The organism is Glutamicibacter sp. GQ173 (assembly GCF_059759215.1).
Genome location: NZ_JCAXDT010000002.1, coordinates 227,348 through 435,705, shown reverse-complemented (window position 1 = coordinate 435,705; position 208,358 = coordinate 227,348). Strand labels below are relative to the sequence as shown.

Sequence of the window (208,358 nt, the reverse complement as noted above, 5' to 3'; positions counted from 1 at the left end):
CATCCGACATGGATGAGGGCGGCCTTTCGTGATTTAAATTATCCGGTCTTGGCCTGCCTGGGCTGAGCCAACATGAACGATCACACCTGGCCGGTTTCCCAACGCAACGAGACTCCAATTGGCGCATGAAGCAAAAACGTGACTATAGTTTCGTTTAATAGAATTAGGGGAACCTTAGAACAATAGGTGGAGTCGTCGATGAGCAAAACAGCGCCAACTGCAAATAGTAAGATCGCACGCCCCATAGGCGAGATAGCGGAGGCACTTAAGGACGTTATCGACCCAGAACTTGGTGTCAATATCGTTGACCTGGGACTCGTTTATGATTTGCGTTTCGTTGAAGGTGCCGTGCTTGAAATCGATATGACACTGACAACGCCAGCGTGTCCGCTCACGGACATCCTTGAAGAGCAAATCAGCCAAGCCCTGAAAAATCTTGTCACCGTACACCACATAAATTGGGTGTGGAGCCCGCCATGGGCCCCAGAACGCATCACCAGCGAAGGGCGAGAGCAGATGCGGGCACTAGGTTTTAATATCTAGGGTCGAAACCACTCGACGTCAAGAAACAACGGACTCGAAGGCGATGGCGCTTCCGGTTCCGCCAGCAGCTGCCATCAGCGCCAGGGCCCGCTGGCCAGGAAGACGAAGTTTGCTAGCCTGCCAAAACAGCCTTGTGGTCAATATGGCGCCACTTGCCCCGTAGGGATGACCCAGCGCCAGTGCACCACCTTGACGATTCACTGTGGCTGAATCGATGCCGAGCACTTCGAGGCAAGCCAACGCCTGCACGGCGAAAGCTTCATTGAATTCAATCAATGGCTCATGAACTGGCTGGTCGCTGCCCAGCATCTTTGTCAGCTTCTGATAGGCCGGTACGGCGGCCATGCCAAGAATCTCGGGATCGCACGCGCCAGATGCCGAAGACAGGTACCTCAACGCGAATGCCGGGGTCATACCCTGCAGCACCTTTTCGCTCACAATCAGCACAGCGGCAGCACCATCGTTGACAGGGCATGAATTTCCAGCTGTGACGCTCCCGCCCTCCACAAAAGCTGGTTTGAGGGCCGAAAGCTTCCTCGGGGTGAGCGAAGGTCGAGGGCAGGTGTCCTGGGCAATGAGTCCCGTTGACGTGTTTACCGGCAGCAACTCATCGTGGAACAGTCCTTCTGCCTGGGCCGCTATGGTTCGTGTGTGGCTTTGCAAAGCGAAGGCATCTTGGCGTTCCCGGCTGATTCCGAGGCGGGCAGCGATGTTTTCTGCCGCGACACCCATATCGGGATCGGCATCGGGAGCTGGAGTGAACCTTGCACGCGAATACAGCCTGGGCGGACTTGTGACCGATTCTTGTTTCTCAACCCTCCAGGGAGCGGTGCTGACCGACTCGACTCCGCCAGCTAGAACGATGTCGGCCTCACCACAGCGAATCATTCGCGCACCAGCAGCGATGGCCTCCAGCCCACTGGCACACTGGGCATCCATGCTGGTAGCGCTCACTGTTTGAGGCAATGCTGATGCAAGTGCGGCAACGCGGGCAATGTTTCCTCCTGGCCCGGCAGCATTGCCCAGATACACATGATCGACTTTGTCCGGGCCTAGCCCTGCCCTTTCCAGAAGGGCGGTGAGCAAGGGGGCGAGAAGCTTGTCGGCGCTGATCCGTGCGTATTCCTTGCCGGCTCGCACAATTGGCGTGCGAAGCGCGCCAATCACATAGGCGTTATTCATCGTAATCGTATTCTCTTGACTATTTCTGGGGCATCATCCGCCAAGTACGCGACAGACGTTTTTCCGCTAAAGGCCTGGGGCCAGTCTTCCAAGAAGATGACCTCGTGTGGCATCTTGAAAATCGGCAGTTGCTTAGCAAAGGCATTTTGGAGAATTTCGCGCTTGAGAACGGGGGAGCGGACGTACGCGAACAGGCGCAGTTCACCCTTTACGCTTTCGAGGCGAATTTTGGCTTCATGAACATTCAACTTCGAGAGCACATCGTGCAGTTCCGATGGGTGGATGTTGTTGCCGTGCAGATTCAGCATGCCATCGTCGCGGCGGATGAAGGTAATGCGTTGATCGGTGGATTGGATGGCGAGGTCCAGAATGCTGGTCGAATTGTTGCACCGGGCGATGGGTGGTGCCGTTTGCGGGTCATAGCCGGCCGCGTTAAAAGGGCTGTCTACGTAGACGGTGCCAATTCCCGTATCCGGATCGACGTCATGCAGGTGAATTGAAACGCCTGGGAAAAGCCGGCCTGAAAAACTGCCCCCGTTTTGTTCATCGGGTTCTCGATAAGAGTAGGCGATGAGGCTATGTTCGCTGCTACCGAAGTACTCGACGCAGGAGTCAAGCGCGGGCAAGGCATGAAGGCGTGCAACGAGCGGCGCAGCTAGTGATTCACCGCCACTGACGACCCAGCGGATCGTCGATAGCAGTTCGGCTTCAACATGGGCAAGGAGCCGGTCAAGTATTGTCGGCACGCTGACTATTCGGTTGCACCTAGCGCGTCCCAGCAGGGATCTGGTGTCTTGAACGCTCCATCGTCCGGCCCCCGCAAATGTTCCACCGGTATGAATCGACTCGACCAGCGAGTAGAGGCCAAGACCGTGCGAAATTGGCCCGGGGGACAAGGTAGTGGCTTCTTCCGTGGCTTTCAGGACGCAGGCGCCGCTTGCCACGGAGTCCTGCCATGACGCCGCGCTCCTGATGATGGCTTTGGGCCGGGAGGTGGTTCCCGAAGTGCAGATGATGAGGAGTTCCCGGTCATCGGGGTGCTGGTGCGCAACCCATGGCCCTGCATCGGATGTATCCGAGACCCTTAGGGTAGTCGCCGGGATTCGCGGGGCGAGTTCTAGGACATCATTTGCCATCACGTGGCTGCAATTGAGGGTTCTGATCATCGAATGAAGCAAGGCTGCTGGCCATGCTGGATCCAGGACAACCAAGGTCTTTCCCGCCAGGGCTGCGCCGTGAAAGGCAACAGCCATCGTGATCGGGTCGCTGGTCAGAATGCCAACGCGCTGCTGCGCCAGCTGGTGCAAAGTACCAGCAAGATGCTGGGCGCGCCCTGCGAGCTGGGCATAGGTCAGCTCGCCACGGGGAGAGATCACCGCAGGCTTGTTGGGCCAGCGATCTGCCCAGCCCGCAAGGGCATGCCAAAAGTCCATGCTGCTAGCTCATCAGCCTGCGGTAACTGCGGTGAACGGTGAGAGCGACAAGCGTCGTAACGACAGCCTTGAACAAGTCTCCAGGGAGGAAAGCGGCTGATCCAATGAGTGACGTGCCAAGATCAAGACCGGTAACCGCCGCGGTCCAAGGGACGCCACACAAGTAGATAACACCGATACCGCCGATGACGACGGAAGCAAGTCCTGCAAGCAATCGCGTTGCATTTCCAGTTCTGCGAAGGACCCAGTACTTGAAGAGCAGGCCAATAACCAGTGAACCGAATACCCAGCCGACGAGATAGCCGCCGGTGGGGCCGAGCAGCACTCCCAGCCCCCCGCGTCCACCTGAAAGCAAGGGCAGGCCGGCAACGGCAAGGACCACGACGACCAGCGAGGACATGGCCCCGCGCCACGGTCCCAGAAGCGCTCCGGCCAGCATGACGCCCAGTGTTTGCAGGGTAATTGGCACAGGAATGATGCCCACGGTGATTGGGGGAAGCAGGCCCATTGCTGCGATCATTGCGGCGAAGAGGGCAACGTAAACCGTGTTTTTGGTTTGCGAAGAAGAATTCCGAGACATTGGGGTTCCTTGATGTTGCGAGTGTGATGCTGGTGAGGTTCAGCGCTGATGGGGTGCTGGGTCTGAATCGTAGCCACGGGCATCTAATGCCTCGGCTGTTTCTTCAGCGATTTTCAATGACCTGATAACCAGCGGCACCGTCACCGCCAGGGGATTGTTGGCCAATCCGCGAGCGTGCTGGGCTTCGCGAACTTCTACGTACACCTTTTTCAGTTCTGGAATGAAGCGAATGGTCATCGAAAAAGCCAAGGCAATTTGCGCTGGATTCCCGCCCACAAAACGAATGGGAGAACCGACTTGCTGAAAGAGCTCCAGCATGGCTTCAAATTTTGTCGTGAGGCTGACCGAGTACGCAAGAAGGCACATGGTCAGCAGCCGCAGGACCGAGCGCAACGCATTAAGCCAGTCAGTTTGAATCCCGAGCAGAACAAAAACAATACCGAGGATGACGGTGATCGAGATCAGCGGCAACCGAATCTGTTTTGGGTCAACACGTGCTGAGAGCAATAGCCCGGCACTTGCGATGAACAGCGCCAGGAGAACTGCCCACGAGGTGATCAGATACAGCGCTATGCTCAGAACCAGCAGGGTACCGAACTTCCATCCGGGTTTGATTCGCGCCAGGTAAGAAGTGTTATTGGCGGCGATCATGCGTGGCTCCATTGCCGGTAATGCGCGATCGCTTCGGCGGGATCCCCATCAAACGCGATCGTTCCATCTGTGATCACGAGGACGCGTTCGAAGTCCTCAAGAATTTCCAAGTCGTGTGTCACGACGATCGCTCGTTGGGATAGCTTTGCGATTTCACGCTGAAAGGCCAGCCGATTGCGTAGATCCAGCATCGTTGTTGGTTCGTCGAAGACGATAGTGCGTGGCTGCATTGCCAATACGGAAGCGAGTGCCACCATTTGCTGCTCGCCACCCGAGAGCGTATGGCTTTCTCGATCCGCCAGATGCGAAATATTCAATTCGTCCAGAGTCTCGGCGACGCGTTGTTGCCGCTCGGATTTGGGCAGAGACAAGTTCTTCAGGCCAAACGCGATATCGTCGGAAACGATGGGCATGATGATCTGATTGGCAGGATTCTGGAAGACAAACCCAACTTCCCGCCTGATCTGCTTGGAATGCTGCCTGGTGTTCAGCCCTCCGACATGGACGACCCCGTCGGTTGGCAGCACGAGCCCATTGAGCAAACGGGACAAGGTGCTTTTGCCTGCCCCGTTGGCGCCAATCACGCCAATGCGTTGTTCGTCGAGACTGATGCTGACATCTCGGAGTACTGCCCGGTCGTCGTAGCGAACAGAGACGTTCTCCAAACGGATTGACGGTAGATCCACAAGTGCTCCAGCGCGATGCTCAGGGCTCAGTATTGCTCAGCAACGAAAACTGCCTCGCCTCGGCCAACTCTATCGATGGTTGAATCACCATCGGTTAAGAGCATACTTGATCACTGTTCAATTGTCTTGATCAGTGTTCAATGAAGTAGCTATGCGGCGAAAAATTGATCGAACATCAAACCGAGAGACAGCATCACCATGATGATCCCGGAAAGCAACGTCACAATCCGAGCTGCAAGAGGCCTTGATCGGAGCAAGGTGCGAGCGGCCAAGGCAACCGCGAAGTACACGGCAATGGATACGCCAAAGTGGGTCAATCCGAGGATGCCCGTTTGAACTGGCATCGGCGTGGACAGCGATGCATCCAGGTATTGGGGGATGAGCGCGACGTACAACAACAGCGCCTTGGGGTTCGTTCCGCTGGTTAGCAGGCCCTTGAAAAATGAGGTGCGAGCGGGGATCGTTTGCTCGGCCACAGGGAGCAGGGCGACACCTGCGCTCGCAACGCTGCGTGTTTCGGTTGTCGCATCCAGCTCGCGTTGGGAGAACTCGTCGGCGGTAGGACCTGCAGGTTCGCTGAAGAATGTCGCCTTATTGCAGGACCGAAGCGTGGAAATTCCAAGCCAGAGCAAGTAGATGGAGCCTGCCGCGGTCAGCCACATCAGCATGTTGGGCGAGCTGGCTACGAGCGCGGCGATTCCGCATACCAGCAACGCTGTATGGACGAGATAGCCCGAAAGCAGTCCCCAGACGGCCGGCTGGTAGGTTTGCTTCCTCAAGGCAGAGGAAATGATGTATGCCCAATCAGCTCCTGGCGTGCACGCCAAGGTGACTGAGATCAGGAGAAAAGCCGTGAGCTGGGCGAAATCCATTATCCAACCTTCTGTGGAACAAGTTGCGGTGCCTTAAGCCTAGGAAAAATAACACCAAATGTGTTTGCCTGTTTTTGGCCAAAAGTGAAGATGGGCGCAAAATAATCATGCACTTCTCGAAAACAACGCAATATATTTGTGCTGTACGCTAAGTTCATGGATGACTTGGACCGCGCGATACTTGCTGAATTGCAACTTGACGGACGCATCAGCGCTACAGCCCTGGCAGCCAAAATTGGCTTGTCCGTGGCTCCGTGCCATCGGCGTATCCGCGAACTTGAGCGCTCGGGCGTGATTGCTGGATATCAAGCTGTGATCGCCCCTGAGCGAATCGGGCTCGGCTTTGAAGCCCTGGTTTTCGCGACGCTCAAGGACCGCGCCCAGCTCAAAGAGTTCGAGATGGCAGTCGAACGTGAAGAATTGATTGTCGATGCGCAGCGGCTATTCGGCGAACCCGACTTCCTATTGCGGGTTTTTGCCCAGGATTTGAGCCACTACCAGCGTGTTTACGATGAAGTGCTGGTCGAACTGCCGGGCGTGGAGAAGCTCACCAGCACCATCGTCATGCGCAACATCAAAGAGCGAGCTGTGCTACCGGTCTAGAGCGGGCGTGCTTATTGCCGTGAACGACGGCTTACTCGCGGTGTCAGCAGCAGCGACACTACGAGCACTGCAGCGCAAATCCACAAGGCCTGGGGGAGCCCGGCTTCATCAACGATAAAGCCAATCAGCGGTGGGCCGCCGAGCATTGCTCCATAGCCGAAAGCGCTGATGATACTCACTGCCTTGGGTCCCAGCCTCACCGAACGGGATGCTGCGATGCTCATTCCCACAGGGAACCCAAGCGAACTGCCCAGCCCCCACATCGCAGAGCCCAGCCCGATGGAAAACGGGGTTGAGCCAAGGATGAACAATGTGACACCCAATAGCCCTATCGAGCCCATGAGCAAGAGGGTGTACTTGTGCCCCATCATGTCAACCAGATGCCCGCCAAGGAAGCGTCCGACGGTCATGGCTCCCACGAAAAGGGTGAACATCAGCGCGCCCTCCTCGTGCTCCAGCCCATGACCGTTTACCGAGGCTACCGCGATCCAATCGTTGGCCGCGCCTTCGGTGAAGCTGAGGCCGGCCACCATTAGGCCAAGCAGCAGCAGAAGTCCAAGGTTGCGCAGTCCCTGCGGTCGCTCTTCCGTAGCGGCCTTGGCCCTCTCAGCGAAGTTTTCGTTGTCCCATTTCGAAAGGCCAAGGTGGGCGAAAAAGGCAAGGGCAATGATCAGTACTGAAACGAACGCAAAGTGCCAGATGCTGCGTACTTGCATAGCGATCGTAGCTGTAGCCAATCCAGCGCCCAACAGTGAGCCCAAGCTGAAAAAGCCGTGCAGGGATGGCATGATGCTACGCCCGAATTGGCGTTCGATCCGGGCGCCGCTGACGTTCATCATGATGTCGAGGCATCCAAAAATGATTCCGTTGGTGAAGAGCACCAGGTAGGCAAGCCAAGTGCTCTGCGCAAGTGAAATCGCTACGCCAAGAACCGGCAGGCAAAGTGCAAGCCCGAGCGGCAGAATGCAAAGGAGGCGCTTGGTTGGGATGTATTTGCTAATCAGCGGAATCACCGACAAGCCGATCAAGGTGCCCAAAGTCATGCAGAGGAGAAATGAACCGAGGCCTAGACCCGAGAATCCGAGGACGTCATCAATGATCGACAACCTTCCCGCCCAGGAAGCGAACGATAATCCCGCAAGCAGGAATATTAAATTGATACTGGTGCGTTCTGTGGGCAGGTGTCGCGCTCCAATGGCGACCGGTTGGGTCATCTGACAGTATTCCCTGTTTCCCCTTGGTTTCTATATTTCCTAGAGTTTATCGCAATCTCGTCAACCAAGTTACTAGTCAGTTAACCTTGGGTGATATTCAGCGGTGATGTGTCGGTCTTGCTCAGCTCGCGCATAGGAAATGGGAGCCGAAGAGCATTTTTCCCCAGACGTGCCCGTGTCGAGTGAGCTGAATCTGAATCGAGGACACCCGCGGTCGGGCTCAGCCAATGGGGCATTGTTTGAGGTCTGCCGGTGCTGCCTTGGCAAGCAACGTCTTCATCCGAATGGGAAAGGGACTCTCCGCTGTATCCGCGCTGTATCCGCGCCAGCATTCAACAATTGCGAATCGGAGAAGGCCGCCGTCTACGAGCAAGAGCAGGCGAGCAGTGGTTCTTGAAATATCGTCCCGGAGGAAATCCTGCCTCTAACTGGGAGGGCGCACTTCCATGTGAGCATGGTTGCGTTTCGGGCGCCGGCTGCGGGCGCTTGGTCGACTCGACTTGCCATTCAACTCATGTCAGTGGATTCTTTACCAGTTTTGAAGAGCCTAGGAGGCATGCGCAGCGTGTCGATTCAGATCAGTTGCCGTCGCCTGGATGCCCGATCGATTGATTACCGCGATGGCCGGCAGCCATGGAAGAGTTTCCATCCTGGTCTGGTATTTCGGTTGGGCGGGTACGCGGTGGTAGGCATTCGGCAGCAGCGAGGCTGCTTTGGCCCGAACCTGAATCGAGGGTGCCCATGGACATCTTCCGATGGTCGCAAGTGGCAATGTTCACCAAATGGCAACAGATGCTGGGTGATATGCATGATGATATGGCGAGGAAGCTCACTGATCATTGGTTGCCTGATCCGGAGCCGGAATTCAATATCATCTCGCCGGCAGGGAAGCGGAAGGAGCGCCCGAGCGGGGGAGCCTGAAACCAAAATCGTGGTGTAGTTGTGGTGCAAGCGCTTGAAATGTCCCGAGCATCGGCACAAAAAAGAACCGCCATTCACTTATTTTACCAAGTGAACAGCGGTTTTTGTATTCGTGCCCCCGGCGGGATTCGAACCCACGACCTAGAGATTAGAAGGCTCTTGCTCTATCCAGCTGAGCTACGGAGGCATAACCGAAAATAGTTTAGCTTATCGCTCGCCGAAAATTCGACTTGAAGTCGGTAGGGTGGAAGCATCCTTCAACATGGAACGCTGGCTAGGGGTACTTAGGTTGCTGAGATTGAATTATGGCAGTCGCCTGAGTGTCGTGTGCTTCGTTGGACTGAGCCTAATACTCGCCTGGTGTGTGGCGACTCCCTTGTGGTTGGGCAAAGGGCTCAACGAACCGAGCTTCACCACAATTGCATCCCTCATGATGTTCACTCCTGCCACGGCTGCTTTGGCGGTATCCCTACTCGAACGACGCGGGTCCATGTTCCTGCGTGACACAGGCATCTGGCCGTTAAAGCTGTCGATACGATTTCTCGTGTCAGTCCTTCTTGCGTTGCTGATACCCATTGCATTAGTTGTTCAGGCGCCCATCGTCGGTACGTGGATTGGGGTCTTTCCTGGCGATCTCCAAAACTTCACGCTCCTGAACTTCGTCTCCGGGACCAAAGGCCCAGTGCTCTACCTTGCGGATCAAGCCTTACTCATTGTCCTTGCAGGGCTGGCCAACGCACTCCTAGCGATAGGCGAAGAAGTCGGCTGGCGCGGTTGGCTTTGGCCGCGGCTGGTGCCCTCGGGAAGAATGGTGGCAATTCTCTTATCGGGTGTTATTTGGGGTTTCTGGCACGCACCTCTGATCCTTCTTGGCTATAACTACCCACTGGCCCCTGGATGGGGAGTCATTGCAATGTGCGGAGTCTGCATTGTACTCGGCGCATTCCTCGGCTGGATTCGTTCGTACAGCGAGTCGGTTTGGCCAGCCGCATTGGCGCACGGTGTGTTTAACGCCAGTGTAGGTTTGACCTCACTTTTTATGACACTCGGTGCGTCGATTGACTCAACGGAATCGTCAATCCTGGGATGGACTGGCTGGATTCTCCCCGGGGCAGTCATTGTAGTGATCCTGCTTGTCAGCGCGATTCGATCACGGCTTCCAGGTTCAATCTCCACAGTTCGTCAGAACCTCGAAAACTAGCTCCGAGCACTGCAGCAATATGGGAACCAACGCCGAGAAGAGTCCTCGGCGTAGGGAACCTAAGGAGTAGATACTCGTGAGTGATCAGGTGACTATCCGTGCGATTGTCGGCACGGATCCACAATTAAGCGTGACTTCAAAAGGTGTGTCCGTCTTAAAATTTCGCGTTGCAACACATGAGCGAAAGAGGGACCAGGAGTCGGGTCAATGGGTCGATGGGCCCACGAACTGGTACTCCATCAGCGCATTTCGTGGATTGGCCGAAAACACCATGGAGTCACTGGTGCAAGGTGACCATGTGATGATTTTCGGAAAGCTGCAGATCCGTGAATTTGAACGTGCGGATGGAACGAAGGGCAATAGTGCGGATATTGAGGCCTATAGCATCGGGCATGATCTACGATTCGGCACAAGCTCCTTCACCCGGGTTCGCACTGACATGGCAGAGGCGGACCGTAAAGTTCACCAAGAAGGTTCAACGGAGGCCGATGCAAGTTGGCCAAAAGGCACCGATCAGGCAGCTTGATTTAGAGATGGTTGGCGATGTTTGGTTCATTCATATGAAACCGGACACCGCCAACCAAAATAGTTAGCTGAGAATTCGGAATTGACCCCTGTCACCGACTAGCCTTAAGAGCATGGCGGAATTCATTTATACGATGACCAAGGCTCGTAAGGCCGTTGGTGACAAAGTCATCCTTGACAATGTCAGTATGTCGTTCTTCCCAGGGGCCAAAATTGGTGTTGTGGGACCGAACGGTGCTGGTAAGTCAACGATCTTGAAGATCATGGCGGGTCTCGACACCCCGTCCAACGGCGAGGCACGACTCTCGCCAGGATATTCGGTGGGCATCCTGATGCAGGAGCCACCGCTGAACGAAGAAAAGACCGTCTTGGGCAATGTCCAGGAAGGCGTTGGCGAGATCTACGAGAAGATCACGCGCTTTAACGAGATTTCAGAAGAGATGGCTCAGGAAGGAGCCGACTTCGACGCTTTGCTCGACGAGATGGGCAAGCTTCAAGAAGCTATTGACGCGGCTGACGCTTGGGACATCGACAATCAGCTTGAACAGGCGATGGACGCATTGCGCTGTCCACCAGGCGACGAGATGGTCACGCACCTATCCGGTGGTGAACGTCGACGCGTCGCCTTGTGCAAGCTGTTGCTCCAGAAGCCAGATTTGCTGCTTCTTGACGAACCAACCAACCACTTGGACGCAGAATCTGTGCTCTGGTTGGAGCAGCACCTAGCCGCCTACCCAGGCGCAGTCCTTGCTGTTACCCACGACCGCTACTTCTTGGACCACGTCGCCGAATGGATCTGTGAAGTTGACCGCGGTCGCCTCCACCCATACGAAGGCAACTACTCCACCTACCTGGAGAAGAAGCGCGAACGCATGGAGGTTCAAGGCAAGAAGGACCAGAAGCTTGCCAAGCGACTGGCTGAAGAACTCGAATGGGTTCGTTCGAATGCCAAGGGCCGTCAAACCAAGTCGAAGGCTCGTCTGGCTCGTTACGAAGAGATGGCAGCGGAAGCAGAGCGCACCCGCAAGTTGGACTTCGAAGAAATCCAGATTCCGCCAGGCCCTCGTCTGGGCCAGGTCGTTATCGAAGCTGACAACCTGAAGAAGGGCTTCGGCGATCGCGTTCTGATTGACGGACTGTCCTTCTCGCTGCCACGAAACGGCATCGTTGGCGTAATTGGTCCGAACGGTGTCGGTAAGTCGACTCTCTTCAAGACCATTGTCGGCATGGAAGATCTGAATGGGGGTTCGCTGAAGATCGGCGAAACCGTCAAGATCTCATACGTTGACCAGAACCGCGAGAACATCGACCCCAATAAGTCGTTGTGGGAAGTAGTTTCCGACGGGCTGGACTACATCAATGTTGGTCAGGTTGAAATGCCGTCGCGTGCTTATGTTTCAGCGTTCGGCTTCAAGGGACCAGATCAGCAAAAGAAGGCTGGCGTGCTTTCCGGTGGTGAGCGTAACCGCTTGAACCTGGCATTAACCCTGAAGCAGGGTGGCAACCTGTTGCTTCTCGATGAGCCAACCAACGACTTGGACGTTGAGACCCTGTCATCGCTGGAAAATGCTTTGCTTGATTTCCCGGGTTGCGCTGTCGTGGTCTCCCACGATCGCTGGTTCCTGGATCGAGTTGCAACGCACATTTTGGCCTACGAGGGCACCGAGGAGAACCCTTCGAACTGGTACTGGTTCGAAGGCAACTTCGAGTCCTACGAAGCGAACAAGATTGAGCGCTTGGGCGCTGATGCTGCGAAGCCGCATCGCGTAACCCACCGCCGTCTAACCCGCGACTAGGACTAGATACAGCTATGGCCGCCACTTGTGGCGGCCATAGCTGTATCCGAGTTCAATTCTGATCTGAAAATTCAGTCCTGATGGATGGCAGCGAACAGCCCAGAGAGCTTTAGATACTCCCTGTTCTGGTGCAGCAGATGCTGCTGCTCTTCACCGCGAAGAATGTCGTGAACTTCTGCCGCTATCAATCGCGAGCCACCGACGCTCACCGAAGAATGAATTGTAGACCTGAAAGCAACGGGCGCATCTGCGAAGTACGGTTCACCGGTAGGCAGCAAATGGAAGTTCTGATCAGGCGTGAAACGGGGAGCGCCGGGCCGTGCAAAATTATTCGCCAGAGCTTCATGTTTTTCACCGAGCATGTGGATAAGGAAACTTGGTGCTGCCAGTACGGCGCCCGCGGCTCCCGATTCTTTTGCGAGCGAAAATGAGACGGCAACAGGATCTATCGACAAGGAAGCCAACGATGAAATCGTCAATCCGTACGGTATTTCGTCCACTGATGCGGTAATGAGTGCAACGCCAGCTGGATGATGACGGAATGCGGCACGGAATTCATCTGACAATTGGCTCATCAAGTAGCTCCTTTAAGCTGAGGTGAAATGCGTTGCTCAGCGGGCGACGCGGAAGATTTTGATCTCCCGCCAACGATACTGAATACCTCAAGGCTAAGACCTCAAGTAACCTTGAGGTCAAGGAGAGGATGGGTGATGATTCCCACGTCAAGTCAAGACGAAGGCCCAAAAGATATTCCGGCCGAGGAACTTTTGTCCATTGGCCAAGTTAGCGAACGCACCGGTGTGGCCCGCTCTGCGCTTCATTACTATGAAGAGGTCGGACTAATTGCATCATTGCGCACGGCAGGAAACCAGCGACGTTATCCTCGGCACCTGCTTCGCCGAATCTCGCTGATTACTGTTGGCAAGCAATTGGGCATTGCTCTCAGCGACATTAAGAGTGCACTAGCTCCCGTGCCGATGGATCGATTGCCCTCCGAAGAGGACTGGATTCGGGCTACCGCGCAGTGGAAGCTTGTCCTTGAAGCGCGCAGGCGCGCGATCGAAGAACTAGAAAATCGCCTCATGGGCTGCATTGGTTGTGGCTGCCTATCCATGCAGGCATGCAGCCTCTTGAACCCGGCAGATCAACTTTCCCGTCTAGGATCTGGAGCCCGAAGACTCGATACCGAAGACTGAGAAGAATAGGCGTCTTGAACTGGTGAGCCGCGAGTCGAAGCGCAAATATTCATCTTGTCGCTTCCTGCCTTGACTAGTAATTAGACTGGGATCATGAGAATTGATCAGATGTTCCGTTTTCCCATCAAGGGCCTGCCGGGAGAACCTATTGCTTCTGCGCCAGTTGAGGTTGGCAGCGGAATACTGGGCGATCGAAGCGTGGCCTTCTCAAATGGCACCGTGGAGGTCGCGGACGGCGAATGGAACAGCTGCCTTAGCTTCACTATTCTCAAGAACAACAAGAGCCTGCAAAAGTGGTCGGTGAAGTCGGAACCGCCTTTCATTACTGTATCGGCGCCTCGGGAAGTCGATGGGGATGCTCTGACTTTCGATTCGTCGCACGTGGACGGCCGTCGTGAGTTGCGGGAGTATTTATCCGTGCATCTTCCCACGCAAGGACCTTATCGGCGAGATGTCATTTCTACGCCCAATGGGATGTTCGACTCGCGGCTATCGGGGATTTCAATTATTAATCCAAATACCGTGAGACAGCTGTCTAAAGCTGGAGGAATTGACCTAGACCCTCGCAGATATCGTGGCAATATCCTCGTCGAAGGTCTTCCCGCATTTGCTGAATTCGGACTGATCGGGAAAGTGCTGCGAATCGGTGACGCCAGGATTGCGATCACCAAGTCCATCGAACGGTGCTCGGCTACCTCTGTTAATCCAGAGACAACGGAAGTCGATACAAACGGACCCCGATTACTTGCCACTCATTTTGGCCATCTCCACTGCGGAATCTATGGGACCGTCCTCACCTCCGGCCCTTTAGACGTTGGCTCGGAGATAGAAGTTGAAGAGATGCGCGAGGAAGAATCCCATCTTGTGCCCGCTAAACGTTCGCCGAGATTTGCCACCGTGCTGAGTATCATCGCGTACAGCCCAGAAATTGTCGGGCTCACCCTGAGTGATCCGTTTGGCTGGTTCAGCGAACATGATGAAGCAGGCAAGTATCTTCGGGTTCACCTCCCAGACCCATTGTGGCGCAACTATACAATCACCTCGGTAAACGACGGTACTGTCACCATCGCGATAAAGGTGCAAGGTGATGTCTCTCGGCGTCTGGCAAAACTCCAGGCCGGCGACGAACTATTGATTTCCGGTCCTTATGGCACAATGACTGCACCGAATGTGCTGCGCCGTCGAACCGCCCTCGTGACTGCCGGGATCGGAATCACCCCGGCTATTGGTTTGCTGCGGGACCCCAAGGCAGCCTCACGCGTTGAGGAGCTTCGATTGCTGCATGTCGAACGCGGTCGGCCGAGCCAATTGTCCGGGCAAGTGCGGGAGCTTTCGAGCCTCGTGGATGCCAATGCTGAATATCAACGATTCGACAGTTCAGAGAGGCGTCCTACTCATGAAGAGATCGCGGGCGTTGTCGACGGTTGCGACAGCATCGTGATTTGTGGACCTGAGGGATTTACTCGAGAGGTCCATGAACTTTGTCTGAAACAGGGGATACTGCCAGAGAAAATCCATGGGGAGACCTTCGTTTCGCCACAAACTGATCTAGCAAAACTCTTCCAGGGGCTACCCGCGGCGAGTGTCCGCTGCCAGAGCTCAGGGACAGAATTTATTTGGAAGCCCGAAGACGGTGTCCTGTTGGATTCGCTCGAAGCAGAAGGCCTGGACGCACCCAGCTTGTGCAGGGCAGGGTCATGCGGGCAATGCGCGGTGAAACTGCTCAAGGGCAGTGTGACGTATCCGATGGAACCGAGCGCCGCAGTTCCCACTGGGCAGATACTTACGTGTGTTTCTGTCCCCGCGGAAAATGTCGAGCTCGATCTCTGATTTGGATATTGGCCGGAATCGAAAAAAGGCGGTTCTTATTTTTTGCCGAATTCTGGCAATCTGATCATTCCTTCTTGGGCCACAGTTGCTACGAGCTGCCCGTCGCGATTAAAGAACTGTCCAGTTCCGAGACCACGCGCTGATGAGGCGGAAGGCGAATGAAGAACGTACAGAAGCCACTCATCGACTCTAAAGTCCTGGTGCCACCACATCGCGTGATCGAGACTGGCAATACTCAGCCCCTGGTGCACCCAGGCCAAGCCATGCGCGCGCAACACAGGTTCCAAAAGGACGTAATCGCTGGCGTATGCCAACGCCGCACGGTGCAGAGCCAAGTCATCGGGCATGGCGGAAGTCGTGCGCAGCCATACGGCGCTCTCGGCAACCTTGTTTTTGTCGCCTTCTAAATAAATCGGCTCGGTGACGTGGCGTACGTCGAAGGGGCGCTCAAAGGCCCACTCTTTTGCCACAGGATGGTTCAGGTGCCCTACGAGCTCCGCAGTTGTTGGCAGCGATTCAGGATCAGGCGCTTGGAACGGCATGGGATCGTGATGTTCCAAGCCCTCGGCTGGCTCCTGGAAGGAAGCGATCATCGAAAGAATCGGCTCACCGTTCTGGTAGGCATGAACCCGCCGGGCCGAGAAAGACCGGCCGTCTCTAAGCCGCTGCACGCCGAATGTAATGTTTTGGTTAGGGTCGCCGGGCCTCAAGAAATATCCGTGTAATGAGTGCACTGAACGAGTGGTATCTACAGTGCGGGTCGCCGCCATGATCGATTGGGCCAGCACCTGGCCGCCGAAAACCCGATTGCGGTTTTGCCTTGGTGTCTGGCCGACAAATATGTCTTCATCAGTTCGCGCCTGATGGTTGCCGTCCAGATCCAGAAGGTCTAGCAATATCTGAGTGGTACCTAGGTCTCCGGTCACGTTCTAAACTCCTTGCAGTGCGGTGGGGCAGAACCAAAATCAATATTACTTTAAAGTAATATTGACATCTGGTTTTCCCTGCTCGTAGGTAATCTATACGATTTTTCGGGTGCGCATCACGCCATCAGCTAATTCAATGACTCCGAAGCGATTGAGCGTGAGAATATTAATCCATGGCAAGCGATGTATTGATTTTTGACGACGTTAACTCTGTAAGCGATTTTGCGAACTTTGTGAGTCGGGCAAAAACTATTGAGGATGATGCTGCACTATTTGTTGCCAGAGGCACTGCCTTAGCTGTTTACGTCCCTGTTTTGGTCCCGGCCGAGCTGGGCCAAGGCCAGTACACGATTTTAGGCATGCGAGTCCATGGACTAGCTCAACCGGCCGAGATCAATGCCAGTTATTCGCTGTCGTCGATTCAGGATCGATTAGCTCGAATGGGGGATTCTTCCGTCGAGTTCACCTTGCCCCCGGTAGAGGCCACGGCCCGATGGGCTGGAATTTCTGTTCCGCTTTCAGGCTGGGAAGATTCAGGAACGATTCCCAATCACACACTGTCATCAGCTGCACAGACGGGAATTGATGCCGTGGCTCAAGCGTTGCCAGAAAACCCTGGCAAGCCGGTAATATCCCAGATCCGTCAACGAATTTGGTCCTCCGAAATCGCTGGCCAGGAACCGCCGCTACCTATGGGCGCAGCGTTTGCGATGCATGCATTGGGGTTCCTATCGCCAAACGGCGAAAGCAGAGTGCTCCGACAGGGGACGTGGCGCAGAATTAGCAATGATCGTGGACATGCAGTCCTTCGACAATCTTCGCTGCTCGGTTAGGTGAGTATTAAAAAGATGTGCTGGAACCAAATTTGGTTCCAGCACATCTGATTTTTCTCCAGATTAATCGGGAGTGTTTAGCATCGAGTGAGCTGCTCGCTCAAAGTAATCCCTGAGCGTCTCGGCTTGGAGCGGTGGCAACTCGAGCTGGTCAATTGCCTTATTCATATGACCTAGCCACACATCGCGGTAATGCGAGTTCACAGTGAAATTACCGTGGCGCATACGCAACCTAGGATGACCGCGGTGTTCGGAATATGTGGTCGGTCCGCCCCAATACTGTTCAAGGAACAACTGCAGCCGCACTTGCGCCGGATGCAGATCCTTCTCAGGGTACATCGCGCGGAAATCCTGATCTTCGGCAACCGAAGCATAAAAATTCTTGGTCAGCTGAGCAAAGACTTCGCGGCCGCCTACTTCGTGGTAGAAGGTCCCGGGGAATTGGGAAGCGTCGACTGATTCTTCCGCCAGATCCAGGAATTCTTGGCTGGAAGGCCCCAGAACGAGGGGTTTGCTGAACGGATCCTGCTTGACGCTATGCGGGATCTGGGGGTGTTCACTCATTATTGATTCCTCGGGAAAGGTTCGGAAGGACAGGTTCATGAAGAACCGGGAAGTTCACGGATCTGGCGATAAAGCAGACTTTGTTCGCTTGCTCATGCAGCGAGTCGGCAAGTTCTCGTTGTGCTTCGTCGGCAAGGCCAACCGCCGGACGCAGGACAGCTTGGACGAATTCGCCGCTATGATCACGGTTGAGCTGGAGCAGGCCATGGGCAGAGTCGCTGTAGCCGGTAACGACGACACCGTGTGTCACGGCGACGTGCAGATACGACAACATGTGGCATTGACTCAACGCCGCGAGCAGAAGCTGCTCCGGATTCCACCGGTCCTTGTCTCCATGAAAAGTCGGGTCAGCAGTTCCTGGAAGATCTGGCAAGCCTACTGAACGCACCACGTGGTCTCTACCGTAGCCACGGTAGCTCTCGGTGCCGGTACCGCGATTTCCAGTCCATTCCAGACTGATGTGATATTCATGCCGCGACAGATCCATACGTTCATTCTTACATCTTTAAACCATGAGGGTGCACTCAAGAACCTGGTGAGCTCTGAGTGCACCCTGAGGTGAGATGTATCTGCTACCGCTGGGTTTTAGGCATCCGCTAGGCGCGCAGCCAGGGCGCGTCGAACATCAGCGGCAGACTCGGTCAACAAGCGACGTAGTGCCGGGTGCTTTTCACCGAGGGATTCGAGGAATGCCTCGGTCTGGTCCAAAGTCTGCTGGGAGACCTGGGAATTCGGGTAGAAGCCAAGCACGATTTGCTTGGCCATTTCGTGGGAGAAGGTTTCCCACGCATGGATCAACAGGCCGAAGTACTTTTCGGTGTAGCCGGCGATCAACGACTTGTCGTGCACGTTGTTGAACCCTGCAATAATGGCGCTCTGCTGGTCATTCGACAGAGTCGCTGCCGTGGCGGCTTCAAAAGCTTCGTCCTTGGCCTGCGCAGTAGGACGCGAAGCGCGGGCGGTGTACCAGGATGCCTTGCCTTTGGCGGTGTCGTCAGTTTCCAGGAGGGCATCAATTTGTTCATCGGACAGTCGCCCGCCGGCGCTCAAAGCGATCGCCAGGGACCAGCGAAGATCGGTATCGATCACTAGTCCGTCAAGGGAGGTTGACCCATCGAACAGGCCTTGGGCGCGGTCCAGCTGTTCGGCAGTTCGCGAGCGATGCGCGAAGGCTTTGGCCAGCTGCAGCTGCGCGTCCGAACCGGCCTTCGCGTCCGAGGCAAGCTGCCACAGCTGGTCTGCAGCTCGAATCGACAATTCTGTGCTGTGCTCGGCTGCAACGTAGCTATCCAGCGAAGTATTCAGCTGGCGCAGCAGTACCATGATGACCGTCGAGTCGGCTTCGTGGCCAATGTTGTTCAAGAGCAGCTGAACGTAGATGCTTGCTGGTGATTCCGCATCGCGCACCGAATCCCAAGCAGCCGACCAGACCAAGGTGCGAGGCAGGGATTCATTGAAATCCTTCAAATGCTCGGTGGCAGTAGCCAAGGATCCTTCATCCAACCGGATTTTCGCGTAGGTCAGATCATCATCATTGAGCAGCACCAGGTCTGGTCGCTGCAGGCCAGCCAAGGCAGATACCTCGGTGGCCTCGCCGGAGATGTCGAGTTCCTCGCGGTGCACGCGCTGCAAGGTTCCTGTCTCATCGAGGCTGTAGAAGCCGACGGCGAGGCGATGCTGTCGTAGCGTTGGGTACTCGGCAATGGCCGACTGGCGAATGGTGAAGGAAGTGATTACACCCGCGGCGTCTGTTTGAATATCGGCGGTGAGGGTGTTCACTCCGGCCGTTTCAAGCCACTGCGCACCCCAACCGCTCAGATCGCGTCCGCTGGAGGTCTCCAATTCGCTGAGCAGGTCTGGCAGTTCGGTATTGGACCAGGCGTGCTTGGCGAAGTATTCACGTACTCCCGCCATGAACTCTTCCTGGCCGACAAAGGCTACAAGCTGGCGAAGAACGCTGGCCCCCTTGGCGTAGGTAATGCCATCGAAGTTGACCTCAACGTCTTCGAGGTCATTGATCTCGGCCACGATCGGGTGGGTTGAAGGCAATTGGTCCTGGCGGTAGGCCCAGTTTTTCTCCAGCGTATTGAAGGTGGTCCAGGCGCTGGTGAATTCGGTGTTCTGGGCAGCAGCAAGAGTAGACATGAATTCAGCGAATGATTCGTTGAGCCATAGGTCGTTCCACCACTTCATGGTGACCAGATCGCCGAACCACATGTGTGCAAGCTCGTGAAGGACGGTGATGGCGCGGCGTTCCACCATGGCACCGGTAGGGCGGGAACGGAACACATACTCTTCGAGGAAAGTGACTGCACCAGCATTTTCCATGGCGCCGGCATTAAATTCCGGAACGAACAACTGGTCATACTTTTCGAACGGGTATGGTGCGCCGAAGTTCTTTTCGTAGAATTCGAAGCCTTGACGCGTGATCGTCACGATATTTTCAACGTCCAGGTATTCCATCATGGAGGCGCGAGCAAAGACGCCGAGCTCGATGGTGCGACCGCTGGAGGAAACGAGCGAATCGCGGGCAACCTGATACGGTCCGGCGATCAGCGCGGTGATGTAGCAAGAGATGCGCTGGGTGGGTGCAAAGGCCCAAGTCGCTGCTTCGCCCTGCTCAACGGGCTGCGGAGTTGGAGCATTGGAAATGACGTTCCAGTACTTGGGAGCCGTGATCGTGAACTGGAAGGTGGCCTTAAGATCTGGCTGTTCGAACACGGCGAACATGCGACGGCAGTCCGCCACTTCGAATTGGGTATAGAGGTAAACCTCGTGATCCACCGGGTCAACGAAGCGGTGAAGCCCTTCGCCAGTGTTCATGTACAGCGCGTCAGCGTCAATGACCAGGACATTGTCCGCGGCGAGGTTTGAAAGCTGAATGCGGATGCCATCCGAGGCTTCGGCCGGATCCAGATCAATTCCATTGAGATTAATGGAACGTACTGAATCCGTGACGGCATCAATGAACGTGGAAGCCCCCTCGACAGCAGTGAAGCGCACGGTCGTCTTGGAAGTGAAGACGCGGTCGCCGCGGGTAAGGTCCAGGCTCACCTCATAGCTGTCGACGTTGAGCAGTTCTGCGCGAGTAGAAGCCTCGGCGCGAGTGAGGTTCAAACCTGGCATGGGTTCTCCAGTTCTTCATGAGGTGTGCATCCGCGGCAGTTATGAAACGGATATTGAATATTTCTATATTGTGTCATTGGCGACGGGGTATAAAGCAAGTCATCTCGGTGATCAATTTACTCAATTGTCAGATTTGCGCCGAAAACATGGCGCTTTGGGTCATGAACACGCGGGTGGCCCCGTAAAAATGCTGGCCATGCACTTCAACATGGCAATGGGTCCGCCTGAAATGGCTAAGCTAGATGAGAAAGTATTTGACCCCTCCCAGATAAACGAGGCTTTAGATTATGCGCGTGCATATCGCTACAGACCATGCCGGACTTGAACTGAGTGACCACTTGGTGAAACACCTGACTGCCAAGGGCTACGAAATGATTAACCATGGTCCCAAAGTCTATGATCCAGAGGATGACTACCCAGCCTTCTGCATCAACGCGGCTAAGGCAGTAGTGGAAGATCAGCGCGCTGGTCTGGACTCATTGGGAATTGTTCTTGGCGGCTCGGGTAACGGCGAACAAATTGCCGCTAACAAGGTGGAAGGCATTCGCGCCGCGCTTGCCTGGAACCTGGACACGGCAAAGCTTGCCCGTGAGCACAACAATGCCAACGTCATTGCTGTCGGCGGACGCCAGCATTCCGTTGAAGAAGCAGCCGAGCTCATCGAGGCCTTCTTGACTGAACCGTTCAGTGACGCAGAGCGTCACGTGCGCCGCATCGGCAAGATCGCTACTTACGAAACCACTGGCGAGGTCATCGACTAGTCGTGCCAGAAGGACATTCCCTTCACCGTCTTGCCCGCCAATTCGACGACGTCTTTGGCGGGCAAGTGGTTCAGGTTTCATCGCCAAAGGGTCGTTTCAGCGAGGATGCTGCCCGTATTGACGGGCAGGAACTTGAATTGGCCTTCGCAAAGGGCAAGCAGCTCTTTTGTCGATTTTCTAACGACCTTTACTTGCGCGTACATCTAGGGCTGTACGGCGCGTTCAGCTTTGGGGGAGACGGGCATTTTGTCGGCGCATCTTCAATTGGCGCCCCACGGAAAATTGGCGAGAGAGAAGTTGAAGCTGGCGGGAAGCCTGAAGAGTACGCAGGCCCGCCCGCTCCTATTGGCGTCGTTCGCGCACGCATAGTCTCAGAACACGGCTGGGCGGATTTACGCGGTCCTACGGCTTGCGAAGTGCTTGATTACGCGCAGGTGCAAGTCCAGTTAAGTAAACTCGGGCCTGACCCGCTAGCTGGAGCCGCGGCCGACTTCCGAGCGGCCAAGTCGCATTCTGATCCGAAGCAGGCACAAGCGGTGCTGGAGGAGGGGTGCAAGGAGTTTCGAGATAATCTGTCTCGCACAAAAACTGCCATCGGGATCGCTTTGATGAATCAAAATCTGATCAGTGGTGTTGGAAACATCTACCGGGCCGAGGCGCTTTTCCGCAATCGAATCGCGCCAGAGCTTCCTGCGAATCAACTTACCGAGCAGAAGGTCAAAAAACTCTGGCTCGATATCGTCACCGTCATGGAAGATGGTGTTCGTGATGGAAAGATCATCACAACTTTGCCCGAGGATCGCGAAGACGGATTGCCACTTTGGCCCGAAAATGCCTACTACGTATATCAACGCCAGGGTATGGGCTGTCGCCGTTGTACTGGAAAAATTTCTCTTGCCGAGGTCGCCTCAAGAAAGCTCTATTGGTGCCCGCGGTGCCAAAAGATGCCGCGATCGAAAAGAGCGGAATAGCGTTCGGGGCCGTAAATGAGATCAGGGGAATACTTTTCCTCTGATTCTCCGGCGTGTAGGGCTTTGAGTAGCGCAATCTAGATGCTAACCAAGAGGTTCCAAGTGAGACGGGGAATGGCCGATTTGCAAAGCGCATCTTTTATGGTCTAGACTCAATCTTGTTCGAAGCGCAGGGGCTTCGAAACGGGGATGTAGCTTAATGGTAAAGCCTCAGTCTTCCAAACTGATTACGCGGGTTCGATTCCCGTCATCCCCTCCAGAGAAAAGGCTCCGCATAGCGGGGCCTTTTCGCGTATCCGGAGCCCTGAATGCCTGGGATGAGGCAGCTTGTCCTTGATACGGATTCTTCTTTAATTTTTGTCGTTGCGCCTGAACTGGGATACGGACCTCGCTCCCCGGGGCTATCTCTTTGGTCCCTGGGGGAGCAGGACTTTTGTCCAGCGCGAGTGGCCTGAGGGTGCCAACGTTGGAATGTTGCTGTTATTCAACTCACTTCTCTCTTCAAGCAGTCCCAGATCAACCGTGTGATTACCGGAATTTCAGGGAATTGGGCGCGCTGGGCGTGGCGACATGACGGAGATTCGATTTTGCTTTTGGTTCGAACCCGTGTAACTTAGTTTCTTGTGATCAGCACGGGAAACAAATGATTCCCGAGAAGGTCATGGGACGGAAAGTCCAGATGAGGTTCGGTTTTCTGAACTGAATCGGGGTGTAGCTCAGCTTGGCTAGAGCGCGCGCTTTGGGAGCGTGAGGTCGCAGGTTCGAATCCTGTCACCCCGACTTTATGGATGAAAAAATTTTCAGCCATAATTTGAATCCAAGAAATTGGGTTTGATGAAACTGATTGATTAGAAATAAATTCTCAGATTCGCCAATAAACGGTTAGGCGTCATCCGCTGTGAAAACACGGAGCGGCCGGCTAATCGGGGTGTAGCTCAGCTTGGCTAGAGCGCGCGCTTTGGGAGCGTGAGGTCGCAGGTTCGAATCCTGTCACCCCGACTTTATGAGAAGAAATCCTCGGATTTCTGAACATGAAAATTGAGAGCTAAATATTATTTAGATCTTGTGATCACTAATAACTGTCAAAGGTAACTAGTAAGCATCACAAACGATTAGTGGATACAGGATGACTCGGGTTAGACTGTTCACTGCTAATCGGGGTGTAGCTCAGCTTGGCTAGAGCGCGCGCTTTGGGAGCGTGAGGTCGCAGGTTCGAATCCTGTCACCCCGACTCTGTCGAACAACCCCGCAACGCCACCATGTTGCGGGGTTTTTTGCAGATTAGACCTAATATTAGACAACTCAGGAGTACAACGCTGTGAAGAGCGCCGTCGAAAACGTCAACCCGACCCGGGTTAAGCTGACCGTTGAAGTTCCTTACGAGGAACTGAAGCCCCGCGTCGATGAGGCGTACAAGACCATCGCTCAGCAGATTCAGATCCCAGGCTTCCGTAAGGGTAAAGTACCTTCCCGCCTGATCGATCAGCGCGTTGGCCGTGGCTACGTCATCGAGACCGCAGTTAACGAAGGTCTGAACGACTTCTACCAGAAGGCCATGGTTGAGAACGAACTCACCCCTCTGTCCCGCCCAGAGGTAGACATCACCGAGCTGCCTTCGATCGAGAAGGAAGGCGAGGGCCAGCTGGTCTTCACCCTCGAAGTTGACATCCGCCCGAAGGTTGAGCTGCCGGATTACAAGGGAATCGAAGTTTCTGTTGAGGCAAAGGAAGTTGCTGACGAGGACATCGAGAAGGCTCTCGACGACCTGCGTGGCCGCTTTGGCACCTTGAAGGAAGTTGAAGCTCCAGCAGCTGCAGATTCCTTCGTCACCATCGACCTCACCGCTTCGGTAGATGGCGAAGAAGTTGACTCGGCTCAGGGCCTGTCCTACCAGATCGGTTCCGGCAACATGCTTGAGGGCATGGACGAGGCTGTTACCGGCCTGTCCGCTGGCGAAGACGCAACCTTCGAAACCACCCTGGCTGGCGGCGAGCACGCTGGCAAGGCAGCAACCGTCAAGGTTGTTATCAACGCCGTCAAGCAGCGCGAACTGCCAGAAGCAAACGATGACTTCGCTCAGCTTGCTTCGGAATTCGACACCATTGCCGAATTGCGCGAAAACTTGGCAAAGGATGCAGCAGAGGGCAAGATCGTTGAGCAGGGCGTAGAGGCTCGCGAGCTGGTTCTGGACAAGCTGGTTGAACTGGTAGAGGTTCCAGTTCCAGCTTCGGTTATCGATGAGCAGATCGAGCAGCACTTCAACGCTCCCGACGCCGAGGCCGATCACGACACCGAAGAGCACCGTTCAGAGGTTCGCGAGAACACCGAGCGCGCCTTCAAGAACGAGATCATCCTGGACGCTGTCGCAGACGCTGAGGAAGTTGGCGTAGAGCAGTCCGAGCTGATCGACTACATCGTCCAGACCGCTGGCCAGTACGGCATGGAGCCAAACCAGTTCGCTCAGATGCTGGACGGCGCCGGCCAGGTTCCAATGCTGATGGGCGAGGTTCGTCGCCGCAAGGCATTGGCCAAGGTTCTTGAATTCGCTACCGTCACCGATTCCAACGGTGCGGCTGTTGACCTGACTTCCTTCGTGAAGCCAGCAGGCGAAGAAGAAGCTGCCGAGGCTGAAGTCGAAGAAGCAAAGTAGTCTTTTCTAGACTCCTATGGCCATTGGCCGCCTTGAAAAAGGCGGCCAATGGCCATTTTTGTTCGCTGCAGGCGTGCATCATGCGCCGTGAGCGAAACAGGGGCATGAATCGCCCCATCAAAGCCTTGAAGTAAGTAATCTCAAAGTAACCAGTTGCAGCTTTGGGGTTGGAAATAGAAATCCCAGAATCTGATCTACACGTTTGGAAGAGGTAGAGAACATGTCAAATGATTCGCGCACTCCTACTATGGCAGCCGTCGATCCGGCCAGCCGTGACGACTACATCTACAACCGCTTGCTCAAGGAGCGCATCATCTGGCTGGGCTCCGAAGTCCGCGACGACAATGCGAATGCCATCTGCTCGCAGTTGCTCCTGCTCTCGGCCGAAGATCCGGAGAAGGACATCTACCTGTACATCAACTCGCCTGGCGGTTCGATCACCGCGGGAATGGCCATCTACGACACGATGAACTTCATCCCGAACGATGTTGTTACCGTGGCTACCGGCCTTGCCGCTTCGATGGGCCAGTTCCTGCTCTCCTCGGGTACCCCGGGCAAGCGCTTCGCGACTCCGAACGCTCGCATCCTGATGCACCAGCCATCTGGCGGTATCGGCGGCACTGCTTCGGATATCAAGATCCAGGCTGAGCTGATCATGCATATGAAGAAGGTCATGAGTGACTTGACCGCTGAGCAGACCGGTCAGAGCGTAGAGCAGATCCTGATTGATAACCAGCGAGACAAGTGGTTCACCGCTGAAGAAGGTCTTGCCTACGGCTTCTTCGACCAGATTGCAAAGCACGCCGGGTCTGTCACCGGTGGTGGCGGAGTAGAACGTCAGTAGCCGAACCCACCACTTGATACCCAAAGATTTGTCCTAGGAGATAACCATGAACTTCAATACTGAAGCTGTCAGTGGCCAGATGCCATCGGCTCGCTACATTCTGCCGCAGTTCGAAGAGCGCACCCCTTACGGGTTCAAGCGCCAGGATCCATACGCAAAGTTGTTCGAGGACCGCATCATCTTCCTCGGCGCTCAGGTCGACGACGCATCGGCTGATGACGTCATGGCGCAGTTGCTGGTCCTGGAATCTATGGATCCAGAGCGCGATGTCACCCTGTACATCAATTCGCCAGGTGGATCGTTCACCGCGATGACTGCAATCTACGACACGATCCAGTTCATCCGCCCAGAGGTGCAGACCGTTTGCTTGGGCCAGGCCGCATCGGCTGCGGCTGTCCTGCTGGCTGCCGGTACGCCGGGCAAGCGCCTTGCACTGCCAAACGCACGCGTGCTGATCCACCAGCCAGCGATGGGTGGCGGTGAGCGGGGTACCGCTACGGACCTGCAGATCCAGGCCGAAGAAGTTATGCGTATGCGCAGCTGGCTGGAAGACACCCTGGCTTCGCATTCGGGACAGCCAGTTGAAAAGGTTCGCGATGACGTAGAACGCGACCTCTTCATGACTGCAACGGAAGCCAAGGCCTACGGCATTGTTGATGAGGTCCTGACGCCACGCAAGCTGAACCGCGCTCAGCTGGGCAGCTAGCACTAACTCGGAATAATCCCCGATGAATGGCGGTTTACCAAGTGAGGCCACTTCATGACAACTGAAGTGGCGCAACACAGGTAAACCGCCATATTCATCTAATTTGGGGGACAACTAGCCTAGAATTGAGTAAGTCCACAGCTACTCAAGTAAACAGGAGAATGGTGCGATGGGACGCATGGGTGAAGGCTCGGATCTGCTGAAATGCTCTTTCTGCGGGAAGAGCCAAAAGCAGGTTAAGAAGCTAATTGCAGGCCATGGTGTCTACATTTGTACTGAGTGCATTGAACTTTGCAACGAAATCATTGCTGAAGAGTTTGCAGAAGAACAGGTGCATGAGGAGTTCTCCTTGGCTAAGCCACGAGAGATCTTTGATTCGCTGCAGGAGTACGTCATCGGCCAGGAGAACGCCAAGCGCGCACTTTCGGTCGCTGTCTACAACCACTACAAGCGCATCCACGGAAACCAGGATCATGGACCCGTGGCCGCGTTGACTAATGATGACCCATTGGGGGAAGTCGAAGTCTCAAAGTCGAACATCATGTTGATTGGTCCGACCGGTTGTGGCAAGACCTATCTCGCACAATCCCTGGCCAAGAAACTAAACGTTCCTTTTGCTGTAGCTGATGCGACGAGCTTGACTGAAGCGGGCTATGTCGGTGAAGACGTAGAGAATATCCTGCTGAAGTTGTTGCAAGCAGCAGACTACGACGTTAAGAAGGCCGAAACCGGCATCATCTACATTGACGAAATCGACAAGATCTCCCGCAAGAGCGAGAACCCGTCGATCACGCGCGACGTTTCCGGTGAAGGCGTCCAGCAGGCATTGTTGAAGATTCTTGAGGGAACTGTTGCTGCTGTTCCACCGCAGGGCGGTCGAAAGCACCCGCACCAGGATTTCATTCAATTGGATACCACCAATATTCTCTTCATTGTTGCCGGCGCTTTCGCAGGTCTAGAAGAGATCATTTCCTCCCGCGCAGGACAAAAGGGTATCGGTTTTGGCGCCCCGTTGACGGCGCTCAAGAACGAGACAGCATCGTATTCGGACGTTCGCCCCGAAGACCTCCTAAAGTTCGGATTGATTCCGGAATTTATCGGCCGCCTTCCAGTGATCACTACTGTTGAACATCTCGACAAGGAAGCGCTTGTTCGTGTCTTGACCGAGCCCAAGAACGCGTTGCTCAAGCAGTACCAGAAGATGTTCCAGATGGATGGGGTTGCACTGCGCTTCGATCAGTCGGCGCTTGATGCCGTCGCGGAGCTGGCCATCGAACGCGAGACGGGTGCCCGCGGGCTGCGGTCGATCCTGGAAGAAACTCTTGGTGGGGTCATGTTTGACCTGCCAAGCCGTGAAGATGTTGCTGAAGTTGTCGTGACACGTGCCACGGTCATTGACGGTGAAGAACCAGCAATGCTGTCACACGCAATGGTCGCCAAGCGCGACAAGAAGTCCGCCTAACTCGTTCATTGATCAATAGTTTGATTTTCGTAGGAAAGTTGGTAACGCATGGCTGAGCGTCAGCACGTTGATTTCTGGTTTGATCCAATTTGCCCATTTGCCTGGGCAACGAGCCGATGGATCAAGGAAGTTGAAAAGGTGCGTGACATTGACGTTTCTTGGCACGTCATGAGCCTATCGGTGCTCAACGAGGGCCGGGATTTGCCTGAAGACTATCGTGCAATGATGGATTCGTCGTGGGGTCCGGTGCGCGTAGTTCTGAAAGCTGCAGAAGTGCATGGCGAAGAAGTCAAAGACAGCCTCTACACTGCCATGGGCGAGCTGTTCCATTACGAGAAAATCTCGGACCGGGGCGAAGTGATCAAGAAGGCGCTTGAGAGGACCGGTCTGCCTGCAGAACTGGCCGAGGCAGCCGATACCGATGCCAACGACGAAGCATTGCGAGCCAGCCACGAAACCGGCATTAGCAAGGTCGGCCAAGACGTGGGCACTCCCATCGTAGCCGTAGATGGCGTGGCCTTCTTCGGGCCCGTTATCACCCGAGTTCCGACTGGTGAAGACGCAGGAAAGATGTTTGATGCAGCAGCACAGCTGGCATCGTTCCCATACTTCTTCGAAATGAAGCGCACTCGTACCGAGAGCCCAACCTTCGACTAAGTATTCCGGATGCACCGATAGAAGGACGCTCAGAATCCAGGGGCGTCCTTCGTTGCGTTAAGTCTTGGACACCGCGTTGGTTAAAGCTGGCACTTTCAGTGGTCATCCGCAGAATTATTGCCACCAAGGGATAGATGGCCACCTTATCTAGGGAGTACGTTGTGGAAAGTCGAGTGCATATGCCTCTCTGGCGAAAAATAGTGTCCATTGCCTGCATAGTTGTGGGCGTGATCGTGGCCCCGTTTTCAGTCGGAGCACTATGGGCCTCAGGGCATCTGACTAATACCGACGGCTTTGTAAAGACGTTGGGCCCTCTGGCGCAGAATCAAAAACTCCAGGAACTGGTTTCTGGGCAAGTCGCGCAGTCAATATCCGGGCAGCTTCGGATTGAGGAACACCTTGACGCCGTCGCTGGCTCAGGATGGTTGTCGCGTCTCATCCCCGCTGAAGAGCTGGCATCAAAGGCAAACGAGACAATTGAGAATGCTGCATTGCGAGTCGTTCAATCTGAGGATTTCGCTACGAACTGGCAATCCGCGCTACGGGCAAGTCATCAACGAACAGATCAAATCTTCACTGGTCAGAGTTCAGCTTCTCTTGACGAGGCGGGAAATCTAACTTTCGAGCTGGACGAAGTATTCGCAGGGATTTCAAAGACATTAACAGGATTGGGTATTCCGGATTTGCCCGTAACGGGCCATTTCGACTGGCAATTGAAATTGATCCAGAACGATGCGCTGCCCATGGTGAAACAAGCTTACCTGGTGGTCGGGACTATTGGACCGTGGGCAATCTACCTGAACGCCGCTTTGCTTGTTGCCGGAATCCTGCTCGCTCCGAGGTACCTCTCAAAATCGTTGTTGTGGCTCGCTGTTGTCACCACGCTGGGCTACATCGCAATTAAGACCGTGATTCCCGACTTTATCCAGGAGCGCTTACTGGCCAACACGGATAGGGAACTGGCTCGCGCCATTTTTGATCAGATCACCGGTGGCTTGGCAACAAGTTTCATCATCACCGCTATTGCCGCGGGAATTCTTGGAATGGCGTCAGTGCCTCTTTTGCGCACGCGCACGCGTGAACTCACGAACCACTGACCCACTGCCTGCGCTTGAGTGCATTCGGTTTTAGGCCGCTAGTGGAGTTCTCCGCAACATCTTGGTTCGAGAAGGAGTCGGTGCCGTCCTGGTTTAAGAGGCCAACGAATCAATAAGTCCTTTTTTGAACGACAACGGCAACTAATTTTTGCCCTCTTCAAGACCGGGGCGGGTGCATAAAGTACCTGATACCGAAGTTTTTCTTTCACAATTTTATTGAGTGCAACCCAGGTGCTTCGTATGTCTGGGGATTCCTCGGATGAGAGCTGGCTAAACCGAATTTTCTGGGACTGTCATGGTCGCCGGGAACCGATCGCCACGTAACGAGTCGTCTTGTCTCCTGAATCCAACGGCCCGGATTTACCTGTGAATAACCTGAGTTGCTTCATGTTCGCAGGCTAAAACGCTGTGTTCGTCGACGTTAGCGGAGGAAAAAATTCCTATAGAAATTGTGTGAAGTGTGTGTTTGACTAATTTGCACGAGTGCTGCGGCACCCCATCGATAGTGGTCATGTGCCACTGGACAAGGAGTTATATCGTGCAAGTTCGTTCAGTAAAGTCGAATTCCTCGAAGGTCAAAGGCAGACGGAGGCTGGCTGGAGCCGCACTTTTGGCAGGCGCTATGATGCTCAGCGTTGCACCAATGGCCAGCGCGGCACCCTCCTCAACAAACGATGACATCAAATCGATTAAGATATCGTCGCAGAAGTCTGATTCGGCACTTGAGTATTGGACTGCCGACCGAATGAAGGCTGCCAAGAGCGCTGACGCACTGGTCGCTGGCAAGTCGGGATCCGCAGCCAAGGTGGATACCAGCAAAGCTTCCAAAGTTCCTGGCCAGTCAGCCAACGCTAAAGCAGGAAAAATCAGTACAAAAGCTGGCGGGAAAACCCGTGGACAAGAGGCGCCTGTATCGCATATCGGCAAGGTGTTCTTCACTCTCGGCGGTCAAGACTATGTTTGCTCCGGCAACTCAGTGGTGTCAACGAATGAATCCACGGTGTCCACCGCGGGCCACTGCTTGAACGAGGGCCCCGGCGCCTTTGCAACTCGCTGGGTTTTCGTACCTGCCTACGAAAATGGCAATGCGCCCTACGGTTCCTTCGCCGCCACCGAACTGGTCACTACCGCCCAGTGGTCAGATGACGGCGACATCACTTACGACACGGGCTTCGCTGTGGTTTCGAACAGCAATGGCACGACACTGACCGACACCGTTGGCGCTTCGGGTGTTGCCTTCAACCAGCCGCGTGGTGAGTACTACACAGCCTATGGTTACCCAGCTGCTTCGCCATTCAATGGTGAGACTCTGCAATCCTGTGCCGGTTCGGCAACCGACGATCCATTTGGCCAGACTCAGTCGCAGGGTATACCTTGCAACATGACTGGCGGTTCCTCGGGCGGACCATGGTTCTTGGGCTCGGGCTCATCGTCGTACCAGAACTCGGTAAACAGCTTCGGCTACAACACCGTTCGCAATACGATGTTCGGCCCATACTGGGGCTCGGTAATCCAGCAGGCGTACCAGAACGCACAAAGCTAGATCGTTGAAGGTGGGTGGAGGAAAAGCCAATGAGGCTTTTCGGGGCATTTCAAGGAGAAAGAAGAGACGATGCCACAAGAGCATTCTTCAAAAGACGGGCCTGGCCGCCCACCGCAACGGCATGATTTAGAGCAAGGCGCTGAGGAGCAACTGGAGCACTTCAACGAAGAACGCCGGCGTCAGGCAAAACCAAGAAAGCTCATCCGTCCTTCACCGCCAAAGCAAAAAGCGGGGGAGGAGAAGAGCTGAAACGCATTGGGCGGCCATTCCAAGAGGAATGGCCGCCCAATGCATTTACTTGAAACTAGGCTTCTTCAGCAGGTGCCAACTCGACGTTGGTTACCGTGAGCTCGCCTTCTGTTTCGACCAGTGTCAATTCACGTGCGTTGGCTGCGGACTTCAGGTCTTCGAAACCAGCGCGCAACTGAGCTACCTGCGCCGTGGATGCGTGGATTTCGCCCGAGAGTACCTCGGTGCGCTGCTTGACCTTCGCATCGGACTTGGCCTTGCGGATACCTGAAAGGGCTTCGCCAACCAGCGGGAGAACCGCTGGATCGGCGCCCTCGACGGCGCTGGCCAAGTGATCGGTGCCCGGCCACTGGGTCAGGTGCACCGACCCGGTGCGCCACCAGCCCCAGACCTCTTCGGTGGCGAAGGGCAGGAAGGGTGCGAACAGGCGGAGGACCGAATCCAGCGTCGTAGCCAACGCAGCCAGGACGCTGGCCTGCTCGGCCTCGCCATGGCCGCCGTAAGCACGGTCCTTGACCAGTTCCACGTAATCATCCGTGAACGACCAGAAGAACGACTCGGTGATATCCAAAGCGCGCGCGTAATCGTAGTTGTCGAAGGCGCGCTTGGCATCCTCGATCACGGTGGACAGGCGTGCCAGCAGTGAACGATCCAGGCCGTTGGTGACAACCGAAGCATCGTCAGTCAAGACGTTGGCCTCGGTGGCGCCCAGATTCAACACGAACTTCGAAGCATTCAGAATCTTGATGGCCAGGCGGCGGCCAATCTTCATCTGGTTGATTTCGTACGCGGTATCGGCACCCAGCTTGGCGCTGGCTGCCCAATAGCGCACGGCGTCGGCACCGAACTTCTCCAGCACCTCGTTGGGAACCACGACATTGCCCTTGGACTTCGACATCTTCTTGCGGTCCGGATCCAGGATCCAGCCCGAAATCGCTGCGTGCTTCCACGGGGCGCTGGCGTGCAGGGAATCTGCGCGGACGGCGGTGGAGAACAGCCAGGTGCGGATGATGTCGTGGCCCTGCGGACGCAGGTCGAAGGGGTAGACCTTCGAGAAGAACTCATCGTCGCGGCCCCAGCGGCCTGCGATCTGCGGAGTCAGCGAACTGGTGGCCCAGGTGTCCAAGACGTCGGCATCGCCGATGAAGCCATTGGCGGTGCCACGCTGATCCTCGGTGTAGCCGGTTGGCGCATCCGCAGCCGGATCAACCGGAAGCTGTTCGATGGCAGGCAGGATCGGTGCGTCGTAGTTCGGCTCGCCGTGCTCGTCGACCTGGTACCACACGGGTACCGGAACGCCGAAGAAGCGCTGGCGGGAAACCAGCCAGTCGCCGTTCAAGCCCGACACCCAATTCTCGTAGCGCGAGCGCATGAACGAAGGATGGAAGTCGATTTCCTTGCCACGGGCGATCATCTGGTCGCGGCGCTCTTCATCGCGGCCACCATTGCGGATGTACCACTGGCGGGAAGTCACGATTTCCAGGGGCTTGTCGCCCTTTTCGAAGAAGTTCACCGGACGTGAGATCTTCTTCGGTTCTCCGTCAAGCAGGCCCGCGTCGGTCAGCAGCTCGACCATGGTTTCCTTGGCGGAGAACACCATCTTGCCGGAAATCTTGGCGTAGGATTCCTTGCCGGCCTCGGTGGTGATCCACTCCGGGGTCTCGGCCAGGATGCGGCCGTCGCGCCCGATGATGGGACGGGTTGGCAGCTGCAGTTCGCGCCACCAGGTCACGTCGGTCAAGTCGCCGAAGGTGCACACCATGGCGATGCCCGAACCCTTGTCGGCTTGGGCCAGCGGGTGCGGATGCACGGTGACCGGGACGTCGAAGAGCGGGGAGGTGACGGTCTTGCCAAACAGGTGCTGGTAGCGTTCGTCATCCGGGTGGGCCACCAGTGCGGCGCAGGCCGCCAGAAGCTCCGGACGGGTGGTCTCGATGAAGACCTGCTCGCCGTTCTCAGCGTTGAAGCCATAGCGGTAGAAGGCGCCGGGCATTTCGCGGTCTTCGAGCTCGGCCTGGGCCACGGCGGTGCGGAAAGTGACATCCCACAAGGTCGGAGCCTCGGACATGTAGGCATCGCCCTTGGCCAAGTTCTCCAGGAAGGCACGCTGGGACGCAGCGCGGGAGTTGTCGTCAATGGTGCGGTAGGTCATCCGCCAGTCAACGGACAGGCCCAGGGTGGTGAACAACTGCTCGAAGACCTTTTCGTCTTCGACAGCCAGCTCCTCGCACACCTCGATGAAGTTCTTGCGGCTGATAACGTCCCAGTCGCGCTGGTTCTTGGCCGGCTTTTCCGGTGGACGGTAGCCCTCGATGTACGGCTTGGTCGGGTCGCAGCGCACCCCGAAATAGTTCTGCACGCGGCGTTCGGTCGGCAAGCCGTTGTCATCCCAGCCCAGTGGGTAGAAAACGTTCTTGCCGCTCATGCGCTGGTAGCGGGCCAACACGTCGGTCTGCGTGTAGGAGAACATGTGTCCTACGTGCAGGGACCCGGACGCCGTTGGCGGGGGAGTGTCGATGGAGTACACGGACTCGCGAGTCGTGTCCTCGTTGAAGTGATAGGTGCCCTCGGTGCGCCACCGGGACGAAAGACGTTCTTCCAAGCCTTCCAAAGCGGGCTTGTCAGGAACGGAAACCGTTGCGGGCGTGTCTGTGCCCAAGTTTTCTTCTGCCATAGCCTTATTCTTTCATGTTTTGCACAGCGACAAGGCATTGTTTCCCATGGCCTGCGCCACGATGCCGCCAAGGGCGGGCAAAACCGCGTTCTGGCCGCACCCCGGGCAGAAAGCAGAGGTCAACGGCCACAGCACCTGGCGGCCTGCTATTTGCTCATAAAGCAGCTGGGATCTCGAAGTCCTGAAACGTAAGAGAAATTCACGTCTTACCAGCTGGCAATGAAGTAGCCATAGAGTTGGAGCTATGACTAACACAGAATTCCAAGCGCCTCGTTCCGCCGTTGTCACCGGCGCTTCTAGCGGTATTGGCCAAGCCACCGTTCGAGCCCTGCGCAATCAAGGATGGACCGTTTTCGCTGTCGCGCGCCGTGCGGATCGATTGGAAGCACTTGCCCAGCAGACGGGTGCGATTTCCGTCCCTGCGGATGTCAGCGTCCAGACCGATGTAGAGGTATTGGCCAAAACCGTTGAATCCGCAGGAGGCATCGATACCCTGATCAATTGCGCCGGTGGCGCACGCGGCACCGAGTACTGGGCCGATGCCATTGACGAGGACTGGGAATTCATGTGGCAGGCCAATGTCATGGGAACGATGAGGCTCACGCGCGCCCTGTTGCCACAGTTGCGACGGGCACGAGGCACGGTCCTGAACGTGACCTCGACAGCAGCACTAGCAAGCTACGAAGGCGGCAGTGGATACAACGCCGCCAAGGCGGCCGAGCGTGCCATGACCCAGGCTTTGCGTTTGGAAGAAGTGGAAAACGGCTTGCGAGTCATCGAGATCCTCCCTGGCTTGGTGCAAACCGAGGAATTCGCGCTGCGGCGCCTTGGCAGCCAAAGCGCGGCTGACAGTGTCTATGCCGGAGTTGACAATCCGTTGACGGCCGAAGATGTCGCCGAAGTGATTCGCTACGCCGTCAGCGCTCCAGCCCACGTAAATCTCGACGAGATCGTTATCCGGCCGCAGGCGCAAGCCGCAAACCACAAGCTAATCCGCAACGCCAAATAATCGTTGCGCAACCCACCGTTGAGGATTTATTCAATGAGCCAAGAAACCCAGCGCACGATTCACGTAGTTGCAACATCGCATGGAACGGACAATGCCAACGGCCAACAGCTGATTCACGATCTGCGAGCCCAGCTCGAAGAGCTGGGCCAGAGCCAGATTCCAGCCTCGTTGGTTTGGCACGAGGCCTACGTAGATGTGCAGCAGCCGTCGTTGGATGACGTGGTTGCCGGACTGCCGGATGCGGAACCAGCCGTGGTTCTGCCGCTGCTGGTTTCAGATGGCGTGCACACCACCCTCGACATCGCTAAGGCCGTGGATTCTCGAGAAAATACTGTGTCGGCCGGCCCGCTGGGCCCGATGCCCGAGCTTGCCCAAGTCCTCGCGGACCGGGCCGAAGAACATCTCGACGGTGACCCAATGGTCGTCCTGGCCGCTGCGGGCACCCGGCTTGAAATCGGCCAACGCCAAGTCCTCGACCTTGCCGGGCAAATTTCGCGCATCCTAGACCGCGATGTGCCTGTTGGCTATTGCGCCGGAGCAAAACCACAGATCTCAGAAGTTGTTGACGGCGCGTTAAAGCGTCCGGTCCTTGTTCTGAGTTCCTTGCTGGCCGACGGATACTTCCAGTACAAGCTCGCTAGCACGGGAGCAGATGTGGTGACAAGGCCTCTTTTACCTGACGTAACGATTGCGCAATGTTTCCTCGTGCGTCTCCAAGAGACGCTTAAACAGGCCGGTTTTGTGTCGCCAAATGACGAAGTTCTAACTCAGTAGGCAACCAGCAGTCATGTGACTACTTGCGTTTGCCGTCCCCCTGGGGTGGGTTTCTACGCTTGATTACATGACGCAGACAACCACACCCGCTCGTCCTAAGAGGGCGGCAAAGCCCAACGGCCAATGGAAAATCGACGGCCCTGCGCCGTTGAACGCCAACGAAGAAATGAAGGCCGCAGATAACGGCCTGAACGTGCGCCAGCGCATCGAGGAAATCTACTCGAAGCAGGGCTTCGATTCCATTGACCCAGAGGACCTGCACGGACGCTTCCGCTGGTGGGGCCTCTACACCCAGCGTGCCCAGGGGATCCCGGGCGGCAAGACTGCGACGCTGACCCCCGAAGAACTTGAAGACCGCTACTTCATGCTGCGCGTGCGCATCGACGGTGGTGCGCTGACCACTGAGCAGCTGCGCGTCATCGGCCAGATCTCCACCGAGTTTGCCCGCGACACTGCGGATTTGACGGACCGCCAGAACGTCCAGCTCCACTGGATCGACGTTGTCGACGTCCCTGAGATCTGGCAGCGGCTGGAAGCCGTGGGCCTGCACACCACCGAAGCCTGCGGTGACGTTCCCCGCGTGATCCTCGGTTCGCCGGTAGCTGGCATCAGCAAGGACGAGATCATCGATCCGAGCCCGGTGATCGCCGAAATTTCCCGCCGCTACATCGGCAAGCCGGAATTTGCGAACCTGCCACGCAAGTTCAAGACCGCCATCACCGGCCATCCCAGCCAGGATGTCGTGCACGAAATCAATGACATCGCCCTGATCGGCACCGTCCACCCGGAACTTGGTCCCGGATACGACCTCTGGGTGGGTGGCGGCTTGTCCGCCAGCCCGCGGCTGGGCGAGCGGCTCGGCGCCTTCGTCACCGAAGAGCAAGCACCAGATGTATGGGAAGGCGTTGTCTCGATTTTCCGCGATTACGGCTTCCGCCGCCTGCGCAACCGTGCGCGCCTGAAGTTCCTGCTGGCCGAATGGGGCACCGAGAAAATGCGCCAGGTGCTGCAGGACGAATACCTGGGCTATGAGCTGCCCGACGGCCCGTTGCCTGTCCAGCCGACCGAGGCCGGGGACCACAGCGGAGTGAACGAGCAGAAGGACGGCAAGTTCTACATCGGGCTGACTGCTCCAGCAGGGCGAGTCTCGGGCACCTCGCTGACCGCTCTGGCTGATCTGGCTGAGGCACACGGATCCACCCGGCTGCGCACCACCCCGCACCAGAAGATCATTGCGCTGGACATCGCCGAAGACCAGGTCAAGGACTTTGTCGGTGCGGCCCGAGGCCTGGGGCTGGAAGCGTACCCGAGCCTGTTCAAGCGTTCGGCGATCGCCTGCACCGGTATCGAATTCTGCAAGCTGGCGATCGTGGATACCAAGGACACCATGATCGACGCCGTGGCAAAAATCGAAGATCGCCTGGCCGACCATGAGGGCAAGCTGCCGCGCCAGCTGTCCCTGCACGTGAATGGCTGCCCGAACTCGTGTGCCCGCATCCAGACTGCCGACTTGGGCTTCAAGGGCCAGCTGATCACCAATGAGCAAGGTGAACAGGTTTCCGGCTTCCAGGTGCACCTGGGCGGGACCCTGGCCGGTTTCGAAAATGGCGAAGCCGCCCTGGGCCGCACGGTCCGCGGCCTGAAAGTCGCTGCCGATGAACTCCCCGAATATGTAGAACGCGTTGTCAAGAACTACTCCGCTTCCGCCACAGAAGGCGAGTCTTTCGCCGCCTGGGCCCACCGAGCCGAAGAGGATGAACTGAAATGAGCCAGCAGACCCCTAACCGCACCCGCAGCGAATCCGAACTGCGCGAAATCGCACGGCTCGGAGCTGAAGAGCTGGCGTGGGATGCCAGCGCCACGGAGGTTGTCGCCTTTGCCGCCAAGCACTTTGACCCCAGCGAAGTAGCCGTGGCCTGCTCCATGGCTGACGCGGTGCTTCCGCAAGTCGTTGCCGAGCAGCTTCCGAAGGTCGATGTTCTGTTCCTCGACACCGGCTACCACTTTGTCGAAACCCGCGGCACCCGCGATGAGGTGGCCCGCGTCCTGGACGTGAACATTGTCGATGTCCTTCCCGAGCTCACCGTGGCCGAACAGGATGCCAAATATGGCAAGGACCTCTTTGCCAGCAATCCGGCGCAGTGCTGCCAGATGCGCAAGGTGGACCCGCTGGCCAAGTCCCTGGGCGGCTACAGCGCCTGGTTCACCGGGGTCCGACGCGACGAGGCTTCCACGCGAACCAATACTCCGCTGGTGGCTTTTGACGAAAAGAACGGGCTGGTCAAGTTCAACCCCTTGGCACCGTGGAGCTTTGACGAGCTGATCGACTACGCCACCGACAAGCAGGTCCCCGTGAACCTGTTGCTGTCCAACGGCTACCCATCCATCGGTTGCGAACCGTGCACCCGGCCCGTTGCCGAGGGCGAAGATCCTCGTGCCGGCCGATGGGCCGGGCTGAACAAGACCGAATGCGGCATCCACATCTAAGGAGCAAGCCATGACCATTACCGCTAACGCCCCCACCGGCACCCAGCGCAGCGTACTGGACGCCCTGGAAGCTGAATCCATCCACATCATCCGTGAAGTCCTCGCCGAATTCGAGAAGCCAGGTCTGCTCTTCTCCGGCGGCAAGGACTCCGTGGTGGTCCTGCACCTGCTGGCAAAGGCCGTCGCGCCACTGCGCGTGCCGATCCCTGTGGTGCATATCGACACCGGCCACAACTTTGCCGAAGTCCTGAACTTCCGCGATTCGGTAGTCGAAAAGTACGGGCTGAACCTTGTAGTCGGCTCCGTGCAGGAGTACATCGACCGCGGCGAGCTGACCGAGCTGCCAGATGGCACCCGCAACCGCCTGCAGACCCGTGTCCTGCTGGACACCATCGAAAACAACGGTTTCGATGTCGTCTTTGGCGGCGCCCGGCGCGACGAGGACAAAGCCCGCGCCAAGGAGCGCATCCTGTCACTGCGCGACGAATTCGGCGTTTGGGATCCGCGCAACCAGCGCCCGGAAATCTGGAGCCTGTACAACGGCCGCCACGAGCCGGATTGGCATGTGCGCGCCTTCCCGATTTCCAACTGGACCGAACGCGATATCTGGGCCTACATCCAGCGCGAAAACATCGAGCTGCCATCGATCTACTTTGCGCATTGCCGACAGGTCTTTGAACGAGACGGCATGTGGCGGGCGCTGACCCCGGTGAGCCAGCCCAATGATGACGAGCCGGTGATCATCAAGCAGGTGCGCTACCGCACCGTGGGCGACGCCAGCTGCACCGGAGCTGTGCTGTCGGCCGCCGACACCGTAGGTAAGGTGCTCGACGAATTGGCCATCGCCACCGTCACCGAACGCGGGGCTACCCGCGCCGATGACCGCATTTCCGCCGCGGGAATGGAAGACCGCAAGACCGAAGGGTACTTCTAAAATGACCACCACACTATTGCGCATCGCTACTGCAGGCTCGGTAGACGACGGCAAGTCCACTTTGGTTGGCCGGCTCTTGCACGATGCCAAGGCGATCCTTGCAGATTCCCTGGATGACATTGCCCGCACCAGCGCCGAGCGGGGCTTCGGCGGGGCCGATGGCACCCTGGACCTGGCGCTGGTGACCGATGGCCTGCGCGCCGAACGCGAGCAGGGCATCACCATCGACGTGGCCTACCGCTACTTCTCCACCGACAAGCGTTCCTTCATCCTCGCGGACTGCCCGGGACACGTGCAGTACACCCGCAACACCGTCACCGGGGCCTCCACTGCGGATGTTGCCATCGTGCTGGTGGACGCCCGCAATGGCGTCCTTGAGCAGACCCGCCGCCACCTCGGCGTCCTCGCCTTGCTGCGCGTTCCCAACCTGGTTGTGGCAGTGAACAAGATGGATCTCATCGGGTGGGATGAGCAGGCCTTTGGCGCCATTGAAGCCGAAGTCCTGTCGCTGGCTGCGGAACTGGGCCTCAAGTCAGCCACTGTTATCCCGGTCTCTGCACTGCAGGGCGATAATGTGGTTGAACCATCCCAGGCGGCTCCGTGGTATTCCGGTCCCACCCTGCTGGGCCTGCTCGAAGAACTGGAGCCGAAACTCGGCAGCGGCACCGCACGCCTGGATGTCCAGTACGTGATTCGCCCGCAGGGCGCCCTCGCTCCAGGCCTGGATCCGGAAGCCTACCGCGATTACCGAGGATATGCCGGAACCCTGGTCGACGGCACCTTGAACGTGGGGGATTCCGTGCAGGTGCTCTCCAACGGCCAGCCAGCAGCCAGCAGGGTCAAGGCCATCAGCACCCCTGCCGGTCCAGCCCAGAGCGCCCAAGGCGGCGAGGCGGTTGTTGTCGAGCTGGAATCGGACGTGGACATTGCCCGCGGCGACACCATCGTGGCCGGTGAACTGCCTGTGGCACAGCGCGAGTTCCAGGCGAACATCTGCGTATTGGATCCGGTAAAGCTCACCGGCGGCCAGCGACTGCTGATCAAGCACGGAACCAAGGTAGCCGCAGCCAAGCTGTCGACCATTGATTACGTGATCAACGTGGCCGACTACTCGCAGCAGCCCGCCGAATCCCTGGAACTCAACGACCTGGGCCGGATCACCCTGCGCAGCCAAGCCGCCTTGGCAATTGAACAGTACGCCTCCTCGCGTACCGGCGGCAGCTTCTTGCTGATCGATCCAACCACGGGTCGAACGCTGGCCGCGGGGATCATCGAGGAAAAACATGAAGCGGCCTGAAACTGCTGAACCGGCAAGGCATGGCACTCGTGTGCGCCTGACGGCTCATGGTCCCGAGGCGGGATATGGCGGCAGGTTTCTTGGGCTTGCAGGCGTAGGGGTGCTCGCTGCCCTGGCAGTGGTCACGGCCTTGTTGCCCGGGCCCAGCGACGAACAGGCGCAAGCTGCGGATCTTGGACCCGCAGCCGAACTGAAAGTTGGCTACTTCGCGAACCTGACGCATGCTCCAGCCCTGATTGCCCAATCCGAAGGAATTCTTCAGGACGCGGTGCAAGACGACGGAACCAAGGTGCAGAGCCAGGTTTTTAATGCAGGACCCGCAGCGGTGGAAGCACTGAACTCCGGTGCCATTGACGCGGCATACCTAGGGCCAAACCCGGCGTTGAACAGCTACCTCTCCAGCCGCGGTGAATCATTGCGGGTGGTATCTGGTGTAGCCTACGGCGGTGCCAGCCTCGTGGTGAACGACCAGATCAGCAGCCCTGGGCAACTGGCTGGCAGCAACCTGGCTAGCCCGCAGTTTGGCGGCACTCAGGACGTGGCGTTGCGTAACTACCTCAACGGGCTAGAGCTGAACCAGGACGCAACCGTCACACCGAGTTCCAATGGCACAGTGGCCCAGCTATTTGGCCGCGGAGAAATCGATGGCGCTTGGCTTCCTGAGCCTTATGCGTCGCTGCTGGTGGAAAAGTACGACGGCCATCGCCTGGTCAACGAGTCGCAGCTGTGGCCTGACGGAAAATTCCCGACGACAGTTTTGGCTGTTTCCCAGGACTTCCTGGCAAGCCATCCGGAAACAGTCCAGAAATTGGTGGATGCCAATACAGAGGCAATCAGCTGGTTGAACCACGCGGATGAAAAGCAAAAGCTCGAGGCCGTGCAATCCGCTTTGGTGAAGGCCAATGGAAGTTCGTTTGATGAGTCAGTGATCGCTTCTGCGCTGAAACAGATTTCATTCAGCGAAGATCCATTGCCTGAAACCTACCAAACGCTGGTGGACCATGCGGCCGCTGTTGGCGTTGGCTCCACGGGTGATGCACAAGGGCTTGTCGACACTCGCTTTCTCAACCAACAGGAGCGGTAATGGGAGTTCTACTCAATGAAGTATCGCTGAGCTATCCTGGCACGGGGCTGGTCATTGACCGGCTCAGCGCTGAAATTGAAGATGGCGAATTTATTGCAGTTCTCGGCGCCTCCGGATGCGGGAAATCCTCCTTGCTGAATATGATCGCCGGCTTGCTGGCGCCGAGTTCTGGATGGCTGGAAGTACCTGAAGACGGGGCCGCCTTCATGTTCCAGGACGCAAACTTGTTGCCTTGGCTGACTGCCAGCCAAAACGTCGACTTGGCCTTGAAGCTTGCCGGTTACCCGGTAGAGAAGCGGCCAGCACGAGTTGAAGAATTGCTGGATCTTGTTCAGCTGGGGCACGCCAGCAGCAAAAAGCCCCACGAGCTATCCGGCGGCATGCGCCAGCGGGTAGCCCTGGCCAGGGCTCTGGCACAGGACCGGCAGGTCTTGCTGATGGATGAGCCTTTCGCGGCGCTGGATGCCATTACCCGCGACATGCTCCATGAACAGCTGCGCGCCTTGTGGGAGCAAACGGGAAAGACGATCATCTTCGTTACGCACAATGTTCGCGAGGCAATTCGGCTGTCCGGACGGATCCTGGTGCTCTCTTCGCATCCGGGACGAATTCTGGAAACCCGCCGGATCACCGACGAATTACGCCAGGACCCAGCCCAAGCGGCCGCACTGGCAGATGAACTAACCACGATTTTGAGAAAGGAGCAGCGGAAGCATGAGCTCACTGACCGAGTCTCCAACTGAGTTGAAGCCATTGCAGCATTCAAAGCTGCGCCAGCGCAGCCGCCTGGACGCAGTGGTCGCACCGTTGCTCACCGTGGTGGTACTGATTAGCCTGTGGCAGATCATTTCCTGGGCCAGCCCGCTGCGCGAGGATCTCTTCCCGGGCCCGCTGGCTGTGGCCCAGAAGCTTCCACAGCTGCTCTCCGACGGATCGCTGCTTTCAGCGGTGGGCACATCGCTATTCCGTGCCATCAGCGGATTCGCTATCGCGGTGGTCGTTGCGACCCCTGTGGCGTTGCTCCTGGCCCATCAGCCTTTGCTGCGCAAAGGTGTCGGCCCGCTGGTATCGGCGATGCAGGTACTGCCCTCCATCGCGTGGGTTCCAGCGGCAATCATCCTCTTCGGATTGAGCGACGCAACCATTTACACGGTCTTGCTGCTCGGCGCGATCCCGTCCATCATCAACGGGCTGCTCGCCGGAATCGACATGATCCCGGCACAGTACAAGGCGTTGTCCAAGGTGCTTGGCGCCTCCAAATGGGAACATGTCATGCACATTGAGCTGCCAGCTGCCATGCCAGGCTATGTTGCAGGATTGCGCCAAGGGTGGGCCTTCGCCTGGCGCTCGCTGATGGCGGCCGAATTGATCGCGGTGGGCGGCTCGCTGGCCCTCGGCGTAGGTTCGCTGTTGCAGCGTGGCCGCGACCTGGCAGATCTGCCATTGGTCATGCTGGTGATCCTGACCATCCTGCTGGTTGGCGTGCTGATCGAATTAGTATTCTTTGCTCCGATTGAACGCAAGCTTTTGCGTGATCGCGGCATGAGCCGAAATGGAGACAACAATGGCTAAAGGACATATCACCCTCATTGGCGGTGGCCCCGGTGATCCAGAATTGATTACCGTCGCCGGCTACAAAGCGCTTTTGTCCGCCGATGTGGTTTTGGCTGACCGTCTTGGCCCCACCGCATTGCTGGCCGACTTATCTGATGACGTCCTGGTGATCAACGTGGGCAAGTCGCCTGGCTGCCACGTAAAGACCCAGGATGAGACCAACGAGCTTTTGGTCAAGCACGCGCTTGAAGGAAAGCACGTGGTCCGGCTTAAAGGCGGAGACCCCTTTGTCTTGGGTCGCGGCGGGGAAGAGATGCTCTACGCCGCCGAATACGGGATTTCCACGCGCGTGATTCCCGGAATCACCAGCGCCATTTCGGTTCCCGGCGCTGCCGGCATCCCGGTGACGCACCGTGGAATCGCTGCGGGATTCACCGTAGTGAGCGGCCATGCCGAACTGGCCGACGTGCCGATTCGCTCCGATCACACCCTTGCGGTGCTGATGGGAGTATCAAATTTGGCACTAATTGTTGAGACATTGCTTACCCGAGGTTTGCCGTCAAGTACGCCAATTGCGATAGTTGAGCGAGGTTACTCACAGACGCAGCGCACAACTATCGGTACGCTAGAAGAGATTGTAGTGCGCGCCCGCAAGGCCGCAGTGGCGAATCCGGCCGTCATCGTCATCGGTGATGTCGTTCGGCTAGCCCCGGAAGCCTCCGACCAACTGGTAGACCTCCTGCCGCTAGAGAACGCCGATGCCACCGAGCCGGCCTCATTCGTTGACTAAGAAAGAGAAGTTGTTTGATGAGTGAAATTATCGTCCCTGATCACCTGGCCTCCCGGGCACTGCGCGTGGCCATCGTTGGCGCCGGTCCTGCAGGCATCTACGCAGCAGACCTGCTGAACAAGAGCCAGCCAGTGTCCAGCGGTCAACTGAAACTGCACGTCGACCTCTTCGATGAGCTGCCCACCCCTTTCGGCCTGATCCGCTACGGCGTATCCCCGGATCACCCGCGCATCAAGGGCATTATCAACGCACTGCACAAGGTGCTCGACAATGACTGGATCAATTTCTACGGCAATGTCGGTCTGGGCCGAGACATCAGCCTCGACGACCTGCAGGCACGCTACGATGCAGTGATCATCTCCACCGGCGCCCAGAAGGACGCCGACCTGAACATCCCGGGCATCGACTACGAAGGCTCCTTCGGCGGCGCTGACTTCGTTTCCTGGTATGACGCGCACCCGGATGCAGACAAGAACTGGGACCTGTCGGCCAAGGAAGTTGCTGTTATCGGCAACGGCAACGTGGCCCTCGACGTCGCTCGCATTCTCTCCAAGCACGCTGACCAGCTGCTGGAGACCGAAATCCCAGAGCACATCTACCAGCAGCTGAACGACTCGGCCGTCACCGACGTCCACGTCTTCGGCCGCCGCGGACCAGCCCAGGTGAAGTTCACTCCTCTGGAACTGCGCGAACTGTCGCACTCCAAGGATGTAGACATCGTGCTGTACCCGGAGGACTTCGAATTCGACAAGGCTTCGGACGAAGCCATGAAGACCAATAACCAGACCAAGACCATGGTCTCGACCTTGACCAACTGGCTCATTGAGCAGGAAGAACGCGAAGAGGCACCAAGTGCTTCACGCCGCCTGCACTTGCACTTCCTGCAGTCGCCAGTCGAGGTTCTCGGTGAAGACGGCAAGGTCACCGGCCTGAAGGTGGAACGCAACGAATTGGACGGAAACGGCGGTGCCCGCGGCACCGGCGAGTTCGTCGAATACCCGCTGCAGGCCATCTACCGCGCCGTAGGCTACTTCGGCTCGGCCGTTGACGACATTGAGTACGACGGTGCCAAGGGTGTACTGCCAAACATCGAAGGCCGTGTTCTTGACGCTGCCGGAACCCACGTTCCGGGCCTCTACGCAACTGGCTGGATCAAACGTGGCCCAATCGGCCTGATCGGCCACACCAAGGGCGACGCCCTGGAGACCATCACCCACCTGCTTGAGGACCTGACCCAGCTGGCTGAGCCTGAATCCTCGCAGCAGATCGCAGAACTGCTTGAAAGCCGCGGTGTGGCCTTCTCGGACTGGGACGGCTGGAAGACATTGGACGAACGCGAGAAGGAACTCGGCGCAGCCGAAGGCACCGTCTCCACTCGCTTCGGTGACATCACCCGTGACCGAATCAAGGTTGTCGAGCGCGAGGCCATGATGGAATTCTCCCGCGCAAAAAAATTAGCTGAGAGCCTGTAAGTCTCACCCCAGGCTCTGAATCCTAATGGCGGTGGCTGCTGGCAATAATTTGCTGGCAGCCACCGCCATTGGTGTATTCGGCTGTACTCAGAGCAGTACGTTCCACAGGTAGTCTTCGCCTACGATCGGTATGCCGTAGTCTCGTGCCTTCTTGGCTTTTCCAGACAGAGAATCGGGATCGGCCGCCACCAGCAGCGCCACCTTCTTGGTGACAGCGCGATGCGGAGTGAACCCCGCCCGGGCGAGCTGCTCCTCGATATCGCTCCGAGCGCGTGACATGTCGCCCGTGAGCACGACCAGGGAGCCGTGCGGAACCTCGTGGCTGCTTGCAGGAGCAGCGCTTTTCGGCAGATACTGTGCAACTGCTGGGGCAATTTTCGCTTCGTTGATTTTTTGTGCGGGCAAGCCCAACAGGGCGAGGACCTTGGAAAGATCAGCAATTTCGTCGTCTGCCAGAACACCGTCTGCCCAGGCAGCAGCAACCAGCTGCTGGAAGTAGTGCTCGTGAAGGGCCAAAGCGGCCTTCTTGTCCAGGCCGATATCCGAAGCTGTCTGCAGCAGCTGGGCTTCCTCGTGCGCAGAGAGATAGCGATCCATGAGTGCAAGATCCAGTATGGCTAGATAATTCTCTTCTGTCTCGGTACCGGAGAATTCAGGAAGCCTTGCCGCAAGCTTTTCCAGGAAATGGCCCGCAGGCTTGTCCGTTGAGCGTGATCGAACAACCGCCGGGACACGGAGTGCCGGCACGGAATTGAACCAGCGGTTGGCCGTGGCAGCATGCAGCCGGTGATCCCAATCTGGTTCGTCTGGATCCAATTCCATGTATCGGGAAAGCAAAACTGCGGTTGCCGATGCGTCGCCCACGGCACTGTGCGCTTGCTGCAAATCAATACCAAATGAATCGCAGCAATCCTGGAGCGAACGCCCGGCTCCTTGCCGATATCGATGAGACAAGCGCATAGTGCATAAGCCCTGGGATAGGAAGTCCTCGGGAACAGGAGCGCCTGCCTTGCGGAATTCGGCATCCAAGAAACGCGCGTCAAAGGATAGGTTGTGTCCTACGAGTACAGTGCCGGACAAACGCCAATGAAGTTCTTCGGCCAGCTGGCCAAAGGTCGGCGCGTCGAGAAGATCGCGGCTCTGGATTCCATGAATCGCCTGCTCCCCAAGATCTCGCTGTGGATTGACCAAGGTTTCCCAGGAGCCTACGACTTCTCTTGCGCGGTTCATCGTCACAATAGCGATTTCTGCGATCCGGTCATTGCCGCCGGGGAACAACCCAGTGGTTTCGGTATCGACGATGGAGAATAGCTCGTGGCTCATTTACCTGCTCCTGACGAAAACGTGGTTGCGTCAATCTATAACAGCCTGATCGTGAAGATGCACTACTTTTCTTCAACGTGCGCATTCGACAGGCAGTGCTGCCCAGACCCTGTCGGCCTGGGCAGCACGGATGCCGTGCGTAGAGCAGCAAGGGCTATCGGCCTGCGAATGGCACCTTGTCGTCGAGGCTTTGTGTTCTAACGCTGCGGCGAAGCATTATGAACAGCAAGATCATGCCTGCAGCGATCGACATGTGGCCAAGACCGGCGACACCCGAAATCATCTTGGAAGACTCCATGCCTAGTACGGTCATAGAGCCGTGGGTGAGCTGCATTCCCGCGGTCAGGATTACGCCTGCGTTGTAGGTTCCCATGAACCAGGCAAAAAGCTTGCGGTACTTGCTTAGCCTGAAAGACTTCTCCAGCAGCAATACCAGCAGCAGCATGATAAAGCCCAGAACCAGTAGGTGGGTGTGCACCACCGAAAGCTGGGTCCACTGTCCCTCGGGGAAGCCATTGATCTTGGTGAATTCGCGGTAGAAAAGACCTGAAGCAACACCAAGGAGCATATAGGCGAAGGAGAAATTAACGAGATTACGCATCGATTTTGCTTTCTTTCTGAATGGCTGGTTGTGCAAAAGACTTGGCGGGTGGGGAAGCTTTGCCAAAGATTGGACGCTTTCCTGAGCCCAGGACAGCGAAGAGCGAGGGCAGCATCAGTGTTCGAACCACGAAAGTATCGAGCAGGACGCCGAGCCCGACTATCAAGCCCAGCTGGCCCAGAACCGTCAGCGGCAAGGTTGCCAGGGCCGCGAACACGCCAGCCAACACGAGTCCGGCACTGGTAATGACTGATCCCGTGCGGCTAGCTGCCATGACGACTGCTTCACGCAGATCCAGTGCCTGCGCGTCTTGTCGCACACGCTGCGTCAGGAATATCGTGTAGTCCACGCCAAGGGCTACCAGGAAGACGAAGGCCAAGAGCGGCACTTGGACATCCAGTGCTTCAGCTTCGAAGACTACCGAGGAAACCAGGGAGCCGAGGCCAACAGCAGCGGCAGCGCTGAGCAGATTTGCCGACCCCAAGGCCAAGGCGGTGCGCCACGAGCGGGTGAGCCAGCCGAGCATCACGAAGCAGATGGCCATGATCAGCGGGGCAACTAGGTACAAGTCGCGCAAGTGCATCTGGTGGGAATCCAGCTGTTCGGCGCTCTGCCCGCCCATCAGCACCTGCCCTCTGCCGATTGCTGCCGCGGTATCGCGCAGATCATCCACCAGACCCTGGGCTTGGGCGGAGCTGGGATCAACAGCCGGAATGACGGAGAACTGCTGCCACGAGGTCTTCCCGAGCTGATGGACCTCGCCCACACGCTTGACGTTAGCGACGCTTGAGAGATCATGGCGCAGTACCTCGGTATCGATGTCTTGCGCCAGTACCGTGATCGGCTGTGTTTCACCGGCGGAGAAGTGTTCAGCGATAGTCTGCATGGCGTTGGTTGATTCGGTGGCCGTGCGGAACTGCTGGGCCTGGTCCAAGCCAATGCGCGTCCCGGACAGCGCACCTGCAAGAACCAGGAGCAAAACCGCCAGCGCCGCGAGGTTCAGCCCCGGGCGGTTCATCACAGAACGAGCGGCACGACTGAAGAAGTTTTCCTTCGTGGCCTCCTGACCTGGACGAGGAATCAAAGGCCAGAAGGCATTGCGGCCGCATATGGCCAAGACCGGAGGCAGGAGGAATAGCGCGAAGACCACGGCGATCAACAATCCTGCGGCGCAAACGATGCCCAATCCGCGGGTATCTTCCATGGCGGCCAGCCCCAGAGTGAGCAGTGCCAAAACCACGGTCAGGTTTGAAGTCAGGATGGCTTCAAAGCTGGATGCCCACGCCCTGGATAGCGCTTGGCGATGATCGGCGATTTTGTGCAGCTCATCGCGATAGCGGGAGATCAGGAGCAAGGCGTAATTGGTGCCCGCGCCGAAGACCAATACGCTGAGCACCCCGGAGTCGAAGTGCAGATCGAAGGCGTTGCCCAGCAAATTGGCCACCAGCGAGGCGCTGCGATCGGCGATGGCAATCACGACCAGCGGGATCAGCCAGAGCACCGGTGAACGGTAGGTGAGGATCAGCAGGACTGCCACGATGCCGACGGTCACGGCCAGCAGGGTGAAATCAGCCCCCGCGAAGGCGTTGGTGATGTCCACCGCGAATGCGGTGGAACCTGTGACCTGCAGCGCCATCCCATCGGCGCTATGGTCTTGGACCCAGTCGCGGATCTCGTTGAGCTTCTCACGATCGGCCTGATCTGAGACCGTGCCCCAGATCAGCGGAACCATCGCTGCCCGCTGGTCCTCGCTGGCCAAGGTGCGCCCTGCGGTGACCCCGACGTCGTGGCTCAGTGTCGTGCTGCGCTGATCCAGGGACGCCATGTCAGCGTCGCCCAAGACCTGGCCATCGGGGCGGTTGGCCACCAGCAGGGCCGAGCTCTGGGAATCGGTGGTGTTGGCCTCCAGGATTTCGGCGACCTGCGCCGAATCCGAGCCGTCGACCAGGGAACTGGCCGAACGGGCGGGGGCCTGGATGCTGCTCAGGGCTCCGAAGAGCACAAGGACCACTGCAAAAACTGCGGTGGCCCAGATGCGGGCACCGCGGCGGCTGGTCAGCGAATCGCCGACCCGGGAGATAACTGGAACTTTCATAGTTCCAGTCAACGAGATTTTGCGGGTTCAGCCATCGTGGAATGAGGTGAATAAAAGATCAACCGAAAGGTTGAGAGCACCTCTGGCGTGTCGGCCACACGATAATCGACGCTACAGCAAACCGGCCTCGCGGGCTTTATTAATTGCGTCGGTTCGCGTCCTCGCCTGAAGCTTGTCGAAAATGTGCACCAAGTGCGTTTTGACCGTCGCTTCAGAGACAAACAAGGACTTGGCGATTTGCTTGTTGCCGGCCCCGGTTGCCAGCTGCACAAGAACATCGCGTTCTCGTGCGGTCAGCTCCGCTTTGGGCCGACGCATGCCTTCAACCACACGGCGGGTCATTTCCGGGGCCAGAACCATGAGACCCGCGGCAGCTTGGCGCAAGGACTCGACGATGGTTTGGGCGCTGACGTCCTTGAGCAGGTAACCGCAGGCGCCGGCCTCAATGCACGCCAGAATCTCCGCATCCTTGTCAAAAGTAGTCAAGATCAGTACCTGTGGCGCGCGGGGCAGCCGTCTGATACTTGCCGTTGTCTGGGCTCCATTCATCCCTGAACCCAGTCTCAGGTCGCAGAGCACAACGTCAATTTGCTGTTCTTTGGCGAATTCAATGGCTTCTTCGCCGGTGGAAACTTCGCCCACGACCTCGATATCGCCGTAATTTTCGAAAAGCGCTCTCAACCCGGTTCGAACTATCGGGTGATCGTCCACCAACAGGATGCGGATCATGGGTTGTCCTTTCGTGCCCGTAGAGGCAGATGGGCGCACAAGGCGGTGCCGTCTCCAGCAGCGCTTTCCACTTCAAGTCCGCCGCCAAGTTCAATGAGGCGTCGGTTCATGGCCGTGAGGCCAAAGCCTCCCACCTGTGTGTTTGGCAATAGCCGACCGGCCGGGGGAGTGAAGCCAATACCGTCATCCACGATATCCAGTCGTATCTCGTCATCGCTGAAACTCAAGCTCACGACGACCTTTGTGGCTTGCGCATGCCGGCGAACGTTGGACAGCGCCGACTGGGCCGTCCTCAACAGGGCAATTTGAACACTGGGGTCCAATAGCGGCAATCCAGGCTCAATATCCAGAGCGGATTCAACACCGGAGTCGCTGCTGAAGGTCTCAAGGACGCGAGAGAGGGCTCCGGCGAGCGCCTGCGAATCAAGTTCAGCAGGTGCCAGGGCGGCAATGATTCTGCGCAGGTCGTTGAGTGCCTGCGCGGAGAGCTGGTCGATTCGTTGCAGCGCCTCTTGCGCCGCACCGGCGTTGCTGGCGCCCGTGGCGGCCTTGGCATGCAAGCCGATGGACGATAGCTGCTGGGCGATAGTGTCGTGGATTTCCCGGGCTAAGCGTGTGCGCTCGGCCGCGATTCCTGCTTCACGCTGGGAACGGGCCAAATCCTCTTGGAGCGCGGTCATTTCCTGTTGGGCTCTCATTAAAGAATTGACCAAAGAGGTGCGGTCTTGGGCGTCCCGTTCCATCTGCAGGTAGCCTCGCGAAATGCCCCAGGCAAAAAGGCCGCCGACTAATGGACCTGCTGCGGACGCAAGGCTGAGTTGTGCGTGGTGCAGGTAGGGTGCGAGCAAGGTAAAGGCATAAACCACGACGGACCACAGCACTGAAGGCAGGAATGGCAGCTGGTGCCCAATTAGCAGCCAAAGGCTGAAGGCTAGCCACATGAATTCAGCCGAAATCAAGAGGCTTGCTATCCAGATTCCCAGCAGGAGCGCCAACCACCACGTGGGTTTGGGGAAGATCCTGTTCTTGGCATGCGGGATGAATCCTGCGCTGTACCAGGCGGCGAAGAGCAGCGAGATGAGAATTGCCGGCAGCGCATTGTCTTGCGCCGAAACTTGTCGCAGCAGCGCGATGACAAGCAAGATGGCTGTCACCAGATGCTGTCCCCAGCGCAGCACCCTTGGCGAGGCCAAGGAGTGCTGCTGATTCTGGATCTGAACCCATCGTGGCTCCGTAGTACTCATGGATGCCAGCCTACCTAAAGGGTGCGTGGCCTACTGCTCGGTGAGCACCACCAGTTGAGCTGTTGCCCGGGTCATGGCCACGTACCTGCGGACAGCGCCGCCCAAGCCTGTTCCGAAGGACTGTGGCTGGCAGACGAGTACCAGGTCGAATTCCAGCCCCTTGGCGTTCTCCGGCGATAGTACGCTGACCCTGCTGGGAGCACGGAAGTTAGGGGCGCCGATGACGGCTGCCGTGCCCTGGGTATTCTCGGCCAGCCAATGATCCAGAATTGTTCCGAGTTCTGTGGGCCGGGCGTACTTTACTGGCGCACCGTCTAGGCGCAATGATTGCGGCACGTTCGCTTCTGGCATGTGGGCCAGGATCTGCTCTGCGGCAGCCTCCATGATCTGCGCGGTGCCACGGTAGTTGACGTGTAGCGGGGATACGGTGATGTCGCGAATGCCGACCTGGGCCAGCCGCTGTTCCCATGTCATCCTGAAGCCGTCGACGGCCTGGGCCCTGTCGCCCACAATGGTCAGGCTTCCTGAGGGGCAGCGCCTTTGGACCATCGCCCACTGGGCATCGGTCAAATCTTGCGCTTCATCGATGATCACATGTGAAAAAGGTCCACTGTAGCCGCCTGAGGCCACATGACTCTTCAGGCCTTGGGCAAGCAGTTGCTCCTGAAGGTCTTGGTGCATGAGCTGGGACGACAGGTCTTCCTTGTCGTCAGCCGAAGCCATCAGGTCATCAATCACGTTTTTCCACCGCTTGCGCTCGGCAGCTATGCGCGACTGCTCATCGAGATGTTTCGATTCGCTGTGCGGGTCGCCAATGAGGAAGCGGGCCAAATCAATCAGGGGGATATCTGATGCGGTCCATGACCCGGCTACAGAATTTGCCAGCAGCTTTGCAATTTCTTCACTGCCAAGTTCTCGGCCGCTATAGCGGAGCAGCGCTGGCGTCGAATACAGGGCCTTGAGCAGATTTAGCGGATCCAACACGGGCCAGTGCTCATCTAGCAACCCGTTCAGCGCTGTACTTCGCGCCAACTCTGCGCGCAGCAGCGGCTCATCGTCATCGGCACTGGCAACTTGGGGAAGCAGCTGGTCTATGAGGGCTTCGCGTAATTGGATGCGTGCTTCATTGTGCGGGGTATCGTGATCAATCATGGCAGAGGCATTGCGCCACAGCTGTGATGTCACGGTGGCTTGAGCTTCTGCAAGGTCGATGAGCACGTCGGCGGAAGGCGGTTCTTCAAAGACCAGCACTGCCCGCTTGATTGTGTCCAGCATTGCCAAGCTGGATTTTATGCGATGGACTTCTTGATCCGGTTCCACAAGCACGCCGTCGCCATTCGAAACTATATTCGAAAGCGTTGAAATGAGAACTTCGTCCTCACCGAGATTCGGAAGAATGTCAGAGACATAGGCGGAATAGGCTTCGTGCGGGCTTACCACCAAAATTCTGCCACCTTGGCTGCGAAGCCGCGGATCCGCGTACAGCAAATAAGCTGCGCGATGCAGGGCAACCACCGTCTTGCCGGTACCAGGGCCTCCATCCACGACCAAGGCGCCCTGCGAGCCGCTTCGGATGATTGCATCTTGATCCGACTGGATGGTGGAAAGCACGTCCTGCATTTTTGGTGAACGCTTGCTGCCAAGGGACGCAAGAAATGATGAGTGGTCATCCAAGCGGGCATGGGAAGCCAGCTGGGAAGAATCGAACACTTCATCCCAATAATCGGAAATGCGTTGCCGGCGCCAACGGTAGCGACGGCGTATCGCCAGGCCGTAATTCCTTTCGTGCGTCGCAGCAAAAAACGGTTCTGCTGCCGGGGCGCGCCAATCAATCATCAGCTGCTTGCCGTGTTCATCGCTCAACCCCAGGCGGCCCACGTAGAGGCGCTCGCCGGTCTCAGCCAGTTCCATGAATCCCAAGCAGGCGTAGGGGCCCATGCGGTCTAGCTGGCGCAGCCGCTGAGCCAATTCACCGAGTTCGACATCGCGTTCAAGGGATTGCTGCAGAATGCCGGCCTGGTCTTTTCCTCGTGCGGCGATGCGCTCGATCAATTCGGAACGGAGCTGCTCAATCCGAGCGGCGATTTCGGAGAGCCGTTGCTGGTCTTGTTCGGTATTAGCAGGGCCTTCTGATGATGGACTTGGCTGGGCGGCATCGAAGTAGCTGGTATTTGAGGTTTTGGCAGGCACGCGGGCTCCCTGAAGTGGCTGGCTTTCGTGGCGAAGATATCGATTATGGACCATCTGCGGGGCCTTGCGGCAAGGCCCCCTCGACGCGCTATTCTGAAAATGCAGGGATTGTTGTTTTGGGTTTTTCAGGCTGGGTGCTGTGAGCCTGAACTCACTTGCGATCCCTGGGATTCTGGTGAATGTCCACCACGGGCATCACGCGGTACGATATAAGGACTGCGACTTTGACCCGGCTATCACCGGCGAGTCTTCGGAAGAACAGTGTTCCGCATTGATTGGAACCACCTAGTAGAACCGAACGGGACCAGCCCGTCACAGCTGATGATAAGTGGTTCTCCACCATCTAGTGGGGGATAAGCGGGGTGGTACCGCGGCATTCGTGCCGTCCTCGTAGGCAAGGAATTATCGACCCTACGCTTGAAGGACGGCCCATTCGATGAGCTTCTACCCGAAGGTCACTACTGACCCAACCGGTTCGACCCCGGCTTCACCGCGCTTCCCTGAACTAGAGAAGCGCGTCCTCGAATACTGGAAGAACGACGACACTTTCCAGGCCTCCATCGACCAGCGCGAGGGCGAAGAATTCGTCTTCTACGATGGCCCTCCATTTGCCAACGGGCTGCCGCACTACGGCCACCTGCTCACCGGCTACGTCAAGGACCTGGTCGCCCGCTACCAGACCCAGCGCGGCAAGCGCGTCGAGCGCCGCTTCGGCTGGGACACCCACGGCCTGCCCGCCGAGCTGGAAGCCATGAAGCAGCTGGGCATGACCGACAAGAAGCAGATCGAAGCCATGGGCATCGACAAGTTCAATGATGCCTGCCGCACCTCGGTGATGAAGTACGCCGACGAGTGGAAGCAATACGTGAACCGCCAGGCTCGCTGGGTCGACTTCGAAAACGACTACAAGACCCTGAATGTCGAGTTCATGGAATCGGTCATCTGGGCCTTCAAGCAGCTCTCGGACAAGGGCCTGACCTACCAGGGCTTCCGCGTGCTCCCATACTGCTGGAAGGACGAGACCCCGCTGTCCAACCATGAGCTGCGCATGGACGACGACGTCTACAAGAACCGCCAAGACCAGACCGTCACCGTGGGCTTCACCATCCTTGCCGGCGAAACCGAGGCTTCCAAGGCCCTGGCCGGCGTACAGGCCCTGGCCTGGACCACCACCCCGTGGACGCTGCCGACCAACGCTGCGCTGGCCGTGCACCCATCCATCGAGTACGTGGTGGTTCCTGCCGGTGAAGCTGGTGTGAAGGCTTCGGCAGCCGCTGGCCCCTTCCTGCTGGCCAAGGACCTGCTCGGCTCCTACGCCAAGGATCTGGGCTACAAGGATGCCAAGGAAGCTGCCGCGGCGATCACCGCCAGCTACACCGGTGCCCAGCTGGCTGGCGTGCGCTACCAGCCGCTGTGGGATACCTACACTGACACCGAGAAGTACGGCACGCAGAACGCCTGGCAGATCCTCACCGCCGACTACGTCACCGTGGCCGACGGCACCGGCATCGTCCACCAGGCTCCGGCCTACGGCGAGGACGACCAGAAGGTCTGCGAAGAGCACGGCATCCCGGTGATCCTCTCGGTGGATGAGGGCGCCAAGTTCCTGCCGGTCTTCGCCTCCGGCCCGCTGGCCGAGATTGTCGGCGTGCAGGTCTTCGATGCCAACAAGACCATCACCACTGTGCTCAAGGACGAGGCCAAGCTGGTCAAGCAGGCCTCCTACGAGCACTCCTACCCGCACTGCTGGCGCTGCCGCACCCCGCTGATCTACCGCGCGATCTCCTCGTGGTACGTCGAGGTCTCCAAGTTCAAGGACCGCATGGTCGAGTTGAACGAGCAGATCAACTGGATCCCGGGCAACGTGAAGCACGGCCAGTTCGGCAAGTGGCTGGAAAACGCCCGCGACTGGTCCATCTCGCGCAACCGCTACTGGGGCTCGCCGATCCCGGTCTGGGAATGCACCGGCGCCGAGTGTACCCATCGCGAAGTCTTCGGCTCGCTTGAAGAGATCAAGAACTTCTTCGGACGCCTGCCGGTCAACCATGAGGGACAGCCGGATCTGCACCGCCCGTTCATCGACGAGCTGACCCGCGCCCATGAGGGCTGCGCCGAAGGCGGCACCCTGGTGCGCGTGGAAGACGTGCTCGATGTCTGGTTCGACTCCGGCTCGATGCCCTACGCCCAGGTGCACTACCCATTCGACAACCAGGACTGGTTCGATGGGGGACACCACCCGGCAGACTTCATCGTGGAGTACATCGGCCAGACCCGCGGCTGGTTCTACACCATGCACGTGCTCTCCACCGCGCTCTTCGACCGCCCGGCCTACACCAACGTGATCTCCCACGGCATCGTGCTCGGCTCGGATGGCCAGAAGATGTCCAAGTCGCTGCGCAACTACCCGGACGTCACCGAGGTCCTGGACCGCGACGGCTCCGACGCCATGCGCTGGTTCCTGATGGCCAGCCCGATCCTGCGCGGCGGCAACCTGGTGGTCACCGAGCAGGGCATCCGCGACGGCGTGCGCCAGGTGCTGCTGCCGCTGTGGAACGTCTGGCACTTCTTCAACCTCTACACCAACTCCGCGAACAACGGGGCCGGCTACGAGGCCAAGCGCTCCACCAGCTCCACCGATCCGCTGGATAAGTACATGCTGGCCGCCACCGGCCAGCTGGTGCGCGAGGTCACCGTTGCACTGGATTCCTACGAGGTTTCCGACGCGACCGAATCAGTGCGCCAGTACATGGACACGCTGACCAACTGGTACGTGCGCCGTTCCCGCCAGCGCTTCTTCGACGAAGACACCCAGGCCTTCGACACCCTGTACACCGCGCTGGAAACCCTGGTGAAGGTCACCGCTTCGCTGCTGCCGCTGGCCAGCGAGGAGATCTTCCGCGGGCTCACCGGCCAGCGCTCGGTGCACCTGACCGACTGGCCAGATGCCAGCGAGTTCCCGGCCGATGCTTCCTTGCTGGAAACCATGGAAACCACCCGCAAGATCTGCTCGGTCGGCTCCTCGCTGCGCAAGGCCAAGAACCTGCGCGTGCGCCTGCCACTGGCAGAACTGAAGATCGTCCTGAACGATGCGGCCCGGCTGGAAGGCACCTACGCCTCGATCATCATGGACGAGCTGAACCTGAAGGCCGTGACCCTGATCGACGCCGAAGGCGTGGACGCCGCCAGCTACGGCATCAGCCAGCAACTGGTGGTCAATGCCCGCGCTGCAGGCCCCCGATTGGGCAAGAACGTGCAGCAGGCCATCAAGGGCGCCAAGTCCGGGGACTGGTCGGTAGCCAATGGCGTGGTCACCGCCGGCGGCCTGGAATTGGCCGAGGGCGAATACACCCTGGATACCGTGGTGGACGCGGCCGGCGAGATCGCCGCGGCGGTCATCGACGGCGGCTTCCTGGTGCTGGACACCGAGGTGACCGAGGCACTGGCCGCCGAAGGCACCGCGCGCGACATGATCCGCGCCATCCAGTCGGCCCGCAAGGATGCCGACCTGCAGGTTTCCGATCGCATCCGCACCGTGATCACCGCCAACGCCGCGACCATCGCGGCGCTGGAAGCCAACCGCGAGCTGGTGGCCGGTGAAACGCTGACCGCTCAGCTGGAACTGGTGGCCGATGATGCCGCCGCGGACGAGCAGATCACCGTATCCAAGCTGGATTCCGACAAAGTTGAGGTCAACTAGTGAGCGAACTGGACCGCGTCTACGGGCAGCTGCTGGCCCGCGCGCCGGAAAACAAGATGGAACCGCGCATGGATCCGATGTTCCGCGCGATGGAGATCCTCGGCGAGCCGAACAACGCCTGCCCGGTCATCCACATCACCGGCACCAACGGAAAGACCTCGACCGCCCGGATGATCGAGTCGCTGCTCATCGCCCATGACCTGCGCACCGGCCGCTATTCCTCGCCGCACCTGGTCTCGGTCACCGAGCGCATCGCCATCGATGGCGAGCCAGTGGACGATGAAACGTTCGTGCGCGTTTGGGACGAAATCAGCCCGTTCTTGGAGATTGTTGACGCCGAGCTCGTGGAGCGCGGCGAAAACAAGCTGACCTACTTCGAAGCCGTCACCATTTTGGCCTTCGCGATTTTCGCCGAAGTCCCGGTCGATGTTGTGGTGCTGGAAGTCGGCCTGGGCGGCATCACCGATGCCACCAACGTGGCGGATGCAGATGTCTCGGTGTTCACTCCGATCTCCCTGGACCACACGGACCTGCTGGGCGATACCACTGAGCTGATTGCCGAGGAAAAGGTGGGCATCCTCAAGCCCGGCGGATACCTGGTTTCCTCGGTGCAGCCCACGGATGCAGCCGATGTCTTGCTGGCCCGCGCCCGCGAGCTGGAAGTGCCGGCCGCGTTCGACACCCTGGACTTCAAGCTCTTGGAGCGGAAGTCCGGCGTTGGCGGACAGCTGCTTTCGATCCAGGGCCAGGCCGCACGCTATGAAGAGATTTTCCTGCCGCTCTTCGGTGCCCACCAGGCGCAGAACGCCACCGTCGCCCTGGCTGCGGTGGAGGCCTTCCTGGGCGGCGGGCAGCGCGAGCTGAACATTGAATTGGTGCGCCAGGGCTTCGCTGCGGCTTCCAGCCCGGGCCGGCTGGAACTGGTGCGCAGCGCACCGAGCATTCTGGTTGACGCCGGGCACAACCCGGAAGGCATTCGCGTCTCCGCGGAAGCCATCAAGGAGTCCTTCGGCTTTACCCGGCTGGTTCTGATGGTTGGCATCTTGGCGGAGAAGGACGCAGAAGCAATGCTCTACACCATGCGCGAGGAGTACGGCGATATGGTCGAAGATCTGTGCATTACCCAGTCCTCGTCGCCACGAGCTATCCCCGCCGGCGAATTGGCCAATCTGGCCATGAACGCCGGATGGCCTGAAGAAGATATCCACGTGACCGAGGACCTGGAAGACGCGGTGGAGTGGTCGGTGGGCCGCGCCGAAGCTGGCGAGGACCTCGGTGGCGGCGTGCTGGTGACCGGTTCGATTACACTGGTGGGCGAGATTTCCCTGTTGCTCAAGAAAGGCGACTCCTAATGGCCAAACTCACCCGTGCCCAGCGCGAGTGGCGTCCGGGCATGAAAAAGAAGCTGCGGTCGACCAAGATGATGTTCGCGTCAACCGTCCTGGTCTGCGAGGCGCTCCTTGCAGTATTCGTCACGCTTGCTGCCTTTGGACTGAAGCGCGGGGGAGAGCCGGTGGTCGTTCTCACCCTCGGCGCTGTGGTTGCACTGTTGTGCATCCTGAACTGCGCCTTGCTCGGCAAGAAAATCGGCTACATCATCGGCTGGATTCTGCAGGTGGTCTTCTTCCTCACGGGATTCATTCTCGTGGACATGTTCTACCTGGCCGCCGCCTTTGCGCTGTGCTGGTGGTACGCCTTGTACAAGGGCGAAGAAATCGACGTGGAAAATAAGCGCCGTGCCGCAGCCCAGGAAGCCTGGGATAAAGCCCATCCCGAACAAGCCTGAAAACCTAGAAATACATCAACGATACGAAGAGGTAGTCAAATGACTGAACGTACCCTGATCCTGGTCAAGCCAGATGGCGTCAAGCGCGCCCTGACCGGCCAGATTCTTGCCCGCATTGAAGCCAAGGGCTACACCATTGCCAAGCTGCAGCAGCTGGAAGCAACACGTGAGCTCCTGGCCGAGCACTACGCCGAGCACGAGGGCAAGCCATTCTACGAGCCGCTGGTCGAGTTCATGCTCTCCGGCCCGGTCGTCGCCATCGTCGCAGAGGGCCAGGGCGTTATCCCGGGCTTCCGCTCGCTGGCTGGCACGACCGACCCAACCACCGCAGCTCCAGGCACCATCCGTGGCGACTTCGGCCGCGACTGGGGCCTGAAGGTGCAGCAGAACCTGGTGCATGGTTCAGACTCCGCTGAGTCCGCAGAGCGCGAGATTGCGATCTGGTTCGGCAAGTAAGCCAGAGGCCGAAGAGCCCCGACAGTTTAAAACTGTCGGGGCTCTTTTGCGTTAATGCCGGTTTCAGTACCAGTCATCCAGGCTTTCGGCAACTGGCCCAGGAGCCTGGGTCGCGCGGTGCACAAACGGGTAGGAAGTTTGAGGATCATGAACCGAATTTCGTCCGAGGTCTTCGACCGAGCCGATCTTGACGACCTGATGATGCCCTGCCGTTGCATCGACCAGGTGCGACAAATCATCATCCATGTTCTCGTTGCTGAAACTCAACATTCTCAGTCCTTCCAGGCTTGTTGCGTATCGACCGCTATTTTGCGGGGCTATAGGTCCGGGGTGAGTGATCGTCCCGGCGGAAGATCAGGTGCTGCCGGTCAACCGTCCTCACTTCAGTCACATTAAACACACTGGGCACTTCAGTGACAACGCCATCCAGCTGATTTCGAGCTGTGACAGCGAATGAACCGAAAGCCGATCAGCCGCACTTCACGCTGGATCAGCCCGTTTCGAAATCATGCTAGCAATCGCATTTGGCGTTTTAAAGAATTTGCTCCACAGAAACAAGCAGAGTGTCTGCTGTGAATCTGTGGAGCACCATATTCTTCAAGCTATCGAGGGCCGCGGCTAGCCTTTGCCTTCCCCGGAAGCGCTGTCCTTGCCGGCCTCGAGCTTTTCGAGGGCTATCTCGTCTTGGTCGGATTCAACTTCCGACTTGATCTCGGCGCTGGCGTCAGGGACCGGATCATTTCTTTCCCGACCCGTCCAGACCTTGATCACTGCCCACGATGCGGCAACCAGCGGAACCGAAAGCACGGCCCCCACGATGCCGGCGAGGACAGTTCCTGCGGTCAAGGCCATCAAGACCACCAATGCGTGCAGGTTCAGGGCGCTGGCCATGACAACCGGCTGCAGGAAGTTTCCTTCAAGCTGGTTCACCAGGATCACTGAGGCCAAGACAATCAAGGCAACGATGGGGCCGTTGGTTACCAGGGCAATCAAGGTCGCAAGAACACCGGCGACCGTGGCGCCAACCATGGGCACGAACGAACCGAGGAACACGATAATGCCCAACGGAATCGCCAGAGGCACGCGGACGATCAGCAAGGTCGCCGTGATGCCAATGGCGTCTACGGCAGCAACGGTAGCGGTGCCGCGAATGTACCCGCCAAAGGTGCGCAGTGCCCGGTCTCCTGAGAGGATCCACTTGTGGCGGTAGTGCTCAGGAGTCCATGAAACGGCAAAGGCCCAAATCTTGTCGCCGTCCTTCAAGAAGAAGAACAAGATGACCAGCAGCAGTACCAGGCCTGTGAGGAAGCTGCCGGCTGCGCTAAGGGTATTCAGCGCGCCAGTTCCGAACTGCGAGCTGGTCAAGAAGCCGGTGACCGTGTCAACAACGCTATCGATCTGCGCTTGGTCAATCGCGATCGGCAAATTGCCCATCAGGTCCTGGACCATGTCGTTGAGCTGATTGAAACCCTGGACGGCTTTGTCAACGAGTTTTGGCCACTCGTTAATAACGGAGAAGACCAATCCGGTGCCGATTCCACCGAGAATCAGCAATGAACCGAGGAACACGATCCAGGCCGAGAGCATCGGCGAGAAAACCTTGCGCAGTTTCACTACCAGTGGCCACAGCGCGCAGGAGATGATCACGGCAAGCAGGGTGGGGATGACGATCATCGTCAAACGCAGCATTCCGATGACGAGGAAGGCGCCCAATGCGCCGACAACGAGCAGCTGGGCGCTGCGGATCCCCAGCCGGCCGAGAAGATCAGTCCACAGCCCGCTGACCGTGAAGTCGGGTTTTGCATCCGTGCCGGCCAGCGTGGAGCCCGTCGCCGAAGCTGGAATGGCTTCCTGTGCGTGCTGTTTCTTCGGCGCCTGGGATTTACCCTTGCGGAAAAGGGCCATGGTTACTCCTTGTCGCTAGTAATAATTAGTTCTAAGAATAGGCTAGCTAGTTCGGACGCTGTGCGGGCAACACCGAAAGGATGATTTAATCCAGCGCAAGGCTGAATATTGGCTTCCAATGCCGAGGTTCCCCAGCCGTGCCAAAAAGAAATGGCCGCCCGCGATCGCGGACGGCCAGCACGCCCGAACGGCGTGAGCTAGGCGCTACTTTCTGAAATATTCCTCGGCGAGCAGTCCCATGATGATCTTGTCGTGGAACGATCCGTCATGGAAGCCGGCCTGCCGAATGCGCCCTTCCTCCCGGAAGCCGGAACGGATGAACGTGCGCAGCGCCCTTTCGTTGTAGGCCCAGACAGTCAATCCAATGCGGTTCAATCCCATTTCACGGAAGCCGTAGTCAATGATCATCTTGGCGGCCAGGGTTCCATAGCCCTGTCCGACATTTGATCCGCCAATCATGATCATGAGTTCTGCGGACCGGGCAGGTGCGTTGTAGTCATATAGCGCGGTGTGCCCGATCAACGTGTCGTCGGGCAGGGTGATCGATAGGCCAACACCGTCCGTGGTGCCACGATTCAGGCTTCGGGACTTGAAGAGGGCGGCCGCTTCGTTGACAGGATGGGGGAGCACCAGGCTTCCCTGCAGTGCCATGAATTCCGGGCTGTTCCACCATTGCGTGAGGAAAGGCAGATCATCTTCCTGGAGTTCGCGCAGGCGCAGTTGTTCCGAGATCAGAAGATCGATCCCGTAGTTTTGGGCATTTTCTGTGTTCCATTTGTCACTTGCCATGTTCCCAATCTAGCGGTCTTAGCTGGGCAAGGACGGCAAAATCGCGACGCGCGCGGCCAAATCATCGGAAATCAGACGCGCTGGCACAGCTATCCGCTGGGTGCAGGCAAAAGAAAAGCCGGTTCGTTCCCAAGGCAACGAACCGGCAATCGACAGCGGGGCTTAGCCGAAAATTGCGTTCGGGAAGCGAAGCACCACTGTAGCTGCAACCAAGAGCCACAAGATGGCAGTGACAATCCAGCTCCACTCGGTGAAGAACTTTTTCACCGCTGCGCCAGCGGGGATCACGCCCGTGACCACATTGCGAGCCGTAGTGAAGACAAAGAGCGGTATGGTCATGGCCCACACGACCATGCAGTACGGGCACAGCGCGTTGATCTCGTAGAGGGCTTGCGACCAGAACCAGATGACCAGGCCCATGGCGGCGGTAACACCAATCTGGAAGCAGATCCAGAACCAGCGCTGCAGCTTGTTCGCGCCGGCAAGCAGCACCACGCCGATGGTGATGACGATCGCGAAGCAGACGATGCCGAAGAACGGGTTGGGGAATCCGAAGATTCCAGCCTGCTCCGACCTCATCACGGTGCCGCAAGAGATCCACGGATTGATATCGCAGCTGGTGACGTAGTCAGGGTTCTTGTAGAGCTCGATGCGTTCCAAAACGAGAGTTCCGGCTGCGAGCCACGAAATGAAACCTGTGGCGATGAGAACCAGCCCGAAACCGCGATCCTTTGCCCACCATGGCAACACGCCCGGGTTGGGGCTCTTTTCTAGTGATGAAACCATGTTTCGACTATTCCATAAATTTGTAGGAAAGCGGGAGATTCCGCTTCGAGCGTTTTCATCTTAGGAAGCAATTCTGTGCAACGGATGAGAAGCAATGAACAAGGCATGAACTAAATATGAGAGAATGGAAATGGTTGCTCGCGGATCCACAGTCTGCTTTCAACCCGACGACAGACTTTTGAAACAACAGATCGCCAGGCGATGCATCGCTTCGGTTGAGTGCCCAATATGTGCGCCTCCCGAGGGAATACCGCGGATCGTAGGGCTGCAAAGGAAAGCAGCCGGTTTTCTTAGGCCACGTTGATCCGCAGGAATTGCGTCCGGCTCAGTTATATGAGCCAGTGGCAATCTTGCGGAAAATAGCGAGCTTTTGTGTCTGGCCGATTTAAAGTAGTCGGCCAAGGGACACGTGATGATTGTAGTTTCAGCTGAGGCGCCGTCTGTGGAGGATGTCAAAGCGGGACAAAGTAGGAGTACGCGAATTTAAATGAGCGCAGCAAATCAACGAAAGGGTGGGGCGCAAGGTAGCAAGCGAGGCAATCGTTCAACGCGAGCCCGTCGTACCAGCGTTTCAACCACCCCTGCGCGGCCACTGCGCCGCGCCATGACCCTGGCTGAACTCAATGCCGCAGCCGGCATTGAAGAAAGCCCATACCGTTGGCGAGCTACTCGCCGCACCCAGGTTTCCACCCCTGATTCAGCCCAGCGCGCCAGCCGCCAGGCAGAGCGCCGTGCGCAGGTGGCACGCCATGCTGCCAGCGACGAAGCCGTCGAGCAGGCAGCTGCCAAGCAGGAGACCACCGAACAGGCCAGCGAAGAAATCGCCAACCCGGTGGCAGAGGACAACACTGAGCCGCAGGACGCCCCAGAGGTTGTAGAAGACCACACCGGCCAGCTGCTGGCCGAGCACGGCAGCTCGATGATCTTGAACCCTTTCGCCATTCCAGAAACCGCTCAGGCGGTTCTGGCGCAGGTCGTTGCCAAGAAGCACGAACCAGCGCGCAAGGAAACTCCTGAAGCCGAGAGCGATGACGTGACCTCGCGCCGCCGCCGTCGCCGCCGCCGCGGCGATGTTGATCTGGAACTTGAGGGCGGCTCGCAGGACGATCCACCCAACACCGTGACCCGCGTTCGCGCACCGCGCGGCAGCGTCGAAAGCCATGGCTCGGTCAGCGACAAGGTGGCCTCCGTGCGCGGTTCGACCCGCCTGGAAGCGAAGCGCCAGCGCCGCCGCGAATCACGCGAGACCGGCCGCCGCCGCCAGGTGATCACCGAGGCAGAGTTCTTGGCCCGCCGCGAATCCGTGGAGCGCAAGATGATCGTGCGCCAGCGCGAAGACCGCATCCAGATTGGCGTCCTGGAAGATGGGGTGCTCGCCGAGCACTTCGTGTCCAAGACCCAGCAGGATTCGCTCATCGGCAACGTGTACGTCGGCAAGGTGCAGAACGTGCTGCCTTCCATGGAAGCTGCTTTCGTGGATATCGGACGCGGCCGCAACGCGGTGTTGTACGCAGGCGAAGTCAACTGGGATGTTGCTGCCCTCGAAGGCCAGCCGCGCCGCATTGAGAACGCGCTGAAGGCTGGGGACTCGGTGCTCGTGCAGGTCACCAAGGACCCCGTAGGACACAAGGGTGCCCGCCTGACCAGCCAGATCTCCCTGCCGGGCCGCTACCTGGTCTACGTGCCGGGCGGCTCGATGACTGGCATCTCCCGCAAGCTGCCCGACGTTGAGCGCCAGCGCCTGAAGAAGATCCTGAAGGACCACCTTCCGGAAAACGCAGGCGTGATCGTGCGCACAGCCGCCGAAGGCGCCTCCGAGGAAGAGCTGACCAACGATATCAACCGGCTGCGCGCGCAGTGGGAAGGCATCGAAGAACAGGCCAACTCCACCAAGACCCTGGCTCCGGAACTGCTGTACTCCGAGCCGGACCTGACCATCAAGGTGGTCCGCGATGTCTTCAACGAGGACTTCACCAAGCTGATCGTCTCCGGCGAGCATGCCTGGGACACCATTGAGGCCTATGTCATGTATGTGGCGCCGGACTTGATGGGACGCCTGGAGAAGTGGGAATCCGACGAGGACATCTTCGCCGACTTCCGCGTCGACGAGCAGATCGCCAAGGCGCTGGACCGCAAGGTCTTCCTGCCATCGGGTGGTTCGCTGGTTATCGACCGCACCGAAGCGATGACGGTCATCGACGTGAACACCGGCAAGTTCACCGGCTCGGGCGGCAACCTCGAAGAGACCGTGACCAAGAACAACTTGGAAGCGGCCGAGGAAGTCGTGCGCCAGCTGCGCCTGCGCGATATCGGCGGCATCATCGTCATCGACTTCATCGACATGGTCCTGGAGTCCAACCGCGATCTGGTCCTGCGCCGACTGGTGGAGTGCCTGGGCCGGGACCGGACCAAGCACCAGGTCGCCGAGGTCACGTCGCTGGGCCTGGTCCAGATGACGCGCAAGCGCATGGGCACCGGTTTGCTGGAAGTCTTCGGCGAAGAGTGCGAGCACTGCGCTGGAGCCGGTGTGATCACCCACGAAGAGCCGGTGGAATCCCGCCGCACCTTCAACTCGGCCGGTGAACCGCACGCCAAGAAGTTCAACGAGAAGCCATCTCGCAATTCCCGCCGCCGCCGCGGTGGCGAGAAGGACGAGGCCAAGCCAGTTGCCAACCAGGAGACTGCCGCCACGGGCGAGAAGGATGAAGCCACCCGCAATGCGCTGGCAAGTATTGCTGCCGCATCGCATTTGGAGCCGCACGCTGAGAATGCTGTGAGCATCGAAGGCGAGCAGATTCCAGTGCTGAAGACCGGCACGCCAGTGGCCGCCGACGTCTCCGTCACCCTCGAAGCGCTCGAAGCTGCCCTGCCGGGCAAGGACGAGACCGAGGATGAGGGTGGCGAGGCCAACCGCAAGCCGCGCCGCCGTTCGCGCTCCCGTGGACGTAACCGTTCACAGGCAGATGCCGAGCAGCAGGGCGCAAAGGCTGAGGAAGCTGGCCAGGACATCGAAGCGGAGCAGCCAGCGGCTGTTGCCGTGGAGGATGAGCCGAAGCAGGTTGAGCAGCCTCGCAAGCGTTCCCGCCGGGCATCACGTCCACAGGGCTCGGGAGCTGCCTCAGCGCAGGATCAGCCGGTACTCACCGGCCTGGCCATGCCTGCATCGAGCGCTCCAGCAGCTGCAGAGGCCACGGCCCCTGCAGCAGCATCGGCTACCGCTAGCGCGGTGGCCCCACAGAGTTCCACGAAGCCAAAGCGGCGCAGTCGTCGAGCCACCTCGGCTCAGGGCGACGCAACCGCAGAGGTTCTCGTGGCAGAGGTATCCGCTGCTACCGGTTCGGTAGTTCAAATGGATGCCTCCAGTTCGCACAACGAAAAGCCAGCTGAGCCTGCCGGGCAACCGGTAATGTTCGGTGTCGGCGTTCCGGTGCGCGAACTGAAATAGATGAACTTGATCACGCTTCACCCGCTGGGGCAGTTTGTATTTGCCCCAGTGGTGTGGACTAGCGTAATCTAGTTGATCGGTGCTAAACGCCAAGATCACGGACTTTCCGTCCGCTCGGCGTCAAGGCACAAGCGCATGAGATCCCCGTTCATTGCACTCATTTATGGGTGTTCGGGTCGATATCTGCGCCGGTAAGACAATAAACGTCGAGTAGAAGTGAGTACCCACGTGGTGTACGCAATTGTCCGCGCAGGCGGCCACCAGGAGAAGGTTTCCGTTGGAGACCTCATCACCGTTGACCGTCTTCAGGCTGCCCCAGGTAGCTCCATCGAGCTTCCTGCTTTGCTGTTGGTAGATGGCGAGAAGGTAACTTCCGCAGCTGCCGATCTGGCTAAGGTCACGGTTACCGCTGAGGTTGTAGAAAACCTTCGCGGCGAGAAGATCGTTATCCAGAAGTACAAGAACAAGACCGGTTACAAGAAGCGCCAGGGCTTCCGTGCCGCTCTGACCAAGGTCAAGGTCACCTCGATCGCCTAATTCAGGCTGATCGTAATATCCATTTTTGTAGCGAAAGAGGCTAAAAGGCATGGCACATAAGAAAGGTGCGAGTTCCACTCGCAACGGTCGCGATTCCAACGCACAGTACCTAGGCGTAAAGCGCTTTGGTGGTCAGGAAGTCAAGGCAGGCGAAATCATCGTTCGCCAGCGTGGCACCCACTTCCACCCAGGCGCCGGCGTAGGCCGTGGCAAGGATGACACCCTGTTCGCCCTGGCTGCTGGTGCAGTCGAGTTCGGCACCCGTCGTGGTCGCCGCGTGGTGAACATTGTTGCTGCTGCCTAATTCAGGCATCTGGCAAATTTTTTAGTACAGAAGGGGTGGGCCGTTATTCGGTCCGCCCCTTGTGTGCGTAGATAGACTTTTTCTGCGAGAGCTTCTCGCAACCCCGTTCTAGGAGAAGATGGCCCCGTGGCTGCATTCGTTGATCGCGTAACCCTTCATGTCACCGCAGGTAATGGTGGCCACGGTTGTGTGTCCATCAAGCGCGAGAAATTCAAGCCGCTTGGCGGACCCGATGGCGGCAACGGTGGCAAGGGCGGCGACATTATCTTGCGCGTTGACCCCCAGGTCACCACGCTGCTGGACTTCCACCACCTGCCGCACCGCAAGGCCGGCAACGGCGAACCCGGAAAGGGCGGACTGCACCCAGGCAAGCACGGCGAAGACCTGATCCTCGGCGTGCCCGCAGGCACCGTGGTGAAAACCAAGGACGGGGACATCCTGGGGGACCTGGTCAACACCGGCGACGAATACATTGCCGCCATCGGCGGCATGGGCGGCCTGGGCAACGCGGCGATCTCCTCGGACAAGCGCAAGGCCCCGGGCTTCGCACTGCTGGGTATTCCCGGAACCAGCCAGGACATCGTCCTGGAGCTGAAGTCCATGGCCGATATCGCGCTGGTGGGCTACCCCTCGGCTGGCAAGTCCTCCCTGATCGCCGCGGTCTCCGCAGCACGTCCGAAGATCGCGGACTACCCCTTCACCACCTTGGTGCCGAACCTCGGCGTGGTTCAGGCCGGCGAGACCCGCTTCACCGTAGCCGACGTCCCAGGGCTGATTCCTGGCGCTTCCGAGGGCAAGGGCCTGGGGCACGAGTTCCTGCGCCACGTTGAGCGCTGTGCCGCGATTGTGCACGTGCTGGACTGCGCGTCGCTGGAGTCCGACCGCGATCCGATCAGCGACCTGGACACCATCGAGGCCGAGCTGGCGAACTACGAAGCCGACTCGACCTTCGCAGGCACCGACGGAACGATCATCCCGCTGATCGAACGCCCCAAGCTGATCGCCCTGAACAAGGTCGACATGCCAGACGGTGCGGAAATGGCCGAATTCGTGCGTCCTGAACTGGAACAGCGCGGATATCGCGTCTTCGAGATCTCAGCCCTGTCGCGTAACGGATTGCGTGAACTGTCCTTCGCTATGGCTGAATTGGTAGAACAAGCGCGAGCCGAACAGGTCGTTGAAGCACCGGTAGTCGAGGTGCCTGTGATCCGTCCGCGCTATAGCAACAAGGAAGAGTTCTACATTCGCCGCGAGGAACAAAACCTTGAGCCTCTGTGGCGCGTTATTGGCGAAAAGCCAGAACGCTGGATCATGCAGACCGACTTCCGTAATGATGAAGCCGTCGGCTACCTCGCTGACCGACTGGCCAAACTGGGGGTAGAAAACAAGCTATTCAAGGCCGGAGCCAAGCCGGGCGACGCCGTCGTCATTGGTTCCGAAGAAGATTCGGTGGTCTTCGACTGGGAGCCAACCATGGCTGCCGGCGCTGAATTGCTCGGCGGCAGCCGCCGTGGCGAAGACGTGCGACTCGAAGACCGCGGCAATCGAAAGACCCGCGAAGAAAAGCGTGCCGAACACGAAGACCGGAAGACCGCCAAGGCTGCAGCTCGTGCAGAACTGGAAGCCGAACGCAAGGCTGGCATCTGGACTGAATCGGTCAACGCCAAGAACGCAAAAAATGCTGCTGGGAAGAAGGCAGCACAGGAGGAAGAATAAAGTATGAGTGAAAGTGCCACCAAGACTATTTCAGCCATTACCTCTCCTCACGAATTGCCGGATGCACGGCGACTCGTTGTAAAGGTTGGATCCAGCTCGCTAACCACGGTCAGCGGGGGAATATCCCATGAGAGACTGAAGTTTTTGGTGGACACTCTCGCCGAAACCGTGAACAACGGCACCGAGGTCATCCTCGTTTCCTCCGGCGCAATTGCCGCCGGCCTGGCCCCGCTGGGTTTGCCCAAACGTCCCAAGGACTTGGCAACCCAGCAGGCCGCCGCGGCCGTCGGCCAGGGGCTGTTGCTGGCCGAATACACGCAGCTCTTTGAAGAACACGACCTGCGTGTTGGCCAGGTATTGCTCACGGCAGATGACTTGATGCGCCGTTCTTCCTACACCAACGCATTGCGTTCCCTGGTCAGGCTCTTGAACCTTGGCGTGCTGCCCATCGTCAATGAAAACGATGCGGTCGCAACCCGTGAAATCCGCTTCGGCGATAACGACCGCCTTGCATCTTTGGTGGCGCACCTTGTTAAAGCTGATGCGCTGCTGCTTTTCTCCGACGTCGATTCCGTTTATGACGCGCACCCTGAAGAGGGCGGAAGCCGCATTACCACCATCGAGCACCCCGATGATCTTGAAGCGGTAGACCTGGGTACGCCTGGTGCTGCTGGCGTGGGCACTGGCGGCATGATCACCAAGGTTGACGCCGCAACCATGAGCTCTTCGGCCGGCATCCCTACCCTGGTGACCAGCACCGACAACGCTGCCAAGGCGCTGCGGGGCGAAGACGTGGGTACCTGGTTTGCCGCTCGAAACTCCCGCCGCTCTGCACGCGATGTATGGCTTGCCTACTTGGCGAGCATTGAAGGCCGCTTGATCCTTGACGAAGGCGCGGTCCAAGCAATTTCCCGAGGCACCAACTCGCTGCTTGCCGCCGGCATCATCGATGTAGAGGGGGCCTTCGAGGCCGGAGATGCCGTGGAAATCTGCGGTTCAGATCGCGTGCCTTTTGCCCGCGGCCTGGTGAATTTCAGCTCTGAAGAGCTGCCGGAGATGCTTGGGCAGAACACCGGAGACATGGTTGAGCAACTTGGCGAAGGTTACGATAAGTCGGTCGTGCATGTCGATGACCTAGCTTTGATCGAACCTATTTTCTAGAATGGGGATCATGAGTATCGACGCCGCACGAACCGAAGAACAGATCACCGACGTCACCAGCTCGGTCAATCAACTAGCCGATCGCGCCCGGCGCGCGTCGCGAGTTCTCAAACGCGCCAATCGGGACTGGAAGGATCGCGCACTGCTGGCCATGGCCGCTGGCATTGACGCGAACCGGTCCAAGATTTTCCAGGAGAACAAGAAAGACCTGGAAGCTGGCCGTGCCAACGGAACCTCAACGGCTATGCTGGATCGTTTGAAACTTGATGATTCGCGTATTGATGGATTGATTGCCGCGCTGCACGAACTAGCCGGGCTTCCTGATCCGGTCGGACGGGTAGTTCGAGGCGAGACGCTGCCTAATGGTTTGCGGATGAGGCAAGTCAACGTCCCGATGGGCGTCATCGGAACCATTTACGAAGCCCGTCCCAACGTCACTGTTGATATTGCCGGCTTGTCGCTGAAGAGCGGCAATGCGGTCTTGTTGCGGGGAGGCAGCGCCGCGCTGAATTCCAACCAGGCGCTTGTTGCGGTCATCCGTGATGCACTGGAATCCGTATCGCTTCCTCGCGACTTGGTCATCTCCATTGACCAGTATGGCCGCGACGGCGCGGATGCCATGATGGGCGCACGAGGCAAGATTGACGTCCTGATTCCCCGCGGTGGTCGCGAACTGATTCAGCGCGTGGTCACCACCGCCAAGGTTCCAGTGATTGAAACCGGCGAAGGCAATGTGCACATTTTCCTGGACGCTGATGCCAATGAGCAGATGGCCATTGACATCCTCACTAACGCCAAGACGCAGCGTCCAAGCGTGTGCAATACCGTTGAGACGCTGTTGATCCACAAGGATTCGCCGATCGCTGCTTCAGTGCTGAAGGCATTGTCTGCTGCTGGCGTGACGCTGCACGTTGAAGAACGCGCAGCAGCGTTGGTACCGCAGCTGGAGACCATTGCCGCTGGTGAAGATGACTGGCGCAACGAGTACCTGGACTTGGATATTGCGGTCAAGGTTGTGGATGACATCGATGAGGCGCTGGATCATATCCGCGAGTACTCGACGGGGCACACCGAGGCGATTATCACTTCGTCATTGGCTTCCTCCGAGCACTTCATCGCAGAAATCGAGTCGGCTGCTGTCATTGTGAATGCGTCTACCCGCTTCACCGATGGCGGACAGCTGGGCCTTGGTGCCGAGGTAGGCATCTCCACGCAGAAGATGCATGCGCGTGGCCCGATGGGTTTGACCGAACTTACGACCACCAAGTGGATCGTCCAGGGCGACGGGCACGTTCGCAAATAGTTTCTGACCGCCGTTTTCGGTAGGATGTAGAAGAAACGTACCGTTACTTTTCGGACCGCTGGATCTTCGAAAGAAATTGAAGATCCGGCGGCTTCCGTGGATACGACTGGAGATTTACTTGAACGCGCTGATTATGGCCTCCGAAGCCGCTGCCCCTGGCTTGAGTGCACACACTTGGTCCCTGCTGATCGGTGGCGGCATTTTTGTTGCATTGATGATCTTGCTATTGATCACCGTTTCCTACACCAACGTTGGCAACCGCCACTCGGTCAAGGACGAAGAACAAGATATTCACCGCCAGTTCAAGACGCACGAACCACATAGCCACTAGTCTTGAGCGAGCGGCAGCACAGTGATCGCCCATTACGCCTCGGCGTGATGGGCGGTACTTTTGACCCCATCCACAATGGCCACTTGGTCGCCGCGAGCGAAGTTGCGGCCGAGTACGACTTGGATGAGGTAGTTTTCGTACCCACCGGGCATCCTTGGCAGAAGGCCGACAAGCAGGTTACCAGCGCGGAACACCGCTACCTGATGACCGTCATTGCCACGGCTTCCAATCCCCGGTTTACGGTAAGCCGGGTCGATATTGACCGTGAAGGTGCCACCTTCACTCGTGACACCTTGCTTGATCTGCGAGCAGAACGGCCTGATGCGGAATTGTTCTTCATCACCGGTGCCGATGCGATGAGCCAGATCATGAGCTGGCGTGACATCGACCAGGTCTGGGACCTCGCTCATTTTGTTGGCGTGAGCCGTCCTGGGTACGTAATGAGCGATCTTGGCAGGGACAATGTTTCCCAGTTGGAGATCCCGGCGCTGGCGATTTCGTCGACGGATTGCCGTGTACGAGTCGCTCAGGATAAGCCAGTTTGGTACCTTGTGCCCGATGGTGTGGTGCAGTACATTGCAAAATATGGGCTGTATACCGAGTCGTAACCTCACATTAGGTGACGTAACACGGCATAATCTCTAGGTAAGGGTGACGGTATTTGTCTATGCGGTCGGGGAGAAGTACAGGATGAGCGATAACTCGCAGCCGGTTTCTAGCAGGCGAGCTCTGCGCGAAAAGCGACGTGCCGAAATGGAAGCATTGCTGGCAAGCAGCAAGGCAGAACAAGAAGCAAAAGAACTCGCAAGTGAGAAAAAGGCGGGAGAGCCCGAGCAATCGGCAACGCCAGCGAAAGCTGATGCAGCTCCCGCAGCAAAGCCAACTCCGAAACCGGAACCGGCCAAGCCTCAGGCGGCAATACCGACCCCGAAACCCGCACCGGCAGCCAAGACCAGCGCAGCAGCCCAGAAGCCTGCTCCGCAGCCCACTTCAAAGCAAGCCGATGAAGCGCCGCAAAGCCCAGACAAGCTTGCAGCAGCGCCTGGCGTTCAAAAGCAAGCTCCGTCGAAGGGCAATGACGAGCAAGTAGTCAAGCCTCAGCCTAAGCCAGCGCCGCAAGCCAAGGCTGCTGCGAAGAATGATTCGCCGGCCACTGAGCCGGCTAATGGGGAACCGGTAGGGGAGCGCGCATCGCTTCGTCGTGCCCGGAATCGTGAAGCTTTGCGTGAGCGCCGTCGCCTTGAAGGCGAAGTAGATGCGTTGACTAGCCACATTCCAACGGTTGAACCTGCGGACGACCCCAAGCCCCTGACTCGTCGCCAGCTTCGGTTGCAGGCATTGGCCGAACAGGGCAAAGCCGATCCGGCAGCCGCGCCCAAACCGGCAGCGAAGCCAGCCAAGAAACCGGCTGCTGACGAAGATTCACCCGAAACTACGGTGATGAGCGTTGAGCAAGCACTTGCAGCGCGACGCGCGCATGCTCCAAAAGCGCCAATCGACCCGAACCTCTTGGGCGAAGATGACTCCGAGATTGATCTCGAAGTACTTGCCCATCAGCGTGAAATGGCAGCTCGTGCCGCCATTATTTCCCGCCGTGCCGCAGAACGCGAGCGCTTGCGTGTGGAAAACGCCAAGCAGGGCAAGGATGATAAGTCATCTGATCCTTTCACCGGCGCAATGGGGAATATTCGCGAGGTAGAAGACCGCATTGCCAAGACTGGTGTCCAGGGCCCCAAGACGCAAAGCGTGTCTCTTAATCTTGATTCCGACGGCAAAATCAGTTCCAAGAAGGATGAAGCTGCACCGGCTGCAAAAAAGCCTTCGGCTACAACAGCTGACGCTGCCAAGCCAGCGCCAAAGCCAGCTGCGACGAAGCCGGCGCCCAAGCCCGCTGCCAAGACTGCACCTAAACCTGCACCGAAGGCAGCACCCAAACCGGCAGCCAAAGCGCCAGCTAAGCCAGTTGCTGAGGCAAAAAAACCAGCCGCGGCTCCTGAAGCCTCCCCAGAAGTTCAGATGCCGCGAATTGATGCTGTGAATGCCCAGGGGCTTGAGCCGTTGGATGTTCAAACACATGGCGTTCGTCGCGCTAACAATATGCTTATCGCCATGATCGTGGCACTGAGCGTCGGCGGTGCAGCGCTGATCGCCGGGCTGATCATGTTGCTCGGCAACTAGTTTCGTTGCAAAATTAAGTTCTCGATCTACACCTCTAACAAGGAGACACCCCACTCAATGGGAGCACACGCAGATTCAATTGCCCTCGTGAAGATTGCAGCACAGGCTGCATCTGAAAAGTTGGCAGAAAACATGGTCGCGCTAGATGTAGCGGACCGCCTGGGCGTTACCGACGCCTTCTTGATTGTCTCTGGTGGATCAGAACCGCAGGTGAACGCAATCGTTGATGAAATTCAGGCCAAGGTCCTGGAAGAATACAGCATGCGCCCGGTCCGCCGTGAAGGTTTTGGCTTGGGCCGTTGGGTCCTGTTGGACTACGGAGATGTTGTAGTCCACGTACAACACCAGGAAGACCGCGTTTTCTACGCGCTGGAACGTCTCTGGGCTGATTGCCCGGTGATCGAGCTGCCTGAGGATCCGAAACAGCAGAACCAGTAATCGTGAATTTGCATCCTGATCAGGTAGTCATCTATGATTATGGAGTTGCCTGATCAGGGTAGCAATCCTTTTGGGGGTATGGCGCAGTTGGTAGCGCGTCTGCATGGCATGCAGAAGGTCAGGGGTTCGAATCCCCTTACCTCCACAAATTAAATCCTGGAATTCTTGAAAAAGAATTCCAGGATTTTTTGTATATTCAGCGCTTATTTTTTGGGTTCTTTGTATTCCCGGTTTTGCCTCGCCTCCGGTGTGCAGATTCAGAGCAACTCACAACTTATGCCACCTGAATGAGGGGGACCGCGGTGACACCCAACGTCGTGGTTCCATGCCTAGATCGGTTCCCCCGATGGGAGTAGTAATTAAGCCAAATCTCACGGTGCTTTGAATCAGTATGTGCGCCACAATTTGATACTCACTTGCGATACTTGAACAAAATCGTTCGACCGGGAGAAGCATGGCACGTATACAGCGACGGGCAAACCGAGCGCGGCAGGCCGGTAATGGCCAGGGCCCAGCGCATAGTTCCAAGCGCGTGCGCTATATCGATGACGGAACCGTCGAACTGGCGCCTTCAAGCGTTACTGCCGCAGAAGCGCTGGATTTCTGCCATAGCGGCGAGAACCGCATTGCCTTGTCGCTGTATCCCACCCCGGACGAAGCAGACATCCAGGAACTTGCAGAAGCCTGGGACCTGCATCCGGTACTCGTTGAGGACCTCCTGCACGCGCGACAGCGTCCAAAGCTTGAACGCTATGGTGATGTCTTATTGCTAGTTGTTCGTTCGGCCTTGTATCTCGACTCGGCCGAGGAGGTCGAACTCTCCGAATTCCACATCCTTGTTCGGCAAGGTTCGATAGCCGTCCTATGCCAGGACCATCGCTGGATTGACGGAACCGATGGGCATGAATTTGCCGAGTCGATAAGCAACGGCAGCCTACAGCAACATCAAATGCTGCTCAAAGATCCACAATTGCTTCGGCTGGGCTCCGAGGCGGTCCTCTACCGGATCCTTGACGAGATTGTTGATGGCTACGCTCCAGTGCTGCATGGCCTGGGAATAGACAAGGAGCAGATCGAGCGCCAGGTATTCAGTGGAGACGCTGCAGTGACCGAACGCATTTACCGGTTGAGCCAAGAAGTGATCGACGTGCTCCACTCCACGGCCTCGCTCCTGGAAGTCGTAAGGTCCCTCGATGACGGATTTAAGAAGTACCCGGTTCCCGAGGAACTGGAAACCTACTTGCAAGATGTCACGGACCATCTCACCAGGGCTCATGCCCAAGCACTCGAGTATCGTGACGCGTTGTCTCAAATCCTGAATGTGAATGCCACGCTGGTGGCTCAACGCCAGAATGAGGATATGAAGAAAATATCAGGTTGGGCCGCAATTTTGTTTGCACCCACCTTGATAGCCGCGGTCTACGGCATGAATTTCGACAATATGCCGGAGTTGCACTGGGCCTTTGGCTATCCAGCTGCAATATTGCTAATGGTTGGTTTCGCTGCCGTGCTTTATGGTGTTTTCAAATGGCGCAAGTGGTTCTAGCCGGCGGGCAACGCGGGGGAGAAGAAGCTGTGGCAGAAAAAATTGATTTCAAAAAGGCGACTGGCAGCTACCGCGCCAAATATGGGGAATTCCGTATTTTGCAGGTTCCAGCGATGCGCTATCTCATGATTGATGGACAAGGCGATCCCAACCACGAGCGAGCATACACCCAGGCGTTGGAAACGATCTATCCCGTAGCCTACAAGCTCAAATTCGCCAGCAAGCAAAACGGGCAAGACTACGTGGTCCCGCCCTTGGAAGGATTGTGGTGGGCCGATGACATGAACTCGTTCACGACTGAACGCGATAAATCGAAATGGTCCTGGACTCTCATGCTGATGGTTCCCGAATGGCTCAACGACGATGATGTTCAAGTCGCCGTTGAAGCAGCAAAGTCGAGGCGAGACCTGCCAAGCATCGAAAGGATGCGGTTCGAGTTGTTGGATGAAGGCCAGTGCGTACAGACGCTGCATCTCGGAGCATATGATGAAGAAGGACCCGTGCTTCGAAAGATGCATGAGAATTTTATTGTCGGGCATGGCTTGCGGCTTACCGGCAAACATCATGAGATTTATCTTGGAGATCCGCGGAAAGTAGCGCCAGATAAGCTGCGCACAATTCTGCGGCAGCCGGTGGAATCACTGTAATTGAACCAATGATGGAGGAGACGTTGAGTAATCAGCTCGGACCTGAAAGTACAGTGGCAGAAATCCAGCAGGCGCTGGCGGAGCTGGAAGATCCCAAGGCGCGAGCAGTCAATGAACGCCACGGTGATGATTTCGGGGTCAACCTTGGCAAGCTCAGAGCAATAGCCAAGGCCCTGAAGGCCAACCAGGACCTGGCCCAGAAGCTGTGGGAGACAAAGGAAACCCCCAGCCGCCTGGTAGCACTCCTGATTGCTAAACCCCGCAGCTTCACATTGGAACAATTGCAGGCCTGGAGCAAGGAAGCCAGCACGCCAAAAGTTCAAGCCTGGTTCCTCAGCTACATAGTCAAGAAAACCAAGCTGCTTGAAGAGCTGCGCGAAGTGCTGATGCGGGAAAACGACCCGGTCCAGTTGGCGGCGGGGTGGGAACTTACCGCACACCAAGTCGCCAAGGACCCGGGAAGACTCGACCTGCCCGGGCTGCTGGATATCATCGAAGACCAGATGCTCGATGCGCCGGATCGCCTGCAATGGGCAATGAACACAACCCTGGCTCAGATCGGTATCGAGCATGCAGCCTTGCGCGGACGCGCCCTGGCCATTGGCGAAAAGCTCCAGGTGCTTGCCGATTATCCAACTTCACCCGGATGCACCTCGCCATTTGCGCCCATCTGGATCAACGAAATGGTGAAGAGAAAAGCCTAGGCCTGATTCACAGAAGTGAACCAGGCCCAGGCTCGGCCAAACCACGCTGGCTGGCTACAGGCCGCTGTCCTGTTCAGCATCTGCCTCTTGGCGCAGGAGCAATTTGGATATAACCCAAATTGCGGCAGTCAGGCCACCGGTCAACAGCAGCTGGGTACGAGCCGCAGGATCGGTCATCGCTACGACAACAATTGCCGCCAGGACCACGATCGTGGCGATGGACAAGCCAGGGAAGCCCCACAGCCGCAAGGGGAGCTTCTCGCCCTCGCGATCTGCCCGCCGGCGCAAGATCAGCTGGGTCACTGCGATGAATGACCAGATGAAGATGATGGTGGAGCCAACTACGTTGAGCAGGATCGGCATGACCGCATCTGGCCAAATCCAATTCAACCCGACCGCCAGGAATGAGAACGCCACGGAGCTGATCACTGCCTTGGCTGGAACGCCCTTCCCAGTTACGTGGGTGACGCTGCTCGGTGCAAGTTTTCGCTGTCCGAGTGAATACAGCATGCGTGATGAACCGTAGATGTTTGCATTCATTGCTGAAAGCAGTGCCACGACCACGACGGCATTCATCAGCAGGCCCACGCCTGGAATATGCATGACGGCCAGGGCCGCGGCGAATGGGCCTTCAACCACCGAAGGATCATTCCAAGGCACGAGGGCAATGATGATCAAGATTGAGCCGAGGTAGAAGAAGAGGATGCGCAGCATCACTGACTTCACTACTCGCTTGATGTTTCCGGCTGGGTCCTTGGATTCGGCCGCAGCGATTGAAACGACTTCGGTTCCGCCGAAGGAGAAGATCACGATCAGCACGGCGGCGGCGATGCCAGCCATGCCTCCTGGTGCGAAGCCGCCGTGGGCTGCCAGGTTCGCGAATCCAACCGGTTCATCGGTAGGAATAACGTGGGCCAGCACGAGCGCGCCAAAGACCAGGAAAGCAATGATTGCTGCGACCTTGATGACAGCAAACCAGTACTCGAAGCGGCCATAGTTTCGAACGCCCAAGAGGTTGGCCCCGGTGAGCACCACGACGAAGCCCAGAACCCAGGCCCATTGCGGCAAGGCCGGGAACCATGCAGCAGTGATCGCAGCGGCGCCAGTGGCCTCGGCGGCAATGACCACAACTAGTTGCACCCAGTAAAGCCAGCCCAAGGTGCTGCCCGCGCTGCGTCCCATGGCCTTGTGCGCAAAGGTGCTGAAGGCTCCCGAGGAAGGATGCGCCGCAACCATCTCTGCCAGCATCGCCATGATCACGATGATGACCGTGCCGGCGAGCAGATAGGAAATAAGCACTGCGGGGCCGGCAATCGAAATCGCTTGACCCGAACCAACGAACAGACCGGCGCCTATCGCACCGCCAAGACCCATCATGGAAATCTGGCGTTGGGTCAGGCCTGTGTGCAGCTGGGCTTCGGTGTTTTTCACAGCCGTCATGCGGTGGCCGCCTCTGCAGATGCAAATGCTGGCAAAGCCGCCAGCACGCGATTGACGTCTTCTTCTGTACCGGAGGAGATGCGCAAGCCATCACCGGGGAAGGCGCGAACCACAACGCCGCCGGCGGCAAGCTGTGCTTCCAAATCAACGGTGTCAGCCCCTGCGCCTACCCATACGAAGTTGGCTTGGGATTTGACTACCGGATAGCCGGCCTGGGCCAGCCCCTCATACATTCGTTCACGCTGAGCTACCACTTCCTCGATGCGCACAGCCAGCTCGTCGATCGCAGCCAGCGACGCGACAGCAGCGCGCTGGGCCAAATCGGAAACTCCGAATGGCACAGCGACCTTGCGCAGGTTATTGGCGACTTCGAGGGGGCTGATTGCGTAGCCGATCCGCAGCCCGGCAAGACCGTAGGCCTTGGAAAAGGTATGGAGGACCGCAACGTGCGGGTATTTTCGGAATAGCTCGATGCCGTCAGCACGTACTTCGGACCGGTCGAAGTGCACGTAGGCTTCGTCAACAACGACAAGTATGTTCCGTGGCACCGCGTTGATGAACTCGTCCAGCGCTTGAGCCTCGACGACCGTCCCTGTGGGGTTGTTCGGGTTGCAGATGAAGATGAGACGGGTCTTGTCGGTGATGGCCTCCAGCATGGCTGGCAGGTCGTGGCGGGACTTGGCGTCCAGCGGAACCTCGACAGGAGTAGCTCCCGCAATACGAACCAACGATGGATATGCCTCGAAGGAGCGCCACGCATACATCACTTCATCGCCTTCGGCGGCGACTGCATGGATGATCTGTGCGGCGACTTCAACTGAGCCAGCACCCAGAGTGACATGCTCAGCGTCAATGCTGAACTGCTTGCTCAGTGCTGCGGTCAGCTGGGGCGCGGCGATGCTTGGATAGCGGTGGATGTTCGCCAGACCCTCCTGGATGCTGGAGATCACCGAAGGCAAGGGTGCGTGTGGTGATTCATTCGATGAGAGTTTTGAAGCTCCAGCGGGTGCGGGCTTGCCCTGCTTGTAAGCCGGGACGTCCTGCAAGGAAGGGCGCTGGTGAAGGGTCATGAGTTTCCTCTCTGACTGCCACCACTGCATGATGCTGGCAATCGTTCAAACAGCAAGGACGTGCACTGATGTCTTCAGCCGTGGCCTTGCTCATATTCTCGCGTGTCGCGATTCACAAGCAATGACTGTAGATTGATCGAATCAGCGGTGCAATCGACATCCGCTGGCCTATGCAGGTTGCATAGCAGTAATTGCCCATCCTTCTATTTTACTGGTCAATTTGCATAGCCTTTTCCTGCTCCGGCTCAGTCTTAGCGCATGCGGCCACCAGCGGCAGTGTTCGCCCTTGGAAGTGTTCATGCAAGGCAAAGGAAGATGAAGTTCTGGCAACCCCGGACACGCGGTTGATCCGATCAAAAATGTCTTGAAGGTCCTCCGCCGTTTGCGCAACCACGCGCAGCTGCAAATCAGAATTTCCAGTCACGGTATACATATCGATGATTTCGGGGATCGTTTCCTCTAGGGCTGAAGCCACTGGAGCGTGTCCGTAGCGCTGGATGATTTCAACCTGGCAAAAGGCGACAAGCGAGTAGCCGAAACCTGCCGGTTCAATCCGTGGAATTATTCCGCGGATCACCCCTGCCTCATGCAGACGGGCCAACCGGCTGCTGACGGTACCGCGGGCAACGCCTAGGCGGCGTGCGCATTCCATCACCGGCAGCATAGGGGAGTCGGTGAGCAGCTCGATAAGATCTGCATCCAGGCGATCAATGCGCACTGTGGTCCTTTCAGAGAATTCAGTCAGTCATCCAAGGCTAACTCTCCAAGCTGGGGGCATGGAGCAGCAGCTTCCTGTGGTGCTTCTCGCCAGCCGGTACCCTGGACAAAATCCGAGCCGTGGGTCTTCCGCGGCCAGGGGCTGGCTGGAATCTGTAGCCGGCCTGCACCAGCGGGTCACTCGAGAAGTGCAGTCCACGAGCAGAATAAGCGAGTCGAGCAATTTGCAGCGGACACCAGTGGCCTTGGTCTCCGGCCTGGGCGCACGGGCAATTACCGGCGCATCCCCCGATTGGCCCCCACTTCATGGTGCACCTTTGCCACGATTCGATGGCGCTGGCAACGCGTGGAAGCTGGCTACGACGACTCGATTGGGCCTGGCACCATAGGTGTCTTGTGCGCTTCTATCGGTAAGTTTGCCGAGTCCCGGTCGACCTTGCGTCCCCGGAGCATCGGGACGCGAAGTTTTCCCTCGACCTGCCTGGGAATATGTCGCTGGTAAGGCCCTCGCCCCAAATCGAACGATGGACGAATTTTCCTGCAGGACAAACACGGAAAAACTCGGCGGTGAATCCGGGCTAAAAGTTCTCTGACGCATCTGTTTTTGTTGCATTCTTCGCGGTACCGTGAAAGCGTCATTCAGTTACCCGAGAGGTTTCGTTATGCAAAAGCTCACCGTCAACCTATGGATGCAAGGAACGGCCGGAGAAGCTGGGGAGTTCTACGCGGCAGCATTGCCAGAGGCCAGGACAGAGATTGAATCGCGCTATCCAACAGAAGGCCTGTTGGATTTCCAGCAACCCCTTGCCGGCAAGCCACTCACCGTCTCGGTGTGGGTCCGCAGCACAAAAATAACTCTGATCAATGCCGGCGAAGAGTTCGCACCCAATGCTTCGATTTCGATGATCTTAAGTTTCAACACCGATGAACGCGATGTCCTGGATGCAACTTGGGCGGCCTTAGCCGAAGGCGGTAGCGTGCTCATGCCGCTGGACACCTACGATTTCAGTTCACGCTATGGCTGGGTGAGCGATAAATATGGTGTCTCCTGGCAGCTGATGGAATCCGCAGAGCCAGTGTCTGAAAATGCAAGGGTCATGCCATGCCTCATGTTTGGCGGACAGGCCCAGAACCGGGCTGCCGAAGCCATCGAGTTCTACGGTCAAGTGCTTGGCGCCAAGCTGGAAAGTGCCTTCCCTTATGGGCAAGCTACCGAAGTCGCCACGGCAGAATCGCTGATGTTCGCCCAGTTCTCCTTGGCTGCGGATGCCGTTGCGGCAATGGATTCGGGCGTGCGCCAAGACTTCTCATTCACGCCCGGTGTCTCGCTGGAGTGGCCGTGTGATGGCCAGGAAGAAATTGACCGCGTTTGGGAGGCGCTGTCGGCCGTGCCGGAAGCTGAAGCCTGCGGCTGGCTGACTGACAAATTCGGAGTCAGCTGGCAAATCGTACCGTCCAATATGGGCGAGCTCATGGAGCGCCCTGGAGCATTTGAGCATATGCTGAACATGAAGAAACTGGTGATCAACGACTTCTAAAAGGTGGAGGCGCGATGGACGGGAATGTGCGGCGGGCAGTCGTTGCTGGAGCCAGCGGGTTTATCGGCCAAAGGCTAGTGGCCGAGCTGCGATCAGCTGGCTATGAGGTTTCCACCATTGGGCGTGGTCCCCATTCGTCGGTGCCGTGGGGTGATGCCCAGGGAATTTCCCGTCTTATTGATGGCGCGCAGTTGCTCATTAATTTGTCTGGGAAAAACGTCGGTTGCCGTTACACCGAGGCGGCGCGCGAGCAGATCTTGGCTTCACGTGTCGATACCACGCGAGCCTTGCATTCCGCCGTGGCCCAGGCAGCACTTCCACCGCAGTTGTGGCTTAATGCATCAACGGCCACCATTTATGAGCACAGCATTCACAAGCCCAATACGGAGTCCACCGGGATCCTCGGCGAGGGGTTTTCGGTGGACGTCGCTCGTAATTGGGAAGACGAATTCTTCACGGGAGAACTGCCCAGCACTCGACGAGTGGCCCTGCGCATGGCGATCGTGCTTGGGGATGGCCCAGCCACGCGCAAATTGCTGGCTATTGCCCGCCTCGGCCTGGGCGGGACGCAACATGATGGGTGGTGGCCTTCGCACCGCAGGTACCGCGGCATCGGACCGCATCCAAGCGGCCCAGTGCGTAGCGTCTGGTATCGCACCGCTGGACAACAGCGTTTCAGCTGGATACATGTCGATGACGTGCTCAGAGCCATCTGGCACGTGATTGATCATCAAGAGATTTCAGGGGCAGTAAATCTGGCAGCTCCGAACCCTGTAGTGAACCACGAACTCATGGCGAGCCTGCGTCAAGCTGTCGGACGGAAGATCGGGTTGCCCGTATATCGATGGATGCTGGAGCCAGCTATGTTCCTGCTCCGGGTGGAACCTGAAATGCTGCTTAAGTCCCGATGGGCACTGCCGGAAGTTTTGCAGGCTACTGATTACCAATTTAAGTGGCCGCAGCTCGAAGCTGCCTTAGCTGATATTGTCGGAAGCCTTGGAAAAAAATCCGCATCGCATTAAGGATGTACCACTTGAACCCCAAAATTCGTCCGTTCACCTTGCCTGCATTGGCAGCCGGATTTGCCGGCGATCTTGATGGCGGCGAGTACGTGGAACTGCTGCACTTTGAGGGTATTGATACTCCGGTGCACGCGGATGATGCCAGGCTTGAGGAATGCCGGTTCACCGGGGTAGCACTGGAAACGTTGCGCAACGCCCGGCTTTTGCAGTGTGAACTAAAACAGATTGGCGCCCCGTCGCTCAACGCCGCCGGAGCGTTCCTCAACGATGTGCGGGTGACCCACAGCAGAATAGGTTCGGGCGACTTTGTCGAGGCCGAGTTGGATGGCGTGGTATTTGAAAACTGCAAATTCGGCTGGTTGAACCTGCGCCGAGCCAAGGTTCGCGATGTCGTCTTCCGCAACTGCCAATTTGAAGAGATCGATTTTGGCGGCCAGATCCAGAGAGTGAGTTTCATCGACTCGCGAACCTCGGTACTCAACTGCGTTGGCGCACAACTTCGCGATGTTGACCTTCAAGGGCTGGACTTCGCTCAAATCGAGGGGCTTGAGGCGATGCGAGGAACCCAAATCAACACCCTGCAGCTAAGCCTGCTGGCCGAGGAGATGGCCAGCCATTTGGGGATCAAAATAGCGACGTAATTTGCTCGTGTCGAGCAGACAGGAGTTTCGCGGTATTCTCAATCAATCCGTGCATGGCGGACGCAGCTCTGGTTAGCGATACATCGCGTCGGTGGGCGAGTCCGATGGTGCGGACCAGCTGCGGGTCGCGCAAGGCTATGGCGCGAATTCCCGGAGTTTCCAAGGCTACGGTCGCCGGCACCACGGCAACACCCAAACCGCGATGGACAAAGCGCAATACAGCATCCATTTCGCCGCCCTCCACTACGATATTCGGAACCAGTCCAGAGGCCTTATAAGCCTGGGCGGTGCTTGCGCGAAGGTCATAGCTGTGGGAGAACGCCAATTGTGCGATCGGTGCCAGATCCTTGAGAGCCAGGCAAGTAGCTTCTGCCAAATGCGGGCGCTCTAGCGAGTCGATCACTACCAATTGCTCTTCCAGAAGTGGCAGATTCTGCAGGTTCTTTTCGTTCACAGCGTGCTCTGACGTCACAATAAGTGCAAGATCCAGTTCTCCGCCGGCTAATTGCTCCAAGAGGCGGTGTGACCCTGCTTCGAAAATTTGCAGCTGCACGCCAGGGTAATTCTCGCGGTAAATCTCCAATACTTCCGAAACTAGCGAAACACACAGCGTAGGAGGTGCGCCGAGCCGTACTCGTCCGCGCCTTAAGCCGGCCAAATCCGCCATTTCGCTGCGAATGGTTTCTTCATCGGCCAGCATTCGCCGTGCGCGGGGGAGCAGCGCCTGGCCGGCCGCGGTTAGCGAGATATTCCCTCGGGCGCGATGAAAAAGTTCGGATCCCAGCTCTTGTTCGAGAGTGGAGATTTGGCGGCTCAAGGAAGGCTGCGTGAGGTGCAAAAGTTCGGCTGCGTGAGTGAAGTGTCCCACTTCGGCAATCGTAATGAAGCCGCGCAACTGCTCTAGATTCATATGCATAGCATATCGCTATCGTAATCATGCTGATAATTCATTGGACGTATTCCCAATGCCAGCAGAAGCTGGGAAACATGAGAAAAGAACAGCAGGTCACCACGTCAGTACTCGTCATCGGAACCGGTGGTTCTGGCTTGAGAGCAGCAATCGAACTGGCAGAATCGGGCACCGATGTTTTAGCCGTAGGCAAGCGTCCAAAGCACGATGCACACACCTCCTTGGCCGCCGGCGGGATCAACGCGGCCCTCGGAACCATGGACGAGGAAGATAGCTGGCAGCAACACGCGGCGGACACCATCAAGGAAAGCTACTACTTGGCGGATCCACGAACCGTACAGGTAGTTGCCCAAGGAGCACAGCGAGGGATCGAAGACCTTGAACGCTACGGCATGAACTTTGCCCGCGAACAAGACGGACGCATTTCGCAGCGCTTTTTCGGGGCACACAAGTTCCGCCGGACAGCTTTCGCCGGCGACTACACGGGACTGGAAATTCAGCGAACCCTGATCCGCCGTGCAGAACAACTGCAGATTCCAGTTCTGGATTCCGTCTACATCACTGAACTGCTCGTAGCCGAAGGCAAGATTTTCGGAGCCTATGGCTTTGATGTCAACGACGGCACCGGATACCTGATATACGCCGATGCCGTCATCCTGGCTGCGGGTGGGCATAACCGCATCTGGCGGCGCAGCAGCTCCCGCCGCGACGAAAACACTGGCGATTCCTTCCGCCTGGCAGTCGAAGCTGGCGCACGGTTGCGTGACGCTGAGCTTGTCCAGTTCCACCCTTCAGGCATTATCGAGCCTGAATCGGTCGCGGGCACCCTGATCTCAGAGGCAGCTCGCGGTGAAGGCGGAATTCTGACCAACGCGCTAGGCGAGCGCTTCATGGAACGCTACGATCCTGAGCGCATGGAACTATCCACGCGAGATCGGGTAGCCCTCGCGGCCTATACCGAAATCAGTGAAGGCAGGGGCACAGACAAAGGCGGGGTGTGGCTGGATGTATCCCACTTGCCGCGAGAGACCATCATGTCCAGGCTGCCGCGGGTGTACCAGACCATGCTTGAAGAGCAGATGCTCGATATCACCCAGGAGAAGATCGAGATTGCGCCAACAGCGCATTACTCCATGGGCGGTGTCTGGGTGGACCCTCTCACGCATGCAACGGAAGTTCCCGGGCTATACGCCATTGGAGAGGCATCCTCAGGATTGCATGGGGCCAATCGACTGGGTGGCAATTCGCTAATTGAACTATTGGTCTTCGGGCGCATCGTAGGGCAGGAAGCCGCTGGCTATTCTCGTGCACTGATGTCCCACCAGCGCTCACAGCAAGCCATTGACCAGGCACGGCATTCCGTGCAGTCACTGGTGTCAGCCGACGGCGAAGAGAATGTGCGCAGCTTGCAGCGAGCCATTCGCGACGTGATGACTGCGCATGCTGGAGTGGTGCGAAATGAAGCCGGGCTCCAGCTTGGCTTGGAAAAGCTGGGCGAAATTGAACAACGAATGCAAAATATCGGCATCCATCCAGACATCGCCGGCTTCCAGGATCTCTGCCACGCCTTCGATTTGAAGTCATCAGTCCTTGCCGCACGAGCCACCTTGGAATCGGCGCTGGAACGCAAGGAAACGCGCGGCTGCCACAATCGCAGCGACTATCCCATGACCGACCCCGAACTGCAGGTGAATCTGGTGTGGTCTCCGCAGGGCATCGTGCGTGAATCCCTCCCGGAGATACCGGCCGAAATTTCTTCGCTGATCGCCGAAGTATCCCAGGTGGGAAAACTCGTCGAATAAAGGCCGGTTCTCCTGCAGGGAAACTCATCATTACTGCTCTTCGAATCTGAAGCGTCGCCATCGAGCGCCCTTGGGTATTCGGGGAGCAGTTTTGTCATGTCCTAGGCGCATCAGGTGCAAAGAGTTTTCAGGCGCAGGCAAAAATTGGAAGCAGATGTAATGCATTCTTAATTCGGCGGAAACGGACATGCCGATGACTCGCAATTTTGGGCCGATAAAATCTTCTCTGTCTTGGGGAAATAATTTAAGTCGATGAGTGTTTTATGGCCCGATTTTTTCCCTTCCGCGCACGTTGAGGAGGTCTGCTATTCTTGCCATATCCACACCCCTCCCGGCGTATTCTGGCCGTTTCTGAGTACAAATGTGGAACCTCTAAGCAACTCTTGAATGGGGAATCTGTCAATGCATTTAACGCCGAGGGAGCAAGAAAAGCTCATGATCGTCGTGGCTGCGGATCTAGCACGCCGTCGCCAATCACGGGGACTGAAGCTGAACTACCCGGAGTCCATTGCCGTCATTACCTATGAATTGATCGAAGGCGCACGCGATGGTCGTTCCGTGGCAGAACTGATGAGTTATGGAACCACTATTCTGCGTCGCGAGGACGTAATGGACGGTATTGCGGAAATGATCCATGACGTCCAGGTTGAAGCGACTTTTCCGGACGGGACCAAACTTGTCACGGTCCACAATCCCATTCGCTAGACCACGCGGAAACGAAAGGCACGGACAATGATTCCGGGAGAGTACATTCTTCGAGGCGAGCCCATTGCTTGCAACCAGACGCAGAAAACGCTTGAGCTCAAACTCGTAAATCGTGGCGACCGGCCAGTGCAGGTCGGATCTCACTTTCATTTTGCCGAGGTCAACGCGCAGCTCGAATTTGATCGCGACTGCGCCAGGGGATTCCGCCTGGACATTCCAGCAGGAACCGCTGTCCGATTTGAACCGGGAGATGCGCGCACCGTAAATCTCGTGGAATTTTCCGGCGCCCGCCAGGTTCACGGTTTTCGCAATCACGTTGCCGGTCCACTGGACAGCACATCCATGAACGATCAGGAGCGCTAAGCATGAGCTTCGAAATGTCCCGCAAGCAGTACTCGGAAATGTATGGTCCAACAATTGGCGATGCCATCCGGTTGGCCGACACCGAACTGCTGTTGGAAATTGAACACGATTACACCACTTATGGCGAAGAAGTAGTCTTCGGCGGTGGAAAAGTCATTCGCGACGGCATGGGGCAAAACGGCCGGTTGACCAGGGACCAGCAGATCCCGGACACCGTCATCACGAACGTTGTCGTGTTGGACTACTCCGGCATCTACAAAGCAGACGTCGCCCTGCGAGATGGCCATATCTTCAAGATTGGCAAAGCCGGCAACCCGGACATATCCGACGGTATTGACATCACTATCGGTGCCGCAACCGAGATTATCGCCGGCGAGCACAAGATCCTGACTGCGGGTGCCATCGATACCCACATCCACTTCGTCTCGCCAGGCCAGGTCGAGACCGCGCTTGCCAACGGCACCACCACCATGATTGGCGGTGGAACCGGACCAGCCGAGGGAACCAAGGCAACCAGCCTGACCCCGGGGCCATGGAACATCTCGCGAATGCTGCAAGCGGTCGAGAACCTGCCAATGAATATCGGGTTCCTGGGCAAGGGCCACGCCAGTGACGAAGCGCCGCTAGTCGAGCAAATCCGCGCTGGTGCTATCGGCCTGAAAATTCATGAAGACTGGGGCGCGACCACGTCATCCATCGACACCTCATTGAAGGTGGCCGACAAGTATGACGTGCAAGTGGCAATCCACACCGATACCCTGAACGAATGCGGTTTCGTGGAAGACACCATCGAAGCCATCGCTGGACGAGTCATTCACACCTTCCACACCGAGGGTGCTGGCGGAGGGCATGCCCCGGACATCATTCGCATGGCAGGCTTGCCCAACGTTATCCCCGCCTCGACCAACCCGACATTGCCCTACACGAGCAATACGGTGGACGAGCATCTGGACATGCTGATGGTCTGCCACCACCTGAACCCCGATATTCCAGAAGATGTCGCTTTTGCCGACTCGCGCATTCGTCCTGAGACGATTGCCGCCGAAGACGTCTTGCACGACATGGGCGTCTTTTCCATTACTTCTTCCGATTCCCAGGCCATGGGGCGGGTCGGGGAAGTGGTGCTGCGAACCTGGCAAGTAGCCGATGCGATGAAACGCCAACGCGGCAAGCTGCCTGGCGACCCAGAAGTGGGCGATAACGAGCGCCTGAAGCGCTATGTTGCGAAATACACCATCAATCCGGCCATTGCCCACGGCATCGCTGACTCAATTGGAAGCGTCGAGGAAGGCAAGTTTGCCGACCTCGTGCTGTGGGATCCGGCCTTCTTTGGCGTCAAGCCGGATTTGATCATCAAGGGCGGGCTGATTGTCCAGTCGGTTATGGGGGACTCAAATGGGTCCATCCCAACGCCGCAGCCACGCACGTTGCGCCCTAGCTTCGGCTCGATGGGCAGTGCCGTTTATGAAAGCTCGATCACCTTCATGTCCCAAGCAGCCATTGAAGATGGAGTTCCGCAACGCCTTGGCCTGCGCAAAGTCATCCGACCCTGCCACGGCATTCGCGGTCTAACCAAGGCGGATTTGAAACTCAACGGGAACACCCCTGAGATCAAGGTTGACGCGCAGACCTACGAAGTTTTTGTCGACGGAGAATTGGCAACATGCGAGCCATCGACGCAATTGCCCATGACGCAGCGCTACTTCTTGTTCTAGCCGCTGAGGGAAAAATTTTAGTGAAGGAGAACAATGATTATTGAAAAACTCGTGGGAAATATCCACGAGGATGGCAGCGGACTGCTCGACGGCCGGCATCACGAAAAAGTGGTCCTGCCCAGCTCGGACCTGGTCAAGCGAATCCAACGGGTAAGCACTGATCATGGGCGGGAATTGGGCCTGCGCTTGGCGCCGGGACCGGACCTGCGCGACGGCGATATTCTGCTCATTACCGATTCGGAACTCATTACGGTGTCTGTATTGCCCACAGATGTGCTGGTCATTGCGCCGGAGTCGATCTTTGATATGGGTTTCATTGCCCACTCGTTGGGCAACCGGCATCTGCAAGCGCAATTTTTTGACCGCGAATCTGAATATGGTGCTGAAGTGATGGTGGTGCAGTACGACCACACCGTAGAGGACTTCCTCAAGCACCATCAAGCACGCTACGAGCGGCAGGAACGCATCATGCCCGTTCCATTCCGACATGCAGAACACACCCACTAGCTCTGGGCACCTGCTCACCCTGCTGCAACTCTCTGACTCGGCACTGCCTACGGGAGCCTTCAGCCATTCCTTCGGGATGGAATCCTATTTGGAAACCGGGCAAGTGCATGACGAAGCGAGTTTTGCCCACTGGCTGCGCCTGTTCTTGGAGCAATCGTTGACCTACACCGATGGACTGCTGCTGCGCCTTGCATTCGAAGCTGACAACGACCAGCGCATTATCGAGCTGGATCGGCTGATTCATGCGTCGGCTTTGCCCCGCCAACTGCGAATTGCAGCACAGAAGATGGGTGCGCGTATGCTAGCCGTGGCATTGGCCGGTTTTGCCGTGCCATCGCTGCGCAGCTATCAGCAAGCAGTCCAGGCAGGAACTGGCACCGGGCATCCGGCCATTGCCTATGCCCTGGCTGCACGCGGCGCTGGTGCGCCGCTTGCCGACGCGCTGAGCAGCTATTTGTTTTCCACCGCGACAAGCCTGACTCAAAACGCCATCCGCGCCATTCCGCTTGGCCAGGATGCGGGCCAGCGTGTCATCCGGCAGATGCACGAGACTGTCAACGCTGCGGTTGCCAAAATTTTCACGCTGGATGGTCAGGACCTGGGCGTGGCCACGCCCGGCTTGGAAATAGCGCAGATGCGCCATGAGCACCAGCGGGCCCGCATGTTCATGTCCTGATTATTCACCCCGGCCGTTTCTGCGGCCCCAACTGATTCGAGGAATATTAGAATGGAACCAATTCGCATTGGCATCGGCGGCCCAGTAGGTGCCGGCAAGACCCAGCTCATTGAGCGGATCACACGCGCCTTGGATGGCGAGATCTCCATGGCAGCAATTACCAATGACATCTACACCATTGAAGACGCGAAGATCTTGGCTGCCAACGGGGTCCTGCCATTGGACAGAATTGTCGGCATTGAAACTGGTGGATGCCCCCATACCGCCATCCGCGAAGACACCTCGATGAACGAAGCGGCAATCGAAGACCTCATAGCCAAGCACAAAGACTTGCAGGTTATTTTTGTCGAGTCGGGTGGCGATAACCTCTCGGCCACGTTCTCGCCCGAGCTGGTGGATTTTTCCATCTACATCATCGATGTGGCGCAGGGGGAGAAGATCCCGCGCAAGGCCGGGCAAGGAATGATCAAGTCTGATCTGTTCATTATCAACAAGACTGATTTGGCACCCTATGTTGGCGCGGATTTGTCGATTATGGAGTCAGACTCCAAGCAGTTCCGTGGAGATAAGCCGTTTTGCTTCACGAACCTGAAGACCGATGACGGCCTGCAGCAAGTGATTGCATGGCTCAAGCACGATGTGCTGATGACGGATCTTGCATAGTGGTTGGGCAACGGCTAACTGGCGAACTTGATCTGCACATTGAACGCAGGGCAGGCAAGGATATAGCCACTCGCCAGTATCATCAGGGAGCGTTGCGGGTTCTTCGCCCGCATTACCTCGATAGCACTGCGCAAGTTTGCTACACGGTAGTCAATCCGGGTGGCGGCTACCTCGGCGCGGACAGGTATCGCATAGGCATTGGTGTTGGCTCCTCAGCGAGCCTGCTGCTAACGACTCAATCTGCGACAAAGATCTACCGAACGCCGCAAGGCGAAGCGCAGTCACAGCTGAACATCGAGTTGGCTGAAGACGCTGTGCTGGAGTATCTGCCGGATCAGTTAATTGCCTATCGCGACGCCAGCTATCGCCAGGAAACGATCGTGCACATGCACGAGACCAGTTCTTTGGTGATGTGCGAAATCATCACTCCGGGCTGGAGCCCTGATGGCGAGCTGTTCAAATATCAGCGGATCCGCTTGCGCACCGAAGTGCATATCGGAGGTTGCTTGGCGGTGCTCGATAATCTCCTGGTTCAACCGGAAGACCAAGAAGTGGAATCCTTGCTCTATTTGCAGGGATTCAGCCACGTCGGGATGCTCTTGGCCGTAGATTCCCGCATCGATGCCTCCTTGGTTGATGACTTGCGAGTTCAGGCCTATGCAGTAGCAGCGAAACAAGGTGAACCGGTCCATGTGGGGATTTCCATGACCGCTGCAGCCGGTCTGTCGGTGCGTACCTTGGGTACATCGACGGAGTCGGCTGCCGCCGTATTGACGTGCATCGTTAATGAATTGCGCGGCCGATTGCGCGCTCAGGTGCCCGTTGAATTGCGCAAGTACTAGCAAATAGATGGTTGATGCAGGTCGGCTAAGGGGAGCACCGCATCGCAGTATCGAGTCAACGAGTTCCGATCGTGGGAAGCGATCAGCACCGCAGCCCCTTCGGCCGCCTTGGTGCGCAATACGCTCAATATGGCGTTGGTAGTAGTTGGATCCAGGGCAGAAGTAGGCTCGTCGCAGAGGATAAGCTTTGGATCCAGGCTCAAGGCCCGGGCCATCAAGGCGCGCTGCAGCTGTCCATCAGAAACTTGGGACGGGAATCGGCCCAACAGGGTTTTGGACAGTTGCACCTGGTCGGTCAAGCGAAGCAATTGGTCTTGATAGCGTTGCGGAACAGGCCGGGATTTGCCATCTCGGAAAGCCAAGGGCGCGGTGATTGTTTCTGCCAACGTCAGCCGCGGATCCGCAAAATTTCTAGGATTCTGGGGCAGCATGCCAATGTTCCTGCGGACTGCCACAGGGATTTTCGACGTGGCAAGCTCTACGGGGATGGGAATCCCGTCGATGATGATCCAGCCCGCATCTGGGCGCTGTAAAAGCGAGGCAATTGAGAGCAAGCTGGTCTTGCCTGCCCCGGAGGGGGCAGTCAGGCCCAATATCTGGCCCGCAAGAACTATGAGGCTTGTTGGCGGAAGAACCTGGCGCCCTGCCAGATTCAGTTCTACCGATTCCATTCTCAAGGTCATTTGATGACCTCCGGGCGGCTGAAAGGCACCTTTGTGGAAATCAATTGGCCATCCTCCATGGTGTAGATGACTCCGGCCAATTGCTCTGCCAAGTCAAGATCGTGGGTAACCATTAAGACGATGGCGCCCGCATCAGCTGTTTTCCGCAGGATCTGCGCAACGATCAACCGGGTACCTTCATCCAGGGCGCTCGTGGGCTCGTCGAGCACAACGCATGCTGGATCACCGGCTAGCCCGAGCGCCAGCAATGCACGCTGAGCTTGTCCGCCCGACAACTGATGCGGATAGCGATCCAGGAGGTGGGCGTCCAATCCAAATTGCCGCCAGTAGGCCTCAAGGTTCCCGCCGGTGGCCTGTTGCGAATGTTCTCGAAATGCTCGCGTGAGCGCCTTGCGCATCGTATGCACCGGATTAAGCGCCGTGGCTGCCGAACCGGGAATGAAGACCAGGTCGCTGCCCAGGAATTTTCCAGTCCTGGCGTTGGAGCCTGAGCGCCCATTGAGCGCCACCGACGATGATGCCTCCAACGAATCTGGCAACAGCCCGGCAATCGAGCGCAGGAACAGGGTTTTGCCTGCTCCGGAAGTTCCCATCAGAACAGTGATGGTTCCAGGCTCTGCGCTGATTTCTACCTGCCTAACCAGTAGTTGTTCACCGGCCCGCACCGTTGAGCGAGCGCTGAATCCTTGAGAAGGCCTTGGCGCAAATTCAGGGATGGAACTGAGCGCTTTGAGCGCTTTCCCAGGCCGCCTGCGAGAAGGAGAACGGCGGCCATGATCTTGTTGGGCCAATCGGGCAACTGCCCAACAGGCGGTGATCAGCACCATGGACGGGAATATCAGCAACCACCAGGCACCGGCGAGGATTCCGCTGCGTGCATCCTCTAGAAGCAATCCGAGTGAGGCGGCCTGAGCGGGAAGCCCCACGCCAAGGAAAGACAGGGCCGATTCATGCCACATCGCGTGTGGCACTTGCAGTGCGAAGGCGATTCCAGCTTGCGGCAAAATGGCAGGAATAAGGTGGGTTCTCCATATGGCCAGCGAGCTGGCCCCGGACGCTGCGCTGAGCCTGACATAGCCGTTTTCTCGTTCTGAGAGCAGCTTGGCGCGCAGTACTCGGGCCACCTGCGTCCAGTGGGTCAGCCCGATGGAGATGATTATTGCCCAAATCTGTCCGGGCCAAAGCGCCAGGATCACCACAGATAGAAGCAGGTGCGGGATCGCGTTGAGGCCGTCAATTGCACGGCTGATGACACCATCCACGAATTTTCCGGAGGTGGCCGCAATCGTTGCGGCAATGATTCCTATGAGCGTTGCGAAGGTGGCCGCGCCCAGGGCCATTAGCAAGGAAACCCTCAGCGCGGCAGCAGTGCGTACCCACAAGTCGCGTCCCAGCTGATCCGTGCCGAATATGCGCGTTGGACCAGGGTGCTGGTAGACGGCGGAAAGGTCCACAGCGCCAACTGCGTTTGGGTTTAGGGCGGGAACAAGAAAGGCATAGGCGAGCAGTGCTGCGCACAATAGCGTGGCCGGCATCGGGACACGGAAATTACGCATGGGCCACCCGGGCATCAGCGATTAGATATGCTGCATCGGCCAGGGCATTGCCAGCGAATACGGCAAGGGCTGAGCAAGCCGTCACGGCCGCTAGCAGGGCAAAGTCGCCCGCGATGGCCGAATCGATGACTGCCGAAGCAATTCCAGGCCAGGCGAAAATCGTCTCAATGATGAGAGCGCCGGCTATGAGCTCTCCTAATCGGGATCCGATGACGGTGATGAAGGGCAGCAAAGCTTGCGGCAGCGCTTCTTTCAACAGTATTTGCGATGCTCCTCTGCCGCGGGCTGCGAGAACCGCATCGGAATCCAGCGCTTCAATTAGCGATGCCCGAAGATTCAGCAGCAGCCACGGCAGCAAGCTGAAGGCCAGGACGCTGGCGGGCAGAATGAGATGGACCATGACTGAACCGGGAGTTGGCCTCGTGCCAGCTGCTGCGATGCCTCCCGTGGGCCAGCCCAGGGGGAGGGCAACCATTGCGATTGCCAGCAAGGCCACCACAAATACCGGTACAGACTGAGCGAGCTGGGCGACAGCTTGGGCGAGACGGTCAAGGATCCCATGACGGTATTTGGCGGCGCCGAGGGACACGAGCAAGGCAGCCAGGATCGCCATTAGCAGTCCTGTTGCGGTGAGCAGCGCTGTCAGCGGAATACGCTCAGCCAGCACTTGCGTTACCGGTCGCGCCGCTATTACGGAGACTCCAAAATCCCCCTGCAGGGCATGGGAGATCCAATGGGTCCAAACCTGGGTCCAGGATTGGTCAAAGCCAAGTTCCGCGCGCAATTGGTCGCGCAGGTCCAGGCTGGTGTGGGCGTAGCTTGAACCGAGGTAGCTGGCCAAGGGATTGAATGGCGCAATGCCGGCCAGCGCAAAGACCACCGCCGTGAGGGCGGCAGTTGCCGGTAGCGCGACGAGCATGCGGCGGATCAGCAGTGTGCCAACCAGATTCCAGCGGTGTGCTGCGAAGCGTGCTTTCACTTGTCGGTCCACTGTCCAATTTGCGCCCATGGGCCCCAGGCAGTTCCGTGTTCGTGGGGCTCTAGCAGTGTTCCGGTCGTGTTCCACCGCTGGTGGACGTTGCTGCGCTGGACATAGCTGTGATCCACAAAGGCAATGAGCAGCATGGAGGGATCCTCGATGTAGAGTTCCTGCACTTTTTGGTAGGCGCTGGCCCTGGTTTTCGGGTCCGTGCTGGTGCGTCCGGTATGCAGCGCCTGATCCATCAGCTTGTTGGAGTAGTGGCTTGGATTGTCGTAGTAAGCGCCGGCATCGGGGTAGCTCGAATGCAACATCTTATACAGCTGGGTATCCACGTCGTAGGGCGTATCGCCACCGCCAAGCATGATCGCATCCTTGCGCACTCGGGGTTCTGCCTGATCAAAGGTTGCAGGTTTGACAGCAACTTTGATTCCGTATGCTTCTAATTGCGCAGCGAGGGCCAGCGACAAGTCCCGGCGGAGCGTATCGCCGGGGTTGTAGAGCAGGGTGAATTCCGCGCGTTCTCCGTTTTTGCTGCGCACTCCATCGGCCCCTACCGTCCACCCGGCTTCATCAAGCAGTTGCTGGGCCAGCATCGGATCATGCTCGAAAACGGCCTGCGAATTGTAGTACTTTCCGTATTCTGGGGGAACAAACGTGTACGCAGGGCGCCCGGCACCGGCCAGTACGCCAGCAACGATCTCGTCGCGGTCTATCGCAAGGTTCAGTGCCAGACGGACCTTGGGGTCCTTGGTTAGCGGGTGATCGGACGGCAGTGAAATGCCACGCCAGTCAGCACTGGTAGCGGTCACCACCTCAAGGCCCTCGCGCTGCGCAAAGCTGGCTGCGAGGCGAGCAGGCAAGACGGTGCCGGTGTAATCAGATCCCGCCATCACTTGTGTGCGTGTATTGTCGTCGGCGGATTCGGTATAGGAGACTTTCCGGACCGCAGGGGCTCCATCCCGGTAGTTTTCATTAGCGCTTAGCACCAAGGACGAGCTGTCGAAGCTTTCAAGCACGTAGGGGCCGGTGCCGATAGGCTCGCGGTTCAGGGATGACTCGCTGACAGGTGTCCGCTCCTGGATTTTTTCGGACGGGGCGATGCCGATGAGCAGAGAAGTCTTGAAGGACACCTGTGGCTCGTGCAGAATGAAGCGCACGCCATCAGGGCCATGGGCCTCCACGGTCGCGAGGTTTTCCAGGGTTCCCGCTAGGGGAGAAGCAGTGCGCGGTTCCTTGATGGCCCGGTAGCTCGCAACGACATCAGCCGGGTCAAATGGCGTTCCGTCGCTGAATTCGATTCCTTCTCGCAAGGCGATGTCCCAGATGAGCCCATCTGCGGAAATCGAGGGCTCGTCTTGCGCGAGCAGCGGCACGATCCCGGGCAAGGCATCCGGCTCGCCTTGGAGCGTGAAGAGTGATTCATTGATTTTCCCGATGCCGTTGTTATCAAATCCCGCCAGCGGATTGAGCGTGGATGGCAGCGCCGGGGTGAGCAGATTTACGCTGGAATCGACCGATGCGTCCGTGCTGGCTACCTGGCACCCGCTGCAGACAATTACGATGGGTAGGAGAATCGCTGTGGCCCGGGAAATCGGCTGGCGCACGGTGCATGGGTCCTTTCGGAAAAGGTGGGGTGCTTGATGTTCTCAGAATACATGTGTTCGTTCAGACAGATGTCTGTGTGACCCGATGTTTTCCCATCAGAACAGGAGTGGAGAACAGTGGCTGAGATAGAACTGGAAAAAATAGGTTCCGAGGCGCTCTCGAAGGTTCAGGCAACGATTCCCGAGTGGATTGAGGTATTTTCCCTGTGTGCTGATGAAACGCGCATCAGGCTTCTCATAGCGATGCATGCCGCGCCCGGCTCGTCTGTCACCCAGCTGGCTGAAGCGACCGGCCTGTCGCCGAATACGGTCACCCAGGCCCTTTCGACTCTTCATCGCGCTGGGGTCATTCAGGTGGAGCGGGACGGGAAGTACCGGCGCTGGCGGCTAGTGCACCCGGGAATTCATCAATTGCTGCATCAGCTGCAGGCACCGCACTCGGTGCTGCACCCCGAGCACTAGCCGGGGGTGCACTCGCCCGGCGTTGCAGCGAGGTGCAAAGAAGCCCTGGCGCCGATCATTGACACCTTGGTGCTCTTGATCGGCGGCCAGGGCCGCCTTTGACTCGACCTTGTAGCCTAGCGTTTGCGCACTACGCGGGTCTCGTCCCATACCGGTTCTGCTGATTCGTAGACCTTGCCGTCCGAACCGAAGACCAGGAACCGGTCGAAGCTCTTGGCAAACCAGCGGTCGTGGGTGACCGCTAGTACCGTTCCTTCAAATGCATTGATGGCTCGTTCAAGGGCTTCGCCGGAGTGCAAGTCCAGGTTGTCGGTCGGCTCGTCCAGGAGCAGCAAGGTCGCCCCGGAGAGCTGCAGCAGCAGAATTTGGAAGCGGGCCTGTTGTCCACCGGAGAGCGACTCGAACTTCTGCTCGGACTGCCCGGCCAGCCCGTAGCCGTCCAAAGCGCCGGCCGCGGCCTCACGAGGCAAACCGGAGCGATGCTCATCGCCGCGATGCAAAATCTCAAGCAGCGTCCGGCCAAAGAGGTCCGGGCGCGTGTGCGTTTGAGCGAAATAGCCTGGTCTGATCCTTGCGCCGAGTTTAACTGTGCCCTCGTGTTCAACCTTGTCGATCACGATGTCAGAAACTGGCAAGTGCTCGCGTTCCGGGTCGCTGCCGCCGCTGGCAAGCAAGCGCAAGAAGTGGGACTTGCCAGAACCGTTGGAGCCCAGAACCCCCACCCGGTCGCCAAACCAAATCTCGGCGGAGAAGGGCTTCATCAGGCCGGTGAGTTCAAGTTTTTCGGCCACCACGGCGCGTTTGGCTGTGCGTCCTCCCTTGAGCCGCATATTCACATTCTGTTCCAGCGGAATTGCCTGTGGAGGACCAGCCTCCAAGAACTTTTCCAAGCGGGTGGTAGCCGCATGGTATCGATTGGCCATGTCTGAGCGGAAGGCGGCCTTGGTCTTGTACATGTTGACCAGTTCCTTGAGCTTGGCATGCTCTTCGTCCCAGCGCTTGCGCAGTTCCTCGAAGCGTTCGTTGCGTTCTTGCCGGGCTTCAACATAGCTGCCAAAGGAGCCGCCATGGATCCAGGCCGTAGCTCCGCTATGCCCTGGTTCCAGGGTGACAATGCGGGTCGCGGCATTATTCAGAAGTTCACGGTCGTGGCTGATGAACAGCACCGTTTTGGGGGAGTTGCGCATCTTCTCTTCGAGCCAGCGCTTTCCGGGGACATCAAGATAGTTGTCCGGTTCATCGAGCAGCAGCAGGTCATCGTTGCCTTCGAATAGCGCCTCGAGAACGAGGCGCTTTTGCTCGCCGCCAGATAAGGTTCGGGCCAGGCGATGCGAAGCGGCGTCGAATTCAACGCCGAGAGCTGCCATGCAGACCTTGTCCCAGGTGGTTTCCAGCTCGTATCCGCCAGCGTCGCCCCATTCGATAATGGCTTCGGCGTAGCGCATGTGGACTTTTTCGTCCTCGCTGGTGAGCATCAGCTCCTCGTACTTGGCCACCTTTTCCGCCGCTTTGGCCAGCGCGGGAGCTGCGGTGGAAAGCAGGAGTTCCTTGACCGTTGTCTCGTCGCGCACCTGGCCGACAAACTGGCGCATGATCCCCAGCGAACCAGTGCGGTTGATCGAGCCTTCGTCGGCCTTGAGGTCACCCGCGATGATTTTGAACAGCGTGGTTTTACCCGTGCCGTTGGGCCCGATCAAGGCTGTCTTGGTTCCTGCGGAAACCTTAAAGGTGACACCGCCCAGCAGCTGGGTGCCGTCGGAGAGGAAATACTGGATGTCAGTCACGTCAATATGAGCCACCGAACCATCCTATCCGAGGGGCAGGGTCGCGTTTTGCCGGGCGGTGCGTGCAGGTCAGTTGTACTTGTAGAATCCTTCGCCCGTGGCTACGCCAAGCTTGCCGTGATCGATGTATTCGTTTTTCAACAACTCGGCGAACTTCTTGCTGGTTTCATCTCCATGGCTGGAGATGTGATAGGCGGTATTCAATCCAACGATGTCGTAGATTTCAAAGGGTCCGTAAGGGGCGCCAGTACCCAGTTTCCAGGTGGTGTCGATGGTGGCGGCGTCGGCAACTTCGTTGACCAATAGGTGGCTGGCGGACTCCAGGAATGGAACGAGCAGCGAATTGAGCACATAGCCTGGTTGTTCCTTGAGCACCCGGATAGGGACCAGTCCGGTGCGTTCTGCAAAATCGACCACAGCCTCGTAGGCTTCAGTGCTGGTGCTGGCGGTGCCCATGACTTCGCCGGTGTTGTTCTTCCAGATGTTGTTGGCGTAGTGCAATGCCAAGAATTTTTCGGGCCGGCCGGTGAACGGCGCGATGTCCGAGGGCAGCAACGTTGAGGAGTTGGTCGCAAAGATGGTGTGCTGCGGAGCGAGCGCGGCCAGCTTTTGGTAAGTCTGTTCCTTGATTTCCAAGTTTTCCGGAACAGCTTCGATGACTAGGTCTGCGCCTTTGACGGCTTGGGCCAGGTCTGTGGTCAGCTGGATTGATTCCCGAGCCGCTTGGGCCTTGGCAGGGTCGCCAAAAAATGAGGCATATTCCGCTACCAGTGCATCGAGGCGTCCGGAGGCTGCGTGAAGGGCTTCATCGTTGATGTCGAAGCCAATGGCTGGCAGGCCGTGGTAGGCGGTTTGGAAGAGGATCTGTGAACCGAGAACCCCAGTGCCCAGCACGGTTGCATTTGTCAGTTGCATGTTAATCTCCTTGAAAATTGAAGTTTCATTGCGAGTCTGCACTTTTAGTTGAAATGATGCAACTAAATGTGAGGAGCGGAACCATTAGACATGTACCGTCCTGCCGGTGTCCGCCTTTCGTTCATCAGCAATTAGCCCGCTACTGAGAATCTTGGGAGGAAACAGCTAGTACTTCATAAGGGAGAAGCCGGTGCATCGCGCTGCAGGTAAAAGTATTGGATTAGTCGCGGCTGCGATCCTAGCCGCCAGCATTAGCACCCCCGCCAGCGCTGACAGCAGCGAATATTTTGAGCGGGTCGCCACATATCCGGTGTACGAAAACCATCCGGATGGTGCCGAAGGAACCACGGCGGCAGAAATTTCCACCGTTTCAGAAGATGGCAATACCCTGATCTATTCGGACGCCCTCTCGCGAAGTGTCGGTTTTGTCGACATTTCTGATCCGGCGAAACCTCAAGGCCTGGGACTGCTGGGGTTGCATCAACTTGGCAGTGCCGAAGACGAGCCAACGAGCGTTGCAGCCTACGGGCCGTACGTGTTTGTTGTCGTCAATACCTCTGCAAGCTACAGCGAACCCTCCGGACGGGTGGACGTGGTGCGCATCGCAGACCGCTCGCTTGCGCATAGCTTCGAGTTGCCCGGACAGCCGGATTCGATCGCAATCTCCAAAGACGGCGCGTATGCAGGCATCGCCATTGAGAACGAACGCGATGAGGATGCCGGCGACGGCGGGCTTCCCCAAGCGCCTGCCGGTTCCGTGGCCATCCTGGATCTCAAGGCGGACAACCCAGAAGAGTGGAATCTGCGCGAAGTCCCATTGACTTCTGGAACACCAAGCGATCCCCGAGCATTGCCGCTCTTGGCAAAAGCCGGCCTGGACACCCCACAGGACCCGGAGCCAGAGTATGTGAGCATCAATTCTGAAAACCAGATGGCGGTAACCCTCCAAGAAAACAACGGCATGGTGCTTATCGACATGCCAAGCGGCAAGCTCAAGCGGGCTTTCAGCACCGGCACTGTCGACCTTCAAGGAATCGACTCGACCGACGACGGCCAACTCGATGCCAATGGCTCACTGCAGGATGTTCCGCGAGAACCGGATGCTGTTGCCTGGCTCCAAGACCGCTATTTGGCCACCGCTAATGAAGGCGATTGGAAGGGCGGGAGCCGCGGCTTTTCGATCTTCGATTCACACACGGGAAAGGTTGTTTGGGACTCCGGAAATGCCCTTGAACAACTCGCGCTAGCACAGGGCCTCTTCCCCGAAAACCGTGCGGACAAAAAAGGCGTCGAGCCTGAAGGTCTTGCTATTGCACAGTTCAACGGAGTCGACTACGGATTTGTTGCCGCAGAACGGGCCAACTTTGTCGCCGTCTATGACCTGTCCAATCCAAAGTCTCCGCGTTATGTGCAGACTTTGCCCAGCACCAACGGGCCAGAAGGGATCCTGCCCATTCCAGAACGCGGACTGCTTGCGGTTGCTTCTGAAACCGATGAGGACGATGTGCGTTCCGCGCTCAGCCTCTACTCCTTCGGAGCCGACGAAGCCCAATTCCCGCAACTTGTATCAAACCGGAACTCGCTAGTTCCCTTTGGGGCGCTCAGCGGACTGAGCCCTGACCCGAAAGATCCGGGCAAGCTCTACGCGGTCAGCGATAACGCCTATGCGGCACAGATTTATGGCATCAGCCTTGGCAAGCCGGCAACTGTCGACCACTCGATTTCCGTCACCGGTGCAAGCGTGGAGCTGGACCTCGAAGGGCTGGCTGCACGTGAAGACGGTGGTTTCTGGGCAGCCCATGAAGGAGCGGAGGGAACTGGGAACCTGCTGGTGAAAATCGATGACGCTGGCGCGGTGGTTGAAGAAGTCGTATTGCCGGAAGATGTTGTCGGGCCGCTTCAGAAGCAAGGCCTGGAAGGCGTGGCGGTGCGGGGAAGCGGTGATGATGAGCAGGTGGTCTTCGCATTGCAACGCGAAGTCCCGGGCGAGTCATTTGTCCGCCTTGGCAAGTATCTTCCTGCCACCGGCTCGTTTAGCTGGTATGGGTACCAGTTGGATAAGCCAGCCGAAGATTCCTGGAATGGGCTCTCGGAGATCACAGCGCTGCCGGACGGCTCCTATGCTGTCATCGAACGTGACAACCAGGTAGGTCCAGCAGCTCAGCACAAGGCGGTATATCAAGTGGAACTGCCCGGAGGTGAAGCCAAGGGTGCCGGTTCAGGCGTAACCATGGTGGAAAAGAAGCTTGCTTTCGATGTCTTGCCGGTGCTTGAATCGACCCGCGGATGGACCCAGGAGAAGCTTGAAGGCCTGGCCGTGGCAGGGGAGGAAGTCTATGTTGCCACTGACAACGATGCGGTAGACGATGCCACCGGCGAAACTGTCTTCGCCTCTCTAGGCAAAGCATCAAGCGTCTTCGACCTTGAATCCGATAGTCCAACACCAACGCCGGAACCAAGCGAATCATCGCCAGTGCCGTCGCCTCCGGAAGATGAAGCAGAGCCTGGGCCGTCGCAGCCTGCGCAAGAACCCGAGACGGAAGACCAGGATTCGACCTCGGACGAATCAAGCAGCGTTGATCCGGAAAAAGTTGTGCAAGCCGAACCAGAGGGGAATCTGGCAGAAACCGGTGCCGATAGCTTGTGGCTGATCCCAGTCGGACTGGTGGTTGCATTGCTCGGTGCAGCCGCGGCATTCAAGTCAGCGCGCGAACGCAGAGCCAAATAGCTCGTAGGGAAAATAGCGCAAAAACGCCTCAAGGCGTGGCATCCAAGGATGCCACGCCTTGAGGCCATAACCCTGGGGCTGGAAAACCTAGTTCTTCTTCTGCACCTGGGAGAGAACCACGGCCGCTACTGCCGCGACAATCAGCGAGACAATCAGGAACTTGCCTCCCTTGCAGGACTTCTCCTTCGGCGCCAGATTCTTCTGCGCGGTCTGCACGGCATTCTGCACAGAGGTGCGTGCACGCTGGGCAGCCTTGGAATTTCCGGTGACGTTTTCGATCAGGTGGGAACCTGCCTTGCTGATGGCATCAGCATTGACACTGGAAACGGCCTCGGTCCAGCCACCACGGATTTCCTTGGGCAGCTCTTCTTTGGCGGCCTTGGCGAGTTTCGCCAACGACTTTTCAACTTCTTTAAAGCTCTTAGCAGTCTTCGACATGTTTTCCTCTCTGATGGACCTTTGGGCCTCGCCTCCCACACTATCCAGACAGGGGATGGCTCTCAAGCGTACGGCGTTGCGCTCAGTGAGAACTCAGGATTCGCCGGATGCGGGTGCGCAGTGCGCTGAGCAGGCATATCAGCATCAGGGCTGCGGCGATGAGGCAAACGGTGGCAAACACCGGAGAAGTGTCGTGTCCCGAGTATCGGTCAAGGATGATCCAGGCCAGAACCCACAGCGCTCCGGCATTCAGATAAATGCCCATCGGGTTCTTGAAGGTGACCGCGCACAAAAACAGGGCGAGCAGGATCAATGCCAGCGCGCTGGCCCCCTTGAACATCAACGCATCCGGGTTGCCATGGTGCATTGCGGCGAAGGCCAGCGCCTCGGCAACGATAATGACCGACAACCAGCCGGCAAAGAGCCCGAAGCATGCCCTGGTGACCCAGCGGTCAATGTGCTGCACCAGTACGCTGCGGTCAATGGCCAGCACAATGCGAGCCAATACCGCCAGCAGCGCCAGGCCGGCAATCAGGCTCACGCCGATCAATTCGCGTTGCAGGCACAAGACCCACATCGCGTTGAGCAGCACCATGCCCAGGACCCAGGGGCGGATCTTCCGGTGTATTTCGATGTGCCAGCGCGATAGCCCCTGCCACATTGCATACGCGCCCAGCGCCGCCATCAACCCAAGCCAGGGGATCTGCCCGATGAGCGGCACCGAACTGGCAGTTGCGTCCTGGCCTAGCCAGCCGCCGGCAATATCCTCGAGGGCGGGAGCGGTGAGCACCGCCCAAACGGCCCAGCCTAGTCCAAGGAGCATGAGCGCGGCATAACCACCAGAAACCAGCTTTAATTCCACAATTTTGAATTTATCACGCCGGCTGTGTTCTAGCACGATGCCACCGCTACAGTGGAAGAATGACTGATCTTTGGGTGCGACATGCAATTTCCCAGCTCAACGCCGACGCGAATCGCAGCGCCGACACTCACCTGCTCCGCTTCGAACTGCCCGCCTCGTGGGGGATCGAACTGTATTTGAAGGATGAATCGGTGCACCCCACCGGTTCGCTCAAGCACCGGCTGGCCCGCTCGCTGATTCTCTATGGCCTGGTGAACGGGCGGATCACCGAGGGCACCACCTTGGTGGAAGCCTCCAGCGGCTCAACAGCGGTCTCCGAGGCCTACTTCGCCCGGATGCTGGGACTGGATTTCATTGCCGTGGTCCCGGCCTCGACGAGCACCGAGAAAATTAATCTCATCGAGTTCTATGGCGGACGCTGCCATTTGGTCGACGGGGCCGGGCAGGTTGATGCCGCGGCTCGCGAATTGGCCGCAGAATGCCAGGGGTACTACCTGGACCAGTTCACCTACGCCGAACGGGCCACCGACTGGCGCGGCAACAACAATATCGCCGAATCGGTGTACGCGCAGATGTCCGCCGAGCCGCATCCGATCCCCAGCTGGATTGTCGTGGGAGCAGGCACCGGCGGCACCAGCGCGACCTTCGGCCGCTACGCCCGCTACAAGCAGCATGAAACACGCATCTGCGTCGCCGATCCCGAAGGATCCTCCTTCTATGAAGGGTGGCGGACCGGCAACCTTGCGTACGCCAGCGGCACCGGGTCGCGGATCGAAGGCATTGGCCGGCCCACGGTGGAAGCCTCCTTCATGCCCGGGGTGATCGATCACATGGTGCAGGTTCCCGACGCTGCCTCGTTGGCGGCCATGCATTTCCTGCAGGCCACCACGCGCTACTTCGCTGGCGGTTCCACCGGCACCAATCTTTATGCCGCCTTCGGGATCATCGCCCAAATGCTCCAGCGCGGGGAACAGGGCAGCGTGGTCACGCTGATCTGCGACTCCGGCGAGCGCTACGCGAACACCTATTACAACCAGCAATGGCTCGATGAACAGGGCTTGGACCTGGCGCCGTACACCGGCCAGCTGGAGCGGTTCATCGAACAAGGCGTGTGGAACAACCCAGAACGCTAGCTAGCTGGTGCGGGATGCGGGCATCAGGCCGGTGGTGTTCTTGCGCTGGTGCACCGAGAAATAGCCCAGGCCGACGTCCCCGGCGATGAACTGGCGCTGGCTGTGCGCGGGCAGGTAGATGATGTCACCGACCGACAGGTCGATCTGCCCGCTATCGGTGCGCAGCACGCCCGAACCGGCGAGGACATGCAGCAGCACATCCAGCGCTGGGCCCTGGTGCTGCCCGATCTGCTCGCCGGGAGCCAGCGAGATGACGTTGGCATCCAGCCCCCGTTCTGCCGGCTCCAATTTCCACAGCGCCCCATTGCGTTCTCCGATGGGAAGTTCAGCGGTGTTGGCCATGCGGCGCGGTTCGTTGCTCATGGCACCAGCCTAGCCAAGCGAAGGCGGTCTTTTGTCCCATAGGCAAGCTGGATCCTGGGCCGCACCGGTGATGTGCGGCGTGACACCTGGGGGTGTGTCTGGCGGAACCCGGCTTGGCGCCGCAAATCCATGGCACAGGGCAGAACTGCGCAGTAGGGTGGGCAATAGACCCACTGGAAATTGTGTGCAGGAGGAATGTTTTGCCTAACGTAGCCGACCACCTGATTGAACAGCTCGACACCCAGGGGGTGCGCCGAATCTATGGCATCCCGGGCGACTCGCTCAATGGCCTGACCGATGCCTTGCGGGAGAACGGGCACATGGAATGGGTGCACCACCGCCATGAGGAAGCCGCCGCCTTCGCCGCCGCGGCTGAAGCGGAAATCACCGGAGAGCTGGCGGTCTGCGTGGGCTCATGCGGACCGGGCAACCTGCACCTGATCAACGGGCTCTACGACGCGAATCGCTCCCGGGTTCCGGTGCTGGCCATCGCCGCGCAGATCCCCACCGAGGAGATCGGCTCCAATTATTTCCAGGAAACCAATCCGGTGGAAGTTTTCCGCGGCTGCTCGGTCTACGCAGAGCAGGTTTCCGACGTCAAGCAGATGCCGAGGATCTTGCGCATCGCCATGCGCGAGGCCATCGAAAAGCGCGGGGTGGCCGTGCTGGTGATTTCCGGAGACGTCGCCCTGTCGGAAATGGAGCGCACCGCCACCCAGCGCATCGCCAAGACCAGCCCCCGGGTCCTGCCCAATGAGCAGGAGCTGGAGCAAGCCGCAGAGATCCTTGAGGAGTCGCGGAAGGTCACCATCCTGGCCGGTGCCGGGGTGGCCGGTGCCCATGACGAGGTGATTGCCCTGGCTGACAAGCTGGCGGCCCCGATCGTGCACGCCATGCGCGGCAAGGATCACATCGAGTACGACAACCCCTTTGATGTGGGGATGACCGGCCTGCTGGGCTTTGCCTCAGGGGCCAAGGCCATCGCGGAATGCGATGTGCTGCTCATGCTGGGCACCGACTTCCCGTACCAGCAGTTCTATCCGCAGGATGCCACGATCATCCAGGTGGATATCCGCGGCGAGCAGATTGGCCGCCGCACCCGGGTGGATGTCCCGCTGGTGGGCACGGTGAAGGACACTGCCGCCGCCCTGAATGCGCTGCTGCCGGTGCAAACGCATCGCAAGCACCTGGATAACGCCCTGGAGCATTACCGCAAGACCAGGGCCAAGCTCGATGAATTGGCCACCGGCTCCAAGCCGGGCGCGGCCATTCATCCGCAGTACCTGGCCCGGCTGATCGACCAGGCCGCTGATGAGGACACGATCTTCACCGCGGATGTCGGCTCGCCGGTGATCTGGGCGGCCCGTTACCTGACGATGACCGGCCAGCGGCGGGTCCTGGGTTCCTTCAACCATGGCTCCATGGCCAACGCGCTGTGCCATGCGCTCGGCGCCCAGGCGATCGACCGCAAACGGCAGGTGATTGCCTTTGCCGGCGATGGCGGGTTGTCGATGATGCTCGGCGAGTTGCTGACCGCGACCCAGAACAAGCTGCCGGTGAAGATCGTGGTCTTCAATAATTCCTCGTTGAACTTTGTCGAGCTGGAAATGAAGGCGGCCGGATTCGTCACCTATGCCACCGACCTGCACAACCCGGATTTTGGTGCTGTTGCCACCGCCGCTGGGCTGAAGGGCTATCGGGTGGATGACTCCGCCCAGCTGGAATCCACCATCAGGGAGTTCTTGGCGCACGATGGGCCGGCGGTGCTCGACGTTGTCACCGACCGCCAAGAGATGTCGATGCCGCCGAACATCAAGCTGGAACAGGCCAAGGGCTTTGCGCTCTACGCCATCCGCACGGTGCTTTCGGGACGCGGAGACGAATTGCTGGATCTGGCCAAGACCAATTGGCGGCAAATGTTCTAGGCGTTTATGCCTATGCTTGTTGCTGGCGTCTTTTTGGCGCCAGCAACACTTTTGCAGATCAAGAAAGTTGGCGTTTTGACTTCGCAACCCGCCGCCGCCCATGCGGCTACTACCGAGGATTTCATTCGCAACCTGGCAGCGGTCAACCAGCGCATCGCCGCCGCGTGCACTGCTGCGGGCCGCGAGGTCGACTCCGTGCGCTTGCTGCCGGTGACCAAGACCATCGACGTCGAACGCCTGGAGCTGGCTATTGCCGCCGGGGTGGATACCTTGGGGGAGAACAAGGTGCAAGAGGCGCAAGGCAAGTACGAGAGCTTCCATGAGCGTTTCCCGCACCTGCGCTATGCCGTCATCGGCCCCCTGCAGACGAACAAGGCGAAGTTCGTGGCGCAGTTCGCCGACGAGTTCCATGCTCTGGACTCCTTGAAGCTTGCCCAGACGCTGCAACGCCGCCTGGAGCTGGAGGATCGCACTCTGGAAGTCTTCATCCAGGTCAATACATCCGGCGAGGAAAGCAAGTCGGGGGTTCTGGCTTCCGAGGCCGCCGGGCTGCTGGCCTCCTTGGCGCCGCTGGATCGGCTCACGCCGGTGGGGCTGATGACCATGGCGGCCAACACCACCGACGAGCTGCAGGTTCGCAGCAGCTTCGCCTCCTTGCGCCACACCTTGCAGCAGCTGCAGCCAGAAGCCCCTGAGGGCTTCAAGCACCTGTCGATGGGCATGAGCGGCGACTATGAGCTCGCTATTGCCGAAGGCGCCACCGTGGTGCGTGTGGGCCAAGGGATCTTCGGAGCACGCAACTACGCCTGAATAACGGGTGGCCTGGCGTCCACCTAGGTGCAGCGCAAAGGGCGGACAGCTGGAAATAGCTGGCCGCCCTTTGCGCTGCGTTGTGCACAGTGCGAGCGCAGGGCGCTCAAACTGTCGGTCGTGCGAGCGAAACTATATGTAGTGGCAGCCCATGGGAGGGCGCAACTAGATATGGGAGTGGAACACGCCGAGGAACATCTCACAACAAGAATTTTTAAACCACATGCGCCAGTGGCAGGGCTGTGGACAAAGTTGGGCAGACCGCGAGAAATCGCGGTTTAAACGGGGTCGAATATCCACAGTTCCTGTGGACGTTGTGGGGGAAGAATGACATACTTGTAATACATCATGTTGTGGCCGCTTGACCGGCAAAACACAACATGTAGTATTGAACCCGTTGGTGCGGCTCGCACCAGTAGCACCTCGGAAACCCTGTTTTTGAGGCATCCGAAAGGACAGCTGGGACTTTCCCTCAACAAGAGGGAATCCGGCCAACATCAAGAATTTCTAAAGGGGATCAGGGACATGGCCATCACGGTTTACACGAAGCCTTCCTGCGTTCAGTGCAACGCTACTTACCGCGCGTTGGATAAGAAGGGTGTCGAGTACAACAAGGTTGACATCTCACAGGATGCCACTGCCTTGGAGCACGTACGTGGCTTGGGGTACATGCAGGCACCTGTCGTCGTTACCGACGATGATCACTGGTCGGGCTTCCGCCCAGACAAGATCGAATTGCTGGCTCCAGCCAACTAGAGCACGAGCCCATTGCGCTCACTTTGCAGTGGAGGCGAAAGAGGATGTCACCCACAGCTCTTGCTGACAAGCAGAACGCTGAGGCCCGCGAACCAGTCGAGTTCACGAAATCGAATCTGATTTACTTTTCATCGGTTTCGGAGAACACCAAGAGATTCGTGGAAAAACTTGAGATGGATGCGGCTCGGATTCCGGTTTTTGCGACCGAACCGCAGCTCATCTCCACTGCTCCGTATGTATTGCTCATCCCCACCTATGGTGGAGAACGAGGCAAGCATTCAATTGTCCCGCAAATTATGAAGTTCCTGCGGCATGACGAAAATCGGGCAAACCTTCGCGGTGTAATCGGCGCGGGAAACACAAACTTCGGCGAGTACTACTGCATCGCGGCTAAGCGTATTGCCCAGAAATGCAGCGTACCCGTACTTTATACATTCGAACTTATGGGAACCTCGGAAGACGTTCTCAACGTCAAAGAAGGGCTTGAAACCTTTTGGACACCAGCGTCGCAGAATTGGCAGGAACGATGACGAGCTCAAAGGAGCTCCCAGCCCAGTTCCAGGGCTTGAGCTACAACGATCTGAACGCCATGCTGAACCTTTACGGTCCAGATGGAAAGATCCAGTTCGAGGTGGACCGCTATGCAGCCCGCCAGTACTTCCTGGATCACGTGAACAACAACACCGTGTTCTTCCACGATCTTGACGAGAAGCTCGAATACCTCGTGAAGCACGAATACTACGAGCGCGAAACGCTTGACCAGTACTCGATGAACTTCATCCGCGACTTGTTCAAACACGCCTTCAACAAGAAGTTCCGTTTCGAAACCTTCTTGGGCGCGTTCAAGTTCTACACCTCGTACACCCTGAAGACTTTTGATGGCAAGCGCTACCTGGAACGCTACGAAGACCGCGTATGCATGGTTGCCCTGCACCTGGCTCGTGGCGACGAGAAGCTGGCTACCCAGCTGGTTGATGAAATCATCGACGGCCGCTTCCAGCCTGCAACCCCTACCTTCCTCAACGCCGGCAAGGCGCAGCGTGGCGAACTGGTTTCCTGCTTCCTGCTTCGCATTGAAGACAACATGGAATCGATCGCCCGTGCGGTGAACTCCTCGCTGCAGCTGTCCAAGCGCGGCGGCGGCGTGGCCCTGTCGCTGACCAACCTGCGTGAGCACGGTGCACCGATCAAGCAGATCGAGAACCAGTCCTCCGGCGTCATCCCTGTAATGAAGCTTCTGGAAGATTCCTTCTCCTACGCTAACCAGCTTGGCGCACGCCAGGGTGCCGGTGCCGTGTACTTGAACGCGCACCACCCTGATATCTACCGCTTCTTGGACACCAAGCGCGAGAACGCGGATGAGAAGATCCGCATTAAGACCCTGTCGCTGGGTGTTGTCATCCCGGATGTCACTTTCGAGCTGGCTCGCAAGAACGAAGACATGTACCTCTTCAGCCCGTACGACGTGGAACGCGTTTACGGCGTGCCATTCAGCGAAATCTCGGTAACTGAGAAGTACTACGAGATGGTCGATGACTCGCGGATCAAGAAGACCAAGATCAGCGCGCGTGAATTCTTCCAGACCCTGGCAGAGATCCAGTTCGAGTCCGGCTACCCGTACATCATGTTCGAGGACACGGTGAACAAGGCCAACCCCATTGCCGGCCGCATCACGATGTCGAACCTCTGCTCGGAGATCTTGCAGGTTTCCTCGGCTTCCGAATTTGGCGACGACTTGAGCTACTCCAAGATTGGCAAGGACATTTCTTGCAACTTGGGCTCGATGAACATTGCCAAGGCCATGGACGGCAAGAATCTTGCCGGTTCGGTTGAAATTGCCATTCGGGCATTGAGCGCAGTGTCGGACATGTCCTACATCGCTTCGGTACCTTCGATTGCCGACGGCAACAAGAAGTCGCACGCTATCGGCCTGGGCCAGATGAACCTGCATGGCTTCCTTGCCCGCGAGCACATCTACTACGGTTCCGAAGAAGGCATCGATTTCACCAACATCTACTTCTACACGGTCCTGTTCCACGCCTTGAGCGCATCGAACAAGATCGCCATGGAACGTGGTGAGACCTTCGATAATTTCGAGAACTCGAAGTACGCGTCGGGAGAATTCTTCGACAAGTACACCGATCAGCAGTGGGCGCCGGCCACCGAGCGCGTGCGCGAACTCTTCGCAGACATCCACATTCCTACCCAGGAAGACTGGAACGCTCTGAAGGCTTCGGTCATGGAGCACGGCATCTACAACCAGAACCTGCAGGCTGTGCCTCCCACCGGTTCAATCTCGTACATCAACAACTCGACTTCCTCGATCCACCCGGTCGCAGCGAAGATCGAGATCCGCAAGGAAGGTAAGATCGGCCGCGTTTACTACCCGGCTCCTTACATGAACAACGAGAACATCGATTTCTACGAGGATGCCTACGAAATCGGCTACGAGAAGATCATTGACACCTATGCCGCTGCAACCCAGCACGTGGACCAGGGCTTGTCGCTGACCTTGTTCTTCAAAGACACCGTCACCACTCGTGACATCAACAAGGCCCAGATCTACGCATGGCGCAAGGGCATTAAGAGCCTGTACTACATTCGTCTGCGCCAGATGGCCCTGGAAGGCACCGAAGTCGAGGGTTGCGTTTCCTGCGCACTGTAACCCGGAACTTCAGGCTGCGGCCAAGGCCTTAGCAAACTGAGCAACCAGCTGCCAATTCTCCAAGAGAATTGGCAGCTGGTTGTATTTAAATGCCTAGTCAAAGGCGATAAGACGGCAAGAATCACAGAGTCAAAGGTTATGTTTTAAGGCGCAGAAGCGGTAGGATTTAAGCCAGTCTGACTGTATATTTTTTGCATATTTTCTGCTGATCGATGAGGGGCAATGACCGAGAAGATTCAGCTCACCCACAAGGTTGAAGCTATCAACTGGAACCGTATCCAGGACGAGAAGGACGTGGAGGTATGGAACCGACTCGTTAATAACTTCTGGCTTCCCGAGAAGGTGCCGCTGTCCAATGACATCCAGTCGTGGGCGACCTTGACCGAAGATGAAAAGCTGCTGACCATGCGCGTGTTCACCGGCTTGACCTTGCTGGACACCCTGCAGGGAACCGTTGGCGCGGTCTCGCTGATCCCGGATGCGATCACCCCGCATGAAGAGGCCGTGTACACCAACATCGCCTTCATGGAATCGGTGCACGCCAAGAGCTACTCCTCGATCTTCTCGACCTTGGCCTCGACCAAGGAAATCGATGAGGCCTTCCGCTGGTCCACGGAAAACGTGAACCTGCAGAAGAAGGCACAGATCATTGAGAGCTACTACCACGGTGAAGATCCGCTCAAGCGCAAGATCGCCTCGACCCTGCTCGAATCGTTCCTGTTCTACTCGGGCTTCTACCTGCCAATGCACTGGTCCTCGCACGCGAAGCTGACCAACACCGCAGACTTGATCCGCCTGATCATCCGTGACGAGGCTGTTCACGGATACTACATCGGCTACAAGTTCCAGAAGGGCCTGGAAGGCGCCAGCGAAGAGCGCAAGCAGGAACTGAAGGACTACACCTTCGAGCTGATGTTCGAGCTGTACGAAAACGAAGTCCAGTACACCCACGATCTTTATGATCCAGTAGGCCTGTCCGAGGACGTCAAGAAGTTCCTGCACTACAACGCCAACAAGGCCCTGATGAACCTGGGCTACGAGGCAATGTTCCCTGCAACCGTCACCGACGTCTCGCCAGCCATCTTGGCTGCGTTGAGCCCGAACGCCGACGAGAACCACGATTTCTTCTCCGGATCCGGTTCTTCATACGTTATCGGCAAGGCAGTGAACACCGAGGACGAAGACTGGGATTTCTAGTTCAGAATCTTAGGATGGCCTGAATCGGCCAACCAGCGGCCAGGACTTGCAGCATTCTGCGAGTCCTGGCCGTTTTTATGCCCATTTATTGCCAGCGGTGAACCAAATAGTATTTTGTGAAAATTCCGGAAGATCTGCGCGGGTATCCTTGGCACCTTTGTGCGGAGGAAGAAGCGGGGAAAACACCCGGCGATGCACCATTTGCGGCTAGGCAATCAGTGGTTGGGCCCTGCACCTTGGCTCTCGCCCGCTGGCTAAGACGCAAAGTTGTCGCGGTTTCAATGCCGTCGATTCCGACCTGGTGGAAGCTGAACCATTTCTCCATGTTAAAAGAGGGCAACCGATCGCTGCCAGAGACGAGCGATATGCTGCTGCGGGAGCAGTCGAGTCCCGTCGTATTAATGCGCCCGCCGTCGAATAATGCTGTTTGAGCCACCCGCCGTGCCACGCTGACGGGTAGGGCGCGGCAATTCCTCCTCAAGCCCTGGGCCATCTCATCCTGAAAGCGCCGTGTGCACTATTCAGGCGAGGGAATTGGTGACAAGGTGGAAGCAGTAGACAGCTTCCGAAAGGAATACCGATGAAGTCCGCCACCAGTTGCATCATCGTTGGGGGAGGACCTGCCGGGATGGTGGCAGGCCTTCTGCTGGCACGATCCGGAGTTCCCGTGACGGTATTTGAAAAACATGCTGATTTCCTCAGGGACTTTCGTGGAGATACGATCCACCCATCTACATTGCTGTTGCTCGATGAACTTGGATTGATGAATCAGTTTGAGCAGATCAAGTTCAATAAGGTTACGCAGGCGCAATTTCCCGCTCAAGACGGTTCACCTGTCACAGTCGTTGACTTGTCGAAGCTGCAACGCCCTTATCCATATATCGCGATGGCTCCCCAATGGGACTTTTTGGATCTTTTAGCGCGCGCTGGTGAGGCAGAAGAGCATTTTGAGCTTCGCTTGAATTGCGAGGTCACCGATGTGCTGAGCGAATCGGGAAAAATCGTTGGGGTTCGATACTCGGGGCCAGATGGCGATCACGAGTTGAGGGCAGGGCTGACTATTGCAGCAGACGGCAGGTGGTCGTGTATTCGCGATTCTGCTGCGATTGCGATGAAAGAATTTTCGGTCCCGATTGATGTTTGGTGGTTCAAAGTCCCTGGCAAGTTGAAACGCCAATATACGTTGTCGCCAGCATTCGTAAAGGGCCGGATGTTCGTTTTGATCCCGCGAACTGGTTATGTGCAGACTGCAATGATCTTGCCTAAGGGCAAGGATGCTGAATTGCGAAGCCTGGGTGTTGATCCTTGGCGCCAATCGATCACGAAGGCTGCCCCAGAGCTGGTCGAGGGAGTCGCTGGCCTGAGCCTCGAAGATGCGAAATTATTGGACGTTAAACTGAATCGAGCGCGAAAGTGGTGGCAGCCAGGGCTGTTATGCATTGGGGATGCGGCGCATGCGATGAGTCCTGTCGGGGGAGTAGGCGTGAATTTGGCCGTTCAAGATGCAGTAGCAGCAGCACGTCTTCTGGCAGAGCCACTACGCACGTCAACGCTGGCTGATCGGCATCTGGCCAAAGTACAGCGCCGGCGAACTGTGCCCACCTTTGTTGTGCAGGGCATGCAACGAATAATGCATAGAGGGTTGAAGCAAGTACTGCGGGGAACAGACGAGATAATCTTGCCAGCTCCGGCAACTATGATTTTTCGGCGTTTTCCTCGGCTGTCGGCGATACCAGCCCGTTTGCTTGGCGTAGGTGTTCTGAGGGAACGACCGCCGGCCAGGGCGCGCCGGAACTGAATGAATGGCCGGGGTTAAATGCAACAAAGGTGCAGTTCCAGCCCTTGCGGGGGAACTACACCTTTGAAGAAAGTCTCTTAGCGAGCCTGAATGTTGGTAGCCTGTGGGCCCTTTGGACCAGCTTCCAGGGTGTACTCAACGGTCTGGCCCTCTTCGAGGCTACGGAAACCGAAGCTCTGGATAGCGCTGTAGTGTGCGAAAACGTCAGCAGATCCATCCGAAGGAGCGATGAAGCCGAAGCCCTTTTCAGCGTTGAACCATTTCACGGTGCCAGTGGCCATAGTGTTATTTCCTTATTTATTGATTGGCCACGTTGTGGCCCGGTTGCCGATTCGAAGTTCCGAATCGGAAAATTTGGGGGTTACCTCGAGCAGAGCTGTCGAGAACTATTCGCCTGCCGTCGATACGGAGAATCGAATACTGATTTTGCCGGTACCGGCCAAAACGGGTGTCGCTGCACTAGCTTAAACATCATCGGAATCCAGGCTGCTAACGGGTAATGACCCCACGCTAGCGGAGTAGAACAAGGAATCCACAGAGGCACGACGTTGAGAAGCGTCGAGATGTTTTATCTGCAGTGAAGAAGAGAAGATGAAGAATTCGTTTCGATAGGAGTTCAATCAATCCGAAGATCGGTGAACCGATTTGTATTGCACAGACGATTTGTTGGCTGTGCTACAAATCCTACTGCTAACGCTTGCTGGCGGGTGAATCACACCTGCAAGCGTCGAGGTAACAATTCAACCCTACCATTGATCTGCTCGATGTGTGAAGTGATGAGTACAACGTTGGCGAGTCTGCGTACGCTGTGCGGCGGGATAGGGCGCCGAATGCACTATCCCGCCACGCCTGGCGGTTGTCCAGTATGGCGGGATAGCTGCTGCATGTCGAAGGGTGCGCTTCCTACGGTTTTACTAGTTTTGAGTTGAGCAGGTCGGCGTTGATAGCAGCGCCAGCCAGAGTGCCAGAGGCCGCGGCCGCCATGACCATTGCCCCTAGGTTGCTTGCGTTGCCGACGGCGTAGACCCCAGGAATCTCGGTGGCGCAGGTCTCGTTGGCTTTGATGAATGTGCCGAGCGGATGTTCGCTTAGTTCGCCACCCAGTGACAGGTAGAGGTCGGCATTGGCGTTCATTCGGCTGGCCACGATGAGCGATTGGGCCTGAAGTCGTTCGCCATTATCCAGCTTGGCGGCCTTCAGCTGTCCCGACTGGTCGAATTCCAGGTCCTGGATTGGGTGGTTGACCACTGGAATGCCAAGGTCGGCCAAGAGGGCCGCTCCGTCCTCGCTCAGCTCAGAAGGGGCATGATTAATGAAGGTGATCTTGGAGCTCAATTGCTGGAACATCATGGCTTGGTGCGCGCTCATGGGCCCGCAGCCGATGACAAGGATTTCCTGATCTCGAACTTCCCACCCATGGCAATAAGCGCAGTGGATTGCGGAGGTTCCCCATGCTTGCTGAAGGCCAGGAATCCTTGGAAGTTCATCCTTGAGCCCGGTGGCTAAAACGATACGTTCGGCGCTAAACACCTGATTCCCGGCATGAACCGTGAATCCTTCGTCAAGCGATCCTGAGAGTGAATCCACCGTTCCGGCCGTGATGCGGGCACCGTAATTTTGGGCTTCCGCGCGGCCTCGTTCCAGTAGCTTCAATGGGCTGGTGCCTTCTTGCCCAAGGACGTTGTGCGCGTGTTGTGCGGGCTCATTGCGCGGGTGCCCATCATCGATCACAAGCACGCTTCGTCGCGATCGCGCTAGGGCAACCGAAGCTGCAAGTCCTGCGCTGCCGCCGCCAATGATGATTGCTTCGAAATGTTCCATGATATTCCTCCCGGGTATCTTGATTGATCAGGTTCACAGGCTATCGATCTTTTGCGCGTGGAGGTGTAGTCTTTTGCGCATGACGCAAGAATTGGATGTGGACCAGATTATTCGCCATCGCATTCGCACGCTGCGCCAGAATCGCGGCTGGTCCCTGGAAGCCCTGGCTAGCAAGGCGCAACTTAGCGTTTCGACCTTGAGCAGAATTGAAACTGGCAGCCGGCGTATCGCCTTGGACCAGCTGGTACCGCTGGCCAAGGCGCTAGAGACAAGCCTGGATGAGCTCGTTGCCACCTCCGAAGCCGAAATCATTATTCGCCCGGAGCCCATCACCATGCCTGGGATCACCCTGTGGAAGCTGTCCACCGATGACGCTGTCAACGGCGTGAACGTCTCGAAAATGCGCATCGACCCGTCCAAAGCTCCGGCGCCAAGTGAATTGCGCATCCACCCTGGGAAAGAATGGTTCACAGTGCTGCTCGGAGAGATCCAGCTGCAGCTCGGGGAACGCACCTATCACGTGAAAGCCGGTCAATCAGCCCAATTCGACACGATGACGCCGCATGCGATGTGGGCAAAGAATGGCGTTGCAGAAATTCTGGGCATTATGGACAGCGCCGGTCAGCGGGCGCACGAACACGATAAAGATCGGTAATCTATTGATTTCAGTTGCTCTTGGATAACCTGAGTGCAGCGCAAATGATTTTCGTAAGGCCAGGAGGGCAGCAATGACGCACCAGCTCGCTGAGGAACTCGACAAGATTCTCGCCAAGGGCGACTTTTATTTTGAATCTCTGGGCGAAGGCCGATACCGCTCGTCATGGCATGCCCAAGGCGCATGGAATGAGCATGAACAGCATATGGGGCCAGCTTCTGGAATCCTGGCCTATGCGCTGGAAAACTTTGAGCCACGTGATGACATGCGTATCGCCCGGCTGAGCTTTGAGATCCACGGTTTAATCCATGCCGGAGAATTCGAAATCACGACACGAATGATTCGCCCCGGCCGTACCATCGAGTTGGTCGAAGCTGAAATGACCGCCAAGGGGCGGACCAGCATTGTCGCTCGTGCCTGGCGCGTGATTACTGGCGACTCAAGCGCCGTTGCCGGGATCGAGGACGCTGAAATTCCTGGCCCGGAAGAATGCGAAGTCCAAAAGATTAGCGAACGCTGGCCGGGCGGGTATATCCGTTCTATTGAACTGCGTTCGAATGACGACTGGCGTCCAGGCAGGGGAATCGCCTGGCTGCGCACCGACTACGCGCTGGTTGATGCCTTGGATGCTTCGGATATGGCCAGGCTCGTGGGAATGATCGACACCGCTAACGGTGTGGCGCCTCGTGTCGAGCCGAATGAGGGAACCTGGATTTATCCAAATCTCGATTTGCAGATCCATATGTATCGGCAGCCTGCCGGATCTTGGCTGGGGCTCGACGTCCAGCAAAGTTACGGTGCTGACGGAATCGGCCTAACCTCGACGGTGCTGCACGATGAAAGCGGACCATTTGGCCGGGCCGAACAGATCTTGACCGTACGTTCGCGCTAGGGACAGGCTATGACGGGGAAAGCCGGGCGAGCAGCTTTTTGAGCTCAGGCTTGGACTTCAAGACGAACTGGCGTTCGCGGTATTTTTCGCGATCCGCTCCATGTACTCGAAATAGCGCGTAGCCTCGCTTGAGCAGGAAAAGGATCGGTTTGCGTCGTTGCGCCACGTCGCGAACGAAGCGTCGAATTCCGGTCACCAATGCCGGTTCGTCAACGTAGTAAGCCTGTACGATGATTCCCTTTTCGCGTAGCGGTTCAAGCAGCTCGTAGAGGAAAATTCCTTCGGCGACGATGGGTCCGTTGCTGGAGCGGATTTCCCTGTGCCCGCTGTAGCTGGAGGTGGCGATCGAATAGTTGGGAACCATGGTGCTTCCGTTTTCCAGCAACTCATCGATGGCCTTCAGGGCAGCGTCCTTGTTCCATGTGCCCGAATGATCCCAGTCGATTTCTCCGTAGGCCGTACGGGGGAACGCAACGGGGTTGCCGTCTTCGCTGATCTGCCGGTAGTACTCATCCAGCGGCAGATGCGGATTACCGTATTTGGAGGCGAGATAGGACTTGCCCGATCCGGAAGGTCCGCCGATCAGGATGACAGGGGTGGAAGAATTTGGCACGCCTTTTATTATGGCCCAAATTTGCCGCTGGGCAGCACGCGAGCACTGTGACATCAACTCCACCGGCGGATAACTGCTGAATTAGACTCAGGAGTATGAGTTTGTTCAATCCTCAGTCGGATGCGCCGTTGACACTGGAATTCGAAGAGCCTAGCGGTGATCCTGCAGCAGATTTGGAACGTGGTGTTCAGCTGCTGCGCGAAGTCCAGTCGGCAGACCGCGGACCGAGTTTGCGCCTGTACCGTCCCGACCCCACCCTGGCTTTTGGACAACGCGATGTTCGTCTGGCGGGCTATGAAGTAGCCCGGGAAGAAGCTGCGCAACGGGGATTTGCCCCGTTGGTGCGCAAGGCCGGCGGGCGCGCCGCGGCGTATCATCGAGGAACGCTGATTGTTGACCACCTTGAGCCAGAGCACGAAGCGGTAATGGGACAGCGACGCCGTTTCGAGGTTTTTGCCGATATTTACGCCAAGGCATTTAGGCGCCTGGGTGTTGATGCCCAGGTTGGCCCCATCCCGGGGGAGTACTGCCCTGGGGAGCACTCGGTCCATGGCCTGCCTTCTGCGGAATCTCCTCGCAGCTACCCGGTGAAACTTGTCGGCACGGCTCAGCGGGTAGTGGCTGGTGCCTGGCTGTTCTCATCCGTTTTTGTCGTCGAGGATTCCGGGCCCCTGCGCGAGGTGCTTGACGCGGTGTACCAGGCGATGGACGTGCCGATGGATCCCACAACGGTAGGCGCTGCCAATGATCTGGTGGGAACGGTGAACACTGAAGCTTTCATCGCAGCCCTGCTCGCGGAATACCGGGAGCACATCAGCCTGGTCTAGTGTTCGGAGCAGCAAAAAATCGGTGCCTGATTTTTCAGGCACCGATTTCTGGTTTCAATTCCTAGGCGCCGACGCGCTCGACGACTTCTTCAATCCGGGGATTAGTGGCCGCAGTGCCATCAGGGAAGATCAAGGTTGGAACTGTCTGGTTGCCGTTGTTGAACGACTCGACGATCTCTGCGGTGCCCTCGACTTCCTCAATGTTGACTTCGGTGTAGGCCACGCCCTTCTGATCCATGAGGCGCTTGAGGTTGCGGCAGTAGCCGCACCAGCTGGTGGTAAACATGGTGACCCCGCCAGCGGCAGGAACATACTGGTCAAGGTTCAATTCGTTGCTCATGCTAGATGTAACGGCACCGCTGTTCGCTTTGTTCCCGGCCGGGGCAAAAAACTTCGCTGATTTCTTCCATACCGATAGCTAGACTGGTGAACAGATTTCCCTGTGCCGGTGCAAAGGAGCGGATGATGTGCGGACGGTATGTGATGGCCAAGGCGATCGGCGATCTGGTGGCAGAAGCCGAGGCCGAAGCGGATGCCAATTTGGAGCTGCGCCAGTCTTGGAACGTCGCCCCGACCACCGATGTGCCCATTGTGCTCGAGCGGCTGATTGACGATCAGCTGCATCGCCAGATCCACGTGGCCCGCTGGGGCCTGGTGCCCGGGTGGGCGAAGGAACTCTCGGTGGGCGTGCGCGCCTTCAACGCGCGCAGCGAAACCGCCAGCAGCAAGCCGACCTTCCGCGCCGCGGTGAAGAAGCGCCGCGCGGTGGTGCCGGTGGAAGGCTACTACGAGTGGAAGAAGGAAGGCAGCAAGAAGCGCCCCTTCTACGTGCACCGGGAGGACGGGAAGCTGATCTTCTTTGCCGGGCTCTATGAGTGGTGGAAGGACGAGGATGGCAGCTGGATCCTTTCAACCTCGATCATGACCATGGATTCCCCGTCGGCGGAGGAACCCGGGGTGCTGGGGGAATTGGCCGGCTTGCACGATCGCCTGCCGATTCCGCTGGACCATCAGATGATGGGCCGCTGGATGAACCCGGCCGAGGAAGATGGCGAAGGGCTGATCGAGCAGATCCGTGTCCAGGCTTTTGATGTCGCCTCCGAATGGAGAATGCACGAGGTTGATACCGCGGTGGGCAACGTGCGCAATGATTTGCCGCAGCTGATCGAAGAGCACAGCAACTCGCTGTTTTAGTCGCTGGCAGCTGATCCGGTGGGCGCGGAACTGTGCCGCAATCCCAGGTAGCTGGCGGCCAAGAAAGTTCCGGCGGCTAGCCCCAGCTTGCCCAGGATCAGGGTTGCGCTGGCCGGATGGAATTCTGATTTGCTCAACGGCGCATAGGCAAACCAGCCAAAGGTCCGGACCTGGTTGTAGTCCCATATCATCGTTGCCAGGCCTGCTGCCGCCAGCAGCAGTCCTGCAACCAGCAACCAGGCTTTGAAGGGAGCGAGCTGGCGAAGCAGCAATCCGGCTGCAACGCCTAGCGCGCCAACGCCGAGCAATGCCAGAACCCAGCCGATGATTTCGGCGGGACCCGGGCCAATGTAGAACACAGAGCCAGCTTCCAGCGGTTCATAGGATCCGGTGTAGAGAACGATTTCTTGCTGGCTATCCCACCAGAGCACGGCGATGCCGGCAATTAAGAGCACTGCGGCGGCAATGAGCAATGGAATCACCGGTTTGCGGCGTTTAAGTTCAGGCATGGGATTAATCTTGCCACGCCAGCACCGCTGAAACACTGATTTTCTGGCAGAAGAAATTAAAGCGCAGGGGCAGCCGACCGCCATGGCCGACTGCCCCTGTCCTGCAGCACGCTGGCTAGTGCCCGCGCTTGATCCATTCCTCCAGGCTCGGCGCCTCGGCGCCGATGGTGGTGGCATCACCGTGACCGGTGTTGACTACGGTCTGCTCGGGCAGGACCAGCAGCTTGCCGCGGATCGATTCGATGATCGTCTCGAAGCTCGAGTAGCTGCGGCCGGTAGCCCCAGGGCCGCCGTTAAACAGCGTGTCGCCACTGAACAGCACTCCCAGGTCTTCTGCGTAGAAGCAGGTGGAGCCCGGCGAATGCCCGGGCGTGTGCATCGCGGTGAGCGTCGTGCCGGCGATGGTGAAGGTGTCACCATCGCTGATTTCCGCGTCCACGTCGCGCTCTGGATAAACAGCTTCCCAGAGCATGCGATCCTCCGGGTTGAGGAACAGCGGTGCATCGACGATGTCCGAGAATTCGCCGGCTGCGCGGATGTGGTCATCGTGTCCGTGAGTGAGCAGAACTGCCATCACCTCACGTTCGCCGACGGCTTCCTGGATCTTCTCGATATCGTGGGCCGGGTCGATGACCATCACTTCCGAATCGTCACCGATGATCCAGACGTTGTTGTCCACGTCCCAGGTACCGCCATCCAGGGAAAAGGTTCCGGAAGTGACGACGTTCTCGATGCGTGCGGACATCAGAGTTCCACCACCGAGCGCAGTACGGTTCCTTCATGCATCTTGTCGAAGGCTTCTTCGATCTGGTCGATGGTGATGCGCTCGGTCACGAAGGAGTCCAGGTCCAGGCGGCCCAGCTTGTACTGCTCGACAAGCATTGGGAAGTCGTGGCTTGGCAGGCAATCGCCGTACCAGGAGCTCTTCAGCGACCCGCCGCGGCCGAAGACATCGAGCAACGGCAGCTCCAGCTTCATCTGCGGGGTGGGCACGCCCACCAGCACGACGCGGCCGGCAAGGTCGCGGGCGTAGAACGCCTGCTTGTAGGTTTCCGGGCGGCCCACTGCGTCGATGACCACGTCGGCGCCGAAGCCACCGGTCAGTTCCTGGATGGCTTCGACGGCATCAGCCTTGGAGGAATCCACGGTGTGGGTGGCGCCGAACTTCTTGGCGCCCTCCAGCTTGTCTGCGTTGACGTCCACCGCGATGATAGTGGTCGCGCCGGCCAGCTGCGCGCCGGCGATCGCTGCAGCACCCACACCGCCACAGCCGATGACGGCCACGGATTCTCCGCGCTTGACCTCGCCGGTGTTGATAGCAGCTCCGATGCCAGCCATGACACCACAGCCGAGCAGGCCTACGGCAGCTGGATCGGCATCCTCATCCACGATGGTGCACTGGCCGGAATGGACCAGGGTCTTTTCGGCAAAGGAGCCAATGCCCAAAGCTGGGGAAAGCTCGGTGCCGTCCTCGAGGGTCATCTTCTGGGTGGCATTGAAGGTGTTGAAGCAGTACTTCGGCTTGCCCTTGGCGCAAGCGCGGCACTGGCCGCAGACTGCACGCCAGTTCAGGATGACGCGGTCGCCAACCTTGACATTGGTGACGTTTTCGCCAATCTGGCTGACTACTGCGGTGGACTCGTGGCCCAGCAGGTAGGGGTACTCGTCGCCGATTCCGCCGAGCTTGTAGTGCAGGTCGGTGTGGCAGACACCGGTGGTGAGCACGTCAACGACTACTTCTCCGGGACCTGGGTCCGGAACGACGATGTCGACGACCTCTACCGGCGCGTCCTTGACGCGGGAAATAACGGCTTTGACCTTATGAGGCATGGGATTTAACTCCTGGAACGATTGACTGTTGCTGTCTCGATGCTATCGGTGTCCCCGGCGCTTATCGAACATTCGTGACACAATGACGCAGGCAGTTTCGCGCAGAGCCAATTTGTGCGGGCTGCTCATGGGTTTAGGCGGTCAAGAAAGTGACGAGAGCTGGGTTGCCTGGCTGGTTCACATAAGACCCATCATCAGGGCAGCGCCGAATGGTGCGAAGAAAAACAAGCTAAGGCGGGGAGACCGACGAAGGCGAAGGTCAATGGAAACCAGCGACGATTTCGACGGTCCGTTCCGGCTCTTGCATTGCGCAACGCGGTCAAAAGTCCGTCGTGACCCTGCAAGGTTAATAATGGAATCGCCACCTATGAAGTGCGCCTTGCAACACTGGCGTGGAGCCGTGGCGCTTCGTTGAGCCGAGATGCACTGCTTGGCCATTTCGCCGGTCTTCTATCGGGAGACAAGCATGCGCCTACGAGGTTGGGCATTCTTCATCCATTTGCGCTCAGCGCAGCTTTTAACGAAGCGGTGTCCAGCTAACCCAAACTGTCGGTGCGCCTGACTAGTGTAACTGTCATTCGAACACGTGTTCGAATAGGATGGTTCTACTAGGTAAGGAGTGCACACGTGGGGATGTTCACCGAGTCAATCGAGGTTGCCCGCGCAGCGAACGGAATGCCGTTGCGCGTGAGCTGGCAGGGGCAGGAATACCGCCTGGCTGCCGAGCCTCAGCGCTGGTTCGAGCGCCGCAAGTGGTGGGATGAAAACCTGCGGATTCCTCGCGGAATCGGCGCAGGAATCGCCGACTATGAGATGTGGCGACTGCAACTGGTTGCGGTGCGCGGACCCCAGCAGGTGCACAGCGTTGACCTCAGTTTTGACGCGCACGCCGAACGCTGGCGACTGGTGCGTGTGCATGATTCCTTGGCCCGCAGCGCCTAAGCTGCAGGCAGGGGAACATATATTCGAAGGACCGCAATGAGCTTCACCCATTTGAACGTCAGTTCTTCCTATAGCGCCCACTACGGGGTGTCGCACCCGCGCGCCTTGGCCCAAGCAGCCAAAGCCCACGGTGCGCAGATGCTGGCACTCACTGACCGTGACGGGCTGTATGGCGCAGTCAAGCACGTCGCCGCCTGCATGGCAGAAGGGCTGGCACCCATCCTCGGTGCCAACCTCGCGGTGCTCGACTCTGCCGGCGAAACCCTGGCAAGAATCATCGTGCTAGCTCGCGGCGGTTGCGCAGGAGCTGGCTACGCAGCGTTATGCCGAGCGGTCACCCTCGCGCACAGCACCGCGCACGGCGTTCCGGGACTGAGCGCCAAGCAGGTTGGGGAACTGGGCCGCGAGGGAAACCTGATGATCCTGATCGGTGGCGACTCCGATGTAGCCAGGGCAATCCTCAAGGGAAAATACGCTCAGGCACGCACCCTCATGGCCGACTGGAAAAAGCGGGTGGGGAAGATGCTGCGGGTGGAAATCACCACCTACCTCTCCGCCCACGGTTCACGCTACAGCCTGGGCGAGGCAGCCCGCTTGCTGCGCTATGGCCAAGAGCGGGGGATCAAGGCCGTGCTTACCAATGCCGTGCGCTACGTGGACCCCGATGGGGCGGTCACCGCAGATATCATTGACTCCGCGCGCACCTTGCACAGCTTGAAAAACCTGGATTCTTGCCAGCCCAATGGGCAAGGCTGGCTGAAAACCCCGCAGCAGATGCAGCAACTTGCCACCGAAATCGGCAACGCCACCGAGCGGATCTGGGCCCATCAGATGCTGCGCAATACCGAACAGCTCGCCGCGTGGGCAGCACTGGATCCCGTCGCAGACCTCGGGTGGAAGAAGCCGGTGATCCCCGAGGCAAAAATCATCGGACTCTATCGCCCAGCCCAGCAGGAACTCACAGATCGAGTCTATGCGGCGGTCCCGCGCCTGCTGCCTGACACCGACCGGAACCTGATCGAGAAGCAGCTGGACCTCGAGCTGGGGGTGATCGACCGGCTGGACTTCGCCGGATACTTCCTGACCGTCACCGAAACCGTCAAGCTGATCACCGACATGGGGGTGCGTGTTGCGGCCCGCGGCTCGGGGGCCTCCTCGCTGGTGAATTACCTGCTGGGTATCAGCCAGGTGAACCCGCTGGCCCATGACCTGGTGTTCGAGCGCTTCCTTTCAGATACCCGAACCACTCTGCCCGATATCGACATCGACGTGGAATCCGCGCGCCGCCACGAGATCTACCGCAAGATCTTCTCCACCTACGGAGAGGAGCGCGTCAGCCTGATGAGCATGCAGAACGCCTACCGGGCTCGCGGCGCAGTGCGCGATGCCGGATCCGCACTGGGCATCGAACAAGAGCAGATCGACGACATCGCCAAGCAGCTCTGGCGCTTCTCCGCCTCCTCCTTCCGCGAAGCGCTCACCGAGAAGCCCGAACTGGCGGCATTGGCCGAGCGCATCACCGATGACACCCAGCTCGATATCCTCATCGACGCCACCGAACGCCTGGACCGGCTGCCCCGGCATATCTCCATGCACCCCTGCGGGGTGATCCTCTCCGACGCGAGCCTGCTGGACCGCACCCCGGTCCAGCCCTCGGGCATCGGGCTGCAGATGAGCCAATTCGACAAGCACGACATGGACCTAATGGGCTTGATCAAGCTCGACGTGCTCGGGGTGCGCATGCAATCAGCCATCGCCTACACGCTCGAGGAGATCGCCCGCCTGCACCCAAGCAAAGAGCAAGCGGCCCGCGCCGGCGGACATGCCGACGACAGCTACATCTCCGCCACCGGAGTGATCGACCTGGCCAGGGTGCCGCTGGATGACGAACCCACCTTCGAATTGATCCGCTCCACCCATACACTGGGCTGCTTCCAGATCGAATCCCCGGGGCAGCGCGAACTGGTCGGAAAGCTCGGCCCCCGCGAATTCAACGACCTGATCATCGACATCTCCCTGTTCCGCCCGGGTCCCATGCAATCGAATATGGTCAAGCCCTACCTGGAACACCGCCACGGATTCGCCCCCGAGCAGTTCCTGCACCCGGACCTGAAGCCAGCGCTCGCCGAAACCCACGGGGTCACCGTTTTCCACGAGCAGATCCTGCGCATCCTGCACGTGATGACCGGCTGCACTCTGGGGATGGCCGATGTCTACCGGCGGCTGCTGGGCAACCCGGAGAAGGAACCAGCAGTGGAACGCTACGTGCGCACCGAAGCAACTAAGCGCGGTTATAGCCAGGAGACGATCGACAAGGTCTGGAAGGTGCTGGCCGGTTTCGGCTCCTTCGGATTCTGCAAGGCCCACGGGGCTGCCTTTGCCGTACCCACCTACCATTCGGCCTGGCTCAAAGCCCACCACCCCGAGGCCTTCCTCGCCGGGATCTGGGAACACGACCCGGGGATGTATCCCAAGCGGCTGCTGGTCTCCGAGGCACGCAGAATGGGCGTTCCCATCCTCCCGCTGGATATCAACCGCTCCACGGGGCACTATCGAGTCGAACGAGTTTTCGAATCTGCTCCTTCGAAGCTCCCAGTGGTGCCCCGCGCACCCAGCTCACTACGCCCAGGACGCTATGGAATCCGCCTGGCTTTCCGCGATATCCACCAGATGAGCGAACGCGAAGTCGAACGCCTGGTTGCCGGCCAGCCCTATGAGCATCTGGCCGATGTCCGAGCCCGCGCAGGACTCTCGCGCCGCACCTACCAGAATCTTGCAGCCCTCGGAGTCTTCGATTCCCTGCTTGCAGGAACCTCCCGTGCCGACACCATCGCCCATACCCAATCCATGGCGCATAGCTCCCTTCCGGCCAAATACCGACCGGGACCCGGACAGCTGGCACTGGACCTCGGGAAAATCGAACACATCAAAGCCAACGGAGCCCAGCTGGATCCAGCCGAAGTAGTGCGCACCGAACTGGACCTGATGCACTTGGACGCCAGCGAGCACCTGATCTCCTCCTACCGGCAACGCCTGGCGCACCTGCCCATGACCCAAGCGGCCGAGCTGCTGCACTTGCGCAACGGAACCGAAGTGCTGGTCGCCGGGGTACGCGTGGCCACACAGACCCCTCCCATGCGCGGAGGCAAGCGCGTGGTCTTCATTTCCGTGGATGACGGCACCGGCTGCATCGACGCCACCTTCTTCGACGACACGCAGCAACGCACCGGGCCGCTGCTTTTCTCCACCCGCATGTTGCTCATCCACGGGGTCACCCGGCGCACCGGGCCACGTGGCATCTCCCTGCAAGCGCTCAACGCCTGGGACCTGCATCAGCCAGAAACGCTGCCTGCGGCCGGATACCTGGACAACGCTTCACGCCCACAAGCCAACTACCGGCCAAAACTCGGTAACGCAGTCCCCGGCAAGGAAAGCCTGGGAGAACTCGCCAAGCGCATGAACGCCGAAGGGCTGGACCAGCGCGGAGCCTGACCTAGGATGAAGCCATGGATACCGAGCGCAGAGAAGAGGCCAGCCGAATGCGCGCCGATAAGCCTCTGCAACTCAACCCGAAGCTCGTCCATGCGCTGACCGGCAAAGAACTCGGACTACACAGGGACGAAGTACGCCTAGCCAACCATTCGCCTCAATGGGAACAAGCCTTCACGCAATTGCAACAGATACTGCACGGCGACATGCCAGCAGGTGTCAAGGTAATCGAACACATCGGTTCCACCGCCGTATCAGGACTAAAGGCAAAGCCCATCCTGGACATCATCATCGGAATCGTCCCCGAGGCAAACAGCGAAGAACTGCATCGCTGGCTGCTTGAGCACGGATTCATCTACAGGGGAGAAGCGGACAACCTACGCCCAGATACGATGTACGGATTCGAGATCCAAACAAACATCAGGCTCATCAATGCCCATCTCATCGCCTATGGGCAGACCGAATGGGCGCACTACCTCGACTTCAGAAACCACCTGCGGACTAATCCCGAGGAGAGGGCAGCCTACCAACAGCTCAAAGAACGGCTAGCGGCTCGCCAGCTCCAAGATCGCCGCGGCTACCTCGAAGGGAAAGCGAAATTCATAATCCAGCGACGCAAGGCATGACTGTGGATACATCCGATGAAGAACTTTTCCTAAAGTACGTTCAAGCAAACCCCGTCAACAAGCAGATACTCCAGCTCGCACCGCAGCTCGGCCTCTCCGACTGGTGGCTCACTGCAGGTGCGCTATTCCAAACGGTTTGGAACGTACTGGAAGGCAAAGATCCTCAAAACGGGATTCGCGACTACGACTTCTTCTACTTCGACGAAGATACATCCTATGAGGCGGAAGACGCAGTCATACGCCTCGCGCGAGAACTCTTCAAAGACATCGACGCAGAAATCGAAGTCCGCAATGAAGCACGCGTCCACATTTGGTACGAAGAACACTTCGGGGTTCCAGCTATTCCATTCGCCAGCGTCACGGACGCCATCGATCATTTCGCAGCGAAAACCTGCTGCTTCGCAGTCACTAGCGATGCGAATGGGCAGATTAGCACCTATGCGCCGTACGGATTTGCAGATCTATTCGCCCGGAGGATCATCCCGAACCCAGTGCTCGCGCCCCGGGACGTGTATGAAGCCAAGACCAAACGGTGGTTATCCCAGTGGCCGTCGCTTACCGCTGAACCCTGGCCTGAGCGGAAACCATCAACGAACATCACTGAAGACTGACAATTCTCAAACCGAGGAAACATGCCCGTCGGCATCAATGACAAACGACGGATTATGCACAAAATCCCAGCGGAAGCCATCCGGATCGGCCACGCAGGCACTCTTGCCGCCCCAAGGCTGCACGGTGGGCTCGGTGATCGACGTTGCTCCCGCCTCAAGCGCTCGCCGGTAGTGGTGATCCACTTCCGCATCCGAGTGCACGTTATGTCCAAGCGAGATCGGCGGTGCCAACGGGCCGTGCCCGACATCGCCGTACTCGCTGGGCATCTGTTTCACGTCCCACAGGGCGAGCATCAAGCCATATCCGGCGCGGACAAAGGCGATTTCCGGGTGGGCTGGCTGCACCAGCTCAAACCCCAGGCCCTCGGTGTAGAACTTGGTGGAAGCGCCGACATCGCGCACGCCGAGGGTAATGGCGCTGATGACGGGTGGGGCCGGCTTGTTCATATTCCTAGGGTAGGAGCGGTTGAAAATGAAAGCCATGGATTAGAGGATCTTTCAAGACTTTTCCTGCGTCCCTATAAATAGATCCATTGCTCATTGCGCAGCACTTGGTGCCTCATTCGGGCAACCTCATCGTTGTTCTGGCGCTCCAACGCAGAAGCATGGCGGTAACGCTTTTCGCTGCTGAACATGCGTTTGAGAGCTGATCGCTTGAGCCGGGATTCACCGGGTGCAGTGGGATCGGAAGTCACGTCGGGTACTCCTATTCGGTGGGTGCCGCTGGGGCGGGGACTTCTGGGGAGCCATCGGAACTGGCGCGTTCAGGCGGTGCTGGAGATGCGGCAGGAGCCCAATGTTCGGGGCGAGGGATCCCTCGGACCTGTGGCGAAAGCCAGGCCAAGATGGCAGCCAAGGAAACCAATGCTCCGAAAAAGATGAGTGTTGGGCCCATGCCAACCCACTCCAGGCCGAGCCCGGTGGCCAGCGGTGCCAAAGGCAAGGCGGCCAGGGCCATGAAGGTAATCAAGGAATTCGCTCGCCCGGACATGTCCTGGGGGACGCATGCCATGAAGTATCCGCCGACTGCGGCGTTGAGCGCAGGGACGCTCAGGAAACTGAGCAACAGCATGGAGCCCATCCACAACAGGTTCGTGTTAAACCCGATGAGGAGCATGGCGGCGCCAAGAAGAGTGAGGCAGTTGCAGGCCAGAAGCCCGCTGCGGAATTTTTCAATGAGCGAGGTTGCCGCCAGCGAGCCGATCAGCATTCCAGCGCCCATGCACGTCGATGCCAGCCCAATGATCCACGGAGCTTCCGAACGCTGCTCCAGCCCATAGATCAGAGTGGTCATCAACCCGTTGACGCCGATGTTGACGACCGTAATCAAAATCAGCAGCGCTCGTAGTTGCGGGCGGGAAAAACACCAGCGCATGCCGGCCAGAATTCCGTGCGCAACTTTCTCTTCGCCGCCGGTGCCGGCCTCGCCTCGTTCCCGGAAGGATTGCTGTGCGGCTCGCAGCGGCCGGCGCAGAGCAAACCCGCTGGCCGCAGCGATCAAATTCAGGACAGTGACGGCAAGCAGGGCAATGCCACCGCCGAATCCGAGCAAGACACCGCCAAGGGGAGCGGAGCCGAGCATCAGCACCGAGTCGCGGCCTTGGTTGGCAGCCATCGCGCGGCCGAGCTGTTTCGGGTGCACCAGATCCTTGAGGGCGGCATTGGTTGTTGAGCCAAAGTATCCGCCGCGCAATTCCATCAGGACATGGGCGAGGCATAACAGGGGAACCGGCAGCGAACCAGAGCCGATGCCAAGGGCCAAGGCCGTGGTCACCGCTGCGCCGCACAAGCTCCCGATCACGATCATCCGGGCCTTGTCGGTGCGGTCCGCCATGGCGCCGCCGGCCAATATGACGCTGGCCCTGGCTGCCATCCCCAGCGCAGCCAAGGATCCGGCCAGTACCGGCGAGCCGGTGGCTGCCAGCAGCATCAAGGGGAAGATGAACCCATAGATGCCGCCCGAAAGCAGCGCCGAGGAGTCCGCCAGCAACCACCTGCGGTAATTTCGCTGCGCACGCAACGGGGGCAATGGGCTTGCGTCAATCGCCGCGTTCTCTGGGCGGCCGCTGGGCTGGGTTGTGGTCATGGAATCCACTGTAAGTCCGCAAATAAAGTTGCGCAATAGAATTTGCGCAACTTTATTTGGGGGATTGCTAAGCTGTCCACATGAGCAATAACGAGTCGCTGGTCACGTTCACTACGCCAATGCTTAAGGCGATTGCCAACCCGCTGCGCCGGCAGATTCTCAATACGCTATCGGCCATGGGGTCGGCCCGCGCGGCGGACATGGCACAGGTGCTGGATATACCGGCGAACAAGATCAGCTTCCACCTGCGCGAATTAGCCAAGGCCGAGATGATTGTCGAGGTCCCGGAGCTCGCACGGGACAAGCGCGACCGGGTTTGGAAGTCGGCTGCCGTTGCGTACACCACCGGCGAGGTGGGGGAGCGGGAAGACGATCCATCCGGCATGGCCATGGGTGCCTATCTCGGGCAGGTCATCAATGACGAGCAGCGGCGCCTGCATGCCGCCATGGTCCACGGCGGACGCCACTATTCCGGCGAAGAAGCCGGCGAGGCCAAGGCCCGCATGATGACCAGTGACCTGATGCTCACCATGGATGAAATGCGCGAGCTGATCCGCCGCCTGGAGAAGGTCATCCCGGCGTTCCGGAAGGACCTGGAGGATGGCAAGGTCCACAGCTCCCAGCCGGCAGGGGACCGCGAAATCTGGCACGTGATGACCTTGCTCAATGCCGAATCGCTGTTGAACGAGTCACATGCAGGCCAGCAATCATCGCAAAACCCGAAGTGAACGCGCGCTCGGGCGGGGTGCTGAACTAAACTGGATTCTGGCTGGCTGTGGCCAAGGTATGCCACAAGCTATGAAGCCATCCCAGATTGAAAGGTAGAACCCGATCTCATGAGCGAGCAGCTGACTCTCACCATCGATGGCGAGCAGGTACAGGTGGACGCGGGAACAACCGGTCTGCAGCACTACGCCGAGCAGAAAGACGTGGTTGTCATGCACGTCGACGGCGTATTGCGCGACCTGGCCCGCGAACTGGAAGCCGGTAGCACCGTCACCCGTGTCACCATCACCGACCCAGAAGGGTTGGAGGTGCTGCGTCACTCGACTGCCCACGTGATGGCCCAAGCTGTGCAGCAGCTGCGCCCCGATGCCAAGCTGGGCATCGGCCCATACATCACCGACGGTTTCTACTTCGACTTCGACGTCGCCGAGCCGTTCACCCCCGAAGATCTGAAGCAGCTGGAAAAGATGATGCTCAAGATCGTCAACCAGAACCAGCTCTTTGCGCGCCGCGAGGTGTCGCCGGAAGAAGCCAAGGCTGAAATGGCCAACGAGCCCTACAAGTGCGAGCTGCTGGCCAAGGCCGACTCCGCGGACACCTCGGGCGAGGGCGTCACCGTTGAGGTGGCCGCCGGCGAAACCACCATCTACGACAATGTCGACCGCAAGTCCGGCGACATCGTGTGGAAGGACCTGTGCCGCGGCCCGCACCTGCCGAACACCAAGCTGATCAAGAACGCGTTCGCGCTGACCCGTTCAGCCGCCGCCTACTGGCTGGGCAGCGAGAAGAACAAGCAGCTGCAGCGCATCTACGGCACCGCCTGGCCGACCAAGGAAGACCTCAAGGCCTACCAGGAGCGCCTGGCCGAGGCCGAGCGCCGCGACCACCGCAAGCTCGGTGCCGAGCTGGATCTGTTCTCCTTCCCGGATGAGCTGGGTTCGGGCCTGCCGGTGTTCCACCCCAAGGGCGGCATCATCAAGCGCGAGATGGAAGACTACGTGCGCGACCGCCACGTGGAAGAAGGCTTCCAGTACGTGGGTACCCCGCACATCTCCAAGGATGGGCTGTTCCACACCTCGGGCCACCTGCCGTACTACGCGGACACCATGTTCCCGGCGCTGCACATCGATGAAGAGCGCGATGAAGATGGCAACATCACCAAGCAGGGCCAGGAATACCGGCTGAAGGCCATGAACTGCCCGATGCACAACCTGATCTTCCGCGGCCGCGGACGCAGCTACCGCGAACTTCCGCTGCGCTTGTTCGAGTTCGGCCACGTCTACCGCTACGAGAAGTCCGGCGTGGTCCACGGCCTGACCCGCGTGCGCGGTTTTGCCCAGGACGATTCGCACTCCTACGTCACCAAGGAGCAGGCACCAGCCGAAGTCGAGCATCTGCTGAACTTCATGCTCTCCCTGCTCAAGGACTTCGGCATGGACGACTTCTACCTGGAGCTGTCCACCCGCGACCCCGAGTCGGACAAGTTCATCGGCTCGGACGAGCAGTGGGAAGAAGCCACCGCCGTGCTGGAGCGCGTTGCCACCGAAACCGGCGTCGAGCTGGTTGCCGACCCGGGTGGAGCCGCCTTCTACGGTCCGAAGATCTCGGTCCAGGCCAAGGATGCCATCGGCCGCACCTGGCAGATGGGCACCGTGCAGTACGACTTCAACCAGCCGGCGCGCTTCGGCTTGGAGTACCAGGCTGCCGACGGCTCCCGCCAGGAACCGGTGATGATCCACGCCGCCAAGTTCGGCTCCATCGAGCGCTTCCTCGGAGTGCTGACCGAGCACTACGCAGGCGCTTTTCCGGCCTGGCTCTCGCCGGTGCAGGTTCGCGCCATCCCGGTGGCCGAGGCCTTCAACGACTACCTCTCCGAGGTTGTCGCGAAGCTCAAGGCGCAGGGTGTCCGCGTGGAACTGGATGACTCCTCGGATCGCTTCCCGAAGAAGATCCGCAACGCGTCCAAGGACAAGATTCCGTTTGTGCTCATCGCCGGTGGCGAGGATGCCGATGCGAATGCCGTGTCCTTCCGCTTCCGCGATGGCAGCCAGGAGAACCAGGTTCCTGTCGACGAGGCGGTAGCCCGCATCGTTGAAGCCATCAAGAGCCGCGATAACAGCAACTAGCAGGGGATAGGGAGTCCATTGAGCATGCAGGAGCAAGCAGACCAGTCCGTCACCGACGACTTTGAACTCGCCGGAGTGCCGGATTCGTTCCAGCGGCTGTGGACTCCCTATCGCATGGCCTACATCAAGGGCGGGCAGGACCAGGTCAAGGACGAGGCCAGCTGCCCGTTCTGCGCCGGTCCGCAGCGCACGGATGAAGAGGCGCTGATCGTGCATCGCGGGGAAACCTGCTTCGTGATCCTGAACCTCTTCCCGTACAACCCGGGCCACCTGCTGATCTGCCCGTACCGCCATGTGCCGAACTACACCGACATCACGGTGGAGGAAACGGCGGAAATGGCGGCCCTGGCCCAGCACTCCATGCGGGTGCTGCGCAAGGTGTCCAACCCATCGGGCTTCAACCTGGGCATGAACCAGGGCGAAGCCGGGGGAGCTGGCATCGCTGCCCACCTGCATCAGCATGTGGTGCCACGCTGGAGCGGGGACGGGAATTTCTTCCCGATCATCGCGCAGACCAAGGCCATTCCCCAGACGCTGTCCGAGGTGCGCGACGCAATTGCCGCAGCCTGGAACCAGTGAGGCGAACCTGCCTTGATCGCACCGCCTGATCTGGCGGACCCAAAGATCAATGAGCGCGTTGCCGGCCAGAATCATTCTGGCCGGCAACGCGCTTTTTGCTGCCCGTAATCAGGAGGAAGGCAAGTGGTGCCGTGGCGCTGGGAACGCGGGTTGATGCAGGAGCTCCACGACACATCACTGAACAGTGTTCAAGAACATGCTGATCAGGGTGTAGGGTGTGTATCCAATAGGAATTGAACACCGTTCAAGAGTCGTCCGGGTCCGGAGAAGACTCGCAGGCCCAGGCAGGCTCACGGTGTACTGGATGGAAAGGCACCCATGAACTTGAACATCGCAAGCCCTGCCCAAGCGCCGGGGGAGAACCGACTGGATCCCGGACAGCTCGCAGAAAAGATCCTCGCCGGACACCGCATCACCGAATCCGAAGCCCTGGGCATTCTCGCAACACCTGATTCCGCCACGATGCCATTGATCTGCGCTGCCGGAATCCTGCGCCGCCAGCACTTCGGGAACACCGTCAAGGTCAACTACCTGGTCAACCTCAAGTCCGGCCTTTGCCCCGAAGACTGCACCTACTGCTCGCAGCGCCTAGGATCCACCGCCGAGATCCTCAAATACACCTGGCTCAAACCCGATGAAGCGGTGGCCCAAGCCGGATTCGGCATTGCCGGCGGCGCCTCGCGGGTCTGCATGGTCGCTTCCGGCAAGGGGCCGACCGACCGCGATGTGGACCGGGTGGCCACGATGGTCGAACAGCTCAAGGACGAGCACCCGCAGGTCGAGGTCTGCGCCTGCCTGGGCATCCTCAAGGACGGCCAGGCCGCCAGGCTCAAGGACGCCGGGGCCGACGCCTACAACCACAACCTGAACACCTCCGAATCCCTCTACCCTGAGATCTGCACCTCGCACAGCTACCAGGATCGGGTCAAGACGGTGGAACAGGCCCAGTCCGCGGGACTCTCCTCTTGTTCCGGGCTCATCGTGGGCCTGGGGGAAACACCCGAGCAGTTGGTGGAAGCGATCTTCGCGCTGCGTGATCTGGGCTCCGAATCCATCCCGGTCAACTTCCTCATGCCTTTCGACGGCACCCCGATGCAGGGCACCTGGCTGCTGACCCCGATGGCCTGCCTGCGCATCCTCGCACTGGTGCGCATGGCCTGTCCGGACAAGGAGCTGCGCATTGCCGGCGGCCGCGAGATGCACCTGCGCTCATTGCAGTCCACCGCACTGGAAGCCGCCAACTCGATTTTCCTTGGCGACTATCTCACCAGCGAAGGCCAGGGCGCGGCCAAGGACCTGCAGATGATTGCCGACGCGGGCTTTGTTGTCCTGGGGCAAGAGTCCACCAGCCCGTCCGAGGTGGCCCGCCGCTTGCAGGACGCCGCTCATGCCGCACCTCCGGCCCCCGCCGAAGAAGAACGCGCCGGCGGCTGCGGAACCGGATGCGCACCGGCTCAATCAGGGGCGGCAGGCTGCGGGGCCGCGGCCGGGCGCGAACCAGTGCTGCGCCGCCGCGGAGCTGGCACCATGGAAGGGCCCAACGCGTGAAAACCCTGGCCGAAAACCTGCTGGACAGGGATGCGGGGCTGCTCTGGCACCCCTATGCGCCCGTGGACGCGGGAGCGCACTACGCGGTAAAGGGCGCGCAGGGTGCAGAACTCCTGCTGCACGATCGCGCCGACACCGAGCACCGGGTCGTGGATGGCATGGCTTCCTGGTGGTCGATGGTGCACGGCTACCGCAACCCGGTCCTAGACGCCGCGGCGCACGCACAGATCGAGAAATTCAGCCACGTCATGTTCGGGGGCCTGACCCACGAACCGGCGATCGAGCTGGCCGAACGGCTCGTGGCCATTACCCCGCAGAATTTGCGCCATGTGTTCCTGGCCGACTCCGGATCCATCAGCGTCGAGGTGGCGCTGAAGCTCGCTTTGCAGTACCAGGAGGCCTGCGGAGCCCCTGGACGACAGCGCTTCCTGGCGCTGCGCGGAGGCTACCACGGGGACACCTTTGCCGCGATGAGCGTCTGCGACCCGGTCGATGGCATGCACTCGGCCTTCGCGCCGCTGTGCAGCGAGCAGCTATTTCTGCCCCGCCCGCCCGCCGCAGAGCGCACGGCGGACGGCAACTGGATCTATGACCAAGGGGAATTCGACGCCTGGGCATCCGGGGCACGGGGCATCGCGGCGGCCCATGCGCATGAACTGGCGGGCATCATTGTCGAACCGGTCCTGCAGGGCGCCGGCGGCATGTTCATCTACCCGCCGCAGGCCATTGCGCTGTTGCGCGAGATTGCAGATGAACACGGCCTGCTGCTGATCGCCGACGAGATCGCCACGGGGTTCGGGCGCACCGGAAGGATGTTTGCGGTGCAGCATGCCCAGGTGGAGCCGGACATCATGTGCGTGGGCAAGGCGCTGACCGGCGGCTACCTGTCGCTGGCCGCCATGCTTTGCTCGGGGCGCGTGGCCCAGGCGCTGGCCGCCGCGCGCGGTGCGTCGGCGTTGCTGCACGGCCCCACGTTCATGGGCAACCCGCTGGCCTGCGCCATCGCCATCGCCTCGCTGGACCTGCTCACCGGAGCCGGCCCGGCCACGGATTTCGGCTCCGGCGCGCCGGAGCGGCCAGTACCCTGGCAATCGCAGGTGGCGCGGCTGGAACGCGGGCTGCGCGGCTCGCTGGCGCCGGCACGCACCCTGCCGCAGGTCAAAGCGGTGCGCGTGCTGGGCGGGGTCGGGGTGATCCAGCTGCACCAACCCGTCCAGGTCGCAGCGCTGACTGCCGCCGCGGTCGAACGCGGCGCCTGGGTCCGGCCCTTCCGGGACCTGGTGTATGTCATGCCTCCCTACATTTGCACCGACGGCCAGCTGCAGCAATTGGGCGACGCGCTGTACGGCGCCATCGACCAGGTCCACGGAGGCTGAGATGACAACCCTTGCCACCACCGCGAGCTGGGACGCTTGGCTGCGCACCCGGTCCGCAGTGCGCACCGCCAGGGACATGCAGCGCAGCGACAACTCGCGCCACGCACTGTTCGACCTGGCGTCCAATGACTATCTGGGGCTCAGTTCGCATCCACGGGTGCGCCAGGCGGCCATCGGTGCGATCAACTGTCTGGGCGCCGGAGCCACGGCCAGCCGCGTAGCCAGTGGAACCTGGCAGATCCACCGGGAGCTGGAGGCGGAGCTCAGCCGGTACACCGGCCGGAGCCAGGCACTGGTATTCTCCAGCGGATACTGCGCGAACCTGGGCCTGCTGGGCGCCTTGGGCGGTCCCGGCAGCCTGATGTTGCTCGACGCCCACGCCCACGCGAGCCTGATCGACGGGGCCAGGCTTTCCGGGGCGGGCACTGCACGCTTCGAACACAACAACCTCGATGACGCGCGCGCCAAATTGCAGGCCAACGCCCAATCGCCCGCCCCGAAGCCCCGGGTGGTTGTGGTGGTGGAGTCGGTGTACTCGGTGCTCGGCGATGCCGCCCCGCTGCAACAGCTGGCCGAACTGTGCGCGCAGTACAACGCCCTGCTGATCATTGACGAGGCTCACTCGCTGGCCACCGTGCCGGCCGGTTCGGCCGTGAACGCTGCCGGGCTGGCCCAGGCGGAGAACGTCTTGGTCACCGCCACCTTGTCCAAGGCGCTCGGGGCCCAGGGCGGAGCGGTGCTCTTCGGCGGCAGCCGGGCCGAATTGTGGCGCGAGCACCTGCTCAATACCGCCCGCACCTTCATCTTCGACACGGCCCTGGCCCCGGCCGCCGCGGCGGCCGCCCATGCGGCGCTGGAGCTGGCCACCGGGGAAAGAATCTCAGGCCTCGCAGCCAACGCCCTGATGATCCGGAGCTTGCTGAATGCCGAGGAGAACCTGGCTGGCCGGGTTGAGCAGGCCGCTGGCGCGGTGCAATCGGTGCGCATGAAATCCCCGCAGCAGGCCTTCTTGGCCGCAGCGCTGCTGCGCGAACACGGCATCGCAGTTTCCTGTTTCAGGCCGCCGAGTGTTCCCGATGGAATCTCGCGTCTGCGCCTGGCCGCCCATGCGCAGCAAGACCCTGCCGAGCTTGCCACAGCCCTGAAGGTTATGGCCCGAATCATTAGCGACGTGGAATCATGAACTGCCCTTTCGCCCGAACATCTCTGGCTCCCGAACCTTCGGCCACCAGCGCGGCCCCGCTGGCCCAGCCGCTGGAGAAGGTGCTCCCGCCGCGGATCAGCGAACGCTATCGCAGCATCGAGGATCCCCAACTGGTCCGAGAGATCCTGCGCCATGCCGAGGAATTCACTCCTGCCAACGCCCTGCAGGCGGCGGTGGACCTGGAACCTGCCACGTTGCGCATCCTTGCCCGTGGGCGCTTTGCCCTGCCGCCGGTGCTGGCCAGTGCCTCCGGTGCCGGGCACCGTGCCGTCAGGAAGGTGGTTGCCGGATTCTTCAGCCCCGCAAAGGTTGCTGCGCAGCGCGAGTTTATCGCCCAGCGCACCCGCGAACTGTGCCTGAACTTGCGCGGCCGCTATCAGCTGGGTGAAGAACTGGACCTCGCCAACGAACTCGCCGCCGTCATCCCGCCAGAGGTGATGGCGCGGATGACCGGAACACCGCTGCCGCCCCTCGACCAGCTCAAGGCCTGGAGCAAGGACTCGCTGGAATTGTTCTGGGGCTGGCCCGGAGCCCATCGGCAGCAGGAGCTGGCGCACAGCGCGGTTGCGTACCATGCGTGGCTTCGCAGGTCCGTCGAAGAGGCCACAACCCGCGATGACGGCAACCTCTATTCCGCCCTGCACCACGCCGGGGTGGATCGCGCCCGCATCGTCTCGCTGGCCTATTTCCTGGGGATCGCCGGCCAGGAGACCACCGCAATGCTTATCCAAAGTGCCCTGTTCACCGCCATGCGCGACGGGCACTGGTCCAGCTGCGCCGCGGCGGACGGCGGAGTTTCAGCCAGCGAACGCGTGGTGCACGAGGTGCTGCTGCGGGCATCCTCCGTGCCCACCTGGCGCCGTATCGCACTGCGCGATATTTCTCTTGTTGGCCACAGCTTCGCTGCCGGGGACGAGCTGCTGCTTCGCCTCTCCGGCGGGGACGTGGCCGCCTCGGGCGACGATTCCCTAGTCTTCGGGCAGGGGCTGCATCGCTGCCTCGGCGCAGGCCTTGCCCGGATGGAAACCGGGGTGGTGGTTCAACAGGCCGCAGCAGTGCTGCCTGGCATCGAGCTCAGCGATCCGAGCCCCCGCTGGCGCTACCTTATTTCCTTCCAGGCACCCGAAGCGGTCATCACCCGGAGCAGGAAAACCGGGAGCGCCAGCGCATGATCCATGTCATTTCAGGGACCGGCACCGATGTGGGAAAAACCGTCGCAACGGCGGCCCTGGCGGCCCGGGAGCTGGCCCAAGGACGCGCCGTGGCCATCTACAAGCCAACGCAAACCGGAGTGCAGGAAAGCGAACCCGGCGATGTCCGGAACATTGCAGCATGGCTGGATGATCCAGAGCGGTTGAGCACCGCAGAAGGGGTGCGGCTGCGCGAGCCCATGGCCCCGGTGGATGCAGCGCTGGTGGCCGGAGGCCAGGGCGCGGTCCAGGCGCTTCCCGGGCTCGCTGAGCATTGCGAACGGATTCGCAGGCTCGCCGCAGAATATGACACGGTCCTGGTTGAGGGCGCCGGGGGACTGCTTGTCACCCTGAACCCGGAAGGCGCGAATATCGCGGATCTTGCCAGCGCGGTGGATGCTCGCCTCGTGGTCGTCACCCGCCCGGATTTGGGAACCTTGAACCATACTGCCCTGACCCTTGAGGCGGCGGTTAATCGGGGCTTTAGCCGCGGAACGCTGCTGCTGGGCAGCTTCCCCGAGCATCCCACGGCCCTGCATTGCAGGAATTTGCAGAACCTCCGGGCGCAAGCAGAGCATCACCGGTGGCACTTCGGCGGAGCGATTCCAGAGCTCGGGATGAACGAAAATATCAAGGAACAACTTCTCAGCGCCGGATTATTGCTGTCGATCCCGCCCGTCGGGGCGGGAAGCTGAACGGGTCGGCGAACGCGGAACCGGGCCGGCGGAACTGGGCCAAAAATACCCATTGCCAACCGCTATACACAGGCGTAGCCTCCTATACGTGAGTACAGCTGAGCAGGATCTGACAGGCCGGGCCAGGTTGCGCGATGCGGCAATCGAGGCCTTCGCCGCGCAGGGATTTGATGTATCCCTGCGGGCGATCGCAACGCGTGCCAACGTCACCGCGGGACTCGTGCGCCACCACTTCGGGTCCAAGCAGGCGCTGTGGGCAGAATGCGACGCCACAGTGCTCGAGCGCTACCGCCGCATGAAAGAGGATTCCCTGGCGGCCAGTCCCCAGCAGGTGTTCAGCAATCTGCCCAGCTCCAGAGAAGGCGGGGTACTGATTCTGTACATTCTGCGCTCGGTGCGCGACGGCGCGCAGGCGGGGACGCAGTTCACCGGCCACCTGGTCGAAGAGGCGCTCGCCTTATTGGATCGGGCCGTTTCGCGCGGGCTGATCGTCCCCAGCCGCAATGAGCCGGCGAGGGCACGCTTTCTGGTCCTGCAATCCCTGGGTGCGCTGGTATTGCACTTCGCGCTGAACCCGCCGCATGATCCAGAAGACTTCGCCACCGTGATGCAGGAATACTATGCGCAAGTTGCCCTGCCAACACTGGAACTCTATTCCGAAGGGCTGTTCACCGGCCCGGCCTACCTCAACGAGTACCTGGCCTCCGGCGCAGCCGACGTCCCGCCCGCGGGATCCGCGGGAACTGCCGAACCCCGGTAAGGAGCACACCATGGCCACCACCAAGCAGGCCATTGAAGTGAGCGGACTGCACAAGAATTTCGGGCGCGCCGCCGCCCTGTCAGGATTGGACCTGCGAGTGGACACCGGCCAGGTTGCCGGGTTCCTGGGGCCCAACGGCGCGGGAAAATCCACGACCATCCGCATCCTGCTGGGATTGCTGAAGGCCGACGGGGGAACAGCCCGGATGCTCGGCGCCGACCCCTGGGCCGATGCGGTGGCCCTGCACCGCCGCGTGGCCTATGTCCCGGGCGAGGTGAACCTCTGGCCCAACCTCACCGGGGGACAGGCGATCAGCATCCTGTCAAAGCTGCACGGGCAGGTCGATGAACAACGCCGCAGCCAGCTGCTTGAACGCTTCGACCTTGATCCCTCCAAGAAAGCCCGCAGCTATTCCAAGGGCAACCGCCAGAAGGTCGCCCTGATCGCCGCGCTGTCCTCGCGGGCAGAACTGCTGCTGCTCGATGAGCCGACCTCGGGCCTGGACCCGCTGATGGAGCAGGTCTTCACTTCCTGCATCCGCGAAGCCGCCGCAGAGGGGCGCAGCGTGCTGCTCTCAAGCCATATTTTCGCCGAAGTAGAAAAGCTCTGCGATACCGTGACCATCATCCGCGACGGGCAGACCGTTGAGGCTGGCCGCCTCTCCGATCTGCGCCACCTGCAGCGCACCGAAGTCACCGTTGAAGTCTCCGGTGCCGCGGCCAGCCTTGCGGCAGTTGAGGGCATCGAGGATTTCAAGCTCTCGGGCACCACGGCGAGCTTCAGCGTCGACCCGGAGCAGCTGCCCGGAGTTCTTGCGGCCTTGGCGCAGTATTCGCCACGCAACCTGGTCAGCACCCCGCCATCGCTGGAGGACCTGTTCCTGCGCCATTACTCGGACCAGGAGCCAACACCGGTGGCTGCCCGGGGAGGTGAGCTGCGATGACTACGGGCACCGCACGTGGGCGCCATGCTGCGGCAGAAAACCTGGGGCAACCGGCCACCTCGGCCCGCGGCACCAGCACGCTGTCCGGCGTCGGGATAGCCGCATGGTTCATCCTTCGCCGCAATTGGCTGCGCCTGGGCCTCTGGGCACTGGTGCTGGCATCGATGATTCCGATTGTCTACGACTCCCAGCAGCAGGCTTTCCCCACGCAGCAAGCGCGCGATGCCTATGCCCAGGTGGCCAACACCCCGGCCGTGGCTGCCATGACCGGCCTGCCCTACGCCGCGGGTTCGCTGGGAGGCATTCTGGTCATCAAGATCTGGATGACGCTGGCCGTGGCTTTGGCCTTCGCCGTGGTCTTCCTGGTCACCCGCAATGGCCGCGCCGAAGAGGAAGCAGGGCGCACCGAATTGCTGCGCGCCACGGCACTGGGACGCCACGCCTACCCGACAGCGAACTATCTGGTCTCCGCAGGACTGTGCCTGCTGACCGGATTGCTCATCAGCCTGCTGTGCCTGTCGGTTGCGCTGCCGGCGGCCGGCAGCTGGATCATGGGCGCCTCGATCGCCGGCACCGGCCTGGCCTTCACCGGATTGGCGGCCATCTGCGGCCAGCTCGCCTCGACCAGCCGTGGAGCGAACTCGCTGGCAGTGGCACTGATCGGCCTGTTCTACTTCATCCGCGCGGGAGCCGATCTGCAGGCTGAGGGCATGGCCCCCAGTGCGCTGAGCTGGTTCTCGCCCATTGGCTGGGCGCAGAACATGCGCGCCTACGGCGAGGACAACTGGTGGCCGCTGATGGCCTTGGCCGTCCTGGGCGCTGCCGGTTGCCTCGTGGCGTTGCGCATCGACAGCTCGCGGGATTTGGGCTCGGGCATTTTGCCCGAACGCCGGTCAGCTGCCTTTGCCGGGCCCTTCACCACGACGGCGCTGGGACTGGCGCTGCGCCTGCAGCGATCTTCGCTGATCGGCTGGTTCATCGGCGCTGCGGTGTCCGGGCTGTTCTTCGGCTCTGTCGCACGGTCCATGGGCACGCTGCTGGATCCCGAGAATCCCTTTGCCCGCAATTTTGTGGGCACCGGGCACAGCATGCTCGACGGGGTGCTTGGCATCTTCGTGGCGTTCAATGCTTTGCTGGCCGCAGCCTTTGCCATCCAGTGCCTGGGTGCAGCGCGCAGCGAGGAAGAGAGCGGCCGGCTCGAACAGCAGCTTGCCGGGGCCTTGTCCCGCGGCTGGTGGCTCGGCGCCCACCTGTTGATAGCGGTGCTTGGCTCGGGGCTGATGCTGCTGCTTGCCGGGGCCCTGACCGGTGCATCCTCCCAAGGAGCAGGGGATCCAGGGCAGCTGGCCGGTGCCTGCCTCGCATTCTGGCCGGCAGTACTGTCGATGCTGGGCCTGCAGCTGCTGGCCTTCGGCTTCCTTCCGCGCCTCACCACAGCGATCACCTGGTCCGTCTACGGGCTGTCGGCGATGGCGGCCATGTTCGGCGGGATCTTCTCGCTGTCGCAAGATGCCATCCGCTTGACCCCCTTCGGCGCCATCGCGCGCGTCCCGGCAGAGGAATTGAGCTGGACCCCGCTGGTGGTGCTCGTGCTGATATCCCTTGTGCTCGCGGCGGCCGGCATGGCCCGGTTCAACCACCGAGATGTCCTGGGCGCCTAGATACTGAGGACGGGCGTCGCACTGAAGCCTCAACAGCGCTGTGCTTCGCGCGTGCATGGGATCCACGAACCGGCTTTGTGTCCCTTGGCGGGGGATTGGCCCAGCGCACCCGCGTTTCGCAAAAACACCTGCTGATAAGGCGCAATGCAAAGCTCCGAATGTTACGCCGTCGACGCTAACCAGTGGAGAAGTCTACTATCGTAACAATGTTACGACACACGCGCGGTAATAAAGTGGGCAGATCCTACGATTATTGAGTACTTTCCGCCGCCGATCGGCTCTGTAGCAACACAGGCCGGGAATTCTGGCGGCAGTTTAGCTTTGCCGAAAGGAAATCAGCTCTCCCATGTCTAACACTCAGAACTCCGTCGTCGGTTCGGATCGCGTCAAGCGCGGAATGGCCGAAATGCTCAAGGGCGGCGTCATCATGGACGTGGTCACTCCCGAGCAGGCCCGCATCGCTGAAGATGCCGGTGCCGTAGCAGTCATGGCTCTGGAGCGTGTTCCTGCAGATATTCGTGCCCAGGGCGGCGTATCGCGCATGAGCGACCCGGACATGATCGATGGCATCATTGCCGAGGTCTCCATCCCGGTGATGGCCAAGGCCCGCATCGGCCACTTCGTCGAGGCGCAGATCCTGCAGTCCCTGGGTGTGGACTACATCGACGAGTCCGAGGTGCTCTCCCCAGCTGACTACGAGAACCACATCGACAAGTGGCCATTCACCGTGCCATTCGTCTGCGGTGCCACCAACCTGGGCGAAGCCCTGCGCCGCATCAATGAAGGTGCTGCGATGATCCGCTCCAAGGGCGAAGCAGGCACCGGCGATGTCTCGAACGCCACCGGGCACATGCGCAAGATCCGCGCCGAGATCGCCAAGCTCGCTGCCCTTCCAGAAGACGAGCTGTACGTTGCCGCCAAGGAATTGCAGGCACCATACGAGCTGGTCAAGGAAATTGCGCACACCGGCAAGCTGCCAGTAGTGCTGTTCACCGCGGGCGGCATTGCCACTCCGGCTGACGCCGCGATGATGATGCAGCTGGGCGCAGACGGCGTGTTCGTCGGCTCGGGCATCTTCAAGTCCGGCAACCCGGTGCAGCGCGCCGAAGCCATCGTGAAGGCCACCACGTTCTTCGACAACCCTGACGAGCTGGCCAAGATCTCCCGCGGCCTGGGCGAAGCCATGGTCGGCATCAACGTCGCCGACGTGCCAGTGCCTCACCGCCTTTCGGAGCGCGGCTGGTAATCACTGCACAGCGAAAAGCACGGGTCCGTGCCACCGAATTCCGGTGGGCGGGCCCGTGCTTTTCAGTCTTGATGCAGCTGCCGCGGACTTCAATTCCTGCACATTAGTGGCACCTAGCGCATGGTCCACCCTGTGGCGGGGAAGATGGCGATCGGCTACGAGGTTCTCGCGGTGCAGTCCACCTCCGGGATGACTTTCACGACCTAGCTGCCAGAGCCGGGCAGTTCTAGTGCCGATGCCCTGGAATTGCTCCGCGGCGTGAGCGTCGGAGCCGAGTACGCAGGATCATCCGCCACGGCCAGCTCGAGCCGACACGCGGCTGTGGCAGACTGAAGCCCATGAGCGAGATCATTTTCGACGCGGCCGTCACGCTGAACGGCTATCTGGCCGATGAAAACCACAGCCTGCAGTGGCTTTTCGAGGTTCCCGGAGCGCAGGAACCCGACCCGGATCTGCTGCCTGGCAACGTCGGCGTCCACGTGGAAGGCGCCTCCACCTACCTGTGGCTGCTCGAGCATGAACGGCTCATCGAGAACCCTGACAAGTGGCAGGACTACTACCCGGGAATCACCACCTATGTGTTCACCTCGCGCGAGCTGCCGATCCCGGAAGGGGCCGACGTGCGCCTGGTCAATGGCCCGGTTGCCGGGGTGCTGCCCCAGATCCGCGGCGCGGCGGGAGAGAAGAACATCTGGGTGCTCGGCGGGGGAGAACTGCTCGGCCAATTCCTCGATATCGATGCGATCGATACTTTGGCCCTGACCATCGCGCCCGCGGCCTTGGCCGGCGGGGCGCCGTTGCTGCCGAGGAACATTGGCAGCGACCGGCTGGAACTGGCCGAGGCGAGGCAAGCAGGACCTTTTGCGCGTTTGGTCTATCGGGTGCGCCGGGCCTCATGACCCGGTGTTGAACGCGGAGTGCTAAAAGCAGCGAGCCGGCCACGGGAGGTTTCCCGTGGCCGGCTCGCTGCTTTTGCAGGTTGGACAGCCCGCTACTGGTTCCAGGAGCGAAGCACCATATGGCGCCCGCGGCCCAGCAGCTTCAACCCGTTGGCGCTGAAGAAATCGGCGCTGGATGGCGTGGCCGCGGCCAGCAGCTCCTGCGGGACTTCCTCATCGGGCGGTGAGAGCGGGTTGATCATCGAGCGCGAGAGCCCATGGAGCAGCGCGGTGCCCACGCCGTGGCGGCGGTGCTCCTTGCCCACGGCCAGCGAGTGCACCATCAGCTGCCCGCCCAAACCCTGCTGGGCAAAACCGCGCCCGACAATCTCGCCCTCATCGGTGCGCGCCAGGGCGTGCTCGACGCGGCGCAGGGCCGGGTGGCCGCTGGAAAGCTGCGAACTGGTTTCGCGCCACAGGTTGGTCACGTTCAGTTCGGCGGCATCCGCCCCGGCGGCCTCGGGCACGTTGTTGCCCAGGCGGATCTTGCCGGCCCAGCGATCCATCGGGATCGCCAGCGGGCCGGCATGCCAGGAGACCTGGGCATTGTCGGAAAATCCGGTGGCTTTCAGCTCGGCGGCGTCGGCGCCGGAATTCACCCAGGCTTCCACCCGCCGGGCACCCAGGCGGTGGCCTTCGGCCAGCGCAGGGCGCAACCCGGCTTGCTCGGGATGCTCGGGGAACAGCAGGATCAGGCGCTTGCGCACCGGCTGCCAGGCCCACGAGCACCCATGGGTGGTAAAGATCTTGCCGCCGGTGGCAACTGCTAGTGCCTGATGCCAGTGGCTCAGTGCTTCCTGTGCGGAGGCAATCGTCGTCATTATTCTGCGTTCACCAATCCTCGACGGCGCAGCAGCGGTTCTACCCGTGCGGTGCGGCCGCGGAATAATTCGTAGGACTCTAGGGGGTCGCGCGTATTTCCGCGCGAGAGCAGTTCCTCACGGAACCGATTACCATTTTTGCGCATCAGGCCGCCATTTTCCTCGAACCACTGCACAGTGTCGGCATCGAGCACCTCGCTCCAGATGTAGGAGTAGTAGCCAGCGGAGTAGCCATTGGCAAAAATGTGCTGGAAATAACCGGTCCGATAGCGTGGCGGAATCATGTCGGCATCAAAGCCGGCCTCAGCAAGGACCTGCTGCTCGAACGCCACGGGATCATCAATGACCGTATCCGCGCTAATGGTGTGCCAAGCCCAGTCCAGAACGCTCGCTGCCAGATACTCAGTCGTGGCAAACCCCTGTCCCCACAGTCCTGCTGCAAGGATCCTGGCAATGGTTTCATCATCCAGTTGTTCTCCGGACTGATGATGCACGGCATAACCGGGCAGCACCTGTTGATCCAGTACCCACATCTCATTGACCTGCGAGGGGAATTCAACAAAATCCCGGGGGACCGATGTGCCCGAGAGCGAAGCGTACTTCCCGTTGGAGAACATGCCATGCAGGGCGTGGCCGAACTCGTGGAAGAGCGTATTGGCTTCATCCAGGGCGAGCAATACCGGATCTCCAGGGGCAGGAGCCGAAATGTTCAAGGTGTTGGTGACAATCGGACGTTCGTTGAAATAGGAGGCGGCATCACGAAGGCTGGTCATCCAGGCGCCGCCCTTCTTCGTCTCGCGGGCCAGATAGTCACCAGTGTAGAGCGCCAGCGGGCTTCCGTCGGCATCAAAAACTTCGAAGACTCGAACTTGATCGTGATAGGCAGGCAGGTCAAAACGCTCAACGAAGGTGATCCCATAGAGCTTGGTAGCGGTGGCAAAAACGCCATCGACCAGCACGCGATCAAGTTCGAAGTAGTTGCGCAGCGACTCGGAGTCCACGGCATACTGTTCACGCAAAACCTGGTTGGAGTAGAACTTCCAATCCCACGCCTGCACTTCGTGGCCGGCAATGCTGCCCAGCACCTCAGCTTCTTTGCGCGCGTTGGCAGTGGCCGCCTTGGTCAATTCCGCGAGGCGTTGTTCAACTGCCGCGGTTGATGGTGCTGTCGCTTGGGCCAGCACCGTTTCAGCGTGGTTTGCAAAACCCAGCAGGGCTGCACGTTCGGCACGTAGCTTTGCCATATCTGCGGCCAGCTGGAGCGTTGAGTTTTCGGAGATCCCGCGTGTGATGGATGCGGCAAATACCTTGCGCCGCGCTTCGCCGCTGGTCAATGACTCCAGAACAGGCTGCTGCGTCGGGGAGACCAATGGCAGAAGATATCCTGCCGAATGGCCGGCCTGCTTTGCTGCCAGGGCGGCGGATTCGAGGGCCTGCGACGACAGGCCGTCTAGCTCGTCTGCCGAGTCGAAGTGGACGGCATGGGCGTTTTGGTTTTCCAGTACGCGATTGGAGAACTGGCTGGAGAGCTCGGAGAGCTGTGCGTTGAACTGCTTCAGCTGCTGTTTCTGGGCTTCATCCAGATCAGCGCCAGCCAGCCTGAAGGCCTTGAGCGTTTGCTCGGCCAGGCGCGCGTCTTCACCAACTAATCCTGAACAATTTGCGGCTTGTAAACGCGAATACAAGGCCTGATTTAGGTAGATCGCGTCTTCTTGGGCGCTGAAGATCGATGACATTTCGGTCTGGATGGCCCTGATCGGTTCGGTTCCATGGGCGGAAAGGACACTGAAATAGGTCATCATCGAACGGCGCAGCACCTCTCCGCTGGCTTCCAGCGCCAGGAACGTGTTGGCAAAGTCGGGTGCACTTTGCTCTTCGATGATGAGCTGCAATTCGGTGCGCTGTTCTGCGGCGCCGAGTTTGGCCGCTTCCAAATAGTGTTCGGCAGTGAGAATGTCGAATGCCGGCCATTGATAGGGGTTGGCGCTGGGTGCCAAGAGCGGATTTTGCATAAGCATAGGTTTTCACAGGCGACGTGATTTAGCTTGCATTTACACCCCTGATAGCTTGCTGGGATAGGGTCTAGGCATGCACTCACGTTTGCCTTTGGCTTGCCGTTCCTTGACCGCCGGCATACTGCTTTCGGTACTGCTGGCAGGGTGCTCGGCAAGCGTTGAACCGGACGAAGACCCCCGCCCTTCCAAACTCGCGATGGCAAGCACCCCTGCTCCCGAGTCCAGTGCAACCAGCGAGCCGAAAGAGTTTTCGCTCATGGTGACCGGCGATGTCTTGTTGCATCCTCCGCTGCTCGAGCAGGCTCGCAGCGCTGCCATGTCCGGCAACGGGAAGGACTACGATTTTTCTGCTTTGCTTGCGGGCCTGAAGCCCTATGCGCACGACGCAGATGCCGCCCTATGCAATCTCGAAACCCCCATCGGCACGCCACCGTACTCCGGCTATCCCCGGTTCACCGTCCCCGCGCAGATTCTCTCCGATCTCAAATCCATCGGCTATGACGGCTGCACCACTGCCACCAACCACACAGTCGACGCCGGAACCAGCGGGGTGAACAGGACCCTGGACGCGCTGGAGGAGCAAGAGCTGTTTGCCACCGGGTCGTACCGAAGCAAGAAGGAAGCGCAGGAACCGCCGATCATGCAGATCGACGGAATCAAGCTCGGCGTGATTGCCAGTACGTTCTCGCTCAATGGCCTGCCAGAGGCCGCCGACTGGCAGGTTGATACCGGAGTCGGCGCGCAAAAGCTGATACAGCGCGGAAAATCGGCCCGCCAGGATGGTGCTGACATCGTGGTGGCCGCTATTCACGATGGCACTGAATATTCGAACAGGCCAACTGCCCAACAGCGCAAACTGGGCCGGGAGCTGGCCGAATCCGGAGTCTTCGACTTCATCTACATGCACCACACGCATTCGGCGCTGCCAATCGAAAAACACGATGGCACCTGGATCGTCTACGGGCTGGGAAATTCGGTGGCGAAGCATGCGACAAAAACCATCTTGAATCGAGAAGGAATCAGCGTCAAAGCAACGTTCAGCCAAAACGAGAAGTCGGGTGACTGGAAAGTTTCAAAACTTCAATGGGTGCCGCATATGCTCTCGCAATCACCGGTGGCATGGTGCCAGGTCTTCGAAGCATCGGCTTGCTTGCCCGAAGCCGATGCCGAGGCATCGCTAGCCCGGACGACGGCCACCGTAAATGCCTACGGCGCATTCGATGATGGCCTGGAGCAATGGACAATCGAATAAGCATGTTGAGCGGTGAATAGAGTCGAGTCCTCCAGATCCAGGGAATTCAGCAAAAGTGCCGGAAAGTACCGCTGCTAGCTGTGCCCGAGGTTCATCGAGCCGTTCCGGGGCGGATTCATCTCAGGCATCGCAACCGCAATGAGCCTTCTTCGACGTCCTCTTCGGATAGTCCGCATTTTCAGGCTGCCTGTTCAGTTTCTGCGCGGATTGAATCGATCCGGCGCTTTTTCCAGCTTGATTGCGCCTGGGGCCCTCGTCTTCATCTCCATGTGGCGATAGCCAGCCGGGAAAAGTCCTCATTTCGGTTGACGCTGGGGTGTAACTTGAAAATCGCAACGGGGAAAACACGACACACCGAGAAACAAAATCAACTGCTGCTTCACCCGGTACTAACGTTGATTCGGCGCCCAGTGCGCCTCGAACCCCGCAAACTATGAAGGTCACATCCATGCCGAAAATTGGCGTTCTCGCCCTCCAAGGAGATTTCCGCGAACATCTTGCATCCCTGCAGCGCCTGGGACAAGAAACGCTCGCTGTGCGCACCCCGGACGACCTATCGAAGGTCGACGCATTGGTTATTCCCGGCGGAGAATCCTCGGTCATCGACCGGCTCTCCCGCAACTATTCACTGGCAGAGCCAATCAAGCAGCGCATCGCACAGGGCATGCCGGCCTACGGCTCCTGTGCGGGAATGATCATGCTGGCGGACCGAATTGAGAACCCTGCGGTCTCCAGCACTGGTGCCATCCAGCAGAGCTTCGGCGGCATCGACATGACAGTTCGGCGCAATGCATTCGGCCGCCAAGTGGACTCCTTCGAATACCAGTTGGGCTTCTTGGGACAGAACCTCGAAGCTGTATTCATTCGGGCTCCTGAAGCGGTGCAAGTAGGCGCCGATGTGCAAGTGATCAGCACGGTTCCAGCCGAAGGCGATGGCGAACAGGGTAGAATTGTTGCAGTACGCCAGGGAAATTTGTTGGCAACCAGCTTTCACCCGGAAGTCACCGGCAGCACGGCGATCCACGAATTTTTCATCCAACTCACGCGAGGAGACGCTTAAAGCATGTCAGGCCACTCCAAATGGGCAACCACCAAGCACAAGAAGGCCGCGATTGACGCCAAGCGCGCCAAAGCCTTCGCAAAATTCATCAAGGGCATCGAAGTTGCAGCCCGCGCCGGCGGCGCAGACATGTCGGGCAACCCGGCACTGGAACTTGCCGTCAGCAAGGCCAAGAAGAACTCTGTGCCAGTCAACAACATCGATCGCGCAATCAAGCGCGGTGCCGGCCTGACCGGTGAGGTCGTTGACTACACCGAAATCATTTATGAGGCACGTGGCCCGCAGGGCTCGGCTCTGCTGATCGAGTGCCTTACGGACAATAAGAACCGCGCAGCTTCCGAGGTTCGAGTTGGCATCACCCGCAACGGCGGCACCGTTGCCGACCCGGGGTCGGTCGCGTACTTGTTCAACCGCCAGGGCGTTGTCCGCTTGCCAAAGGGCGAGCTGACCGAAGACGATCTGCTGATGACCGTGCTGGATGCCGGTGCTGACGAGATCCTGGACGAGGACGAGAACTTCGCCATCGTTTCGGACCCATCGGACCTGCGTGCCGTGGCCACCGCATTGGATGAGGCTGACATCGCCTACGAATCCGATGAAATGGAATTCCTGCCTTCGATGAAGGTAGAGCTGGACGTTGACGGCGCCCGCAAGTTCCTCAAGCTCTTCGACGCATTGGAAGAGCTGGACGACGTGCAGAACGTCTACACCAACGCTGATCTGTCCGACGAGGTTCGCGCCGCGCTGGACGAAGAGCAGTAAGGCTTGTCCCTTCGCGTTGTCGGCGTCGACCCCGGACTGACCCGTTGTGGCCTGGCCGTGGTCGACGTCGCTGCAAACAGGCAAGTTTCGCTGGTTGATGTCACCGTCGCTGGCACCCCGCCGGGCACCCCCTTGGACGCCCGGCTCTTGACGATCGCCAACGCCATCGACGCGTGGCTTGACGAGCACAAGCCGGATGTCCTGGCCCTTGAACGGGTCTTCGCTTCGGCCAACGTATCTACCGTTATTGGCACGGCTCAAGTCACAGGCGTCGTCATCACGGCCGCAGCCCGGCGCGGCATCCCCGTAGCACTGCATACGCCCACCGAAGTGAAGGCTGCGGTGACCGGTTCAGGACAGGCAACCAAGGTGGCGATCGGAAAAATGGTTGCCAAGATCTGCCGTCTCGACGAGCCTCCCAAGCCAGCTGACGCAGCAGATGCTGTGGCTTTGGCGATCGCCCACGGCTGGCGCGGAGCAGCTGCAGGGTCGAATGCTTCGGCCTCGGCAGCCAGCGCTACCGGGTCCTCCCAGCTCACTGGTGCGCAGCAAGCGTGGATCGCCGCCGAAGCCTCGGCCAAGCGCCGAACTATTCGCCGTTAGGCAACACGACCCACCGTTGCACCGCCCACGTCGCGATTCGTAGGTATCTTCGATAAACTGGGTTCGATCGAACATATATCCCAAGGAGTGGCATGATCAGCTCATTGACCGGCGCCGTGCAAGCGGTGACCCTGAATACTGCGGTAATTGACGTCAACGGCTTCGGCATGCTGGTCAATGCCACCCCAGGAACCCTGGCAACCTTGCATGTTGGACGCGAAGCCACCGTATTCACTTCCATGGTGGTCCGCGAAGATTCCATGACCCTTTTCGGTTTCGCCAGCGCTGAAGAGCGCGATGTGTTTGAAGTCTTGATCTCGGTCTCGGGTATCGGCCCGCGCACCGGCCTGGCGATTCTCGCAGTCCACAGCCCCGAAGAAGTGCGCATTGCAGCTAATACCAAGGACACCGCCGCGTTCACCAAGGTTTCTGGCATTGGCCCCAAGGGAGCTAGCCGAATTGTTCTGGAACTCAATGGCAAGCTCGTGCCAACCGGTGCGCCGGTCTCACCGGTGGCGGATGCCGGCTCGCTCAGCGTCTGGGAGCCCCAGGTGATCGAAGCGCTCACCGGACTGGGTTGGAGCGAGAAGGACGCCGCCAGCACGCTCAAGTCGCTCTCCAAGGCCGAACCGGAAATTGTTTCCGGCGGCAATGTCGCCGAAATTTTGCGTGCTGCGCTGCGCAGCATGTCCAGCGGAACCCGAGTCTAGGCAGGCTTCGAGAGGACCATGACGATGAACGATTCCACCGGGCTGACCAACGCCGGCAGCGAGCCCGAGGAACGGGTGCTTGAAGCAGCCTTGCGACCACGCAACCTTGACGACTTTGTCGGCCAGTCACGCGTCAGGCAGCAGCTATCGCTGGTACTAGAGGCTGCCAAGATCCGCGAACGCACCGCAGACCATGTGCTGCTATCGGGGCCTCCGGGCCTCGGTAAAACAACCCTTTCCATGATCATTGCCGCGGAGATGAACGCGCCACTGCGCATTTCCTCTGGCCCGGCTATTCAGCATGCGGGGGATCTCGCGGCTATTCTCTCCTCGCTGACTGAGGGCGAAGTTCTTTTCCTGGATGAAATCCACAGAATGTCTCGCCCGGCTGAAGAAATGCTCTACATGGCGATGGAAGATTTCCGTGTAGATATTGTTGTCGGCAAGGGTGCGGGCGCTACCGCCATCCCATTGGAGTTGCCGCCATTTACGCTTGTCGGTGCCACTACCCGTGCTGGCCTGCTGCCTGGTCCGCTGCGCGACCGCTTCGGTTTTACCGGGCACCTGGAATTCTATGCAGTCCAAGAACTTGAACTTGTACTGCGCCGCTCAGCGATGATGCTGGATTTGAGCGTCACTTCGGCGGCCTTCACCGAGATCGCCGGCCGCTCGCGAGGTACACCTCGAATTGCCAACCGACTGCTGCGCCGTGTGCGCGACTGGGCGCTAGTGCACAAGCTCGAAGAGATCGACCACAAGGCGGCCTCGGCAGCACTGGATATGTATGAAGTCGATGCGCGTGGGCTGGACCGATTGGACCGCGGCGTATTGGAAGCTTTGTGCACCAAGTTTGGCGGGGGACCGGTAGGCCTATCCACCCTGGCCATTGCGGTCGGTGAGGAAACGGAAACCGTGGAGACCGTAGCTGAACCTTACTTGGTTCGCGAAGGTTTGATGGGCCGCACCCCACGCGGCCGCATCGCGATGCCTGGTGCTTGGGAGCATCTAGGACTGGCCATGCCCAAGGACGCCATCTTTGCCAGCGCCCAAAGCTATGAATCCGATGAGGATTAGGCAAGCAATACTTCACTGCCCGCGTAAATGGTCTGCCGGTTGACCGTATGCCATTAGACTAAAGACGCCCGACCTCTACCCGTTTACGGGTCCGGTAGGGCGTCTTTGCTGTTAATGCCCGACCTTGGGTGAACCGGCAACCTAGAACTTTTGATCAAATCGCAACAATTCGTTAGCAGGTAAATACGTGAATTCCCTCGTAATCGCCCAGGCCGCCGGCGGCGGCTTCAACCCTTCGCTCATCTTGATGGTGGCGCTGTTTGCAGTGTTGATCTTCATGATGTTCCGTGGCCGCAAGAAGCAGTCCGCTCAGCAGGAGAAGCTGAAGAACAACACCGTGCCAGGCGCGAAGGTGATGACAAACTCGGGCATCTTCGGCACTGTCGTGGGCATTGACGCAGAGGATCGCGTGCAGGTCGAGGTTGCCAACGGCGTCGTGCTGACCCTGCACCGCCAGGCCATTTCCACCTTCCTGGATAACGAGCCAGCTGCCGCCGCAACGCAGCAGCCAGCAGAATCCAGCGATGTTGCTGAAACCCCAGAAGAGTCCCTGCGTCGCTTGAACGACGAGGGCAAGGACGAGCGCAACTCCTAAGTTCCGGGTAGCAAGCGGTGGCCCGAAGCTACAGCCACCAACACGAGAAAGCACATTAGATGTCATCAATCAGACCTGTTAAGCAGGCGCGCAAGGCGTTGCTGTGGTTGCTGATCGTCTTCATCATCGCAACCGGCGTGCTGGTGGCTGGTGCAGCGAACGGTAAAACCGGGTGGGGACCAAAGCTGGCCCTCGACCTTGAAGGCGGCACCGAGATGATCCTGGCCCCACGGGTTCAGGGCGATCAGGAAATCAACCAGGAGCAGCTGGACCAGGCGGTGGAAATTATCCGCCAGCGCGTGGACGGCTCCGGTGTTTCGGAATCGGAAATCACCACCCAGTCCGGTCGCAACGTTGTCGTATCCATGCCGGGTACACCCGACCAGGCGACCCGCGAGCTGATCCAGGCTTCAGCAGCCATGGAATTCCGTCCGGTACTCGTATCGGGTTCCTATGAAGCGACTCCCAAGGACCAGCGGACTGCCAAGGCTGACCTTCCTAAGCCCAACGGCAAGCCAAAGAACGCTTCGGACACCAATTGGGTGACCGCAGATCTTTACCAGAAATTCGAAGCCTTCGACTGCACCAATGACGAAGACAAGAAGAGCAGTGAAGATGCTGACCCCGCGAAGCCCATGATTTCTTGTGATGAGAGCGTGGGAGCCAAGTACATTCTCGGCCCCCAAGAAATCCCTGGCGACCAGATCTCCGACGCTTACGCACAGCTGGCCCGCGGAGTAAACGGTTCCGTCACTGGCGAGTGGGTTGTTGTCATTGAATTCAACCAGCAGGGCACCAAGACGTTTGCTGACACCACCCAGCGCCTGATTGCGCTTCAGGGTGCACAGAACCAGTTCGCGATCGTCCTTGACGGACAGATCATCTCGGCCCCAACGACCAATGCCGTGATTTCCGACGGGCGCCCGCAGATTTCCGGTGGCTTCACCCAGGAAACTTCGCAAGCACTGGCCGAGCAGCTCAAATACGGTGCCTTGCCAATCAGCTTCGACATCCAGTCTGAGCGCCAGGTCTCTGCGACCCTTGGTGCCGACCAGCTGACTGCAGGATTGATCGCCGGCATTATCGGCCTGGTGCTCGTATTCATCTACTCGCTGTTCCAGTACCGCGCACTGGGCCTGGTGACCATTGCTTCCCTGCTGGTCTCCGGTGTACTCACCTACCTGTCCCTGGTCCTGCTTGGATGGGGAATGAACTACCGGCTGTCGCTGGCAGGTGTCGCCGGTCTGATTGTCGCGATCGGCCTGATCGCCGACTCGTTCATCGTTTACTTCGAACGCGTACGCGACGAATTGCGCGAAGGCCGTCCATTGGCCAGTGCCGTCGACGTCGGTTGGGGGCGTGCCAAGCGCACCATTTTGGCTTCCAAAGCAGTGAACGTCCTGGCCGCAGTGGTGCTCTACATCGTCGCCGTCGGCAACGTGCGAGGCTTCGCCTTCACCCTGGGCTTGACTGCAATCATCGACCTTGTCGTGGTCTATGGCCTGACGCACCCAACGCTGGTGCTGCTGGCCCGGACCAAGTTCTTCGCCGATGGCCACCGCCTGTCCGGCCTTGATCCGTCGCTTTTGGGCGTTGAGCCGCTGTACAAGGGCGCCGGCCAGGTTCGCCGTTTTGGCGAGAATGCGGAGGCGAACCGCGGCAAGAAGAATGCCAAGGCTTCAGGCGAAGCAGCCAAGCGCATGACTATTGCTGAGCGCCGCCGCGAAGAGGCAGCCCAAGCGATCCGGCCTGGGAATGCATCGTCGAAGGCTCAGGAGGAGAACAATGAATAAGCTAGTGACTTGGGGCAACGAGCTCTACACCGGCAAGCGTTCCTACCCGTTCACCTCCAAGCACCGGCTTTGGTTCGCCATCGCAGGCGCAATGGTGATCCTGTCGATCCTTGTCCCTGTAGTCAAGGGCGGGTTCAATCTCGGCATCGACTTCCGTGGTGGCTCGGAATTCACCGTCTCGGATGTCCAGAATACCGATATCAAAATCGGTGAACACGCAGTTACCTCGGTTGCTTCGGGCGCCGAGGTCACGGTCACGAATATTGCACCGAACACCATGCGTGTTGAGACTGAGCGCCTGAGCGATGACGAAACTCTGGCAATCGCAGCATCTTTGGCTGAGGACTATGGGGTATCCAGTGACGAAGTGACCAGCAACTTCATCGGCCCTACCTGGGGGCAGGACGTTTCTCGTCAGGCGCTGCTGGGCCTGTTCGCTTTCGTGGTCCTTGTTGGGTTGTTGATGGCCGCATACTTCCGCACGTGGAAGATGTCGCTGGCCGCCATCGTTGGCCTGCTGGTCGTGATCTTCGTGACCGCTGGCATCTATTCGGTCACCGGATTCGAGATTACGCCCAGTGCCATTATCGGTTTCCTGACGATTCTGAGTTATTCGCTCTATGACACCGTCGTGGTTTTCGACAAGGTTCGTGAAAATACGAAGGACTTCACCAAGCAGTCCAAGCGCACCTTTGAGCAGTTGGTGAACCTCGCGGTGAACCAGACCTTGGTCCGTTCAATCAATACCTCTGTGGTGGCCGTACTGCCCGTGGCGTCGATTCTCTTCATCGGTTCCTACATGCTCGGTGCCGGTACGCTCAAGGATCTTTCATTGGCCTTGTTCGTCGGCATTATCATCTCGGCGTTGTCCACCCTGTTCGTTCAAGCGCCGCTGTACCAATGGCTGCGCCGCAACGATTCTGATGTCGTTGAACACTCGAAGAAAATGGCCGTCGCCTAATCGCTACCCGGTCTGAAGAAGCGCCTCCAGCATTCGCTGGAGGCGCTTTTTCACAATGGCGTGAAGCGGTGTAATTAGTTGTCACCGGCCGAACGTGCTATAACAAATGAACTAAACAACGTGTTTTTTGGTGCAAGGTCGTGGACGTAACCGCGGCTGGAAACTACCACCGGATGTCGCCACGCTAGCTCGCTCAGGCCGGCGGCGTCAGGTGGCAATGGGGAAGGAGCGGGGCATGGCGAATACGTCAAACCTGAACAATTCGAAACGGCGCTCAATTTCCCGTTTAGTGCGGTTTGCCGGTCGCGGCAGTACCCCGGGCACGTCGCCGACACTTGAGCCGTTGCTTCGTACAGTAAAGTCGAAGCATCCGCGTGCGGACCTCGACCTGCTTGTGCACGCCTATGAGGTAGCCGAAAAATATCATGACGGCCAAAAACGCAAAAGCGGTGACCCGTACATCACCCACCCCGTAGCCGTCGCTACAATTTTGGCCGAGATGGGTATGACTGGCGCAATTCTCGCTGCGGCGCTCCTGCACGACACGGTTGAAGATACTGAATACTCTCTTGAATCGGTCAAGAAGGAATTCTCGGAAGAAATCGCCATGCTCGTTGATGGCGTGACGAAGCTCGACAAGGTCACCTACGGTGAAGCGGCACCGGCTGAAACCGTGCGCAAAATGGTTGTCGCCATGTCTCGCGACATCCGCGTCCTGTTGATCAAGCTTGCCGACCGCCTGCACAATGCCCGCACCTGGCGCTACGTTTCGCCTGAGTCTTCTTCGCGCAAAGCCAAGGAGACGCTGGAAATATTCGCGCCCTTGGCACATCGCCTCGGCATGAACACCGTGAAATGGGAACTTGAAGATCTTTCCTTCGCGGCCCTTCACCCCAAGGTCTACCAAGAAATCGTCCGCATGGTGGGGGATCGCACCCCCGAGCGAGAAAAGTACCTCTCCTCAATTCGCCAGACGCTCTCTGGCGACCTGGGCAATCTCGATATCCATGCCACCGTATCCGGTCGTCCAAAGCACTATTACTCGATCTATCAGAAGATGATTGTTCGAGGAAAGGACTTTGACGACATCCATGATTTGATGGGTGTTCGCATCCTGGTCGACACCGTCAAGGATTGCTATGGGGCACTGGGTGTCGTCCACGCAGAGTGGAATCCGCTGCCCAACCGCTTCAAGGATTACATTGCCATCCCGAAGCTGAACCTCTACCAGTCGCTGCACACCACGGTGATGGGGCCGGAAGGCAAGCCGGTAGAAATACAGATCCGCACCCACGACATGCACGTGCGTGCCGAGTACGGTGTGGCTGCGCACTTCCAATACAAGCATGGACAAAACGCGAACTCCATGCTGTCGCCGGAACAGAATATGGACTGGCTGCGGTCCTTGATGGAATGGCAGGCAGATACCACCGACTCCGAGGAATTCCTCGACGGGCTGCGCTATACGATCAGCTCCGCCGAGGTGTATGTCTTCACTCCCAAGGGTGACATCATGTCGCTGCCAGTGGGCGCAACTCCGGTGGACTTCGCCTACTCGATCCACACTGACGTTGGCCATCGGACGATCGGCAGCCGGGTCAACGGCAAGCTGGTGCCGCTGCATACCGAACTCAAACAGGGCGACGTAGTAGAGGTTTTCACTTCGAAGGCAGAAGGCGCCGGTCCATCCCAGGACTGGCAGAACTTCGTCAAATCACCACGTGCAAAAGCGAAGATCCGTGGATACTTCTCCAAGGAACGCCGTGAAGAAGCCATCGAAAAGGGCAAGGAGCTTCTGACCAAGGAGCTGCGGCGCAACCAGCTGCCCCTGCAGAAATTGATGACTCACGACCTACTGACCGCGGTTGCCAACGAGCTGCACCACACGGACATCTCAGCGCTGTATCAGTCTGTTGGTGACGGGCATACCAGTGCACAGAACGTCATTGAGCACCTGACGGCCCTCATTGGCCCTCCTGAGGCCGAACAAGTCGATGAGGAAGCGGTGGTCCGCCCGAACGCTCCGAGCCCCACAACGGGCAACGACGCCGGCGTGATTGTTGAGGGTGTCGGCGACGTTCTGGTGAAACTGGCCCGTTGCTGTACCCCAGTGCCACCAGATGAGATCCAGGGCTTTGTGACTCGTGGCGCGGGCGTCTCCGTGCACCGCTCGGATTGCTTGAACTTGACGCAGCTGTCAAACCAGCCAGATCGACTGGTCAACGTCACTTGGGCAGCCAAGCATCACGGCGTGTTCCTCGTGGAGATCCAGGTAGAAGCGCTCGACCGCAAATCGCTGCTCTCCGATGTGACCCGAATTTTGTCCGAGAGCCATTTGAATATCCTCTCGGCCACGGTTCAAACCAGCAGGGACCGCGTGGCTTTGTCCCGTTTCTCCTTCGAGATGGGCGATCCAAAGTTCTTGAGCCACGTACTGAACCAGGTGCGCCGGATCGATGGCGTATACGACGTGTACCGCACCACTGCTGGTTCACGCCGCTAGAAACTTCGGCCTCCAAGAAATCACGCGGCCTGCGCGAAGTCGTCAAAGGAATCGACTAAGCGCAGGGCGCGTGATCTTTCTGGGGACGTCTCACAGTTATTGAGGCTTTCCCGGATCGACTCCAGATTCAAATAGGGGTCATCCAGGGAAATTGCGTTGCCCAGAACTCGACTGGCTATTGGCAATGGGTCGAACTGGGCGCAGTCGCATACGCTGCGCAAGGCGGAGGTTACCTTGATCCGGCTGCGGAATACCATTTGCGTATCGGGAACTATGGCCTGCATGAATTGGGCATTCAACCCGAAGCCGGGTGCAAAAGGACGATGGTAATTGCGCGTGTAAATGCACAGCGTAAAGACTTCGGGCAGCAACCCATGAATCCAGGCGGCCGTTTGGCGCGCCAGCACGGCATTGGAATTCAGCTCCCGCCCGCAGGCAAAAGCAGCAACCTGTGCCCGCAGCGAGGCAGTGATTTGAATCTGGCTGGGAAGAAAACAATCACCGAGCACCTCGCGGAGCAAACCGTTCGAGGCCATCGCCTGCAACTCATTTCGGCTGAACATTTGGCCGGCGATCCAGAGGTCTTCTGGAATGCGCAACGCGGCGGCGCGTGGCCCGGTAGCCTGGCAATTTCTAGATTCCATGTGGCTACTGAACCAGCAAGCGCCGCCGCGTTGAGCGTGTGCTGACGATCTGTGGATTACTTACTGGAAGTCGGCAGCCGACTTTTCCAGGGTGTTCAGCCACATGCGGCGTGCATCCAGTGCTTCCTGGGCCGCTGCAATCTGCTTTGCGTTGCCCTTGGCCTGGGCCTTGGCCAGATCCTCTTCCAATGCAGAAATCGTGTCCTGCAGCTGGCTGAGCATCGAATTGGAACGCGCCTTGGTCTCCGGGTTGGACCGGCGCCACTGCTCATCTTCGGCGCCCTTCACAGCATCTTCAACCTGGCGAAGTGCTGATTCGACGCGCTGCAGGTCGTTGCGCGGCACCTTGCCAGCTGCTTCCCAGCGTTCGCGGATGGAATCCAGCTTGGCTTTGGCGGTGGCCAGATCCTTGATTGGCAACAGCGCCCGAGCTTCCTCGAGCAGAGCTTCCTTCGCCACAAGATTATGGGCGTACTCTTCATCGATCTTGGCGTTCTCGGCGGCACGAGCCTGGAAGAAGACATCCTGGGCAGCGCGGAAACGGCCCCAGAGCTGGTCGTCATCCTTGCGCGAGGCACGGCGCGACTTCTTCCACTCGTCCATGAGCTTGCGGTACTCGGCGGCGGTGGCAGCCCAGTCCGTGGAGCTCTGCAAAGCTTCTGCGCGCGCGATCAATTCTTCCTTCACGGCCTTGGCCGAGGCGTTGGTTGAATCAAGCTGCGAGAAGTAGGCGCGGCGATGGCGATCAAAAGTGGTGCGTGCAGCACGGAACCGCTTCCACAACGCGTCTTCGGTGGCTCGTGGCAAGCGAACCGAAGAACGCTGGGAGGCCTTCCATTGCTCGAACAGCTCATTCATGGACGCCGAAGCGGTCTTCCACTGAATCTGCTCTGGTCGCTTCTCGGCCATGGCTTCGGCCTGGGCAACGATGGATTCGCGCGTGGCCAGCTGCTCGGCACGGGCGGCATCGTGGGCCTTGCGCTGTTCTGCGGAGAGGTTCTCCACAGCAACTCGAGCATTTTCCAGGCGCGATTCAAGGGCCGGGATGTCGCCAACCATGTGGCGCTCTGCGACGGTTGCCGACAGGGCCTGAACTGCCTTGCTCAATTCGCCGGCCGGAGCCTTGGCGACAACACGCTGCTCAAGGAGCATCAGCTGCGAGAGCGCATCGTCATATTTGCGCACAAAGTAGCCCAAGGCTTCTTCCTGCGTGGCATCTGGGTACTGGCCCACTGGGAACTCGGCGCCATCGATAATCACGAAGACGTGGCCGTCCTCGGTGATGCGGGCAAATTTAGCCGCTTCGTCGAGGGGAGTGGTGTGTGCGACGCTGGGCGCTACAACCGGTTTTGCAGCAGGCTTCTGCGCCTGCGGCAAAGGGGTCTTGTGGCTGTCGTCGGATTGCTGACTGGTGGTCACCGCTGAAACTCTTTCACTTTACGAGCACTTGCTGTAGCCAACTCTACCTGTGACCTCCGTTTCTTAGTAAGCCGACGTGCACAGGTTTCTTGCAAAACAGGCTTAAGATGGTTTGGTAGCCCAATTTGCACTAAGGAGTTTCATGGCACGCAAGGCCTCACTTTCAGGTTTCCCAGAATGGCTTCCAGCCGAACGGGCTGTTGAACAGCACGTGCTGGACACCTTGCGTCATGTTTTTGAACTACATGGTTTCGCCAATATCGAGACCCGTGCAGTTGAAACCCGCGCCCAATTGTTGCGCAAGGGCGAAATCGACAAGGAAGTCTATGGACTTTCGCGCCTGGCCGCCGAGGACGACAAGAACGATCCCAACGCCCTGGCCCTGCACTTCGACCTCACCGTGCCCTTCGCCCGCTATGTGGTGGAGAACGCCGGCCACCTGGCCTTCCCCTTCCGCCGCTACCAGATGCAGAAGGTGTGGCGCGGCGAACGCCCGCAGGATGGCCGCTTCCGCGAATTCACCCAGGCCGATATCGACGTGGTCGGCGATGGCACCTTGCCCTTCAGCTATGACGTCGAATTGGCGTTGACCATTGCCGATGCGCTCTCCGCGCTGCCGATCGGGGACTTCCGCTTGCGCGTGAACAATCGCAAGCTGGCCGAAGGCTTCTACCGCGGCTTGGGCCTGGATGATCCGGATGCCGTGCTGCGCGCCATCGACAAGCTGGAAAAGATCGGCGATGAAGCGGTCGCAAAGATTCTCGTGGAGGAAGTTGGCGCGACGCGCGAACAGGCCGATGCAGCCTTGGCACTGGCCAAGATCCGCACCATGGACACCTCCTTTGTTGACCAGGTTCGCGCCCTGGGTGTTGAGCACGAGCTGCTGGACAACGGCCTGGATGAGCTCTCCCAGGTGATTGACGCGGCCTCGAAGCGCGCCCCGGGCAAGGTGATGGCGGACCTTTCCATCGCCCGCGGCCTGGACTACTACACCGGCACCGTCTACGAAACCGTGCTGGTCGGCCACGAATCCTTGGGTTCGATCTGCTCGGGCGGGCGCTACGAATCGCTGGCTTCCAAGGGCAAGAAGAACTACCCGGGGGTGGGCCTGTCCATCGGCGTTACCCGCCTGGTCTCGCGCATCCTGGCTGAAGAAGTAGTCACCGCCAGCCGCAGCGTGCCATCAGTGGTATATGTCACGCTGGCCAATGGCGACTCCTGGCACCAGGCCCAGGACGTTGCCTCGCAGCTGCGCGGGCGCGGGATCGCTTGCGAAGTCGCAGCCAGCGCGGAGAAGTTCGGCAAGCAGATCAAATTCGCCGATCGCCGGGGGATTCCCTTCGTCTGGTTCACCCAGGCCGATGGCACCCACGAGGTCAAGGACATCCGCTCCGGCGAGCAGGTCGCAGCCGAGCCGGCCACCTGGATGCCCAACGCCGAAGACCTGAAGATCGCCATCAGCTAATGCTTTGGGCTTGGCCGCCCGCACCTGCACCGCCTTGCGGTGCACTAAACTTCATGGGGAGAAACTTTCCCAACCGACCGAAAGGATCGTAGTGCTACGCACTCATCAGCTGGGCGAATTGAACGCCGAGCACATTGGACAGCAGGTCACCCTCGCCGGCTGGGTCGCACGTCGCCGTGACCACGGCGGTGTCGCCTTCCTGGATTTGCGCGATGCCTCGGGCGTAGCCCAGGTTGTCGTGCGCGATGAAGAGGACTTCCACCCGCTGCGCAATGAGTTCGTGCTGCAGATCGCCGGCACCGTGGAGCGCCGGCCGGAAGGCAACGAGAACCCGAACCTGCCTACCGGGCAGATCGAGGTCATCGCGGACACCGTGACCGTGCTGAACACCGCCGCCCCGCTGCCTTTCCAGGTTGACGAGCATGTCGAGGTCGGCGAAGAGGCGCGCCTGCGCCACCGCTACCTGGACCTGCGCCGCCCGACCCCGGCCCGCAACATCCGCCTGCGCTCCGAGGCCAACCGCGTAGCACGCAACCTGCTGCACGACCAGGGCTACATCGAGATCGAGACCCCGACGCTGACCCGTTCCACCCCGGAAGGCGCCCGCGACTTCGTCGTGCCGGCCCGCCTGACCCCGGGCAGCTGGTACGCGTTGCCGCAGTCCCCGCAGCTGTTCAAGCAGCTGCTGCAGGTCGGCGGTTTCGAGAAGTACTACCAGATCGCCCGCTGCTACCGCGATGAGGACTTCCGCGCGGATCGCCAGCCGGAGTTCACCCAGCTGGACATCGAGGCCTCGTTCGTCGAGGAAGATGACATCATCGAGCTCGGCGAGAAGCTGGTCACCGAGCTGTGGAACCTGATCGACGTGCAGGTCCCGACCCCGATCCGCCGCATGGCGTACTCGGAGGCCATGGCCAAGTACGGTTCGGACAAGCCGGACCTGCGCTTCGGCCTGGAACTGACCGAAATGACCGAGTACTTCGCGAACACCTCCTTCAAGGTCTTCCAGTCCGAGTACGTCGGCGCCGTAGTCATGCCTGGCGGCGCTTCGCAGCCGCGCCGCACCCTGGATGCCTGGCAGGAATTTGCCAAGCAGCGCGGTGCCAAGGGCCTTGCCTACGTGCTGATCAAGGAAGATGGCGAGCTGGCCGGCCCAGTGGCCAAGAACCTCTCGGATGAAGAGAAGGCCGGACTGGCCGCTGCCACCGGCGCCTCTGCCGGCGACTGCATCTTCTTCTCCGCGGGCAAGAAGAACGAATCCCGCGCGCTGCTCGGCTCGGTCCGTGTCGAGATCGGCCACCGCACCGGCCTGATCAAGGAAAGCGACTGGGCGTTCGTCTGGATCGTCGACGCACCGATGTTCGAAGCCGCTTCGGATGCCGTGGCCTCGGGCGACGTGGCCGTGGGCGCCGGCGCCTGGACCGCTGTGCACCACGCGTTCACCAGCCCCAAGCCGGAGTTCATGGACACCTTCGACACCGACCCTGCCTCGGCACTGTCCTACGCCTATGACATCGTGTGCAACGGCAACGAAATCGGCGGCGGCTCGATCCGTATCCACCAGCGCGATGTGCAGGAGCGCGTCTTCAAGCTCATGGGCGTGACCCAGGAGCAGGCCGACACCCAGTTCGGCTTCCTGCTCGAGGGCTTCAAGTATGGCGCCCCGCCGCATGGCGGCATCGCCTTGGGCTGGGACCGCGTGCTGCAGCTGCTGACCAACTCGGAGTCCATCCGCGACGTCATCGCCTTCCCGAAGACCGGTGGCGGTTTCGACCCGCTGACCGCTGCTCCTGCACCGATCACCCCGCAGCAGCGCAAGGAAGCCGGCATCGACTTCAAGCCTGAGAAGAAGAAGGCCGAAGAGACCGAAGCCACGGCTGAAGCCAAGTAGGCTTACGCAGCTATAAGAAGCCGGATGGAACGCACTTGCGCGTTCCATCCGGCTTCTTTTTGCCTCAAAATAGGCCACGGCGTGGATTAATGCTGATTTTAATACTAGGTTAGTTTTCATACTAGTTATTTCACTCCAAGGAGACTTCTTGGCCGCGGCAGAACCCCAGCACATCGTCGAGCAATACCCGGCGCGCGACCGCAATTGGGCGCAGGACTTCAGGCTTGCCATGCTGCTCCATGACTTGAATGATTCGCAGAGCGTCCAGGAACTGGAAAATGCTTTGGCTATCATCCGGGACAGCGGTGAAGATGCAGAAGATCTTTTTGGCGCCCCCCTCGAATACGGTGAAGCCCGGGCTTACGCGCGGTTGACGCCGCAACAGCTGGCGGACTCGGAGATGCCGGTCAACAGCAGCGTTCTGCTGCTCGTTGGACTCGGAATTGGTGTTGGCCTGCTATGCACCGGTTTTGGCACGTGGGTCGGATTCCGTGACGGATGGACTGCGAACTCGTGGCACTATTGGCAGCTAGCGGCCTTGTGCGCAGGCACGGGAATCGCCTTATCCGCTCACCTGTGGTGGTTCTACCGCGTGAAAGGCAAATTCGCGCGATCTTGGGCGCTAGGCGTGACCGGAATAGCGGTATCCATCGCAGTGGCCGCACTCATCGCCACGCTAGGTGGTGAACAAGCCCTGCCAATGCCCAACTGGCTAGCACCGATCCTCGGGATAGCCCTGGCTATCGGCGCGTTTTGGCTGCCATTCAAGGATGAGCCCGAAGCAACGCGCAGCGACGCCACAGCTTTTTCTGATCCGGAAGCGTGGTTTGCCGAATCCACGCGCTTGCTGCGCGGACGCTATGGAATGCGAGCTAAAGAGGCGGTGTCAGTCATGGCACCTGCCCGCGAGCACTGGTCGAATATGTGCAGGGCAGAAGGCGAAGCATCGATAGTTGAGGAATTCGGCACCCCAGACGAATTCGCCATCGGACTGGGAGTCAACACCGCCAGGGCGTTGCAGCGACGATGGCTCGTACTCCGGTTGCTGCCATTGGTACTCGTATTCTTGTACGGCACAAGCCTGCTGCCGGAGGCGCTTGCCCCGGACCGAAGCGGATGGGACATCTTCTTCGCAGCATGCGTTGCGATTTTCGCGGTGGTTTCGCTCTGCGAATTGCGCCCCGCAAACCGCGCAGAATACGTGGACTCTAAACTAGCCCAAAGGCGGGCCCATGCCCGCGGCCTGGAAGAAGGGCGCAATGAGTAAGGACTCGCCATTTCCCGGCAGCTGGCAGCGCGCCATGCTCCCAATGCTCCTGCTGGCTGAATTATCGTCCGGGCAAGCCCACGGCTACGCGCTGTCCAAAACCTTGCAAGAACGCGGTTTCGGGCCGGTCAAGGGCGCAACGCTGTATCCCGCGCTGGCGAAGCTGGAAGCCTCGGGCTTCGTGGAAACCCGATGGGAAGAAGGCCGGGGCGGGCCCGGACGGAAAGTCTACGAGCTCTCCGCCACCGGCCAAACCGAGCTGAATGCGCAGCGCGCAAGCTTCGAGATGCTCGCGCAGCTGGTGAAGGCTGCCGGCAGCTAGGACAGGTCCGCCGAATCGACGATCATGGTGAACGGGCCGGTATTGGTCAGCGACACATCCATCATTGCCCCGAACCGCCCGGTCTCAACGTGCGATCCGAGTTCACGCAGGTACTGCACGAAGTATTCGTAGAGCGGCTCGCTCACCGGGCCGGGCGCGGCATTGGACCAAGAAGGGCGCCGGCCCTTGCGCACCGAGCCATAGAGGGTGAACTGGCTGATCACCAGCAGCGGGGCATGAATGCCGGCCGCCGAGGTTTCATCCTCCATGATGCGCAGCTGCCAGATCTTCTCGGCGACCTTGCGCGCTATGGCCTGGTCGTCGTCGTGGGTCACGCCCAGCAGGATCACCAAGCCAGGGGAGTCGAGCTGCCCGACAATTTTCCCTTCAACTTCAACGCGGGCGGTGCTGGCGACCTGGACGACGGCGCGCATGCAGAAATTCCTCTCAATAGGCAATAAGCGGCGGGCGTAGGGCCGGTACCGCATTGACACCAGAATATCGGTAGGCTTGGACGGTGAGCGATTTGTTCGATTCCCTGACCGATGATCCGCAGGACGCGCGCGAGGCCCAAGTCAACCGGCCCCGCCCGCCACTGGCGGTACGGATGCGCCCGCGCTCGCTCGAGGAACTGGTCGGGCAGCAGCACCTGCTCGGTCCGGGCTCGCCCTTGCGGCAGCTGGCCGAGAATCCTGAAACAGGCCTGGCTGGGCCTGCCAGCGTGATCCTCTACGGCCCGCCGGGCATCGGCAAGACCACCATCGCCCACGTCATTGCACGGGCTACCAACCGGAAATTTGTCGAGCTCTCGGCCATTACCGCAGGCGTCAAGGATGTGCGCCGGGTCATCGAGCAGGCCAAGGACGACCGCGACCTGCGCGGGATGACAACGGTTCTCTTCCTCGACGAGATCCACCGCTTCAACAAGGCCCAACAGGATGCGCTGCTTCCCGGAGTCGAAAACCGGGTGGTCGTGCTGGTCGCCGCCACAACCGAAAATCCGTCCTTCTCGGTGATTTCCCCGCTGCTCTCGCGCTCCTTGCTGCTGACCCTGCGCCCGCTGACCGATGGCGACCTCGCGGCCCTGCTGGAACGCGCCATCGAAGACGAGCGCGGATTCAACGGGCAGGTCCAGCTGGAAGACGAGCAGCGCGATGCCATCGTCCGCCTGGCCCAAGGCGATGCCCGCCGCTCGCTGACCGTGCTCGAGGCGGCCGGGGCCGTCGCATGGAATGCCGCCGGCGCCGACGTGGATCCACCGGTGCAAATCACCGCCGACCATGTCCAGCTGGCCATGGACCAGGCCGTGCAGCGCTATGACAAAGACGGCGATCAGCACTACGACATCATCTCGGCCTTCATCAAGTCCATCCGGGGCTCCGACGTGGACGCCGCCCTCCATTACCTCGCGCGCATGCTTTCCGCGGGGGAGGACCCGCGTTTCATCGCGCGCCGCCTGATGATCTCGGCCAGCGAGGATATCGGCATGGCCGATCCCACCGCCCTGCCCCTGGCCGTGGCCGCAGCCCAATCGGTGCAGCTCACCGGCATGCCCGAAGCGCGGATCATGCTGGGCCAAGCCACCGTGCATCTGGCGACCGCGCCAAAATCCAATGCGTCGTACAACGCGATCAACGCCGCCTTGGCCGACGTTTCCGAAGGCAAGGGCTCGCTGGTTCCGGACCACCTGCGCGACGCGCACTATCCAGGAGCCAAGCAATTGGGCCACGGGGTGGGCTACATCTACGCCCACGACGCGCCGCATTCGATCGCCACCCAGCAATACCTGCCCGACGATCTGGTCGGCACCAATTACTACACGCCGACCATCAACGGCGCCGAGAAGACCATCGGAACGCGCCTGGCCCGGCTTCGCGAGATCATCCGCGGCAAGGACCCAGTACGCGGCAAGCGCAAGCGCTGATTGTGCGCTATGCCTCAGCCCAAGGCTAATTCCTTTCGTGTAGACTTGATCTTTGGCTGGCAAGCCCTGCCCGGATTCCGAGTGATCGGCCTACGGAGCAAGGTTGCAGTGTAGCAGGGACGCGACGCCCACACACTCTCCATCCTGGAGGCCAGTAGATACCGTCGCTGAACGAAAAGGACACATCAATGGCTAACGCCCGTGCCCGCCGCACCGTACGCCTTTCGCGTGCGCTCGGCCTTGCATTGACCCCTAAAGCTGAAAAGTACATGGAGCGCCGTCCATACGGTCCAGGCCAGCACGGCCGCGCCCGTAAGAAGCAGGACAGCGACTACGCAGTGCGTCTGCGCGAAAAGCAGCGTTTGCGTGCCCAGTACGGCATCCGCGAAGTTCAGATGCTGAACGCTTTCAAGGAAGCAAAGCGCCTCGGCGGCCAGACCGGTGACAACCTGCTGGCACTGCTCGAGTCCCGCTTGGACGCCCTGGTTCTGCGTGCAGGCTTCGCCCGCACCATCCAGCAGGCTCGCCAGCTGGTCGTGCACCGCCACATCCTGGTCAACGGCCAGCGTGTAGACCGCCCTTCCTTCAAGGTACAGCCGGGTCAGCTGATCCACGTACACGAGAAGAGCGAGAAGATGGTTCCATTCCAGATGGCTGCAGCAGGTGAGCACGCTAAGGTGCTGCCAGCTGTTCCTGCTTACCTGGACGTAAAGCTGGAAGCCCTTCAGGCTACCTACCTGCGCGCTCCTGAGCGTGCAGAGATCCCAGTGACCTGCGAAGAGAACCTCGTGGTCGAGTACTACGCACGCTAAACAGTGCGCTAGTTCCAAGCCCGCAACCGTCCAACGGTTGCGGGCTTGTCGCTTAACTACCTATCTTGGCTCTGACTTCGATAAGGTGGACTGGCACCAAAAACCCAAGCAGAAGAGGAAGCACATGTCGGGTTCGGATATTGCAGGGCTCATCGCCGCCGGCGCATTTGTTGTACTAGTAGTGCTGCTGGCCGTGCCGATCATCAAGTTGGGCAAGGTGTTCGACGAGCTGCGCAAATCGATCAGGGACGTTGCCGATGGCACCACCCCGTTGATCGGTGAAGTCGCCAACACCGTGGCGACCACCAACGACCAGCTCAAGAAGGTCGATACGATCACCAATAACGTTTCTGATGCCACCGCCAATGTTTCCGCGCTGTCTTCGCTGATCGCAGCCACTGTCGGCAAGCCGCTGATCAAGGCGGCCGCGTTCACCGAAGGCGTGAAAGCCGCGATGAACACCAAGCCAAGCGGCAAAGCACGCCGCAGCCGCTAAGCCAGAGCTGTTCGATCGAACACGTATCGGCGCGCTGAACGACGGACGGCCCATCGAAGGCCGCCAAGGAGACTAGAATGAAAAAGTTCTTGTGGGTTTCTATTGGAGTGGGCGTTGGAGTGCTCGCAACCAGGAAATACGCTGACGTTAAATCCGGTGCAGCGCTCAATCGCCAGGTCGGCAAGTACGCCGACCGTGTTGCCGAATATCTGGAAGCCTTCCATCAGGGAATGACCGCCAGAGAAGAAGAATTACGTTCCGCCTTGGGCGTGGACGCCGCTAAGTGAAGGGATCATCCGTAACACGATGAAAACGCAGGAAATTGCCCGTCGGTGGGTCGACTTTTTCGTCTCTAAGGGCCACACGGCGGTGCCCAGCGCCTCGCTGGTCTCATCCGACCCATCGCTGTTGTTCACTGTGGCCGGCATGGTTCCCTTCATTCCGTACCTGACCGCCCGCGAAGAAGCCCCCTACTCTCGTGCGACCTCGGTGCAGAAGTGCATCCGCACCGGCGACATCGAAGAAGTCGGCAAGACCGTGCGACACGGCACCTTCTTCCAGATGTGCGGCAACTTCTCCTTCGGCGATTACTTCAAGAAGGACGCCATCCACTTCGCCTGGGAGCTGCTGACCAGCCCGGTTGAAGCCGGAGGCTACGGCCTGGACAAGGAACGCCTCTGGGTCACCGTCTACGAAGACGGCGACGAGAAGGACCTTGAAGCCCGCCGCATCTGGGAAGAAGAGATCGGCATCCCGACCGAGCGCGTGGTCGGCACCGGCAAGGAAGACAACTACTGGAACACCGGCCAGCCCGGCCCCGGCGGTCCCTGCTCGGAGATCTACTACGACCGCGGTGCCCAGTACGGCCAAGAAGGCGGCCCGGCCGTCGACGAGACCCGCTACATCGAGATCTGGAACCTGGTGTTCATGCAGTACCGCCTCTCCGCGGTGCGCTCCAAAACCGACTTCGACGTCGCCGGCGAACTGCCCAAGCGCAATATCGACACCGGCCTGGGCCTTGAGCGCCTGGCCATGATCCTGCAGGGCGTCGAGAACATGTACGAGACCGACCAGGTCCGTCCGGTGCTCGACAAGGCCGCCGAGCTTGCAGGCGTCGCCTACACCTCCACCGAGGATCCAGCGGACCCCAACCACGCCAATGACGTGCGCCTGCGCATGATCGCCGACCACATCCGCTCCTCGCTGATGCTGATCTCCGACCAAGTCACCCCGGGCAATGAGGGCCGCGGCTACGTGCTGCGCCGGCTAATCCGCCGCGCCGTGCGCGCCATGCGCCTGATGGGCGTGGACAGCGAAGTGCTCCCGCAGCTGCTTCCTGTCTCCCGCGACGCCATGAAGGGCGTCTACCCAGAGGTGGAGAACGACTTCGAGCGCATCGCCCGCATCGCCTATGCCGAGGAGCGCGCCTTCCGCCGCACCATCGCTTCGGGCACCACCCGCCTCGACGAGGCGCTGAACCACGCCAAGGAAGAAGGAGCCAACCTCTCCGGAGACGACGCCTTCACCCTGCACGACACCTATGGCTTCCCGATTGACCTCACCTTGGAAATCGCTGCCGAGGCTGGCCTGTCCGTGGACGAGCCGCGCTTCCGCGAGCTGATGAACGAGCAGCGCACCCGTGCGCAGAAGGACGCCAAGGCCAAGAAGGCCGGCCACGCCGACCTGTCGGTGTACAACAAGCTGGCCGACGCGGGCAGCGTGCACTTCACCGGCTACGACACGCTGGAAGGCGAGTCGACCATCCGCGGCATCATCCGCGACGGCCAAGTGGTCCCTTACGCAGAGCAGGGCCAGGAAATCGACCTGGTGCTCAATGAGACCCCGTTCTATGCCGAGTCCGGCGGCCAGGCTGGCGACAGCGGCCTGATCACCGGCGACGGCTTCGTGCTGGAGGTCACCGACGTGCAGGCCCCGGTCAAGGGCCTGAACGTGCACAAGGTGATCGTGCGCGAGGGCGAGCTTCCTGCCGAGGCATTGGTGCGCACCCAGGTCGACGCCGTGCGCCGCCGTTCGGGGGAGCAGGCCCACTCGGCCACCCACCTGGTGCACGCCGCGCTGCGCGAGCTGCTTGGCCCAACGGCCACGCAGGCCGGGTCCTTCAACAAGGCCGGCTACCTGCGCTTCGACTTCTCCTGGGCCGAGGCCCTCTCCGCTACGGCTCGCAGCGAAGTCGAAGAGGCAGTCAACCTGGCCATCGCCTCGAACTACCAGGTCGTCACCAACGAGATGGCCCTGTCCGAAGCCAAGAAGCTCGGCGCGATGAGCCTGTTCGGCGAGAAGTACTCCAACGACGTGCGCGTGGTGGAAATGAACGGCGCCTGGTCGCGCGAGCTGTGCGGTGGCACCCACGTGGACACCACCGCCCGCATCGGCCAGTTGACCCTGCTCTCCGAGGCCTCGGTCGGTTCGGGCAACCGCCGCGTCGAAGCCCTGGTCGGCATGGAGGCCTTCCGCCACGGCGCTGCCGAGCGTGCCCTGGTTTCCGAGCTCTCGGGCCTGTTCCGCGTGCCTTCCAGCCAGGTGTCCGAGCGCGTCAATGACACCGTTGCCAAGCTCAAGGCCGCCGAGAAGCAGATCGCCGAGCTCAAGAGCCAGGCCATGCTCGCCCAGTCCGCAGCCCTGCTGGAAAAGGTGGTGACCATCGGCTCGACCCGCCTGTTGGCCCATAACGCAGGGACCATCGACTCCGCGGATGCCCTGCGCACCATGGCGCTGGATCTGCGCGGCAAGCTTGGCACCGAAGCAGCAGTCATTGTGCTGATCGGTGTGGCCAACGGCCGGCCGCTGGTCCTGGCCGTCACCAACGATGACGCCCGTGCCAACGGCTTCAAGGCCGGCGCGCTGGTGCGCACCGCTACCGGTGTGCTCGGCGGCGGCGGCGGCGGCAAGGACGATATGGCCCAGGGCGGCGGCCAGGACGCTTCAAAGATCGACGAAGCGCTGGATGCCATTCGGGCGGCTTTGGCCAATGGCTAAAGTGGCACTCGGCGTCGACGTGGGCCTGGCCCGCGTCGGCGTCGCCATCTCAGATCCCTCGGGCATCCTGGCCACGCCGGTCATGACCCTGCGCCGGGATGCGAAGAAGAATTCGGACCGCCGGATGCTCCTGCGCATCATCACAGACCGGAATGTGGGCGAAGTATTCATCGGCGAGCCGAAATCCTTGGCCGGCAATGATACCGAGTCCACCAAAATGGCCCGTGACTACGCTATTGCCTTGGCCGAATTAGCCGATAGCTCCAATATCGAGCTTGCGGTTTTTCTGGTCGACGAGCGATTGAGCACCGTCAACGCCCATCGCGCGTTGCATGCTTCAGGCCGTAAGATGGAGGATCATCGAAAGGTTGTCGACCAGGTCGCTGCCACCGAGATCCTGCAGCAAGTGCTGGAAATGCGCCGGAACAACGTCCGTGTCCAGGCCAGCCGGATCGTCATGAAATAGATCCCGCACGTCGCGGCCCAGTTCGATGCCACACCGAGAAATGAGAGTTGATGCGAGAAGAAGCCCGTCAAGAACGGCAACGCGAAACTCTTCGTGCCCTGTACGAGAGCTTCGCGGCAGGCCAAGGGCTTCCCATCGCTGAACCTTCCACTCCTGAGCTGACCGGGCTGGACCACTATCTCGGCACTTCTGCCGATGACGAGCAGGCACCGGATGCCGCCTTGGCAGCCTCCGATGACCAGGATGGGCAGCGAACCCATACCCGGTTTCTGCCCACCCTGGCCGCGGCGCATACCGCGCAGACTCCGGTCATCGAACAGCAGGACGCCCTGCACCGCAACGGGCTGCTCGACCAGGGCGATGAAGCCTTCAATAAGCTGCGGCGCAAGAAGACCCGACGGAAGCGCAACCTGGTGATGCTGGCCACCGTGGTGATTTTTGCCCTGGTTGTCGCCGGCTCCTTCTACTTCGTCAAGTCCTTGGTCAAGCAGTTCAACCCGGATGACTATCCAGGCCCGGGCGGCGCCACGGTCGAATTCACCGTGGAAGACGGCTGGGGCCTGGGCGCGATCTCACGCAAGCTCGAGGACCTGGACGTCATTTCCAACGACAAGCTGCTGATCAAGGCCGTGGAGAACTCCGAACGCGCCAATAAGGTCGTCCACCCGGGAACCTACCAGCTCAAATCCCAGATGCCGGCAGCCGATGCTGCTGAAATCCTCGTCGATAATCGCCCTGGCAAGGTGTTCTACATCGGGCTCAAGGCGAACTTGCGCCTGAACGCGGCGCTGGAGGAGATCGCCAAGGGCTCCGGGCTCAAGCTTGCCGACCTGGAAAAACTGGCTGGACAACCGGAAAAGTTCGGGCTTCCTTCCTCTGTGCCGAACCTTGAGGGCTGGCTGCACCCGGGCGAATACCGTTTCGCCTTGGACAGCACCCCCAAGGACGTGCTGGCCAAGATGGTCAGGTCCACCAAGAACACCCTCAAGGACGCCGGCATCACCGACCTCGAGAAGGGCTACCGCACCCTGAAGGTAGCCTCCATCCTGCAGGCAGAAGCCCGCGAGAAGGACTATGCCACCGTGGCCGGAGCCATCGAGAACCGGCTGAATCCTGCCAACAAGGAAACCCATGGCTTGCTCCAGGTGGATTCCACGGTGATCTACGGCTTGGACCGCTACAGCTTGCAGTTCAGCCAGGCCGAGCGCAAGGACGCCGGCAACAAGTACAACACCTATGTGCATAAGGGCTTGACCCCGACGCCGATTGGCTCACCCGCCACCTCGGCGATCAAGGCTGCGGCCAACCCGCAGGATAACGGCTACTACTACTGGGTGACCGTGAACATCGAAACGGGAGAAACCAAGTTCGCTTCCAGCTACGCCGAACATCAGCGCAACCAGGCTGAATTCCGGGCATGGTGCGAACAGAATTCGGATGTCTGCTAAGCGCAGCAGCAACGCAGAAAGTATGTGAATTGATAAAGCAGGCTGCCGTACTGGGCCACCCGGTCGGCCACTCCAAGTCACCGGTGCTGCACCGCACGGCCTACCAGCTGTTGGGCGCGCCGCTGAATTATGAGGCCATCGACCTCGTGCCCGAACAGTGCGCCGAACACGTTGCACGCCTGCGCTCAGGGGGATGGGCCGGATCGTCGGTGACCATGCCGCTGAAGGATGCCTTTGTGCCGCTCATGGACGAGGTTTCTGCCCGCGTGCGGCAACTTGGCGCCCTGAACACCATTGTGGTGCGCGAGGATGGAACGCTGTTCGGGGAGAACACCGACATCGACGGCCTGGTCCAGGCCCTGGCCGATTTCTCGATGACCGCCGCCGACCAGGCCATGATCCTGGGGTCGGGCAATACCTCGCTAGCGGCCCTGCAGGCCTGTGCCGAGCTTGGCGTTGAGCGCGTCACCCTGGTCGTTCGTTCCATTCAGCGCTCCCAGCGCGCCGTGGACCTGGCCAAGGAACTGGGCCTGCACCCGGTCGTCCACGAAATTTCCGGCATCACACGCGAGCTGTCCGATCAGTTGCGCCTGATGCCCTTGGTTTTCAGCACGCTGCCGCCGCACGCGGGCGATGAATGGGTGCCTGCGATCGGTTCCGGCAACGGGATCCTGCTCGATGTGGCCTACGATCCATGGCCCTCCAAACTGGCTGCCTCATGGCAAGGCCAGGTCATTTCCGGGCTTCACATGCTGGTGCACCAGGCAGTGGAACAGGTGCGCCTGTTTGCCGGTGCAGCCTGGGATGAGCAGCGTCGTGTTGACGTCACAAATGCGATGTATGACTCCCTGGGACTGGCCCGACACCAGTAATTGCTTCAGGTCATGGCAAAATGGAGGACATGTTGCGTTGGTTGACCGCGGGCGAATCGCATGGCCCGGCACTTGTTGGAATTCTTGAAGGGCTACCTGCCGGAGTATCGGTGGATAGCGAAGTTGTACGCGAAGCATTAGCGCGTCGCCGCCTCGGCTACGGCCGCGGCGCGCGGATGAAGTTTGAAAAGGACCAGGTCACTTTCCTTGGCGGCGTGCGCCACGGCAAGACCCAGGGCGGTCCGGTGGCCATTGAAATCGGGAACACCGAATGGCCCAAGTGGGAACGCGTCATGAGCGCGGATCCAGTGGACCTCGACGAGCTGGCTTCGCTGGCGCGCAATGCGCCATTGACCCGTCCGCGCCCGGGCCACGCCGACTTCACGGGCATGCAGAAATACGGTTTCGACGATGCCCGCCCGATCCTGGAACGAGCCAGCGCCCGCGAAACCGCGGCCCGCGTGGCCTTGGGCGCCGTTGCCTCCCGTTTCCTGAACGACCTTGGCATCGAATTGGTGTCGCACACCACCGCCGTTGGCGCTATTTCGGCTCCGGCTGATGCCCCGCTGCCGACCGCTGCGGATATTGAAGCGCTCGATGCCGATCCACTGCGCTGCTTCGACCAGGCAACCAGCCAGGCCATGGTGGCCGAGGTCGACGACGCGCACAAGGCGGGGGAGACCCTCGGTGGCGTGGTTGAGGTTTTGGCCTACAACCTGCCTCCGGGCATTGGATCCTACGTGCACTGGGACCGCCGCCTGGACGCACGCCTGGCCGCCGCATTGATGGGCATCCAGGCCATCAAGGGCGTGGAAGTAGGCGACGGTTTTGAAACCGCGGCGCGCCGCGGTTCGGCCGCCCACGATGAGATCGTGCACGCTGAAGATGGCAGCATCAAGCGCAATTCCAATCGCGCTGGCGGCATTGAGGGCGGCATGAGCATCGGCGAGGTGCTGCGCGTGCGCGCCGGCATGAAGCCGATCGCGACCGTTCCCCGCGCCCTGCGCACCGTCGACACCGCAACCGGCGAAGACACCACCGCGCACCACCAGCGTTCAGATGTCTGTGCAGTCCCGGCTGCCGGCGTGGTTGCCGAAGCCATGGTTGCCCTGGTGCTCGCCCAGTCCCTGCTCGAGAAGTTCGGCGGCGACTCGGTTGCGGAAACCAAGCGCAATATCGACTCCTACCTGGCCAGCATCCCGGATAACCTGGGATCGACCGGCGTCTAGGAAGCATTCGTCAATGATTTACCTCATTGGTCCGATGGCCAGTGGCAAGTCCACCGTGGGCAGGTCACTGGCCACGGCCTTATCAACCAGTTTCGCCGATTCCGACGCGACGGTCGTGGCTCATCACGGCACGATTCCGCAAATTTTTGCCGAACACGGAGAAGCGCATTTCCGCGACCTGGAAGTCCAGGCCCTGGCGCGCCTGCTCACCGGGGTCGTCGCCACCGGCGGCGGCGCGGTGCTCCGCGAGGAGAACCAGCAGCTGCTTTCCCGCGGCACCGTAATCTACCTGGAGCTGGGCATGCAGGCAGCGGCCGAGCGAATCAAGGCAGACTCCAACCGGCCATTGCTGGCAGGTGATGAAGCACTCACTGTCTGGGCTTCGGTCTACGAAAAGCGCCGCCCCATTTACGAAATGCTGGCTGACGTGCACGTTGTGGTTGACGGAAAGTCTGTTCTACAAATTGTCGAAGAGATTTTGCCGCAACTCGAACAGCTGTGATTAGCGCCACGAGATGCCAGATCTCGACAATCCCACGCGTACGCTAGACAAATCAGCACCATCAGGAGGAACAAGACTGATGCCATTAGCACCGACCACTTTAAAGGTCTCGGGAAACACGGCCGCCGAATCGTACCCAGTACTGGTTGGCAACGGATTGTTGGGGCACCTGCCCGAACTGCTCGGACCTTCGGTCAAGAAGGTTTTGGTGATCCACCCTCGCGCGCTGCGCTCCACCGGCGACGTGGTTCGTGACGAACTGGCCAATGCCGGCCTGGAAGCACTGACCGCTGAGATCCCGGATGCAGAAGAAGGCAAGCACATCCAGGTGGCTTCCTTCTGCTGGGAAGTTCTGGGCAAGAATGATTTCACCCGCAGCGACGCGGTCATCTCCGTTGGCGGCGGCGCTGTCACCGACCTGGCCGGTTTTGTGGCAGCCACCTGGCTGCGCGGAGTCAAGGTCATTCACATTCCAACCTCCCTGCTGGCCATGGTCGACGCCGCGGTAGGCGGCAAGACCGGCATCAATACTGCCGAAGGCAAGAACCTGGTGGGCGCATTCCACCCTCCTGCTGCCGTGCTCGCGGACCTCGACGCCCTGGCCACCTTGCCGAAGAATGAACTGGTCACCGGCATGGCTGAAATCGTCAAGACCGGTTTCATCGCCGATGAGCGCATTCTGGAACTGATCGAAGAAGATCCGCAAGACGCCATCAACCCGACCAGCGCCCGCCTGCGCGAGCTGATCGAACGCACCATCGCTGTGAAGGTCGATGTGGTCTCCCGCGACCTGAAGGAATCGGGCGATCGTGAATTCTTGAACTACGGCCACACCCTGGCCCATGCCATCGAGCTGGCCGAGCGCTACCAGATGCGCCACGGCGCTGCGGTGTCCATCGGACTGTGCTTCGCTGCCGAGCTGGGCCGCTCCGTTGGCTACACCTCCGATGCGATCGCCGATCGCCATGTGAGCATCTTGACCTCGCTGGGGCTGCCAACCAGCTACCGCAACGACCGTTGGGCAGCATTGCTCGATGGCATGAAGCGGGACAAGAAGGCGCGCGGCAACCAGCTGCGCTTCGTTGTGCTCGAAGAGATCGGTAAGCCGCGCATCTACGAAGTGCCGGATAACTCGCTGCTGTTCGCGGCCTACCAGGAAATTGGGGAGTGAAAATGGGTGACCACACCGCATACGCCATTGATGTCGCATCGGTAAACCGGGAAGGTGTCGGGACTTCGGTCAATGGCGTCCTGATCGACCCGGTAACCCTCAAGCCCTACGTCGCCGACGAACAGGCCGCGCAGCAGCAGATGCAGGTTGGTTCCCCTACCGACCAGGTCATGATCCTGTTGGCTCGCGGAGACCTTGCCGACGCCGGCGAACTGATCGCCGAATCCCGGCTGATCGATCCAACCAACGCGCACCTGCGCGTGCTGGATACCGAGCTGACCCGGATGCAGGGCGACTTTGATCGCGCGATCAATCGGCTGCGCAAGCTCTCCGAAGAGTTCGCCGGCACCGATTACGAACCGCTGATGCACCACCACCTGGGCCTTTCCTTCTTCGCGAAGGGCGATTTCAAGGCCGCGGCGACGCGTTTCCGCAAGGCGATGGACCTGCGCATCGAGCTGGGCGATGATGCCTACCTGGTCAACGCGTCGAGCATCTGCCTGAATATCGCCGAAGAGCGGGCCGCGCAGTAACGAGCGCCACCGCGCGCAACCCTGACGGCCCGAGGCCGAGTAGGGTAAACTTGTAGATGGATTTTTGATAATGCCAGCGCATGCTGGTGTCAATAGAGGATTGAGGAAACGTGGCGGATACAACTGACATTAAAAATGGCGTAGTTCTGAAGATCGAGGGCCAGCTCTGGACCATCATCGACTTCCAGCACGTCAAGCCAGGCAAGGGCGGCGCTTTCGTCCGCACCAAGATGCGCAACGTGATGAGCGGCAAGGTGGTCGACAAGACCTACAACGCCGGAACCAAGATCGAAACCGCAACTGTTGACCGCCGCGATTACCAGTACCTCTACCAGGATGGCGACGACTACGTCTTCATGAACCTGGAAGACTACGACCAGATCACCGTCCCGGGCGAAACCGTGGGCGAGACCGCTGGCTACATGCTGGAAAACCAGGAACTGACCATCGCCATGCACGATGGCAGCCCGCTGTACCTGGAACTGCCAGCTTCGGTCGTTCTGGAAATCACCTACACCGAGCCTGGCCTGCAGGGCGACCGCTCCTCGGCCGGCACCAAGCCAGCCACCTTGGAAACCGGCAAGGAAATCCAGGTTCCGCTGTTCGTCGAGCAGAACACCAAGGTCAAGGTTGACACCCGCACCGGCGACTACCTGGGTCGTGTCAACTAGTGAGAGCCCGCGCCAAAGCCCGTCGCCGAGCCCTCGAATTCCTGTTTGAGGCTGAAGCCCGCGATGTCGACCCCATGGGTGTTGCCATCTCGCGCCGGGAAAACTCGGACATCGTGCTCAATGAGTACTCGTTGACGATCATCGAAGGCGTCATGGCCCATCTGGACCGCATCGACGAAGTGCTGGAAAGCTACGTCAAGGACTGGACCATCGAGCGCATGCCGGCCGTTGACCGTGCCGCCCTGCGCATCGGCGTATGGGAATTGCTCTACAACGATGATGTTCCCGATGCAGTAGCCGTGGCAGAAGCCGTGGTTAATGTTCGCGAGCTCTCCACCGACGAGTCCCCGGAGTTCGTCAACGGCGTACTGGGCCGGATCCAGAGCGTCAAGGACACCCTGGTCGACTAATATCGTTTCCCAGTCCCAGAGCCTGGGCCGGAACTCCCTTCGCAGGGTTTTCCGGCCCAGGCTTTTTTGCGCCCTGGAAGTCCCCCTTGCCATGTTCGATCTGTCCGGCAAGAATGGCGGGATGAACCACGTACCTGAACGATGGAGCGAATCGGTGCAGCTTCCCGACATGTGGCTGGACCCCGATCAGGACCCCAGGGATACAAACGAGCCGGATCCAGCAGGGGAGCAGGAAACCTACGCCAGATATCTTCGGGATTACCGGCTCACCCTGGAGCTGAAATGCGAAGGCCTGGCGCCCGAGCAGCTGGCCCGGCGCTCTGTGCCTCCCTCGACCATGTCCCTGCTCGGACTCCTGCGCCATCTGGGCGAAGTCGAACGCGACTGGCGCAATTGGATCAGCGACGGCGAGAGAATTGCATCGATCTACGACGGGAACGGTGCGGATTTCGACGGGGTGCGGCCCGAGCCTGAATGCCTCGCCCAAGCGCTGCAGATTCTCCATGAAGAGCAGCATGCCACGGACCAGGTGCTGGAGAACTTCGCGGACCTCGGGCAGCGTGTTGGCAGGGAAGAGGTGATCGTGCGCGAGTTGCAAGTGCACCGGATCGAAGAATATGCCCGTCATTGCGGCCACGCGGATTTGCTGCGCGAATGCATTGACGGGCGCGTGGGGCAATAGCGCACCGGCCCTACCACCGAACAGCTGCCCAGCGGATGTGCCAAAGCCAACAGCAGATGGACCAGAAGCCCGATCCGCGCGCCGATCTGCGGTAAATCGCCGGTGCGCCCGCGGCAGGCACGGCATCAGGTGGCGCATCTCACCGATCATCCAGTGTCATGCATAGCTTTCCGCTAGGGAATCGCTGCCGGCTCGTGATAATTTGAGGTAGCAATATTCCTTTAAATCCCGTCCTGTGAGGCGGAGAAGGGAGAGGTGCACAGCATGAATGAAAATTCAGTGCCAGATGTGTCGCGCACGGTGCTTACCGGCGACGATATCGATCGTGTACTCACTCGCGTGGCTTTCGAGATCATCGAAGCCAATAAGGGCACAGACGACCTTGTGCTCCTGGGCATTCCCAGCCGCGGTTTCCCGCTGGCCCAGCGCTTGGCCCAGCGCATCGCCGCTTCCACTCCCGGCGATCTCGACCCGGCAGCTCTTGTCGGCCAGCTCGACATCACCATGTACCGCGATGACCTCCGCCACTCCACCACGCGCACCCCGTCGCCGACCCGGCTTCCTGCCGGCGGGATCGACGGCAAAGTCGTGGTGCTGGTTGACGACGTGCTCTACTCCGGCCGCACTATTCGCGCCGCACTGGATGCCCTCGCCGACTGGGGCCGTCCGCGCATCGTCCGCCTCGCCGTGCTCGTGGACCGCGGCCACCGCGAACTGCCCATCCGCGCCGACCATGTGGGCAAGAACCTGCCCACCGCCAAGAGCGAAAAGGTGCGTGTGCACCTGGCCGAAATCGACGGAACCAACGAAGTGATGATCGAGGGCGTAGCGTGAAGCACCTGCTATCCACCGCGGATTTGACCCGCGAAGAAGCCATCTCCATCCTGGATATCGCCGAGGAAATGCGCGAATCCGGAACCCGTGCCATCAAGAAGCTGCCGGCGCTGCGCGGACGCACCGTGGTGAACCTCTTCTTCGAGGACTCCACCCGAACCCGCATCTCCTTCGAGGCTGCCGCCAAGCGCCTGAGCGCTGACGTCATCAACTTCTCCGCGAAGGGATCGAGCGTCTCCAAGGGCGAATCGCTGAAGGACACCGCGCAGACCCTGCTGGCCATCGGCGCCGACGCGGTAGTCATCCGCCACCCGGACTCGGGGGCCCCGGCCCGCCTGGCTGCCACTGATTGGATCGGCCTGCCGATCGTCAACGCTGGCGATGGCACCCACGAACACCCCACCCAGGCGCTGCTGGACGCATTCACCCTGCGCCGCCAGGTGGCCTTGCGCAATGGCACCAGCCCGGCCGGACAGGGCCTGGATGGGCTGAAGGTCGCGATCGTCGGGGATATTCTGCATTCCCGCGTGGCCCGCTCCAACCTCTGGCTGCTGAACACCCTGGGCGCCGAGGTCACCATGGTGGCCCCGCCAACCCTGCTGCCGGTGGGTGCGCACTCCTGGCCCTGCACCATCAGCTACGACCTGGACGCAGTGATCGCGTCGGGCGTTGATGCGCTGATGATGCTGCGTGTCCAGGGCGAGCGCATGAACGCCGCCTACTTCCCGAACCCCCGCGAGTACTCGCGCTACTGGGGGCTGGATGATGCGCGCCTGGGCCAGCTGGACTCCAGCGGCGCCGAAACGCTGATCATGCACCCGGGCCCGATGAACCGGGGACTGGAAATCTCCTCGGCCGCCGCGGATTCACCGCGTTCCACCGTGCTCGACCAGGTCACCAATGGCGTGGCCGTGCGCATGGCCAGCCTCTACATGCTCCTCTCCGGCGACCTGATCTGAAAGAAGAACCCATGAACTACTTGATCCAACAGGCCGCCATCCTCGGCGGCGAAGCCCAGGACGTGCTGATCGTCGACGGGAAGATCGCCCAGATCGGCACCATCGAAGCCAGCGCCGACGTCCAGGTGATTGACGCGAAGAATCTCGTGCTGCTGCCAGGGCTCGTTGATACCCACACCCACTTGCGCGAACCGGGCCGCGAAGATGCCGAAACCGTGGAAACCGGTTCCCAGGCCGCGGCCAAGGGCGGCTACACCGCGGTGCACGCCATGGCCAACTCCACCCCGGTGGCCGATACCGCCGGCGTGGTCGAGCAGGTCTACGAGCTGGGCCGCAAGGCAGGATGGGTGGATGTCCGCCCGGTCGGCGCGGTCACCGTGGGCCTGGCCGGCAAGCAGCTGAGCGAAATCGGCGCCATGGCCGATTCGCGCGCCCAGGTCAAGATGTTCTCCGATGACGGCATCTGCGTCTGGGACCCGCTGCTGATGCGCCGCGCCCTGGAATACGTGAAGGCCTTCGACGGGGTCATCGCCCAGCACGCCCAGGAGCCACGGCTGACCGAAGGCGCCCAGATGAACGAGGGCGAAGTCTCCTCGATCCTGGGCATGCCGGGCTGGCCTGCGGTCGCCGAGGAGTCGATCATCGCCCGCGACGTGCTGCTGGCCGAGCACGTCGGCGCCCGCCTGCACGTGTGCCACGTCTCCACCGCCGGTTCGGTGGAAATCATCCGCTGGGCCAAGGCGCGCGGAATCAACGTCACCGCCGAGGTCACCCCGCACCACCTGCTGCTCACCGATGAGCTGGTGCGCACCTTCGACCCGGTCTACAAGGTCAACCCGCCGCTTCGCCGCGAAGCCGATGTGCAGGCCCTGCGCGCCGGCGTCGCCGATGGCACCATCGACGTGATCGGCACCGACCACGCACCGCACCCTTCCGAGTCCAAGGACTGCGAATGGGGGGCTGCCGCCATGGGCATGACCGGACTGGAAACCGCCCTGTCCATCGTCCAGCACACGCTGGTGGACACCGGGCTGCTGGACTGGGCCGACGTCGCCCGCATCACCTCCGAAGTTCCGGCGCAGATCGGCCGCGTTGCCGACCAGGGCCGCCCGATCGCCGTGGGGGAGCCAGCCAACCTGGCCCTCATGGACCCGGCCGCCCGCTGGACGGTGGACCCCTCGGCCATGGCCACCAAGGGCCGCAATTCGCCGTTCGCCGGCATGCAGCTTCCTGGAGCGGTGCGCGCGACCTTCTTCCACGGCCACCCCACGGTGCTCGATGGCCAGCTGGCAACCCCAAGGGCGGCCCATGCCTGAGGGAGCACTCGGCCCGGTCATCATCACGATTCTGGTCATCATCGCCGGAATCTCGCTGATCCTGATCGGCTGGCGGAACCTCAAGGCCCGCCAGGCGCAGATCCCCGAGCCCTTTGAGGCCTTCGAGGATTCGATCGAACACAGCTTCACCGGAATGTACGTGGCCACCACGAAGTTCGACGACTGGCTCGATCGCATTGCCGTGCACGATCTGGGAGTGCGCACCAACGCCACCTTGGAACTCGGGGCGAGCGGTGTGCATCTGGTCAGGCCGGGCAGCCGCGATGTGCACATTCCATGGGAGCACTTCGATGCGGTCAGGCGATCGAACGGGATGATCGGCAAATTTGTCGAGAAGAACGGGCTGATCGTGATCAGCTGGAATCGTGAAGGCTTCAATTTCGACACCGGATTCCGTCCCCGGTTCTCCGAGGACACCCCCAAGATTTATCAGTTGCTGGCGTCGCATGGCGACGTAAGCCGAGCAGGAGACAAATAAGTGAATTCCCTGAGCAACCTACCAGCCGTGTTGGTACTCGAAGATGGCCGCATCTTCCGCGGGCGCAGCTATGGCGCCGTGGGCACTACCCTGGGTGAAGCAGTCTTCACCACCGGCATGACCGGCTACCAGGAAACCCTGACTGACCCTTCCTACGCGCACCAGATCATCGTGCAGACCTTCCCGCACGTGGGCAACACCGGCGTGAACTCGCAAGACCCGGAGTCCACCCGGATGTGGGCCGCCGGCTACGTGGTGCGCGACGCCGCCCGCCGTCCGAGCAACTGGCGCAGCGAGCGCACCTTGGATGAGGATCTGAAGGAATACGGCATCGTGGGCATCCGCGGCGTGGACACCCGCGCCCTGACCCGCCACCTGCGCGAAGCCGGCGCCATGAAGTCCGGCGTGTTCTCCGGCGAGGCCGCCGCGAAGTCCGATGCCGAGCTGATCGAGATCGTCAAGGCCCAGCCATCGATGGCCGGCCGGAACATCTCCGCCGAAGTTTCGGTGGATTCGGCCTACATCGTCGAGCCGGCCGACCACGGCTACGAGGGCGCTGCCAAGCACACCGTGGCCGCGATCGACCTGGGCATGAAGTCGATGACCCCGCACCGCCTGGCCGAACGCGGCCTGCGCGTGCACGTCTTGCCGCACGATGCGACCCTGGAGGATATCAAGGCCACCGGCGCGAACGGCGTATTCTTCTCCAACGGCCCGGGCGATCCTGCCACCGCCACCAAGCAGGTGGAACTGGTCCGCTCGGTGCTCGACGCCGGCCTGCCGTACTTCGGCATCTGCTTCGGCAACCAGATGCTCGGCCGCGCCCTGGGCTTTGAGACCTACAAGCTGCGCTTCGGCCACCGCGGGATCAACCAGCCGGTGATGGACAAGGCCACCGGCCGCGTGGAAATCACCAGCCAGAACCACGGTTTCGCCGTAGACGCCCCGATCGAGGGCGAACTGACCGCACCGGTCGAGCGCTTCGGCAAGGTGGAGGTTTCGCACTTCTCGCTCAACGACCGCGTGGTCGAAGGCCTGAATTGCCTGGACATCCCGGCCTTCTCCGTGCAGTACCACCCAGAAGCGGCATCTGGCCCCCACGATGCCGCCTACCTCTTTGACCGCTTCATCACCGCGTTGGATTCCGCCGCAGAAAAGGACAGCAAGTAATGCCTAAGCGCACCGATCTGAAATCAGTTCTCGTCATCGGTTCGGGCCCGATCGTCATCGGACAGGCCGCTGAATTCGACTACTCCGGCACCCAGGCACTGCGCGTGCTCAAGGAAGAGGGCCTGCGCGTTGTCTTGGTGAACTCCAACCCGGCGACGATCATGACCGACCCGGAATTCGCCGACGCCACCTACGTGGAGCCGATCACCCCGGAGGTCGTTGAGAAGATCATCGCCAAGGAGCGCCCGGATGCGATCCTGCCTACCCTGGGCGGCCAGACCGCGCTGAATACCGCCATCGCTCTGGACAAGTCCGGCGCCCTGGAAAAGTACAACGTCGAGCTGATCGGCGCGAACATCGAAGCCATCGAGCTGGGCGAGGACCGCGAGAAGTTCAAGGGCGTCGTCGAACGCTGCGGCGCCGAATCGGCCAAGTCCGTGATCGTGCACACCCTGGACGAGGCCTTCGCCGCCGTCGAGGAGCTGAAGTACCCGGTTGTGGTGCGCCCCTCGTTCACCATGGGCGGCCTGGGCTCGGGCATGGCCTACAACGCCGAAGACCTGCGCCGCATCGCGGGAGCCGGCCTGCAGTACTCGCCCACCACCGAGGTGCTCCTTGAGGAGTCGATCCTGGGCTGGAAGGAGTACGAGCTGGAGATGATGCGCGACAAGAACGACAACGTCGTGGTCGTCTGCTCCATCGAGAACTTCGACCCGGTCGGCGTGCACACCGGCGACTCGATCACCGTGGCCCCGGCCATGACCCTGACCGACCGCGAATACCAGAAGCTGCGCGACATCTCCATCGCCGTGATCCGCGAGGTCGGCGTGGACACCGGTGGCTGCAACATCCAGTTCGCCATCGAGCCGGACACCGGCCGCGTGGTGGTCATCGAGATGAACCCGCGCGTTTCGCGCTCTTCCGCGCTGGCTTCCAAGGCCACCGGCTTCGCGATTGCCAAGATCGCCACCAAGCTAGCCGTGGGCTACACGCTGGATGAGATCCCGAACGACATCACCCAGAAGACCCCGGCCTCCTTCGAGCCGGCCCTGGACTACGTGGTCGTGAAGGTCCCGCGCTTCGCCTTCGAGAAGTTCCCGGCAGCGGACAAGACCCTGACCACCACCATGAAGTCGGTCGGCGAGGCCATGGCCCTGGGCCGCAACTTCACCGAAGCCCTGCAGAAGGCCCTGCGCTCCCTGGAGCAGAAGGGCTCGGAGCTGAGCTTCGAAACCATCGACGAATCCGAGCACGAAGCCGTGCTGGCCTCCATCGTGAAGGGCTCCACCGAGCGCCTTTCGCTGGTCCAGCGCCTGCTCTACTCGGGTGTCTCGATCGAGCGCCTCTACGAAGCCACCTCGATTGACCCCTGGTACCTGGACCAGCTGGCCCTGATCAACGAGACCGCGAAGCTGGTGGCGGCCAACAAGGACCTGCCGGTCGAGGTATTGCGCGAAGCCAAGCACCACGGCTTCTCCGATGCACAGCTCGCGCAGCTCACCGGCAAGTCCGAGGCCGTGATTCGCGGCATCCGCCACGCGCTGGGCGTGCGCCCGGTCTACAAGACCGTGGACACCTGCGCCGCCGAGTTCGAGGCCTTCACCCCGTACATGTACTCCTCGTACGACGAAGAGACCGAGCTGGCCACCCACGAGAAGAAGTCGGTCATCATCCTCGGTTCGGGCCCGAACCGCATCGGCCAAGGCATCGAGTTCGACTACTCCTGCGTCCACGCGGTGATGGCGCTGCGCGCTGAGGGCTACGAGACCGTCATGGTCAACTGCAACCCGGAAACCGTCTCCACCGACTACGACATCTCCGACCGCCTCTACTTCGAGCCGCTGACCCTGGAAGATGTCCTCGAGGTCATCCACGCCGAAGAGCAGACCGGCGGAGTGCTCGGCGTGTTCGTGCAGCTCGGCGGCCAGACCCCGCTGAAGCTTGCCGCCGAATTGAAGGCCGCCGGCGTGCCGATCCTGGGCACCTCGCCGGAAGCCATCGACCTGGCAGAACACCGTGGCGCTTTCCAGCGCGTGCTGGATAACGCCGGGCTGATCGCCCCGAAGAACGGCACCGCCGTCTCCTTCGCCGATGCCAAGGCGATCGCCGACTCCATCGGCTACCCGGTGCTGGTCCGCCCTTCCTACGTGCTGGGCGGCCGCGGCATGGAGATCGTGTACGACGAGGCCAACCTCGAGCGCTACATCGCCAACGCCACCGAGATCACCGTGGACCACCCGGTCCTCGTTGACCGCTTCCTGGAAGACGCCATCGAGATCGACGTCGACGCCCTGTACGACGGCACCGACCTGTACGTTGGCGGCATCATGGAGCACATCGAGGAAGCCGGCGTGCACTCCGGGGACTCGGCATGCACCCTGCCTCCGATCACCCTGGGCCCGGATGTGCGCGACCGCGTGAAGGCTGCGACCTTGGCCATTGCCGAAGGCGTGGGAGTGCGCGGCCTGATCAACATCCAGTTCGCGCTGGCATCGGACATCCTGTACGTGATCGAGGCAAACCCCCGCGCCTCGCGCACCGTGCCGTTCACCTCCAAGGCCACCGGGGTGCAGCTGTCCAAGATTGCCGCACTGATCGGCGTTGGCAAGACCCTGGCCGAACTGCGCGGCAGCTACCTGCCGGCCTCCGGCGATGGCGCGCACTTGCCGGACTCGGCACCGATCGCAGTCAAGGAAGCGGTCATGCCATTCGCCCGCTTCCGCACTCCCGAAGGCAAGGTCGTCGACTCGCTACTCGGCCCTGAGATGCGCTCCACCGGTGAAGTGATGGGTATCGACAAGTACTTCGACACCGCCTTCGCCAAGTCGCAGGCCGCGGCGAACAACCCGCTGCCAACCTCCGGCAAGGTCTTCGTTTCGGTCACCAACCGCGACAAGCGCTCGATCGTGCTTCCGGTCAAGCACCTGTCGGACAACGGCTTCGAGATCATCTCCACCGGCGGCACCGCAGAGGTGCTACGCCGCAACGGCATCCCGACCAAGGTTGTGGGCAAGCTGCACGAAGGCGGGGACTCGATCGTCGATCTGATCAACGCCGGCGAAATCGGCCTGATCCTGAACACCCCTTCGGGCTCCGACGCCCGCGGTGACGGCTACGAAATCCGCGCGGCCGCCACCTCGGTGGGCACCCCGGTGATCACCACGGTTGCCGAGTTCGGCGCCTCGGTCCAGGCGATTGACGCCCTGCGTGAATACGCATGGGATGTCACCAGCCTGCAGGAGCACGAAGCCAACCTGACAGCAGCTCGCAATGCCTAGCCCGATCCCATTTGGCGAACGGCTGCGTTCGGCCATGCAGGCTTCCGGCCCGCTGTGTGTGGGAATCGACCCGCACCCGGCGTTGCTGGAAGCCTGGGGGCTGGACGACACGGCCGAAGGCGTGCGATCTTTCTCACTGACCGTCGTCGAGGCAATGGTTGGCGCCGCGGCAATTCTCAAGCCACAGGTTGCCCTGTATGAGCGCTTTGGCTCGGCCGGATTTGCGGTGCTGGAAGAGACATTGGCTGCAGCCAAGTCCGCTGGCCTGCTGACCTTGGCCGATGCGAAGCGCGGAGATATCGGTTCGACCATGGCCGCCTATGCGACCGCGTGGCTCGATGACCGCTCTCCACTGGCTTCGGACGCTGTGACTCTCAGCCCATATTTGGGCTACGAGTCCTTGCGGCCGGCGCTGGATCTGGCTGCCGCCACTGGCAGGGGAGTGTTCGTACTCGGGCTGACTTCCAACCCGGAAGGGCCATCCGTGCAGCACGTCGGCGGTGAAAACTCGGTTGCTAAATCTATTATCGACCAAGTCACCGCAGAAAATTCTGCTGCAGAAGATTTAGGCCACGTTGGGCTTGTCGTCGGAGCAACGATCGGCGACGCGCCTGAGAAGCTGGGAATCGACCTGAAGGCGAGCAAGGCGCCGCTGCTGACACCTGGACTGGGCGCGCAGGGTGCCACAGCCATTGATATCGCCACGTCATTCGCCTCGAGCTACTCGCAGGTGCTCGGCACGAGCAGCCGCGATGTTTTGAAAGAGGGGCCGAATGTAGCGGCGCTTCGTGAGAAAGCGCTGAGGGTTCGCGATGAATTGATCGCCGCCGGCTAGCGAAAATTCCGCTTAGTGACAGAAACGCGTTGTGGCTACTAGAGTTTCTAGTAGCCACAACGCGTTTAGTCTTGCAAAAGCAGCGTTTGAAAGCTATGTTTCTCAACATAGCCTTAGTCAATTACACATTAAGGATGGCTGAACGATGGTACTGCGAGAACTCTCTGACGAAGATCGTATCCGGGCCCGCGCCAAAGCCCTTGCTGCTCGCACACGTCGTGCGGAAATCAAGGCGGAGTTCAGCGCCGGCAAAATTTCCATCACCGAGGTACTAGACTTGGTATACGAAGATGAAGCCGTGGGACGCATGCGTGTCATGGACCTTCTGGAATCGGTGCCGGGCGTAGGCGAAGTACGCGCGGCGAACTTGCTGGAGCGCCTTGGCATTTCACCATCACGCCGCCTGCGCGGATTGGGCCGCAAACAGCGCACCGCAATCACCGAGCACTTCAAGCAAAGCCCGCCAAAAACGAAAGTGTAGTCAATGACCGCTGCGTCGGTAACTGTTCTAGCCGGCCCCACGGCAGTAGGTAAGGGCACCGTCTCCACCTATATCCGTGATAATTATCCAGATGTCTGGCTCTCGGTGTCGGCGACGACCCGAAACGCACGACCAGGGGAACAGGACGGAGTCCACTACTTCTTTGTGGGCCCGGAACGTTTCCATGAACTAGTCGAGGAAGGCCAGATGCTGGAGTGGGCTGTCGTCCACGGCCAGAACAGCTACGGCACGATCCGCTCGACGGTCGAGGATGCAGTAGCAGAAGGCAAAAAAGTTCTGCTGGAGATTGACCTGCAAGGTGCCCGCCAGGTCAAGGAATCGATGCCGGAAGCAAAATTCGTCTTTTTGGCACCACCATCGTGGGAAGAATTGGTGCGCCGGCTTGTTGGTCGCGGCACTGAATCGCCCGAGGAGCAGCAGCGCCGCCTAGAAACCGCTAAACTAGAACTTGCGGCGGAATCAGAATTCGACGTGACCATCGTTAATGACGATGTTGCACGTGCCGCCGAAGAGCTTGTAGCCCTCATGGGGCTAAAGAACGACAAATAGGGAGTCCTGTGTCCAACCCAGAGGGAATCATTAACCCATCGATCGACTCGTTGCTTGAGACCAACGACTCGAAGTACGCCATCGTGCTCAACTCGGCTAAGCGCGCACGCCAGATCAACGCGTACTACGCCCAGCTCAACGAAGGCCTTTTCGAATACGTAGGCCCACTGGTTGAAACCAAGCTGAACGAAAAGCCACTGACCATCGCCTTGCGCGAGCTGGATGAGAGCCTGTTGAAGGTTACTCCCGCCGAGGTCATCGAGGACTAATCGAAAAGTCGGCGCCCTGATCGGGCGCCTTCTTTTTCGTTAAGCACCTTTAACCAAGATCTCAACCCCGGCCTGCCGGTTATGGCAGGGCCGATAGCTATTGTTGAGTTCTCACCGCACAGAAAACTTCGAGGAAGTACTTCGTGAAGCGAATCGTCCTAGGCGTCTCGGCAGGAATTGCCGCCTACAAGTCAGTTCTCCTGTTGCGCTTGCTGCGTGAAGCCGGGCACCACGTCGACGTGATCCCGACTAGCAATGTAGAAAACTTTGTGGGAATTGCCACGTGGGAGGCGCTATCGGGCAACCCCGTGACCGCAAGTGTTTTCGAGGCGGTCGAAAACGTGAATCATGTGCGCCTGGGCCAATTAGCCGACTTGGTGCTCGTTGTCCCGGCAACGGCCGACATCATGGCCAAGGCCTCGGCGGGGATCGCCGATGATCTGCTGACCGGCACCTTGCTGGCAACCCGCGCACCGGTCGTCATGGCTCCGGCCATGCACACCGAAATGTGGCAACACGCGGCAACCCGCAACAATGTGGCCACCCTGCGGGAACGTGGAGTGCGCGTCATTGAGCCGGCATCAGGGCGGCTGACCGGAAAGGATTCCGGACCCGGCCGATTGCCGGAGCCCGAAGAGATCTTCGCGTCCATCCAGGACTTGCTCTCCGAGCCGATCCTGGCCGGCACCTCCGTGCTGATTACAGCTGGCGGCACACGTGAACCGCTGGACCCGGTGCGGTTCCTGGGCAATCGCTCATCAGGCCGGCAGGGTGTTGCCCTGGCCGAAGCAGCACGAGCGGCAGGGGCCGAGGTCACGCTGATCGCCACGCACCTGGAAGTACCGCCACCGCATGGGGTGAACCTCATACACGCATCGAGCGCGCTTGAACTGCGCGAGGCGGTCTTCGAACACGCCCCGGGCAAGGACGTGCTCATCATGAATGCCGCGGTTGCAGACTTCCGGCCAGCGACGATCGAAAACTCGAAAATCAAAAAGCGCGACGATCATTCAGCCCCGGTGATCGAGCTGGTGCGCAACCCCGACATCCTGGCAGAAATAGTCCAGGAACGCGGCACGAGGGCCCAGCTGCCGCCCTTCATCGTCGGCTTCGCCGCGGAGACCGGAGATGACCAGGGAACGGTGCTGGACTACGGCCGGGCGAAACTGCGCCGCAAGGGCTGCGAGATGCTGGTCGTCAACGAGGTCGGCACGACGCTGACCTTCGGCCAGGAAACCAACGCCATTCAGGTGCTCTTTGCCGACGGCAGCGAAGCGGTGCAAGCGGCCGGAAGCAAATTGGATGTGGCCCGCGTAGTCATCGAACAAATTTCCCATGCAATAAAAGGACATGCAGGCGACATCTCGTGAGCTGCGCCATAGGGCGCTTAGTCACGTGTCGTCGCAACAACTGCTTAACGGTCCACCAGACCAGATAGAGTAAAAAGGTGACTTCAACAACCCCTGAACTTCGTCTCTTCACCTCGGAATCCGTAACCGAGGGACACCCGGACAAGATTTGCGATCAAATTTCGGACGCGATCCTCGACGCCATGCTGGCGCAGGATCCGGACTCCAAGGTCGCCGTCGAGACCCTGACCACCACCGGCCTGGTGCATGTGGCAGGAGAGGTGACCACCAACGGCTACGTGGAGATCCCTGAGATCGTCCGCAAGACCATCCTGGACATCGGCTACGATTCCTCCGCGAACGGCTTCGACGGGGCACGCTGCGGCGTGTCGGTGTCCATCGGCCAGCAGTCCCAGGAAATCCACGACGGCGTGTTCAACTCGCTGGAATCGCGCGAAGGCACGGCCAAGGATCCTCGCGACCTGCAGGGCGCGGGAGACCAGGGGCTGATGTTCGGCTATGCCTCGGATGAGACCGAGTCGCTGATGCCGACCCCGATCTTCTTGGCCCACCGCCTTTCCGAGCGACTGACCCAGGTGCGCAAGAACGGCCGCATGCCGCTGCTGCGCCCGGACGGCAAAACCCAGGTCACCATCGGCTACGACGGCGACCAGCCGGTCTCCGTGGACACCGTAGTGGTGTCCAGCCAGCACGCTTCGGAATACGAACTGGCCACCTTGAAGGCCGACCTGCACGAAGAGGTCGTCACCCCCATCCTGGAGCGCTCCGGCTTGGACGTGTCCAACACCAAGATCATCTTGAACCCTTCGGGTCCCTTCATCATCGGCGGTCCGGTGGGCGACGCCGGCCTGACCGGCCGCAAGATCATCGTGGATACCTACGGCGGATTCGCACGCCACGGCGGCGGCGCGTTCTCCGGCAAGGATCCATCGAAGGTGGACCGTTCGGCCGCCTACGCCATGCGCTGGGTAGCGAAAAACGTCGTCGCTGCCGGCCTGGCGCGTCGTGCAGAAGTCCAGGTTGCCTACGCGATCGGCGTGGCACACCCAGTTGGACTCTACGTGGAGACCTTCGGCACCGAAACCGTGGACCCGGCCAAGATCACCAAGGCCATCAACGAAGTCTTCGATCTGCGCCCGCTGGGCATCATCGAAGACCTCGACTTGAAACGCCCGATCTACCGCAAGACCGCTGCCCACGGCCACTTCGGCCGCGAGGACAACGACTTCACCTGGGAGAAGCTGGACCGAGTCGACGCATTGCGCAACTGGTTCAACGCCTAGGAACTGCCGAGTGCAGCAAGATGCCCTCATCGCAGCACCCGAGCCGACCCGCATCAAGCGGGTTGCCCGGGTGCTGATTGATTCTTCCGTCCCGCACCTGGACCGGTTGTTCGACTACGAGGTTCCGGCTTCGATGGAACAGCAGGCGGTGCCCGGGATCAGGGTGAAGGTTCCTTTTGGCCCGCAGCAATTGGCGGGATTCATCGTCGAGATCCTCCAGGACCACGCCACCACGATGAAATTGCGGCCGCTGGCCAAGATCGTCAGCGACCAGGTAGCGCTCTACCCGGAGGTCGTTGCCGCGGCAAGCGACATTGCCGCGCGATATGCCGGGACACTGTGGGACGTAGTGCGCTCGGCCGTGCCCGCCAGGGCCGCGAAGGTCGAAAAAGAAGAACTTCAAACAACAGCGCCTGTTTTGCCCCAGGGACCAAATCAGCTTGAAATCTACGAGCACGGCCCCCAGGCACTGGAAGCCTGGGGAACCGGCAAAACGCTTCGTGCCGTCGCTACCTGGGTGCCCAATGTGGACGGATTCTGGCCCAAGTTCCTCTTGGATGCCTGCCGTCCGGTACTTGAGCGCGGCAAGCGCGTCCTGCTGGTCGTCCCCGATGCCCGGGATCTGAAAATCCTCGGCGGCTACCTGGACGACGAGTACGGGGCTGAATGCTATGCGCGCTTGCAGGCCGATGACGGGCCCACGCCCAGATACCGCAATTACCTTCGCGCCATCGGCGGCAATGTCCAGATCGTGATCGGCACCCGTTCTGCGGCTCTGTGCCACGTACCGGATCTGGAACTGATGATCGTCTGGCAGGACGGCGATCAATCGCATCGCGAACAGCGTGCTCCCTATCAACACAGCAGGGAAGTGGCCCTGCTGCGCAGCGCGCAGGCAGGTATTTCGCTGCTGATCGCCGCGCCATCGCGATCGGTCGAAGCGCAACGCCTGGTTGCCACCGAGTGGGCCATCGAGCTGAAATTGCCACGCGGCTTGCTGCGTGCGCACACCGCCCGGGTCGTCGCCACCACTAATGACTTCGAGCTGGAGCGCGATCCGATGCTGGCTCGCGCCCGCATTCCGTCCGTGGCATGGCGTGAAGCGACGAAGGCACTGGATTCCGGCCCGGTACTGGTGCAGGTGGCACGGACCGGATTTGTGCCGGCGGTGTCCTGCCAGGATTGCCGCATGCTGGCTCGTTGCACGATCTGCCAGGGCCCTTTGCATATTGCCGGCAAGCAGTCGCATGTGGCCTGCCGCTGGTGCGGCGAGCAGTTCCATGACTACCGCTGCCAGAATTGCGGCTCGCCGAGGATCCGGGCTGCCAGCATCGGCGCCGAGCGCACGGCCGAAGAACTGGGCCTGGCCTTTCCGAAGGTCGCTGTTATTTCCTCCACCGGAGCAAAGCCAGTAGAAAAAGTTCCCGGAAAACCGGCGCTCATCGTGGCCACGCCGGGAGTCGAACCGATAGCTGAAGGCGGCTACAGCGCGGTGCTGCTGCTCGATGCCGACAAAATGCTCGCCCATGACTCGCTGCGCAACGCCGAAGAAGTCCTCGCCCGCTGGTTTACCGCGGCCTCCATGGCCAACAGCGACGGAGTGGTCGTGCTTACTGGCAATCCGAGCCCAGCCGGTGCGAGCCTGGTGCGCTACGACCCGTCGAGCTTCGCCGAACGCGAGCTGGCTGAGCGCCGTGAAGTCGGGCTGCCACCGGCCGTGCGCAGTGCCGTGATCAGCGGGCCGGGAGCGCAACGCCTGATCGCCGCGCTCGATGTTCCCACGCGCGCCCGCGTGCATATCCATGGCCCGACGGTTATCGACGGCCCGCCGATAGAGCATCGCTACGTGCTGTTCTTCTCCTACGCCGACGGCCATGAGGTCACCAGAGCCCTGCGCCACCTGAGATCAAGCATGTCAGCGGCCAAGGATCCGCTGGTGAATATCGCGATCGACCCGGACAGCGTACTTTAGTTGCCGCTGGGCAGGCTGCGCAACGACCGCAGGAAGGCATTTATTTCGCGGGCGGTTTCCGGAGCCTTTTCGTAGTGGATCAAGTGCCCGACCCGGTCGAGCATAACCAATTGCGCGCGAGCGAAGCTCTTGCGCAGCTCCTCCTGGGTTTGCGGGGTGCCGAGCTCGTCCTGCATGCCGCCGATCATCAGCGTCGGCAACGTGATCCGGGGGGAGTAGTGGCCGACCGTGGAGCTGATGGAGGCCCGGTAGGCCTGGGCCAAGGTGCTGCGAGAGTGGAAACCGCCGAAGTACCACCGATGCTGCTCGCGCACATAGCGGCGGATCTGCGGATCCTTGCTCTTGGTCATCACAAAGCTCATCGCATCGCTGAAAAGGCTGGAGCGAAGCAGCGGCTCGGCGATGCTCGCCGGAAGCTTGGCGCAGACCGCGTAATAGGCGCTGGTGACTTTGGCCAGCAGCGCTTGCGAGGAGTCCAGCGCGGGCTCGGAGATCGGGTTGAGCAGCAGCAGCGATGCAAAGGGCCGAACCGTTGCCAATTTCGCGGCGACGATCGAACCGAAAGAATGGCCGAGCAGGTGGATGCTGTCATCCAACTTCAGCTCATCCGCCAGCGCGTCGAGCAGCTGGGCGTACCCGTCGACGTCGTGCTCCATGAGAGTCATGGACGTCGAGGCGCCAAAACCCGGCAGATCGGGAACGATCACCGTGTAGTTTTCCAGGTGGTCCACGATCCGGGCCAAGCCGTGGTGGTCGCCGCGGAAACCGTGGACCGCAAAAATCACGCCGCGTGCAGGTTCTTGCGCCACCGTTGTGAAGACGCGCAGTTCGGCGCCGTGGAGGCGATGCGTGGACACGAGTTGTTCTCTTTGCAGCATGGCTAAAATCCTACCCGTCCAAAAGCGCCAGCGCCGTGCCCTCGTCGATGACGAGGTCGGTGATCAGCCCTCCCTTCAACGCAGCACGCACCGCTTCAAGCTTCCCGCGCCCGGCAACCACGCAGAAGCGGGTCGGCACCCGGAGCAGGGAATCCAGCGCGGGACCGGTCGAGCGGGCGTTGAGGGAGATGTTTGAGCTGTTCCCGTCCTTGTCGAAGAACACGGTAGCCACATCGCCCACCACTCCCATCTCCCGCAACTCCTGGGTCTCGCTCTTGGTCAGATACCCGCCGCGGTACACCTGGGAGATGACCGCCGAACCAGCTGAACCCAACGAGAAGACTGCCAGGTTCATCTCTTGCTGCACTTCAAGCACACGCCTGATCGACGTTTCCTGCCACATGGCTTCACGGGTGGACGCGCGATCAAAAAATGCGGGCACCGGGAACTGCTCGGTCCGCGCGGTGAAGGCATGGCCAAAGCGGGTGAGGATGTCGCTGGCGTAGCTGACGCCGCTGCTGACTGGATTGGCGGCGCCATTGAGCTGCACAATTTTCGTGTCATGGGTCGGATGGGATGCCAATGCCGTGGATACCGCCTGCATGGTGGATCCCCACGCGACACCAACGGTCATCGAGGAGGAGACGAGATCGCCGAGCAAGTAGGCCGCGTGCGCCGAGACGCGAGCGAGCAATTCGGAATCTGGCATGGACCCGTCGGTGGGCACCACGTTGAAAGTCACCCCGTAGTGTTCGGAGAGCTGGTTTCCCAGCAGGGCAGACATGTTGGCGCTGGGGGTGATGCTGATCGAAACCATGCCGGTGCGCTTGGCGTGAGTGAGCAGGCGGGAGACCGTGGAACGCGAAGTCCCCAGCTCCTTGGCTATCACTTCCATCTTCATGTCCTGCAGGTAGTACAGCTGGGCCGCCCGCAAAGCGTCCTTGGCCCTGGGCGTGGTGTGCACAGATGTGCCAGTCACGCCACGCTTGTAGGGTCCCCCGGATGGAATTTTCTTCATCAATCTGACCATTTCTGCACGTTTGTGCATTTTGTTTGACCGATTTGCCGTTCACTCACAAGACTAGCCTCAGACTCATTCAATTGTTACAAAGGGGCACACATCGTGATTCGGGAACAGCTATCCAAACTGCGTGAACGCCCGCAAGCGCGGGTACTGGTAGTTGGCGGCGGCATCAACGGCGTAGCGACTTTCCGCTACCTGGCCATGCAGGGAATCGACGTCGCGCTGATTGAACGCGGCGACTACAGCCAGGGTGCCTCCGGCGCCAGTTCGCATATGATCCATGGCGGCATCCGCTACCTGGAGAACGGCGAATTCCGCCTGGTGCACGAATCCGTGCAGGAACGCAATTCCCTGCTGGAAATCGCGCCCCACTACGTGAAGCCGCTGCAAACCACGATCCCGATCTTCTCCACCTTCTCCGGCATCCTCAGCGCACCGACGCGCTTCCTCACGCACAAATCGGGAAAGCCGACCGAGCGCGGCGCGGCACTGATCAAAGCCGGCCTGATCATGTACGACGTGTTCGCCGGCATCGGCGGCCGCAACACCCCGTGGCACAGCTTCAAGTCCGGCAAGGCAGCCCGCAAGGACCTGCCAGAATTGCGCGATGATGTGAAGTACACCGCAACCTACTTCGACGCATCGGTGCACAACCCGGAACGCCTCACCCTGGATGTGCTGCGCGAAGGCCTGAACGCCAACGATCAGGCCCGAGCCACCAATTACGTTGAACTCGCCGGAGTTGACGGCGGCACCGCCAAGCTGCGCGATGTCCTGACCGGCGACGAATTCGACTTTGACGCCGAAGTGATCATCAACGCGACCGGCGCATGGGTTGATTTGACCAATAAGGAATTGGGCCGCGAAACCAAATGGACCGGCGGCACCAAGGGATCGCACATCGTGCTCGATCACCCGGAACTGCTCGAAGCCACCGGCGGCCGCGAAATCTTCTTCGAACACGAAGACGGCCGCATTGTCTTGATCTACCCGATGCTCGGGCGAGTGCTGGTAGGCACCACCGACCTAGAACACGACATGAACGAACCAGCAGTATGCACCGACGAAGAAGTCCAGTACTTCTTCGACCTGATCCACCACGTGTTCCCAGGCATCAAGGCCACCGAAGACCAGATCGTCTACAAGTTCTCCGGAGTGCGCCCGCTGCCAAATCATGACGACACCGCGCCGGGCTTTGTATCGCGCGACTACCAGGTCAAGGAAACGCGCCTGACCGACAAGACCACCATGCTTTCGCTGATCGGCGGAAAGTGGACGACCTTCCGCGCACTGAGCGAGAATTTGGGCGGCCAAGCCCTGGCGTTCCTGGGCGAGCGCCAAGTGCAGTCGACTGCTGGCGTGCCCATCGGCGGCGGCAAGAACTTCCCTGCCAATGAAGGCGCACTGGCCGCCTGGTACGCGGCCCGCGAATCCAAGGCCTCGCGTGATCGCCTGCGGGTATTGCTTGAGCGCTACGGCACCCGGGCCGACCACGTCCTGGAGCAGCTGGGTAACAAAGAGCAGATGCTGGAGCACACCGACGAGCTCTCGTGCCAGGAAATCACCTACATGGCAAACAATGAGCAGGTCGGCCGCTTGATCGACGTTTTCATCCGCCGCACCAACCTGGCCTTCCGCGGCTTGGTGACAAAGAATTTGGTCATCGAGGTAGCCAACTGCCTAGCTGACCCAATGGGTTGGGACCAGTCCCAGCTGCAAACCGAAATCGACCATTCGCTCTCGGTTCTCGCAGATAGCCACGGAGTGATCCTGGGCTAATCTGCCACGTGGCCGGCGGCAAATAGCCTCCGGCAGTCGAAATCACTAAGAGGTCAAAGATGTCCACTCACGTGTTTCTTGCCGAGCTTGTCGGCACTTTCATTCTCCTGTTGATGGGTGGCGGCGTCTGCGCGAACGTTGCCCTGAAGGGAACCCTCGGGAGTGCCGCAGGCTGGGTCGCCATCAGCTTCGGCTGGGGCCTTGCCGTTTACTGCGGCGTCTGGATCGCCGGCATTTCCGGAGCCCACCTGAACCCGGCTGTCACCCTGGGTCTGCTGGTTAACCAGGATGTCGCCGAATACGCACCCGGCGTTGCCAAAACCCTGGCCAATACCTTGCTGTACTTCCTGGCGCAATTTATTGGCGCCTTCCTCGGAGCCGTCGGCACCTGGCTGACGTACAAGAAGCATCTGGATGATCCGCAGAACGCAGGCACCCAGCTAGGTGTTTTCTCCACCGGACCGGCCATCCGCTCCTACGGTTGGAACCTGGTCACCGAAATTTTCGGTACCTTCGTCCTGGTGTTCGTGATCGCAGGACTGGGTCACACTCCTAATGAGCTTGGCCCGCTGGCCGTTGCGCTATTGGTTGTTGCCATTGGCCTGTCCCTGGGCGGTCCTACCGGTTACGCTATTAACCCATTCCGTGACCTTGGCCCACGCGTTGCGCACGCCGTTTTGCCGATCAAGGGCAAGGGCTCCTCGGACTGGGCCTACTCGTGGGTTCCATTGGCCGGACCAGCAATCGGCGGTATCCTTGGCGGACTTGTTGCCGCTCTAATGTTCTAGAAAGAGAGCAGTAAATCATGAGTGAAAAATTTGTCATAGCCATTGACCAGGGCACAACCAGCTCCCGTGCAATTGTCTTCAACCACGCAGGCGACGTGCACTCGGTCGGTCAACTTGAACACGAACAGATCTTCCCAGCCGCCGGTTGGGTAGAACACGATCCTGCCGAAATCTGGAACAACGTGCGCGAGGTGATCGGCCAGGCACTGTCTAAAGCCAATCTGACCCGTCACGACATCGAGGTCGTTGGCATTACCAACCAGCGCGAAACCACCGTCGTTTGGGACAAGACCACTGGCGAAGCAGTCTACAATGCCATCGTATGGCAGGACACTCGCACCCAGGACATCGTCGACGAGCTGGCAGCTGACGGCGGCGTCGACCGCTACAAGGAAACTGTGGGCCTCCCACTGGCAACCTACTTCGCGGGAACCAAGATCAAGTGGATCCTGGACAACGTGGAAGGTGCTCGCGAGCGTGCCGAAGCTGGTGACCTGCTTTTTGGAACCACCGACAGCTGGGTTCTGTGGAACCTGACCGGTGGCACCGACGGCGGTGTACACGCCACCGACGTGACTAACGCTTCGCGCACCCTGTTCATGGACTTGAAGACCCTGCAGTGGGATGAGAAGATCCTCGCTGATTTTGGTGTTCCTCTTTCGATGATGCCTGAAATTCGTTCTTCTTCCGAGGTGTACGGCAACGTGCACACCAATCAGTTGCTGCGCGAAGTGCCGGTAGCCGGCATCCTCGGCGACCAGCAGGCGGCCACCTTCGGACAGGCAGCATTCACTGCGGGTACTGCGAAGAACACCTACGGCACCGGCTGCTTCCTGATCTTCAACACCGGCACCGAAATCGTGAACTCGACCAATGGCCTTCTGACCACCATGGCCTACAAGCTCGGCGATGCCAAGCCGGTATACGCACTGGAAGGATCGATTGCCGTAGCCGGATCCCTGGTCCAGTGGCTGCGCGACAACATCGGCATGATCTCCTCCGCACCGGAAATCGAAGAGCTGGCAGCCAAGGTGGAAGACAATGGCGGCGTGTACGTGGTGCCGGCATTCTCCGGATTGTTTGCTCCGTACTGGCGTTCGGATGCCCGTGGTGCCATTGTCGGCCTGACGCGATTTGCCAACAAGAACCACATTGCCCGTGCCGCATTGGAGGCCACCGCGTTCCAGACACGCGAGGTCCTGGATGCTGTGAACGCCGACGCCGAAGTCCCACTGACCGAACTCAAGGTCGATGGCGGCATGGTTGCCAACGAGGCGCTGATGCAGTTCCAGGCCGATATCTTGGGTGTACCGGTGGTTCGCCCGAAGGTTACCGAAACCACTGCCTTGGGTGCGGCCTATGCTGCCGGATTGGCTGTGGGCTTCTGGAAGGATTTGGGCGAGTTGGAAGCCAACTGGTCTGAGGACAAGCGCTGGGAGCCAACCATGGATGAACAAGCGCGCGAGCGCAACCTGCGTCTGTGGAAGAAGGCCGTGACCCGCACCTTCGATTGGGTCGACGAGGACACCAAGGCCTAATCGCTGACTCTTGCTAAAGAGTTGAGCACGAAATGACGCCCGAACCTGCCAAGGTTCGGGCGTCGTCGCGTTCAGCCAGCTTGCGCAGGACTCTAGGGGGACCCATCAAGATCCGTGCCGGTTTTGCCTTCCGTGGCCGGAGGCGTGGGATCGGCAGGCTCCGCGGGCTGGGTTCGGGCAGGGCAGTCCCCAGCCTGGAGCGCTCCCCAGTAGGTGTTGCGCCGGGGTTTCTGTTCCGGATCGAGGTGTTCGGGCAGGATCACATGCGGCAGGCCGTCGACGTCGACAACCTTGAGCTGGTCCGCATGCCGCTGATGATGACCGGTCGTGCACAGCCCGGCTCCCGACCAGACACTGGTTTCACCGCCCTCGGACCACGGCACGTCATAGTGGTCGACCTCGGTGTTCTCGGGCGGGGTAGTGCAGTCGGGCACAATGCATCCCCGATCCCGGGCCATGATGGCCGTTCTGATCGCTCCTTTGTGGAAACGCTGTGATCGTCCCATGTCCAGGGGCTGGCTGTTTGATCCCAGCACCAGCGGGATGATTCGCGCGTGGGCCAATAGCCGTCGAAGTTCGCCGGGCGGAATATCAACTCCATGGGCGCTGACGCCATGTGCCTCGGCCAGATTCTGCAAGTCGCTGAGCCACATGTACACCAGCACCTTCGGGACAATGTTCTTCTGCTTGCCCGGGGTAGCGCTGGCAGCAAGAATCGCCATGAGGGCGTTGAGCCGGCGCCCTGCTGCGTCCGGTGCCTGCTGGTCGGCGGGCCCTGCCTGGGATTGCGTGTCATTGGGGGTTCCAGCAACGTCTTCGGCGGCGGTTTCGTGCTCGGCAGCATTTCCGCTGCCGTCAGCCGTTTCGCTGCGGGCCCAATCAGGCATCGGCTGATCGCTGATCAGCCAGTCTGGTGTTGGCGGCGCGGGGCAGTTTTGCTCCTGGCCGGCGGCAGTGTCATTTTCCTGCGGAGGCTCATCCGGATCGGAAGACGCCGACCTGGAATTTGCCGGCTTGCGCGCTGCCTTGCCCGCCTCGGTGCGCGGATTGCCCGACTGCGCGGCCATGGAATGGAGGATCTCGGCTTGTGAAGCATCGGTGCGCAGGTGGAAAGTGTGCACACCGCCAATCACCTTGCCGATGAAGAAACCGAGCTTGGGCGGGATGATCATTCCGTGGGTTTCCCTGTACTGATTGATCTGGGCGCCGATCTGCTTGCGGGCTGCATTGGGGCCAAGCTCAGCCAGGGCTTGCGCGGCGCTCTCCTCGAGCAGCTGGCCATCGGTTCCGCGGGCACGCAATGGGGCAGGCACCCCGTCAAAGGTCGTATCCCCGGGTTCCAGCTTCTCCAGTTGGCGCGAAATCTGCGCGATCCTGCGCCGATCGACGCTGCCCTGGGCAAAGAGCTCGGCAAGGTGATCAAAGCGCGGTGCGCATTCTTCCCCGCTGGCAGTCCGCCGGCCGATGAGCAAATGGGCATCGTCGATGCGGCGCTGCGCCTCAAAGTAGCTGATGCCCAGCCAGGCGGCGATGAGTTCTTCCGCGTTGTTGTAGCAGGTCCGGCCGCTGGCCAGCTGAGGCGGTTGCGCAAGGCAGGCGTCCAGTTCCGCCTGGGGCCGCCCGGGCAGCTTTCGCAGCGTGTCCAGCGTGGACAGGCTCAATGCGTGGGCGGCGGTCAGTTCGGCATCAAAGGCCAGCGCGATTTTCTGGAAATGCGCCAGCTGCTCGACCTGTTCGACGAGCTGGAGGTTCAGCAGCACCAGGCGGGGGTCCTTGCTTTGGTGGACGAGCCGCCCGATCGCCGTCAGGATCGACAGGCACATGGTGCCCAGCTCGAGCAGCATGGCGGAGGTGAGCTGGGACCCCAGTTTCCAGGGACCCTGGCACATCTCGCGCATGGCGGCCAAGAGGGCGGTGGTCTTCATGTGCACGAGCATCCCGTGCTGGGCCACGCGCTGATCGAACGCTGGGGCGGATTGTGGAGAACTTTCCGGCACGCGGCTTTGGCGCAAGCGAGGCCGGGAATGCCGCTGTGTCGAATCTGGCTCTTCACCGATGCGCGCCACTAGGCGATGTGCGATAGAATCGCGATATGCATCCGAAGCGCAACCTAGTTTAAGCACGGCCGATGGCCGTACCCCCGAGTGGAAATTTGGGGGCTTTTGTTGTGTCTGGAACCAAAAACAAGTTTTTCCAATCCGAAATATTTCCGCAAAGCGTGTGAGAAGAGCAGCGTGACATCATCGACGAATGAACCCAGGACCTACGACTTCAAGGACATCGAGTCCAAGTGGCTGCCGGTATGGGACGAGCTAGAAGTATTCAAGCCCGCCGATGATGGCAGCCGCGAGCGCCGCTATGTCCTGGACATGTTCCCCTACCCTTCGGGCGACCTGCACATGGGCCACGCCGAGGCCTTTGCCATGGGCGATGTTGTGGCCCGCTACTGGCGCTTGCGCGGCTTTGATGTGATGCACCCGATCGGCTGGGACTCCTTCGGCCTGCCAGCAGAGAACGCCGCGATCAAGCGCAACAGCCACCCGGCCGAGTGGACCTACAAGAACATCGACACCCAGGCCGCCAGCTTCAAGCGCTACGCCATTTCCGCCGACTGGGATCGCCGCCTGCACACCTCGGATCCCGAGTACTACCGCTGGACTCAGTGGCTGTTCACCAAGTTCTACGAAAAGGGCCTGGCCTACCGCAAGGACCACCCGGTGAACTGGTGCCCGAAGGACCAGACCGTGCTGGCCAACGAGCAGGTCGTCAACGGCGCCTGCGAGCGTTGCGGCACCGCGGTGACCAAGAAGTCCCTGAACCAGTGGTACTTCAAGATCACCGACTACGCCGATCGCCTGCTGGATGACATGGAGCAGCTTAAGGGCCACTGGCCCGAGCGCGTGCTGCTGATGCAGAAGAACTGGATCGGCCGCTCCGAAGGCGCCGAGGTGACCTTCGAGATCGAGGCCGCCGGGGACAAGCCCGCGGTGAAGATCCCGGTCTTCACCACCCGCCCGGACACCCTGTACGGTGCCACCTTCATGGTGGTCGCCGCCGACGCCGACCTGGCCGGCGAGCTGGTCACCGATGAGCACCGCGGCGCCCTGGAGGACTACCAGGAGCAGGTCAAGGCGCTGAGCGAGATCGAGCGCCAGTCCACCGAGCGCGAGAAGACCGGCGTGTTCACCGGCCGCTATGGCATCAACCCGCTCTCGGGGGAGAAGCTGCCGATCTGGGCCGCCGACTACGTGCTGGCCGACTACGGCACCGGAGCGATCATGGCCGTGCCCGCGCATGACCAGCGCGACCTGGACTTCGCCCGCGCCTTCGACCTGCCGGTGCGTGTGGTCGTTCAGACCGGTGCCGAAGACCCGAATGAGACTGGCACCGCCACCGCCGGGGAGGGCCAGCTGGTCAACTCGGGCGAGCTGACCGGCCTGGAGAAGAGCGCGGCGATCGCCAAGGCAATCGAAATCGTGGAAGCTGCCGGCACCGGCAAGCACACCATCAACTTCCGCCTGCGCGACTGGCTGCTCTCCCGCCAGCGCTTCTGGGGCACCCCGATCCCGATCATCCACTGCGCCGATTGCGGCGAGGTCCCGGTTCCCGATGACCAGCTGCCGGTGCGCCTGCCGGACAACCTGCGCGGCGAGCAGCTGTCCCCGAAGGGCACGTCCCCGCTGGCAGCTGCCGAGGAATGGGTCAACGTCTCCTGCCCGAAGTGCGGCGGCGCCGCCAAGCGCGACACCGACACCATGGACACCTTCGTGGACTCCTCGTGGTACTTCCTGCGCTTCGTCTCCCCGGATTACACGCAGGGGCCTTTCGATCCGAAGGCCGTGCGCGACTGGATGCCGGTCGGCCAGTACGTCGGCGGCGTCGAGCACGCCATCTTGCACCTGCTCTACTCGCGCTTCTTCACCAAGGTCATCCATGACCTGGGGCTGATCGACGCGACCGAGCCATTCTCCGCGCTGCTGAACCAGGGACAGGTCCTGAACGGCGGCAAGGCGATGAGCAAGTCGCTGGGCAACGGCGTGGATCTGGGCGAGCAGCTGGACAAATTCGGCGTGGACGCCGTGCGCCTGACCATGGTCTTCGCCTCCCCGCCGGAGGACGACGTGGACTGGGCCGATGTCTCCCCATCGGGGTCGCAGAAGTTCTTGGCCCGCGCCTGGCGCATCGCCCAGGACGTGGCCAGCGAGGCGGGCGTGGACTACGCGGCAGGGGACAAGGCGCTGCGCCAGGTCACCCACCGCACCGTGCACGAATCCGCGCAGCTGCTGGATTCGGGCAAGTTCAACGTGGTCATCGCCAAGGCCATGGAGCTGGTCAACGCCACCCGCAAGACCATCGACTCCGGCGCCGGCGCGGCCGACCCGGCAGTGCGCGAAGCGGCCACCGTCGTCGCCCAGCTGCTGAGCATGTTCGCCCCGTACACTGCCGAGGACATGTGGGAAGCTTTGGGCTACGCGCCATCCGTGGTCACCAGCACCTGGCCAGAAGTTGACGAATCGCTGCTGGTGGATGACACCGTCACCGCCGTGGTGCAGATCAAGGGCAAGGTCCGTGCCCGCCTGGAGGTCCCGGTGGACATCACCGAGGACGAGCTGCGCGAGCAGGCACTGGCCCATGAAGCGGTGATCCGGATGCTCGAGGGCAAGGCGCCACTGAAGGTGATCGTGCGTGCGCCGAAGCTGGTGAACGTGGTTCCGGCCCCGTAAGCTCGGCTCATGGACGAACGACAGAAAAGCTCGCGCGCGGGCTGGCTGCCCAAGTGGCTGGCCCCGCGCGGGCTTTCGCGTCCCCGCATCGGGGTTGTCACCGACTCGGCCTCCTGCCTTCCCGCAGGTTTCCGCGACCGCCCCGGCTTCGTGGAGGTCAACATCCCGATTATTGTGGATAGCCACGTGCAGGGCTCGGATACCCAGGCGCTGATGATGGGGCTGGCCATGGGCAAGGCGGTGAAGACCTCGCGCCCGGCACCGGGCGAATTCGCGCGCGTCTACCGCCAGCTGCTTGATTCGGGATGCGATCACGTCATCTCCATCCACATGTCCGGGGCCCTGTCGGGCACCGCGGAGGCCGCGCGGCTGGCTGCCGCCGATTTAGGCCACCAGGTCACGGTGCTCGATTCCCGCACGGTGGCTTTGCCGCTGGGCTTTGCCGTGGCCGACGTGCTCGATGCCAGGGATGCCGGGGCGCCGGTGGAAATGCTCGAGCAGATCGTCCGGATGTCCACCGCCAGCTCCGTGTACTTTGCGGTGCCTTCCCTGGAGCAGCTGCGCCGCGGCGGCCGGATCAGCGCGCTCTCCTCGGTGCTCGGCAGCCTCTTGAACGTGAAGCCGATCCTGACCATCGACCAGGGCGCCATCTGCGCACTGGAAAAGCCCCGCTCCTTCGCCCGCGCCCAGGCCCGGCTCGTAGCCCTTGCGCTGCGCGATGCACGGGCAGCCAAGGGCCCGGTGCGCCTGGGCGTCATGCACTTTGGCGCCGTTGAACTCGCGACCGAAATTGCCACGGAGCTGGGCCCCTTCAGCAGCCAGCCGGTGGTGATCGAATCGCTGCCCGCGGTGCTGGCCGCCCACACCGGGATGGGTGTTCTCGCGGTATCCGTGGCGCCGCTGGATCCACAGCCAGCCACTGATAGCCTGGAGCCTGCCGGGCCCTGATCCATACTGTGGCGCATGGGCCGCCACGATTTTTTCAGCAAGTACGCGCCACGCCCCGGTCGTGTCAGGTTTGCAATCTCGCGCGTGGCGGTGCTTGCCCTGGTCCTGATCGTGCTCGGCTGGATCGGCATCTCGATACTTTTGGCTCCGCCGCCGGCCAGCGAGCAATTGGCGGCGATTCCCCTTGAATCCGGGCCCTCGAGCAGCAGCGCCCCGGCCGGAAGCCCGTCCAGCCCGGGCCACCGGCCCGGACCGCAGGTGACCGTGCATGTTGTTGGAGCGGTCAAGAAGCCCGGCGTCTATGACCTGCCAGAAGGCTCGCGCATCACCGACGCGGTGAAAAAGGCTGGCGGCCTGGCCAAGGATGCCCACCCCGAGCTGGTCAATCTGGCTGCCAAGCTCGTAGATGGCCAGCAAGTGATCCTGCCCGGCGGCAGCAGCGCTGCCACAGGGCAGAACGCCCCGGCGCCCACCGAGGCAGCGAAAATCTCGATCAGCACTGCCGA

General features: G+C 59.7%; 191 protein-coding genes, 6 tRNA genes and 1 pseudogene (1 of these 198 cut by a window edge). 143 read left to right on the top strand and 55 right to left on the bottom strand.

Going from position 1 to position 208,358, the window contains the following annotated elements:
• The first annotated feature begins 198 nt into the window (after positions 1–198).
• On the top strand, positions 199–543 hold the full coding sequence (locus tag AC6CHO_RS05980; RefSeq protein WP_498214129.1) for a metal-sulfur cluster assembly factor: 345 nt from the start codon (positions 199–201) through the stop codon (positions 541–543).
• A gap of 18 nt (positions 544–561) precedes the next feature.
• On the opposite strand, the gene AC6CHO_RS05975 is transcribed toward AC6CHO_RS05980, so the two are convergent.
• From AC6CHO_RS05975 to AC6CHO_RS05950, 6 genes are all read right to left on the bottom strand, one after another.
• Positions 562–1,725, bottom strand: a complete 1,164-nt coding sequence (locus tag AC6CHO_RS05975; RefSeq protein ID WP_498214128.1) for a thiolase family protein — start codon at positions 1,723–1,725, stop codon at positions 562–564.
• Positions 1,722–3,158 (bottom strand): class I adenylate-forming enzyme family protein, encoded by a 1,437-nt coding sequence (locus AC6CHO_RS05970; protein WP_498214127.1) that lies wholly within the window; start codon positions 3,156–3,158, stop codon positions 1,722–1,724. The genes AC6CHO_RS05975 and AC6CHO_RS05970 overlap by 4 nt, the downstream gene beginning before the upstream one ends.
• A 4-nt stretch (positions 3,159–3,162) precedes the next feature.
• Complete coding sequence (locus AC6CHO_RS05965) at positions 3,163–3,738, bottom strand: biotin transporter BioY (RefSeq protein WP_498214126.1); 576 nt, start codon at positions 3,736–3,738, stop codon at positions 3,163–3,165.
• A gap of 39 nt (positions 3,739–3,777) precedes the next feature.
• A complete protein-coding gene (locus AC6CHO_RS05960) occupies positions 3,778–4,389 on the bottom strand; it encodes an energy-coupling factor transporter transmembrane component T family protein (protein WP_498214125.1) in 612 nt (203 codons plus the stop codon).
• Entirely contained in the window at positions 4,386–5,075 is a 690-nt protein-coding gene (locus AC6CHO_RS05955) for an energy-coupling factor ABC transporter ATP-binding protein (RefSeq protein ID WP_498214124.1), read from the bottom strand. The genes AC6CHO_RS05960 and AC6CHO_RS05955 overlap by 4 nt, the downstream gene beginning before the upstream one ends.
• A gap of 149 nt (positions 5,076–5,224) precedes the next feature.
• The gene (locus AC6CHO_RS05950; protein WP_498214123.1) at positions 5,225–5,947 is read right to left on the bottom strand and encodes a LysE family translocator; all 723 of its coding nucleotides are present in this window, start codon (positions 5,945–5,947) and stop codon (positions 5,225–5,227) included.
• A 156-nt stretch (positions 5,948–6,103) separates the two neighbouring features.
• Between AC6CHO_RS05950 and AC6CHO_RS05945 the strand changes: the two genes are divergently transcribed.
• Complete coding sequence (locus AC6CHO_RS05945; RefSeq protein ID WP_498214122.1) at positions 6,104–6,550, top strand: Lrp/AsnC family transcriptional regulator; 447 nt, start codon at positions 6,104–6,106, stop codon at positions 6,548–6,550.
• Between the two features lie 11 nt (positions 6,551–6,561).
• On the opposite strand, the gene AC6CHO_RS05940 is transcribed toward AC6CHO_RS05945, so the two are convergent.
• Together AC6CHO_RS05940 and AC6CHO_RS05935 are read right to left on the bottom strand one after the other, a co-directional pair.
• Positions 6,562–7,764, bottom strand: coding sequence for an MFS transporter (locus AC6CHO_RS05940; RefSeq protein WP_498214121.1), 1,203 nt, complete (start codon positions 7,762–7,764; stop codon positions 6,562–6,564).
• Between the two features lie 1,034 nt (positions 7,765–8,798).
• Positions 8,799–8,872: transfer RNA gene (locus AC6CHO_RS05935), tRNA-Arg, on the bottom strand.
• Between the two features lie 177 nt (positions 8,873–9,049).
• Here AC6CHO_RS05935 and AC6CHO_RS05930 point away from each other — a divergent pair.
• The 3 genes from AC6CHO_RS05930 to ettA all read left to right on the top strand — a co-directional run bounded on the left by AC6CHO_RS05930 (position 9,050) and on the right by ettA (position 12,207).
• Complete coding sequence (locus tag AC6CHO_RS05930) at positions 9,050–9,886, top strand: CPBP family intramembrane glutamic endopeptidase (RefSeq protein ID WP_498214120.1); 837 nt, start codon at positions 9,050–9,052, stop codon at positions 9,884–9,886.
• A gap of 76 nt (positions 9,887–9,962) precedes the next feature.
• Positions 9,963–10,412: a single-stranded DNA-binding protein gene (locus AC6CHO_RS05925; RefSeq protein WP_498214119.1), complete on the top strand. Its 450-nt coding sequence runs from the start codon at positions 9,963–9,965 to the stop codon at positions 10,410–10,412.
• Positions 10,413–10,524: 112 nt separating this feature from the next.
• A complete protein-coding gene (gene ettA / locus AC6CHO_RS05920) occupies positions 10,525–12,207 on the top strand; it encodes an energy-dependent translational throttle protein EttA (protein WP_060701813.1) in 1,683 nt (560 codons plus the stop codon).
• 71 nt (positions 12,208–12,278) lie between these two features.
• Here the strand turns inward: ettA and AC6CHO_RS05915 are convergent, their stop codons facing one another.
• Complete coding sequence (locus tag AC6CHO_RS05915) at positions 12,279–12,782, bottom strand: flavin reductase family protein (protein ID WP_444663557.1); 504 nt, start codon at positions 12,780–12,782, stop codon at positions 12,279–12,281.
• A gap of 135 nt (positions 12,783–12,917) precedes the next feature.
• Between AC6CHO_RS05915 and soxR the strand changes: the two genes are divergently transcribed.
• Entirely contained in the window at positions 12,918–13,403 is a 486-nt protein-coding gene (gene soxR / locus AC6CHO_RS05910) for a redox-sensitive transcriptional activator SoxR (protein WP_498214118.1), read from the top strand.
• Positions 13,404–13,496: 93 nt separating this feature from the next.
• The gene (locus AC6CHO_RS05905) at positions 13,497–15,233 is read left to right on the top strand and encodes an MOSC domain-containing protein (RefSeq protein WP_498214116.1); all 1,737 of its coding nucleotides are present in this window, start codon (positions 13,497–13,499) and stop codon (positions 15,231–15,233) included.
• 35 nt (positions 15,234–15,268) lie between these two features.
• Here AC6CHO_RS05905 and tesB read toward each other — a convergent pair whose 3' ends face one another.
• On the bottom strand, positions 15,269–16,159 hold the full coding sequence (gene tesB / locus AC6CHO_RS05900; RefSeq protein ID WP_498214115.1) for an acyl-CoA thioesterase II: 891 nt from the start codon (positions 16,157–16,159) through the stop codon (positions 15,269–15,271).
• A gap of 173 nt (positions 16,160–16,332) precedes the next feature.
• Between tesB and AC6CHO_RS05895 the strand changes: the two genes are divergently transcribed.
• Positions 16,333–16,992 carry a DUF8185 domain-containing protein gene (locus tag AC6CHO_RS05895; protein ID WP_498214114.1) on the top strand — a complete coding sequence of 220 codons (660 nt, stop codon included), beginning with the start codon at positions 16,333–16,335 and terminating at the stop codon, positions 16,990–16,992.
• A 63-nt stretch (positions 16,993–17,055) separates the two neighbouring features.
• Here the strand turns inward: AC6CHO_RS05895 and AC6CHO_RS05890 are convergent, their stop codons facing one another.
• From AC6CHO_RS05890 to pepN, 3 genes are all read right to left on the bottom strand, one after another.
• Entirely contained in the window at positions 17,056–17,556 is a 501-nt protein-coding gene (locus AC6CHO_RS05890) for a globin (RefSeq protein WP_308219396.1), read from the bottom strand.
• Entirely contained in the window at positions 17,549–18,043 is a 495-nt protein-coding gene (locus tag AC6CHO_RS05885; protein WP_498214113.1) for an OsmC family protein, read from the bottom strand. The genes AC6CHO_RS05890 and AC6CHO_RS05885 overlap by 8 nt, the downstream gene beginning before the upstream one ends.
• 98 nt (positions 18,044–18,141) lie before the next feature.
• Positions 18,142–20,682: an aminopeptidase N gene (gene pepN, locus AC6CHO_RS05880; protein ID WP_498214111.1), complete on the bottom strand. Its 2,541-nt coding sequence runs from the start codon at positions 20,680–20,682 to the stop codon at positions 18,142–18,144.
• Between pepN and AC6CHO_RS05875 the strand changes: the two genes are divergently transcribed.
• The 15 genes from AC6CHO_RS05875 (at position 20,681) to AC6CHO_RS05805 (ending at position 31,622) form a co-directional block, all read left to right on the top strand.
• Complete coding sequence (locus AC6CHO_RS05875; protein ID WP_498214109.1) at positions 20,681–21,007, top strand: hypothetical protein; 327 nt, start codon at positions 20,681–20,683, stop codon at positions 21,005–21,007. The genes pepN and AC6CHO_RS05875 overlap by 2 nt on opposite strands.
• Entirely contained in the window at positions 20,970–21,443 is a 474-nt protein-coding gene (locus AC6CHO_RS05870; RefSeq protein ID WP_498214108.1) for a ribose-5-phosphate isomerase, read from the top strand. The genes AC6CHO_RS05875 and AC6CHO_RS05870 overlap by 38 nt, the downstream gene beginning before the upstream one ends.
• Before the next feature lie 2 nt (positions 21,444–21,445).
• Positions 21,446–22,414, top strand: a complete 969-nt coding sequence (locus tag AC6CHO_RS05865; protein WP_498214106.1) for an Fpg/Nei family DNA glycosylase — start codon at positions 21,446–21,448, stop codon at positions 22,412–22,414.
• Between the two features lie 185 nt (positions 22,415–22,599).
• A tRNA-Gly gene (locus tag AC6CHO_RS05860) sits at positions 22,600–22,673 on the top strand.
• 446 nt (positions 22,674–23,119) lie between these two features.
• Positions 23,120–23,194 (top strand) — tRNA-Pro (locus tag AC6CHO_RS05855).
• Between the two features lie 144 nt (positions 23,195–23,338).
• A tRNA-Pro gene (locus AC6CHO_RS05850) sits at positions 23,339–23,413 on the top strand.
• Positions 23,414–23,570: 157 nt separating this feature from the next.
• A tRNA-Pro gene (locus AC6CHO_RS05845) sits at positions 23,571–23,645 on the top strand.
• Positions 23,646–23,732: 87 nt separating this feature from the next.
• Entirely contained in the window at positions 23,733–25,064 is a 1,332-nt protein-coding gene (gene tig, locus AC6CHO_RS05840; RefSeq protein WP_060701804.1) for a trigger factor, read from the top strand.
• A 247-nt stretch (positions 25,065–25,311) separates the two neighbouring features.
• Positions 25,312–25,908, top strand: a complete 597-nt coding sequence (locus AC6CHO_RS05835; protein ID WP_060701803.1) for an ATP-dependent Clp protease proteolytic subunit — start codon at positions 25,312–25,314, stop codon at positions 25,906–25,908.
• Between the two features lie 46 nt (positions 25,909–25,954).
• Positions 25,955–26,614 (top strand): ATP-dependent Clp protease proteolytic subunit, encoded by a 660-nt coding sequence (locus tag AC6CHO_RS05830; protein ID WP_146275271.1) that lies wholly within the window; start codon positions 25,955–25,957, stop codon positions 26,612–26,614.
• Between the two features lie 169 nt (positions 26,615–26,783).
• The gene (gene clpX / locus AC6CHO_RS05825) at positions 26,784–28,076 is read left to right on the top strand and encodes an ATP-dependent Clp protease ATP-binding subunit ClpX (RefSeq protein ID WP_498214105.1); all 1,293 of its coding nucleotides are present in this window, start codon (positions 26,784–26,786) and stop codon (positions 28,074–28,076) included.
• 48 nt (positions 28,077–28,124) lie between these two features.
• Positions 28,125–28,733, top strand: coding sequence for a mycothiol-dependent nitroreductase Rv2466c family protein (locus tag AC6CHO_RS05820; RefSeq protein ID WP_498214104.1), 609 nt, complete (start codon positions 28,125–28,127; stop codon positions 28,731–28,733).
• 161 nt (positions 28,734–28,894) lie between these two features.
• Complete coding sequence (locus tag AC6CHO_RS05815; RefSeq protein ID WP_498214103.1) at positions 28,895–29,830, top strand: hypothetical protein; 936 nt, start codon at positions 28,895–28,897, stop codon at positions 29,828–29,830.
• Between the two features lie 745 nt (positions 29,831–30,575).
• Positions 30,576–31,373 (top strand): trypsin-like serine peptidase, encoded by a 798-nt coding sequence (locus AC6CHO_RS05810; protein ID WP_309245001.1) that lies wholly within the window; start codon positions 30,576–30,578, stop codon positions 31,371–31,373.
• Between the two features lie 69 nt (positions 31,374–31,442).
• Positions 31,443–31,622: a hypothetical protein gene (locus tag AC6CHO_RS05805; protein ID WP_498214102.1), complete on the top strand. Its 180-nt coding sequence runs from the start codon at positions 31,443–31,445 to the stop codon at positions 31,620–31,622.
• A gap of 55 nt (positions 31,623–31,677) precedes the next feature.
• Here AC6CHO_RS05805 and valS read toward each other — a convergent pair whose 3' ends face one another.
• Positions 31,678–34,296, bottom strand: coding sequence for a valine--tRNA ligase (valS, locus tag AC6CHO_RS05800; protein WP_498214101.1), 2,619 nt, complete (start codon positions 34,294–34,296; stop codon positions 31,678–31,680).
• Positions 34,297–34,540: 244 nt separating this feature from the next.
• On the opposite strand from valS, the gene AC6CHO_RS05795 reads away from it, so the two are divergent.
• From AC6CHO_RS05795 to AC6CHO_RS05745, 11 genes are all read left to right on the top strand, one after another.
• Positions 34,541–35,305 carry an SDR family oxidoreductase gene (locus AC6CHO_RS05795; protein WP_498214100.1) on the top strand — a complete coding sequence of 255 codons (765 nt, stop codon included), beginning with the start codon at positions 34,541–34,543 and terminating at the stop codon, positions 35,303–35,305.
• A 33-nt stretch (positions 35,306–35,338) separates the two neighbouring features.
• On the top strand, positions 35,339–36,079 hold the full coding sequence (locus AC6CHO_RS05790) for a sirohydrochlorin chelatase (RefSeq protein WP_498214099.1): 741 nt from the start codon (positions 35,339–35,341) through the stop codon (positions 36,077–36,079).
• A gap of 67 nt (positions 36,080–36,146) precedes the next feature.
• Entirely contained in the window at positions 36,147–37,847 is a 1,701-nt protein-coding gene (locus AC6CHO_RS05785; protein WP_498214098.1) for a nitrite/sulfite reductase, read from the top strand.
• Entirely contained in the window at positions 37,844–38,566 is a 723-nt protein-coding gene (locus AC6CHO_RS05780) for a phosphoadenylyl-sulfate reductase (RefSeq protein ID WP_498214097.1), read from the top strand. Before AC6CHO_RS05785 ends, AC6CHO_RS05780 begins: the two co-directional genes overlap by 4 nt.
• Positions 38,567–38,576: 10 nt before the next feature.
• Entirely contained in the window at positions 38,577–39,500 is a 924-nt protein-coding gene (gene cysD / locus AC6CHO_RS05775) for a sulfate adenylyltransferase subunit CysD (RefSeq protein ID WP_060701792.1), read from the top strand.
• Between the two features lies 1 nt (position 39,501).
• A complete protein-coding gene (locus AC6CHO_RS05770; RefSeq protein WP_498214096.1) occupies positions 39,502–40,797 on the top strand; it encodes a sulfate adenylyltransferase subunit 1 in 1,296 nt (431 codons plus the stop codon).
• Positions 40,784–41,881, top strand: a complete 1,098-nt coding sequence (locus tag AC6CHO_RS05765) for an ABC transporter substrate-binding protein (RefSeq protein WP_498214095.1) — start codon at positions 40,784–40,786, stop codon at positions 41,879–41,881. Before AC6CHO_RS05770 ends, AC6CHO_RS05765 begins: the two co-directional genes overlap by 14 nt.
• Positions 41,881–42,624 (top strand): ABC transporter ATP-binding protein, encoded by a 744-nt coding sequence (locus tag AC6CHO_RS05760; protein ID WP_060701789.1) that lies wholly within the window; start codon positions 41,881–41,883, stop codon positions 42,622–42,624. The genes AC6CHO_RS05765 and AC6CHO_RS05760 overlap by 1 nt, the downstream gene beginning before the upstream one ends.
• A complete protein-coding gene (locus AC6CHO_RS05755; protein ID WP_498214094.1) occupies positions 42,596–43,453 on the top strand; it encodes an ABC transporter permease in 858 nt (285 codons plus the stop codon). The genes AC6CHO_RS05760 and AC6CHO_RS05755 overlap by 29 nt, the downstream gene beginning before the upstream one ends.
• Entirely contained in the window at positions 43,446–44,225 is a 780-nt protein-coding gene (cobA, locus tag AC6CHO_RS05750) for a uroporphyrinogen-III C-methyltransferase (protein WP_060701787.1), read from the top strand. Before AC6CHO_RS05755 ends, cobA begins: the two co-directional genes overlap by 8 nt.
• A 17-nt stretch (positions 44,226–44,242) precedes the next feature.
• Positions 44,243–45,697, top strand: a complete 1,455-nt coding sequence (locus AC6CHO_RS05745; RefSeq protein WP_498214093.1) for an FAD-dependent oxidoreductase — start codon at positions 44,243–44,245, stop codon at positions 45,695–45,697.
• 87 nt (positions 45,698–45,784) lie between these two features.
• On the opposite strand, the gene AC6CHO_RS05740 is transcribed toward AC6CHO_RS05745, so the two are convergent.
• The 6 genes from AC6CHO_RS05740 to helR form a co-directional block, all read right to left on the bottom strand.
• A complete protein-coding gene (locus tag AC6CHO_RS05740; protein WP_498214092.1) occupies positions 45,785–47,020 on the bottom strand; it encodes an exonuclease domain-containing protein in 1,236 nt (411 codons plus the stop codon).
• 154 nt (positions 47,021–47,174) lie between these two features.
• Positions 47,175–47,621, bottom strand: a complete 447-nt coding sequence (locus AC6CHO_RS05735) for a DUF2871 domain-containing protein (protein WP_498214091.1) — start codon at positions 47,619–47,621, stop codon at positions 47,175–47,177.
• A complete protein-coding gene (locus tag AC6CHO_RS05730; RefSeq protein WP_498214090.1) occupies positions 47,614–49,716 on the bottom strand; it encodes an MMPL family transporter in 2,103 nt (700 codons plus the stop codon). Before AC6CHO_RS05730 ends, AC6CHO_RS05735 begins: the two co-directional genes overlap by 8 nt.
• Before the next feature lie 111 nt (positions 49,717–49,827).
• Positions 49,828–50,445: a response regulator gene (locus AC6CHO_RS05725; RefSeq protein ID WP_498214089.1), complete on the bottom strand. Its 618-nt coding sequence runs from the start codon at positions 50,443–50,445 to the stop codon at positions 49,828–49,830.
• Positions 50,442–51,689, bottom strand: coding sequence for a sensor histidine kinase (locus AC6CHO_RS05720; protein ID WP_498214088.1), 1,248 nt, complete (start codon positions 51,687–51,689; stop codon positions 50,442–50,444). The genes AC6CHO_RS05725 and AC6CHO_RS05720 overlap by 4 nt, the downstream gene beginning before the upstream one ends.
• Before the next feature lie 30 nt (positions 51,690–51,719).
• Positions 51,720–53,879 (bottom strand): RNA polymerase recycling motor ATPase HelR, encoded by a 2,160-nt coding sequence (gene helR / locus AC6CHO_RS05715; RefSeq protein ID WP_498214087.1) that lies wholly within the window; start codon positions 53,877–53,879, stop codon positions 51,720–51,722.
• Between the two features lie 436 nt (positions 53,880–54,315).
• On the opposite strand from helR, the gene ileS reads away from it, so the two are divergent.
• From ileS to ndk, 4 genes are read left to right on the top strand one after another with little or no spacing between them, the layout of a single operon-like run.
• The gene (gene ileS / locus AC6CHO_RS05710; protein WP_498214086.1) at positions 54,316–57,576 is read left to right on the top strand and encodes an isoleucine--tRNA ligase; all 3,261 of its coding nucleotides are present in this window, start codon (positions 54,316–54,318) and stop codon (positions 57,574–57,576) included.
• A gap of 56 nt (positions 57,577–57,632) precedes the next feature.
• Complete coding sequence (locus AC6CHO_RS05705; protein ID WP_444664862.1) at positions 57,633–58,928, top strand: bifunctional folylpolyglutamate synthase/dihydrofolate synthase; 1,296 nt, start codon at positions 57,633–57,635, stop codon at positions 58,926–58,928.
• Positions 58,928–59,362 carry a DUF4233 domain-containing protein gene (locus tag AC6CHO_RS05700; RefSeq protein ID WP_444663614.1) on the top strand — a complete coding sequence of 145 codons (435 nt, stop codon included), beginning with the start codon at positions 58,928–58,930 and terminating at the stop codon, positions 59,360–59,362. Before AC6CHO_RS05705 ends, AC6CHO_RS05700 begins: the two co-directional genes overlap by 1 nt.
• A gap of 39 nt (positions 59,363–59,401) precedes the next feature.
• Entirely contained in the window at positions 59,402–59,818 is a 417-nt protein-coding gene (gene ndk / locus AC6CHO_RS05695; RefSeq protein WP_060701776.1) for a nucleoside-diphosphate kinase, read from the top strand.
• 63 nt (positions 59,819–59,881) lie between these two features.
• Here the strand turns inward: ndk and AC6CHO_RS05690 are convergent, their stop codons facing one another.
• The 4 genes from AC6CHO_RS05690 to AC6CHO_RS05675 form a co-directional block, all read right to left on the bottom strand.
• A complete protein-coding gene (locus AC6CHO_RS05690) occupies positions 59,882–60,088 on the bottom strand; it encodes a hypothetical protein (protein WP_444663616.1) in 207 nt (68 codons plus the stop codon).
• A 348-nt stretch (positions 60,089–60,436) separates the two neighbouring features.
• Positions 60,437–61,723 carry an AI-2E family transporter gene (locus tag AC6CHO_RS05685; protein ID WP_498214085.1) on the bottom strand — a complete coding sequence of 429 codons (1,287 nt, stop codon included), beginning with the start codon at positions 61,721–61,723 and terminating at the stop codon, positions 60,437–60,439.
• A gap of 204 nt (positions 61,724–61,927) precedes the next feature.
• Positions 61,928–62,512, bottom strand: a complete 585-nt coding sequence (locus tag AC6CHO_RS05680) for a GNAT family N-acetyltransferase (protein ID WP_060701773.1) — start codon at positions 62,510–62,512, stop codon at positions 61,928–61,930.
• 162 nt (positions 62,513–62,674) lie between these two features.
• Entirely contained in the window at positions 62,675–63,298 is a 624-nt protein-coding gene (locus tag AC6CHO_RS05675; protein ID WP_498214084.1) for a vitamin K epoxide reductase family protein, read from the bottom strand.
• A gap of 604 nt (positions 63,299–63,902) precedes the next feature.
• On the opposite strand from AC6CHO_RS05675, the gene AC6CHO_RS05670 reads away from it, so the two are divergent.
• The 14 genes from AC6CHO_RS05670 (at position 63,903) to AC6CHO_RS05605 (ending at position 77,608) form a co-directional block, all read left to right on the top strand.
• Positions 63,903–66,743: an Rne/Rng family ribonuclease gene (locus AC6CHO_RS05670; RefSeq protein WP_498214138.1), complete on the top strand. Its 2,841-nt coding sequence runs from the start codon at positions 63,903–63,905 to the stop codon at positions 66,741–66,743.
• Positions 66,744–66,971: 228 nt separating this feature from the next.
• Complete coding sequence (gene rplU, locus AC6CHO_RS05665) at positions 66,972–67,280, top strand: 50S ribosomal protein L21 (RefSeq protein ID WP_013349163.1); 309 nt, start codon at positions 66,972–66,974, stop codon at positions 67,278–67,280.
• 49 nt (positions 67,281–67,329) lie between these two features.
• Positions 67,330–67,584 (top strand): 50S ribosomal protein L27, encoded by a 255-nt coding sequence (gene rpmA, locus AC6CHO_RS05660; RefSeq protein WP_022875303.1) that lies wholly within the window; start codon positions 67,330–67,332, stop codon positions 67,582–67,584.
• Between the two features lie 126 nt (positions 67,585–67,710).
• A complete protein-coding gene (obgE, locus tag AC6CHO_RS05655; protein WP_444663624.1) occupies positions 67,711–69,300 on the top strand; it encodes a GTPase ObgE in 1,590 nt (529 codons plus the stop codon).
• 3 nt (positions 69,301–69,303) lie between these two features.
• Complete coding sequence (gene proB, locus AC6CHO_RS05650) at positions 69,304–70,461, top strand: glutamate 5-kinase (RefSeq protein ID WP_498214083.1); 1,158 nt, start codon at positions 69,304–69,306, stop codon at positions 70,459–70,461.
• A gap of 10 nt (positions 70,462–70,471) precedes the next feature.
• Positions 70,472–71,764 (top strand): glutamate-5-semialdehyde dehydrogenase, encoded by a 1,293-nt coding sequence (locus AC6CHO_RS05645; protein WP_498214082.1) that lies wholly within the window; start codon positions 70,472–70,474, stop codon positions 71,762–71,764.
• Between the two features lie 118 nt (positions 71,765–71,882).
• Positions 71,883–72,095, top strand: a complete 213-nt coding sequence (locus tag AC6CHO_RS05640; RefSeq protein WP_146278150.1) for a hypothetical protein — start codon at positions 71,883–71,885, stop codon at positions 72,093–72,095.
• Positions 72,096–72,097: 2 nt separating this feature from the next.
• On the top strand, positions 72,098–72,703 hold the full coding sequence (nadD, locus tag AC6CHO_RS05635; protein WP_444663631.1) for a nicotinate-nucleotide adenylyltransferase: 606 nt from the start codon (positions 72,098–72,100) through the stop codon (positions 72,701–72,703).
• Positions 72,704–72,785: 82 nt separating this feature from the next.
• Entirely contained in the window at positions 72,786–74,273 is a 1,488-nt protein-coding gene (locus tag AC6CHO_RS05630; RefSeq protein WP_498214081.1) for a hypothetical protein, read from the top strand.
• A 57-nt stretch (positions 74,274–74,330) separates the two neighbouring features.
• On the top strand, positions 74,331–74,711 hold the full coding sequence (gene rsfS, locus AC6CHO_RS05625; protein WP_060701764.1) for a ribosome silencing factor: 381 nt from the start codon (positions 74,331–74,333) through the stop codon (positions 74,709–74,711).
• A gap of 72 nt (positions 74,712–74,783) precedes the next feature.
• Positions 74,784–74,856: transfer RNA gene (locus AC6CHO_RS05620), tRNA-Ala, on the top strand.
• A 309-nt stretch (positions 74,857–75,165) separates the two neighbouring features.
• The gene (locus tag AC6CHO_RS05615; protein ID WP_444663637.1) at positions 75,166–76,257 is read left to right on the top strand and encodes a magnesium and cobalt transport protein CorA; all 1,092 of its coding nucleotides are present in this window, start codon (positions 75,166–75,168) and stop codon (positions 76,255–76,257) included.
• Entirely contained in the window at positions 76,239–76,904 is a 666-nt protein-coding gene (locus AC6CHO_RS05610; protein ID WP_498214080.1) for a GyrI-like domain-containing protein, read from the top strand. The genes AC6CHO_RS05615 and AC6CHO_RS05610 overlap by 19 nt, the downstream gene beginning before the upstream one ends.
• A gap of 8 nt (positions 76,905–76,912) precedes the next feature.
• Positions 76,913–77,608, top strand: a complete 696-nt coding sequence (locus AC6CHO_RS05605) for a DNA alkylation repair protein (RefSeq protein WP_498214079.1) — start codon at positions 76,913–76,915, stop codon at positions 77,606–77,608.
• Positions 77,609–77,662: 54 nt separating this feature from the next.
• Here the strand turns inward: AC6CHO_RS05605 and AC6CHO_RS05600 are convergent, their stop codons facing one another.
• The 3 genes from AC6CHO_RS05600 to AC6CHO_RS05590 all read right to left on the bottom strand — a co-directional run bounded on the left by AC6CHO_RS05600 (position 77,663) and on the right by AC6CHO_RS05590 (position 80,836).
• Entirely contained in the window at positions 77,663–79,048 is a 1,386-nt protein-coding gene (locus AC6CHO_RS05600) for an amino acid permease (protein WP_498214078.1), read from the bottom strand.
• A complete protein-coding gene (gene hisC, locus AC6CHO_RS05595; RefSeq protein WP_498214077.1) occupies positions 79,045–80,118 on the bottom strand; it encodes a histidinol-phosphate transaminase in 1,074 nt (357 codons plus the stop codon). The genes AC6CHO_RS05600 and hisC overlap by 4 nt, the downstream gene beginning before the upstream one ends.
• 208 nt (positions 80,119–80,326) lie before the next feature.
• Positions 80,327–80,836: an Lrp/AsnC family transcriptional regulator gene (locus tag AC6CHO_RS05590; RefSeq protein WP_444663646.1), complete on the bottom strand. Its 510-nt coding sequence runs from the start codon at positions 80,834–80,836 to the stop codon at positions 80,327–80,329.
• Between the two features lie 58 nt (positions 80,837–80,894).
• Between AC6CHO_RS05590 and AC6CHO_RS05585 the strand changes: the two genes are divergently transcribed.
• The 4 genes from AC6CHO_RS05585 to AC6CHO_RS05570 all read left to right on the top strand — a co-directional run bounded on the left by AC6CHO_RS05585 (position 80,895) and on the right by AC6CHO_RS05570 (position 84,036).
• Positions 80,895–81,224: a hypothetical protein gene (locus tag AC6CHO_RS05585; RefSeq protein ID WP_498214076.1), complete on the top strand. Its 330-nt coding sequence runs from the start codon at positions 80,895–80,897 to the stop codon at positions 81,222–81,224.
• Positions 81,225–81,497: 273 nt separating this feature from the next.
• Entirely contained in the window at positions 81,498–82,373 is an 876-nt protein-coding gene (locus AC6CHO_RS05580; RefSeq protein WP_498214075.1) for a VOC family protein, read from the top strand.
• A gap of 14 nt (positions 82,374–82,387) precedes the next feature.
• Positions 82,388–83,395: an epimerase gene (locus AC6CHO_RS05575; RefSeq protein ID WP_498214074.1), complete on the top strand. Its 1,008-nt coding sequence runs from the start codon at positions 82,388–82,390 to the stop codon at positions 83,393–83,395.
• Between the two features lie 11 nt (positions 83,396–83,406).
• Complete coding sequence (locus tag AC6CHO_RS05570; RefSeq protein ID WP_498214073.1) at positions 83,407–84,036, top strand: pentapeptide repeat-containing protein; 630 nt, start codon at positions 83,407–83,409, stop codon at positions 84,034–84,036.
• On the opposite strand, the gene AC6CHO_RS05565 is transcribed toward AC6CHO_RS05570, so the two are convergent.
• Positions 84,020–84,946 carry a LysR family transcriptional regulator gene (locus tag AC6CHO_RS05565; protein ID WP_060703397.1) on the bottom strand — a complete coding sequence of 309 codons (927 nt, stop codon included), beginning with the start codon at positions 84,944–84,946 and terminating at the stop codon, positions 84,020–84,022. The genes AC6CHO_RS05570 and AC6CHO_RS05565 overlap by 17 nt on opposite strands.
• A 77-nt stretch (positions 84,947–85,023) precedes the next feature.
• Between AC6CHO_RS05565 and AC6CHO_RS05560 the strand changes: the two genes are divergently transcribed.
• The 8 genes from AC6CHO_RS05560 to AC6CHO_RS05525 all read left to right on the top strand — a co-directional run bounded on the left by AC6CHO_RS05560 (position 85,024) and on the right by AC6CHO_RS05525 (position 92,219).
• Entirely contained in the window at positions 85,024–86,748 is a 1,725-nt protein-coding gene (locus AC6CHO_RS05560; RefSeq protein WP_498214072.1) for an FAD-dependent oxidoreductase, read from the top strand.
• 402 nt (positions 86,749–87,150) lie between these two features.
• Complete coding sequence (locus tag AC6CHO_RS05555; protein WP_060703395.1) at positions 87,151–87,453, top strand: urease subunit gamma; 303 nt, start codon at positions 87,151–87,153, stop codon at positions 87,451–87,453.
• A gap of 27 nt (positions 87,454–87,480) precedes the next feature.
• Complete coding sequence (locus AC6CHO_RS05550) at positions 87,481–87,816, top strand: urease subunit beta (protein ID WP_498214070.1); 336 nt, start codon at positions 87,481–87,483, stop codon at positions 87,814–87,816.
• A 2-nt stretch (positions 87,817–87,818) separates the two neighbouring features.
• The gene (gene ureC, locus AC6CHO_RS05545; protein WP_498214069.1) at positions 87,819–89,531 is read left to right on the top strand and encodes an urease subunit alpha; all 1,713 of its coding nucleotides are present in this window, start codon (positions 87,819–87,821) and stop codon (positions 89,529–89,531) included.
• Positions 89,532–89,564: 33 nt separating this feature from the next.
• On the top strand, positions 89,565–90,038 hold the full coding sequence (gene ureE / locus AC6CHO_RS05540; RefSeq protein WP_498214068.1) for an urease accessory protein UreE: 474 nt from the start codon (positions 89,565–89,567) through the stop codon (positions 90,036–90,038).
• Positions 90,019–90,714, top strand: coding sequence for an urease accessory protein UreF (locus AC6CHO_RS05535; protein ID WP_498214067.1), 696 nt, complete (start codon positions 90,019–90,021; stop codon positions 90,712–90,714). The genes ureE and AC6CHO_RS05535 overlap by 20 nt, the downstream gene beginning before the upstream one ends.
• A 51-nt stretch (positions 90,715–90,765) precedes the next feature.
• Positions 90,766–91,377, top strand: a complete 612-nt coding sequence (ureG, locus tag AC6CHO_RS05530; protein ID WP_498214066.1) for an urease accessory protein UreG — start codon at positions 90,766–90,768, stop codon at positions 91,375–91,377.
• Positions 91,377–92,219 carry an urease accessory protein UreD gene (locus AC6CHO_RS05525; RefSeq protein ID WP_498214065.1) on the top strand — a complete coding sequence of 281 codons (843 nt, stop codon included), beginning with the start codon at positions 91,377–91,379 and terminating at the stop codon, positions 92,217–92,219. The genes ureG and AC6CHO_RS05525 overlap by 1 nt, the downstream gene beginning before the upstream one ends.
• On the opposite strand, the gene AC6CHO_RS05520 is transcribed toward AC6CHO_RS05525, so the two are convergent.
• From AC6CHO_RS05520 to AC6CHO_RS05505, 4 genes are read right to left on the bottom strand one after another with little or no spacing between them, the layout of a single operon-like run.
• Entirely contained in the window at positions 92,216–92,902 is a 687-nt protein-coding gene (locus tag AC6CHO_RS05520; RefSeq protein ID WP_498214064.1) for an ATP-binding cassette domain-containing protein, read from the bottom strand. The two genes, AC6CHO_RS05525 and AC6CHO_RS05520, sit on opposite strands and share 4 nt — an antisense overlap.
• The gene (locus tag AC6CHO_RS05515; protein WP_498214063.1) at positions 92,899–94,458 is read right to left on the bottom strand and encodes an ABC transporter permease subunit; all 1,560 of its coding nucleotides are present in this window, start codon (positions 94,456–94,458) and stop codon (positions 92,899–92,901) included. The genes AC6CHO_RS05520 and AC6CHO_RS05515 overlap by 4 nt, the downstream gene beginning before the upstream one ends.
• Complete coding sequence (locus AC6CHO_RS05510) at positions 94,451–95,437, bottom strand: ABC transporter permease (protein ID WP_498214062.1); 987 nt, start codon at positions 95,435–95,437, stop codon at positions 94,451–94,453. Before AC6CHO_RS05510 ends, AC6CHO_RS05515 begins: the two co-directional genes overlap by 8 nt.
• Positions 95,434–97,044, bottom strand: a complete 1,611-nt coding sequence (locus tag AC6CHO_RS05505; RefSeq protein WP_498214061.1) for an ABC transporter substrate-binding protein — start codon at positions 97,042–97,044, stop codon at positions 95,434–95,436. The genes AC6CHO_RS05510 and AC6CHO_RS05505 overlap by 4 nt, the downstream gene beginning before the upstream one ends.
• Positions 97,045–97,161: 117 nt before the next feature.
• Between AC6CHO_RS05505 and AC6CHO_RS05500 the strand changes: the two genes are divergently transcribed.
• Positions 97,162–97,506, top strand: coding sequence for a metalloregulator ArsR/SmtB family transcription factor (locus AC6CHO_RS05500; RefSeq protein ID WP_195182181.1), 345 nt, complete (start codon positions 97,162–97,164; stop codon positions 97,504–97,506).
• A gap of 116 nt (positions 97,507–97,622) precedes the next feature.
• Here the strand turns inward: AC6CHO_RS05500 and AC6CHO_RS05495 are convergent, their stop codons facing one another.
• The gene (locus tag AC6CHO_RS05495) at positions 97,623–99,305 is read right to left on the bottom strand and encodes an ABC-F family ATP-binding cassette domain-containing protein (protein ID WP_498214060.1); all 1,683 of its coding nucleotides are present in this window, start codon (positions 99,303–99,305) and stop codon (positions 97,623–97,625) included.
• Between the two features lie 54 nt (positions 99,306–99,359).
• The gene (locus AC6CHO_RS05490; RefSeq protein ID WP_498214059.1) at positions 99,360–100,205 is read right to left on the bottom strand and encodes a 3-hydroxyacyl-CoA dehydrogenase; all 846 of its coding nucleotides are present in this window, start codon (positions 100,203–100,205) and stop codon (positions 99,360–99,362) included.
• A gap of 190 nt (positions 100,206–100,395) precedes the next feature.
• On the opposite strand from AC6CHO_RS05490, the gene AC6CHO_RS05485 reads away from it, so the two are divergent.
• The gene (locus AC6CHO_RS05485) at positions 100,396–102,933 is read left to right on the top strand and encodes an esterase-like activity of phytase family protein (protein ID WP_498214058.1); all 2,538 of its coding nucleotides are present in this window, start codon (positions 100,396–100,398) and stop codon (positions 102,931–102,933) included.
• An 87-nt stretch (positions 102,934–103,020) separates the two neighbouring features.
• On the opposite strand, the gene AC6CHO_RS05480 is transcribed toward AC6CHO_RS05485, so the two are convergent.
• Both AC6CHO_RS05480 and AC6CHO_RS05475 read right to left on the bottom strand, forming a co-directional pair.
• On the bottom strand, positions 103,021–103,371 hold the full coding sequence (locus AC6CHO_RS05480; protein ID WP_444663683.1) for a hypothetical protein: 351 nt from the start codon (positions 103,369–103,371) through the stop codon (positions 103,021–103,023).
• 82 nt (positions 103,372–103,453) lie between these two features.
• Positions 103,454–104,233 (bottom strand): TspO-related membrane protein, encoded by a 780-nt coding sequence (locus AC6CHO_RS05475; RefSeq protein WP_498214057.1) that lies wholly within the window; start codon positions 104,231–104,233, stop codon positions 103,454–103,456.
• Between the two features lie 59 nt (positions 104,234–104,292).
• Between AC6CHO_RS05475 and AC6CHO_RS05470 the strand changes: the two genes are divergently transcribed.
• On the top strand, positions 104,293–105,366 hold the full coding sequence (locus tag AC6CHO_RS05470) for a PLP-dependent cysteine synthase family protein (RefSeq protein WP_498214056.1): 1,074 nt from the start codon (positions 104,293–104,295) through the stop codon (positions 105,364–105,366).
• Here the strand turns inward: AC6CHO_RS05470 and AC6CHO_RS05465 are convergent, their stop codons facing one another.
• The gene (locus tag AC6CHO_RS05465; RefSeq protein ID WP_498214055.1) at positions 105,367–105,729 is read right to left on the bottom strand and encodes a cupin domain-containing protein; all 363 of its coding nucleotides are present in this window, start codon (positions 105,727–105,729) and stop codon (positions 105,367–105,369) included.
• A gap of 200 nt (positions 105,730–105,929) precedes the next feature.
• Here AC6CHO_RS05465 and poxB point away from each other — a divergent pair, with 200 nt between their 5' ends.
• From poxB to AC6CHO_RS05430, 7 genes are all read left to right on the top strand, one after another.
• Positions 105,930–107,654 (top strand): ubiquinone-dependent pyruvate dehydrogenase, encoded by a 1,725-nt coding sequence (gene poxB, locus AC6CHO_RS05460; protein WP_498214054.1) that lies wholly within the window; start codon positions 105,930–105,932, stop codon positions 107,652–107,654.
• Between the two features lie 75 nt (positions 107,655–107,729).
• On the top strand, positions 107,730–108,464 hold the full coding sequence (locus AC6CHO_RS05455; RefSeq protein WP_498214053.1) for a YggS family pyridoxal phosphate-dependent enzyme: 735 nt from the start codon (positions 107,730–107,732) through the stop codon (positions 108,462–108,464).
• A gap of 525 nt (positions 108,465–108,989) precedes the next feature.
• A complete protein-coding gene (nrdH, locus tag AC6CHO_RS05450; protein ID WP_060703392.1) occupies positions 108,990–109,220 on the top strand; it encodes a glutaredoxin-like protein NrdH in 231 nt (76 codons plus the stop codon).
• Between the two features lie 44 nt (positions 109,221–109,264).
• Entirely contained in the window at positions 109,265–109,750 is a 486-nt protein-coding gene (nrdI, locus tag AC6CHO_RS05445; RefSeq protein ID WP_060701736.1) for a class Ib ribonucleoside-diphosphate reductase assembly flavoprotein NrdI, read from the top strand.
• Positions 109,747–111,885, top strand: coding sequence for a class 1b ribonucleoside-diphosphate reductase subunit alpha (gene nrdE / locus AC6CHO_RS05440; protein ID WP_146275220.1), 2,139 nt, complete (start codon positions 109,747–109,749; stop codon positions 111,883–111,885). The genes nrdI and nrdE overlap by 4 nt, the downstream gene beginning before the upstream one ends.
• Positions 111,886–112,107: 222 nt before the next feature.
• Positions 112,108–113,082 carry a class 1b ribonucleoside-diphosphate reductase subunit beta gene (nrdF, locus tag AC6CHO_RS05435; RefSeq protein ID WP_060701734.1) on the top strand — a complete coding sequence of 325 codons (975 nt, stop codon included), beginning with the start codon at positions 112,108–112,110 and terminating at the stop codon, positions 113,080–113,082.
• Between the two features lie 580 nt (positions 113,083–113,662).
• Entirely contained in the window at positions 113,663–114,880 is a 1,218-nt protein-coding gene (locus AC6CHO_RS05430; protein WP_498214051.1) for an FAD-dependent oxidoreductase, read from the top strand.
• A gap of 77 nt (positions 114,881–114,957) precedes the next feature.
• Here the strand turns inward: AC6CHO_RS05430 and AC6CHO_RS05425 are convergent, their stop codons facing one another.
• Entirely contained in the window at positions 114,958–115,161 is a 204-nt protein-coding gene (locus AC6CHO_RS05425; protein WP_013349123.1) for a cold-shock protein, read from the bottom strand.
• 622 nt (positions 115,162–115,783) lie between these two features.
• Positions 115,784–116,701, bottom strand: a complete 918-nt coding sequence (locus AC6CHO_RS05420; protein WP_498214050.1) for an NAD(P)/FAD-dependent oxidoreductase — start codon at positions 116,699–116,701, stop codon at positions 115,784–115,786.
• Between the two features lie 79 nt (positions 116,702–116,780).
• On the opposite strand from AC6CHO_RS05420, the gene AC6CHO_RS05415 reads away from it, so the two are divergent.
• Both AC6CHO_RS05415 and AC6CHO_RS05410 read left to right on the top strand, forming a co-directional pair.
• A complete protein-coding gene (locus AC6CHO_RS05415) occupies positions 116,781–117,356 on the top strand; it encodes a helix-turn-helix domain-containing protein (RefSeq protein WP_060701731.1) in 576 nt (191 codons plus the stop codon).
• Positions 117,357–117,429: 73 nt separating this feature from the next.
• Positions 117,430–118,248 carry a thioesterase family protein gene (locus AC6CHO_RS05410; protein WP_498214049.1) on the top strand — a complete coding sequence of 273 codons (819 nt, stop codon included), beginning with the start codon at positions 117,430–117,432 and terminating at the stop codon, positions 118,246–118,248.
• Positions 118,249–118,255: 7 nt separating this feature from the next.
• Here AC6CHO_RS05410 and AC6CHO_RS05405 read toward each other — a convergent pair whose 3' ends face one another.
• Positions 118,256–118,861: a uridine kinase family protein gene (locus AC6CHO_RS05405; protein ID WP_498214048.1), complete on the bottom strand. Its 606-nt coding sequence runs from the start codon at positions 118,859–118,861 to the stop codon at positions 118,256–118,258.
• A 95-nt stretch (positions 118,862–118,956) separates the two neighbouring features.
• Here AC6CHO_RS05405 and AC6CHO_RS05400 point away from each other — a divergent pair, with 95 nt between their 5' ends.
• Complete coding sequence (locus AC6CHO_RS05400; protein WP_498214047.1) at positions 118,957–119,688, top strand: lipoate--protein ligase family protein; 732 nt, start codon at positions 118,957–118,959, stop codon at positions 119,686–119,688.
• Positions 119,689–119,749: 61 nt separating this feature from the next.
• Here AC6CHO_RS05400 and AC6CHO_RS05395 read toward each other — a convergent pair whose 3' ends face one another.
• Entirely contained in the window at positions 119,750–120,028 is a 279-nt protein-coding gene (locus AC6CHO_RS05395) for a mycoredoxin (protein WP_444663704.1), read from the bottom strand.
• Positions 120,029–120,153: 125 nt separating this feature from the next.
• Between AC6CHO_RS05395 and AC6CHO_RS05390 the strand changes: the two genes are divergently transcribed.
• Entirely contained in the window at positions 120,154–120,882 is a 729-nt protein-coding gene (locus tag AC6CHO_RS05390; RefSeq protein ID WP_498214046.1) for an SOS response-associated peptidase, read from the top strand.
• Here the strand turns inward: AC6CHO_RS05390 and AC6CHO_RS05385 are convergent.
• The 3 genes from AC6CHO_RS05385 to AC6CHO_RS05375 all read right to left on the bottom strand — a co-directional run bounded on the left by AC6CHO_RS05385 (position 120,879) and on the right by AC6CHO_RS05375 (position 123,221).
• On the bottom strand, positions 120,879–121,391 hold the full coding sequence (locus AC6CHO_RS05385; protein ID WP_498214045.1) for a hypothetical protein: 513 nt from the start codon (positions 121,389–121,391) through the stop codon (positions 120,879–120,881). The genes AC6CHO_RS05390 and AC6CHO_RS05385 overlap by 4 nt on opposite strands.
• A gap of 115 nt (positions 121,392–121,506) precedes the next feature.
• Positions 121,507–122,136, bottom strand: a complete 630-nt coding sequence (locus AC6CHO_RS05380) for an MBL fold metallo-hydrolase (RefSeq protein ID WP_498214044.1) — start codon at positions 122,134–122,136, stop codon at positions 121,507–121,509.
• A complete protein-coding gene (locus tag AC6CHO_RS05375; protein WP_498214043.1) occupies positions 122,136–123,221 on the bottom strand; it encodes an S-(hydroxymethyl)mycothiol dehydrogenase in 1,086 nt (361 codons plus the stop codon). The genes AC6CHO_RS05380 and AC6CHO_RS05375 overlap by 1 nt, the downstream gene beginning before the upstream one ends.
• A 633-nt stretch (positions 123,222–123,854) precedes the next feature.
• Here AC6CHO_RS05375 and AC6CHO_RS05370 point away from each other — a divergent pair.
• From AC6CHO_RS05370 to AC6CHO_RS05355, 4 genes are read left to right on the top strand one after another with little or no spacing between them, the layout of a single operon-like run.
• Complete coding sequence (locus tag AC6CHO_RS05370; RefSeq protein ID WP_498214137.1) at positions 123,855–124,163, top strand: DUF6504 family protein; 309 nt, start codon at positions 123,855–123,857, stop codon at positions 124,161–124,163.
• A gap of 36 nt (positions 124,164–124,199) precedes the next feature.
• Positions 124,200–127,655: a DNA polymerase III subunit alpha gene (locus AC6CHO_RS05365; protein ID WP_498214042.1), complete on the top strand. Its 3,456-nt coding sequence runs from the start codon at positions 124,200–124,202 to the stop codon at positions 127,653–127,655.
• Positions 127,656–127,669: 14 nt separating this feature from the next.
• Positions 127,670–128,278, top strand: coding sequence for a GrpB family protein (locus tag AC6CHO_RS05360; protein ID WP_498214040.1), 609 nt, complete (start codon positions 127,670–127,672; stop codon positions 128,276–128,278).
• Positions 128,279–128,280: 2 nt separating this feature from the next.
• Positions 128,281–128,889, top strand: a complete 609-nt coding sequence (locus AC6CHO_RS05355; RefSeq protein ID WP_498214039.1) for a nucleotidyltransferase family protein — start codon at positions 128,281–128,283, stop codon at positions 128,887–128,889.
• A 6-nt stretch (positions 128,890–128,895) separates the two neighbouring features.
• Here the strand turns inward: AC6CHO_RS05355 and AC6CHO_RS05350 are convergent, their stop codons facing one another.
• The 3 genes from AC6CHO_RS05350 to AC6CHO_RS05340 form a co-directional block, all read right to left on the bottom strand.
• Positions 128,896–129,336 carry a VOC family protein gene (locus tag AC6CHO_RS05350; protein WP_146275203.1) on the bottom strand — a complete coding sequence of 147 codons (441 nt, stop codon included), beginning with the start codon at positions 129,334–129,336 and terminating at the stop codon, positions 128,896–128,898.
• A 71-nt stretch (positions 129,337–129,407) separates the two neighbouring features.
• A complete protein-coding gene (locus AC6CHO_RS05345) occupies positions 129,408–129,584 on the bottom strand; it encodes a hypothetical protein (RefSeq protein ID WP_498214038.1) in 177 nt (58 codons plus the stop codon).
• An 11-nt stretch (positions 129,585–129,595) separates the two neighbouring features.
• Positions 129,596–130,975 (bottom strand): MFS transporter, encoded by a 1,380-nt coding sequence (locus AC6CHO_RS05340; RefSeq protein WP_498214037.1) that lies wholly within the window; start codon positions 130,973–130,975, stop codon positions 129,596–129,598.
• An 80-nt stretch (positions 130,976–131,055) separates the two neighbouring features.
• On the opposite strand from AC6CHO_RS05340, the gene AC6CHO_RS05335 reads away from it, so the two are divergent.
• The 13 genes from AC6CHO_RS05335 to AC6CHO_RS05275 all read left to right on the top strand — a co-directional run bounded on the left by AC6CHO_RS05335 (position 131,056) and on the right by AC6CHO_RS05275 (position 145,928).
• Entirely contained in the window at positions 131,056–131,703 is a 648-nt protein-coding gene (locus AC6CHO_RS05335; protein WP_444663721.1) for a helix-turn-helix domain-containing protein, read from the top strand.
• 108 nt (positions 131,704–131,811) lie between these two features.
• Positions 131,812–133,827, top strand: coding sequence for a threonine--tRNA ligase (gene thrS / locus AC6CHO_RS05330; RefSeq protein WP_146275201.1), 2,016 nt, complete (start codon positions 131,812–131,814; stop codon positions 133,825–133,827).
• A gap of 24 nt (positions 133,828–133,851) precedes the next feature.
• Positions 133,852–134,406 (top strand): HIT family protein, encoded by a 555-nt coding sequence (locus tag AC6CHO_RS05325; RefSeq protein ID WP_060701712.1) that lies wholly within the window; start codon positions 133,852–133,854, stop codon positions 134,404–134,406.
• 318 nt (positions 134,407–134,724) lie between these two features.
• Positions 134,725–135,954, top strand: coding sequence for a biotin synthase BioB (bioB, locus tag AC6CHO_RS05320; protein ID WP_498214036.1), 1,230 nt, complete (start codon positions 134,725–134,727; stop codon positions 135,952–135,954).
• Positions 135,951–137,330, top strand: coding sequence for an adenosylmethionine--8-amino-7-oxononanoate transaminase (bioA, locus tag AC6CHO_RS05315; protein WP_498214035.1), 1,380 nt, complete (start codon positions 135,951–135,953; stop codon positions 137,328–137,330). Before bioB ends, bioA begins: the two co-directional genes overlap by 4 nt.
• A 1-nt stretch (position 137,331) precedes the next feature.
• Positions 137,332–138,513 (top strand): aminotransferase class I/II-fold pyridoxal phosphate-dependent enzyme, encoded by a 1,182-nt coding sequence (locus AC6CHO_RS05310; RefSeq protein ID WP_498214034.1) that lies wholly within the window; start codon positions 137,332–137,334, stop codon positions 138,511–138,513.
• Positions 138,510–139,706: a cytochrome P450 gene (locus tag AC6CHO_RS05305; RefSeq protein ID WP_498214032.1), complete on the top strand. Its 1,197-nt coding sequence runs from the start codon at positions 138,510–138,512 to the stop codon at positions 139,704–139,706. Before AC6CHO_RS05310 ends, AC6CHO_RS05305 begins: the two co-directional genes overlap by 4 nt.
• Positions 139,703–140,419 carry a dethiobiotin synthase gene (gene bioD, locus AC6CHO_RS05300; protein WP_498214031.1) on the top strand — a complete coding sequence of 239 codons (717 nt, stop codon included), beginning with the start codon at positions 139,703–139,705 and terminating at the stop codon, positions 140,417–140,419. Before AC6CHO_RS05305 ends, bioD begins: the two co-directional genes overlap by 4 nt.
• 88 nt (positions 140,420–140,507) lie before the next feature.
• The gene (locus AC6CHO_RS05295; protein ID WP_498214030.1) at positions 140,508–141,179 is read left to right on the top strand and encodes a TetR/AcrR family transcriptional regulator; all 672 of its coding nucleotides are present in this window, start codon (positions 140,508–140,510) and stop codon (positions 141,177–141,179) included.
• Positions 141,180–141,189: 10 nt separating this feature from the next.
• Positions 141,190–142,122 carry an ABC transporter ATP-binding protein gene (locus AC6CHO_RS05290; RefSeq protein WP_498214029.1) on the top strand — a complete coding sequence of 311 codons (933 nt, stop codon included), beginning with the start codon at positions 141,190–141,192 and terminating at the stop codon, positions 142,120–142,122.
• Positions 142,119–143,783 carry an ABC transporter permease gene (locus AC6CHO_RS05285; RefSeq protein ID WP_498214028.1) on the top strand — a complete coding sequence of 555 codons (1,665 nt, stop codon included), beginning with the start codon at positions 142,119–142,121 and terminating at the stop codon, positions 143,781–143,783. Before AC6CHO_RS05290 ends, AC6CHO_RS05285 begins: the two co-directional genes overlap by 4 nt.
• Positions 143,784–144,129: 346 nt before the next feature.
• The gene (gene pdxS, locus AC6CHO_RS05280; protein WP_498214027.1) at positions 144,130–145,029 is read left to right on the top strand and encodes a pyridoxal 5'-phosphate synthase lyase subunit PdxS; all 900 of its coding nucleotides are present in this window, start codon (positions 144,130–144,132) and stop codon (positions 145,027–145,029) included.
• Between the two features lie 338 nt (positions 145,030–145,367).
• Positions 145,368–145,928 carry a dihydrofolate reductase family protein gene (locus tag AC6CHO_RS05275; RefSeq protein WP_498214025.1) on the top strand — a complete coding sequence of 187 codons (561 nt, stop codon included), beginning with the start codon at positions 145,368–145,370 and terminating at the stop codon, positions 145,926–145,928.
• 92 nt (positions 145,929–146,020) lie between these two features.
• Here AC6CHO_RS05275 and AC6CHO_RS05270 read toward each other — a convergent pair whose 3' ends face one another.
• Both AC6CHO_RS05270 and AC6CHO_RS05265 read right to left on the bottom strand, forming a co-directional pair.
• Positions 146,021–146,788, bottom strand: coding sequence for a GNAT family N-acetyltransferase (locus tag AC6CHO_RS05270; RefSeq protein ID WP_060701695.1), 768 nt, complete (start codon positions 146,786–146,788; stop codon positions 146,021–146,023).
• Positions 146,788–148,800 carry a M3 family metallopeptidase gene (locus tag AC6CHO_RS05265; RefSeq protein ID WP_498214024.1) on the bottom strand — a complete coding sequence of 671 codons (2,013 nt, stop codon included), beginning with the start codon at positions 148,798–148,800 and terminating at the stop codon, positions 146,788–146,790. Before AC6CHO_RS05265 ends, AC6CHO_RS05270 begins: the two co-directional genes overlap by 1 nt.
• A 76-nt stretch (positions 148,801–148,876) precedes the next feature.
• Here AC6CHO_RS05265 and AC6CHO_RS05260 point away from each other — a divergent pair, with 76 nt between their 5' ends.
• The 10 genes from AC6CHO_RS05260 (at position 148,877) to AC6CHO_RS05215 (ending at position 160,116) form a co-directional block, all read left to right on the top strand.
• Positions 148,877–150,055, top strand: coding sequence for a CapA family protein (locus tag AC6CHO_RS05260; RefSeq protein WP_498214023.1), 1,179 nt, complete (start codon positions 148,877–148,879; stop codon positions 150,053–150,055).
• A 448-nt stretch (positions 150,056–150,503) separates the two neighbouring features.
• Positions 150,504–151,115: a pyridoxal 5'-phosphate synthase glutaminase subunit PdxT gene (gene pdxT / locus AC6CHO_RS05255; RefSeq protein ID WP_084793194.1), complete on the top strand. Its 612-nt coding sequence runs from the start codon at positions 150,504–150,506 to the stop codon at positions 151,113–151,115.
• Positions 151,116–151,118: 3 nt separating this feature from the next.
• The gene (locus AC6CHO_RS05250) at positions 151,119–151,877 is read left to right on the top strand and encodes a YebC/PmpR family DNA-binding transcriptional regulator (protein ID WP_444663752.1); all 759 of its coding nucleotides are present in this window, start codon (positions 151,119–151,121) and stop codon (positions 151,875–151,877) included.
• Between the two features lie 3 nt (positions 151,878–151,880).
• Complete coding sequence (ruvC, locus tag AC6CHO_RS05245) at positions 151,881–152,480, top strand: crossover junction endodeoxyribonuclease RuvC (protein ID WP_498214021.1); 600 nt, start codon at positions 151,881–151,883, stop codon at positions 152,478–152,480.
• 92 nt (positions 152,481–152,572) lie between these two features.
• On the top strand, positions 152,573–153,190 hold the full coding sequence (ruvA, locus tag AC6CHO_RS05240) for a Holliday junction branch migration protein RuvA (RefSeq protein WP_498214020.1): 618 nt from the start codon (positions 152,573–152,575) through the stop codon (positions 153,188–153,190).
• Positions 153,191–153,214: 24 nt separating this feature from the next.
• On the top strand, positions 153,215–154,264 hold the full coding sequence (gene ruvB / locus AC6CHO_RS05235; RefSeq protein WP_060701687.1) for a Holliday junction branch migration DNA helicase RuvB: 1,050 nt from the start codon (positions 153,215–153,217) through the stop codon (positions 154,262–154,264).
• A gap of 187 nt (positions 154,265–154,451) precedes the next feature.
• A complete protein-coding gene (yajC, locus tag AC6CHO_RS05230; protein ID WP_498214019.1) occupies positions 154,452–154,859 on the top strand; it encodes a preprotein translocase subunit YajC in 408 nt (135 codons plus the stop codon).
• 59 nt (positions 154,860–154,918) lie between these two features.
• Positions 154,919–156,652, top strand: coding sequence for a protein translocase subunit SecD (gene secD, locus AC6CHO_RS05225; RefSeq protein WP_498214018.1), 1,734 nt, complete (start codon positions 154,919–154,921; stop codon positions 156,650–156,652).
• Entirely contained in the window at positions 156,645–157,613 is a 969-nt protein-coding gene (secF, locus tag AC6CHO_RS05220) for a protein translocase subunit SecF (protein WP_498214017.1), read from the top strand. Before secD ends, secF begins: the two co-directional genes overlap by 8 nt.
• Positions 157,614–157,848: 235 nt before the next feature.
• Positions 157,849–160,116, top strand: a complete 2,268-nt coding sequence (locus tag AC6CHO_RS05215) for a RelA/SpoT family protein (protein WP_498214016.1) — start codon at positions 157,849–157,851, stop codon at positions 160,114–160,116.
• A gap of 20 nt (positions 160,117–160,136) precedes the next feature.
• Here AC6CHO_RS05215 and AC6CHO_RS05210 read toward each other — a convergent pair whose 3' ends face one another.
• Both AC6CHO_RS05210 and AC6CHO_RS05205 read right to left on the bottom strand, forming a co-directional pair.
• Positions 160,137–160,715 (bottom strand): hypothetical protein, encoded by a 579-nt coding sequence (locus AC6CHO_RS05210; protein ID WP_498214015.1) that lies wholly within the window; start codon positions 160,713–160,715, stop codon positions 160,137–160,139.
• Positions 160,716–160,820: 105 nt separating this feature from the next.
• On the bottom strand, positions 160,821–162,179 hold the full coding sequence (locus AC6CHO_RS05205) for a DUF349 domain-containing protein (protein WP_498214014.1): 1,359 nt from the start codon (positions 162,177–162,179) through the stop codon (positions 160,821–160,823).
• Positions 162,180–162,321: 142 nt separating this feature from the next.
• Here AC6CHO_RS05205 and hisS point away from each other — a divergent pair, with 142 nt between their 5' ends.
• The 4 genes from hisS to AC6CHO_RS05185 all read left to right on the top strand — a co-directional run bounded on the left by hisS (position 162,322) and on the right by AC6CHO_RS05185 (position 167,124).
• Positions 162,322–163,644 (top strand): histidine--tRNA ligase, encoded by a 1,323-nt coding sequence (gene hisS, locus AC6CHO_RS05200; RefSeq protein ID WP_498214013.1) that lies wholly within the window; start codon positions 162,322–162,324, stop codon positions 163,642–163,644.
• A gap of 91 nt (positions 163,645–163,735) precedes the next feature.
• On the top strand, positions 163,736–165,535 hold the full coding sequence (aspS, locus tag AC6CHO_RS05195; RefSeq protein ID WP_498214012.1) for an aspartate--tRNA ligase: 1,800 nt from the start codon (positions 163,736–163,738) through the stop codon (positions 165,533–165,535).
• Positions 165,536–165,683: 148 nt separating this feature from the next.
• A complete protein-coding gene (locus AC6CHO_RS05190; protein ID WP_498214011.1) occupies positions 165,684–166,802 on the top strand; it encodes a hypothetical protein in 1,119 nt (372 codons plus the stop codon).
• A complete protein-coding gene (locus AC6CHO_RS05185) occupies positions 166,795–167,124 on the top strand; it encodes a PadR family transcriptional regulator (RefSeq protein ID WP_444663771.1) in 330 nt (109 codons plus the stop codon). The genes AC6CHO_RS05190 and AC6CHO_RS05185 overlap by 8 nt, the downstream gene beginning before the upstream one ends.
• Here AC6CHO_RS05185 and dtd read toward each other — a convergent pair.
• A complete protein-coding gene (gene dtd / locus AC6CHO_RS05180; protein ID WP_498214010.1) occupies positions 167,121–167,558 on the bottom strand; it encodes a D-aminoacyl-tRNA deacylase in 438 nt (145 codons plus the stop codon). The genes AC6CHO_RS05185 and dtd overlap by 4 nt on opposite strands.
• A gap of 83 nt (positions 167,559–167,641) precedes the next feature.
• Here dtd and AC6CHO_RS05175 point away from each other — a divergent pair, with 83 nt between their 5' ends.
• The 28 genes and pseudogenes from AC6CHO_RS05175 to AC6CHO_RS05040 all read left to right on the top strand — a co-directional run bounded on the left by AC6CHO_RS05175 (position 167,642) and on the right by AC6CHO_RS05040 (position 196,173).
• The gene (locus AC6CHO_RS05175) at positions 167,642–169,048 is read left to right on the top strand and encodes a replication-associated recombination protein A (RefSeq protein ID WP_498214009.1); all 1,407 of its coding nucleotides are present in this window, start codon (positions 167,642–167,644) and stop codon (positions 169,046–169,048) included.
• 188 nt (positions 169,049–169,236) lie between these two features.
• A complete protein-coding gene (rpsD, locus tag AC6CHO_RS05170) occupies positions 169,237–169,860 on the top strand; it encodes a 30S ribosomal protein S4 (protein WP_060701674.1) in 624 nt (207 codons plus the stop codon).
• Between the two features lie 124 nt (positions 169,861–169,984).
• On the top strand, positions 169,985–170,356 hold the full coding sequence (locus AC6CHO_RS05165) for a DUF948 domain-containing protein (protein ID WP_060701673.1): 372 nt from the start codon (positions 169,985–169,987) through the stop codon (positions 170,354–170,356).
• A gap of 77 nt (positions 170,357–170,433) precedes the next feature.
• On the top strand, positions 170,434–170,643 hold the full coding sequence (locus tag AC6CHO_RS05160) for a hypothetical protein (protein ID WP_060701672.1): 210 nt from the start codon (positions 170,434–170,436) through the stop codon (positions 170,641–170,643).
• A 19-nt stretch (positions 170,644–170,662) separates the two neighbouring features.
• Positions 170,663–173,353, top strand: a complete 2,691-nt coding sequence (alaS, locus tag AC6CHO_RS05155; protein ID WP_498214008.1) for an alanine--tRNA ligase — start codon at positions 170,663–170,665, stop codon at positions 173,351–173,353.
• Complete coding sequence (ruvX, locus tag AC6CHO_RS05150; RefSeq protein WP_060701670.1) at positions 173,346–173,819, top strand: Holliday junction resolvase RuvX; 474 nt, start codon at positions 173,346–173,348, stop codon at positions 173,817–173,819. Before alaS ends, ruvX begins: the two co-directional genes overlap by 8 nt.
• Before the next feature lie 50 nt (positions 173,820–173,869).
• Positions 173,870–175,267 carry an endolytic transglycosylase MltG gene (gene mltG / locus AC6CHO_RS05145; protein WP_498214007.1) on the top strand — a complete coding sequence of 466 codons (1,398 nt, stop codon included), beginning with the start codon at positions 173,870–173,872 and terminating at the stop codon, positions 175,265–175,267.
• A 29-nt stretch (positions 175,268–175,296) separates the two neighbouring features.
• Positions 175,297–176,139, top strand: a complete 843-nt coding sequence (locus tag AC6CHO_RS05140; RefSeq protein WP_444663784.1) for a shikimate dehydrogenase family protein — start codon at positions 175,297–175,299, stop codon at positions 176,137–176,139.
• 29 nt (positions 176,140–176,168) lie between these two features.
• On the top strand, positions 176,169–177,368 hold the full coding sequence (gene aroC, locus AC6CHO_RS05135) for a chorismate synthase (protein ID WP_444663786.1): 1,200 nt from the start codon (positions 176,169–176,171) through the stop codon (positions 177,366–177,368).
• A gap of 13 nt (positions 177,369–177,381) precedes the next feature.
• Entirely contained in the window at positions 177,382–177,870 is a 489-nt protein-coding gene (locus AC6CHO_RS05130; protein WP_444663788.1) for a shikimate kinase, read from the top strand.
• Positions 177,871–177,949: 79 nt separating this feature from the next.
• Positions 177,950–179,041 carry a 3-dehydroquinate synthase gene (gene aroB / locus AC6CHO_RS05125; protein ID WP_498214006.1) on the top strand — a complete coding sequence of 364 codons (1,092 nt, stop codon included), beginning with the start codon at positions 177,950–177,952 and terminating at the stop codon, positions 179,039–179,041.
• A 2-nt stretch (positions 179,042–179,043) separates the two neighbouring features.
• The gene (locus AC6CHO_RS05120) at positions 179,044–179,574 is read left to right on the top strand and encodes a tetratricopeptide repeat protein (protein ID WP_498214005.1); all 531 of its coding nucleotides are present in this window, start codon (positions 179,044–179,046) and stop codon (positions 179,572–179,574) included.
• Between the two features lie 110 nt (positions 179,575–179,684).
• Entirely contained in the window at positions 179,685–180,245 is a 561-nt protein-coding gene (gene efp, locus AC6CHO_RS05115; RefSeq protein WP_060701663.1) for an elongation factor P, read from the top strand.
• On the top strand, positions 180,245–180,655 hold the full coding sequence (gene nusB / locus AC6CHO_RS05110; protein ID WP_146275173.1) for a transcription antitermination factor NusB: 411 nt from the start codon (positions 180,245–180,247) through the stop codon (positions 180,653–180,655). Before efp ends, nusB begins: the two co-directional genes overlap by 1 nt.
• Before the next feature lie 121 nt (positions 180,656–180,776).
• Positions 180,777–181,337 carry a mycothiol transferase gene (locus AC6CHO_RS05105; RefSeq protein ID WP_498214004.1) on the top strand — a complete coding sequence of 187 codons (561 nt, stop codon included), beginning with the start codon at positions 180,777–180,779 and terminating at the stop codon, positions 181,335–181,337.
• A gap of 264 nt (positions 181,338–181,601) precedes the next feature.
• The gene (gene pyrR / locus AC6CHO_RS05100) at positions 181,602–182,171 is read left to right on the top strand and encodes a bifunctional pyr operon transcriptional regulator/uracil phosphoribosyltransferase PyrR (RefSeq protein ID WP_498214003.1); all 570 of its coding nucleotides are present in this window, start codon (positions 181,602–181,604) and stop codon (positions 182,169–182,171) included.
• A complete protein-coding gene (locus AC6CHO_RS05095; protein ID WP_060701660.1) occupies positions 182,168–183,130 on the top strand; it encodes an aspartate carbamoyltransferase catalytic subunit in 963 nt (320 codons plus the stop codon). Before pyrR ends, AC6CHO_RS05095 begins: the two co-directional genes overlap by 4 nt.
• Positions 183,131–183,141: 11 nt before the next feature.
• Positions 183,142–184,446, top strand: coding sequence for a dihydroorotase (locus AC6CHO_RS05090; protein ID WP_498214002.1), 1,305 nt, complete (start codon positions 183,142–183,144; stop codon positions 184,444–184,446).
• Positions 184,439–184,945: a PH-like domain-containing protein gene (locus tag AC6CHO_RS05085; protein ID WP_498214001.1), complete on the top strand. Its 507-nt coding sequence runs from the start codon at positions 184,439–184,441 to the stop codon at positions 184,943–184,945. Before AC6CHO_RS05090 ends, AC6CHO_RS05085 begins: the two co-directional genes overlap by 8 nt.
• The gene (gene carA / locus AC6CHO_RS05080) at positions 184,946–186,115 is read left to right on the top strand and encodes a glutamine-hydrolyzing carbamoyl-phosphate synthase small subunit (RefSeq protein ID WP_146275170.1); all 1,170 of its coding nucleotides are present in this window, start codon (positions 184,946–184,948) and stop codon (positions 186,113–186,115) included.
• Entirely contained in the window at positions 186,115–189,393 is a 3,279-nt protein-coding gene (gene carB, locus AC6CHO_RS05075; RefSeq protein WP_498214000.1) for a carbamoyl-phosphate synthase large subunit, read from the top strand. The genes carA and carB overlap by 1 nt, the downstream gene beginning before the upstream one ends.
• Complete coding sequence (gene pyrF / locus AC6CHO_RS05070) at positions 189,386–190,228, top strand: orotidine-5'-phosphate decarboxylase (RefSeq protein WP_498213998.1); 843 nt, start codon at positions 189,386–189,388, stop codon at positions 190,226–190,228. The genes carB and pyrF overlap by 8 nt, the downstream gene beginning before the upstream one ends.
• Before the next feature lie 145 nt (positions 190,229–190,373).
• The gene (gene mihF, locus AC6CHO_RS05065; protein ID WP_013349055.1) at positions 190,374–190,709 is read left to right on the top strand and encodes an integration host factor, actinobacterial type; all 336 of its coding nucleotides are present in this window, start codon (positions 190,374–190,376) and stop codon (positions 190,707–190,709) included.
• Between the two features lie 3 nt (positions 190,710–190,712).
• The gene (gene gmk, locus AC6CHO_RS05060; protein WP_060701654.1) at positions 190,713–191,279 is read left to right on the top strand and encodes a guanylate kinase; all 567 of its coding nucleotides are present in this window, start codon (positions 190,713–190,715) and stop codon (positions 191,277–191,279) included.
• An 8-nt stretch (positions 191,280–191,287) separates the two neighbouring features.
• Positions 191,288–191,548, top strand: coding sequence for a DNA-directed RNA polymerase subunit omega (rpoZ, locus tag AC6CHO_RS05055; RefSeq protein ID WP_146275167.1), 261 nt, complete (start codon positions 191,288–191,290; stop codon positions 191,546–191,548).
• Between the two features lie 137 nt (positions 191,549–191,685).
• Positions 191,686–192,918, top strand: a pseudogene (coaBC, locus tag AC6CHO_RS05050) (bifunctional phosphopantothenoylcysteine decarboxylase/phosphopantothenate--cysteine ligase CoaBC); the annotation flags it as partial.
• Positions 192,919–192,995: 77 nt separating this feature from the next.
• Positions 192,996–194,201 (top strand): methionine adenosyltransferase, encoded by a 1,206-nt coding sequence (metK, locus tag AC6CHO_RS05045; protein WP_060701651.1) that lies wholly within the window; start codon positions 192,996–192,998, stop codon positions 194,199–194,201.
• Positions 194,202–194,211: 10 nt separating this feature from the next.
• Positions 194,212–196,173 (top strand): primosomal protein N' family DNA-binding protein, encoded by a 1,962-nt coding sequence (locus AC6CHO_RS05040; protein WP_498213994.1) that lies wholly within the window; start codon positions 194,212–194,214, stop codon positions 196,171–196,173.
• Here AC6CHO_RS05040 and AC6CHO_RS05035 read toward each other — a convergent pair.
• Both AC6CHO_RS05035 and AC6CHO_RS05030 read right to left on the bottom strand, forming a co-directional pair.
• Positions 196,170–197,051 carry an alpha/beta fold hydrolase gene (locus AC6CHO_RS05035; protein ID WP_498213993.1) on the bottom strand — a complete coding sequence of 294 codons (882 nt, stop codon included), beginning with the start codon at positions 197,049–197,051 and terminating at the stop codon, positions 196,170–196,172. The two genes, AC6CHO_RS05040 and AC6CHO_RS05035, sit on opposite strands and share 4 nt — an antisense overlap.
• Positions 197,052–197,061: 10 nt before the next feature.
• The gene (locus AC6CHO_RS05030) at positions 197,062–198,069 is read right to left on the bottom strand and encodes a sugar-binding transcriptional regulator (protein ID WP_498213992.1); all 1,008 of its coding nucleotides are present in this window, start codon (positions 198,067–198,069) and stop codon (positions 197,062–197,064) included.
• Between the two features lie 105 nt (positions 198,070–198,174).
• Here AC6CHO_RS05030 and AC6CHO_RS05025 point away from each other — a divergent pair, with 105 nt between their 5' ends.
• Genes AC6CHO_RS05025 through glpK form a run of 3 tightly spaced genes read left to right on the top strand, consistent with a single transcriptional unit; the run spans position 198,175 to position 202,180 of the window.
• A complete protein-coding gene (locus AC6CHO_RS05025) occupies positions 198,175–199,854 on the top strand; it encodes a glycerol-3-phosphate dehydrogenase/oxidase (RefSeq protein ID WP_498213991.1) in 1,680 nt (559 codons plus the stop codon).
• A 59-nt stretch (positions 199,855–199,913) separates the two neighbouring features.
• Positions 199,914–200,642, top strand: coding sequence for an MIP/aquaporin family protein (locus AC6CHO_RS05020; protein ID WP_498213990.1), 729 nt, complete (start codon positions 199,914–199,916; stop codon positions 200,640–200,642).
• Between the two features lie 17 nt (positions 200,643–200,659).
• Positions 200,660–202,180: a glycerol kinase GlpK gene (gene glpK, locus AC6CHO_RS05015; RefSeq protein ID WP_498213989.1), complete on the top strand. Its 1,521-nt coding sequence runs from the start codon at positions 200,660–200,662 to the stop codon at positions 202,178–202,180.
• Positions 202,181–202,272: 92 nt separating this feature from the next.
• Here the strand turns inward: glpK and AC6CHO_RS05010 are convergent, their stop codons facing one another.
• A complete protein-coding gene (locus AC6CHO_RS05010; RefSeq protein WP_498213988.1) occupies positions 202,273–204,105 on the bottom strand; it encodes a hypothetical protein in 1,833 nt (610 codons plus the stop codon).
• 309 nt (positions 204,106–204,414) lie between these two features.
• Here AC6CHO_RS05010 and leuS point away from each other — a divergent pair, with 309 nt between their 5' ends.
• The 3 genes in view from leuS to AC6CHO_RS04995 are tightly spaced (at most 15 nt apart) and all read left to right on the top strand, a layout consistent with a single transcriptional unit that may run on beyond the window.
• Entirely contained in the window at positions 204,415–206,904 is a 2,490-nt protein-coding gene (leuS, locus tag AC6CHO_RS05005; protein ID WP_498213987.1) for a leucine--tRNA ligase, read from the top strand.
• A gap of 9 nt (positions 206,905–206,913) precedes the next feature.
• Entirely contained in the window at positions 206,914–207,852 is a 939-nt protein-coding gene (locus AC6CHO_RS05000) for a DegV family protein (protein ID WP_498213986.1), read from the top strand.
• Positions 207,853–207,867: 15 nt separating this feature from the next.
• Positions 207,868–208,358, top strand: partial view of a helix-hairpin-helix domain-containing protein gene (locus tag AC6CHO_RS04995; RefSeq protein ID WP_498213985.1) — the 5' portion only. It continues 166 nt past the right edge of the window; the window shows 491 of its 657 coding nt (coding positions 1–491); its start codon is at positions 207,868–207,870; the stop codon falls past the right edge of the window.

Coding starts and splice junctions, on each gene's coding strand:
- AC6CHO_RS05600 (WP_498214078.1), bottom strand. CDS start 79,048: ATGACGGCTGTGAAAAACACCGAAGCCCAGCTGCACACAGGCCTGACC.
- AC6CHO_RS05960 (WP_498214125.1), bottom strand. CDS start 4,389: ATGATCGCCGCCAATAACACTTCTTACCTGGCGCGAATCAAACCCGGA.
- AC6CHO_RS05105 (WP_498214004.1), top strand. CDS start 180,777: ATGAACCACGTACCTGAACGATGGAGCGAATCGGTGCAGCTTCCCGAC.
- AC6CHO_RS05770 (WP_498214096.1), top strand. CDS start 39,502: ATGACCACCACACTATTGCGCATCGCTACTGCAGGCTCGGTAGACGAC.
- AC6CHO_RS05375 (WP_498214043.1), bottom strand. CDS start 123,221: ATGCCTCATAAGGTCAAAGCCGTTATTTCCCGCGTCAAGGACGCGCCG.
- AC6CHO_RS05470 (WP_498214056.1), top strand. CDS start 104,293: ATGACTGATCTTTGGGTGCGACATGCAATTTCCCAGCTCAACGCCGAC.
- AC6CHO_RS05700 (WP_444663614.1), top strand. CDS start 58,928: ATGGCCAAACTCACCCGTGCCCAGCGCGAGTGGCGTCCGGGCATGAAA.
- AC6CHO_RS05010 (WP_498213988.1), bottom strand. CDS start 204,105: ATGAAGACCACCGCCCTCTTGGCCGCCATGCGCGAGATGTGCCAGGGT.
- AC6CHO_RS05520 (WP_498214064.1), bottom strand. CDS start 92,902: ATGACCTTGAGAATGGAATCGGTAGAACTGAATCTGGCAGGGCGCCAG.
- AC6CHO_RS05915 (WP_444663557.1), bottom strand. CDS start 12,782: ATGAGCCAATTGTCAGATGAATTCCGTGCCGCATTCCGTCATCATCCA.
- AC6CHO_RS05395 (WP_444663704.1), bottom strand. CDS start 120,028: ATGAGCAACGAATTGAACCTTGACCAGTATGTTCCTGCCGCTGGCGGG.
- pepN (WP_498214111.1), bottom strand. CDS start 20,682: ATGCCAGGTTTGAACCTCACTCGCGCCGAGGCTTCTACTCGCGCAGAA.
- rsfS (WP_060701764.1), top strand. CDS start 74,331: ATGGGAGCACACGCAGATTCAATTGCCCTCGTGAAGATTGCAGCACAG.
- dtd (WP_498214010.1), bottom strand. CDS start 167,558: ATGCGCGCCGTCGTCCAGGTCGCCAGCACCGCCCGCGTTGAAGTTGAA.
- AC6CHO_RS05670 (WP_498214138.1), top strand. CDS start 63,903: ATGACCCTGGCTGAACTCAATGCCGCAGCCGGCATTGAAGAAAGCCCA.
- AC6CHO_RS05555 (WP_060703395.1), top strand. CDS start 87,151: ATGCATTTAACGCCGAGGGAGCAAGAAAAGCTCATGATCGTCGTGGCT.
- AC6CHO_RS05490 (WP_498214059.1), bottom strand. CDS start 100,205: ATGCAACTGACAAATGCAACCGTGCTGGGCACTGGGGTTCTCGGTTCA.
- hisS (WP_498214013.1), top strand. CDS start 162,322: ATGGCACGCAAGGCCTCACTTTCAGGTTTCCCAGAATGGCTTCCAGCC.
- thrS (WP_146275201.1), top strand. CDS start 131,812: ATGAGCGAGCAGCTGACTCTCACCATCGATGGCGAGCAGGTACAGGTG.
- nrdE (WP_146275220.1), top strand. CDS start 109,747: ATGACGAGCTCAAAGGAGCTCCCAGCCCAGTTCCAGGGCTTGAGCTAC.
- AC6CHO_RS05730 (WP_498214090.1), bottom strand. CDS start 49,716: ATGAAAGTTCCAGTTATCTCCCGGGTCGGCGATTCGCTGACCAGCCGC.
- ruvB (WP_060701687.1), top strand. CDS start 153,215: ATGAACGATTCCACCGGGCTGACCAACGCCGGCAGCGAGCCCGAGGAA.
- AC6CHO_RS05035 (WP_498213993.1), bottom strand. CDS start 197,051: ATGCTGCAAAGAGAACAACTCGTGTCCACGCATCGCCTCCACGGCGCC.
- AC6CHO_RS05610 (WP_498214080.1), top strand. CDS start 76,239: ATGGCGCAAGTGGTTCTAGCCGGCGGGCAACGCGGGGGAGAAGAAGCT.
- AC6CHO_RS05465 (WP_498214055.1), bottom strand. CDS start 105,729: ATGAGCAACGAACCGCGCCGCATGGCCAACACCGCTGAACTTCCCATC.
- AC6CHO_RS05380 (WP_498214044.1), bottom strand. CDS start 122,136: ATGTCCGCACGCATCGAGAACGTCGTCACTTCCGGAACCTTTTCCCTG.
- AC6CHO_RS05085 (WP_498214001.1), top strand. CDS start 184,439: ATGCCTGAGGGAGCACTCGGCCCGGTCATCATCACGATTCTGGTCATC.
- AC6CHO_RS05250 (WP_444663752.1), top strand. CDS start 151,119: ATGTCAGGCCACTCCAAATGGGCAACCACCAAGCACAAGAAGGCCGCG.
- AC6CHO_RS05760 (WP_060701789.1), top strand. CDS start 41,881: ATGGGAGTTCTACTCAATGAAGTATCGCTGAGCTATCCTGGCACGGGG.
- AC6CHO_RS05735 (WP_498214091.1), bottom strand. CDS start 47,621: ATGCGTAATCTCGTTAATTTCTCCTTCGCCTATATGCTCCTTGGTGTT.
- AC6CHO_RS05810 (WP_309245001.1), top strand. CDS start 30,576: ATGAAGGCTGCCAAGAGCGCTGACGCACTGGTCGCTGGCAAGTCGGGA.
- AC6CHO_RS05515 (WP_498214063.1), bottom strand. CDS start 94,458: ATGCGTAATTTCCGTGTCCCGATGCCGGCCACGCTATTGTGCGCAGCA.
- AC6CHO_RS05560 (WP_498214072.1), top strand. CDS start 85,024: ATGAGAAAAGAACAGCAGGTCACCACGTCAGTACTCGTCATCGGAACC.
- pdxT (WP_084793194.1), top strand. CDS start 150,504: ATGCCGAAAATTGGCGTTCTCGCCCTCCAAGGAGATTTCCGCGAACAT.
- bioB (WP_498214036.1), top strand. CDS start 134,725: ATGAACTTGAACATCGCAAGCCCTGCCCAAGCGCCGGGGGAGAACCGA.
- AC6CHO_RS05980 (WP_498214129.1), top strand. CDS start 199: ATGAGCAAAACAGCGCCAACTGCAAATAGTAAGATCGCACGCCCCATA.
- AC6CHO_RS05785 (WP_498214098.1), top strand. CDS start 36,147: ATGACGCAGACAACCACACCCGCTCGTCCTAAGAGGGCGGCAAAGCCC.
- AC6CHO_RS05890 (WP_308219396.1), bottom strand. CDS start 17,556: ATGAGTGAACACCCCCAGATCCCGCATAGCGTCAAGCAGGATCCGTTC.
- AC6CHO_RS05275 (WP_498214025.1), top strand. CDS start 145,368: ATGAGCGAGATCATTTTCGACGCGGCCGTCACGCTGAACGGCTATCTG.
- AC6CHO_RS05285 (WP_498214028.1), top strand. CDS start 142,119: ATGACTACGGGCACCGCACGTGGGCGCCATGCTGCGGCAGAAAACCTG.
- AC6CHO_RS05675 (WP_498214084.1), bottom strand. CDS start 63,298: ATGGTTTCATCACTAGAAAAGAGCCCCAACCCGGGCGTGTTGCCATGG.
- AC6CHO_RS05875 (WP_498214109.1), top strand. CDS start 20,681: ATGGGTTCTCCAGTTCTTCATGAGGTGTGCATCCGCGGCAGTTATGAA.
- AC6CHO_RS05765 (WP_498214095.1), top strand. CDS start 40,784: ATGAAGCGGCCTGAAACTGCTGAACCGGCAAGGCATGGCACTCGTGTG.
- hisC (WP_498214077.1), bottom strand. CDS start 80,118: ATGACCCTTCACCAGCGCCCTTCCTTGCAGGACGTCCCGGCTTACAAG.
- nrdF (WP_060701734.1), top strand. CDS start 112,108: ATGACCGAGAAGATTCAGCTCACCCACAAGGTTGAAGCTATCAACTGG.
- ettA (WP_060701813.1), top strand. CDS start 10,525: ATGGCGGAATTCATTTATACGATGACCAAGGCTCGTAAGGCCGTTGGT.
- AC6CHO_RS05030 (WP_498213992.1), bottom strand. CDS start 198,069: ATGAAGAAAATTCCATCCGGGGGACCCTACAAGCGTGGCGTGACTGGC.
- gmk (WP_060701654.1), top strand. CDS start 190,713: ATGACCGCTGCGTCGGTAACTGTTCTAGCCGGCCCCACGGCAGTAGGT.
- AC6CHO_RS05680 (WP_060701773.1), bottom strand. CDS start 62,512: ATGGCAAGTGACAAATGGAACACAGAAAATGCCCAAAACTACGGGATC.
- AC6CHO_RS05630 (WP_498214081.1), top strand. CDS start 72,786: ATGAGCGATAACTCGCAGCCGGTTTCTAGCAGGCGAGCTCTGCGCGAA.
- carB (WP_498214000.1), top strand. CDS start 186,115: ATGCCTAAGCGCACCGATCTGAAATCAGTTCTCGTCATCGGTTCGGGC.
- AC6CHO_RS05385 (WP_498214045.1), bottom strand. CDS start 121,391: ATGCCTGAACTTAAACGCCGCAAACCGGTGATTCCATTGCTCATTGCC.
- AC6CHO_RS05350 (WP_146275203.1), bottom strand. CDS start 129,336: ATGAACAAGCCGGCCCCACCCGTCATCAGCGCCATTACCCTCGGCGTG.
- nrdI (WP_060701736.1), top strand. CDS start 109,265: ATGTCACCCACAGCTCTTGCTGACAAGCAGAACGCTGAGGCCCGCGAA.
- AC6CHO_RS05390 (WP_498214046.1), top strand. CDS start 120,154: ATGTGCGGACGGTATGTGATGGCCAAGGCGATCGGCGATCTGGTGGCA.
- proB (WP_498214083.1), top strand. CDS start 69,304: ATGAGTGAAAGTGCCACCAAGACTATTTCAGCCATTACCTCTCCTCAC.
- AC6CHO_RS05400 (WP_498214047.1), top strand. CDS start 118,957: ATGAGTTTGTTCAATCCTCAGTCGGATGCGCCGTTGACACTGGAATTC.
- AC6CHO_RS05870 (WP_498214108.1), top strand. CDS start 20,970: ATGCGCGTGCATATCGCTACAGACCATGCCGGACTTGAACTGAGTGAC.
- ruvA (WP_498214020.1), top strand. CDS start 152,573: ATGATCAGCTCATTGACCGGCGCCGTGCAAGCGGTGACCCTGAATACT.
- AC6CHO_RS05165 (WP_060701673.1), top strand. CDS start 169,985: ATGTCGGGTTCGGATATTGCAGGGCTCATCGCCGCCGGCGCATTTGTT.
- pyrF (WP_498213998.1), top strand. CDS start 189,386: ATGCCTAGCCCGATCCCATTTGGCGAACGGCTGCGTTCGGCCATGCAG.
- AC6CHO_RS05130 (WP_444663788.1), top strand. CDS start 177,382: ATGATTTACCTCATTGGTCCGATGGCCAGTGGCAAGTCCACCGTGGGC.
- AC6CHO_RS05905 (WP_498214116.1), top strand. CDS start 13,497: ATGAGAATTGATCAGATGTTCCGTTTTCCCATCAAGGGCCTGCCGGGA.
- AC6CHO_RS05790 (WP_498214099.1), top strand. CDS start 35,339: ATGAGCCAAGAAACCCAGCGCACGATTCACGTAGTTGCAACATCGCAT.
- AC6CHO_RS05615 (WP_444663637.1), top strand. CDS start 75,166: ATGGCACGTATACAGCGACGGGCAAACCGAGCGCGGCAGGCCGGTAAT.
- clpX (WP_498214105.1), top strand. CDS start 26,784: ATGGGACGCATGGGTGAAGGCTCGGATCTGCTGAAATGCTCTTTCTGC.
- AC6CHO_RS05340 (WP_498214037.1), bottom strand. CDS start 130,975: ATGACCACAACCCAGCCCAGCGGCCGCCCAGAGAACGCGGCGATTGAC.
- aroB (WP_498214006.1), top strand. CDS start 177,950: ATGCCATTAGCACCGACCACTTTAAAGGTCTCGGGAAACACGGCCGCC.
- ureE (WP_498214068.1), top strand. CDS start 89,565: ATGATTATTGAAAAACTCGTGGGAAATATCCACGAGGATGGCAGCGGA.
- mltG (WP_498214007.1), top strand. CDS start 173,870: ATGCGAGAAGAAGCCCGTCAAGAACGGCAACGCGAAACTCTTCGTGCC.
- AC6CHO_RS05690 (WP_444663616.1), bottom strand. CDS start 60,088: ATGTTGAGTTTCAGCAACGAGAACATGGATGATGATTTGTCGCACCTG.
- AC6CHO_RS05835 (WP_060701803.1), top strand. CDS start 25,312: ATGGCAGCCGTCGATCCGGCCAGCCGTGACGACTACATCTACAACCGC.
- AC6CHO_RS05820 (WP_498214104.1), top strand. CDS start 28,125: ATGGCTGAGCGTCAGCACGTTGATTTCTGGTTTGATCCAATTTGCCCA.
- AC6CHO_RS05310 (WP_498214034.1), top strand. CDS start 137,332: ATGACAACCCTTGCCACCACCGCGAGCTGGGACGCTTGGCTGCGCACC.
- AC6CHO_RS05360 (WP_498214040.1), top strand. CDS start 127,670: ATGGATACCGAGCGCAGAGAAGAGGCCAGCCGAATGCGCGCCGATAAG.
- ndk (WP_060701776.1), top strand. CDS start 59,402: ATGACTGAACGTACCCTGATCCTGGTCAAGCCAGATGGCGTCAAGCGC.
- nrdH (WP_060703392.1), top strand. CDS start 108,990: ATGGCCATCACGGTTTACACGAAGCCTTCCTGCGTTCAGTGCAACGCT.
- AC6CHO_RS05580 (WP_498214075.1), top strand. CDS start 81,498: ATGCAAAAGCTCACCGTCAACCTATGGATGCAAGGAACGGCCGGAGAA.
- secD (WP_498214018.1), top strand. CDS start 154,919: ATGTCATCAATCAGACCTGTTAAGCAGGCGCGCAAGGCGTTGCTGTGG.
- AC6CHO_RS05780 (WP_498214097.1), top strand. CDS start 37,844: ATGAGCCAGCAGACCCCTAACCGCACCCGCAGCGAATCCGAACTGCGC.
- AC6CHO_RS05420 (WP_498214050.1), bottom strand. CDS start 116,701: ATGGAACATTTCGAAGCAATCATCATTGGCGGCGGCAGCGCAGGACTT.
- AC6CHO_RS05685 (WP_498214085.1), bottom strand. CDS start 61,723: ATGGCCCTTTTCCGCAAGGGTAAATCCCAGGCGCCGAAGAAACAGCAC.
- cysD (WP_060701792.1), top strand. CDS start 38,577: ATGACCATTACCGCTAACGCCCCCACCGGCACCCAGCGCAGCGTACTG.
- ureG (WP_498214066.1), top strand. CDS start 90,766: ATGGAACCAATTCGCATTGGCATCGGCGGCCCAGTAGGTGCCGGCAAG.
- AC6CHO_RS05645 (WP_498214082.1), top strand. CDS start 70,472: ATGAGTATCGACGCCGCACGAACCGAAGAACAGATCACCGACGTCACC.
- AC6CHO_RS05365 (WP_498214042.1), top strand. CDS start 124,200: ATGAGCTTCACCCATTTGAACGTCAGTTCTTCCTATAGCGCCCACTAC.
- AC6CHO_RS05325 (WP_060701712.1), top strand. CDS start 133,852: ATGCAGGAGCAAGCAGACCAGTCCGTCACCGACGACTTTGAACTCGCC.
- cobA (WP_060701787.1), top strand. CDS start 43,446: ATGGCTAAAGGACATATCACCCTCATTGGCGGTGGCCCCGGTGATCCA.
- AC6CHO_RS05260 (WP_498214023.1), top strand. CDS start 148,877: ATGCACTCACGTTTGCCTTTGGCTTGCCGTTCCTTGACCGCCGGCATA.
- rpsD (WP_060701674.1), top strand. CDS start 169,237: ATGGCTAACGCCCGTGCCCGCCGCACCGTACGCCTTTCGCGTGCGCTC.
- AC6CHO_RS05430 (WP_498214051.1), top strand. CDS start 113,663: ATGAAGTCCGCCACCAGTTGCATCATCGTTGGGGGAGGACCTGCCGGG.
- AC6CHO_RS05805 (WP_498214102.1), top strand. CDS start 31,443: ATGCCACAAGAGCATTCTTCAAAAGACGGGCCTGGCCGCCCACCGCAA.
- AC6CHO_RS05895 (WP_498214114.1), top strand. CDS start 16,333: ATGGCAAGCGATGTATTGATTTTTGACGACGTTAACTCTGTAAGCGAT.
- AC6CHO_RS05755 (WP_498214094.1), top strand. CDS start 42,596: ATGAGCTCACTGACCGAGTCTCCAACTGAGTTGAAGCCATTGCAGCAT.
- valS (WP_498214101.1), bottom strand. CDS start 34,296: ATGGCAGAAGAAAACTTGGGCACAGACACGCCCGCAACGGTTTCCGTT.
- AC6CHO_RS05550 (WP_498214070.1), top strand. CDS start 87,481: ATGATTCCGGGAGAGTACATTCTTCGAGGCGAGCCCATTGCTTGCAAC.
- ileS (WP_498214086.1), top strand. CDS start 54,316: ATGAGCTTCTACCCGAAGGTCACTACTGACCCAACCGGTTCGACCCCG.
- AC6CHO_RS05265 (WP_498214024.1), bottom strand. CDS start 148,800: ATGCAAAATCCGCTCTTGGCACCCAGCGCCAACCCCTATCAATGGCCG.
- AC6CHO_RS05725 (WP_498214089.1), bottom strand. CDS start 50,445: ATGATCCGCATCCTGTTGGTGGACGATCACCCGATAGTTCGAACCGGG.
- alaS (WP_498214008.1), top strand. CDS start 170,663: ATGAAAACGCAGGAAATTGCCCGTCGGTGGGTCGACTTTTTCGTCTCT.
- mihF (WP_013349055.1), top strand. CDS start 190,374: ATGGTACTGCGAGAACTCTCTGACGAAGATCGTATCCGGGCCCGCGCC.
- ruvX (WP_060701670.1), top strand. CDS start 173,346: ATGGCTAAAGTGGCACTCGGCGTCGACGTGGGCCTGGCCCGCGTCGGC.
- AC6CHO_RS05370 (WP_498214137.1), top strand. CDS start 123,855: ATGTTCACCGAGTCAATCGAGGTTGCCCGCGCAGCGAACGGAATGCCG.
- AC6CHO_RS05705 (WP_444664862.1), top strand. CDS start 57,633: ATGGAACCGCGCATGGATCCGATGTTCCGCGCGATGGAGATCCTCGGC.
- AC6CHO_RS05945 (WP_498214122.1), top strand. CDS start 6,104: ATGGATGACTTGGACCGCGCGATACTTGCTGAATTGCAACTTGACGGA.
- AC6CHO_RS05305 (WP_498214032.1), top strand. CDS start 138,510: ATGAACTGCCCTTTCGCCCGAACATCTCTGGCTCCCGAACCTTCGGCC.
- soxR (WP_498214118.1), top strand. CDS start 12,918: ATGATTCCCACGTCAAGTCAAGACGAAGGCCCAAAAGATATTCCGGCC.
- AC6CHO_RS05020 (WP_498213990.1), top strand. CDS start 199,914: ATGTCCACTCACGTGTTTCTTGCCGAGCTTGTCGGCACTTTCATTCTC.
- AC6CHO_RS05745 (WP_498214093.1), top strand. CDS start 44,243: ATGAGTGAAATTATCGTCCCTGATCACCTGGCCTCCCGGGCACTGCGC.
- ureC (WP_498214069.1), top strand. CDS start 87,819: ATGAGCTTCGAAATGTCCCGCAAGCAGTACTCGGAAATGTATGGTCCA.
- AC6CHO_RS05535 (WP_498214067.1), top strand. CDS start 90,019: ATGCAGAACACACCCACTAGCTCTGGGCACCTGCTCACCCTGCTGCAA.
- AC6CHO_RS05885 (WP_498214113.1), bottom strand. CDS start 18,043: ATGGATCTGTCGCGGCATGAATATCACATCAGTCTGGAATGGACTGGA.
- AC6CHO_RS05120 (WP_498214005.1), top strand. CDS start 179,044: ATGGGTGACCACACCGCATACGCCATTGATGTCGCATCGGTAAACCGG.
- AC6CHO_RS05270 (WP_060701695.1), bottom strand. CDS start 146,788: ATGACGACGATTGCCTCCGCACAGGAAGCACTGAGCCACTGGCATCAG.
- secF (WP_498214017.1), top strand. CDS start 156,645: ATGAATAAGCTAGTGACTTGGGGCAACGAGCTCTACACCGGCAAGCGT.
- AC6CHO_RS05425 (WP_013349123.1), bottom strand. CDS start 115,161: ATGGCCACTGGCACCGTGAAATGGTTCAACGCTGAAAAGGGCTTCGGC.
- AC6CHO_RS05970 (WP_498214127.1), bottom strand. CDS start 3,158: ATGGACTTTTGGCATGCCCTTGCGGGCTGGGCAGATCGCTGGCCCAAC.
- AC6CHO_RS05965 (WP_498214126.1), bottom strand. CDS start 3,738: ATGTCTCGGAATTCTTCTTCGCAAACCAAAAACACGGTTTACGTTGCC.
- pdxS (WP_498214027.1), top strand. CDS start 144,130: ATGTCTAACACTCAGAACTCCGTCGTCGGTTCGGATCGCGTCAAGCGC.
- pyrR (WP_498214003.1), top strand. CDS start 181,602: ATGAATGAAAATTCAGTGCCAGATGTGTCGCGCACGGTGCTTACCGGC.
- AC6CHO_RS05480 (WP_444663683.1), bottom strand. CDS start 103,371: ATGTCGAAGACTGCTAAGAGCTTTAAAGAAGTTGAAAAGTCGTTGGCG.
- AC6CHO_RS05290 (WP_498214029.1), top strand. CDS start 141,190: ATGGCCACCACCAAGCAGGCCATTGAAGTGAGCGGACTGCACAAGAAT.
- AC6CHO_RS05975 (WP_498214128.1), bottom strand. CDS start 1,725: ATGAATAACGCCTATGTGATTGGCGCGCTTCGCACGCCAATTGTGCGA.
- AC6CHO_RS05335 (WP_444663721.1), top strand. CDS start 131,056: ATGAGCAATAACGAGTCGCTGGTCACGTTCACTACGCCAATGCTTAAG.
- AC6CHO_RS05950 (WP_498214123.1), bottom strand. CDS start 5,947: ATGGATTTCGCCCAGCTCACGGCTTTTCTCCTGATCTCAGTCACCTTG.
- AC6CHO_RS05605 (WP_498214079.1), top strand. CDS start 76,913: ATGATGGAGGAGACGTTGAGTAATCAGCTCGGACCTGAAAGTACAGTG.
- AC6CHO_RS05940 (WP_498214121.1), bottom strand. CDS start 7,764: ATGACCCAACCGGTCGCCATTGGAGCGCGACACCTGCCCACAGAACGC.
- AC6CHO_RS05185 (WP_444663771.1), top strand. CDS start 166,795: ATGAGTAAGGACTCGCCATTTCCCGGCAGCTGGCAGCGCGCCATGCTC.
- AC6CHO_RS05720 (WP_498214088.1), bottom strand. CDS start 51,689: ATGAGTACTACGGAGCCACGATGGGTTCAGATCCAGAATCAGCAGCAC.
- AC6CHO_RS05160 (WP_060701672.1), top strand. CDS start 170,434: ATGAAAAAGTTCTTGTGGGTTTCTATTGGAGTGGGCGTTGGAGTGCTC.
- rpmA (WP_022875303.1), top strand. CDS start 67,330: ATGGCACATAAGAAAGGTGCGAGTTCCACTCGCAACGGTCGCGATTCC.
- AC6CHO_RS05585 (WP_498214076.1), top strand. CDS start 80,895: ATGGAGCAGCAGCTTCCTGTGGTGCTTCTCGCCAGCCGGTACCCTGGA.
- AC6CHO_RS05575 (WP_498214074.1), top strand. CDS start 82,388: ATGGACGGGAATGTGCGGCGGGCAGTCGTTGCTGGAGCCAGCGGGTTT.
- AC6CHO_RS05830 (WP_146275271.1), top strand. CDS start 25,955: ATGAACTTCAATACTGAAGCTGTCAGTGGCCAGATGCCATCGGCTCGC.
- AC6CHO_RS05795 (WP_498214100.1), top strand. CDS start 34,541: ATGACTAACACAGAATTCCAAGCGCCTCGTTCCGCCGTTGTCACCGGC.
- AC6CHO_RS05090 (WP_498214002.1), top strand. CDS start 183,142: ATGAACTACTTGATCCAACAGGCCGCCATCCTCGGCGGCGAAGCCCAG.
- AC6CHO_RS05000 (WP_498213986.1), top strand. CDS start 206,914: ATGGACGAACGACAGAAAAGCTCGCGCGCGGGCTGGCTGCCCAAGTGG.
- glpK (WP_498213989.1), top strand. CDS start 200,660: ATGAGTGAAAAATTTGTCATAGCCATTGACCAGGGCACAACCAGCTCC.
- AC6CHO_RS05415 (WP_060701731.1), top strand. CDS start 116,781: ATGACGCAAGAATTGGATGTGGACCAGATTATTCGCCATCGCATTCGC.
- aroC (WP_444663786.1), top strand. CDS start 176,169: ATGTTGCGTTGGTTGACCGCGGGCGAATCGCATGGCCCGGCACTTGTT.
- bioD (WP_498214031.1), top strand. CDS start 139,703: ATGATCCATGTCATTTCAGGGACCGGCACCGATGTGGGAAAAACCGTC.
- AC6CHO_RS05215 (WP_498214016.1), top strand. CDS start 157,849: ATGGCGAATACGTCAAACCTGAACAATTCGAAACGGCGCTCAATTTCC.
- AC6CHO_RS05410 (WP_498214049.1), top strand. CDS start 117,430: ATGACGCACCAGCTCGCTGAGGAACTCGACAAGATTCTCGCCAAGGGC.
- AC6CHO_RS05740 (WP_498214092.1), bottom strand. CDS start 47,020: ATGAGCCACGAGCTATTCTCCATCGTCGATACCGAAACCACTGGGTTG.
- AC6CHO_RS05565 (WP_060703397.1), bottom strand. CDS start 84,946: ATGAATCTAGAGCAGTTGCGCGGCTTCATTACGATTGCCGAAGTGGGA.